The 230,686-nt window shown below is 62.8% G+C and carries 205 protein-coding genes, 2 tRNA genes, 2 pseudogenes and 2 riboswitches (2 of these 211 only partly in view); of the genes and pseudogenes, 78 read left to right on the forward strand and 131 right to left on the reverse strand.

Annotated elements, in window-relative coordinates; genetic code table 11:
* From GR328_RS05110 to thiM, 5 genes are all read right to left on the reverse strand, one after another.
* Positions 1–372, reverse strand: the beginning of a protein-coding gene (locus GR328_RS05110; RefSeq protein WP_160883451.1) for a monovalent cation/H+ antiporter subunit A. It extends 2,565 nt beyond the left edge of the window; the window shows 372 of its 2,937 coding nt (coding positions 1–372); the start codon lies at positions 370–372; its stop codon lies off the left edge, out of view.
* A gap of 488 nt (positions 373–860) precedes the next feature.
* A complete protein-coding gene (locus GR328_RS05115) occupies positions 861–1,952 on the reverse strand; it encodes a TRAP transporter substrate-binding protein (RefSeq protein ID WP_246215705.1) in 1,092 nt (363 codons plus the stop codon).
* The gene (gene thiD, locus GR328_RS05120) at positions 1,936–2,736 is read right to left on the reverse strand and encodes a bifunctional hydroxymethylpyrimidine kinase/phosphomethylpyrimidine kinase (RefSeq protein WP_160883453.1); all 801 of its coding nucleotides are present in this window, start codon (positions 2,734–2,736) and stop codon (positions 1,936–1,938) included. Before thiD ends, GR328_RS05115 begins: the two co-directional genes overlap by 17 nt.
* Complete coding sequence (gene thiE / locus GR328_RS05125; RefSeq protein WP_160883454.1) at positions 2,733–3,398, reverse strand: thiamine phosphate synthase; 666 nt, start codon at positions 3,396–3,398, stop codon at positions 2,733–2,735. Before thiE ends, thiD begins: the two co-directional genes overlap by 4 nt.
* Positions 3,395–4,183 carry a hydroxyethylthiazole kinase gene (gene thiM / locus GR328_RS05130; protein ID WP_160883455.1) on the reverse strand — a complete coding sequence of 263 codons (789 nt, stop codon included), beginning with the start codon at positions 4,181–4,183 and terminating at the stop codon, positions 3,395–3,397. Before thiM ends, thiE begins: the two co-directional genes overlap by 4 nt.
* Positions 4,172–4,275: riboswitch (TPP riboswitch) on the reverse strand. It overlaps the preceding gene by 12 nt.
* A 91-nt stretch (positions 4,276–4,366) precedes the next feature.
* Positions 4,367–4,474, forward strand: a riboswitch (TPP riboswitch).
* Between the two features lie 58 nt (positions 4,475–4,532).
* On the opposite strand from thiM, the gene thiC reads away from it, so the two are divergent.
* The 5 genes from thiC to GR328_RS05155 all read left to right on the forward strand — a co-directional run bounded on the left by thiC (position 4,533) and on the right by GR328_RS05155 (position 9,612).
* On the forward strand, positions 4,533–6,380 hold the full coding sequence (gene thiC / locus GR328_RS05135) for a phosphomethylpyrimidine synthase ThiC (RefSeq protein WP_160883456.1): 1,848 nt from the start codon (positions 4,533–4,535) through the stop codon (positions 6,378–6,380).
* 209 nt (positions 6,381–6,589) lie between these two features.
* Entirely contained in the window at positions 6,590–6,799 is a 210-nt protein-coding gene (locus tag GR328_RS05140; RefSeq protein ID WP_160883457.1) for a hypothetical protein, read from the forward strand.
* A gap of 126 nt (positions 6,800–6,925) precedes the next feature.
* Positions 6,926–8,173: a cytochrome P450 gene (locus GR328_RS05145; protein WP_160883458.1), complete on the forward strand. Its 1,248-nt coding sequence runs from the start codon at positions 6,926–6,928 to the stop codon at positions 8,171–8,173.
* 32 nt (positions 8,174–8,205) lie between these two features.
* The gene (locus tag GR328_RS05150; protein ID WP_160883459.1) at positions 8,206–9,015 is read left to right on the forward strand and encodes an SGNH/GDSL hydrolase family protein; all 810 of its coding nucleotides are present in this window, start codon (positions 8,206–8,208) and stop codon (positions 9,013–9,015) included.
* 315 nt (positions 9,016–9,330) lie between these two features.
* On the forward strand, positions 9,331–9,612 hold the full coding sequence (locus GR328_RS05155; RefSeq protein WP_160883460.1) for a hypothetical protein: 282 nt from the start codon (positions 9,331–9,333) through the stop codon (positions 9,610–9,612).
* 864 nt (positions 9,613–10,476) lie between these two features.
* On the opposite strand, the gene GR328_RS05160 is transcribed toward GR328_RS05155, so the two are convergent.
* Entirely contained in the window at positions 10,477–11,178 is a 702-nt protein-coding gene (locus tag GR328_RS05160; protein ID WP_425487015.1) for a fumarylacetoacetate hydrolase family protein, read from the reverse strand.
* Between the two features lie 354 nt (positions 11,179–11,532).
* Between GR328_RS05160 and GR328_RS05165 the strand changes: the two genes are divergently transcribed.
* From GR328_RS05165 to GR328_RS28510, 7 genes are all read left to right on the forward strand, one after another.
* Positions 11,533–12,555 carry an ABC transporter substrate-binding protein gene (locus GR328_RS05165; RefSeq protein WP_205789764.1) on the forward strand — a complete coding sequence of 341 codons (1,023 nt, stop codon included), beginning with the start codon at positions 11,533–11,535 and terminating at the stop codon, positions 12,553–12,555.
* Between the two features lie 77 nt (positions 12,556–12,632).
* The gene (locus GR328_RS05170; RefSeq protein WP_343039291.1) at positions 12,633–13,373 is read left to right on the forward strand and encodes an ABC transporter ATP-binding protein; all 741 of its coding nucleotides are present in this window, start codon (positions 12,633–12,635) and stop codon (positions 13,371–13,373) included.
* Complete coding sequence (locus GR328_RS05175) at positions 13,370–14,233, forward strand: ABC transporter permease (protein WP_160883464.1); 864 nt, start codon at positions 13,370–13,372, stop codon at positions 14,231–14,233. The genes GR328_RS05170 and GR328_RS05175 overlap by 4 nt, the downstream gene beginning before the upstream one ends.
* A gap of 83 nt (positions 14,234–14,316) precedes the next feature.
* Positions 14,317–15,018 carry a GntR family transcriptional regulator gene (locus GR328_RS05180; protein WP_160883465.1) on the forward strand — a complete coding sequence of 234 codons (702 nt, stop codon included), beginning with the start codon at positions 14,317–14,319 and terminating at the stop codon, positions 15,016–15,018.
* An 84-nt stretch (positions 15,019–15,102) separates the two neighbouring features.
* On the forward strand, positions 15,103–15,957 hold the full coding sequence (locus tag GR328_RS05185) for an ureidoglycolate lyase (RefSeq protein WP_160883466.1): 855 nt from the start codon (positions 15,103–15,105) through the stop codon (positions 15,955–15,957).
* A 100-nt stretch (positions 15,958–16,057) separates the two neighbouring features.
* A complete protein-coding gene (locus tag GR328_RS05190) occupies positions 16,058–16,975 on the forward strand; it encodes an NAD(P)-dependent oxidoreductase (RefSeq protein ID WP_160883467.1) in 918 nt (305 codons plus the stop codon).
* 226 nt (positions 16,976–17,201) lie between these two features.
* Positions 17,202–17,780 carry an MliC family protein gene (locus tag GR328_RS28510; protein ID WP_425487016.1) on the forward strand — a complete coding sequence of 193 codons (579 nt, stop codon included), beginning with the start codon at positions 17,202–17,204 and terminating at the stop codon, positions 17,778–17,780.
* Between the two features lie 107 nt (positions 17,781–17,887).
* On the opposite strand, the gene GR328_RS05205 is transcribed toward GR328_RS28510, so the two are convergent.
* The gene (locus GR328_RS05205) at positions 17,888–18,943 is read right to left on the reverse strand and encodes an MBL fold metallo-hydrolase (protein ID WP_246215724.1); all 1,056 of its coding nucleotides are present in this window, start codon (positions 18,941–18,943) and stop codon (positions 17,888–17,890) included.
* Between the two features lie 365 nt (positions 18,944–19,308).
* Positions 19,309–20,802, reverse strand: a complete 1,494-nt coding sequence (locus tag GR328_RS05210; protein WP_160883469.1) for a DUF2231 domain-containing protein — start codon at positions 20,800–20,802, stop codon at positions 19,309–19,311.
* 536 nt (positions 20,803–21,338) lie between these two features.
* Between GR328_RS05210 and GR328_RS05215 the strand changes: the two genes are divergently transcribed.
* A complete protein-coding gene (locus GR328_RS05215) occupies positions 21,339–21,947 on the forward strand; it encodes an outer membrane protein (RefSeq protein ID WP_160883470.1) in 609 nt (202 codons plus the stop codon).
* A gap of 27 nt (positions 21,948–21,974) precedes the next feature.
* Here GR328_RS05215 and GR328_RS05220 read toward each other — a convergent pair whose 3' ends face one another.
* Entirely contained in the window at positions 21,975–22,673 is a 699-nt protein-coding gene (locus GR328_RS05220; protein ID WP_160883471.1) for a GntR family transcriptional regulator, read from the reverse strand.
* Positions 22,674–22,862: 189 nt separating this feature from the next.
* Here GR328_RS05220 and GR328_RS05225 point away from each other — a divergent pair, with 189 nt between their 5' ends.
* The 7 genes from GR328_RS05225 to GR328_RS05255 all read left to right on the forward strand — a co-directional run bounded on the left by GR328_RS05225 (position 22,863) and on the right by GR328_RS05255 (position 30,489).
* Positions 22,863–23,834, forward strand: a complete 972-nt coding sequence (locus tag GR328_RS05225; protein ID WP_160883472.1) for a Bug family tripartite tricarboxylate transporter substrate binding protein — start codon at positions 22,863–22,865, stop codon at positions 23,832–23,834.
* Positions 23,835–23,985: 151 nt separating this feature from the next.
* A complete protein-coding gene (locus tag GR328_RS05230) occupies positions 23,986–24,447 on the forward strand; it encodes a tripartite tricarboxylate transporter TctB family protein (RefSeq protein ID WP_160883473.1) in 462 nt (153 codons plus the stop codon).
* Between the two features lie 9 nt (positions 24,448–24,456).
* Positions 24,457–25,962 carry a tripartite tricarboxylate transporter permease gene (locus GR328_RS05235; protein ID WP_160883474.1) on the forward strand — a complete coding sequence of 502 codons (1,506 nt, stop codon included), beginning with the start codon at positions 24,457–24,459 and terminating at the stop codon, positions 25,960–25,962.
* Positions 25,963–26,017: 55 nt separating this feature from the next.
* The gene (gene araD, locus GR328_RS05240; RefSeq protein ID WP_160883475.1) at positions 26,018–27,757 is read left to right on the forward strand and encodes an L-arabinonate dehydratase; all 1,740 of its coding nucleotides are present in this window, start codon (positions 26,018–26,020) and stop codon (positions 27,755–27,757) included.
* Positions 27,758–27,774: 17 nt separating this feature from the next.
* Positions 27,775–28,494, forward strand: a complete 720-nt coding sequence (locus tag GR328_RS05245; protein WP_160883476.1) for a ribonuclease activity regulator RraA — start codon at positions 27,775–27,777, stop codon at positions 28,492–28,494.
* Between the two features lie 21 nt (positions 28,495–28,515).
* Entirely contained in the window at positions 28,516–29,991 is a 1,476-nt protein-coding gene (locus GR328_RS05250) for an aldehyde dehydrogenase family protein (protein ID WP_160883438.1), read from the forward strand.
* Between the two features lie 135 nt (positions 29,992–30,126).
* Positions 30,127–30,489, forward strand: a complete 363-nt coding sequence (locus GR328_RS05255) for an HpcH/HpaI aldolase family protein (RefSeq protein WP_343039308.1) — start codon at positions 30,127–30,129, stop codon at positions 30,487–30,489.
* A 34-nt stretch (positions 30,490–30,523) separates the two neighbouring features.
* Here the strand turns inward: GR328_RS05255 and GR328_RS05260 are convergent, their stop codons facing one another.
* From GR328_RS05260 to aldA, 7 genes are all read right to left on the reverse strand, one after another.
* Positions 30,524–32,212: a GMC family oxidoreductase gene (locus tag GR328_RS05260; RefSeq protein WP_160883477.1), complete on the reverse strand. Its 1,689-nt coding sequence runs from the start codon at positions 32,210–32,212 to the stop codon at positions 30,524–30,526.
* 63 nt (positions 32,213–32,275) lie between these two features.
* Positions 32,276–33,364 (reverse strand): mandelate racemase/muconate lactonizing enzyme family protein, encoded by a 1,089-nt coding sequence (locus tag GR328_RS05265; protein WP_160883478.1) that lies wholly within the window; start codon positions 33,362–33,364, stop codon positions 32,276–32,278.
* Positions 33,365–33,406: 42 nt separating this feature from the next.
* Positions 33,407–34,381, reverse strand: a complete 975-nt coding sequence (locus GR328_RS05270) for an ABC transporter permease (RefSeq protein WP_160883479.1) — start codon at positions 34,379–34,381, stop codon at positions 33,407–33,409.
* An 8-nt stretch (positions 34,382–34,389) separates the two neighbouring features.
* Positions 34,390–35,391: an ABC transporter permease gene (locus tag GR328_RS05275; RefSeq protein ID WP_160883480.1), complete on the reverse strand. Its 1,002-nt coding sequence runs from the start codon at positions 35,389–35,391 to the stop codon at positions 34,390–34,392.
* Positions 35,384–36,913, reverse strand: a complete 1,530-nt coding sequence (locus GR328_RS05280) for a sugar ABC transporter ATP-binding protein (protein ID WP_160883481.1) — start codon at positions 36,911–36,913, stop codon at positions 35,384–35,386. Before GR328_RS05280 ends, GR328_RS05275 begins: the two co-directional genes overlap by 8 nt.
* Positions 36,914–36,982: 69 nt before the next feature.
* Positions 36,983–37,960, reverse strand: coding sequence for an ABC transporter substrate-binding protein (locus GR328_RS05285; protein WP_160883482.1), 978 nt, complete (start codon positions 37,958–37,960; stop codon positions 36,983–36,985).
* Between the two features lie 77 nt (positions 37,961–38,037).
* A complete protein-coding gene (gene aldA, locus GR328_RS05290; protein WP_160883483.1) occupies positions 38,038–39,510 on the reverse strand; it encodes an aldehyde dehydrogenase in 1,473 nt (490 codons plus the stop codon).
* Positions 39,511–39,855: 345 nt separating this feature from the next.
* On the opposite strand from aldA, the gene GR328_RS05295 reads away from it, so the two are divergent.
* Positions 39,856–40,617, forward strand: coding sequence for an FCD domain-containing protein (locus GR328_RS05295; RefSeq protein WP_160883484.1), 762 nt, complete (start codon positions 39,856–39,858; stop codon positions 40,615–40,617).
* A 230-nt stretch (positions 40,618–40,847) separates the two neighbouring features.
* Here GR328_RS05295 and GR328_RS05300 read toward each other — a convergent pair whose 3' ends face one another.
* From GR328_RS05300 to GR328_RS05325, 6 genes are all read right to left on the reverse strand, one after another.
* On the reverse strand, positions 40,848–41,810 hold the full coding sequence (locus GR328_RS05300) for a MurR/RpiR family transcriptional regulator (RefSeq protein WP_160883485.1): 963 nt from the start codon (positions 41,808–41,810) through the stop codon (positions 40,848–40,850).
* Positions 41,807–42,784, reverse strand: a complete 978-nt coding sequence (locus GR328_RS05305; protein WP_160883486.1) for an ABC transporter ATP-binding protein — start codon at positions 42,782–42,784, stop codon at positions 41,807–41,809. Before GR328_RS05305 ends, GR328_RS05300 begins: the two co-directional genes overlap by 4 nt.
* Complete coding sequence (locus GR328_RS05310; protein WP_160883487.1) at positions 42,781–43,779, reverse strand: ABC transporter ATP-binding protein; 999 nt, start codon at positions 43,777–43,779, stop codon at positions 42,781–42,783. The genes GR328_RS05305 and GR328_RS05310 overlap by 4 nt, the downstream gene beginning before the upstream one ends.
* A gap of 2 nt (positions 43,780–43,781) precedes the next feature.
* Positions 43,782–44,630 carry an ABC transporter permease gene (locus tag GR328_RS05315; RefSeq protein WP_160883488.1) on the reverse strand — a complete coding sequence of 283 codons (849 nt, stop codon included), beginning with the start codon at positions 44,628–44,630 and terminating at the stop codon, positions 43,782–43,784.
* A 2-nt stretch (positions 44,631–44,632) separates the two neighbouring features.
* Entirely contained in the window at positions 44,633–45,574 is a 942-nt protein-coding gene (locus GR328_RS05320; RefSeq protein WP_160883489.1) for an ABC transporter permease, read from the reverse strand.
* A gap of 76 nt (positions 45,575–45,650) precedes the next feature.
* Positions 45,651–47,216 carry an ABC transporter substrate-binding protein gene (locus GR328_RS05325; protein WP_246215707.1) on the reverse strand — a complete coding sequence of 522 codons (1,566 nt, stop codon included), beginning with the start codon at positions 47,214–47,216 and terminating at the stop codon, positions 45,651–45,653.
* 226 nt (positions 47,217–47,442) lie between these two features.
* Between GR328_RS05325 and GR328_RS05330 the strand changes: the two genes are divergently transcribed.
* The 6 genes from GR328_RS05330 (at position 47,443) to GR328_RS05350 (ending at position 52,075) form a co-directional block, all read left to right on the forward strand.
* Positions 47,443–48,588 (forward strand): amidohydrolase/deacetylase family metallohydrolase, encoded by a 1,146-nt coding sequence (locus tag GR328_RS05330; RefSeq protein ID WP_160883491.1) that lies wholly within the window; start codon positions 47,443–47,445, stop codon positions 48,586–48,588.
* Positions 48,589–48,723: 135 nt separating this feature from the next.
* Positions 48,724–48,849 carry a hypothetical protein gene (locus GR328_RS27950; protein WP_281351913.1) on the forward strand — a complete coding sequence of 42 codons (126 nt, stop codon included), beginning with the start codon at positions 48,724–48,726 and terminating at the stop codon, positions 48,847–48,849.
* A 207-nt stretch (positions 48,850–49,056) separates the two neighbouring features.
* Complete coding sequence (locus GR328_RS05335; protein WP_160883492.1) at positions 49,057–49,416, forward strand: ribbon-helix-helix domain-containing protein; 360 nt, start codon at positions 49,057–49,059, stop codon at positions 49,414–49,416.
* A 51-nt stretch (positions 49,417–49,467) separates the two neighbouring features.
* Positions 49,468–49,863: a VOC family protein gene (locus GR328_RS05340; RefSeq protein WP_160883493.1), complete on the forward strand. Its 396-nt coding sequence runs from the start codon at positions 49,468–49,470 to the stop codon at positions 49,861–49,863.
* 96 nt (positions 49,864–49,959) lie between these two features.
* Positions 49,960–50,487 carry a gluconate 2-dehydrogenase subunit 3 family protein gene (locus tag GR328_RS05345; RefSeq protein WP_160883494.1) on the forward strand — a complete coding sequence of 176 codons (528 nt, stop codon included), beginning with the start codon at positions 49,960–49,962 and terminating at the stop codon, positions 50,485–50,487.
* 19 nt (positions 50,488–50,506) lie between these two features.
* Positions 50,507–52,075 (forward strand): GMC family oxidoreductase, encoded by a 1,569-nt coding sequence (locus GR328_RS05350; RefSeq protein ID WP_160883495.1) that lies wholly within the window; start codon positions 50,507–50,509, stop codon positions 52,073–52,075.
* Positions 52,076–52,360: 285 nt separating this feature from the next.
* Here the strand turns inward: GR328_RS05350 and GR328_RS05355 are convergent, their stop codons facing one another.
* Entirely contained in the window at positions 52,361–52,792 is a 432-nt protein-coding gene (locus tag GR328_RS05355) for a sodium-dependent bicarbonate transport family permease (RefSeq protein ID WP_160883496.1), read from the reverse strand.
* On the opposite strand from GR328_RS05355, the pseudogene GR328_RS05360 reads away from it, so the two are divergent.
* A pseudogene (locus GR328_RS05360) lies at positions 52,692–53,132 on the forward strand (integrase core domain-containing protein); the annotation flags it as partial. The gene GR328_RS05355 and the pseudogene GR328_RS05360 overlap by 101 nt on opposite strands.
* Positions 53,133–53,290: 158 nt before the next feature.
* Here the strand turns inward: GR328_RS05360 and GR328_RS05365 are convergent.
* Positions 53,291–53,785, reverse strand: coding sequence for a c-type cytochrome (locus GR328_RS05365; RefSeq protein ID WP_160883497.1), 495 nt, complete (start codon positions 53,783–53,785; stop codon positions 53,291–53,293).
* Between the two features lie 643 nt (positions 53,786–54,428).
* On the opposite strand from GR328_RS05365, the gene GR328_RS05370 reads away from it, so the two are divergent.
* A complete protein-coding gene (locus tag GR328_RS05370) occupies positions 54,429–55,529 on the forward strand; it encodes an NADH:flavin oxidoreductase/NADH oxidase (protein ID WP_160883498.1) in 1,101 nt (366 codons plus the stop codon).
* A gap of 620 nt (positions 55,530–56,149) precedes the next feature.
* Here the strand turns inward: GR328_RS05370 and GR328_RS05375 are convergent.
* Positions 56,150–56,239: transfer RNA gene (locus GR328_RS05375), tRNA-Ser, on the reverse strand.
* A gap of 551 nt (positions 56,240–56,790) precedes the next feature.
* Between GR328_RS05375 and GR328_RS05380 the strand changes: the two genes are divergently transcribed.
* From GR328_RS05380 to GR328_RS05415, 8 genes are all read left to right on the forward strand, one after another.
* Positions 56,791–57,756, forward strand: coding sequence for a septal ring lytic transglycosylase RlpA family protein (locus GR328_RS05380; protein ID WP_281351914.1), 966 nt, complete (start codon positions 56,791–56,793; stop codon positions 57,754–57,756).
* Between the two features lie 142 nt (positions 57,757–57,898).
* Entirely contained in the window at positions 57,899–59,107 is a 1,209-nt protein-coding gene (locus GR328_RS05385) for a D-alanyl-D-alanine carboxypeptidase family protein (RefSeq protein WP_160883500.1), read from the forward strand.
* Complete coding sequence (tmk, locus tag GR328_RS05390; RefSeq protein ID WP_160883501.1) at positions 59,107–59,781, forward strand: dTMP kinase; 675 nt, start codon at positions 59,107–59,109, stop codon at positions 59,779–59,781. The genes GR328_RS05385 and tmk overlap by 1 nt, the downstream gene beginning before the upstream one ends.
* The gene (locus GR328_RS05395; RefSeq protein WP_160883502.1) at positions 59,771–60,835 is read left to right on the forward strand and encodes a DNA polymerase III subunit delta'; all 1,065 of its coding nucleotides are present in this window, start codon (positions 59,771–59,773) and stop codon (positions 60,833–60,835) included. Before tmk ends, GR328_RS05395 begins: the two co-directional genes overlap by 11 nt.
* Before the next feature lie 48 nt (positions 60,836–60,883).
* On the forward strand, positions 60,884–62,434 hold the full coding sequence (gene metG / locus GR328_RS05400; protein ID WP_160883503.1) for a methionine--tRNA ligase: 1,551 nt from the start codon (positions 60,884–60,886) through the stop codon (positions 62,432–62,434).
* Between the two features lie 47 nt (positions 62,435–62,481).
* Positions 62,482–63,813: a family 1 glycosylhydrolase gene (locus GR328_RS05405; RefSeq protein ID WP_160883504.1), complete on the forward strand. Its 1,332-nt coding sequence runs from the start codon at positions 62,482–62,484 to the stop codon at positions 63,811–63,813.
* A gap of 67 nt (positions 63,814–63,880) precedes the next feature.
* Complete coding sequence (locus GR328_RS05410; RefSeq protein ID WP_160883505.1) at positions 63,881–64,681, forward strand: TatD family hydrolase; 801 nt, start codon at positions 63,881–63,883, stop codon at positions 64,679–64,681.
* Between the two features lie 5 nt (positions 64,682–64,686).
* Positions 64,687–65,484 carry an MBL fold metallo-hydrolase gene (locus GR328_RS05415; RefSeq protein WP_160883506.1) on the forward strand — a complete coding sequence of 266 codons (798 nt, stop codon included), beginning with the start codon at positions 64,687–64,689 and terminating at the stop codon, positions 65,482–65,484.
* Positions 65,485–65,725: 241 nt separating this feature from the next.
* Here GR328_RS05415 and GR328_RS05420 read toward each other — a convergent pair whose 3' ends face one another.
* Positions 65,726–66,184: an OsmC family protein gene (locus GR328_RS05420; RefSeq protein WP_160883507.1), complete on the reverse strand. Its 459-nt coding sequence runs from the start codon at positions 66,182–66,184 to the stop codon at positions 65,726–65,728.
* A 100-nt stretch (positions 66,185–66,284) separates the two neighbouring features.
* On the opposite strand from GR328_RS05420, the gene mazG reads away from it, so the two are divergent.
* On the forward strand, positions 66,285–67,118 hold the full coding sequence (gene mazG / locus GR328_RS05425) for a nucleoside triphosphate pyrophosphohydrolase (protein ID WP_160883508.1): 834 nt from the start codon (positions 66,285–66,287) through the stop codon (positions 67,116–67,118).
* Here the strand turns inward: mazG and hflX are convergent.
* From hflX to dusB, 7 genes are all read right to left on the reverse strand, one after another.
* On the reverse strand, positions 67,115–68,512 hold the full coding sequence (gene hflX, locus GR328_RS05430; protein WP_160883509.1) for a GTPase HflX: 1,398 nt from the start codon (positions 68,510–68,512) through the stop codon (positions 67,115–67,117). The two genes, mazG and hflX, sit on opposite strands and share 4 nt — an antisense overlap.
* A 1-nt stretch (position 68,513) precedes the next feature.
* Entirely contained in the window at positions 68,514–68,768 is a 255-nt protein-coding gene (hfq, locus tag GR328_RS05435) for an RNA chaperone Hfq (RefSeq protein WP_009491222.1), read from the reverse strand.
* 289 nt (positions 68,769–69,057) lie between these two features.
* Positions 69,058–70,428 (reverse strand): nitrogen assimilation response regulator NtrX, encoded by a 1,371-nt coding sequence (gene ntrX / locus GR328_RS05440; protein WP_160883510.1) that lies wholly within the window; start codon positions 70,426–70,428, stop codon positions 69,058–69,060.
* Positions 70,425–72,674 (reverse strand): sensor histidine kinase NtrY-like, encoded by a 2,250-nt coding sequence (locus tag GR328_RS05445; protein ID WP_160883511.1) that lies wholly within the window; start codon positions 72,672–72,674, stop codon positions 70,425–70,427. The genes ntrX and GR328_RS05445 overlap by 4 nt, the downstream gene beginning before the upstream one ends.
* A gap of 98 nt (positions 72,675–72,772) precedes the next feature.
* Positions 72,773–74,236: a nitrogen regulation protein NR(I) gene (gene ntrC / locus GR328_RS05450; RefSeq protein WP_160883512.1), complete on the reverse strand. Its 1,464-nt coding sequence runs from the start codon at positions 74,234–74,236 to the stop codon at positions 72,773–72,775.
* Positions 74,237–74,245: 9 nt separating this feature from the next.
* Positions 74,246–75,346, reverse strand: coding sequence for a two-component system sensor histidine kinase NtrB (locus GR328_RS05455; RefSeq protein ID WP_160883513.1), 1,101 nt, complete (start codon positions 75,344–75,346; stop codon positions 74,246–74,248).
* The gene (gene dusB / locus GR328_RS05460) at positions 75,343–76,329 is read right to left on the reverse strand and encodes a tRNA dihydrouridine synthase DusB (protein ID WP_160883514.1); all 987 of its coding nucleotides are present in this window, start codon (positions 76,327–76,329) and stop codon (positions 75,343–75,345) included. The genes GR328_RS05455 and dusB overlap by 4 nt, the downstream gene beginning before the upstream one ends.
* A 137-nt stretch (positions 76,330–76,466) precedes the next feature.
* Between dusB and GR328_RS05465 the strand changes: the two genes are divergently transcribed.
* Together GR328_RS05465 and GR328_RS05470 are read left to right on the forward strand one after the other, a co-directional pair.
* Positions 76,467–77,681, forward strand: coding sequence for a bifunctional 2-C-methyl-D-erythritol 4-phosphate cytidylyltransferase/2-C-methyl-D-erythritol 2,4-cyclodiphosphate synthase (locus GR328_RS05465; protein ID WP_160883515.1), 1,215 nt, complete (start codon positions 76,467–76,469; stop codon positions 77,679–77,681).
* On the forward strand, positions 77,671–78,162 hold the full coding sequence (locus tag GR328_RS05470; protein ID WP_160883516.1) for a CinA family protein: 492 nt from the start codon (positions 77,671–77,673) through the stop codon (positions 78,160–78,162). The genes GR328_RS05465 and GR328_RS05470 overlap by 11 nt, the downstream gene beginning before the upstream one ends.
* A gap of 19 nt (positions 78,163–78,181) precedes the next feature.
* Here GR328_RS05470 and GR328_RS05475 read toward each other — a convergent pair whose 3' ends face one another.
* The 13 genes and pseudogenes from GR328_RS05475 to eno all read right to left on the reverse strand — a co-directional run bounded on the left by GR328_RS05475 (position 78,182) and on the right by eno (position 89,812).
* Complete coding sequence (locus GR328_RS05475; protein ID WP_160883517.1) at positions 78,182–78,631, reverse strand: type II toxin-antitoxin system RatA family toxin; 450 nt, start codon at positions 78,629–78,631, stop codon at positions 78,182–78,184.
* Between the two features lie 3 nt (positions 78,632–78,634).
* Positions 78,635–79,177, reverse strand: a pseudogene (locus GR328_RS05480) (P-loop NTPase family protein); the annotation flags it as partial.
* A gap of 48 nt (positions 79,178–79,225) precedes the next feature.
* Positions 79,226–80,185, reverse strand: coding sequence for a lipoyl synthase (lipA, locus tag GR328_RS05485; protein WP_160883519.1), 960 nt, complete (start codon positions 80,183–80,185; stop codon positions 79,226–79,228).
* A gap of 147 nt (positions 80,186–80,332) precedes the next feature.
* Positions 80,333–80,800 carry a GFA family protein gene (locus GR328_RS05490; protein ID WP_160883520.1) on the reverse strand — a complete coding sequence of 156 codons (468 nt, stop codon included), beginning with the start codon at positions 80,798–80,800 and terminating at the stop codon, positions 80,333–80,335.
* Positions 80,801–81,028: 228 nt separating this feature from the next.
* Positions 81,029–81,424, reverse strand: a complete 396-nt coding sequence (locus GR328_RS05495; protein WP_160883521.1) for a (R)-mandelonitrile lyase — start codon at positions 81,422–81,424, stop codon at positions 81,029–81,031.
* A gap of 88 nt (positions 81,425–81,512) precedes the next feature.
* The gene (locus GR328_RS05500; protein WP_160883522.1) at positions 81,513–81,716 is read right to left on the reverse strand and encodes a hypothetical protein; all 204 of its coding nucleotides are present in this window, start codon (positions 81,714–81,716) and stop codon (positions 81,513–81,515) included.
* Positions 81,717–81,815: 99 nt separating this feature from the next.
* The gene (gene lpdA, locus GR328_RS05505; RefSeq protein ID WP_160883523.1) at positions 81,816–83,255 is read right to left on the reverse strand and encodes a dihydrolipoyl dehydrogenase; all 1,440 of its coding nucleotides are present in this window, start codon (positions 83,253–83,255) and stop codon (positions 81,816–81,818) included.
* 111 nt (positions 83,256–83,366) lie between these two features.
* Entirely contained in the window at positions 83,367–84,770 is a 1,404-nt protein-coding gene (locus tag GR328_RS05510; RefSeq protein ID WP_160883524.1) for a pyruvate dehydrogenase complex dihydrolipoamide acetyltransferase, read from the reverse strand.
* Positions 84,771–84,794: 24 nt separating this feature from the next.
* Positions 84,795–85,091, reverse strand: coding sequence for a DUF5076 domain-containing protein (locus tag GR328_RS05515; protein ID WP_160883525.1), 297 nt, complete (start codon positions 85,089–85,091; stop codon positions 84,795–84,797).
* A gap of 4 nt (positions 85,092–85,095) precedes the next feature.
* Positions 85,096–86,562, reverse strand: coding sequence for a pyruvate dehydrogenase complex E1 component subunit beta (locus GR328_RS05520; protein WP_160883526.1), 1,467 nt, complete (start codon positions 86,560–86,562; stop codon positions 85,096–85,098).
* A 119-nt stretch (positions 86,563–86,681) separates the two neighbouring features.
* Positions 86,682–87,743: a pyruvate dehydrogenase (acetyl-transferring) E1 component subunit alpha gene (pdhA, locus tag GR328_RS05525; protein WP_160883527.1), complete on the reverse strand. Its 1,062-nt coding sequence runs from the start codon at positions 87,741–87,743 to the stop codon at positions 86,682–86,684.
* Positions 87,744–87,914: 171 nt separating this feature from the next.
* Positions 87,915–88,229, reverse strand: coding sequence for an FtsB family cell division protein (locus GR328_RS05530; protein WP_160883528.1), 315 nt, complete (start codon positions 88,227–88,229; stop codon positions 87,915–87,917).
* Positions 88,230–88,528: 299 nt separating this feature from the next.
* Positions 88,529–89,812 (reverse strand): phosphopyruvate hydratase, encoded by a 1,284-nt coding sequence (gene eno, locus GR328_RS05535; protein WP_160883529.1) that lies wholly within the window; start codon positions 89,810–89,812, stop codon positions 88,529–88,531.
* A 145-nt stretch (positions 89,813–89,957) separates the two neighbouring features.
* Between eno and queF the strand changes: the two genes are divergently transcribed.
* Positions 89,958–90,407 carry a preQ(1) synthase gene (gene queF, locus GR328_RS05540; RefSeq protein WP_160883530.1) on the forward strand — a complete coding sequence of 150 codons (450 nt, stop codon included), beginning with the start codon at positions 89,958–89,960 and terminating at the stop codon, positions 90,405–90,407.
* Here queF and GR328_RS05545 read toward each other — a convergent pair.
* The 7 genes from GR328_RS05545 to tpiA all read right to left on the reverse strand — a co-directional run bounded on the left by GR328_RS05545 (position 90,392) and on the right by tpiA (position 97,443).
* On the reverse strand, positions 90,392–91,561 hold the full coding sequence (locus tag GR328_RS05545; RefSeq protein WP_160883531.1) for an MFS transporter: 1,170 nt from the start codon (positions 91,559–91,561) through the stop codon (positions 90,392–90,394). The two genes, queF and GR328_RS05545, sit on opposite strands and share 16 nt — an antisense overlap.
* Before the next feature lie 283 nt (positions 91,562–91,844).
* Positions 91,845–92,693, reverse strand: a complete 849-nt coding sequence (gene kdsA, locus GR328_RS05550) for a 3-deoxy-8-phosphooctulonate synthase (protein ID WP_160883532.1) — start codon at positions 92,691–92,693, stop codon at positions 91,845–91,847.
* Between the two features lie 158 nt (positions 92,694–92,851).
* A complete protein-coding gene (locus tag GR328_RS05555; RefSeq protein WP_160883533.1) occupies positions 92,852–93,253 on the reverse strand; it encodes a DUF350 domain-containing protein in 402 nt (133 codons plus the stop codon).
* 54 nt (positions 93,254–93,307) lie between these two features.
* Complete coding sequence (locus GR328_RS05560) at positions 93,308–94,171, reverse strand: VOC family protein (RefSeq protein WP_160883534.1); 864 nt, start codon at positions 94,169–94,171, stop codon at positions 93,308–93,310.
* Between the two features lie 104 nt (positions 94,172–94,275).
* Positions 94,276–95,904 (reverse strand): CTP synthase, encoded by a 1,629-nt coding sequence (pyrG, locus tag GR328_RS05565; RefSeq protein WP_160883535.1) that lies wholly within the window; start codon positions 95,902–95,904, stop codon positions 94,276–94,278.
* Positions 95,905–96,010: 106 nt separating this feature from the next.
* The gene (gene secG, locus GR328_RS05570) at positions 96,011–96,424 is read right to left on the reverse strand and encodes a preprotein translocase subunit SecG (protein ID WP_160883536.1); all 414 of its coding nucleotides are present in this window, start codon (positions 96,422–96,424) and stop codon (positions 96,011–96,013) included.
* A gap of 251 nt (positions 96,425–96,675) precedes the next feature.
* A complete protein-coding gene (tpiA, locus tag GR328_RS05575) occupies positions 96,676–97,443 on the reverse strand; it encodes a triose-phosphate isomerase (protein WP_160883537.1) in 768 nt (255 codons plus the stop codon).
* A 135-nt stretch (positions 97,444–97,578) separates the two neighbouring features.
* Between tpiA and GR328_RS05580 the strand changes: the two genes are divergently transcribed.
* The 7 genes from GR328_RS05580 to GR328_RS05610 all read left to right on the forward strand — a co-directional run bounded on the left by GR328_RS05580 (position 97,579) and on the right by GR328_RS05610 (position 105,258).
* The gene (locus GR328_RS05580; RefSeq protein ID WP_160883538.1) at positions 97,579–99,477 is read left to right on the forward strand and encodes a SurA N-terminal domain-containing protein; all 1,899 of its coding nucleotides are present in this window, start codon (positions 97,579–97,581) and stop codon (positions 99,475–99,477) included.
* A 3-nt stretch (positions 99,478–99,480) separates the two neighbouring features.
* Entirely contained in the window at positions 99,481–101,001 is a 1,521-nt protein-coding gene (trpE, locus tag GR328_RS05585) for an anthranilate synthase component I (protein WP_160883539.1), read from the forward strand.
* Between the two features lie 61 nt (positions 101,002–101,062).
* The gene (locus GR328_RS05590) at positions 101,063–101,680 is read left to right on the forward strand and encodes an anthranilate synthase component II (protein ID WP_160883540.1); all 618 of its coding nucleotides are present in this window, start codon (positions 101,063–101,065) and stop codon (positions 101,678–101,680) included.
* A gap of 28 nt (positions 101,681–101,708) precedes the next feature.
* Entirely contained in the window at positions 101,709–102,722 is a 1,014-nt protein-coding gene (gene trpD, locus GR328_RS05595; protein WP_160883541.1) for an anthranilate phosphoribosyltransferase, read from the forward strand.
* A 9-nt stretch (positions 102,723–102,731) separates the two neighbouring features.
* Positions 102,732–103,532 carry an indole-3-glycerol phosphate synthase TrpC gene (gene trpC / locus GR328_RS05600; protein ID WP_160883542.1) on the forward strand — a complete coding sequence of 267 codons (801 nt, stop codon included), beginning with the start codon at positions 102,732–102,734 and terminating at the stop codon, positions 103,530–103,532.
* Positions 103,529–104,005: a cyclic pyranopterin monophosphate synthase MoaC gene (moaC, locus tag GR328_RS05605; protein ID WP_160883543.1), complete on the forward strand. Its 477-nt coding sequence runs from the start codon at positions 103,529–103,531 to the stop codon at positions 104,003–104,005. The genes trpC and moaC overlap by 4 nt, the downstream gene beginning before the upstream one ends.
* The gene (locus GR328_RS05610; RefSeq protein WP_160883544.1) at positions 104,002–105,258 is read left to right on the forward strand and encodes a molybdopterin molybdotransferase MoeA; all 1,257 of its coding nucleotides are present in this window, start codon (positions 104,002–104,004) and stop codon (positions 105,256–105,258) included. Before moaC ends, GR328_RS05610 begins: the two co-directional genes overlap by 4 nt.
* A gap of 354 nt (positions 105,259–105,612) precedes the next feature.
* Here the strand turns inward: GR328_RS05610 and GR328_RS05615 are convergent, their stop codons facing one another.
* On the reverse strand, positions 105,613–109,788 hold the full coding sequence (locus tag GR328_RS05615) for a cadherin domain-containing protein (RefSeq protein ID WP_205789766.1): 4,176 nt from the start codon (positions 109,786–109,788) through the stop codon (positions 105,613–105,615).
* 96 nt (positions 109,789–109,884) lie between these two features.
* The gene (locus GR328_RS05620; protein ID WP_160883546.1) at positions 109,885–116,568 is read right to left on the reverse strand and encodes a cadherin domain-containing protein; all 6,684 of its coding nucleotides are present in this window, start codon (positions 116,566–116,568) and stop codon (positions 109,885–109,887) included.
* A 685-nt stretch (positions 116,569–117,253) separates the two neighbouring features.
* Here GR328_RS05620 and lexA point away from each other — a divergent pair.
* Positions 117,254–117,958 carry a transcriptional repressor LexA gene (gene lexA / locus GR328_RS05625; protein ID WP_160883547.1) on the forward strand — a complete coding sequence of 235 codons (705 nt, stop codon included), beginning with the start codon at positions 117,254–117,256 and terminating at the stop codon, positions 117,956–117,958.
* Here the strand turns inward: lexA and GR328_RS05630 are convergent.
* The 3 genes from GR328_RS05630 to GR328_RS05640 form a co-directional block, all read right to left on the reverse strand.
* Entirely contained in the window at positions 117,936–119,321 is a 1,386-nt protein-coding gene (locus tag GR328_RS05630) for a ComEC/Rec2 family competence protein (RefSeq protein ID WP_425487019.1), read from the reverse strand. The genes lexA and GR328_RS05630 overlap by 23 nt on opposite strands.
* Before the next feature lie 1,052 nt (positions 119,322–120,373).
* The gene (locus GR328_RS05635) at positions 120,374–122,353 is read right to left on the reverse strand and encodes an ATP-binding protein (protein ID WP_160883549.1); all 1,980 of its coding nucleotides are present in this window, start codon (positions 122,351–122,353) and stop codon (positions 120,374–120,376) included.
* An 87-nt stretch (positions 122,354–122,440) separates the two neighbouring features.
* Positions 122,441–123,406: a site-specific integrase gene (locus GR328_RS05640; protein ID WP_160883550.1), complete on the reverse strand. Its 966-nt coding sequence runs from the start codon at positions 123,404–123,406 to the stop codon at positions 122,441–122,443.
* Between the two features lie 294 nt (positions 123,407–123,700).
* Between GR328_RS05640 and GR328_RS05645 the strand changes: the two genes are divergently transcribed.
* The 3 genes from GR328_RS05645 to GR328_RS05655 are packed head-to-tail and all read left to right on the forward strand — an operon-like array spanning position 123,701 to position 125,125.
* Positions 123,701–123,931: a hypothetical protein gene (locus tag GR328_RS05645; RefSeq protein ID WP_246215708.1), complete on the forward strand. Its 231-nt coding sequence runs from the start codon at positions 123,701–123,703 to the stop codon at positions 123,929–123,931.
* A 1-nt stretch (position 123,932) separates the two neighbouring features.
* Positions 123,933–124,703, forward strand: coding sequence for a Crp/Fnr family transcriptional regulator (locus GR328_RS05650; protein WP_160883551.1), 771 nt, complete (start codon positions 123,933–123,935; stop codon positions 124,701–124,703).
* A 53-nt stretch (positions 124,704–124,756) separates the two neighbouring features.
* The gene (locus tag GR328_RS05655) at positions 124,757–125,125 is read left to right on the forward strand and encodes a hypothetical protein (RefSeq protein WP_160883552.1); all 369 of its coding nucleotides are present in this window, start codon (positions 124,757–124,759) and stop codon (positions 125,123–125,125) included.
* Positions 125,126–125,146: 21 nt separating this feature from the next.
* Here GR328_RS05655 and GR328_RS05660 read toward each other — a convergent pair whose 3' ends face one another.
* The 3 genes from GR328_RS05660 to GR328_RS05670 all read right to left on the reverse strand — a co-directional run bounded on the left by GR328_RS05660 (position 125,147) and on the right by GR328_RS05670 (position 126,873).
* On the reverse strand, positions 125,147–125,536 hold the full coding sequence (locus GR328_RS05660; RefSeq protein WP_160883553.1) for a response regulator: 390 nt from the start codon (positions 125,534–125,536) through the stop codon (positions 125,147–125,149).
* 377 nt (positions 125,537–125,913) lie between these two features.
* Positions 125,914–126,495 (reverse strand): hypothetical protein, encoded by a 582-nt coding sequence (locus tag GR328_RS05665; RefSeq protein WP_160883554.1) that lies wholly within the window; start codon positions 126,493–126,495, stop codon positions 125,914–125,916.
* A 15-nt stretch (positions 126,496–126,510) separates the two neighbouring features.
* Positions 126,511–126,873: a hypothetical protein gene (locus GR328_RS05670; protein WP_160883555.1), complete on the reverse strand. Its 363-nt coding sequence runs from the start codon at positions 126,871–126,873 to the stop codon at positions 126,511–126,513.
* Positions 126,874–126,947: 74 nt separating this feature from the next.
* Between GR328_RS05670 and GR328_RS05675 the strand changes: the two genes are divergently transcribed.
* Positions 126,948–127,244: a DUF6626 family protein gene (locus tag GR328_RS05675; RefSeq protein WP_160883556.1), complete on the forward strand. Its 297-nt coding sequence runs from the start codon at positions 126,948–126,950 to the stop codon at positions 127,242–127,244.
* Positions 127,245–127,448: 204 nt separating this feature from the next.
* On the opposite strand, the gene GR328_RS05680 is transcribed toward GR328_RS05675, so the two are convergent.
* Entirely contained in the window at positions 127,449–129,101 is a 1,653-nt protein-coding gene (locus tag GR328_RS05680) for a recombinase family protein (protein WP_160883557.1), read from the reverse strand.
* Positions 129,102–129,146: 45 nt separating this feature from the next.
* Positions 129,147–130,043 (reverse strand): DUF4131 domain-containing protein, encoded by an 897-nt coding sequence (locus GR328_RS05685; protein ID WP_160883558.1) that lies wholly within the window; start codon positions 130,041–130,043, stop codon positions 129,147–129,149.
* A gap of 142 nt (positions 130,044–130,185) precedes the next feature.
* On the opposite strand from GR328_RS05685, the gene gltX reads away from it, so the two are divergent.
* Positions 130,186–131,613, forward strand: a complete 1,428-nt coding sequence (gene gltX, locus GR328_RS05690) for a glutamate--tRNA ligase (RefSeq protein ID WP_160883559.1) — start codon at positions 130,186–130,188, stop codon at positions 131,611–131,613.
* A 174-nt stretch (positions 131,614–131,787) separates the two neighbouring features.
* Complete coding sequence (gene gltA / locus GR328_RS05695; RefSeq protein ID WP_160883560.1) at positions 131,788–133,077, forward strand: citrate synthase; 1,290 nt, start codon at positions 131,788–131,790, stop codon at positions 133,075–133,077.
* Positions 133,078–133,277: 200 nt separating this feature from the next.
* Here gltA and lpxB read toward each other — a convergent pair whose 3' ends face one another.
* From lpxB to GR328_RS05765, 14 genes are all read right to left on the reverse strand, one after another.
* Positions 133,278–134,468 (reverse strand): lipid-A-disaccharide synthase, encoded by a 1,191-nt coding sequence (lpxB, locus tag GR328_RS05700; protein ID WP_160883561.1) that lies wholly within the window; start codon positions 134,466–134,468, stop codon positions 133,278–133,280.
* A complete protein-coding gene (locus GR328_RS05705) occupies positions 134,461–135,378 on the reverse strand; it encodes an LpxI family protein (protein ID WP_160883562.1) in 918 nt (305 codons plus the stop codon). Before GR328_RS05705 ends, lpxB begins: the two co-directional genes overlap by 8 nt.
* Positions 135,379–135,384: 6 nt before the next feature.
* Positions 135,385–136,194: an acyl-ACP--UDP-N-acetylglucosamine O-acyltransferase gene (lpxA, locus tag GR328_RS05710; RefSeq protein WP_160883563.1), complete on the reverse strand. Its 810-nt coding sequence runs from the start codon at positions 136,192–136,194 to the stop codon at positions 135,385–135,387.
* Positions 136,194–136,658, reverse strand: coding sequence for a 3-hydroxyacyl-ACP dehydratase FabZ (gene fabZ, locus GR328_RS05715; protein WP_160883564.1), 465 nt, complete (start codon positions 136,656–136,658; stop codon positions 136,194–136,196). Before fabZ ends, lpxA begins: the two co-directional genes overlap by 1 nt.
* A gap of 36 nt (positions 136,659–136,694) precedes the next feature.
* Complete coding sequence (gene lpxD / locus GR328_RS05720; RefSeq protein WP_160883565.1) at positions 136,695–137,759, reverse strand: UDP-3-O-(3-hydroxymyristoyl)glucosamine N-acyltransferase; 1,065 nt, start codon at positions 137,757–137,759, stop codon at positions 136,695–136,697.
* A 36-nt stretch (positions 137,760–137,795) separates the two neighbouring features.
* The gene (bamA, locus tag GR328_RS05725; protein WP_160883566.1) at positions 137,796–140,153 is read right to left on the reverse strand and encodes an outer membrane protein assembly factor BamA; all 2,358 of its coding nucleotides are present in this window, start codon (positions 140,151–140,153) and stop codon (positions 137,796–137,798) included.
* A 211-nt stretch (positions 140,154–140,364) separates the two neighbouring features.
* Positions 140,365–141,507, reverse strand: a complete 1,143-nt coding sequence (gene rseP / locus GR328_RS05730; RefSeq protein ID WP_160883737.1) for an RIP metalloprotease RseP — start codon at positions 141,505–141,507, stop codon at positions 140,365–140,367.
* A 36-nt stretch (positions 141,508–141,543) separates the two neighbouring features.
* Positions 141,544–142,704 carry a 1-deoxy-D-xylulose-5-phosphate reductoisomerase gene (dxr, locus tag GR328_RS05735; RefSeq protein ID WP_160883567.1) on the reverse strand — a complete coding sequence of 387 codons (1,161 nt, stop codon included), beginning with the start codon at positions 142,702–142,704 and terminating at the stop codon, positions 141,544–141,546.
* Between the two features lie 6 nt (positions 142,705–142,710).
* Positions 142,711–143,559 carry a phosphatidate cytidylyltransferase gene (locus tag GR328_RS05740; RefSeq protein WP_160883568.1) on the reverse strand — a complete coding sequence of 283 codons (849 nt, stop codon included), beginning with the start codon at positions 143,557–143,559 and terminating at the stop codon, positions 142,711–142,713.
* Between the two features lie 2 nt (positions 143,560–143,561).
* Positions 143,562–144,329 carry an isoprenyl transferase gene (locus GR328_RS05745; RefSeq protein ID WP_160883569.1) on the reverse strand — a complete coding sequence of 256 codons (768 nt, stop codon included), beginning with the start codon at positions 144,327–144,329 and terminating at the stop codon, positions 143,562–143,564.
* Between the two features lie 26 nt (positions 144,330–144,355).
* Entirely contained in the window at positions 144,356–144,916 is a 561-nt protein-coding gene (frr, locus tag GR328_RS05750; RefSeq protein ID WP_160883570.1) for a ribosome recycling factor, read from the reverse strand.
* Between the two features lie 170 nt (positions 144,917–145,086).
* Entirely contained in the window at positions 145,087–145,800 is a 714-nt protein-coding gene (pyrH, locus tag GR328_RS05755; protein WP_160883571.1) for a UMP kinase, read from the reverse strand.
* Positions 145,801–145,880: 80 nt separating this feature from the next.
* Positions 145,881–146,810 (reverse strand): translation elongation factor Ts, encoded by a 930-nt coding sequence (gene tsf / locus GR328_RS05760; protein ID WP_160883572.1) that lies wholly within the window; start codon positions 146,808–146,810, stop codon positions 145,881–145,883.
* Between the two features lie 107 nt (positions 146,811–146,917).
* Positions 146,918–147,934, reverse strand: coding sequence for a 30S ribosomal protein S2 (locus GR328_RS05765; RefSeq protein WP_160883573.1), 1,017 nt, complete (start codon positions 147,932–147,934; stop codon positions 146,918–146,920).
* A 412-nt stretch (positions 147,935–148,346) separates the two neighbouring features.
* Here GR328_RS05765 and GR328_RS05770 point away from each other — a divergent pair, with 412 nt between their 5' ends.
* The gene (locus tag GR328_RS05770) at positions 148,347–149,150 is read left to right on the forward strand and encodes an alpha/beta fold hydrolase (protein WP_246215709.1); all 804 of its coding nucleotides are present in this window, start codon (positions 148,347–148,349) and stop codon (positions 149,148–149,150) included.
* Positions 149,151–149,199: 49 nt separating this feature from the next.
* Here the strand turns inward: GR328_RS05770 and dnaE are convergent, their stop codons facing one another.
* The 30 genes from dnaE to GR328_RS05920 all read right to left on the reverse strand — a co-directional run bounded on the left by dnaE (position 149,200) and on the right by GR328_RS05920 (position 180,560).
* A complete protein-coding gene (dnaE, locus tag GR328_RS05775) occupies positions 149,200–152,673 on the reverse strand; it encodes a DNA polymerase III subunit alpha (RefSeq protein WP_160883575.1) in 3,474 nt (1,157 codons plus the stop codon).
* Positions 152,674–153,281: 608 nt separating this feature from the next.
* Complete coding sequence (locus GR328_RS05780) at positions 153,282–153,977, reverse strand: ABC transporter ATP-binding protein (RefSeq protein WP_160883576.1); 696 nt, start codon at positions 153,975–153,977, stop codon at positions 153,282–153,284.
* A gap of 2 nt (positions 153,978–153,979) precedes the next feature.
* Complete coding sequence (locus GR328_RS05785; protein WP_160883577.1) at positions 153,980–155,254, reverse strand: lipoprotein-releasing ABC transporter permease subunit; 1,275 nt, start codon at positions 155,252–155,254, stop codon at positions 153,980–153,982.
* A gap of 5 nt (positions 155,255–155,259) precedes the next feature.
* Positions 155,260–156,588, reverse strand: a complete 1,329-nt coding sequence (gene proS, locus GR328_RS05790; protein ID WP_160883578.1) for a proline--tRNA ligase — start codon at positions 156,586–156,588, stop codon at positions 155,260–155,262.
* 513 nt (positions 156,589–157,101) lie between these two features.
* Positions 157,102–157,437 (reverse strand): DUF1467 family protein, encoded by a 336-nt coding sequence (locus GR328_RS05795; protein WP_246215710.1) that lies wholly within the window; start codon positions 157,435–157,437, stop codon positions 157,102–157,104.
* 10 nt (positions 157,438–157,447) lie between these two features.
* Positions 157,448–157,852 (reverse strand): methylmalonyl-CoA epimerase, encoded by a 405-nt coding sequence (mce, locus tag GR328_RS05800; RefSeq protein WP_160883579.1) that lies wholly within the window; start codon positions 157,850–157,852, stop codon positions 157,448–157,450.
* A gap of 30 nt (positions 157,853–157,882) precedes the next feature.
* Positions 157,883–159,556, reverse strand: coding sequence for a ribonuclease J (locus tag GR328_RS05805; RefSeq protein WP_160883580.1), 1,674 nt, complete (start codon positions 159,554–159,556; stop codon positions 157,883–157,885).
* Between the two features lie 28 nt (positions 159,557–159,584).
* Complete coding sequence (locus tag GR328_RS05810; RefSeq protein ID WP_160883581.1) at positions 159,585–160,391, reverse strand: biotin--[acetyl-CoA-carboxylase] ligase; 807 nt, start codon at positions 160,389–160,391, stop codon at positions 159,585–159,587.
* Positions 160,391–161,830, reverse strand: coding sequence for an NADH-quinone oxidoreductase subunit NuoN (nuoN, locus tag GR328_RS05815; RefSeq protein WP_160883582.1), 1,440 nt, complete (start codon positions 161,828–161,830; stop codon positions 160,391–160,393). Before nuoN ends, GR328_RS05810 begins: the two co-directional genes overlap by 1 nt.
* 7 nt (positions 161,831–161,837) lie before the next feature.
* Positions 161,838–163,349 carry an NADH-quinone oxidoreductase subunit M gene (locus GR328_RS05820; protein WP_160883583.1) on the reverse strand — a complete coding sequence of 504 codons (1,512 nt, stop codon included), beginning with the start codon at positions 163,347–163,349 and terminating at the stop codon, positions 161,838–161,840.
* Positions 163,349–165,382, reverse strand: a complete 2,034-nt coding sequence (gene nuoL, locus GR328_RS05825) for an NADH-quinone oxidoreductase subunit L (protein ID WP_160883584.1) — start codon at positions 165,380–165,382, stop codon at positions 163,349–163,351. The genes GR328_RS05820 and nuoL overlap by 1 nt, the downstream gene beginning before the upstream one ends.
* Positions 165,383–165,405: 23 nt before the next feature.
* On the reverse strand, positions 165,406–165,714 hold the full coding sequence (gene nuoK / locus GR328_RS05830; protein ID WP_116529820.1) for an NADH-quinone oxidoreductase subunit NuoK: 309 nt from the start codon (positions 165,712–165,714) through the stop codon (positions 165,406–165,408).
* Positions 165,715–165,725: 11 nt separating this feature from the next.
* Positions 165,726–166,340 (reverse strand): NADH-quinone oxidoreductase subunit J, encoded by a 615-nt coding sequence (locus GR328_RS05835; protein WP_160883585.1) that lies wholly within the window; start codon positions 166,338–166,340, stop codon positions 165,726–165,728.
* A 153-nt stretch (positions 166,341–166,493) separates the two neighbouring features.
* Complete coding sequence (gene nuoI, locus GR328_RS05840) at positions 166,494–166,982, reverse strand: NADH-quinone oxidoreductase subunit NuoI (RefSeq protein WP_160883586.1); 489 nt, start codon at positions 166,980–166,982, stop codon at positions 166,494–166,496.
* Positions 166,983–166,992: 10 nt separating this feature from the next.
* Entirely contained in the window at positions 166,993–168,018 is a 1,026-nt protein-coding gene (gene nuoH, locus GR328_RS05845; protein WP_160883587.1) for an NADH-quinone oxidoreductase subunit NuoH, read from the reverse strand.
* A 14-nt stretch (positions 168,019–168,032) separates the two neighbouring features.
* Positions 168,033–170,111: an NADH-quinone oxidoreductase subunit NuoG gene (gene nuoG / locus GR328_RS05850; RefSeq protein ID WP_160883588.1), complete on the reverse strand. Its 2,079-nt coding sequence runs from the start codon at positions 170,109–170,111 to the stop codon at positions 168,033–168,035.
* Between the two features lie 8 nt (positions 170,112–170,119).
* A complete protein-coding gene (gene nuoF, locus GR328_RS05855) occupies positions 170,120–171,421 on the reverse strand; it encodes an NADH-quinone oxidoreductase subunit NuoF (RefSeq protein WP_160883589.1) in 1,302 nt (433 codons plus the stop codon).
* A 16-nt stretch (positions 171,422–171,437) separates the two neighbouring features.
* Positions 171,438–172,502: an NADH-quinone oxidoreductase subunit NuoE gene (gene nuoE / locus GR328_RS05860; protein WP_160883590.1), complete on the reverse strand. Its 1,065-nt coding sequence runs from the start codon at positions 172,500–172,502 to the stop codon at positions 171,438–171,440.
* Between the two features lie 115 nt (positions 172,503–172,617).
* A complete protein-coding gene (locus tag GR328_RS05865; RefSeq protein ID WP_160883591.1) occupies positions 172,618–173,808 on the reverse strand; it encodes an NADH-quinone oxidoreductase subunit D in 1,191 nt (396 codons plus the stop codon).
* Between the two features lie 18 nt (positions 173,809–173,826).
* Positions 173,827–174,429, reverse strand: a complete 603-nt coding sequence (locus tag GR328_RS05870; protein WP_160883592.1) for an NADH-quinone oxidoreductase subunit C — start codon at positions 174,427–174,429, stop codon at positions 173,827–173,829.
* 15 nt (positions 174,430–174,444) lie between these two features.
* Complete coding sequence (locus GR328_RS05875; protein WP_160883593.1) at positions 174,445–175,029, reverse strand: NuoB/complex I 20 kDa subunit family protein; 585 nt, start codon at positions 175,027–175,029, stop codon at positions 174,445–174,447.
* Positions 175,020–175,385, reverse strand: a complete 366-nt coding sequence (locus tag GR328_RS05880; protein ID WP_160883594.1) for an NADH-quinone oxidoreductase subunit A — start codon at positions 175,383–175,385, stop codon at positions 175,020–175,022. Before GR328_RS05880 ends, GR328_RS05875 begins: the two co-directional genes overlap by 10 nt.
* A 452-nt stretch (positions 175,386–175,837) precedes the next feature.
* Positions 175,838–175,981 (reverse strand): low affinity iron permease family protein, encoded by a 144-nt coding sequence (locus tag GR328_RS27955; protein ID WP_281351916.1) that lies wholly within the window; start codon positions 175,979–175,981, stop codon positions 175,838–175,840.
* A gap of 41 nt (positions 175,982–176,022) precedes the next feature.
* Positions 176,023–176,099: transfer RNA gene (locus tag GR328_RS05890), tRNA-Asp, on the reverse strand.
* 289 nt (positions 176,100–176,388) lie between these two features.
* The gene (locus GR328_RS05895) at positions 176,389–176,892 is read right to left on the reverse strand and encodes a MerR family transcriptional regulator (protein ID WP_160883595.1); all 504 of its coding nucleotides are present in this window, start codon (positions 176,890–176,892) and stop codon (positions 176,389–176,391) included.
* A 7-nt stretch (positions 176,893–176,899) separates the two neighbouring features.
* On the reverse strand, positions 176,900–177,211 hold the full coding sequence (locus GR328_RS05900) for an integration host factor subunit alpha (protein WP_160883596.1): 312 nt from the start codon (positions 177,209–177,211) through the stop codon (positions 176,900–176,902).
* A 128-nt stretch (positions 177,212–177,339) separates the two neighbouring features.
* Positions 177,340–178,317 carry a beta-ketoacyl-ACP synthase III gene (locus GR328_RS05905; protein ID WP_160883597.1) on the reverse strand — a complete coding sequence of 326 codons (978 nt, stop codon included), beginning with the start codon at positions 178,315–178,317 and terminating at the stop codon, positions 177,340–177,342.
* Between the two features lie 13 nt (positions 178,318–178,330).
* Complete coding sequence (gene plsX / locus GR328_RS05910; protein ID WP_160883598.1) at positions 178,331–179,365, reverse strand: phosphate acyltransferase PlsX; 1,035 nt, start codon at positions 179,363–179,365, stop codon at positions 178,331–178,333.
* Positions 179,366–179,502: 137 nt separating this feature from the next.
* Entirely contained in the window at positions 179,503–180,018 is a 516-nt protein-coding gene (locus GR328_RS05915; RefSeq protein ID WP_160883599.1) for a YceD family protein, read from the reverse strand.
* Entirely contained in the window at positions 180,015–180,560 is a 546-nt protein-coding gene (locus tag GR328_RS05920; protein WP_160883600.1) for a ubiquinol-cytochrome C chaperone family protein, read from the reverse strand. The genes GR328_RS05915 and GR328_RS05920 overlap by 4 nt, the downstream gene beginning before the upstream one ends.
* 103 nt (positions 180,561–180,663) lie before the next feature.
* Between GR328_RS05920 and GR328_RS05925 the strand changes: the two genes are divergently transcribed.
* Positions 180,664–181,119 (forward strand): outer membrane protein assembly factor BamE, encoded by a 456-nt coding sequence (locus tag GR328_RS05925; protein ID WP_160883601.1) that lies wholly within the window; start codon positions 180,664–180,666, stop codon positions 181,117–181,119.
* Positions 181,120–181,244: 125 nt separating this feature from the next.
* Here GR328_RS05925 and GR328_RS05930 read toward each other — a convergent pair whose 3' ends face one another.
* From GR328_RS05930 to GR328_RS05985, 12 genes are all read right to left on the reverse strand, one after another.
* A complete protein-coding gene (locus GR328_RS05930) occupies positions 181,245–183,371 on the reverse strand; it encodes a sodium-translocating pyrophosphatase (protein ID WP_160883602.1) in 2,127 nt (708 codons plus the stop codon).
* Positions 183,372–183,527: 156 nt separating this feature from the next.
* Positions 183,528–184,727 carry an MFS transporter gene (locus tag GR328_RS05935; RefSeq protein WP_160883603.1) on the reverse strand — a complete coding sequence of 400 codons (1,200 nt, stop codon included), beginning with the start codon at positions 184,725–184,727 and terminating at the stop codon, positions 183,528–183,530.
* The gene (gene thiL, locus GR328_RS05940; protein WP_160883604.1) at positions 184,702–185,691 is read right to left on the reverse strand and encodes a thiamine-phosphate kinase; all 990 of its coding nucleotides are present in this window, start codon (positions 185,689–185,691) and stop codon (positions 184,702–184,704) included. The genes GR328_RS05935 and thiL overlap by 26 nt, the downstream gene beginning before the upstream one ends.
* Before the next feature lie 28 nt (positions 185,692–185,719).
* A complete protein-coding gene (gene nusB / locus GR328_RS05945) occupies positions 185,720–186,202 on the reverse strand; it encodes a transcription antitermination factor NusB (protein WP_160883605.1) in 483 nt (160 codons plus the stop codon).
* 2 nt (positions 186,203–186,204) lie between these two features.
* Positions 186,205–186,693: a 6,7-dimethyl-8-ribityllumazine synthase gene (ribH, locus tag GR328_RS05950; RefSeq protein ID WP_160883606.1), complete on the reverse strand. Its 489-nt coding sequence runs from the start codon at positions 186,691–186,693 to the stop codon at positions 186,205–186,207.
* A gap of 151 nt (positions 186,694–186,844) precedes the next feature.
* Positions 186,845–187,480, reverse strand: a complete 636-nt coding sequence (locus GR328_RS05955) for a riboflavin synthase (protein WP_160883607.1) — start codon at positions 187,478–187,480, stop codon at positions 186,845–186,847.
* Positions 187,480–188,616 (reverse strand): bifunctional diaminohydroxyphosphoribosylaminopyrimidine deaminase/5-amino-6-(5-phosphoribosylamino)uracil reductase RibD, encoded by a 1,137-nt coding sequence (gene ribD / locus GR328_RS05960; protein WP_246215711.1) that lies wholly within the window; start codon positions 188,614–188,616, stop codon positions 187,480–187,482. Before ribD ends, GR328_RS05955 begins: the two co-directional genes overlap by 1 nt.
* Positions 188,616–189,113 carry a transcriptional regulator NrdR gene (gene nrdR, locus GR328_RS05965; RefSeq protein ID WP_160883608.1) on the reverse strand — a complete coding sequence of 166 codons (498 nt, stop codon included), beginning with the start codon at positions 189,111–189,113 and terminating at the stop codon, positions 188,616–188,618. The genes ribD and nrdR overlap by 1 nt, the downstream gene beginning before the upstream one ends.
* A 15-nt stretch (positions 189,114–189,128) precedes the next feature.
* Entirely contained in the window at positions 189,129–190,433 is a 1,305-nt protein-coding gene (glyA, locus tag GR328_RS05970; RefSeq protein ID WP_160883609.1) for a serine hydroxymethyltransferase, read from the reverse strand.
* A gap of 809 nt (positions 190,434–191,242) precedes the next feature.
* Positions 191,243–192,499 carry a L,D-transpeptidase family protein gene (locus GR328_RS05975; RefSeq protein WP_160883610.1) on the reverse strand — a complete coding sequence of 419 codons (1,257 nt, stop codon included), beginning with the start codon at positions 192,497–192,499 and terminating at the stop codon, positions 191,243–191,245.
* Between the two features lie 315 nt (positions 192,500–192,814).
* Positions 192,815–193,273 (reverse strand): DUF6163 family protein, encoded by a 459-nt coding sequence (locus tag GR328_RS05980; protein ID WP_160883611.1) that lies wholly within the window; start codon positions 193,271–193,273, stop codon positions 192,815–192,817.
* Positions 193,273–194,325 carry an enoyl-CoA hydratase/isomerase family protein gene (locus GR328_RS05985; protein WP_160883612.1) on the reverse strand — a complete coding sequence of 351 codons (1,053 nt, stop codon included), beginning with the start codon at positions 194,323–194,325 and terminating at the stop codon, positions 193,273–193,275. Before GR328_RS05985 ends, GR328_RS05980 begins: the two co-directional genes overlap by 1 nt.
* Positions 194,326–194,517: 192 nt before the next feature.
* Here GR328_RS05985 and hemB point away from each other — a divergent pair, with 192 nt between their 5' ends.
* From hemB to wrbA, 6 genes are all read left to right on the forward strand, one after another.
* Positions 194,518–195,558 (forward strand): porphobilinogen synthase, encoded by a 1,041-nt coding sequence (gene hemB / locus GR328_RS05990; RefSeq protein ID WP_160883613.1) that lies wholly within the window; start codon positions 194,518–194,520, stop codon positions 195,556–195,558.
* Positions 195,559–195,573: 15 nt separating this feature from the next.
* Entirely contained in the window at positions 195,574–196,929 is a 1,356-nt protein-coding gene (locus tag GR328_RS05995; protein ID WP_160883614.1) for a branched-chain amino acid ABC transporter permease, read from the forward strand.
* Between the two features lie 31 nt (positions 196,930–196,960).
* Positions 196,961–198,202 carry a threonine ammonia-lyase gene (locus tag GR328_RS06000; protein WP_160883615.1) on the forward strand — a complete coding sequence of 414 codons (1,242 nt, stop codon included), beginning with the start codon at positions 196,961–196,963 and terminating at the stop codon, positions 198,200–198,202.
* A gap of 10 nt (positions 198,203–198,212) precedes the next feature.
* Entirely contained in the window at positions 198,213–198,698 is a 486-nt protein-coding gene (locus GR328_RS06005; protein ID WP_160883616.1) for an RDD family protein, read from the forward strand.
* A 103-nt stretch (positions 198,699–198,801) separates the two neighbouring features.
* Positions 198,802–199,548, forward strand: coding sequence for an arginyltransferase (locus GR328_RS06010; RefSeq protein WP_160883617.1), 747 nt, complete (start codon positions 198,802–198,804; stop codon positions 199,546–199,548).
* Positions 199,549–199,637: 89 nt separating this feature from the next.
* A complete protein-coding gene (gene wrbA / locus GR328_RS06015) occupies positions 199,638–200,318 on the forward strand; it encodes an NAD(P)H:quinone oxidoreductase (protein WP_160883618.1) in 681 nt (226 codons plus the stop codon).
* A 163-nt stretch (positions 200,319–200,481) separates the two neighbouring features.
* Here wrbA and parC read toward each other — a convergent pair whose 3' ends face one another.
* Both parC and recO read right to left on the reverse strand, forming a co-directional pair.
* Positions 200,482–202,728, reverse strand: coding sequence for a DNA topoisomerase IV subunit A (parC, locus tag GR328_RS06020; RefSeq protein WP_160883619.1), 2,247 nt, complete (start codon positions 202,726–202,728; stop codon positions 200,482–200,484).
* Between the two features lie 67 nt (positions 202,729–202,795).
* Positions 202,796–203,527, reverse strand: coding sequence for a DNA repair protein RecO (gene recO, locus GR328_RS06025; RefSeq protein WP_160883620.1), 732 nt, complete (start codon positions 203,525–203,527; stop codon positions 202,796–202,798).
* 197 nt (positions 203,528–203,724) lie between these two features.
* Between recO and GR328_RS27165 the strand changes: the two genes are divergently transcribed.
* Positions 203,725–205,521 (forward strand): OmpA family protein, encoded by a 1,797-nt coding sequence (locus GR328_RS27165; protein WP_246215712.1) that lies wholly within the window; start codon positions 203,725–203,727, stop codon positions 205,519–205,521.
* A gap of 248 nt (positions 205,522–205,769) precedes the next feature.
* Positions 205,770–207,410: a methyl-accepting chemotaxis protein gene (locus tag GR328_RS06035; RefSeq protein WP_205789770.1), complete on the forward strand. Its 1,641-nt coding sequence runs from the start codon at positions 205,770–205,772 to the stop codon at positions 207,408–207,410.
* Positions 207,411–207,434: 24 nt separating this feature from the next.
* Here GR328_RS06035 and era read toward each other — a convergent pair whose 3' ends face one another.
* The 5 genes from era to GR328_RS06060 all read right to left on the reverse strand — a co-directional run bounded on the left by era (position 207,435) and on the right by GR328_RS06060 (position 211,183).
* Positions 207,435–208,349 carry a GTPase Era gene (gene era, locus GR328_RS06040; protein ID WP_160883622.1) on the reverse strand — a complete coding sequence of 305 codons (915 nt, stop codon included), beginning with the start codon at positions 208,347–208,349 and terminating at the stop codon, positions 207,435–207,437.
* Positions 208,336–209,046, reverse strand: a complete 711-nt coding sequence (gene rnc / locus GR328_RS06045) for a ribonuclease III (protein WP_160883623.1) — start codon at positions 209,044–209,046, stop codon at positions 208,336–208,338. Before rnc ends, era begins: the two co-directional genes overlap by 14 nt.
* A 3-nt stretch (positions 209,047–209,049) precedes the next feature.
* Positions 209,050–209,805 (reverse strand): signal peptidase I, encoded by a 756-nt coding sequence (lepB, locus tag GR328_RS06050; RefSeq protein ID WP_160883741.1) that lies wholly within the window; start codon positions 209,803–209,805, stop codon positions 209,050–209,052.
* Positions 209,806–209,996: 191 nt separating this feature from the next.
* The gene (gene acpS / locus GR328_RS06055) at positions 209,997–210,428 is read right to left on the reverse strand and encodes a holo-ACP synthase (RefSeq protein ID WP_160883624.1); all 432 of its coding nucleotides are present in this window, start codon (positions 210,426–210,428) and stop codon (positions 209,997–209,999) included.
* Positions 210,425–211,183: a pyridoxine 5'-phosphate synthase gene (locus GR328_RS06060; protein ID WP_160883625.1), complete on the reverse strand. Its 759-nt coding sequence runs from the start codon at positions 211,181–211,183 to the stop codon at positions 210,425–210,427. Before GR328_RS06060 ends, acpS begins: the two co-directional genes overlap by 4 nt.
* A gap of 433 nt (positions 211,184–211,616) precedes the next feature.
* Here GR328_RS06060 and rpsF point away from each other — a divergent pair, with 433 nt between their 5' ends.
* The 11 genes from rpsF to GR328_RS06115 all read left to right on the forward strand — a co-directional run bounded on the left by rpsF (position 211,617) and on the right by GR328_RS06115 (position 223,351).
* A complete protein-coding gene (gene rpsF, locus GR328_RS06065) occupies positions 211,617–212,015 on the forward strand; it encodes a 30S ribosomal protein S6 (protein WP_160883626.1) in 399 nt (132 codons plus the stop codon).
* 2 nt (positions 212,016–212,017) lie between these two features.
* A complete protein-coding gene (gene rpsR / locus GR328_RS06070; protein ID WP_160883627.1) occupies positions 212,018–212,269 on the forward strand; it encodes a 30S ribosomal protein S18 in 252 nt (83 codons plus the stop codon).
* A 129-nt stretch (positions 212,270–212,398) separates the two neighbouring features.
* Positions 212,399–213,361 carry a DUF2232 domain-containing protein gene (locus GR328_RS06075; protein ID WP_160883628.1) on the forward strand — a complete coding sequence of 321 codons (963 nt, stop codon included), beginning with the start codon at positions 212,399–212,401 and terminating at the stop codon, positions 213,359–213,361.
* Positions 213,362–213,386: 25 nt separating this feature from the next.
* On the forward strand, positions 213,387–213,950 hold the full coding sequence (rplI, locus tag GR328_RS06080) for a 50S ribosomal protein L9 (RefSeq protein WP_160883629.1): 564 nt from the start codon (positions 213,387–213,389) through the stop codon (positions 213,948–213,950).
* 318 nt (positions 213,951–214,268) lie between these two features.
* Entirely contained in the window at positions 214,269–215,762 is a 1,494-nt protein-coding gene (locus GR328_RS06085; RefSeq protein ID WP_160883630.1) for a replicative DNA helicase, read from the forward strand.
* 44 nt (positions 215,763–215,806) lie between these two features.
* Positions 215,807–216,922: an alanine racemase gene (gene alr, locus GR328_RS06090; protein WP_160883742.1), complete on the forward strand. Its 1,116-nt coding sequence runs from the start codon at positions 215,807–215,809 to the stop codon at positions 216,920–216,922.
* Positions 216,922–218,322 (forward strand): DNA repair protein RadA, encoded by a 1,401-nt coding sequence (radA, locus tag GR328_RS06095; protein ID WP_160883631.1) that lies wholly within the window; start codon positions 216,922–216,924, stop codon positions 218,320–218,322. Before alr ends, radA begins: the two co-directional genes overlap by 1 nt.
* A 384-nt stretch (positions 218,323–218,706) precedes the next feature.
* On the forward strand, positions 218,707–219,876 hold the full coding sequence (locus tag GR328_RS27960) for a hypothetical protein (RefSeq protein ID WP_160883632.1): 1,170 nt from the start codon (positions 218,707–218,709) through the stop codon (positions 219,874–219,876).
* A 508-nt stretch (positions 219,877–220,384) separates the two neighbouring features.
* On the forward strand, positions 220,385–220,999 hold the full coding sequence (locus GR328_RS06105) for a CvpA family protein (RefSeq protein WP_160883633.1): 615 nt from the start codon (positions 220,385–220,387) through the stop codon (positions 220,997–220,999).
* Positions 221,000–221,110: 111 nt separating this feature from the next.
* On the forward strand, positions 221,111–222,598 hold the full coding sequence (gene purF, locus GR328_RS06110; protein ID WP_160883634.1) for an amidophosphoribosyltransferase: 1,488 nt from the start codon (positions 221,111–221,113) through the stop codon (positions 222,596–222,598).
* Between the two features lie 9 nt (positions 222,599–222,607).
* Positions 222,608–223,351, forward strand: coding sequence for an SDR family NAD(P)-dependent oxidoreductase (locus GR328_RS06115; RefSeq protein ID WP_160883635.1), 744 nt, complete (start codon positions 222,608–222,610; stop codon positions 223,349–223,351).
* Positions 223,352–223,793: 442 nt separating this feature from the next.
* Here the strand turns inward: GR328_RS06115 and der are convergent, their stop codons facing one another.
* The 3 genes from der to GR328_RS06130 form a co-directional block, all read right to left on the reverse strand.
* Positions 223,794–225,137 carry a ribosome biogenesis GTPase Der gene (gene der / locus GR328_RS06120; protein ID WP_160883636.1) on the reverse strand — a complete coding sequence of 448 codons (1,344 nt, stop codon included), beginning with the start codon at positions 225,135–225,137 and terminating at the stop codon, positions 223,794–223,796.
* Between the two features lie 18 nt (positions 225,138–225,155).
* Positions 225,156–225,833 carry a tetratricopeptide repeat protein gene (locus GR328_RS06125; RefSeq protein ID WP_160883637.1) on the reverse strand — a complete coding sequence of 226 codons (678 nt, stop codon included), beginning with the start codon at positions 225,831–225,833 and terminating at the stop codon, positions 225,156–225,158.
* A gap of 107 nt (positions 225,834–225,940) precedes the next feature.
* Positions 225,941–226,531, reverse strand: a complete 591-nt coding sequence (locus GR328_RS06130) for an NnrU family protein (RefSeq protein ID WP_160883638.1) — start codon at positions 226,529–226,531, stop codon at positions 225,941–225,943.
* Between the two features lie 305 nt (positions 226,532–226,836).
* On the opposite strand from GR328_RS06130, the gene GR328_RS06135 reads away from it, so the two are divergent.
* Both GR328_RS06135 and GR328_RS06140 read left to right on the forward strand, forming a co-directional pair.
* Positions 226,837–227,451 carry a TRAP transporter small permease subunit gene (locus tag GR328_RS06135; protein WP_160883639.1) on the forward strand — a complete coding sequence of 205 codons (615 nt, stop codon included), beginning with the start codon at positions 226,837–226,839 and terminating at the stop codon, positions 227,449–227,451.
* A gap of 35 nt (positions 227,452–227,486) precedes the next feature.
* On the forward strand, positions 227,487–229,379 hold the full coding sequence (locus GR328_RS06140; protein ID WP_160883640.1) for a TRAP transporter large permease: 1,893 nt from the start codon (positions 227,487–227,489) through the stop codon (positions 229,377–229,379).
* A 577-nt stretch (positions 229,380–229,956) separates the two neighbouring features.
* Here the strand turns inward: GR328_RS06140 and GR328_RS06145 are convergent.
* Together GR328_RS06145 and guaA are read right to left on the reverse strand one after the other, a co-directional pair.
* Positions 229,957–230,316, reverse strand: coding sequence for an ArsC family reductase (locus GR328_RS06145; protein ID WP_160883641.1), 360 nt, complete (start codon positions 230,314–230,316; stop codon positions 229,957–229,959).
* Positions 230,317–230,323: 7 nt separating this feature from the next.
* Positions 230,324–230,686: the end of a glutamine-hydrolyzing GMP synthase gene (gene guaA, locus GR328_RS06150; protein ID WP_160883642.1), read on the reverse strand. 1,194 nt of this gene lie beyond the right edge of the window; the window shows 363 of its 1,557 coding nt (coding positions 1,195–1,557); its start codon lies off the right edge, out of view; its stop codon occupies positions 230,324–230,326.

Genomic DNA, 230,686 nt, shown 5'->3' on the forward strand with positions numbered 1-230,686 from the left:
CATTGCACCCATGAAAGCGAGCAGCAGAGCGAAGAAGCGCGGTACCGGATCGGCCGCAGACATGTAGTAACGCGCATAGAGCGCGACTAGAAAGCCGATGCTCACGACCAGCATGGCAAAGAGCCACGTGAAACCGTTCATCCTCATGGTGAAATCGAGACCCAGTGCCGGCACCCAATCCGTTCTGAGGCGCAGCACTCCGCCATCTTTCACTTCAGGATACTGGAAAGCCGTCAGGACGGTGGCGCACAGCGCGATGCTTCCCGCCAGGAAAGCCGCACCGTTCCGGGCATCCTGCCGTAAGAAGGCAGCGATGAAACTCCCTACGAAGGGAAGAAAAACGATGACCAGGAGGAGTGTTCCACTGGACATAGGTTGTGCGATCTCCTTCCTGACGGGGAGCCTGAGTGAAACTCTATAGGGGTGATATGTCGCCCAATATGGTTAACTGGAAGGTGCGAAAGCAAGGGCATTGCAGGATAAAATCTGACATCCCGGCGGAACAGGTCGCCAGCCCTCAGGGGACGAGCGCGTCTGTTCGCGCCCCTGGCCGTCCATGGGGATTGAGGAGGACGTGAGAGCACATCCGCTATGCCGTTCCAGGCTGTCGCTCTAGCTGCGCTGACGAAAGGGTCCTTAACTCCGCCCCGCCACCCAGCAGTCACAGCGTTGTCGGCACAGCATCGATGACGGGCTCGGAGGCGACATTGTCCGGAGCCTGTGGTTCTTCAAGGGAACTCAAGCCGTGACATTCAGAGATCAAGCCTGTCGTGGCGACGGGGAAATCTCCTCCGATGTTGCGCCATCTTCCAAGGCTATCAAACCGACTTCGAAGGGCGGGTTCCGTTCAGGGTCTCCGGTCAGCGCGCTGGCAGGTGTGCACGCGTATTGGCTCTCGCCATATCGGCCGCGAGAGCCGACCAGCCGCGAAGATCTTGCAATGCTCCTTTGTAGCTCTCGACGATGCGACCGGCGAGAGGCGAGGTCGCTCCGATATCGGCAAGCAATCCCGCCGATGCTGCCTGGGCTGCTTCCATGATCGGGCGGGGGAAGGCCTCCAGGGTGACCGGGTATTTCCCGAGGATCTCGGTCAAGGCCGCGGCATTGGTCTGGTAGGCTTCCGCAAGCCCAAGAGTATGCTCGGCCCTGCAGGCCTCGGTGACGATGCTGCGCAGGTCTGCTGGAAGCCGGTCCCATAGCCCCAACGAAATCAGGAGTTCGCTGGCGCCGTTCGGCTTGTTGAAACCAGGCGCATAATAGAAGGATGCATATTTGGGTAGGCCCGTTTCCAGGTCGGTTGCAGGGGCGAGGAACTCTGCGGCGTCAATTGAGCCCTTTTCGAGGGCAGGCAGGAGATCGCCGGCCGAGACGGTCATGGGTACGGCGCCCAGCCGAGCATAAACCTCTGCTCCTAGACCCTGGACGCGAAGGCGCATTCCTTTGAGGTCATCCACATCACTGAGCCTGCGCCGGAACCATCCACCCATGGATGGCCCCGTATTGCCGGCCAGGAATGCACGGACGCCATGGGGGCTGTAGAGCTCGTCCCAAAGCGCCTGTCCGTCCCGCAGTTCGATCCACGCCTGATGCTCAATGGGACCGAGGCCGAAAGGTACGCTTGTGAAGAATCCTGCCGCCGGCATTCTTCCCTGCCAGTAGAGCGACGCCGTGTGCCCGATCTCAACGGTTCCATTCGAGACGGCATCGAGCACCGCGAAGGGCGGCACGATTTCACCGGCGGCAAAGAGATCGATCCGAAGCCGTCCACCGCTTAATGCATTGATGCGCTCGGCGATCCGACGAGCCGAGATGCCGGGACCGGTACGGTCTTTGGGCCAAGAGGTGACCATCCGCCAGTGCAGGGTCTGCGCGCGGGCGACAGCAGGCGCGGCAAGAACGGCGGCTCCGGCGCCGAGTGCCGCGCGGCGGGTAAGTTCAGGACCAGTAGGCATGGAAATGATGCACGGGCCCATGCCCGTTCCCGATCTCGAGGGTAGAGGAGGCGCGGATGGCCGCGCCTATGAAATGTTTGCCGGCTGCGACAGCGTCCGCGAGCGGAAGGCCTTTGGCGAGCCCCGCGGCGATAGCTGAAGAGAGGGTGCATCCGGTTCCGTGCGTGTTGCGCGTGGCGACGCGGGGCGCCGCGAAGCGCCGCATTCCCTGCGCGTCAACGAGAATGTCGACGCTCTGCGCTCCTGTCCCGTGACCTCCCTTCATCAGAACCGCCGCGGGTCCCAGCGCCAGGATCCGCTCGGCTTGGCGGCACATCGTCCGCTCATCGTCGGCCATCGGCTCTTCGAGGAGCGCTGCCGCTTCAGGAAGATTGGGCGTGACGAGCAGCGCCTTCGGAAGTAGAGCCTGCTTCAAGGTCTCGACGGCCTGTGGAACCAGCAACCGGTCGCCGCTCGCCGCTATCATCACGGGATCGAGAACGACACGCTCGGTGGCGTGGCGCTCAAGCCCATGGGCTACGGACTCGATCACAGCGGGTCGGGACAACATTCCGATCTTCACGGCGCCGATGGCCAAATCGGAGAAGACGCTGTCGATTTGCTGCGCGACGAATTCGGGCGGGACGTCGTGAATTCCCTGGACGCCGAGAGTGTTTTGGGCCGTCAGGGCCGTTATCACGCTGGCACCATAGACCCCGAGGGCCGAGAAAGTCTTGATGTCCGCCTGGATGCCGGCTCCGCCACCGGAATCTGATCCCGCGATCGTGACTGCAATCGCCGTCATGAGCGGATACTCCGGGATGCGAGCGACCGGTCCACGACGTTTCGAAGTCGCTGAGCCTCGGCCCGTGGGTGGGGGGCCATGAAGAGGGCCGAAATGACGGCTATCCCGTCAGCGCCTGCGGCAATGACCGCCTCCGCATTCGAGGCATCGATACCGGCGATGGCACCGACTGGCGCACCGGCGGCGGCTTTCGCTCGAGCTGCCGCCTCGGCGAGACCGTCAAGTCCTATGGGCGCGGATGGATTGTGTTTGCTCACAGTGCTGAAGACACCTCCGATGCAGCCGTAATCCACTGGCATCCGTACCAATGCATCGGCTTGTTCCGGTGTCTTGATCGTAAGCCCGATGATCGCGTTCACGCCCAGCAGGGAGCGTGCATCGGTGGGGTGCATGTCATCCTGTCCGAGGTGAACGCCGTCGGCTCCGGCGGCCAGCGCGATATCCACCCGGTCGTTGATCACGAGCGGCACCCCTGTCTTCCGAAGCGCCTCCTTCAGAGCCCGAGCCAGTTCGACTTGTCGCCTGCCGTCGGCGCGCTTGTCTCTGTACTGGATGAGCGTCGCGCCGCCGGCGACGACCTGCCGGACGAGTTCGACGGGATCGCGGCCTGCGGTCCGGTCCGGGTCGATGATGCCGTACAGTCTGAGATCGACCGGTATCATGAGACTCTCCCTTGAGCGGCGAGTGATGCGGTGTCGAGATTGAATACTGCGTCGAGGAAGGCAGGCTGGAAGCTGCCCGGTCCCTTCGCATCCGCGCCTGCAATATCTCCGGCAACGCCGGTGACCAGGACGGCTGCGGCAGCTGCCTCGAGCGCATTGTCATGCAACGCGGAGAAAGCCGCGATGAGAGCTGTGCCCGCGCATCCAATCGCCGTGACATGCGCCATCAGGGAATGACCGTTATGGATGCGCACAATGCGTGCGCCGTCAGTGATCCAGTCAATCTCGCCTGTGAGCGCAATGACGGTTCCATGGGATCTTGCAAAGGCTTGCAGGGCAGGGGGACCGGCGTCGCACTCGGCAAGCGCTCTGAACTCGCCCGCATTGCAGCGCAGGATACGAGGTGCGCGAGAAAGGCACGATCGGGCGAACTCCAAACGGGACGGGGAGGCCTCAACGAAGACCGGATCGAGCACCCAGGGCTTCCCATGATCGCGAGCGGCTGCAATTCCCAGGGAAATCGCTTCACGACGCTCACCGTCGAGTGTCCCGAGATTGACGAGGAGCGCATCGGAGCGTTGCGTGAAAAAGGGCACCTCGTTCGGTGCGACGGTGAGGGACGGAATGCCGCCCGCAGCCAGCAGCAGGTTTGCCGTGAAGGCCTGCGCCACTGAGTTCGTTATCGCATGCACACGGATACGCTCGCTGCGAAGGCGATCGAGCAGGAGGCCGGCCAGCGCTGGAAGATCGTGGGCGTCCGGTCCGGACGCAGTTGTTCTCGTCATCTCGCAGTCCCTCCGCCGGCATGATCCGGATCAGGTTCGATGGGTTGGTCTTCGAGACCTCTCAGCCCGTTCGGGCACCCCAAGGAGATACGACCGCATTAAACCTTCCGCTTCGGTTTGACAAGCGTCATCCCGGTCAGCGTGCCGGCGGTTGACAGCGGCAAAGGTGTCGACGACTATCCGCCTTGTTCCGAGGGGGGCCCAGTGAGGGGCTGAGAGTCGGCTGATCCGCCGTGACCCTTGAACCTGATCCGGGTCATACCGGCGGAGGGACTGGAACTATCGAGCACGACACGTATCCCTCAGCTCGCTTTGCCCGGATCTCCCTTTGCCCAGGAGGAGAGATCCAGTGACTGTCCATACCGAGAAGCCCAGCGGCGTTCCCCAATCCGTGACCGTCGGCCCGATCCAGGGATCGCGCAAAGTCTATGCGCAGATCAAGGAACGTCCCGACATCAGAGTGCCTTTCCGCGAGATTGCGTTGTCCGATCATGCGGAGGCGCCGATTAGGGTCTACGATCCCTCGGGGCCCTACACGGAATCGCTACCCGCCATCGACCTCAATCATGGACTCCCGCTCGTGCGGGAGGCATGGATTGCGGCGCGTGGCATCGCGGCGACCGAACCTCGTCCGGTGAAGCCGGAAGACAACGGCTACGTCCCGGTTGACAGGCTGGTCTCGCCCTGTCCGGCCGAGCGCGCCGTACGCCGCGCGGCAGCGGGGCAGAGGGTGACCCAGTACGAGTTCGCGCGAGCCGGGATCATCACGGAGGAGATGATCTACGTCGCCCATCGTGAGAACCTGTGCCGTGAGGCGATGCTGGAGAATGCCGAAGCGACGATCGCCGACGGCGAGAGCTTCGGAGCGGCGATCCCGCCGTTCATCACGCCCGAATTCGTGCGACAGGAGGTGGCACTGGGTCGTGCCATCATACCGGCGAATATCAACCACACCGAACTCGAGCCGATGGTGATCGGCCGCAACTTCCTGGTGAAGATCAACGCCAATATCGGCAATTCCGCCGTGGTATCGACCGCGGCGGACGAGGTGGAAAAGCTCGTCTGGGCGATCCGCTGGGGAGCAGATACGGTGATGGATCTATCAACCGGCCGCAACATTCACAATATCCGCTCCTGGATACTGCGCAACTCGCCGGTGCCCATCGGCACGGTCCCAATATATCAGGCCCTGGAGAAGGTCGGCGGCGATCCGGCGAAGCTCGATTGGGAAGTCTTCAAGGACACGCTCATCGAGCAGGCCGAGCAGGGAGTCGACTATTTCACCATTCATGCTGGTGTACGTCTTCCCTATGTCCCACTCACCGCTAAGCGAGTGACCGGGATCGTCTCCCGCGGCGGCTCCATCATGGCGCGCTGGTGCCTGGCGCATCACAAAGAGAGCTTTCTCTACGAGCGGTTCGACGAGATCTGCGATATCATGCGGGCCTACGACGTCTCCTTTTCACTGGGCGACGGGCTGCGCCCGGGCTCGATCGCTGACGCGAACGATGCCGCCCAGTTCGCCGAGCTCGAGACCCTAGGTGAGCTCACGAAGTATGCTTGGAGCAAAGGCTGTCAGGTTATGATCGAAGGACCAGGTCATGTGCCGATGCACAAGATCAAGGTCAACATGGATAAGCAGCTTCGCGAGTGCGGGGAGGCCCCCTTCTACACCCTCGGCCCACTCACGACGGACATCGCGCCCGGATACGACCACATCACCTCTGGCATCGGGGCCGCCATGATAGGATGGTTCGGAACGGCCATGCTCTGCTACGTCACGCCCAAGGAACATCTCGGCCTGCCGAACCGGGACGATGTGAAGACGGGCGTCATCACCTACAAGATCGCGGCTCATGCGGCGGACCTCGCGAAGGGGCACCCGGCGGCACGGATGCGGGATGACGCTCTCTCCCGGGCGCGTTTCGATTTCCGCTGGGAGGACCAGTTCAATCTCTCGCTCGATCCGGACACGGCTCGCGCCTTTCACGACGAAACGCTCCCGAAGGAGGCGCACAAGGCGGCGCACTTCTGCTCCATGTGCGGACCGAAATTCTGCTCGATGAAAATCACCCAGGATCTGCGGGCGGAAATGGCTGCCATGGGTCCAGAGGCTCAGGAACAATGGGCTGGCATGCAGGCCAAGAGCCGGGAGTTTCTGGCCAGTGGAGGCAAGCTCTACGTCGAAGAGCCCTGATGGGGAGCGGGAGGACATAATGATGTTTCGCTCCTGCCGGTTCCAGTACTTCGGCAGGGGCGGGCCTCGGCTACCGCCATCCGGACCTCGCAGGAGCCAGGGAGCAGGGAGAGAATGGGAGCGGTCCCTGACGATCAGACTGAATGGCGGTCCCCTCTTGCCAGCGATGATGCGAGGCCCAGTTTTCTGGAAAAGCACGCGGAGTTGCCATGATCACCGATCGTAATTTCGACCTGCTGAAGGAGGCCGTGTCGGAGCTCGCGAGGCTCAAGGGTGCTGCAGATAGCCCGGCACGTTTCCTCTCCTACCTGTACTCATCGGCCCTGGAGGAATGGGCCGTCCGCCTCGACATGGATCCGCTCCAGCTCAACAAGCTGGTTTCCATGAGAGACGAGACCCTGGGCCAGAGCGCTTGGTAGAGGTGGGGCCGAGAAGCGGCCGCCTGCTCACCTCTCCAGTCGAGTCGACCGTTCTTGGCACGCGTTCGGGAACTTCCTGGCTCCTGGCGGCCTGTTGAGAGGTGACGGACCGCCTGGAGGATCTTGATGTCTGCCATCCCGCGGGAAATGAGCCTGGACAGCACTGGGGCCATGCTGAGGGAGGGTTATACCTTCATATCAACGCGTTGCGAGCGCCTCCAATCCGACATCTTCGAAACACGGATCATGCTCGCCAAAGCCATCTGCATGATGGGAGCCGAAGCCGCCAGGGAGTTCTACGAACCTGACCGCTTTACCCGCAAACAGGCATTGCCGAAATCAGCGCTCTGGCTGCTGCAGGACCAGGGCAGCGCTCAGGTTCTCGGTGGCGCCGCACACCGACATCGCAAACAGATGTTTATGTCGCTGATGACGCCTGCCTCGATCGGGCACCTGTCCGATCTGGTGGCGGAGGAGTGGCGATCCCGGATCGCACGGTGGCAGGGCCGGGACGAGATCGTGCTCCATCAGGAGGTCGAGGACATTCTTTGCCGTTCGGTCTGTCGATGGGCCGGAATCCCATTGACCGAGAGCGAGTCTCCGACGCGGACACGGGAATTCGCAGCCATGATCGACGGAGCCGGAGCCGTGGGGCCGCGGAATTGGCGCGGCCTTCTCCTGCGGCGGCGGACCGAGCGCTGGGCTCGCGACGTCGTCGACCGGCTGCGTTCGGGAGAGACCACGACATCCGACGGAGTGGCGGCCCAGGTCGTCTCCCGGCACCGTGACCTTGATGGAAAGCTCCTGGACATCCCGACGGCGGCGGTGGAACTGATCAACGTCTTGCGGCCGACAGTCGCGGTCGCCCGCTACATCACCTTCGGAGCCTTGGCCTTGCACGATCATCCGGAATGGCGGGAGAGGCTCCAGACGAACGACGACGAGCCCCTCGAGTTCTTCGTGCAGGAGCTCCGTCGCTATTACCCGTTCTTTCCGGTAGTCGCAGGACGAGTTCTACAGGAATTCGATTGGAGGGGGCATCGCTTCGGGCAAGGCCAGTGGGTCATCCTGGATTTGTACGGCACCAACCACGATCCTCGTTCCTGGCAGGAGCCGCACCGCTTCCGGCCCGAGCGTTTCCGGCACTGGGACGGGAGTCCCTACAATTTCATCCCGCAGGGCGGCGGGGACCATTTCGCCGATCACCGCTGCGCGGGCGAATGGATCGCTATCGAGCTGGTGAAGACGGCAATGCGCCTTCTGACGCGGGAAATGACCTACCGGGTGCCGGCACAGGACCTCCGCGTCGACCTGTCAAGAGTACCCGCAATTCCCAATAGCCGGTTCCTGATCGATCACGTGCAGGGCCTATGACTTCCGGTGGCGATTTCTAGCGGAGCGGTCCCATGCCCAACATTCTCCATCCCCTTCTCGCCGTTGCAGTCCTGGTCCTCATGAACGCCACCGCCAAAGCCTTTCCCGCTTTCGATCACGTCGTGGTCTTCGGTGACAGCCTGTCCGACAACGGCAATGCAGGCAGGGCCTCGAACGGCCCCGTCTGGGTCGAGTACCTGGCGCAGACCTTGCAACTGCCGCTGGAGCCGAGCCGCGCAGGCGGGAGCAATTACGCTGTCGGTGGGGCCCGCCTTGACCCCCGCTCAGGCGCGACGAGCCTTCGGGGGCAGGCAGACGATTATCTGCGGGCGTCCGGCCCGCGCGGTCGGATCCTCCACATCGTTTACGGAGGAGGCAACGACCTGCTGGCTGCCATCGGTCAGCCTCAGGCATTCTCTGCGGCGGAGGCCGCCGCAACCTCGCTCAAGAGCATCGTGGCCGATCTGGCGCGTCAGGGCGCGACCGACATTCTCGTGCCCAACCTTCCGGCGATCGGCATGACGCCCGCCGTGCGGGCGGAAGGCCGAGCGACTATCGAAGCAGCGAACAGACTGACAGAGCATTTCAACAGCGCTCTCGACCGGACCCTCATGGAGTTTGACAATCTTTCGAGCTTGCGGCTCTACCGGCTCGACGTCTGGCAGTTGGCGGAGCGTGTGAGTGCCGAGCCGGCCGCAGCGGGCTTCACCGATATCACCACCCCCTGTCATCAGCACCGTCGTTGCGAGGGGCACCTGTTCTGGGACGAGGTCCATCCGACCACACGGGCTCACAGGCGTCTGGCGGACGCCGCGGCCCAGGCGCTTCAAACGCATAAATGAGACCCTGGGTGAGCGAAGCGGTTTCCAAGATCCGACCGGATACCATGCTCCCGCTCCCGGGCATTGGCTCCCGGGAGCGCAGGGCAGAATCCGTCACTGTCCAGAAGAAACCTGCACGGATGCGAGATGCCCACCAGCGGTTTCGGTGCCGGTCGCCGGACCTCTGGCGAGCCGGTCCAGGGCGCTCGCCACGACATCCAAGCCGCACAGTCTGGGAGGGAATTAGTCATCGTGCCTGCGAGATCCGGGAACGCGGGTGCCTTCGCAGGATTTAATGGCTGAGGTCCAGCATCATATTCAATGGGAGCCATCTACGTGACCGACAGCAAGGATCAGAAAACCACGGTCATTCTCGAGCCCGGGCAAGTCGCCATCGTCCTCGGTCTGGAGGGTGGACAGATCAATCGGCAATTGGTTGTCGGCCCCGAGGTAGAGGCAACGCTCGATGACGATCATTCGGACATCCCTTTCCACTTCTTCCTGGCCTCGGCCTTCCTTGTGCGATTGGCGCAGGATGAGGATTTCGCCTCCGAGTTGACCGAGTGGTACGATGAGAGGCTCCAATCCGAAGGGGATCGAACCGATGCAGGAACGTGAGGATGCAGGCCCGGGCACAGGGACCCGGGGCGCCATCCTCGACCATTCCCACGCGAAGAGCAGACGTTCACAAGGCCTAGCTGGAAAGCCGTACGTGGAGTCTGGCGGGTGACCTGAGCTCCGTGTGTCGAGCCTGTCATGGCGGGCAGGGGCCGATGCGCTTCGTCCGCAAAGGACACGAGGGCGATCGGGACATTGAGCGCCTGTGCGGCTTTCCTGGACGTCTCATCAAACTGGCGGCTCTTCGCTGAGGCCAAGCCGAGATCGTGCAGCGCTGCAGGCTGCTCCTGTTCCGTATCGGGAAGGGCTGGCGGCGCTTTGCTGTGTGGCGTGGGCGGCGCGCCGTACATGCACTTTCTCCACGACGAGGCCCGCTGTCGCGAGCGGCGCAAGCGGCGGGCCGAGGACGGTCCGGATGATCTCAAGAGGTCTGGCCTGCGGCGCCTCGAGACGCACCGTGACCGGCTCCTGCACGGAGGCACTATCGAGACGAGATCCAGGTCCGATTTCAAGGCACCCTGGTTCGGCAATAATGGTCGGCGATAGTACCATTTTTCAGTGCTCCCGTAATGAAGTCCTCCGCAATCAAGCCTGACCGTGACATCGACAGGAAAAAAGATTTGGTGAATCCCATAGGATGTTCGACTGCTTACCGGGAAAATTCGAACGTCAGCATGCTTTCGCCGATTTCATACCTCGACTCGAAAGAGACGCTGGGAAGGAGGAGATTTTCGCTCCCCTCTTCCTCTGGGTGGCGTAGCCGGCCTAAACGCTGCCGATGAATTTCCGACCTCTGAGGGTCGGGGATGGTGCTGTCAGTCTCCCAACACTTCCTTGTCGGTGACGCCAGGGAGAGAGGAGGGGCTAACTGCTGATCCGCACCCGCAGCGTGCCCAGCTTGTCAATCGAACCCACAAGTTCATTTCCTGGTGTCACGGGCCCAACGCCGGCCGGTGTCCCGGTCAGAATGATATCGCCTGGTTCCAGTGTGAAGTACTTGGATAGATTCGCAACGATTTCAGGTACCTTCCAAATCATAAGCCCCAAGTCCGAGTCCTGCCTGGCCTCACCATCGACGGTAAGCCGGATAGAGCCTTCCAGGACGTGCCCAACCCTTTCAACGGGATGAATGGGACCACAGGGGCAGGAATTGTCAAAGGCTTTGCCTGCTTCCCAAGGCAGACCGCTCTTGCCAAGATCCATTTGGAGGTCGCGGCGCGTCATGTCGAGGCCAATGCCATATCCGTAGATATGATCGAGCGCATCCGCGACCGGGATATCTCGACCGCCCGTCTTGATCGCCACGACCAATTCGAGTTCGAAGTGATAATTCCTCGTCATGGGCGGGTAGGGAATCTCGGCCCCGTCGAGAACAATGCTGTCTGCGGGTTTCTGGAAGAAGATTGGCGGATCGCGCGTCTCGTCTCCGCCCATTTCGCGGACATGGGCGACATAGTTTCTGCCGATGCAATAAATCCTGCGCACCGGAAAGCTCATTGATGTGCCCGCTACCGGCAGCAGAGCACGAGCCGGCGGCGCGATCACGCAGTCATGAGTTTCCATCATTTCCTCCTCCCAAGTTGCACCTTCTCCCGAGGTGTCCAGTCACATTATGCATCATCAAAGCATCATTCTAGAAAAATGTATTATTGCCATAACACTCCAGATCGCACGTTTGTCTGCGAATGTGACTGAATATCTTAGCAGGTGCGGTGTGGTTCTTGCACCGCAAAATATACGCTTCTAATGACAAAGAGGTACGTGCATTCAACTTAAGAAGTAACGACTCGAAACTTGAGAAGTTACTTGCCATGAAAACATACATTTTTTGACAGAGGAGTGTATCTCGTACATCATAAGTCGCCGCATCAAACGCAGGCACTGCCACAAGAGCAGCAGAATGCAGGAGAGGAAATGTCGATGAAGATGAGCAAGGCTCTCGGTCTAGCTGTAACGCTCGCGCTCGCCCCCTGGACGATGAGTGTCGCCAATGCGCAGAACTCTTCCACGAAGATCACCGTGGTTCTTCCGAATCCGTCCGCGGTCAACAACTTCCCGCTGTATGTGGCGCTCGGTGAGAAGATGTTCGAGAAGGAAGGACTTGAGGTTGAAGTCGAGGCCGTGGACGGCTCTTCCCAAGTTCTTCAGGCTATGTCCGCCGGGCAGGCCCAAATCGGACAGCCCGGTCCGGCTCCGGTTCTGGCAGCGCGCGCCCGTGGTGTCGATGTGGTGTTCATCTACAACCACTTTGCGAAGTCGGTCTTCGGTATCGTCGTTCCTGAGAAATCCGCCATCAAGTCTCCATCCGATCTCAAAGGGGCGGTTATCGGCGTCGGCACGGCCGATGGCGCAGAAGTCGGCTTCACCCGCGCGATCCTGTCGGATCTGAACATGCAGGAAGGCAAGGACTACACTTTCCTGCCCGTCGGTGACGGAGGTCTCGCTGCGGCAGCCTTCCTGCGAGGTGACATAAAGGCCTACGCCGCGGCCGTGAGCGATGCAGCCATCATGGAGGCGCGCGGGATCGATTTGCGGGAGATCACGCCCGAGCAATATCTGAGCTACTTCGGGAATGGCTACGCGGCGATGAAATCCTTCATCGATCAGAACCCGGAGACCGTCGAAAAATTTGGCCGTGTCCTCGTCCAGGCGACGGAGTTCGGTCTGAAGCCTGAGAACAAGGAAAAGGTTCTGCAGCACACCAAGGCCGGGAATCCCCAGGAAGGCGAGGATGCCAAGCTGTCGGCTGCCTTGTTCGAGCAGGTCAAGGACCGGATCACACCGTTCGATCAGTCCAAAGGCTGGGGTTATCAGCCACCGGAGCATTGGGAGCAATGGCACAAGAGCGCCGTGGAATCGGGCATTCTGAAGGCACCGCTATCGAATCCGAAGGCTGCATACACCAATCAATTCGTCGACGCTTGGAACGAGGGTTCGAAGTAATGGCGGTGCTCTCAATAGCTGGGGAAGCTGTTGCTCCGGCCGGCCTCCTGGGCCGACCGGTGTATGAACTGCGCGGCGTGAGCAAGACTTTCGTCAGACGCAATGTGCAGGCGCTCGACAAGGTGGATCTGGTGCTGCGGGAGGGCACCTTCTCGTCAATCATCGGACCGAGCGGGTGCGGAAAATCGACCCTGCTCAAGATCATGGCAGGCCTGCAGCCGCCGTCATCCGGCAGTGTCGTTCTCGAGGGCAAGCCTGTGATGGGTCCCCGCAGGGATATCGGCATGATGTTCCAGCAGGCGACCCTGTTTCCGTGGCGCACCACCATCGAGAATATCGTTCTCCCCATCGAGATCCGCGATGGCAAGGCGGCAGCCCGCGCCAAGCATGATCAGGCGCGCCAGCTTCTCGATCTCGTTGGTCTAAAGGGCTTCGAGAACGTGTATCCGAGCGAGCTTTCCGGTGGAATGGCGCAGCGCGCGGCGATTTGCCGGATGCTGATCACGGAGCCCGCGGTCCTGCTGTTGGACGAGCCGTTCAGCGCGCTCGATGAGTTGAGCCGTGACTTCATGAACATGGAACTGCAGAGGATCTGTCTCGAACGGAATGCCACGTCATTCCTCGTGACCCACTCGATTCCTGAAGCGGTGATCCTTTCCGACGTGGTGTACGTGATGTCGCCCCGCCCGGGACGGTTCGTCGAGGCCATTACCGTAGACCTGCCCAGACCCAGAACCTTGGACATGATGTCCGATCCGCGTTTCGGCACGCTCGTCCACCGCATTCGCAATCATCTCGACAAGGGAGCGTTCCAATGACACAAGCACAAGTCGTTGCCTCCGCGATTCCCGAACAGACGATTTGGAAGGAACATGTTTCCTGGATCGACCGGGTTCCCCGCTGGGTGTCGATGTTGGCACTTCTGATCGCCTTTCTGATCGTGTGGCAGATCGTCTATTTCGTAGAGCTGGTTTCGCCGATCATTCTACCATCCCCCCTGGAGACCATCGAGGATCTGTTCGTGGTCGGCAAGAACCTGCTGACGGGCGACTACATGCTCGCGGCCCTTTGGATCACCACGCAGGAGGTCGCCCTCGGTTTCCTAATCGCCGTCGTTCTCGGCTTTGGCCTCGGCGTTCTCGTGGGCGAGACCGCATTCGGTGAGCGGGCCGTCATGCCCTACCTAGTCGCGATCAACACCATGCCAAAGGTGGCGTTCGCTCCGCTGTTCGTGTCGTGGCTGGGCTTCGGCATTGCATCCAAGGTGGCGCTTGCAGCCTTCATCGCCTTCTTCCCGGTAATCGTTGGAACGGCGGCGGGCCTGCATGCGGCCGATCAGAACGCCCGCATGCTGTTCAAGACCATGGGGGCGAGCCGTTGGCAGACCCTGGTGCAGCTGAAGCTGCCCATCGGGATGCCTCACTTCTTCTCGGGCCTGAAGAATGCCGCGGTGCTCGTTGTCGTCGGCGCGGTGGTGGGCGAGTTCCTCGGTGGCGGCAAGGGCTTCGGCGAGCTGATCCGCGTGGCGGCCGCCCAGCTCAACACCCCGCGCGTGTTCTCGCTGATCATCTACCTGAGCCTGCTTGGACTGGCGACCTTCTGGATCGTGGCTTGGGCCCAACGCCGGTTCGTCTTCTGGCATAAGGAGAGCGTCACGGAAGAAACCCTTGCGCAATAAGGACGGGAGTGGTGTTCCGGCGATTGACCGCCATCCACCGTCGGTGGCATTCCGCCTGAACCTATATCTGTGCAGGTTGCGTCATGAACAAGATCGAAAAAATTACTGCGGCAACCTCGGTATACGAGAGGCTTCGCCAGGACATCCTCAATGGCGGATTACGGCCAGGGCAGAAACTCCTGATCGATTTCGTTTCAGAGCGCTACGGGGCTGGCCTCAACCCTGTTCGCGAAGCTCTCAACCGCCTCTCCTCGGAAGGCCTTGTCGAGCGAAAAGATCAGCGTGGCTTCTTCGTGCCGCCAGTCAGCATCGAGGGTTGGCGCGAATTGGTGAAGACCCGGTGCTGGCTGGAGGGGAAGGCGCTTGAGGAGTCGATCAAGAACGGTGATCAGGTCTGGGAGGAACGCATCGTCGTGGCGTTCCATCACCTCTCACGCACGCCCTGGAAGTTGTCCGAGGAGGATACAAGCACCAACCCTGCCTGGGAGGAGCGGCATCGGACCTTCCATCTCGCCCTCATTGCAGCGTGCGGCTCCTCGATCATGGTCGACATCTGCAAGGACCTGATGGATCAGGCGCAGAGATATCGCTTCATCTCCGTGGCCTCTTCGAAGCGCTACCGGAATACCCTGGAGGAGCACCGTGGGCTCATGGAGGCCGCGCTTGACCGCAAGACGGATTTTGCCGTCGAGCAGCTCATCGAGCACTATCAGACGACACTCAGGCACATCGAAGATCAGATTCAGCCCTCTCCAAAGATCAGGCTCGACCCGCCGCTAGACTGACAGGGCGGAAAGCCATTCGGGCCGCTCATCCCATCCAACCCGAAACATCTCAGTTTCCTTCAATCACAGGAGCAAGGAAATCTCATGAAGCTGCTGCGCTACGGCCCTCACGGGCAAGAAAAACCCGGCCTCCTCGCACAGGATGGCAGCATCCGCGATCTCTCTGGCATCGTTCCGGATATTGCCGGTGACGTGCTTTCATCCGCAGGGCTCGAGCGGCTGCGCAGCATTGATCCCGCCACGCTGCCGCGAGTCGATGGCAATCCGCGCATCGGTCCCTGTGTAGGTCAGGTCGGCAAGTTCATCTGCATTGGCCTCAACTATTCCGATCACGCGGCCGAGTCTGGCATGGCCGTGCCGCCCGAGCCCATCATCTTCATGAAGGCGACCAGCGCAATCTGCGGTCCAAATGACGGCATCGAGCTTCCGCGTGGGTCGGAGAAGACCGACTGGGAGGTCGAACTTGGCATCGTGATCGGCAAGGCCGCCAAGTACGTGGACGAGGCGCAGGCGCTCGATCATGTTGCGGGCTACTGCGTCGTCAACGACGTTTCCGAGCGTTCCTTCCAGATCGAGCGTTCAGGACAGTGGACCAAGGGTAAGAGCGCCGACACCTTCGGCCCGGTCGGCCCCTGGCTCGTGACGCGGGATGAGATCCCCAATCCACAGAACCTGGGCATGTGGCTGGAGGTGGATGAAAAGCGCTATCAGAACGGCAGCACCGAGACCATGGTCTATGGCGTTGCGTTCCTGGTGAGCTATCTCAGCCAGTTCATGAGCCTTCAGCCGGGCGACGTGATCGCGACCGGCACTCCTCCTGGCGTCGGCATGGGCATGAAGCCGCCGGTCTATTTGCGTCCCGGCAACCGTGTCCGGCTGGGCATCGAGGGCCTTGGCCAGCAGGAGCAACTCGTCAGGAGCTGGAAAGAGCAACGCTAGCTTATTCGACACAGCACATGGAGGGGCGGCATTGCTCAGCCCTGCCGCCCCTTCGCCATGAGGTCAATATCAGGAGCATGGGAAGGACCGGGAGACGACAATGAGGATTGGCATCATCGGATTGGGCCGTATGGGCGCTGCCCTGGCAATGCGCCTTCAGGGTTGCGGACACGATCTCGTGGTTTGGAACCGCACTCCCGGCAAAGCGAAGACGCTTGTCGAGGCTGGTGCGGTTCTCGGTGAATCGCCGGCTGCGGTCGTCGAACAATCCGAGGCGATCATTTCCTGCGTTCTGGATTCGAACGCCTTGGAAGCGGTCTTCGGCGGAAAGCATGGTATTCTGACCACCGACGTGGAGGGCAAGCTGTTTATCGAGATGAGCACCGTACGGCCCAGGACCCAGCGTGCTCTGGCCGAACGGATCGCATCGAAGGGAGGAGTTTATGTGGAATGCCCGGTGAGCGGTTCCACCGGGCCCGCCCGTGAAGGGCGGCTGATCGGTCTTGTGGGTGGAGCACCGGACGATGTGGCTCGGGCGCGTCCAGTCCTCGATCAGTTGTGCCGTCGCGTGGAGCATGCCGGGCCCGTTGGGGCAGGCGCAAGCCTGAAGCTGGCCGTTAACCTGCCGTTGGTGGTCTATTACCAGGCGCTTGGCGAGTCCTATTCGCTTTGCCGCCATCTCGGAATCGAGCCGGAGCGGATCGTGGACCTGTTTTCGGATACGTCCGGTGGTGCCAATATCTTGAAGGCGCGGGGCCCCATGGTTGCCAAAGGGATGCGCGGCGAGGATCCTCAGCCTGTGACCTTCGATGTCGACTCGTTCCGAAAGGATCTTCGAAACATGATCGCGGAGGGACTGGAGCTTGGATTTTCGCTTCCCGTCGCCGAACGGGTTCTCTCGGTGTATGATGAGGCCAGCCGTCAGGGTTGGGGGGAGCGGGATGGAACGAGCCTTGCCGGCTACTGGCCGAGCCGTGCGGCAGACGGAGCTTCGGAGAATGGAACGACAGGCGGTTGACCAGCCTGGTACTGATCACTGGACATTCAGCGGGTCGACATTTGGGTAGACCGATTGAACGTCAGCAGTTGGCATACGTGAGACCCAACCCGGAGGGCCCCGAGCCCGGCCCAAGGCGACGTTCGGACAGGTGCAGTGACCGTCCTGGTCTGATCCGGGTCAGGCTTTATGGTACGACAGAACCTGGGCGAGATTGCTCCAACGGCAGCGTTCAACAGGGAGGCAGATGTCGCCATCACTGGGAGGATGCAGCCCGTCCGATCATTCGGGGGCTGCGGAGGTCACCGTCAACAATGCGCCGACAAAGACGGTCGAAGGCTCCGAATGCTTCATCCATCCCGGATCTGAGCCGGCCGCCACCTTGCGCATCGACCAAGATGTACCCGAATGCTTCCAGCAGAACGGCCCGGGATGGCAGAATCGTAGCGGTTCCGCGTTGCGGAATGCGGCTGGCAAGTGGCTAAGGGAGGCTCTCATGAACAGAGGAGCTCCTGTCTTGGCCAAGGCAATATGGGTTGCGGCGATAGCGGTGAACGGCCCAGGCGCAATTGCCCAAGACGCTAAACCTGTCCATTACACCTGTACGGACGGCACAAGGCTACAGGCCAGGTTCTCTCCCCCGAGTTCCTCCTTGGGAACGGTCAAGCTCGCCATTGACGGATCTTCGACCCAGACGATCCTCACGCAAACGATCTCGGCGGATGGGGGCCGCTATACGCAGGGGGACATAACGTTCTGGATTAAAGGGCATGAGGCAACGTTAACCCGCGCGGGGCAATCGACAATCTGCCGAACCGGGGACTGAGCGAGATGCTCCCATTCGCTGTCCTTTTTCGCGTGCGAGTGCGAGCAAACCTTAGTCGCGCCACGCCATTGAACTGCGCGTGACACCCTGGGAACTTTGCACCCGCATCAGCTTGCCCAGACCTGACCTGGTCGCATCGCAGCGAAGCGCCGGACGGAAATTCCTTGCGCCCTAAGTGCGGTGGCAAGATCTTGAGGTGGCTCGTCAACGCCCTCATCGGTAAGCCTGAAGGTTCCCCAGTGGTAACCTAAGGCGAACTTCGCCTTGAGAATGCGGAACGCGCGAACCGCTTCTTCAGGGTTCATGTGATTGGGCGCCATGAACCAGCGGGGCTCATAGGCCCCGATAGGGAGAAGGGCAACGTCGAGGCGGGGATGTCGGGCTGCAATGGCGCGAAAGTGTCGGCCGCCGCCATACCCCGTATCGCCGGCAAAGTAGACGGAATGCCCCCTGGCGCGCACCACGAAGGATGCCCACAGCGCGTGATTGCGGTCGTTGGTGGCCCGAGCGGACCAGTGATGGGCCGCCTCAACAAGAACCTGGAGCCCTGGAGCGAGCGCAAAGCGATCACCCCAATCCAGAGCTGTCACCGCAATTTCAGGATGCTGCGCTCGGATGATGGTGTCGTTACCAAGCGGGGCCACAATCCTCGGCTGATCCCGCTCCCAGAGACGTGCGAGGGTAGGGAGGTCCAGATGATCATAGTGATTATGTGAGATGAGCACCGTATCGATCTGCGGCAAGCTCTCGAACGGGATGCCGGGCGGATTGTGTCGCCGAGGTCCAGCAAACGGTACAGGACTGGCTCGTTCGGACCAGATCGGATCCGTGAGGATGTTATGGCCGGCAATCTGGATCAGGAAGGTTGAATGCCCGACGAAGCTGATGCGCAGATCACGCTTTCCGACCCGTAGTGGAGGCCGATCCTGGAAAGGGCTCGGGTAGACCTCAGGCCAAGGCACAGAATTCTTGGTGAGCTGCCAGTGCAGGAAGTCAACGAAACTGCGGGAGGGTTCTCCACCAGGGTTGAAGAAGCGGCGCCCGTCGAAGTGGTCGCTCGGAGGACCTCTGTAATAGAAGCTGCCCGGGGCGGAGTTGGCCCGCGACGCGGCACTCAGGAATGGAAGTGATCCGCTAAGCTGTATAAACCCTCTGCGCGACAGCACGGTTGCTCCTCGATCTGCACGTATTACTGAACAGCACTTAGGGCGACGTTGGAGCTGTCTCAAACTAGTGCCGCAAACAATACGGTTCATCGCCGAAGCTCCTGAGCCTCGAATGCCGTCATCAATCTCCGTTCTGATCAGCGTTCCCGCCTACTGGAACGTCTCCTCCTGCCCCTTCTCGGAATAAACACCTTGGCCGGCCCATGATGCGGCAAGTGCACTTCGTTTCAGTTGAAATCTGCTACTTTTCAGCTCGAACCGAACCTTACGCAGTTTCGAGACGTGGATGATGGCCCATTGAGGCAGCCATCCTCACTCGCCTGCAAGGTTGGCGATCTCGATGCTGTCCTCCACCGATGCGTTCAGGCTTCCCTGCCAGCCTGGGCCAGGAGACTGATCTTCAGCTCCCGGAAGGCGCACTGGAAACGCGAGGTTCGCTGTTCTTCGAGCATCGTCTCGAGCTCATGACCGAGCTCACGCAGCCGGCGATCACCCAGACGCTGTGCCTCGATGAACATCGAATGCTCCTCAGAAGAGGCATGATGGTCGACGGCCTTGTGCAGAGCCCGCAGATACTCGTCAAAATCGGGGCTGGAGGTCGGGAGCTTCAGTGTCGCGGCCAGCAGGTCGGCGAGTTGCTGGTGCTCCGCGTAAGCCACTGGAACATCCTCGCTTACCGGTCGGACCGCTGGATAAAAAATCGCATCCTCGACATGCTCATGGATCTCAAGTTCGGACGCAAGGGTCCGCATCAGGTCGCGGCGCTGCGGATCATCCGGCGCCATGTCCTCGATCCGCCGGAACATACTTCGCAGCAGTTCGTGATGCTCGAACAGCACCTCATCCGCCTTCCGGCCGAGAGGAGTATCTGCTGTCGTAGATTGCTCCACCTGGGATGCGTGCTCAATGTCTTCCGGTGTCACCGCCGCCGCGCCGGGTTCCTGCTGCCGCTTGATCTCGATGACGCCATTGCGAACACGCACATCGTACAGCGGCTGCGGACAGGTCGATGGGCCGTCCAGCGGCTGTCCTGTCTCAAGGTCGTAGCGCGAGCCATGCCACGGGCAGACGAGGCCACCTTTCAGAAGCCACCCTCCATCCAAGGGACCTCCCATATGTGAGCAGCGCGCCCCCATGGCGAAGGTGCGTCCGCGTTGCCGTACGAGGACAACGGGAATATGCGCTCGCTCCAGCGCATCCCAAACTTCGACCTTCCGCGGCTGCCCCTCCCTGAGCTCAGCGGCAGGCAGAACGGGCGCGAAGCTGCGCGGTTCGACGCTGTGGTCGGCCTGATCGACACCCTGGCGGCGTCGGTAGACGAGGTGCCCGCCCAGATAGGCGCCGATGAACATCACGCTCCAGGCAGCGGCACTTGCGATACGTCCTTCTCTGCGGCGTCCGCGCCGGCGGAGGGCAATGGAGGTGAGCTGAAGGCCGAGCGCCGTGCTGTTGACGAGAGCATGGGCGAGGCCTACCCGGCGGGAACGTCCGTGCGTCTGCTGCCAGTCCATCAGACCTGCGGCGGCGGCCGCAACCGCGCCGGCGGCTCCAGCCTGCACAGCGAGATCGGCAGCTCTATCATATTCCCGGCCGTGTTTCGCCCCGAGCGCCCCGAGCGTGTCTAGTCCGAGAGCCAACGTCCAGGTTCCAATCGGGACTGTGACAAGCATCGGGTGCACGGGATGCCCGTACCAGGTGCCGTGCAGCGCGTTGCGTATCCTCCTCCCTGGTGTCCCGGCGAGGCGCTGGGGCAGAGCGAGAGCATTGGCGATCTGGAAAGCAGGGTTGTCGAGCCACTCCGCAGCCTCAATCCGCCCGATTGCGGCACCGGTCATGCTGAAGTGGTTCAATCTCATCTAGCCCTCCTGGTGCACCTCCGACCGGCGGGAGGATCCGCCTCCAGCGGCAAGGCCTAGCTGGCATTAAGCAGACAATCGGTTTGAACAGGTTTTGTTCGTTGGGCTCGTCTGGCGCTTTAGGAGGATGCTCGTAAGGGCCATCCGCCTGTGGAGGACAACCATGTGGCACCTAACCAACTTTCTACCTCCTGCCGTAAAGATGCCGTTGGACAGGAAATCGCACGAGGCGGGAGAGGATCAAGTTGCTGCATTCGCGGGTGAGCGGACATCGAAACGACCCGTCCCAAAGAACCGGTTTGCCCCGTTGCGGACATTCTGCACCTGCTGGATGCCTCGGGTGAGTTGCATGGCGATGTCGGTAAGCTCTCCTCGACCCAATCGGCTCATAGATCCCAAGTTGAGACGCCAAGTAAATCTGGATTGGACACCCAAGCGAGGAAGTATGGGAAAGTAATGTCAGATGTTTTGAGGCCTAGGAGCGTCCGGAACGCTCTGCAAGCCATTCGAGAAGAGCCGGGGTAGAGAATGAGTGAGTGCCGCCGCTAGACGCTTTCGGGCGCTTTGAATATCGCGTTGCTGCTCGATTTGTGCCGTTTGTCGAGCGCTTACTGGACTATGTCACGAGCGGTCTGGCCATGGCGCGGATCAAGCACCAGGGGCAGATTGCGGTGGCTCCGCTGGGGCTTGGCCCTGAGGCGAGCCGCGACGAATGGCGGAGGGACCTGGTGATTGGTGCCGGCACGGTGCACATGCTGGCCCAGAACGTATCGCCCAAGTCTGAGACGCTGTACTACAGCCTTGGCGATGACAGCTTGACCCTAGCACGGGCGAGTATCCAGGCGAGCAACCGGTGTGAAAACGACGGTTGGGTCAAACGCGTTGGCCCAAACGTGCGCTTCCGAGCCAGGCGGACCGGTGGGGCGGGCCGGCGCATCCGTGTGCTCGATCCTGCCCGGGTCTCGGCGAACGATCTGACCGGGACAAGTTGTGTCTGTCTTGCTTGGCACTGCAAGCATCCTTTCGCGCCGCGGTATGAACTTGCGACGGGAAGGTCCGAGTTTGATCCTGAGCCGACATACTGCGATATCCAACCGGGAGCATTTCAGTTTACGGCAGTCGCATTGTTAGGGATGCCGGAATGACTTGCGATTGCGAGGAGCAGGAGCGGTTCATGCCCTAATGTATCCGGGAAACTTAGCCTTAATCTCGTCCACATGAGACAATGTCCCGGAGAGATGCTCCCGCAATTGCTGTTGCGCCTCGTCAGGTTTGCCGTCAGCGATGGCCTGCACGATCAGCCTGTGATGATGCACAATGTTTTGAGCCTTGCCCGGAGTAGGGAGATGCAGCCGGCGTAGGCGATCGATATGCCCGCTACGGCTGCGCACGAGCGTCCATAGATCGTGCATCCTGGCCGCTTCGTAGAGATGCTGGTGGAAGGCGTGATCGGCCATCGTAAAGGCCTCGAAATCTTCGGCTTCCATCAGAGCCTGCTGCTGGGCCAGGAAGCCATGGAGTCTCGCGACCAATCTTCGATCGGGCGTGAGCGCCAGAGTCCGCACGATCTCGAGCTCAAGAGAACGGCGAAGGAAATGCGCCTGATGGGCAAGGGGCAGATCAATCGGACTGACCACTGTGGCATGCTGTGGGAAGATCTCCACCAAGCCTTCCTCCTGGAGCTTCAGGAGGGCATCCCGGATCGGAGTTGAGCTGAGGCCGAATTCCTTCTGGAGGGCAAGGCGGTTCAGCACCGTTCCTGGAGCCAGCGCGAGAGAGAGGATGGATTCGCGCAAATGCTCGAAAACCTGCGGCGCTGCGTGGCGCGACCTATCCCGGGGGCGTAACGAGGTCACCGTTAGGTTATCCATCTCCCTGTCCTTTCTCGGATTTCAGCCCGATCGATCAAAGTGTCATTACATCAGAAAGTTGCATCAGAATACAAGTTGACAGACTAATGCATTAGCGTTTTAGTTTCCAACGGTCCTGCTGGGACTCCCAGCCGCAAGCCCGCCAGAGACGGGTGATCGCCAAACAACCCAAATCAAAGGAGGAAGCGCATGAGGGCGCTGAAACTGTTGTCCGCCGCGGCCATTGGCATCGCGATCTATGCACCCGCTTTCGCGGCCGGGTATCCAGAGAAGCCCGTGACGGTGATCGTGCCGTTCCCGGCCGGTGGGGCATCCGACACGACGGCTCGCATGACCACCCAGAAGATGCAGGAGAGCCTTGGTCAGCCTGTCGTGGTCGAGAACAAGCCCGGCGCGAACGGCTCCCTAGGAGCGGGGCAGGTCGCGAAGGCCAAACCTGACGGCTACACCCTGCTTGTCGGCTCGATCGGCGTCTATGCCATCAACCCGGTTCTCTACAAGAGCCTGCCCTACGACCCGATCAAGGATTTCGATCTGCTCACGGTCGCGGTGCGTACGCCGAACGTCCTAGTCGCCAATCCCAACTTCCCGGCCAATAACGTCAAGGAACTCGTCGAATACCTTAAGAAAAACCCCGAGAAGGTTACATTCGCATCGTCCGGCGCGGGTTCCTCCGACCACCTCACAGCGGCCCTGTTCTGGCAGAAGACCGGCACCACTGGGGTCCACGTGCCGTACAAGGGCGGCGCTCCCGCCATAACCGACCTGATCGGCGGACATGCTGACGTGTCGTTCCAGAATCTCGGCGCCGTGTCGAATCATATCAAAGCCGGCAAGCTGAAGCTTCTGGCCGTCACGGCTGACAAGCGGAACCCTGCCTTCCCGGACGCACCGACCATGGAGGAAGCTGGCATCGAGGGCGTCGAAGTGTATTCCTGGCAGGCTGTTGCTGCGCCGAAGGGCCTACCGGCCGATGTGAAGGGCAAGCTCGAGAAGTCGCTGACGGCCGCTCTGAACTCGCCCGATGTGAAGGGCAAGTTTAGCGATATCGGCTTCGAGGTCGTCGCCAGTACGAGTGGCCAGTTCTCGGAGTTTCTGAGCCAGGAAATCAGCCGCTGGAAGACCGTGGTTGAGGCAGGAAAGATCACGGCCGACCAGTAAGCAGGCCTGACGGGGCGGCCGAGAAGGCTGCCCCGCATTGAGAACTTTGAATTGCTGAGAGCGTCGCCGTTTGTCTGGTGCCTGTGCGGCCATTGCACCCGTCAGCGGCGCCAGGACCGTTCATCGTTATTTCACCGGGAGGATGCTCGTGATGTCACACGTGCTCCAGAAGAAAGATTTTTGGGCTGGTGTGCTCTACGTTGCCTTTGGCGCTGCAGCCTTCTGGATCGGCCGCGATTATCCCATGGGTACCGCAGGGCGCATGGGGGCAGGTTATTTCCCCACCGCTCTCAGCGTCATCCTCATGCTGATTGGCCTGATCTCCGCGGCGCGCGCACTCACGCAGGAGGGTGAGGCCGTCGGCGCTGTCTCCTGGAAGTCCTTGGCACTCGTTGTCGGGTCGACCGCTCTCTTCGGTTTACTGCTTCCCACTACGGGACTCGTGATCGCCCTGGTCGTGCTCATCCTGATTAGTGCAACTGCGAGTCAGAACTTCCGTCTCGACCTAAAAGCTGCAGCTGGGTTGATCATTCTGGTCACTTTCTGCTCGCTCGTGTTCGTGAAAGCCCTTGGCGTACCGATGCCGCTCGTCGGCTCGTGGTTCGGTGAGTAGGTGGAAGCGATGGAAACGATTTCGAACCTGTGGCTCGGCCTCGAGACCGCATTGACCTTCTGGAACCTGGCCTATTGCATGATCGGGGTGCTTCTCGGCACCGCGATCGGCGTGTTGCCGGGGCTTGGGCCGACCGCAACCATTGCGATGCTGCTGCCCGTGACATTTGGATTGCCGCCAGTGTCGGCGCTGATCATGCTCGCCGGAATCTACTATGGCGCGCAGTATGGCGGTTCAACCACCGCGATCCTGGTCAATCTGCCGGGTGAATCTTCGAGCGTCGTGACCGCGCTCGACGGCTATCAGATGGCTCGACAAGGCAAGGCGGGGAGGGCGCTGGCAACGGCGGCCATTGGCTCCTTCTTCGCGGGCACTGTCGCAACCGTCCTTCTTGCGGTCTTTGCTCCTCCGCTAGCCGATCTTGCCTTGCAGTTCGGTCCCGCCGAATACTTTTCTCTGATGGTCCTCGGTCTCATCGCCTCGGTCGTGTTGGCGCATGGTTCGCTATTGCATGCCTTCGGCATGATCATCCTTGGACTCATCCTTGGTCTGGTTGGAACCGATGTGAACTCCGGCACGGTGCGTTACACCTTCGGCTTCGCGGAGGTATCCGACGGCATCAATTTCGTCATTGTCGCCATGGGGGTGTTCGGCCTGGGAGAGATCATCGGAAACTTGGAGAACGAGTCGACGCGCACAATCATGTCGAAGACCGTAACGGGACTCATGCCGACGAGGGAGGACGTGAAGCGGCTCGCAGCGCCTGTCCTGCGCGGCACGGTCCTCGGATCCATGCTCGGCATTCTCCCGGGTGGTGGTGCGATGCTCGCATCCTTCGCGGCCTATACGCTGGAGAAGAAGGTCTCAAAGCATCCCGAGCAGTTCGGCAATGGTGCGATTGAAGGCGTTGCAGGGCCTGAGAGCGCCAACAATGCTGGTGCGCAAACCTCCTTCATTCCGATGCTGACGCTCGGTATTCCATCCAATCCGGTCATGGCCCTGATGATTGGCGCCATGATCATGCAAGGCATCCAGCCAGGGCCTTCGGTGATGACGGAGCAGCCGGTGTTGTTCTGGGGGCTCATCGTCTCCATGTGGATCGGCAACCTGTTTCTGCTCGTGCTCAACCTGCCGCTGATCGGGCTGTGGGTGCGCATGATCTCGGTGCCGTATCATTTCCTGTATCCGGCCATTCTGGTCTTCTGCGCCATCGGCGTGTTCAGCCTCAACAACGCGACCTTCGACGTCTATCTGATGGCGATCTTCGGGTGCCTCGGTTACATCTTCCGCAAGCTCGATTGCGAGCCGGCCCCGATGCTGCTCGGCTTCATTCTCGGGCCGATGATGGAAGAGCACCTACGGCGAGCCATGCTGATTGCGAAGGGAGACGCCACGGTGTTCCTGAATCGTCCGATCAGCGCGACGATGCTGATCATAGCTCTCGTTCTCCTTGCGACGATCTTGGCTCCGGCTGTTCGCCAGAAACGTGAAGAAGCCTTTCAGGAGGAAGGCTGATCGTCCTCCTTTCCGATCCCGACCACATCGACACCACAGGCGCGACGTTACTCATATGACATCCAAGACCAAAAAGCCGGAAGACCTCCGTAGTGCGCGATGGTTCTCTCCAGATGACCTGCGCGGGTTCGGCCACCGCTCTCGCATTATGCAGATGGGCTACGCCCCGGAGGATTGGTCAGGCCGACCAGTCATAGCGATCATCAACACCTGGTCCGACATCAATCCATGCCACGCCCATTTCAAGCAGCGCGTCGAGGATGTAAAGCGAGGCGTCTTCCAAGCCGGGGGCTTTCCCATAGAGCTGCCTGCGATCTCCCTGTCGGAAAACTTCGTCAAGCCGACCACCATGCTCTACCGCAACATGCTCGCCATGGACACGGAAGAGCTCATTCGCTCCCATCCAGTGGACGGTGTCGTCCTCATGGGCGGCTGCGACAAGACCACTCCGGGTCTGCTCCTGGGCGCGACGAGCGTCAATCTGCCGTCGATCTACATTCCCGCCGGTCCGATGCTGCGCGGAAACTGGAAGGGCAAGGTCCTGGGTTCGGGGTCGGACGCCTGGAAGTACTGGGATGAGCGCCGGGCCGGAAACATCACCAAGGAAGACTGGGTGGAGGTGGAGGGCGGAATCGCCCGCAGCCATGGGCACTGCATGACCATGGGTACCGCCAGTACCATGACGGCAATTGCCGAATCCATCGGCATGACGCTGCCGGGAGCCTCTTCCATTCCCGCTCCTGACGTCAATCACATTCGCATGTGCGCGGAATCTGGTCGCCGGGCTGTCGAGATGGTGTGGGAGGACCTCACGCCCGACAAAATCCAGACGCGCCCCGCCTACGAGAACGCCATCGCGGTCGCCATGGCGATGGGCTGCTCGACGAATGCCGTGATTCACCTTATCGCCATGGCACGCCGGGCCGGCCACGACATCGGTCTTGATGATTTCGAGATCGCCAGCCGCAAGGTTCCGGTGATCGCGAATGTTCGCCCGAGTGGTGCGGCCTACCTGATGGAGGATTTCTACTTCGCCGGCGGGCTTCCGGCCCTCATGACGCGCATCCGCGGTCATCTGCACCTCGACTGCCTCACGGTGACAGGCAAGACCCTGGGCGATAACATCGCCCGCGCGGAGGTTTACAACGACGATGTCATCCGCACGCTCGACAACGCCATCTACGAGGAAGGCGCACTGGCCGTGCTTAAGGGCAATCTCGCGCCGGACGGCTGCGTCATGAAGCCGAGCGCATGCGAGCCGCGTTTGCGCAGGCATTCGGGACCTGCCCTCGTGTTCGACGATTATCCCTCCATGAAAGCTGCCATCGATGACGACGATCTCGATGTTACGGCGGACCATATCCTGGTCCTGCGCAATGCGGGCCCGCAGGGCGGTCCCGGAATGCCCGAATGGGGTATGCTGCCGATTCCCAAGAAACTCGTGAAGCAGGGCGTGCGCGACATGCTGCGCGTGTCGGATGCCCGCATGAGCGGCACGAGTTACGGCGCCTGCATCCTTCATGTGTCGCCGGAGGCGCATGTAGGGGGACCGCTTGCCCTCGTGCGTACGGGCGATATCATCACCGTCGATATTCCCGCGCGCCGTATTACGCTCGAAGTGTCCGACGAGGAGCTTGCGATGAGGCGCGCCCTGTTGCCCGAGCCCAAGCCGCGATTCGAGCGTGGCTATGGCTGGATGTTCAGCAGGCACATTCGACAGGCCCACGAAGGTTGCGATTTCGATTTCCTTGAGACGAGCCACGGCGCTCCCGTGGCCGAGCCCGATATTTTCTGATCCCAGGAGATGCACCGATGACCGGACTGAAGCCAGAAACCCGCGAGAAGCTGAAAACCGTCGCCACCCCGACACTGATGACGGCTCTCTACAAGCGCGGCCTGCGCAACCAATGGATCCAGGATGTGCACCGGATCAATCGTGATGCCGGCCCAATGGTGGGTGAGGCCTTCACCTTGCGCTACATGCCGGCCCGCGAGGACCTGAACCAGCTGACCGTCTTCCGCGACCGGGAACACCCGCAGCGCAAAGCGGTGGAGATTTGCCCTCCGGGAGCCGTTCTCGTCATGGACAGCCGCAAGGACCCGCGAGCCGCATCCGCCGGGTCGATCCTGATCTCCCGCCTGATGGTGCGCGGTGTTGCCGGCGTGGTTACCGACGGTGGCTTCCGGGACACGCCCGAAATCGAGAGGCTCGGAATCCCGGCTTATCACAATCGCCCCTCGGCTCCGACGAACCTGACTCTGCATCAGGCCATTGATATCAACGTGCCGATCGGCTGCGGCGACGCTCCGGTCTTCCCCGGCGATGTGATCGTGGGCGATGCCGAAGGCGTCGTGGTGATCCCGGCCCACTTGGCCGACGAGATCGCGGATGAGACGGTCGAGATGACGGCATTCGAGGACTTCGTCACCGAGGAGGTGCTGAACGGCCGCTCGATCCTCGGGTTGTATCCGGCCACCGACGAGCAGACCAACATCGACTTCGCGGCTTGGCGCAAGGCCAACAGGCGTTAGGGCAACAGGGAAGGCGATAGGATGACGAAGAACTATATTGCGGGCGAATGGGTTGCTGCGTCCGAGGCGACCCCGAACCTGAACCCGTCGAACACCAATGACGTGATTGGCGAGTTCGCCCGTGCCTCGGCGGCGGAGGCGGAGCGCGCCATTGCGGCGGCCTATGATGCCTTCCCCGCCTGGGCCCATTCCTCCATTCAGACCCGTCACGACATTCTCAAGGCCGTGGGCGACGAGATCCTCGCCCGCAAGGAGGAGCTCGGGCGCCTGCTCTCCCGCGAGGAGGGCAAGACCCTGCCGGAAGGCATCGGCGAGGTCACTCGGGCCGGCCAGATCTTCCACTTTTTCGCGGGGGAATGCCTGCGCCTGGCCGGCGAGAAGCTGCCCTCGGTGCGCCCGGCCCTGGATGTCGAGATCACCCGCGAGCCGGTGGGTGTGGTCGGTCTCATCACGCCCTGGAACTTCCCGATCGCGATTCCGGCCTGGAAGATCGCGCCGGCGCTCGCCTATGGCAACACGGTGGTATTCAAGCCTGCCGAGCTGGTGCCGGGCTCGGCCCATGCGCTTTGCGAGATCATCATCCGGGCCGGCGTGCCGGCGGGGGTGTTCAACCTGGTCATGGGCCAGGGCTCGGTGGTGGGCGAGGCCATGCTGCAGAGCCCGAAGGTGGCGGCGATCTCGTTCACCGGCTCGGTGCCCACCGGCCGCCGCGTGGCCCAGACCTGCATCACGGCCGATCCGATGAAGAAGGTCCAGCTTGAGATGGGCGGCAAGAACCCGATGGTGGTGCTCGACGACGCCGACCTGAAGGTGGCGGTCGAGTGCGCCGTCAACTCGGCCTTCTTCTCCACCGGCCAGCGCTGCACCGCCTCCTCGCGCCTGATCGTGACGCAAGGCATCCACGACCGCTTCGTTGCGGCGATGCAGGAGCGGATGCGCGGGCTGGTGGTGGACGATGCCCTCAAAAGCGGCACCCATATCGGCCCGGTGGTGGACCAGAGCCAGCTCGATCAAGATCTGAAATACATCCGCATCGGCCAGGAAGAAGGCGCCAAACTCGCGGCGGGCGGCGAGCTGCTCAAGCGTGATGCGCCCGGCTTTTATCTCTCTCCGGCGCTGTTCACGGAGGTGGACAACCGGATGCGGGTAGCGCGCGAGGAGATCTTCGGGCCTGTGGCGACGGTGATCCAGGCGAAGGACTATGACGAGGCGCTGGAGATCGCCAACGACACGCCGTTCGGCCTGTCGTCGGGCATCTGCACCACGAGCCTGAAATACGCCAGCCACTTCAAGCGCAACGCGGAAGCCGGCATGGTGATGGTCAACCTGCCGACGGCGGGGGTGGATTACCATGTTCCGTTCGGCGGCCGGAAGGGCTCGAGCTACGGCCCGCGCGAGCAGGGCCGCTATGCGCAGGAGTTCTACACCACCGTCAAGACCGCCTACACCTTCGACGGCAACGGACCATACGTGCCGAAGACCACGTCCAGCGAGTGACCGCCGATTCGAGACAGGATAAAGGCGAGCCGGATCAAGTATCGGTGCGCTGACCAGAAGCCGGTACTGAATGGATGGCTTTCAATCCCGAACGCGTTCACCGCCGAAATCCTGGCGGAGCAAGGATATGACTCCATCACGATCGATCTCCAGCATGGACTCATCACCTGCCAAGTTGCGGTTGGCACGCTACAGGCGATGCGCGCCAGCGAGGTTGCGCCTCTGGTACGCGTTCCATGGCTTGGTCCCGCCGCCATGATGAAGGCCCCCGATGCCGGAGCCTTGGGAGTCATTTGCCCCATGTCAACACGGGCGCGCAAGCAGCGGAACTTGTGTCTTACATGCGCTATCCTCCGGCAGAAATTCGCAGCTTCGGCTCTGCCCAGGCCATTTTTTCGGCCGGCCAGAACCATGGCGCCGAGGCAGACGACAAGGTCCTCTGCTTCTCCGTTCCCGAATCAAGGTGTTGTAACTTGCGCCCCAGAGCATCTGGGCTAATGTCCCGCTGAGGGTGGCCCATTCAAGAAAACACTCAGCTCAAAGTGGCGACGCTCATATCTCCCTGTTCTGACAGGCGCGGGCCGAATTGGGAGGTGCTGACCGTCGCGCGGCCCGTTATGAGTTCGGCGCAGCGGCTTCCCAGCATCATGGCCGGCGCATTCGTGTTGCCCGCATTGATGTTAGGCATGGCCGAGAGGTCGCAGACGCGCAGGTCCTCGATGCCGCGGACGCGGAGCCTTGAGTCGAGAACCGCCATCGGGTCGCTGGCTGTCCCCATTCGGCAGGTGCCGCTCGGGTGATAGTTCGTTTTTACGAAGCGGCGACAATGGTTCATGATCGCCTCATCGCTGAGATCGTTCGGATCGGGGATCGAGATGCGCTCGATCCGTTCCGCCAGGGGACTGGTTCGGAAGGCACGGATGAAGAAGCGCTGGCCGTCGATCATCGTCCGGGCATCATCGGGATGTTGCAGCAGGTTGGGCGAGACGAGCGGCATGTCGTCCGGATTACCCGAGCGTAGGCGGACATAGCCACGGGATTTCGGCTTCACCACCACCGTGGTGATCGTCAGTCCATACGTGTCGTCGACGAGGCCGAGCGTGTCGCGGTCGAGATAGATGATCGGCACGCAGAAGGCCTGGATCGTGGGTTCCCCATTCGGATCAGCCGGATTCACGAAGGCTCCGGCCTCGACACCGGCCGAAAGGATCGGGCCTGAGCCGAAGAGCCGGAAATGAATGCCGTTGAGGAGCATCCGCCAGCCGACGCCCTGCTTGTAGTAGCCATAGGGGCCGTTCGCCTTGGCGATGAGCGGCACCTCCGGGTGATCAATGAGGTTCTCTCCGATGCCAGGCAGATCCACGATGCAGGTGATACCGTGCTCGCGCAGATGATCGGCAGGGCCGATGCCGGACAGCATGAGAAGTTGCGGCGTGACGAGAGAGCCGGACGCGACGATCACTTCGCCATCCGCATAGACCTTGTGGTCCACACCTCTGGCATCGCGATAGGTGACACCCACGGCGCGGCCGTTCTCGATCTCGATCTTGCGCACACGTGACTGGAGGCGGATGACGAGGTTCGGGTTATCCGCGAGGGGTGCCAGGAAGGCATAGGCCGCGCTGCTGCGCCTGCCGCGCCGGTTCATGAACTGATAGAAGCCGACGCCCCGCTGCGTCGGCCCGTTGAAGTCCGGGTTGAACGGCTCGCCCAGAGCCTGGATAGCCTGAACGAACCAGCGGGACATGTCATTGATGTGGCCGGGATCCGAGACGAGGAGCGGCCCGTCAGCGCCATGCAGTTCGTTGTAGAACCTGTTGTTGCCCTCCATGGTGCGAAAATGGGGAAGAACGTCGGCCCAGCCCCATCCGGGATAATTGTTCTCCCCGTGCAGCATGTCGTGCCACTCGTCATAGTCGGACGGCCGGCCCCGCATATAGACCTGCGCGTTGACTGACGAGCCGCCGCCGAGGACGTTGGCCTGCGGAATATCGTGAACCCGCCCGCCCAGATGCTCCTGCGGGACTGTGTGGTGATACCGCATGTACTTGCTGCCGTTGATCATCTTGAAAATGCCGGGCGGCATGTCGAGAAGCGGATGACGGTGAGAGTAGCCGCCTTCGAGCAGCAGCACGCGCGCGCCTTCGTTCACGAGCCGCGCAGCGGCCACTGAACCCGAAGAGCCGCCGCCGACGATGATGTAGTCAAAACGCTCTCTCATTGCTTCACTTGGCTCCCTGTGGCCGCTGCATACGACGCCTGACATCGTCGGCTGATCTGCGGCTCACGCCTTGATCTTCTCGAGGCCCTTCCAGTCGAAGGCGATACCATGGCCGGGTCGGTCCGGCGCCAGGGCAAATCCGTCCTGGATCGTGAGAGGCTCGGCGATGTAGCGCTCAAGCCCGAAGCCATGCGCTTCGAGGTAGGAGCGGTTGGGACAGGCTGCGAGGAGATGCACGGTCACGTCATGCGCGCCATGGCTGGTCACGGGCAGGTTGAAGGCTTCCGCCAGATGCGCGATTTTCATGAATGGGGTGACGCCGCCGCAATTGGTGACATCGGGCTCCGGATAGGTCACGCCGCCGCCAGCCACGTAGAGTTTGAACTCCCAGAGCGTGCGCAGGTTTTCGCCAGCTGCTATCGGCAGGCCGCCCTCGCGCACGATGCGGGCGTGACCCGCCGGGTCGTCGGGGATAGTCGGCTCCTCGAGCCAGGTAAGGTCGAAGGGCTGGAGCGCGCGCGCGGCGCGGATCGCGCCGTCGACGCTCCATTTCATGTTGGCATCGGCCATCAGCGGGAAGCCGGCGCCCAGATGCTCGCGCATCGCCTGCACGCGCTCCACATCCTCGAACAGATTGGCGCGACCCACCTTCATTTTGATGGCGCGGAAGCCCTTTCCGAGATTGTCGTCCGTCTGGCGCAGGAGTTCGTCGAGAGGCAGCTCCAGATCGATGCCGCCCGCATAGCAGGGCACTTTGGCGTCGTAACCTCCGAGGGCTTTCCAGAGCGGAAGATTGGCGCGCTTCGCCTTGAGGTCCCACAGGGCCATGTCGACGGCCGAAAGGGCCAGGACAGTCGGACCGCCGCGGCCGCCGTAGTGGAGCGCCCACCATGCCTTGTGCCAGAGGCGCTCGATCTCGTCGGCCTCTTCGCGATCCATGATCTCCGGCAGTTCGCGCGCGAGGATCGCGTCGATGGCGGCGCCGTTGCGACCGACCGTGAAGGTGTAGCCGACACCCTCCGCCCCGTCGGAATCGCGAATGCGCACGGTATTGAGTTCGAAAGCGCGCATCTCGCCATGCATGGAGTCGGTCAGAACGCTTGGCAGCGGGATTCGGAAGAAGCCAGGTTCGATGGAAGTGATCCGGGGCATGATCGTCCTTCGTTCGCTCGGTGGTCGAATGCGGTGCCGGTCTCAGGCGGCCTCTTCGGTGCGCATGCTCAGACGCGCCTGGATGGCGACGACGAGCAGCAGGAAGGCGCCGCGGATGACCGACTGCCAATAGGCGGACAGACTGATCCAGCCGAGGCCGTTTTCGAAGTTCAGGATGTTGAAGATGAGTCCCAGCAGGAGCACGCCGGCGAGAGTCGAGCCGACGGAGCCGACGCCGCCGGTCAGCAGCGTGCCGCCCACGACGACCGCTGCGATAGCGAAGAGCTCCCAGCCGACGCCCTCGATGGGCTGGCCAGCGCCGAACTGCGCCGCGAGGATCACGCCCGCAAGGCCCGAGAGGCCGCCGCTCGCCAGATAAACGAGCGCCTTCACCTTGTTCGCAGGCAATCCCATGAGGCGAGCCGCATCCTCGTTTCCGCCGATCGCTAGCACGGTGCGCCCGAAGGAGGTGAGATTGAGGACGAGCGAGCCGAGGAGATAGGCGGCCAGCGCAATCCAGGCTGGTATGGGAAATCCAAGAAAATCCCCCTGGCCGAGTTCGGTAAAACCCGACTCATAGGACACTGAGACAGACTGGTTCTCCGCCAGCAGCAGCGCGCATCCGCTTGCTGCCAGCATCGTCGCGAGCGTCGTGATGAAAGGCAGGATGTTAAGCCGGGTGATGATGAGGGCGTTGCAGGCGCCGACCGCCAGCCCCGCAGCCAATCCCCCGAGCAGACCGGGCAGGACGCCATAAGGAGAGAGCAGGGCGGCGGCGACGCTGCTGAGGGCCGCCGTAGAGCCGACCGAGAGGTCGATGCCGCCGGTGATGATGACGAAGCACATTCCAAGGGCGACAAGTGCGAACATGCTGTTGTAGCGCAGGACCGACAGCACGTTGAACGCGCCAAGGAAGTTGTCGTAGCGAAGCCAGCCGAACAAGATGAGAGCGAGGAGCGCGAGAAGTACCCCGTAGCGGCCGATGCCCTGAAACAGCTTGAGAGAGATGGTATCCATCGGCGACCTCAGCGATGGCTCTGCCGCTGCAGCCAGACGGCCAGAACGATGATGGCTGCCTTGGCCACAAGGGCGGCCGCATCGGGAACGCCGTTGGCGAGAAGGGTGTAGCGGACGAGCTGAATGATGAGCGCGCCGACCAGCGTTCCGACCACAGTGGCCCGTCCGCCGGTGAGCAGTGTTCCGCCCACGGCCACGGCCGCGATGGCATCGAGTTCCATGCCGAGGCCGACAAGATTGGCATCGGCGGCAGAATTGCGGGCAATCACGATGAGGCCCGCAACTCCGGACAGAAGGCCGCTGATGAGGTAGACGCGCTGTTTCACTGAAGCGACGGGAACGCCGGCAAGTCGGGCGGCACGTTCGTTGCCGCCGATGGCTAGGATCTGCCTGCCGAAGACGGTTCGCCGGAGCATCCAGGCCGCAATCCCCACGATGGTGATCATCAGGATAGCCTGGAAGGGGATGCCGAACACGCGGCCAAGGCCGATAAACTGGAAGCTCGGCAGGTTGAAGACCTGCAGGTTCCCGTTAGTGAAGACTTGGGCGATGCCGCGCCCGGCAATGAAAAGCACAAGGGTCGAGATGATCGGCTGGATCCGCAGGTGCGTCACCAGCCACCCGTTGAACCAGCCGAGCGCTCCAGTCGCCAGAACCGGTATGACGAAGGCAAGAGCGATGCCGATGGCCGGATGGGGCAAGGGAAAGAGCTTGCCGAGAAAGATCAGCGGCGCCAGCGCTCCGGCGATCGCCATGAGGGCCCCGACGGAAAGATCGATGCCCCCGGTGGCGATGACGAGCGTCATGCCGACGCCCACGATCACGATGGTGCAGACCTGTGTGAGATTGACGTTGAGCGTCTGCCAGGTCGCGAAGTTGGGCGTGATGGCGAGATTGACCAGGATCAGGAGCACCAGGGCGATCCAGGCCCCATGGCGGGTCAGCAGGATTCTGGTATCGACGCGGGAGGCCCTATGTTCCGTCGAGAGGGTCGTGGCGGTTTCAGACATGAGCGGCCTCACGAGCGCTGTCATGGCCATGGGCCATGGCATCCATGACGGTTTGCTCGGTCACTGCGTCACCCGTCAGTTCCGCCACCGTGTGGCCGTCACGGAGGACGAAGATGCGGCTTGCCGCCTCCACGACCTCTTCCAGTTCCGAAGAGATCATCAGAACGCCGAGACCTTGACCGGCCAGTTCCCGGATCAGGCTGAGGATCTCTGCCTTGGCGCCCACATCGATGCCGCGGGTCGGCTCGTCGAGGATGAGAAGCTTGGGGTTCATGCAGAGCCAGCGCGCCAGCAGCACCTTCTGCTGGTTGCCACCCGAGAGTTCGCGGATCCGCTGCTCCGGACCGGAGCAGCGGATCCCTAAGCGCTTGATGAAACGGTCGACGATCTCACGGCTGCGGACCTCGTCCACGATGCCGCGCCGCGCGAGTTGTGGCATGAGCGCCAGCGTGAGGTTCTCGCGCACCGACATGTCGGGAATGATGCCTTCGAGCTTGCGGTCTTCAGAGCAGAAGCCAATGCCGGCCCGGATGGCGTCCGAAGGGGCGGCTATTGCATTCTCCCTTCCGGCAAAAGTGATCGTGCCGGAATCCGGTCTTTCGGCTCCATAAACGGCGAGGGCGGACTCGGTACGCCCCGCGCCGAGCAGCCCGGCGAGACCGACGATTTCACCTGAGTGGACCTCAAAGCTGACATCGCGGACCTTGCGTCCGACGGCCAGATTCTGAACCTTCAGAACCGGCTTGCATCCATCGCCTTCGGACAGGGGCGCATCGCGTGGTTCCTGCAGAACTTGGGTGAGTTCGCGCCCCAGCATGGAGGTGACGAGATCGAGCCGTGACAGCTGATCCATCGGGGCAACTTGCACGGTACGGCCGTCGCGCATAACGGTGACACGGTCGCAGACCGCGTAGAGTTCGTCGAGCTTATGGCTCACGAAGATCACCGAGACGCCTGATGCCTTGAGCTGGCGGATGACGTCGAACAGCACTTCGACCTCGCGCTCGTCGAGCGAGGAAGTGGGCTCGTCCATGACGACGAGCTTGGCCTCGAAACCGATCGCACGGGCAATGGCGACCATCTGCTGCACGGCGGTGGGATAGACCATGAGCGAGCGATGCACGTCGACGTCGATGTTGAAGCGTGCGAGGAGCGCGCGCGCCTCCGCATGCATGGCGGACCAGTCGAGAAGACCGAAACGGCGCTTCTCACGGCCGAGGCAGATGTTCTCGGTCACGGAGCGGTAGGGCACCAGGTTGATTTCCTGGTAGATCGTGCTGATGCCGGCCCTCTGCGCTTCCTGCGGGGACGAAAATTCGACGGCGTCCCCGTCGAACAGGATCTCGCCGGCATCCTTCCGGTGATAGCCGGTCAGGATCTTGATCATGGACGATTTGCCGGCTCCGTTCTGGCCGATCAGCGCATGAACCTCGCCTCTCTCGACCAGAAGTTCGGCTCCGCGCAGGGCCGGTATGCCGGCGAAGCGCTTGTCAATGCCATGCATGGTGAGGAGCGGCGCCATGAAAGCTCCGGTGATGTGTCCGTCCAAACGAGAGGGCGCGGCCCGTATCGGCAGGCAGCGCCCCGGCGTTCAGTATGCGTCGGCGATGAGCTGGGCCGCGTTCGACTTGTCGAAGAAGCGGTCGGTGTTCACCACCCACGGTTCGATCTGCTCGCCCTTGGCATAGCGAGCCATGGTCTCGAAGGCTTTCGGCCCGAATTTCGGATTGCACTCGACGGTGGCCAGCATTTTGCCGTCGATGATGGCCTGCAGCGCATCGCGCGTGCCGTCGACGGAGACGACGATCACGTCCTTTCCGGGTTTCTTGCCGGCGGCCTCGAGAGCCGCGATGGCGCCAATCGCCATCTCGTCGTTGTGCGCATAGATGGCCGTCGCATCCGGATGGGCCTGCAGCAGAGTCTCGGCGACCTGGCGCCCCTTGTCGCGGGCGAAGTCGCCGGACTGAGACGCTATGATCTTCATTCCCGGATGAGCCTTGATGTAATCCTCGAAGCCCTTGCGGCGGTCATTGGCCGGGGAAGAGCCCGTGGTGCCCTCGAGTTGGATGATCTTGGCATTGCCGTCCACGGCCTTGGTCAGAGCCTCGGCCGCGCGCTTGCCTTCCTCCACGAAGTCCGAGCCAATGAACGTGACGTAGTCCCGGCCTGCCTTGGCGAGGCTCTGATCCACATTACGATCGAGCAGGATGACCGGAATGCCGGCCTTCTTAGCGGCCATAACGGCCGGAATCAGCGGCTTCTCCTCGCGCGGAGCCAGGAAGATCAGGTCGACGCCTTGAGCGATCATCGAGTTGACGTCGGCCACCTGCTTGGCCGCGGAGCCGGCGGCGTCGGTGTAGACGAGCTGGTGTCCGAGCTTCGCAGCTTCAGCCTTCATGCTCTCCGTCTGAGCAATGCGCCAAGGATTGTTCGACTCCGTCTGGGCGAAGCCGACCTTGTACTTGTCCTTCTGCTTCAGTTTCGGCAGCTCCTGCGCCGACACTCCACCGAGTCCGAGACCAAGTGCAGCCACACCCGTCGCGAGTGCAAGGAAAGTTCTTCTGAGCATTATCTTCCTCCTTGAAGGTTTTCGCCCCTTTTCAGGGTTCTTTGTGTTTTACTGCAGCCCCTCACGGCTGCAGGTCGTCACCAACGGACATAGGTGGTCTGCTTGCGCAGATAGCCGTCGAAACCGTACTTGCCGTCCTCGCCGCCGAGACCCGAATGCTTCCAGCCGGTGTGGAAGCCCTGGACGAGTTCCCCGCAGGGGCGGTTGACGTAGAGCTCGCCGAACGAGAGCTCACGGGAGAGGCGCATGACCCGGCGCAGATCGTTCGTGTAGACATAGGCCGAGAGGCCGTAGCTCGTATCGTTGGCAAATGTCAGCGCCTGTTCGAAGCTGTCGACCGTCATCACTGGCACCACGGGGCCGAAGATCTCCCGCTGCATGACCGGCGTCCGGTTGCTGTCGACCCGAAGCACGGTCGGCTCGAACCAGTGCCCTCGGGCGAATTCTCCCTTCGTCAGTCGCTGTCCGCCGGCGAGCAACTCTGCGCCTGTCGCCATCGCTTCGTTCACGATCTCCTCGATCTTGTCGACCTCAGGCCGGTTGACCTTCGGTCCCATGTCGGGATTCGTCATGGGATCGGCGAGCCTCAGGGCCTTCACGCGCGAGACGAACTTGTCGAGGAAGGAAACGGCGATGGCTTTGTGGAGATACATGCGCTCGTTGCAGGTGCAGATCTGCCCGCAATTCGTGAATCGCGAGACGATTGCGGCTTCGACCGCCGCATCGATGTCGGCATCCTCTAGGACGATGAAGGGCGCTTTGCCGCCCAGTTCCAAACGGACGACCTTCAGATCGTTCGCACCCGCGGCATAGATCTCCCGTCCCGCGCGCACGCTGCCCGTCATGGTAATGAGATCGCTCAGGGGCGAACGCACGAGGGCATCGCCCACAACGCGTCCATCCCCCGTAATCACGTTGAGCACGCCTTTCGGCAACCCGACCTCATGGGCGAGCCTGGCAATCTCGATGGCGGACAGGGGCGTGGATTCATGGCCCTTCACGACAATGGTGTTGCCTGCGACAAGAGCGGGGCCGATCTTGCGGGCCGCTAGAGCCGCCGGGTAGTTCCAGGCCGTCAGACCGACCACCACACCGAAGGGCACGCGGCGGATCCAGACATCCTCGTTCGGGTGATCCGACGGCAGAAGGTCGCCCTCGATCCGTCGCGCGTTCTCGGCCGCATAGGTGAGAAACGTCACGACGGCGTCGATCTCGCCTTCGGCTTGGTTCAGGGGCTTTCCCTGTTCGAGCACCACGATGCGCGCAAGGTGCGCCTTCTCTCGGCGGATGGCAGCGGCGAGATCGGAGACGTAGCCCGCACGCACGATGGGCGGAAGGGCAGCCCACGCAGGCTGAGCGCGCTTCGCGGCTTCAAGGGCCGCCGTTGCATCGCTCACCGAGCCGACGGGAACAGTTGCGAAAATCGACTCGTTGGCCGGATTCTCGACATCCAGGCGGCCAGGAGCCTGACCATCCGTCCAAGCCCCATCGATATACATCTGATAGTGGGTCACATTTTCTGCGTGACGGGTTACGGCGGGAGCGGTCATCGAGAACTCCCGACACAAGAGGCTCCCTGGAGAGGAGCGGCGGGGACTGATCCTGTCGTGCCTGCTGATGGCGTCACTCGTGTTTCCTCCGAGCTTGCTCAAGCTGAGCAATGTCAAACCAAATGTCGATTATTGGATCTATTTGGTATGACCGAAACCAGGATGACGCAGCTGAATGTTGACTGTCAAGGGACCTCTATGAAGCGATAAGTTCCTGATCCTCTCTCGGAGGTAGGATTTGAGACCCTGAAGGCTGGCTTTTGGTCCGACCATATGGTAGCCGATTTGAAGAGGAGGTCCTCTCGTTTGATGGGCCTGTCGCGAAGGATCTGCTGAGGGGGAAGCATGAGCCGTGGGGTGGAACTTCTTGATAAGGTTCCGGTTGGACGCCGATCGGATGCTGTCGCACAGGAACTCATGAGGATGATTCATTCGGGCGATCTTCAGGAGGGCGATCGCCTGCCGGCCGAGCGGGAGTTGATGCAGAGATATGGCGTAAGCCGGTCGGCGGTCAGGGAGGCCATCGTGTCGCTGGCCAATCGCGGGCTTGTGATGACCCGCCTGGGACATCGCCCCATTGTGCGCAAGCCCGATTATGAGATCGCAATCGATAAGGTTGGGAATCTCGTTGGTCATCTCGTGGTCGACCGGAAAGGTGTCTGGAACCTGTTCGATTCCCGCATCTTCCTGGAAGCGGCACTGGCGCGCTGGGCCGCGAGCCACGCGCGGCGCGATGACATCGAAGACCTGCGCGCCGCGCTGGAAGCCAATCGTCAGGCCATCGGCAATTCATCGAAGTTCGATGAATCCGATGCCGCCTTCCATTCCATCCTCTACCGGATACCCGGCAATCCCATCTATCCGGCCGTTCACAAGGCCTATGTGGAGTGGCTCATGCAGCACTGGCGTTCCATGAAGCGCGGTGCCGACATCGACTACATGAACTATGCAGGGCACGAGGCCATCTTCGATGCCATCACAGCACGCGACCCGGACGGCGCGGAAGAGGCCCTGCGTCGCCACCTTGTCGCTGCATGGGAGTTCGTGCGATCGACATTCGATACCGGAAAACTGGATTGCGCCCGGGGACCTGGCGATGATTCTTGATCGTCGTGGGCGTGCCAGCAGGGCGAGTCGCTAGTAGCGATCAAGGAGCGCTGTTCTAACTGAAGGTCGCATTCTGGCCCGTTCCATGAATTCAATGAATTTCTGCAAAGACCCGATAAGCGGATCTTCATTCGGTCTCTCAAACGCTGCACTTTGACCCGAGCGGAGATGTCGCGGCATGATCCTCAGAGAATGTGGATCTCTGTGGCGGGCCGGTAGGCGTTTCATGCTCATAAACTCCCCGGCTCTTTGCCCCCATCCTTCAAAACCTGTCTCCAGCCCCAGTGCAGCAGCGAAGGATCGTCGCTGTCGACACCGTGGGTCAGCAGGATATCGTGGATCTCGCCGAGGCGGTTGATTGTTGCCGGGCCGCGCTTCAGGCCGATGATCACCATAAGGATCTCGATCATCAGCAACTGAACGACATAGGCGTCACTCCCCACGCGCATGGTCGCATCGTTGGGGACATCGACGCCAAGCACAAGATCTGCCATCGCAGCGAGGGGAGTGTTCGTCTGAGTCAGCGCGATCACCGTCGCCCCCCGCTCTTTGGCGACCGCGACGGCCTCCAGAAGGGTAGGCATGCGGCCGACGAAGGAGATGGCGAACAGCACATCTTCCTCGGATTGCATGGCGCCTGCGACAAGCTGCAGATGAGCGTCGGAGAACGCGTTCGCCGTGATTCCGAGGCGGAACAGGCGCGCCTGCATGTCGACGGCGAGGAAGTTCGAGGTCGCCCCAGTTCCGAAACAATCGACCCTGCGTGCGCGATGCATGGCTTCGGCTGCCCTCTCCACCTCAGCCGGAGCAATCTGATGCTGCCAATCCGCAAGCACCGAAGTGACGCTGCCGACGACATTGCGGACGACATCTGCGGTCCTGTCGCCCGGAGTCACGCTGCGATGCAGGTAGGGCGCGCCGACTGCCAGAGCGCCCGCCAGCTTCAGCTTCAAATCGCGCAGCCCGTCGCAACCGACCGTGCGGGCGAACCGTACAATGGTCGGGGCGCTTACGCCTGCCTTTGCCGCGAGCTCCTCCACATTGGCCTGCATGGCCCAGTGTGGGTTCTCCAGGATCATTGCAGCGATGCGGCGCTGGCCGTCCGACATGGCACCGATATTGGCATGGATCGACCGAAGAATGTCGGAGCCTGCATCCGGCGACACGTTGGGGATGGGATCGGCGTGATTCATGCCGCGGCAGGCCTTTCGTCATTTGCCATATCATAGAGGCAGGCGAATTGATGATCGCCCTCTGCCGAGCGCAATTTCGGAACGTTCCGTGCACATTCCTCGGTCGCGATCGGGCACCGGGTACGAAACACGCAGCCTGACGGAGGGGCCATGGGAGAAGGAATATCGCCCGTGAGCATCCGACGGATCTTCGGCGCGTCGGGATCGGCTTTCGGAGAGGCTGCGAGAAGAGCTCGCGTATAGGGGTGGCGTGGCCGAGACGCAACGTCCTTCGCCGACCCAATCTCCATGATGCGGCCTAAATAAAGCACCGCGATGCGGTCGCACATTAACTCAACGACATCCAGATCATGCGAAATGAACAACATCGCCAAGCCGAAGCGTTGCCGAAGATCCTGCATCAGGTTGATTACCTGGGCCTGAACGGACACGTCGAGGGCGGAAACCGGCTCGTCCGCGATGATCAGCTTCGGCTCCACAGCCAGGGCGCGGGCTATCCCAATACGCTGACGCTGGCCGCCGGAAAACTCATGCGGGAAGCGCGACATGTGGGCGGCTGGAAGGCCGACAGTTTCTAGGAGTTCTGCGATCCGCTCGGTGCGCCGAGACCCGCTGGCGAGACGGTGGGCATCGAGTGCCTCGCCGATGATGTCACGCACACGCAACCGGGGATTCAGACTCGCATAGGGATCCTGAAAGACCATCTGCGCGTTGCGGCGAAGTGCTTTCAGCTGCCGTTCGGGGCGCCTCGAGATGTCCTCGCCCTCGAATCGGATCGTACCTGAGGTCGGATGGATGAGCCGCAGGACGAGGCGTCCGATCGTGCTCTTGCCGGAGCCGGACTCGCCGACCAGCCCTAGTACCTCGCCCGGAGCGACATGGAAGCTGACATCCTCAACCGCGCGAACGGGGTGCGGCGCCCGCCCGAAATGTTTCGTCAGGCCTTCGACGGCCAGAAGCGGCAAAGCGCTCATGCGGGGATCTCCCTCCATCTCAGGCAGCGCACGCTGCGATCCATCTCGGTTTCCAGCAGGACCGTGCCCACACCGCAGGGATCCGTCGCATGAACGCAGCGCGGTGCGAAGGCGCAGCCATCGCCGATTTTGCCGATTGAGCCGGGGATCGACTGCACCACGCGGCGCCCGTCCTCTCCACGCCGGGCGCGGGCCGGCAGGCAGTTCAGCAATGCGTTCGTGTAGGGATGCCGTGGCGTGCGGAAGATCTCTCCGACCGAGCCGGTCTCGACCACCTGCCCAGCATACATGACAGTGACCCGGTCCGCGATTTCGGCAACGACCCCGAGATTGTGCGTGATGAACAGCACGCCCATCCCGATCTCCCGCTGGAGCCGTTGGATCAGCGCGAGAATCTGGGCCTGGATGGTGACGTCGAGCGCCGTCGTCGGCTCGTCCGCGATGAGCAGGGACGGATTGCACGACATTGCCAGCGCGATCATCACTCTCTGGCGCATCCCTCCCGACATCTGGTGCGGGTACTCGTGCACGCGTCGCCGGGCGTGTGGGATCTCCACGAGGTCGAGCATCTCTTCGGCCCGCTTGAGAGCGGATGCATGTCCGAGACCCATGTGCAGGCGAACAGATTCGGCAATCTGCTCGCCCACGGTGAGAACCGGGTTGAGGCTTGTCATCGGCTCTTGAAAGACCATCGCGATCTCCGCGCCGCGCAGCCCGCGCAGATCCGACAGGGGCAGCGCCGCGAGGTCGACAGTCCTCCCGGACCGCTGGCGGAACAGAATTTTCCCTCCCGAGACACGTCCGGCCGGGCGCGGAAGCAGGCCCATGACGGAAAGGCTCGTCACGGACTTTCCGGAGCCGGATTCCCCAACGAGAGCAAGTGTCTCTCCCGGCGCGACGGAAAGCGTTACGCCACGCACCGGAGCAATCTCTCCGTCTTCGGTGCGAAAGCGGATTTCGAGATCCTGGATCGAGAGCAGAGAAGGCGTATTCATGCTCATAGCGCCTTCCGCAGTTTGGGGTCGAGCATATCGCGCAGCCCGTCGCCGACGACCTGCAGGGAAAGGGCAGCCAGCACGATGGCGAGCCCAGGGAAGAGCACCACCCAAAAAGCCTGATCCGCATATTGTTGGCCGGAGGCGATCATGGTCCCCCAGGTCGGCAGTTCCGGTGGCACGCCTGCGCCCAAGAAGGAAAGACCGGCTTCGGCCAAGACGGCATAGGCGAAAATGAATGTTGCCTGCACCAGAACCGGCGAGGCGACGTTGAGGAGGATGTGAACGGACAAGATCCGGCGTGTCGAAACACCCAAGGCGCGGGCAGCCTCGACGAACGGCAATTCGCGGATAACCAGGGTCGACGCACGCACCACGCGGATCACCCGTGGCGTGTAAACGATGGAGAGAGCGAGCACGACGTTGAAGGCGGAGGCTCCAAGAACCGCCACCAGAAAGATTGCCAGCAGAATGTCGGGCAGTGCCATCAATGCATCGACGACCCGCATGACGAGACCGTCGAGCGACCGGAAGTAGCCCGCCAGGAGCCCGAACAGCGTGCCGAACGTCATCGATACGAGTACCACGGCGAACCCGATGCCGAGTGACGCGCGGGCACCGTAGATAATACGGGAGAGAATGTCCCGACCGAACTCGTCGGTACCGAGCCAGTTCAGCTCGCCAGGCGGCTTGAGGCGGCGAATGACCTTGATTGCCGTCGGTTCGTATGGCGCGACCCATGGGGCCAGAAGCGCCATAAGCATGATGACGCACAAGACGAGGAAAGCAATGAGGACGAGCTTGCGCCGGAACATGCGGCGGAAGAACAGAAGAAGCGGAGACTGTTCCATGATCAGTACCGCACGCGAGGATCGACGAAGGTGTAGATGATGTCGATCAGTAAATTGATCAGCACATAGATCCCGGCGACGACGATGAGCGCCCCCTGGATCACCGGGTAGTCGCGCCGCAGCACAGCCGAGACGACGAGGTTTCCGATGCCCGGAAGTCCGAACACGGTTTCAGTGACGATGGCGCCGCCGACCAACAGGGCCGCCGTGAGACCCACCACAGTGATGATCGGCACGAGGGCGTTGCCGAAGGCGTGGCGCAGAACCACGCGTGCTTCAGACAGGCCCTTCGAGCGCGCGGTGCGGATATAATCGTCGCTCAGTACGTCGAGCATGCTGGCTCGTGTGAAACGGACAATCAGGGCTGAGTTGACGATTCCGAGAACAGTGGCTGGCAAGGCGAGATGAAGGATGCGCTCCATGAAGGGGGCGCCGGGCTCGCCATAGCCGGCGACTGGAAACCAGCCGAGCCGGACGGCGAAAAGCTGAATGAAGATGAGACCAAGCCAGAAGCTCGGGATATTCGCCGCCAGCATAGCGAGACCGCTGACGATCTGGTCTACCAGACGTCCGCGCCACACGGCAGAGGCAATACCGGCCGGAATGCCGACCAGAGCGGCGACGGAGACGGAGAAAAGAGCCAGGAAGAACGTGGGCTCCGCACGCTCCGCAATCGCCTGGATGACCGGGCGCTGCAGGAAGATCGACTGGCCGAGATTACCGGTCGCGATCTCCTTGAGCCACAGAAGGAACTGCACGAGGATAGGCTTGTCGAGCCCGTAGACCTGCCGCAGCCGCGCAATGTCTTCTGCGGTTGCCTGATCCCCCAGCATCAGCGCCGCCGGGTCGCCCGGAGCGAGCCGGGTGAGGAAGAAGACCATCGTCGCCACCAGGAACATGACGATGATAAGGCTGCCGAGACGACGGCCGAGCTTGAGCCACATTGCTTCCTGCTCCGGGAAAAGAGACAGAGACGATGGATCCGTCTCTGCCGCCGGTCTTTCGAAGGGAAAGAGTCGCTTACTTGGCGATCTCGACGTTCCAGAAGGCCGGCCACGGCATCGGTGTGTAGCCTTTCATCTTCGTCGAGACGCCGCTCAGCGATGCGAAGTTGCCGACGCGGACGTAGGGAACCTCGTCATAGACGACTTCCTGAACCTTGCCCCAGAGTGCACCGCGCTTGGCAGGGTCCGGCTCGCTGTTGAAGGCTGCGAGCGCGGCGTCCTTCGCGGGCGTCTTCCACCAGCCTGGAGCGCCGTCGCCGAGCTGCGGCGGCGAGAGCATGGGCTCCGGCAGGAACGCCGAATGGGTGATGTAGACGTCCCACAGGGCCGGATCGCCACGGCGCTGGATCAGGGTTGCCCAATCGACCACGTCGAGCGTGACGTTGAAGCCTGCCGCCTTCAGCTCCTCGGCCATCACAAGCGCCATGCGGTTGTGGAAGTCATATTGCTTGGAATTGAGGATGCGGATGGGGGTGCCGTCGTACTTGGCCTCCGCCAGAAGCTTCTTGGCTCCTTCGGCATCGCCTTTGTTGTATTTGTCCGTCCCCGCGGTGGAGTAGAAGGGGGACCCTTTCGGGAAGTGCTCGCCGGCAACTTGGTAGAATTTTGGATCTCCGAAACCCGCGAGCAGAAGCTCCTCGGCGTTCAATGCCATCTGGAACGCCTGGCGGATTTTCGCATCCGCCATCGGGCCCTGCTTCGTATTCACTGGAATGTAGGGGAAGCCATAGGGCATGGTCACCACGGCGGTCACGCCGGAGGCCGAGGAGACCTTCTTGTTGCTCTCGACGGGAAGTTGATCGGCGAATTGATACTGGCCTGCGACAACGCCCTCGACGCGCGTGTTGGCGTTCGGGACGGGAATGAAGCGCAACTCGTCGATCTTCGCTTCGCGCTTGCCCGCATAGCCGCTTGCGGGCTCGCTACGGGAGACGTAGGCGTCGTGCTTCACCAGAACGACGTATTGATCCGGCTTGCGCTCGCGAAATTTGTAGGGGCCGGTGCCGATGAACTCGACGAGTGGAGTGGCGATGGACTCCTTCGCCATGATGGCAGCGAAGCCGGAGGGGAGGGCGAGATGGGCCAGCAGCGCCGGCTGAACTTCCGACAGGGCGATTTCGACCGTTGAGGGCCCTTTCGCGGAGATCGAGGCAATGCTCTTGGCGAGTCCCTTGCCGCGGGGAGTCATCTCGATCCAACGCTTGAGAGAGGCGACGACGTCCTCGGCGTCGAGGTCGCGCCCGTTGTGGAGCTTCACCCCCCTGCGGATCTCAATCGTGTAGGTTTTGCCATCGGCGGAGATCTTCGGCATCTCGGCAGCCAGCATGGGCTTGATGGCCCATTGAGCATCGAAGGTGAACAGCGGCTCGTAGACATGCTGCATGATGAGGCCGACGAGATCGGCCGTAGATGCCATCGGATCCAGCGATTGCGGCTCGCCAACCATGGCGAGATTGGCACTCGTCGTGGCCTGAGCCCAGACGAGGTTAGGTGCGAACAATGCAGCGGCAGCCATTCCGGTTGCGGCAAGGCTCAGCCCCCGCCTCGTGAGCGCGCCCGTGCGATCCCGATGATCTTTCATGCAGTCCTCCATCGATATCCACCCAACGTGTTCCCTTATGTTTCAGGCGGGTGTTGATGAAAGTTTATTAAGCTGTTCCATCGACTGTCAATTCCCTTGACCCGAAATAACGCCAGTTTTACGCCTTATGGCAGCGAGCTCGCGTTGGCAGGTTGTGTCAAGGTGGGTAAATTGTGTAATTTACTTTCACGATATTGGTGATGGTGCCAGAGAAGGATCTTTCGCTATGAGTTTTGATCTCGTTCTGCGGGATGGGCACGTCATCGATCCATCTCAATCGATCAACCGGGTGGCCGATGTCGCCTTCTCTGGCGGGAAGATCGTCGCGGTGGGCGATCATCTGTCCGAGAACGCTCGCACGGTACATGACGCGAGGGGCAAGATCGTCACGCCGGGGCTGATCGATCTTCATACCCATGTTTACTGGGGCGGTACGTCGCTGGGTGTCGATCCCCTGGTGCTGGCTCGCGGTGGGTGCACGACACTGGTCGATACGGGAAGCGCCGGTCCCGGCAACTATCCCGGCTTTCTCGAGCACGTGATCAAGCCCTCGCCGGTGCGGATCATCGCCTATCTCAACGTTTCTTTCGCCGGAATTTATGGCTTCTCCAAACGCGTGATGGTGGGTGAAAGCGGAGACCTGCGGCTCATGGCGCCGATCGATGCCGCTGAAGTCGCCGACGCGAACCGCGATACCCTCGCCGGCATCAAGGTCCGTGTCGGCTTTCACGCTTCGGGCAATTCAGGAATTGTTCCGTTGGATATCGGCCGTCAGGTCGCCGATCGCGTGAACATGCCCATGATGGTGCATATCGACCATCCCCCGCCGACATTGCCGGAGGTCCTCGGGCGTCTGCGTGAAGGTGATGTCCTCACCCATTGCTTCCGGCCCTTCCCGAACACCCCCGTAACGTCGGACGGCAAAGTGCATCCGGCCGTGCTCGATGCCCGTCAGCGGGGCGTCATTTTCGACATTGGACATGGCATGGGGTCCTTCTCCTTCCAGACGGCACGAGTCATGCTGGACAACGGCTTTCTGCCGGACTGCATCTCCAGCGACGTGCACGCTCTGTGCATCGATGGGCCGGCCTTCGACCTGCTGACCACGCTATCGAAGTTCCTCTGTCTGGGCATGCCTCTGACCGAGGTGATCAAGGCGGCGACCGAAAACCCTGCCAGGGCCCTCGGACGTCCGGAACTCGGTACCTTTAGACATGGCAGCGCCGGTGACGCCTCGATTCTGGAGCTTCAGGATGGCACCTTCGATTATGTGGATTCGGTGGGCGAACATCTTTCCGGAACGATGCGCCTCGCGGCACGAGGTGTCGTGATCAACGGTCAGATGTGGCACGAAGCCCAAGAGGAGATTTGATCATGACGCCTGAAGAGAAACTCGCCTCGACGGGCATGAGGCTGGCGCATGCTTCGGTGCGGGGGGCCGCTTACGTGCCCTATTGCCGGGTCGGCAATCTGCTCTACCTTTCGGGTCAAGGGCCCACTTGCGCCGATGGTACCTATCAGCCGGTTCGGGCGCAATGCGACCATCGAAGAAGGCTATGAAGACGCCCACCTGAGCGAGCTCAATCTACTTGCCGTCGCCAAGTCGGCCATCGGCGAGCCGGGGATCGCATGACGTTCGAAATCAAAAGCAGTTCGGGACGCATGCAGGCGGCATCGGCAACCGAGGTATCAGGCTGCAACAATTTCCGATCCATCGATCAAATCGAAGATCCTCCATCCAGGGTGGCATTTTGACTCTTGCGCTCGCGCGGCGATACCGCTCAACTTCACGGAAAAGGCCAGAGAACGATGGATACAGGCCAACTCGGGAGGAAAGCCAGTGTGCGAGATCTATGCCAGCCAATTGCCTGATACCTACGCCTACATCACGCGGTCAGTCCGCCTGAACGGCTACAGCACGTCCATCAAGATCGAGGCGAAGTTCTGGCGGGTCCTCGAGGAAATCGCGCGGCAGGAAGGCGTGGCGCTTACCTCCTTCCTGGCGACCCTATATCATGAGGCCGAGGCGATCCACGGGGAGGTCCGCAACTTCGCCTCGCTCCTGCGCTGCACCTGCTTGGTCTATCTCAGCGAAACGCGTGAGCGGGAGCATGCCGAAACCGGGCACCGGACGACAACGGCCAAACAGGTCAGCTACCCTGTCCCATGTAGTACCACGGTAACACCCGCCGGGTCCTGATCGGCGCTACAGTTCCTCATCGTGCAACAACGACGGGAGAAACCGCAGCGCATGACAAAGGCAGCCCACTCGATGATCCGGGTCCTGGACGAGAGCCGTTCGGTCGACTTCTATTCCAAGGCGTTCGGCCTGGAGGTTGCCGACCGCTTTCCGTTCGACGGCTTCACTCTGGTCTATCTCCGCAACGGTAGCAGCGATTTCGAGGTCGAGCTCACAGTCAACCATGACCGGACGGAGCCCTACGATCTCGGCAACGGATACGGCCACATCGCGTTTGTCGTCGACGATCTCGAGGCCGAGCACCAGCGCTTCGAGAGCCTCGGCCTGAAGCCCAACCCGATCAAGGAATTCATGCGCGACGGGGCGCTCCTGGCGAAGTTCTTCTTCGTCCAGGACCCCGACGGCTACAAGATCGAGATGATCCAACGGCACGGCCGATACCAATGAGACCTGGCACGGGGCGCCGCACACCACGGCGCCCCGTGTCGCTTCTGGACCACAACAAGAAAACGTTCGACGAGGAAACAACCCAAGGAGGACCTGATGAAGGACAACGACGTCAGCCTGTCACGCCGCTCGCTGCTCAAGGGCGCGACAGCGGCCGCGTTCATGATCTCGGCAGGTGCAATCATCAACCCGATGGAGGCCTGGGGCCTTGAGGTGAAGGCCCTGAAGCCTGAGACCATGCAGACGCTGATCCAGATGGCCCGGGACATCTATCCGCATGATAGCGTCGCCGATCGCTTCTATGCCATCGCGTTGAAGGAGTACGATACGAAGTCCGCTTCCGACGCCGCACTGAAGAGCCAGGTCGAGGATGGCGTCGCGAAGCTCGATGAGCTTGCCACGGCGAAACACGGCACCCGCTATGTCGACGTGGGCTGGGAGTCACAGCGCGTCGCCATCCTGCGGGAGATCGAGAAGGATCCTTTCTTCCAGAAGGTCCGGGGAGGGCTCGTCGTGAGCCTTTATAACCAAAAGGAGGTCTGGCCCCTCTTCGGGTACGAGGGCGAGTCCGCCATCCACGGCGGCTACGTCAACCGCGGCTTCGACGACATCGACTGGCTCTGAGACGGGGGAGGACTTCGACATGTCAGCAAAATTCGAGCTCAACGACGACTCCGTGGTGGTGATTGTCGGCTCGGGAGCCGGCGGCGGCACCCTCGGAACCGAACTCGCGCTGAAGGGGATCAAGACGGTCATCCTCGAGGCCGGCGCGCGGCACGAGATCGAGGACTTCGTGAACGACGAGTGGGACAGCTTCGCTCAACTCGCCTGGACGGACATGCGCACGACGTCCGGCTCGTGGCGCGTCGCGCGGGACTTCGCCAACCTGCCGGCTTGGATCGTGAAGGCGGTGGGGGGGTCGACGACGCATTGGGCTGGAGCCTCGCTCCGCTTCCAGGAACACGAGTTCAGGACCCGTTCGGTCTACGGTGACATCAAAGGAGCGAGCCTGCTCGACTGGCCGATCACCCTGAAGGAACTGGAGCCCTACTACGAGAAGGCTGAATTCCGCATGGGCGTCACCCGTACTAACGGGATCGCGGGCCTTCCAGGTAACAACAACTACAAGGTCTTCGAGAAGGGCGCGAAGGCAATCGGCTATCAGGACGTGTCAACCGGCCGGATGGCAATCAACTCGGCCGAGCGGGACGGGCGATCCGCCTGCCAGCAGGCCGGCTTCTGCTTCCAAGGCTGCAAGTTCGGTGCCAAATGGTCGACCCTGTACGCCGAAATCCCGAAAGGCGAGGCGACCGGCAATCTCGAGGTGCGGCCGAACGCACACGTGCTGCGGATCGAACACGATGCCTCGGGCAAGGTGAGCGGGGTCGTCTACGCGGACAAGGATGGCAACCAGCACCGCCAGAAGGCCCGCATAGTAGCGGTCGCCGGAAATTCTATCGAGAGCCCGCGCCTGCTCCTCAATTCGGCCTCCTCGAAGTACACGGACGGGCTGGCGAACTCATCCGGGCAGGTAGGCCGGAACTATATGCGGCACATGACCGGATCAGTCTATGCCGTGTTCGACAGACCCGTCCGCATGTGGCGAGGCACGACCATGGCCGGGATCGTTCGCGACGAGGCGGACCACAGGCCGGATCGTGGCTTTGTCGGCGGCTACGAACTCGAGACCCTGTCTCTGGGCCTGCCTTTCATGGCGGCCTTTCTCGACCCAGGTTCCTGGGGAAGAGAGTTCACGACGGCGCTGGATTCTTACGAGAACATGGCGGGCCTGTGGATCGTCGGCGAGGACATGCCGCAGGAGTCGAACCGCATCACGCTCTCGTCCGAGAAGGATCGGTTCGGGATGCCCGTGGCCAATGTGCACTTCGACGATCATCCGAACGATATCGCGATGCGGAACCATGCCTATCGGCAGGGGAGCGCGATGTACGAGGCTGTAGGCGCGACCCGCACCTTCCCAACGACGCCGTACCCGTCGACACATAATCTTGGCACGAACCGGATGAGCGAGAACCCGCGGGATGGGGTGGTGAACAAGTGGGGCCAGTCGCACGACATCCCGAACCTGTTTATCTCAGATGGCAGCCAGTTCACTACAGGAGGCGCCGAGAATCCGACGCTCACCATCGTCGCCTTGGCGATCCGGCAGGCCGAGTACATCGCTGGCCAAATGAGTCAAAAAGCTATTTGAACCGTCAATGAACTCTGGAAGAGGGCGGCCTCATTGAAGGTCGCCCTCGTGCATGGGAAAAATCAAAATGCCTACCCGAATCCATGACTGCCTGACATTCCTGGGGTGCTAGCAATTTCCTCGGATGACCTGATGCCGACATTCTGAAGGGTGAGGCTGGAGTGATAGGCGCGCCCCTGTTTCGATGGTCGAGGGCGCCAATGCGTACCGATCTGTCTCAAGTTTCTCATATCCTGACGCCGCATTCACTCATCGGCGGGGTGATCGACCGAGCAGGAGCGGTCTTCAGTAAATGAGGCGGGCAGCAGCGGCATAGAGCGAAATGCCAATGATGATGTTGAATGGGAAAGTGAGGCCTAGGGCTGCGCCCAGGTAATTCCCTGGATTCGCGTTAGGCAGGGCAAGCCGTACCGCAGCGGGTGCTGCGATATAGGTGGCACTCGCTGCAAGCGTTGCAAGCACAATAGCTCCGCCGGCAGACAATCCGACCAGAAGTGCCGCTCCCAATCCCAGAAGGACGTGCAACATTGGCGCTCCGAGCGCAACGAGGATCAGCATCGGTCCTGCCGGCCGCAGATCACGAGTCCGTTGAGCGGCGGCGATCCCTAGCTCCAGTCTCAACATCATCGATGAGTTCACGCGCGAATGCCTGGCCATCAGAGTGAACCGGAAACTGAAGGCTGTCGACGTGACCGATATGCTCTCGGACCTGTTCATCCTGCGTGGTATTCCAGGTCACATTCGTTCCAATAACGGATCCGAATTCGTGGCGAAAGCAATCCGCGAAAGGATTGGATCTGTGGGAGCCAGGACGGCCTACATCGAGCCGGTCAGCCCATGGGAGAATGGCTATTGCGAGAGCGTCAACTCGAAGCTGCGGGCTGAACTGCTGAAAGGAGAGATCTTCTACACCCTGCGGGAGGCGCAGGTGACTGTCGAAAACTGGCGTCGGCACTCCAACACGGTGCGCCCGCACTCATCCTTGGGCTACCGACCACCTGCTCCAGCGGTCATGGTCCATGCGTCCAAGCTAACGCCAAGACCAGCCCTGAATTAACACCACACACGGATCACCCACATGGGGCAGGCCGCCTCCTTGGATCAACAAGCAGAAACCCCGCCCAGGGTAGAGCCGAATGGGGTTCTGCTAGGAGGCCTGATACGCAACTCAGCCTGGCTTGTATATAGCAGCAGATGGTAAATAGCTTGTTGCGGCTACTGGGGCATGACAACGGTCAGGTATGCTGCTGTTGGCTTCTCGTTCGGGCCAAAGGGCCCCGGAACCTGGTTCCGGACAGGCTTCATACTCTTCAGGTAGCGGGCAAGCGCCTTGGCATCAGCGTCCGTGAGGTTGCCGTAGGAATGGTAGGGCATGATGGGCACGAGTTGCCGACCGTCTGGGCGAACTCCGGTCCGAACAGCCTTGATGATGTCGTCCTCGCTCCACTTGCCGAGGCCCGTCTCAGCATCAGGCGTGAGGTTGGGAGGATAGAAAATCCCAAGTCCTGGGATCTGAAAGCCGACCTCTGATCCAGCCAGAGGGCGCTGCATGTCAGGCTTGCCGAGGAAGGTACCTGGAGTATGGCAGCCTGTGCAATCCATGATGGTGACCAGGTATTCGCCTCTTTGCGTTTGGGTCTGCGCAACGGCTGGTAGGCCGGACATGAGGATGCCGCCCATTATGAAAGCAGTCCACACAATCTGTCTCATGGAGTTCCCCTATCGAAGGTTGAACTCCGCCAAAATGACAGAAGCGTGGCCGCGGAAAAGTGCGCATAAGACGTAAATAGAAACTCCGCTCCGGCGGGAGCAGGGCTTAAGGATTGAGCCGACGAAGCCGTCTGTCTCCGACGCCGCTGTTGCTGGCTGGGAGCTGGATAGCCGTAGTTGGCCCTCGCTATTCACTCCTCCTTCGACGGCTTAAAGCTCAACTCGGATCTCAACATTGTGGCCATCACTCACGGCCCAATGAGCGAGGCGGATCTTCAGCATGCCGCCTCTGGCATTTCGATCTCGACCTGTTCTGGGATCAGAGCATCATCGGCGTCTATGCCGAGATATCGTACCATACTTCCGATCTTCGTATGGTCGTAGGACAAGATGCATTGGAAAGCTCCTGTTCTGGCAGAGACTGTCGCAGCTCGCCTGACGAGCTTACCGAGGGGCCGGATCCTCGCGTCCGACAGTCGCTGCATGCCGAACCAGAGTCTGTCGCCAGGCCATGCGTTCGACGCATAAGTCCAATCGGATTTCGGCACCTTACCAGGTGGTCAGCCCGCGCATATCTCGACCGGTGAAACGACAGTCGAGTGCACCGGCTGCCACCCACCATCTCCCCATAGAGTTGTCCAACATGCCGAGCTTGTTCGATCCCTTCGCCCTGAAGGGCGTCACCATCCGTAACCGCATCGCCGTTTCTCCGATGTGCCAGTACATGGCAAAGGACGGGTTCCTGAATGAGTGGCACCAGGTCCACTACGCCACGCTCGCTCGCGGCGGTGCCGGCCTTGTTGTCGTTGAGGCGACAGCGGTGTCGCCGGAGGGGCGGATCACCCCGAGCGACGTCGGCCTGTGGAGCGATGCGCATGTCGAGGGGTTTGCGTCCGTTGCCAAGGCGATCAAGGATGCGGGTGCGGTGCCCGGCATTCAGATCGGTCATGCCGGCCGCAAGGCGAGCGCCAACCGCCCATGGGAGGGCGACGACCATATCCCGAGCGACGACCCGCGCGGCTGGCGGACGATCGCGCCGTCGGCCATCCCCTTTGGTGGCGACTTGGCCAAAGTGCCGGAGGCCATGACCCAGGACGACATCGCGCGTGTCCGCGACAACTTCGTCGCCGCGGCCGAACGGGCCCGCGAGGCCGGCTTCGAGTGGCTCGTGCTGCACTTCGCCCATGGTTACCTCGGGCAGAGCTTTCTCTCGGCTTATTCCAACCAGCGGGAGGACGAGTATGGCGGCAGTGTCGAGAACCGCGGCCGCTTCCTGGTCGAGACGCTGGCCGCCGTCCGAAAGGTGTGGCCGGAGCACCTCCCGCTCACGGCGCGCCTGGGCGTGATCGAGTTCGACGGGCGGGATGAGGAGACGCTCTCCGAGTCGATCGAGCTGCTCCGACGGCTCAAGGGCGAGGGGCTTGACCTGGTTGATGTCAGCATCGGGTTCTCGACCCCGTCGGCACAGGTTCCATGGGGGCCGAACTTCATGCTCCCGGTTGCCGAGCGGGTCCGCAAGGAAACTGGGCTTCCTGGAGGAACGAGCTGGTTCATCAGCGATCCACGGCAGGCAGATGCTTTCATCCGTGAGGGTAAGCTGGACCTAGTGTTTCTTGGCCGTCCGATGCTCGAGAACCCGAACTGGCCTTACGCCGCCGCGCGCAAGCTGGGTGTGGATAGAGCGGCCTGGGCGACGCTGGCCGCCCCATATGCTCACTGGCTGGATCGCTATCGGGCTGCGTAGGCCTATCACTGACACGCTAGCCCTAATGGCCCGCGGTGGGAACGCTGCGGGCCTATTCTGTTGGTGCACAGGCGTCCCAAGAACGTAACGCGCTTGACGGCCGCAGCAGATGCAGTGGATTTACTTGAGTGTGGCCGAGATGAGCCTTGCCTGGCCCAACCAGCATGGAACCGAAGCAGGTTGGACTATGCTTTAGGATTTCCAACCCCGCCGTCGGACGGATCCGCGTAGGGCGCATATCCCCTCTGCTTGGCGGCGGATCGGGCCATGTGTGGGCACTCTGGGTGGTTAGTCTCCGGATACATGACCGCTATGGAAGTCTGCTTCCGGCACAAAGCGGAAGTAGAGCGAAGTGCCGCTTCCCGCCGATTATCGGACCCTATTTCCACCGACCGAGCAGCTCGGGACCGCCTCTCCTCGGTCTTTGCGCAAACGATGGTCCGGCGAAGAAGGTTCGAATCGGATTTCCCAAAACATTCAAGTCCAGCTCATTGTAGGATGACGCCGCCACCTCAATGAAACCGACGAGACCAAATGACCCTAAAACTCGGGCTAGGATGTGGTACGTACCTAAGTCAGGCAGAAAACCATCATAACCTTCAGAGGCCTATCCGGATCCGTGGCGGAGGGGGTGGGATTCGAACCCACGGTGGGCTTGCACCCACGGCGGTTTTCAAGACCGCTGCCTTAAACCACTCGGCCACCCCTCCAAGAGACTCCGCCCGTTCCGGCCGGGCCTCATGGTTCTGTAAGACTGCGGACCCGTTGCCGTCAACTTCAATGCACAGGGGAGGCGCTCGGCGAGCGGGGTTCTTCGTTCTTCCTGGCTTCGGTCGCGTCCGTGAACGTGTTCACTCTGTCCGTCATCGGCGCTCGGTGCGTCTATTCGTCATTCAGGTAATTGGCGTCTCTGATGAGCGGAAAGGATATGAGAGCGACGATTTCGACAAAGCAACGAGCAGGTCTCGATTCGAATAATCAAGATCCGCACCAAGGTGACGAGCCTTGATTTACCTATGGTTAAGCACTTGGTCTCGCCAATCCTCAACAACCCTCCGGATTTACTAAAAGTTACGCCATCGTTAACAAAGCGGCACTTTCGCAATTGACAAGCGCGGCCGTTTAACATCCTTTTAAGGCGATAAATGCACTTTGGTCGGCCGGGGCAGGTTCAGAGGCCGCCAAGCGCAGTGCGAAAAAGGGGATGCGAGGCAACATGCATTGTGATCGCGCTGAAGCGAATTGCGGCCAGGCGGCCTTTTTGCCTGACCTGGGTCGAACTTTCATTCGCATTGCGGGTGTTGCAGCCATTGCTCTGGCTGTCGCCAATTGCTCCTCGAAAGTCCGGGGTGGGATCGATCCCAAGTATGGCGTTGCTCCGAGCCCGAAGGTCGTCGCCGATGGCCGGCCCATTCCCAAGGGCGGTGGCCGCAATATGGTCGGCAAGCCCTATACGATTGCAGGCAAGACATACGTTCCCACCGAGACGCCCCGTCCGGTCGAGGGATTGGCATCGTGGTACGGCGCCAACTTTCACGGCCGCATGACGGCCAACGGCGAAATCTTCGATCGCGATTCGATCGCAGCGGCCCATACGACGATGCCGCTTCCCAGCTATGCACGCGTCACGAATCTCCAGAACGGGCATTCGATGGTGGTTCGTGTGAACGACCGGGGCCCCTTCCACGGCAACCGCGTCATCGACGTCTCCGAGCGCGCCGCTGCGGCCCTCGGCTTCCATCGGCAGGGGACGGCCCGCGTCCGGGTTGAATATCTCGGACGCGCCTCGACGAATGGCAGCGACGACCGTATCCTTCTCGCCAGCCTTCGGACCGACGGCCAGCCGGCAACCCTGACGAACACGGCTCCGACCATGATTGCCCAGGCGGCCCCGCGCCCCTCGAACGCGCCGCGCCAGGCCATCGGTATCGGCACCTCTGCCCCTCAGGGCGTGGCTCTGTCTCATGCTCCGCGCCAGATGGCTTCGTCCGCACCGCCTGGCGGAAACAATGTTCCGTTGCCGCCGGAGCGTCCTTTCGACCTGGGCACGATCCCGGGGGCGGCCGGGACCGGCATGAACTTGAGTTCCGCATCCGCAAAGGCCCTGCCTCCGTCTCGCCCTGTCGTCGCAGGACTGTATTATGCGGTGCCCGAGGCCGGACAGAGAGGCTTTCAGAAAAGCAGCAGCTTCAGCAATCTGGATCGGTCGAGCTTCGCCATCCGCTGAAAAGCGAGGGGCAGGGGTGGAGGCGTCTGCCCCATGTTTCCTGCCGTGTGCCGACGCACAGCTTATCTTAACGTAACGTTGATTTGCGATTGACGCGCTACAGATTCAGGCTCTCCTAACGGAAGAGTCTGGATACCTTATGATGCGTCACCTGAAGTCTGCCCGCATGCTTGCAACCGCCCTTCTGTCCCTTGGCAGTCTCGTTCTCGCCTGGGGTTTTCCGGAGGCACGGGCGCAGAGTTTCCAGACCAGCGCTCCCACCGCGATCCTCATGGATGCCGGAAGTCATGCCGTTCTTTATGAAAAGAACGCCGATGAGCTGACCGCTCCTGCCAGCATGGCCAAGACCATGACCGCGGAGGTCGTCTTCAACGAAGTGAAGAACGGGCGGCTTACCCTCGACAGCACATTCACGGTCTCGGAGAATGCGTGGCGAAAGGGGGGGGCGAGTTCAGGCGGCTCGTCCATGTTCGCCCAGGTGCACAGCACGATTCGCCTCGAGGATCTGCTCCGAGGACTGATCGTCCAGTCGGGGAACGATGCGGCCATTGTGCTGGCAGAGGGCATCGCCGGGACGGAGGAAAACTTCGCCCATCTCATGAACGAGCGCGCGCGGGCCATCGGCCTCACGAAATCGACGTTCCGGAATGCGACCGGTTACGGGCACCCGGAGCAGAAGGCCACGGTCCGTGACCTGGCGAAACTCGCCATTCACATCATCGAGACCTATCCCGATCTCTACAAGTACTTCGGCGAGCGTGAATTTACGTGGAACAAGATCCGCCAGCAGAACCGCAACCCCTTGCTGAGCATGGATATCGGCGCGGACGGCCTGAAGACCGGCAACATCGACGAGGCCGGCTACGGACTGATCGGGTCCGCCGTGCAGAACGGGCAGCGCCTGATCGTCGTCGTCAATGGGCTCAAGAACGCCCGGGAACGGGCCAATGAGTCACGCAAGCTTCTGGATTGGGGCTTCAGGGCCTTCGAGTCGCGAGAACTCTTTGCCCAGGGGCAAGTCGTTGGCGAGGCTCAGGTCTACGGCGGCAGCAAGCGCTCCCTCCCACTTGTCTCCCTGAAGCCAGTTCGTGTACTGGTGCCCCGTGGCGACGGCGAGCGGGTAACGGCTCGGATCATCTACACGGGCCCGCTGAAGGCTCCTGTTCGAAAGGGAACCGAAGTGGCTCGGCTTCAGGTCAACCGCGGTGAGATGCAGGCGCTCGAAATGCCGCTTTACGCCGGCGAGGACATTCAGGAAGGCACCCTGAGCCAGCGGGCTCTGGACGGCCTCCTGGAATTCGGAACTGGCTGGGTACGGCGAGCATTTTCGAGTCTTGTCGAAAGAATTTGATGGCGGGTCGGTTCATTACCTTTGAAGGAGGCGAGGGGGCGGGCAAATCGACCCAGATCGCGAGGCTCAAGGGCCGGTTGGAGCAGCTCGGGCATCCCGTGCTCGTGACCCGGGAACCCGGCGGGTCACCCTTGGCGGAGGAGATCCGTTCCTTCATCCTGGCCGGCCATGCCAAACCTCTTGGGCCATTCGCCGAAGCCCTGATGTTCGCGGCCGCCCGGATCGATCATCTCGACAAGACCATCGAGCCGGCCCTCAGGAACGGCACGAATGTTCTTTGCGATCGTTTCGCCGATTCCACGCGGGCCTACCAAGGTTCCTCAGGGGCAATAGCCCCTTCCCTGATCGACGACCTGGAACGAGTGACCCTCGCGGGCACCAAACCTGATCTGACCTTCATCCTGGACCTGCCGGCCGAGGTCGGCCTCGCCCGTGCCGGCGAGCGGCGGGCGCGAAAGGGTGAGGGGGTGGACCGGTTCGAGGATGAGGACCTTTCATTTCACCAGTCCTTGCGCCAGGCTTTCCTTGGTCTCGCCAAGGCTGCCCCGCAGCGCTGCGCCGTCATCAATGCCGACCAGTCGCCGGATGAGGTCGAGGCAGCAATCTGGGCCACCCTGCGGGAGCGGATTCCCGAACTGACCCAGCGCGTCGCGAGGTCTCTCGATGTCGCGTGACATGCAGGAATCGCCTGAGCCCGACCGTTTCGGCGGAGCCCCGCACCCGCGGGACCAGTTCGCCTTTTTCGGCCATCGGGACGGGGAGGGAGCGTTTGTCGAGGGCCTTCGCAGCGGCAGGCTCCACCACGCATGGCTCGTCGGCGGCCCTCAGGGGATCGGCAAGGCGACCCTGGCCTACCGTCTGGCCCGCACCGTTCTCGATCCGCGACGGGTGAACGATCCGTCGCTCGACAGCCTCGACATGGCGCCAGACGCGAGCGTATCGCGGCAGGTCTCCGCTCTCTCGCACCCGAACCTGTCCGTTCTGCGCCGGGCACCGGCCACCGACAAGAAAGCGGCTTCCACGACCATTCCCGTGGACTCGGTCCGCAAGGCCCTGAACATGTTCGGGTCCACGGCAGCCGATGGAGGCTATCGGGTCTGTATCGTGGACAGTGCCGAGGATCTGACGATATCAAGCGCAAATGCGCTCCTGAAGGTGATCGAGGAGCCGCCGCCGCGTTCCCTGTTCCTGATCGTGAGCCACGCCCCCCAGCGCGTGCTGCCGACGATCCGCTCCCGTTGCCGGCGCCTTCTCCTGCGCCCGCTCGCCAGCGACCAGGTCGAGGCCGCCATTCGCTCCCTGGGCGAGCCGTGGGCCGGGGTGCCCAGCGAGTTGCTGGAACAGGCGATGCCTTACGGCGAGGGCTCCGTCCGCCGCACTCTCGAGCTCCTGGACGCAGACAAGGTCTCCTTCATCGAACAGGTCACGAAAATTCTGAACGGCCTGCCGAAGGCCGACACCCGGCAGATCTGCGCCCTGGCCGAGGCCCTCTCCAAGCGGGATGCCGACGACAGCTACGAGCTTGCGCTCGAGACCGTGGAGCGGTGGGTTTCAGGCAAGCTGCACGAGCGGGCCGGGACCGGGGCTGCACGCCTTGCGCCTTTGGTGGAGGTATGTGAGAAGATTTCCCGGACGGCCCGCGAGATCGACGTGTTCAACCTCGACCGCCGGCCCTTCATCCTGACGCTGTTCGACGATCTGGCTGACGCTGTCCGGCGAACGGCATAAGGTTGTCTCCGCGCCATTCTCGAGATTTCAGAGTTGTAAGGATTCGCCATGGCCGAAAAGCAGAAATTCTATATCACCACGGCTATTTCGTATCCGAATGGTGCGCCTCATATCGGCCATGCCTACGAGGTCGTTGCGTCCGATGCGATCGCCCGATTCAAGCGCATCGACGGGTATGACGTATTCTTCATGACCGGGACGGACGAGCACGGCCTGAAGATCCAGCAGACGGCCGACCGGAGCGGCACGTCCCCGAAGGCCTTCGTGGACGAAATGGCCGCGAAGTTCCGCGCCATGGCAGATCGCCTGGACTGCTCCTATGACCGCTTCATTCGCACCACGGACGCGGATCACCTGCCCTCCACGCAGGAGCTCTGGCGGCGGATGCAGGAGAAGGGGGACATCTATCTCTCCAAGTACTCCGGCTGGTACTCCGTGCGGGACGAGGCCTATTACGACGAGAGCGAGCTGACGAAACAGCCGGACGGCAGCTGGCGTGCGCCCACTGGCACGCCGGTCGAATGGATCGAGGAGGAAAGCTATTTCTTCCGCCTCTCCGCTTACCAGGACCGCCTGCTCGAGCATTATGCAGCCAATCCGGACTTCATCGGCCCCGACACCCGCCGCAACGAGATCGTCAGCTTCGTCCGGTCCGGTCTCCAGGATCTCTCGATCAGCCGTACCACCTTCAACTGGGGCCTGCCGGTTCCCGGCGATTCGAAGCACGTGATGTATGTCTGGATCGACGCGCTCAACAACTACCTGACGGGCTGCGGCTTCCCGGACGAGAACAATCCGCGCTGGCATTATTGGCCTGCCGATGTCCACATCATCGGCAAGGACATCGTGCGCTTCCATACGGTCTATTGGCCGGCCTTCCTGATGTCTGCGGAACTGCCGCTGCCCAAGCGCGTGTTCGGCCACGGCTTCCTGCTCAACAAGGGCGAGAAGATGTCGAAGTCGGTGGGCAACGTGGTTGATCCCTTCAACCTCGCCGATACCTATGGCGTCGATCAGATCCGTTATTTCTTCATGCGCGAGGTGCCATTCGGGCAGGACGGCAACTATTCGCACGAGGCGATCGTGAACCGCATCAATGCGGATCTGGCGAACGATCTCGGTAATCTGGCGCAGCGTTCCCTGTCGATGATCGCCAAGAATTGCGATGCGGCCGTGCCGCGGCCCGGCGATTTCACGCAGGCCGACCGGGATATCCTGTGGCTCGCGGATGCCCTGCCGGGGAAGGCGAGGGCGGCCATGAAGGATTTCGCCGTCCATACCACCCTCGCGGAGATCTGGGCGGTCGTGGCGGAGGCGAACCGCTATTTCGCTTCGCAGGAGCCGTGGGTGCTTCGCAAGAGTGATCAGGAGCGCATGAGCACCGTGCTCTACGTCACGGCCGAGGTTCTGAGGGTGATCGGCATCCTCGCCCAGCCCTTCGTGCCGAATGCTGCGGCCAAGCTTCTCGACCTGCTGGCGGTCGCCCCCGAAAACCGCGTTCTCGAGGTGGTCGGCCCCGAGCACCGTCTGCAGGCCGGTACGCCGCTTCCGCAACCGGCGCCGATTTTCCCGCGTTATGTCGAGGCGGAAGCATCCTGACGCTTCCGCTTTGACAGGCCCCTCCGGGCCTTCAGCGGAAGCGGGAGATGTATACCACATTCATGTTCGCGACCGGGATCGAGAACAGCATCCCGACCATCAACAACGGCCGCACGCGCATCGATCAGATGGAGAAGTGCGGTCATTACGAGCACTGGCTGACCGATTTCGACCTTCTGGCCGATCTCGACATCCAGGTCCTGCGCTATGGACCGCCTCTGCACACGACCTTCCTGGGACCTGAACGCTACGATTGGACCTTCGCCGACATGACCTTCGGCGAAATCGAGCGCCGCAATATCATCCCGATCGTCGACCTGTGCCATTTCGGTGTTCCGGACTGGATCGGGAACTTTCAGAATCCCGATTTTCCATTCCTTTTCGCTAATTACGCCGAAGCGTTCGCACGGCGCTTTCCATGGGTGCAACTCTATACCCCCATCAACGAGATGTTCATCTGCGCGACGTTCTCGGCAGCCTATGGGTGGTGGAACGAGCAGTTGCGAAGCGACCGTGCCTTCGTGACTGCTCTCAAGCACATCGTGAAAGCCAATGTCATGGCCATGGAGCGGATCCTCAAGGTTCGCCCGGATGCCCTCTTCATCCAGAGCGAGTCCACGGAATATTTCCATGCGGAAAACCCCGCAGCGATCAAGCCGGCGGAGATCATGAACGCGCGGCGCTTCCTGTCGCTGGACCTCAACTATGGCCGTCGCGTCGACTCGGAGATGTACGAGTTCATCATGGATAACGGCATGTCGCGCGACGAGTATCACTTCTTCCTCAACCGCTCGTCGCTGCGCCATCACAGCATCATGGGAAACGATTATTACGTCACCAACGAGCATCGGGTTAAGGCGGACGGGTCCTCCCGAGCCGCCGGCGATGTGTTCGGATATGACGAGATCACGCGCCAGTATTTCGAGCGCTACCGGCTGCCGGTCATGCATACCGAGACGAACCTGATGGAGGGTCCGACCGGCGAAGAGGCCGTCGACTGGCTCTGGAAGCAATGGGCCAATGTTCTCAGGGTCCGGAACACCGGCGTGCCCATCGTCGGCTTCACCTGGTATTCCCTGACGGACCAGATGGACTGGGACGTGGCCCTGCGGGAGGAGAACAACCGGGTGACGCCGGTTGGCCTCTACGACCTGGATCGCAATATCCGGCCGGTGGGCCGATGCTACAAGGAGCTCATCCGAGCCTGGTGTGATGTTCTTCCGGCGCAGAGCGTGTGCCTCACGGTTCCCGTGGTCTGGCCGCACGAGGTGAATGAACTCGCCGTACGCCACCATCAGGAAAGGCTCCAGAGGATGCGCCACAAGGAGTCCCGTGAAGATGACGAGCCTCCGGCGACCACGCAGGAAGTCCGTCGCTAGACGAGCCGGGTAATCCGCTCTATGCAGCCAGAAGATTTGACGGACCCGGAGGAGGGCGCTTTCACCAATGCTGGTCGACAGCCATTGCCACCTGGATTTTCCAGATCTTCAGACGCGCCTGCCCTCGATTCTGGAGGCGGCGCAGGCCGCCGGTGTCGGCCGATTGGTGACGATCTCGACCCATGTGGCGCGCTTTGAGACCTACAGGGCTCTCGCCGAGGCGCACGACGTGGTCTTCTTCAGTATCGGCACCCATCCGCATAATGCTGCCGAGGAGCCGGACGTGCCGGCGAAACGCCTGGTGGAGCTCTCCGCCCATCCGCGCTGCATCGCGATCGGAGAAGCGGGGCTCGATTACCATTACGACAAGAGCCCTCGGGAGGTGCAGCGGAAGGTGTTCCGCACGCATATCGAAGCCGCCCGCGAATGTGGCTTGCCTCTGGTCATCCATGCACGGAATGCCGACGAGGACATGGTCGAGATTCTATCTGACGAGATGAGGCGAGGGCGCTTCAGGGCGGTCCTCCACTGCTTCTCGTCGGGTGAGAAGCTGGCTCAGGTAGGTGTAGAGCTCGGGCTCTATGTCTCCTTTTCCGGCATTCTGACCTTCCGGAACTCGGACGAGATCCGGCGGATCGCGGCCGTTGTTCCTCGCGATCGTCTTCTCGTCGAAACGGATGCGCCCTACCTCGCGCCGGTGCCGTACCGCGGCAAGACCAATGAGCCGGCCTATGTGGCGCATACGGCCCATGTCCTGGCCGAAGTCATCGGCGCCTCCGACGCCGAAATTGCTCGAACCACGACCGACAACTTCTATCGGCTGTTTTCCAAGGCGGCGCAGGCGGATACGGCCCGGGAGCTGGCATAAACGACATGACGTTGACGTTTACCATTCTGGGGTGCGGTTCTTCGGCGGGGGTGCCGCGTGTGGGCGTCGGCTGGGGTGCGTGCGACCCTGCGAACCCGAAGAACCGGCGCCGGCGCTGCTCGATTCTGGTCGAGAAAACCACGGCGGGCGCCACGACGAGCGTTCTGGTTGACACGACTCCGGACCTTCGCGATCAGCTGCTCGGGGCCGATGTGAGGCGTTTGGATGGGGTCCTGTACACGCACGAGCATGCCGACCACATCCACGGTATCGACGATCTGCGCCCCTTGGCGATCGTCATGCGCAGGCGCATCCCGGCCTATGCGGACCGGATGACCGCCGAACTGCTTCAGATGCGGTTCGGTTACTGCTTCGAGACGCCAGCCGGAAGCGGCTATCCGCCGATCCTTGAGATGCGCCAACTGAAGCCCGGCGCCATGACCACGATTCCAGGACCGGGCGGCCCGGTGACGGCCGTTCCTTTCAGGATGATCCACGGCGATATCGAAGCCTTGGGATTCCGCTTCGATAATTTGGCTTACGCACCGGACGTGAGTCTGATGCCGCAGGAGAGCCTGGGCTGCCTGGAAGGGCTTGAGGTGCTGATCATCGACGCGTTGCGCTATACGCCGCACCCGACGCATTTTTCCGTGGCGGAGGCCCTGGAGCTGATCGACAAGGTCAAGCCGCGGCGCGCCATCCTCACGAACCTGCATACGGATTTGGACTACGAGGCGCTGCGACGGCAATTACCGCCGCACATCGAGCCAGCCTATGACGGATTACAGATCCAAGTGTCATAGGGCGAGAGGCAAGCAACGGTTCGGCCGCTTCAGAGCACCGGAGCGTCTCAGGTCCTCCAAATGGACGGCACTCTAAGTTCCATAATATATCTTATGCGATCTATTGATGTGCGCAGAATTCAAATGGCCCAACGAGGCAAGTTAGGATGCCACACTCCTCCGGGCGGCAAGCTGGCTTGTCAAAAGCTGAGACATTTCAAAGCGGTTGCAATAACCTATCCAAGTGCGAGGGAGATTTGCATCATCCCTCTTTCTGCTCCTGCGCCCCTTGTTGAGTTCCGGCCAATTCGTCGACAACCGTCCAACTGTGCGTGATCTCGGCCGTAGCGCCCAGCATGATCGAAGCCGAGCAATATTTCTCCTTGGAGAGTTCGATGGCCCGCTCGACCTTTGCAGGCGCCAGATTGCGGCCTTTGACCCGGTAATCGACATGGATCGTCGTGAAGACCTTCGGGTCCGTCTCGGCGCGTTCGGCGCTCACTTCAACTTCGCAGTCGCTCACGTCCTCCCGCCCTTTGCGCAGGATGTTCACCACATCGAAGGCTGTGCACCCGCCGAGGCCGATCAGCAGCATTTCCATGGGCCGGATACCCATATTGCGGCCGCCATACTCAGGCGCGCCGTCCATCACGACCGCATGCCCGCTGCCGGATTCCCCGACAAACATCATACCGTCGACCAGCTTGACCCGCGCTCTCATGGTTTTCGTCTCCCGATCTGAACTGCTCTTTGATCATCTTTTGTCCTGATTCCCCATAGGAATCGGGCTATGAAGCCAAAGAAGCGAGGAAATCCCGAAAATGAAGCCTTCGTCCGATATCGCACGGCTTTTGGAGATCATGGCGGCCCTGCGTACGCCCGAGACAGGCTGCCCCTGGGATCTGGAGCAGGATTTTCCCTCCATTGCTCCTTACACGCTCGAGGAAGCCTATGAGGTCGTGGATGCCATCGAGCGAGGCGATCTGGCCGATCTGAGGGACGAATTGGGCGATTTGCTGCTCCAGGTCGTGTTCCATGCCCGGATGGCGGAAGAACAGGGCGCCTTCGCCTTTCCCGACGTGGTCGAAGCAATCACGCGCAAATTGATCCGCCGGCACCCGCATGTGTTCGGCGAGTCCGGGAATCTGGCTCCGGAACAGGTCAAAACCCTCTGGGACGCGATCAAACGGGAGGAGAAGGCGGAGCGGCGAGCGGCGCGAGAGGGGATGGGGCTGCCCTCCGAAACTCATGAGGCTGGCTTTCTCGGAGGCATTCCGACGGTCCTGCCCGCTTTGACCCGCGCACAGAAGCTCACGGCGAAAGCCGCCAAGGTGGGATTCGACTGGCCCGACGCCAATCAGGTCATTGACAAAATTCACGAGGAGTTGGAGGAGGTTAAAGATGCTTCTTCAACAGGAAACAGAGATCGCATCGAGGACGAGATCGGCGATCTGCTGTTTTCGGTGACGAATCTCGCCCGTCACTTCGGCATTGATCCGGAAACGGCACTCCGGCGGACCAATGCCAAGTTCGAACGCCGCTTCGGAGCCGTCGAACAGGCGTTGGAGGAGCAGGGGCGTCGTCTGAACGATGCCTCTCTCGAAGAGATGGAAGAACTCTGGGTCAGGGCCAAGACGGCGGAAAGAGAAGGCTAAATCGCTTTCGCGTTCTGAAAACGGTTCAGGAACCGGGGCTCCTTTCCGGATACCAGGCGAACCTGGAGGAGGGTGTGCCCGTTCTCTAGCGTGTTCCGCTCCAGGATCTCCGTGTTCTCGTGAAGCCATGCAAGTCCCTGCCCGTCCTCGGGAGCGACGTCGACTTCGTAGGTTCTCCGTCCCATCGCGAGATGCTGCTCAATCGTCTCGAGAAGCTCGGGCACGCCCTCCCCGGTCAGGGCCGATATGAGGATCGGACGCCGCTCGGCACCCTTGCGATGGGATGTCGTCGCAAGGCGATCCCGGTCCTCCGCCGAGAGCAGATCGGCCTTGTTCCAGACCTCGATGATCCTCCTGGTGTCGTCGGGATCGATGCCCAGTTCCCGCAGGACCACGGCCACGTCGCCGGCCTGCGCGTCCGTTTCCCCGTGGGAAACGTCCCTGACATGCAGGAGGACGTCGGCCTCGACCACGTCCTCGAGGGTCGCGCGGAAGGCCGCGACGAGCATGGTCGGCAGATCGGAAATGAAACCCACGGTATCGGACAGGATCGCCTTCTCCCCATGAGGGAGATCGATGGCGCGGGTCGTCGGGTCTAGGGTGGCGAACAGCATGTTCTCGGCCAGGACCTCGGCACGCGTCATGCGGTTGAAGAGAGTCGACTTGCCGGCGTTCGTGTAGCCCACAAGGGCTACAATGGGGTAAGGCACCCTCCTCCGACTCGTCCGGTGCAGGGAGCGCGTCTTGACGACGCTCTCGAGGTCCCGCTCGATCCGGTTCATCCGCTCCTGGATGAGCCGGCGGTCCGCTTCGATCTGGGTTTCGCCGGGACCCCCGAGAAAGCCGAAGCCGCCGCGCTGACGTTCCAGGTGCGTCCAGGAGCGGACCAATCGCCCCTTCTGGTAGGAGAGGTGCGCCAGCTCGACCTGAAGGGTGCCCTCTTTCGTGCGTGCGCGCCGACCGAAGATTTCGAGGATCAGACCGGTTCGATCGATGACCTTCGCGCCCCAGGCCTTTTCGAGATTGCGCTGCTGAACAGGGCTGAGAGCGCAATCCATCACCACGAGGCTGATGGCCTCCGCACGAATCAGGGCCGCCAGCTCGTCCACCTTGCCTTTGCCGATATAGGTGGCCGGCCGAGGCGAGGCGAGCGGTGCGATCAGAGACCGAACGACGGAAAGGTCGATGGCGAGCGCAAGGCCAGCCGCTTCGTCCAGTCGGGCCTCCGGCGGGCGAGGATTGAATCCCTCGGCTTCCGTGTCGGCGGGGCCCGACTGACGCCTTCGTGTCAAGTAGGGGCCGATCACGAGCGTCCGAGTGCCGGCCGCGACTTCCTTTTCAGGCTCGGCCAGCCCTGCGAGACGATGCTCTCCAGGAGTGCGGGGTTCTGTCACCTCAAGCCTTTTCACCAGCCTCGTCGATCTGGTCGAACAATTGGACGGGCTGTCCAGGCATGATGGTGGAAATGGCGTGTTTGTAAACTAGCTGAGAATGTCCGTCCCTGCGCAGAAGAACGCAGAAATTGTCGAACCATGTGACGACACCTTGCAGCTTCACGCCGTTCACAAGGAATATCGTCAAGGGAATCTTTTGCTTCCGGACATAGTTAAGAAACGTGTCCTGCAGATTTTGCGCGCGATCGCCCGCCATTGAGTTGCCTCGCCAGCCCATCGCCGCCGGTCTTGGCTATTGGGCCGCCTGTATTTGGTTGTCCGCAATCGTGCGGTCGTTGACCGGCACGTCTATTACAGGGCGAAGTTGACCATTCGGCAAGGGGGGCTCAGTCGATCTACCCCCTCAGGTACGAATTTTCCCGTGGATGAGCGCTGCAGAGGGAGCGGATCGCTCCCCCAGCGCAACAGGCACAAGGGGGAGGCTCTTCCCTGGAGCCGCCCGTCGTTCTTTGCGAAAAGCCAGATCCCCATTCTCACTCGCTATGCTAGCTGCCGATGCCCAGGGATTTCAGTTTCCGGTGAAGGGCGGAACGCTCCATTCCGATGAATTCGGCCGTGCGGGAAATATTGCCACTGAAGCGGGCGATCTGCGCCAGAAGGTATTCCCGCTCGAAAATCTCCCGGGCCTCCCTCAGTGGAAGACTCATGAGCTTCTCGCCCCCTGCCCCTCCGGGCGTGGTTGGAACGAGCGTCCCGATCTCGGACGGCAGCATCTCTGCCGTGACTTCGGCGTCCGGATCGCCCGAGCTCAGGATCATCAACCGTTCGACATTGTTGCGCAGCTGGCGGACATTGCCCGGCCAGTCATGAGATTGGAGGACCGCCATGGCATCCTCTGCGATCCGACGCTTGGGCAGCCCGGTCGTAGAGGAGATTTGATCCATGAAGTATTCGATCAGCTCCGGAACGTCCTCGCGCCGCTCGGCCAAGGACGGGACACGGATCGGAATGACGCCGAGGCGATGGAACAGGTCCTCCCGGAAACTCCCTGCGGCAATCGCGCTGGGCAGATCGCGGCTGGATGAGGAGATGATACGGACATCCACATGCACGCGCGTCGTGCCGCCGACACGCTGGAAGTTCTGGTCCACCAGAACGCGCAGGATTCGATTCTGCGTTTCCCGCGGCATATCGGCGATTTCGTCGATATAGAGCGTGCCTCCGTGTGCCTCTTCCAGGGCACCGACACGGCGTCCTCCGCCCTCCCCGCCCTCGGTGCCGAACAGTTCGGCTTCCATGTTTTCCGGGGTGATCGTCGCAGCCGTCAGTACCACGAAGGGACCATTGGCCCTCGCGGACATGCCGTGAATGGTGCGAGCCGTCAGTTCCTTGCCGGAACCAGGAGCCCCCGTGATCAGGATGCGCGCATTCGTGGGCGCCGCCCTCTCCACCGCTTGCCGCAGCTGGTTGATGACGATGGATTTCCCCGCAATTCGGTTCGCCTGAATGGAGCGCGAGCGCAGATCCCGCACCTCCCGTTTGAGGCGTGAGGCCTCCAAGGCCCGCTCGGCAACGAGGACGAGCCGGTCCGCCTTGAACGGCTTCTCAATGAAATCGTAAGCTCCGGCCTTGATGGCTGAAACCGCAGTTTCGATGTTGCCATGCCCCGAGATCATGACGATAGGCAGATCCGGGTGCTGACCCTTGACGATCTCCAGCACCTGGAGCCCGTCGAGGCGGCTGCCTTGCAGCCAGATGTCCAGAAATACGAGATGCGGCCGCCGCGCCTCGATGGCCGCCAGAGCCTCGTCCGACGTTCCTGCCGTGCGGGTGCGGTGCCCTTCGTCCTCCAGAATGCCAGCCACCAGCTCGCGAATGTCGATTTCGTCGTCAACGACGAGGATGTCAGCGCTCATAAACTTGCCCTGCGAGTTTCGTTGCGCTCCGAGGCGGCATGCGTCTCTTCCGCTGCAACGTGCTTGATCTTCGGGATCCACATGCGAACCTGCCCACCCCGTCCCGCGGGATTGTCGACGAGATCCATGCCACCCCCATGGTCTTCCAGGATTTTCGCGACGATCGGGAGCCCCAATCCGGTGCCACCCTCTCGGGTCGTCATATAAGGCTCCAGCAATCGCTGGCGCCCCTCTACCGGAAAGCCTTTGCCGTTGTCGGTCACTGCCAGAATTAGGAAATCCGGATGAGTATCGTCCAAAGTCACCGTGATCTGCGGCTGGCCGCGCTTGTCTTCCGGCACGGCGGCAATCGCTTCAGTGGCGTTCTTGACGATGTTGGTCACCGCCTGCGAAATCAGTCGCCTGTCGAAGGGTGCGATCACGCGACCTTCGGGGAGCTGATCGAGGAATTCGATCTCGGGGTGTGCGATCCGCATCATGAATACTACCTGGCGGATCGTTTCCGCCAGGTCTTCCTGTCCGATGGCGGGTTTAGGCATGCGAGCGAAGGACGAGAACTCGTCGACCATTCGTTTGATGTCGTCGACCTGCCGCACGATTGTATCGGTGCACTGATCGAACACCTCCCGATCGGTGGTGATGACCTTGCCGTATTTTCTCCTGATCCGCTCGGCGGAGAGCTGGATCGGCGTCAGCGGATTCTTGATCTCGTGCGCGATCCGCCGAGCCACGTCGGCCCAAGCGGAGGTGCGCTGCGCCAGAACGAGATCCGTAATGTCGTCAAGGGTGATGACAAGCTCCCGCCTGTCATCACGGGTCTGCTCGCTCGTGACGCGTACGTTGATGGTCCTCTCTCGCCCTTTCCGGGAAATCTGGATCTGATCCTGCATGAGCCGCTGGCGCCCCTGGATCATCTCCAGAACGAGCTGGGTGACCTCCGGCAGCACCTCCGTGACCTGGCGGCCGACCAGTTTCTCCCGCGGCGTCTGTAGCAGGGCCTCGGTCGAGGGGTTGACGATCGTGATCGTGCCGCGCGCGTTGATGCCGATCACACCCGCGGAAACACCTGCCAGAACCGCCTCGGTGAAGCGCCGCCTGCTGTCGATGAGTTCGCTTGCGGCCGTCAGGCCGTCGTGCTGCCGGCGCAGTTCGGAGGTCATCTTGTTGAAGGTCTCGCCCAGGTGGCCCAGGTCGCCCTCGCTGCGCTTCACCGGGACCTGCACATAAAAGTTTCCGGTCGCCACCTGGTCCGTCGCATGGATCAGGCGGCGGATGGGCGCGACGAGCCGGTTGGCGAAATTCAGTCCGAACCAGATCGCGGAGAGGAGCACTGTCAGAGCGATGAGGGTGAACATGGACGCGAAGGCAAACTGTATGCCCGCTTTCTTCTGGTCGAAGGCTTCGTAATAGGCAACGCCGGCCTCTGCAATCGGCGGGAATGAGAGAGCGCCTGGATCGACCTCGCGCGCAATGTAGAGAATGCGCCCGTTGTGTGCTTCGAGCTTGAGGACGGACACCACGACATTGCCCGTCCTCGGAAACAGACACCATGGCTCCTGGCCGTTGGCATCCTGCAAATCCGCGACTTTTGGCTCGGGAATGCCTTCAAGCCTCTTGAGCTCGATCCTTTCGACGACCGTGCCATCCGGCTCTAGAATCATAACCAAAGGGAAGCTCAGCGCCACCGAGCGGTAGTTCATGTATTCGCGGAACAGTCTCCGGTCAGCATCATACATGACCTTCGCCCGGTTCAGATCGAGAGCCATCAGGTTGGTTTCGCGCGCGAGCATCCGGCACTGCATTTCCCGGTAGGCTCGCGCGACCTCGACCGTGTTGTACATGAGTTCGCGGATCTTGCCCGTGAACCAGGGGTCGAGGCCGCGCTCGAGGGTCACTGTCGCCACACCGGCCACCAGAATCGCGGGGAGGACGGCCACGAGGCTGAACAGCCCGACGATCCTCACATGAAGGCCGGCGGCGGCTGCCCCTGCCCGATGCTCGCGCACGAGCTTACGCGCCTGCCACGCGACGATGCCGAGAAGCAGGGTGATCAGGAGTCCGTTGATGACGAACATCCCGATCACCACGTTGTTCGTCGGCAGGATCGGGGTTGCGCCGGATAGCACCAGGAAGGTGGTCAGGGCCGACCCCAGGGCCGCCAGCACTGCGCCGTAGCCCAGCCAGCCAAGGCTGCCCTGGGCAGGTTCCGCCGCTTGGCGCTGTTCGTGAATGCTCTGCTCGGTCAAGACGTGAGGCCCCGCAAACCCGGGTGCCTCCCGTGCAGCACCCTTTGGAGGGTGATGCACCAACACAACACTGTGGTCAAATTATTACAGCTGCCGAATCAGGAGCGATTGGTCCTGACCACCATCAGCTCCAGGTCTCGCACCTTCTTGCGCAAGGTATTGCGGTTGACCCCCAGGAGTTCGGCGGCGCGAATCTGGTTCCCTCTGGTTGCGGCAAGGGCGGCTCCGATCAACGGTCCTTCGATCTCCCGCAGGATGCGATGGTAGAGACCGGGAGGGGGCAGGCTGTCGCGGAACCCCGAGAAATACTCCGCCAAGTGGCGTTCGACCGCTTCCGAGAGCCCCTCGGGATTCTGGTGGGCCTGGGCGGCTGGCTTGCCTGCAGGCTGGGACAACAGAAGAGGCTGAGGATCGAGTTCCGCATCGATGATGGCGCCGGTGATCGTATCCTGAGGATACAGGGCGGCCAGGCGGCGAACGAGATTCTCCAGTTCCCGGACGTTCCCGGGCCAGCGGTACCGCTTCAGGCGGTCCATGGCCTCGGCGTCGAGCTGCTTGCGAGGAAGCCCCTCCTTTTCCACAAGTGAGAAGAAGTGCCGCACGAGATCGGGAATGTCTTCGACCCTCTCGCGCAAGGGGGGCAGGCGCAGAGGAACGACGTTGAGACGAAAGTAAAGGTCTTCCCTGAAGAGCCCCTGCTGAATGAGGACCCGCAGATCCTTGTTCGTCGCCGCGACGATGCGGACATTGGTCTTGATGGGCACCCTGCCGCCCACCGTCGTGTATTCGCCTTGCTGGAGCACCCGCAGGAGGCGTGTCTGCGCCTCCATGGGCATGTCGCCGATCTCGTCCAGGAAGAGCGTGCCGCCCTCAGCCTGCTCGAAGCGGCCGGTATTGCGCGCCGTTGCTCCGGTGAACGCCCCCTTCTCGTGTCCGAAGAGCTCGGATTCGATCAGTTCGCGCGGAATGGCGGCCATGTTCACGGCGACAAACGGCCCCTGGCGGCGCTTGCCGTAATCGTGCAGGGCCTTGGCTACGAGTTCCTTGCCGGTGCCCGATTCGCCTGTGATCATCACGGTCAGGTCCGTCGCCATCAGGCGGGCCAGGGCCCGATAGATCTCCTGCATGGCATGGGAGCGCCCGACCAGGGGAATGTCCTCGCTCTCGACAGGGGTGGCGGCAAGCGCGGCCGTTCGAGGACGCGAGAGCGCGCGCCCTACGACCGCGACCAGTTCCTTGAGATCGAAAGGCTTCGGCAGATATTCGTACGCACCTCGCTCGGACGCCTTGATCGCCGTCATGAACGTGTTCTGCGCGCTCATGACAATGATGGGAATCTCTGGCCGCAGTTTCTTGATCCGTGGAAGCAGGTCAAAGGCATTCTCGTCGGGCATCATCACGTCGGTGATGACGATGTCGCCCTCACCCTGCGCGATCCAACGCCAGAGCGTCGCCGCATTGCTGGTGGAGCGAACCTCATATCCGGCTCTGGACAGGGCCTGATTCAAGACAGTCCGAATGGCCGCATCGTCATCCGCGAGAAGGATTTGTCCGCTTGGCATGTCTTGGCCTCACATGTCGGCATCGATTCCCGGAAGGGCGCGATGCATGGGTAGGAGAACTCGAAAGGTCGTCCGTCTCGGCGCCGGGTCGCATTCGATGATGCCTCCGTGATCGCCGACAATCTTGGCCACCAGAGCAAGGCCCAGGCCGCTGCCCTGAACCTTCGTGGTGACGAAGGGATCGAAAAGATCGCTCATCAACTCAGCAGGAATTCCGGGGCCGTTGTCGCTGACGCTGAGCTCGATCGGCAGGCTCACCCGCTCCTGAGAGCCCGGCACCTGCAGCCTGACGCCGGTCCGGAACGCGGTCGACAAGGTGATTTCCCCGTCGGTCGCATCAATCCCGATGGCTTCGGCAGCATTCTTCACGAGGTTCAGGATGACCTGGATCAGCTGATCTCTGTTGCCGAGCACGGGCGGCAAGGAGGGGTCGTAGTTCTCGACGAAGCGGATATGTCGGGCAAAGCCGGATTGGGCGAGGCGCTTCACATGATCGAGCACGCCGTGGATGTTCACGGGACCGCGCTCGACCGGCCGCTCGTCGCCGAAGAGCTCCATGCGCTCGACGAGCTTCACGATCCTGTCCGTTTCGTCGCAGATCAGCCGGGTCAGGAGCCTGTCACCCTCGTCCGCCGATTGCTCGAGGAGTTGCGCGGCACCGCGAATGCCCGAAAGCGGATTCTTGATCTCGTGCGCCAGCAGCGCACCGAGCGCCGTGATCGATCTGGCCGCTCCGCGATGAGTGAGCTGCCGGTTCATTTTGTCGGCGATGGTGCGCTCCTGAAGCATCACCACCACGTTGTCGCTGGCGTCGCCCAGAGGGGTTGCGAACACATCCACGATCCGTTCGGTGCCGAGGCGGGGAGTGCCGATGTCGACACGATGCTCGCTGACGCTCGCCCCTCTTTTCCGGACCTCCTCCACAAGGGATGAGACCGGAGAGCCGAACGGCAGGAAATCGGTGAGCTTCTGGCGCTGCAACATGCGCAGGCTCGCATCGAAGAAGGCCTCAGCTGCCGTATTGGCATGAACGATGCTGTATCCCGGACCGATCGTCAGCACGGGCAAAGGCAGTGCGTTCACGATGAGATCGTTGATCGTCACTGTCATGCCGCCTTCCGAGCCCGGTCAATGTAAAGGGAGCGCAGCAGCGACACGACCCTGCCCGGATCGTCCGAGGTGACCAGCTCGGTTCGAATGTCCTGAGGCACGCGGAAACCGGCTTCAGCCGCTGCGTCGGCATAGGCCGCCAGATGCTTGCGGGCGTGCCGGATACCGACCTTGACACCGTAGAGCGAGAGCAGTCCCTCATAATGCTCCAGCGCCAATTCCGTCTTTTCGGCTGGACTCGGCTCGGGGATCGCTTCTCCCTGGAGGGCAGCGCCGATCTGGCCGACGATCCAGGGGCGGCCGACAGCCGAACGACCGATCATGACGGCTCCGGCCTTCGAGAGGGCAAGGCACTTACGAGCATCTTCGAGCGAGCCGATATCGCCATTGGCGATCACAGGAATGCCGACCGCCTCGGCAACGGGGGCAATGGCGGCCCAATCTGCCTGACCTTTATAGAATTGCTGCCGTGTTCGGCCATGGACCGTCACCGCTCGAACGCCGAGAGCTTCGGCGCGTCGGGCGAGTTCCGGGGCATTCAGGGAGGCATGATCCCATCCGAGCCGCATCTTCACGGTGACGGGAACCGAGGCGGCCTGGACGGTTGCTTCGATCAGGCGGCACGCATGGTCGAGATCCCTCATCAGAGCCGATCCCGAATAGCCTCCGATGACGCGCTTGGCCGGGCAGCCCATGTTGATATCGATGATACGGGCCCCTGCCGCCTCCGCGACCTTGGCTCCTTCCGCCATCCAGCGAGGCTCGCATCCTGCCAGCTGCACGACATGAGGCTCGATTCCAGACCCTTCGGCCCTGAGTGTCGCCTCTTCGGAGCCTTGAACGAGTTCGTCGGATGCGACCATTTCGGATATGACGAGCCCTGCCCCCAGGCGCTTCGCAATGCGCCGGAAGGCTGCGTCCGTAACCCCGGAAAGCGGCGCAAGGATCGCAGGTGCAGCGACCTTGACTGGCCCAACCCGCATGTTCTCGCCTATTTTTTGAACAAGTTCCATTGTGCCTATTTACTAGCCATTGTCGCGCAGAGCGCAAGACCCGTCAGGGAGATTTGCCTTATTTTCTGGTCGCGCTAAGGAGAACACATGCCGTGGAGAGCCACCTGATGGCAGCTGTCGCCCTCATTGTTGCTGCAGGACGTGGATCGCGAGCCGGCGACGGGTCTCCTAAGCAGTACCGGTCCCTGGCGGGCAAGCCCGTATTGACCCGGACTCTGGAAGCATTCCTTCGCCATCCGAAGGTCGGGAAAACACTTGTCGTAATCCACCCGGATGATCGCGATCTTTACCGGAGAAGCATCGCCGTGCTTCCTGAGGGCTTGAGCGAACGCCTGATGCCTGTGGCCTATGGCGGGGAAACGCGGCAAGATTCGGTTCGCAACGGGCTGGAAGCTTTGTCGGGCCTCGCTCCTTCTTCCGTCCTCGTTCACGATGCCGCCCGTCCTTTCGTCAGCGGGGCGCTGATCGATCGCGCCGTGGAGGCGGCCGAAGAATGGGGGGCAGCCGTACCGGGAGTTGCCGTCACGGACACGATCAAGGTGGTCGGCCCTCGAAGCGAAGTCGTTTCGACGCCGGACCGCGCCAGCCTTCGAGCGGTGCAGACGCCTCAGGCGTTTGATTTCGCGTCCCTTTTGGCTGCGCACCGGAAAGCCACCGCAGCAGATCAACGAAACTTCACGGATGATGGCGCTCTGGCGGAGTGGGCGGGGCTCACGGTGCATGTATTTGAGGGGGATTCCCTCAACACGAAGCTTACCCAAGCATTCGATTTTCCTGAGGCCGAAAGGCGATTGAGAGGCTTATCGATGAATTACGTGACCCGGTTCGGCACCGGATTCGATGTTCATGCCTTCGGCGAAGGCGATCACGTCTGGCTCGGCGGAATCCGGGTGCCCCATGACCGCGGTGCGGTGGCGCATTCCGATGGCGACGTCATCCTTCATGCCCTGACCGATGCCGTCCTCGGCGCATTGGCGGACGGGGATATCGGAACCCATTTCCCGCCGAGCGATCCGCAATGGCGGGGGGCGTCCTCCGATCGCTTCCTGGCACACGCCGTCGCCCTGGTGCAGGCGCGTGGAGGCCTGATCGATCATCTCGACGCAACGCTGCTGTGCGAGAAGCCGCGCCTCGGCCCCTATCGCGAGGCGATGCGCCAAAGGATCGCGGAGATCGCGGGCCTGCGGCTCGACCAGGTGTCTATGAAGGCCACGACGACGGAGAGGCTCGGCTTCACGGGCCGGAGCGAAGGCATCGCCGCCCAGGCGGCGGCGACGGTCCGCCTGCCGGAGCCGCCCCGGGAGGCACCCCATGAATCCTGAGTTGAGGCAACAGGCGGCCGCGCTTCTCAAGACCTATGAGCGGAAGGGCCTGAAGATCGCCACGGCCGAATCCTGCACGGGCGGGCTCGTGGCCGCGCTTTTGACGGAGATCGCCGGCTCCTCGGCCGTCGTGGAGCGCGGCTTCGTGACTTATTCGAACGAGGCCAAGACTGAGGCGATCGGCGTTCCGGCCGATCTCATCGCAGCCCATGGCGCGGTCAGCGAGCCCGTGGCCCGCGCCATGGGCGAAGGGGCACTGGCCCATTCCCGCGCCCATGTGGCGATCGGCATCACGGGAATCGCAGGCCCGGGCGGCGGAACGGCCACGAAGCCGGTGGGCCTTGTCCATTTCGGCCTCGCCCGCAAAGGGTTTGCCACGATTCATCTCGAGCGCCGGTACGGCGATCTCGGGCGGGAGGCCGTGCGCCGGTGCGCGGTCGCGGATGCGCTCGCGCTCCTCGAGCGGGCCCTCGCGCTCTGAGAGCGTCAGCGTGAGAGTGTCACGCTGCGAAAACCGCATCCGCCCGCTGCTCGAAAGCCTCGGTGAACTTGCGGAAAGCCTTGTCGAACACGCTACCCATGAGGATGCTGAGTGCGAAACTCTTGAATTCGTAATTGATGTAGAACTCCACCTCGCAGCCGCCCGGCGCGTCGCGGAAGGTCCAGCGGTTTTCGAGATACTTGAACGGCCCGTCCACGTATTCGACCTGAATGCGCAGACGCGGCTCGTCGAGGGTCACGCGAGTGGTGAAACTCTCTTGGATCGCCTTGTAGCCCACGCTCATGGTGGCGACGAGGGTCTCCACCCCCTCCCCGCTCTGCACTCGGCGGATGATGCGCAGATCCTCGCAGAGCGGCAGGAACTCGGGGTAACGCTCCACGTCCGCCACCAGCGCGAACATCTGGGCCGGGGTGTGCTTGACGATTCGCGTCATGCGGAAGGTCGGCATGGTTCAGGCGGCCTCCTTGGTGAGGGTGAAATGGGAGTCCAGACCCGGTATCTCTGACCGGGAGCGCAACACGAAGGCCCGCTGCCCAGGTCGCAGGCGTTCTTCCAGCATCCGGAGGGTTCTGGGTCGCATCTTGACCGGATAGGACCAGATCCAGCGCATGAAGGATAAATCGAACTTTTCCGCGCAATCCGGTCCGAGATCGGGCCTAGCGCGGCCGTAGTTCCGTGCCACGCGCCAGAGCACGGACAGGGCGCAGCGCCAGGGTGGCAGGTCAAGCCAGACGATATCGGTGGCGCGGGGCACGCGGACGTCGAACGTGGAGGCATAGTTCCCGTCCATGACCCAGGCGGGACGGGCGGCGAGCGCACGGACCCGCTCGCGCCATTCGTGTCGCGGCGGCATCGCCCAACCGGGGCCGAAATACTCCCGGTCAAGGTGGATCAGCGGCAGGTCGAGCCGCTCACTGAGGTGCCGGGCCAGGGTGCTCTTTCCCGCACCCGGGCTGCCGATGACGAGAATTCGATGCATGCCCCCATCCGAAACTTGAGTGCATCGTCCGCAAAAGGCGGATCCCGCTTGACAGCCGACGCCTTAACCGAGCTTGCCGAGACGGGCCGCCTTGAGCTTGGCGAAGTCCTCGCCGGCGTGATGCGACGAGCGCGTCAGCGGCGTCGAGGAGACGAGGAGGAAACCCTTGGCATAGGCGGTGGTTTCATAGGCCTTGAATTCGTCCGGCGTGACGAAACGGATCACCGGGTGGTGCTTCTTCGTCGGCTGGAGATACTGGCCGATTGTCATAAAGTCGACGTCCGCCGAGCGCAGGTCGTCCATGAGCTGCAAAACTTCGTTCCGCTCCTCGCCCAGGCCCACCATGATTCCTGACTTGGTGAAGATGGTCGGGTCGAGCTCCTTCACTTGCTGGAGCAGGCGGATCGAGTGGAAATAGCGCGCGCCGGGACGGACCTTCAGGTACTTCGAGGGCACTGTTTCCAGATTGTGGTTGAACACGTCGGGCTTGGCCTTGACTACGATCTCCAGCGCGCCGGGCTTCCTCAGGAAGTCGGGCGTCAGGATCTCGACCGTGGTATTCGGGCTGCGGGCGCGGATGGCATGAATCACGTCGGCAAAATGCTGCGCGCCGCCATCGGCGAGGTCGTCCCTGTCCACGGAGGTGATGACCACGTGCTCCAGGCCGAGCTTCTCGACGGCCTTGGCCACGTTCTCGGGCTCGTGCGGGTCGAGGGCTTCCGGCAGGCCGGTCTTCACGTTGCAGAAGGCGCAGGCCCGGGTGCAGGTGTCGCCCATGATCATGAAGGTGGCGTGCTTCTTCTCCCAGCACTCGCCGATATTGGGGCAGCCGGCCTCCTCGCAGACCGTCACGAGCTTGTTCTCGCGCACGATCTTGTTCGTCTCGGCCCATTTGGGGGAGCCCGGAGCCTTCACGCGAATCCAGTCGGGCTTGCGCTGTTGAACGGGCTGGTCCGGCCGGTGCGCCTTTTCCGGGTGACGGGGTCGGTTGTCCTTGTTCAGAAGGTCGAGAACGACGGCCATGGAGCGATGAACCTTGTGGGCGAAGGGATTTTACCCCTCCGAGGAGTGTCGGCCTGATGTAAGGCCTTTGGGGCGTGTTCGCAAATGCCAAAGCCGCAGGGCCGGGTTGTGGCTGAGCCCGGCTGCGGGAGAGGTTAACCTACCGCGTCACTCTTGCCCCATGCGAATCTCGCCTGCAAACTCCGCCATCAGCTCCGGATAACTCTCCATGGGCGGAAACCGCTTGAAGCTGTGCCTCGCTGGCGTCCTGGCCCACGGCAGCGCCTCGCTGGTGCAGGTCTCGATGAAGGGTGTAAAATCCCTTGCATTGTCGAAGAGCGTGGCGCGTACATTAACGAAGTCATCGAGGCCTTCGGGACGGGTGAAGAGCCAGCTCATGCAATGCGGGCAGAAGAAGTGGCGCGTGGGGCCGTGCAGCCCACCGATGACGGGATCGCCCTGCACCACTGCGAAACCGTCGCTTGGGTAGAGCGCACTCAAGGAAAACGCGCTCGCGGTCATGCGCTGGCAACCCGTGCAATGACAGGCCATGGTCATGACGGGCTTCGCGGTCACATGGAAGCGCACCTGCCCGCACCGGCACCCGCCTTCCCTTACGCTGCTCTCTTCCGCCATGAACGCCTCCCCGTATCGCCCGAAACGGGACTTTGTCGTGGGCGCGAAAGGGCGTCAATGTGGATACTGGCGCTGCGCAGGATGACGGCTCAGACCTTCGCCACCTCTCGTGATGGCGAGGGCGTCCCGCCCATCCCGGTCGAAAGAGCGCTGCGTCCCTACGGGAGGAACTCCCGGGACAGGTCCGGGATGACAGGTGAGCGCGGACGACGTCGGGAGCCGGGCCCCTCAGGCCCCGTATTCCTCGTCCGTGACATGTTCCATCCAGTCCACGGCTTTGCCGTCGAGCGATTCCTGAATGGCGATGTGGGTCATCGCCGTGGTCGGGGCCGCGCCGTGCCAGTGCTTCTCGCCGGGCTCGAACCAGACCACGTCGCCAGGGCGGATCTCCTCCACGGGTCCATCCTCGCGCTGAACCCGGCCGCAGCCGGCGGTGACGATCAACACCTGCCCGAGCGGGTGAGTGTGCCACGCGGTGCGTGCGCCGGGTTCGAAGGTGACCGTGTTGCCGGCTGCCCGCGCTGGGGTCTTGGCGGGGAACAGCGGGTCGATGCGCACCGTGCCGGTGAACCAGTCCGCAGGTCCCTTTCCGGATGGTTGCGAGCCGCTTCGCCTGATCTCCATGCCTTGTCTCCTTAGACGGTTGGACGCCCTGAGCATCCATAAGAGATGACCAAGCGGCAAAGACGCAAGGGCAAAGCTCTGACGCCATTCACATGCGCGCGCGCCCGCCTCGGCGGATGAACAGGAAGACCCCGACGGCCACTACGACGAAGGCGATGGCGATCACGGCGATCAGGATCGTGTCCCCCGTCGTTCCGGCGGCTTCCTGGGTGGGGACCACAGGCGCGGTGTCCTGGGCATGGGACAGGGTCGCGATTAGAAGAAAGGCCAGGCTCGAAAGAAGGCGCTGCATCTCGTGCTCCGTATCCAGTAGCGGATGGAAAAGAGATGCCGCAGCGCAATGTTCCCCGGGAATTCGGGGGCGCCGCAGCGGAAGCCCCCGTTCCTTCCGTTAGATGTGGATCACGCGCCCATAGGCGTCCATGACGCTCTCGTGCATCGTCTCCGAAAGGGTCGGATGCGGGAAGACCGCATGGATCAGCTCCTCCTCGGTGGTCTCCAGGTTCATGGCGATCACGAAGCCCTGGATGAGTTCTGTCACTTCCGCACCGATCATGTGAGCGCCGAGAAGCTGGCCGGTCTTCTTGTCGAAGATCGTCTTCACGAGGCCGTCCGGCTCACCCAGCGCGATCGCCTTGCCGTTGCCCACGAAGGGGAAGCGGCCGACGCGGATGTCGTAGCCCTGCTCCTTCGCCTTGGCCTCGGTGAGACCAACCGACGCGATCTGCGGGTTGCAATAGGTGCAGCCTGGGATCTTGGCCTTGTCCATCGGATGCGTATGCAGCCCCTTGATGGTCTCGACGCAGATCACTCCCTCGTGCTCGGCCTTGTGCGCCAGCATGGGCGCGCCTGCCACGTCGCCGATGGCATAGATGCCGGGGACGTTTGTGCGGCCGAGGCCGTCGGTGACGATGACGCCGCGCTCGATTTTCACACCGAGCTTCTCAAGGCCGAGATTCTCGATGTTGCCGACGACGCCGACCGCCGAAATCATCCGTTCGGCGGTGATCGTCTGCGTACCGCCCTTGCCGTCGTCGACGGTGGCGGTCACCGAGTTCGCGCTCTTCTCCACCTTCGTGACCTTCGCGCCGGTGAAGATCTTCATGCCCTGCTTCTCGAAGCGCTTGCGGGCAAGGGTCGCGATCTCCGCATCCTCGACGGGCAGGATCTGCGGCAGCACCTCGACCACCGTCACCTCCGCGCCGAGGGTGCGGTAGAACGAGGCGAATTCCATGCCGATGGCGCCGGAGCCCATGACGAGCAGCGATTTCGGCATGGCCTGCGGGACCATGGCCTCGAAATAGGTCCAGATCAGTTTGCCGTCGGGCTCGATGCCGGGCAGCACGCGCGGGCGGGCGCCTGTTGCGATAATGATGTGCTTCGCCTGATATGTGCCGGGTTCCAGAATGCCCTTCGGAGCCGGGGTCTGCGGCTGCATGGCGGGCTTTTTCGTGGCGGTCACCACGACCTCGCCGGGCTTGGTGATGGCGGCCTCGCCCCAGATCACATCGACCTTGTTTTTCTTCAGCAGCATGCCGACGCCGCCGTTGAGGCGGCCCGATACGCCGCGCGAACGCTGCACGATGGCCGCAGCATCGAAGCCGATGCCCTGAGCGGACAAGCCGTAATCCTTGGCGTGCTCCATGTAATGGTAGATTTCCGCAGAACGCAGCAGCGCCTTGGTCGGGATGCAGCCCCAGTTGAGGCAGATGCCGCCGAGATGCTCTCGCTCCACAACCGCGGCCCTGAACCCGAGCTGCGCCGCGCGGATCGCCGCCACATACCCCCCCGGCCCGCCGCCGATGACGATGATGTCGTAAAGATTTGCCATGGAATTTCCCCCGTCCTGCCCGGGCCTGGCCCGGGTATCAGCGCCATCGCGTGCCGGACCGTTTGAAAGGCGTGGATGGCCGGCGCAGGGCCGACCATCGCGTCGAGTGTCCTACACCAGCATTCCCATCGGGCTTTCGATGAGCTGCTTGAAGGCTGCGAGGAGTTCGGCACCGAGTGCGCCGTCGACCACGCGGTGATCGCAGGAGAGCGTCACGGTCATGGCCTGCACGACGGTGGGAGCGCCGTTCCGCACCACGACCCGTTGCTCGCCAGCGCCGACCGCGAGGATCGTGCCGTGCGGCGGGTTGATGACCGCCTGGAAATCCTTGATGCCGTACATGCCAAGGTTCGACACGGCCGTCGATCCGCCAGTATATTCCTCCGGCTTCAGGCGGCGGTTGCGGGCGCGGCCCGCCATGTCCTTCACCTCGGCCGAGATGGCGGTGAGCGTCTTCTGCTCGGCCTTGCGTACGACCGGGGTGAAAAGACCGCCTTCGATGGCGACGGCGACGCCCACATCCGAGTGCTTCATTTTCAGGATGCGGTCCTCGGCCCATACCGCGTTGGCGTTCGGCACGCGCTGGAGCGCGATGGCGAGAGCCTTGATGACGAAGTCGTTGACCGACAGCTTGTAGGCGGGCTTGCCGTCCTTGTCCTTGGCCGCTGCCGCGTTGATCTGCTCGCGTAGAGCCATGAGCGCGTCGAGCTCGCAATCGAGCGACAGATAGAAATGCGGAACGGTCTGCTTGGACTCCACGAGGCGCTTGGCGATGGTCTTGCGCATGCCGTCGAGGGGAACTTCCTCGTAAGTGCCCGCTTCGAACATCGCCTTCACCTGATCCGCGCCCATGCTCGGCGCGAGAGCCGGAGGCTGCGTGGGCTTCACGGCGGGAGCCGCGGCAGCTGCCGGAACCGCCGCGGGCTTTGCGCCGCCGCTCTGAAGGGCCGCGCGCACGTCCTTCTCGACGATGCGGCCGTGTGGGCCGGAGCCCTGGATCGACGCGATGTCGATGCCGGCTTCGCGGGCGATGCGCTTGGCGAGCGGCGAGGCGAACACGCGATTTCCGGAAGCCTGCTGCCCGGCCCCGTTCGGTTTCGCGGCCTGCGCGGGACCGGCGGGAGCCTGATCGACACGGGCGTAAGCCATGTGCGCGGACTGATCACCCGGGACTGCGTTGGCCTGCGGCGCGGGTGCTGCCGCTGGAGCGGCCTCGGCCTTCGGGGCCGGAGCGCCACCACCTGCCGGAGCCGTGATGCTCTTCGGGTCCTCGCCTTCGCCGGCGATCAGCGCGATCACCTGGTTTACGGGCACGTCCGTGGCACCCTCGGGCACGACGATCTTGGCGAGGACGCCTTCGTCCACCGCCTCCACTTCCATGGTGGCCTTGTCGGTTTCGATCTCGGCGATCACGTCGCCGGACTTCACCGTATCGCCTTCCTTCTTCAGCCACTTGGCAAGGTTGCCCTTTTCCATGGTGGGAGAGAGAGCGGGCATCAGGATGTTGATGGGCATGGCGTGTTGAATCCTGATCTTGAATCAGTTGACGGCTTGCGACGAACCGGGATCGCTCGGATTGTCCAGCTCGGCTTGAATGCCAGAAACGATCTCCGCCAGGGCTTCCTCTTCGGAGAAGTCGGTTTCCATGGCGTAGACGCGTGCGGCGTGGCGGGCGAGATCCACCAGGAGCACGCCCCAGGTGAACGGATCGTCGAAGGCGCGGCGCAGCGCGATGCTCACCGCCCCGTCGACCACCGAAGCCCTCAGGATTTCAATGCCACCCTTTTCGAGCGCATCAGGCGGCACGTTGAGAGCTTCGAATTTCCGCTCTTTCATGATTTCACCTGTAACAGACGGCCTTCGCGGCCTGAACGACCTCGGCGACCGATGGAAGCGCCAGCTTTTCGAGGTTCGAGGCGTACGGCATCGGCACGTCCTTGCCGGTCACGCGGGCGACCGGCGCGTCGAGATAATCGAATGCGTTCTCCATGATCCGCATGGCGATCTCGGCACCCACGCCTGATTGCGGCCAGCCCTCTTCCACCGAGACGCAGCGGCCCGTCTTCATGACGGAGGCAACAATGGTTTCGGTATCCAGGGGGCGGATGGTGCGCAGGTCGATCACCTCGGCATCAATGCCTTCTTTCTCCAGCTCCTGCGCGGCCTTGAGCGCATAGGTCATGCCGATGGAGAAGGAGACGATGGTGACATCCTTGCCCTCGCGATGGATGCGTGCCTTGCCGATCGGGATCGTGAAGTCGTCGAGCTTGGGCACCGGGAAGGACTGACCATAGAGAATTTCGTTCTCGAGGAAAATCACCGGGTTCGGGTCGCGAATGGCGCTCTTCAGCAGACCTTTCGCATCGGAGGCCGTATAGGGAGCGACCACCTTCAGGCCCGGGATCTGCGAGTACCAGGCCGAATAGTCCTGGCTGTGCTGCGCCGCCACACGGGCCGCAGCACCGTTGGGACCGCGGAACACGATGGGGCAGCCCAGCTGGCCGCCGGACATATAGAGTGTCTTGGCGGCCGAGTTGATGATCTGGTCGATCGCCTGCATGGCGAAGTTGAAGGTCATGAACTCGACGATGGGACGCAGGCCCGTGAAGGCCGCGCCGACACCGACGCCTGCGAAGCCGTGTTCCGTGATCGGCGTGTCGATCACGCGCCTGGCGCTGAACTCCTGCAGCAAGCCTTGCGTCACCTTGTAGGCGCCCTGGTATTCCGCCACCTCTTCGCCCATGACGAAGACGCTCTCGTCCTTGCGCATTTCTTCGGCCATCGCGTCCCGGAGCGCCTCGCGGACGGTCATGTTGACCATCTCGGTACCTTCCGGGATTTCTGCCATCGCATTGTAGCTCGTGCGGCTCGTGATCACCGAGGGAGCGGCAGGGGTCGAAAGATCTGTCTGCTGCGGACGCTCGGAGGGAGCTGGGCGATCTGCCATGCCTTCGGCCTGCATGTCGGGTACGGGAGCCTGCTGTGGCGCGCTCGGTCCAGGCGCCGGAGGCGGCTCGCCGCCACCCTGAGCCGGCGCGCGCGAGGCGGCCGCCGATACATCCTCGCCCTCGTCAGCCAGAATCGCGATGGGCGTGTTCACGGCCACGTTGTCGGTGCCATCGGAGACCAGGATCTTGGCGAGGACGCCCTCGTCGATCGCCTCGACCTCCATGGTCGCCTTGTCGGTTTCGATCTCGGCCAGCACGTCGCCAGGCTTGACCTTGTCGCCTTCCTTTTTCAGCCACTTGGCCAGTTTGCCCTGCTCCATGGTGGGCGAGAGGGCGGGCATGAGAATATCGGTCGCCATGAAAGACTCGTGTTGATTGTCGCTGCGGCGAAAGTTTCGGAGCGGCGCTGAATGCGCCGCCATCTGTCGTCAGGGCACAGGTTGATCGGAGAACCGGCGCCCTCTTTCCTGAGCCTTACTCAGAGAAGGATATCCGTGTAGAGCTCGGACGGATCGGGCTCCGGATCGTGCGTGGCGAACTCGGCCGCTTCGTTCACGATCTCGCGCACCTTGCTGTCGATGGCCCTCAGCTCCTCTTCCGAAAGCTTCCAGCCCTCCAGGAGACGGCGGCGCACCTGCTCGATTGGATCGTGCTCCTCGCGCATGCGGGCCACTTCGTCCTTCGTGCGGTACTTCGCCGGATCTGACATGGAATGGCCGCGATAGCGGTAGGTCTGCATCTCAAGAATGTACGGCCCCTTGCCGGAGCGGGCATGTTCGATGGCGCGCCGGCCGGCGGCGTAGACCGCGCGAACATCCATGCCGTCCACCTGCTCACCGGGAATGCCGAAGGACACGCCGCGTTTCGAGAAATCGGTCTGCGCCGAGGCGCGGTTCACGGCAGTGCCCATGGCGTAGCGATTGTTCTCGATCACGTAGACCACAGGCAGCTTCCAGAGCTGCGCCATGTTGAAGCTCTCGTAGACCTGACCCTGATTGGCCGCGCCGTCGCCGAAATAGGTCAGGCAGACATTACCGTTCTCGCGGTAATGGTTGGCGAAGGCAATGCCGGTGCCGAGCGACACCTGGGCGCCGACGATGCCATGACCACCGTAGAAGTGCTTCTCTTTTGAGAACATGTGCATGGAGCCGCCCTTGCCTTTCGACAGGCCGCCGCGGCGGCCTGTCAACTCGGCCATGACGCCCTTCGCGTCCATGCCGCAGGCCAGCATGTGACCGTGATCCCGGTAGCCGGTGATCACCTGGTCGCCCTCTTTCGTCGCCATCTGCATGCCGACGACCACGGCCTCCTGGCCGATATAGAGGTGGCAGAAACCGCCTATGAGGCCCATGCCGTACATCTGGCCGGACTTCTCCTCGAAGCGGCGGATCAGCAACATGTCGTTGTAGGCGGAAAGATCCTGATCTTTGTCGAATTGTGGGGTATTGGGGGCAGCTCCGCGACCAGAGCCTTTGCTGGAAGTGGACTTGTTAGCCGCGCCTGCACCGGCACGGCCCGCCTTGCGGGCAGCAACAGCCATCGGTTCCTCCGAAGGATTTCCTCGACGAAAGTTGTAGCGCAGTCGAATTCGGAAATCGAGAGCCCCAAACGACCTTTTGCGCTGCACAATAAATTGCGCAACTTATTGTTTTAACTTATTAAAATCAGATCAACACAAATTCAGTTAATTCATTCTTTCGGGTGATCCCGGTTATGGGCCTGTAATGATGACGAGATCGTTCTTATGGACACGCCCCAACATTACCCGAGCCCTTTCCTCGAGGAGATCCCGATCGATCTGATCGCTCCTGAGCAAGGAGATACGGCGCTCCCACTGTGTCCGTTCGTCTCGGAGGCCATCCAGTTCCCGGTTCAGCTCGGCCATCTGAGCCTCATACTGCTGCTGCGCCTCGATGCCACGAGCCCCGCTATGGGCGTGGTGCACGAAATACGCCGCCACCGCTGCCGAGACGCTGTAGAGCGCCAGCGGTATCAAGAATCGTCTCAGTCGCCTGCGGATCACCATAGGCTCGTTCTAAACCGCACATGGTTAAGGAGGCGTTAGAAGAGCTCATCTGCCACTCGCATCACAGGCTCTGTGATGGACTCGATTCCTGGAGCACCGCGCCTTAGGCGCCGCGCCCTTCTTCTATGGGGCGATCCGGAACCAGCCCGACCATGATAGGAGGAGAATCACTACGGGATGTGGGGAGAGATGCCGATAGCCGGACTCGATCCCGATCGAGAGGCGATAGCGAAGAAGGAGAGCTAAACAAGAAAGGCCGCGCGGGGCGGCCTTTCTCAAGCAACTGAAATGCAGTTATCTTACACCAACGCCTTCAATGCGGCGCGGCCTGCGTAGCGGGCCTGCGATCCCAGCTCCTCCTCGATGCGGATGAGCTGGTTGTACTTGGCCAACCGGTCCGAACGGGCGAGCGAGCCGGTTTTGATCTGCCCGCAATTGGTGGCGACTGCCAGGTCGGCGATGGTGGAATCCTCAGTCTCGCCCGACCGGTGCGACATGACGGCGGTGTAGCCGGCGCGCTGGGCCATGTCGACCGCGTTGAGCGTCTCGGTAAGCGAGCCGATCTGGTTGACCTTCACCAGCAACGAGTTGGCGACGCCCTCCTTGATGCCTCGCGAGAGACGGCTCACATTCGTTACGAACAGATCGTCGCCGACGAGCTGGCACTTGGAGCCGATGAGACCGGTGACGGCCTTCCAGCCCTCCCAATCGTCCTCGGACATGCCGTCCTCGATGGAGGCGATGGGATAGCTGGAGACCAGCTTCGCGAGATACTCGGCCTGCTGCTGCGGCGAGAGCGTCTGACCCGTACCCTCATAGTGATAAGCGCCGTCCTTGAAGAACTCCGTGGCGGCGCAGTCGAGGCCGATCACCATGTCCTGGCCCGGCTTGTATCCTGCCTGCTCGATCGACTTCATGATGAAGTCGAGTGCGGCCTCCGCGGAGGGCAGGTTCGGGGCGAAGCCGCCCTCGTCGCCGACATTGGTGTTGTGGCCGGCATCCTTGAGAGCCTTCTTAAGGGTGTGGAATACTTCCGCACCCATGCGCACGGCTTCCGCGATCGTCGGCGCGCCCACCGGCATAATCATGAATTCCTGGAAGTCGATGGGATTGTCCGCATGCGCGCCCCCATTGATGATGTTCATCATGGGAACCGGAAGAACGCGGGCCTGCGTACCGCCCACATAGCGGTAGAGGGGCAGGGTCGAGGCCTCGGCCGCGGCCTTGGCAACCGCGAGAGACACGCCGAGGATCGCGTTGGCGCCCAGGCGGCTCTTGTTCGGGGTGCCGTCGAGCTCGATCATGGTCTCGTCGATGGCGATCTGCTCCTCGGCATCCATGCCGCCGATAGCGTCGAGAATCTCGTTGTTCACCGCGTCGACGGCCTTCAGCACGCCCTTGCCGAGGTACTTGGACTTGTCGCCGTCGCGCAGCTCGACCGCCTCATGTGCACCTGTCGATGCGCCTGAGGGAACTGCCGCGCGGCCCATGGAGCCGTCTTCGAGGGTGACATCCACTTCGACAGTGGGATTGCCACGGCTGTCGAGGATCTGGCGGGCGAAAACGTCGATGATCGCGGTCATAAATCAGGCTCCTGGGGCTGAAGAGCGGCCGGTGCCCCCGCAACGACGGGTGCGGCCTCACGTCATGAAAAGGCTTATTGACCGAAATGCGTAAGCGGGCAAGGACGAGAGCAGCCCATCATGTCCTGATCCAAGGTGAAATACGATGACGGAGACCCATCTCCAGCTCGGCCAGACGACGGCCGCTCCCCAGTCACCCGAGGAGGCGACCCTCGACCGGGTGCCAAACCCGCATCCCGATACGGATTATCTGGCCCGCTTCACGGTGCCGGAATTCACATCCCTCTGCCCCGTGACGGGCCAGCCGGATTTCGCGATCCTCGTGATCGATTACGTCCCCGGCCCCTGGCTGGTGGAATCCAAGTCGCTGAAGCTCTACATGCACAGCTTCCGCAATCACGGCGCCTTTCACGAGGACTGCACTGTGGCGATCGGCAAGCGTCTCGCCGAGCTCCTGGAGCCCCGCTTCCTGCGGATCGGCGGTTACTGGTATCCACGCGGCGGAATTCCCATCGACGTGTTCTGGCAGACGGGCGAAGTGCCGAAGAATCTCTGGCTGCCCGACCAAGGCGTCGCGCCCTATCGCGCCCGCTGAGGAGCGGGCCGCCCCAGTACGATCGAGGCGGTCAGGCCCACACCCAGAATGATCAGGGCGGCCGTGGCGGTCGAGGCGGTGAGCCCGACATGCCGCAGGCCGAACCCCATCAGCACGACTCCGAGCGCCTGGCCGCAGAAGAACGAAAAGGCATGGAGCGCCACCGCCGAGGCCCGCGCCTGCGGCGCCACCTCGGTCACCTGCGCCTGGAAGGTGTTGTGGAGCATGTAGAAGCCCAGGCCCATGAGCAGGAGCGCAGCGAAATCGAATTTCCAGTCTCCGGCAAATCCCAGCGCGACGAGAGCCGCCCCGGCACAAAGTCCGCCGCCGATGAGAATGCGGCCGATGCCGAGATGCTTCAACAACCACGTCACGAGTGCGGAATAGACGAGGCCGCCGACGGCAAAGCCGCCGATGGCGAAACCGGCCTCGGCCGCCCCTCCCCCGCCGCGCTCCTCGAGAAGCGGCGCGACATAGGGGAAGATGCCGAAGATCGCGATAGCCTCGACGAAGACGGAGCCGAAAAGGAAGAGGGCGTGCGAATTGGTTAGGATCTCCCGATAGCGGAGAATCGCGGCACGTGAATCGAACTTTCCTCCGGGAGGCGCCTCGCGAAAACCGATCATGGTCGCGGTGAGCCCGCAGGCCATCATGAGGGTGGAGAGGCCGAACACCCCGCGCCAGCCGATCCCTTCCGCCAGAAGCCCGGCCAAGGACGATCCGGCAAGCTGCCCGACGATGATAGCGACGAGATAGCGGCTGAGGGCCACTTGGCGCTGGGCCACCGAAACCCGGTCAGCGATCAACGCGATGGAGAGCGGCACGGCGCCGCCCGCCGCAAGGCCGGCGACGATCCGCAGACCGAAGAGCGTTTCGGTATTGGGCGCGAAGAACGAGCCGGCCAGTGCCAGGAAGAGCACCGAGAGGGCCACCTTCATCACGCGCTCCTTGCCGAGCGCATCGCCGACGGGTCCGAGGACCGGCTGGATAAAGGCGTAAGGCAGCGCGAAGGCTGCGGAGAGAAGCGCGATGGTCTGCGCGGAGGAATTCAGGTCACGCGCGATGACCCCCACCATGGGTTCGACCGCGCGGGCGGAGAAGGTGCTGGCAAAGCCGCTGACGGCGAGTATCAGGATGAGGTTGCGCGAGGACATGACGCTCTAACGAAGAAGGCCGCGAGACGGGGCCTATCGCTCCATATCACGGCCCTGCAGCAGGAGGAGATGCGGGAATGCAATCCTGCCCTCCTCTGAGGTCATGAGCATTCTACGATGTCATGGCCGCCACGGCCATTCACGCCCCTATCGCCTTCCACCGCCGAGGCCGGACCTGTCCCCTGCCACCTCCATGCGGAGAGGCGCAGCGCCTCATATGGTCGCGATCACCCGCACAAGGCCGGTGACGACGCGAGGAGGCAGGGTCGAGCCATGTCGATAGTCAACCCGCCCTGCCCTTGGCGAGCGCGTCGAAGGCCTTCAGCTGGGCGAGCAAGCCCTCCAGTTCCTTGAGCGGTACCATGTTGGGCCCGTCGGAGGGAGCTCGGTCCGGATCCTGGTGCGTCTCGATGAAGATGCCTGCCACGCCCACGGCAGCCGCCGCGCGGGCAAGGACGGGTACGAATTCCCGTTGGCCGCCCGAGGTTGCGCCGTTGCCGCCGGGCTGCTGGACGGAATGGGTCGCGTCGAAAATCACCGGGGCGCCTGTCTCGGCCAAGATCGGCAGGCTGCGCATGTCGGAGACCAGGGTGTTGTAGCCAAAGGAGGCGCCGCGTTCCGTCAGCATCACGTTCGGGTTACCAGCCGCCCTCACCTTCTCGGCGACGTTGGCCATATCCCACGGGGCCAGAAACTGGCCCTTCTTCACGTTCACCACGCGCCCCGTCCGGGCAGCGGCGACCAGAAGATCCGTCTGGCGGCAGAGGAAGGCCGGGATCTGGAGAATGTCGGCGACCTCGGCCACCGGAGCGCATTGATCATTCTCGTGCACGTCGGTGATCACTGGCAGCCCGAACTTCTCCTTCACCTCAGCGAAGATGGTCAGCGCCTTGTCGAGCCCAATGCCGCGGGAGCTCGAAATCGAGGTGCGGTTCGCCTTGTCGAAGGACGACTTGTAGACCAGACCGAGGCCGAGCCTGCCCGTGATCTCCTTGAGGGCGGCTGCCATCTCAAGGGCGTGCTCGCGGCTCTCCATGGCGCAAGGCCCGGCGATAATGCCGAGCGGCAGATGGTTGCCGAAGCGGACGGAGCCTGCCTGGACGACGGAGGGGATCTGTTTGGTATCGGTCATGCGCCGTCACTAGCCGGTTTTCGGGCCAGCGAAAAGCGAGATGTTCCGCAGCCGGCCCGTTCCGGCGTCGGACCCGGCAGCGCAGGATGGCGATTCAGGATCGCGAACGGCATGGCGCGCATTCCCGCTCCCTTGTGGGAAGGAGGATTCGTGCAGCGTCAGAACGTCATGGAAGCCGCGTTGATGATGCCAGCCGAGAGAGAGGATGCACCGAGAAACAGGGCGGCGGCCATTTCGCCCCCGGCAATCCGCTGCGAGAGATTGGGCATCACGATGCGCACCAGCCAGTACACGACAATCTGAACGGCCAGGGCCACCAGCCCCCAGACGAGGAGATCGACGATCCCCTGCGCATGGACGATGGCGCTGCCAAGCGGCAGCGCGAAGCCGACGAGGCTGAAGCCCAGGGCCGTTGAGGCCGATACCACGTTCCGCCGGATCAGGGCGAACTCGTTGTGCATGGTCGCAAGCGTATAGATGCCGAGATACAGCGCCACCAGCACAACGGCGATGACGAAAAAGACCAGAAAGTCGAACAAACCGGCCAGAGTGGAAGTCACGGTCAGCCCCTACGAATCACTTTCCATGATCGTTAGAGGAACATAGTTAATTTATTACGTAGCCTCGAAGGCGATGGCGACGCCGAAGGCCGCGCTCGCCGGGACGACGAGCCGGCTGCCTACATGCTGATACGGAACCTCTGCCACATCCAGGCGCTTGGAAAGCACCAGGACGTCCTCCACCCGCACCGTGAAGGCCACGAAGCACGGCTGATCCAGCTCCGCTTCGACGGAAACATAGCTTTCAGCGGCATCGTCCGGCGTCATGACGTCAAGATGAGCGTCCGAGAGGCGGAACGAGAGGTCATGCAGAGCCGGGCTTGTCGGCACGACTTCGGTGAAGGCCGTTAGGAACCTCTTGCAGCGGTCGGGTTCGGGAGCCGCGAGCGCGACGGATGCCAGACCCGCGGCTCCGTTCTCGTGAACCTGGAAAGCCGGATTCCAGAAATTTTCCGGGAAGTGCTGCTGGCATACGAAAAAACCTGCCTTCGGCGCAGCCTCGTCCTGGGCAAAAGCCAGGGAGAAGGCCACCTTCGTCTCGCTACCGTCGGGCTTCTGGCCGATCCGCTCGAAATGGAACGGCTCGAACGCGCCGATGCCCCTCTCGGCGAAGAACGCGGCATCCGCCGCGGCGTCCCGGCTGTCGAGCACCAGCATGGCGAGGCCCTCGCGCTCCTTCAGATAATCCTGGACGAAGGCCGCGAAGCTGAAATGCCCCTGCCTGTGCGGCGGGATCCGAGCGCCCTCGCCCACCGTGATCAGCTCAAGGAAGGTGCCCGCAAATTGGACGAGCCTGTTCTCCGTCCCCCAGGAATGCCGGTTGCGCACGCCGACCTGAAAGCCAAGACGCCGGTAGAGATCCGCGGCTTTGTCGAGGTCCCGAACGGCTATGACGAGGTGATCGATCCGGCGGCTCATCAAGGTCTTTCCTGTCAGTGGATCCATATATCCTAGGGCAGCAAACACAAACTCAAAACGAAAACGCCGGCGGGATTTCCCGCCGGCGCCTCTTGAATTTTACCTCATACGAGGCGGCTCTGCACCACGGCTGCGTGGATGAAGCTCTTAAAGAGCGGGTGCGGATCGAAGGGTCGCGACTTCAGCTCAGGATGGTACTGTACGCCGATGAACCAGGGATGGTCCTCATATTCGACGATCTCGGGCAGGACACCGTCGGGGGAAACGCCGGAGAAACGCAGGCCCTTGGCCTCGAGCCGCTCGCGATAGGCCATGTTGACCTCGTAGCGGTGGCGGTGGCGCTCGGAGATCTCCGTGCCGCCATAGATCTCGGCTACCTTGCTGCCAGGGACGAGCTTAGCCTGATAGGCACCAAGGCGCATGGTGCCGCCGAGATCGCCGCCTGCGACGCGCTTCTCGAGTTCGTTCCCCCGCAGCCATTCGGTGAGAATGCCGACCACGGGCTCTGGCGTGGGGCCGAACTCGGTGGAGTTGGCGTCCTTGATCCCGGCGAGAGAGCGGGCTGCTTCGATCACGGCCATTTGCATACCGAAGCAGATGCCGAAATACGGCACTTTACGCTCGCGGGCGAACTGTGCCGCCCGAATCTTGCCCTCGGCGCCGCGCTGGCCGAAGCCGCCAGGTACCATGATGCCATGGATTCCTTCAAGGAAGGGAGCCGGATCCTCCTTCTCGAAGACCTCGCTCTCGATCCAGTGCAGGTTCACCTTCACCTGGTTGGCGATGCCTCCATGGTGGAGCGACTCGATCAGCGACTTGTAGGCATCCTTGAGTCCCGTGTACTTGCCGACGACGGCGATATTCACTTCGCCTTCGGGATTGTGCACGCGCTCTGAGATCCCGGTCCAGCGGCTCAGATCCGGGGTATTCGAGGTGTCCAGGCCGAAGGCCGCTAGGACCTCGCTGTCGAGACCTGCCTCGTGGTAGGCGAGCGGCACGTCGTAGATCGAGCGGGCATCCCTCGCCTCGATCACCGCCGTCTCGCGCACGTTGCAGAAGAGAGCGAGCTTCCGGCGCTCGTCCTTCGGGATCTCGCGATCCGTGCGGCAGAGCAGGATGTCGGGCTGGATGCCGATGGAGCGAAGCTCCGCGACGGAGTGCTGCGTCGGCTTTGTCTTCAGTTCGCCCGCCGAAGGAATGAACGGCAGCAGCGTCAAGTGAACGTAGATCGCCTGACCCCGCTCCAGATCGTTGCCGAGCTGGCGGATTGCCTCGAAGAACGGCAGGCCCTCAATGTCACCCACCGTGCCGCCGATCTCGACGAGCACGAAATCGAAGCCCTCGTTGCCGGTGACCACGAAATCCTTGATGGCGTTCGTCACGTGCGGGATCACCTGGATCGTCGCGCCGAGATAGTCGCCGCGCCGCTCCTTGGTGATGATGTCGAGATAGATCCGTCCCGTGGTGATGTTGTCGGCCTTGGAGGCCGGAACGCCGGTGAAGCGCTCGTAATGACCCAGGTCCAGGTCGGTCTCGGCACCGTCGTCGGTCACGAAGACCTCGCCGTGCTGATAGGGACTCATCGTCCCCGGATCAACGTTGAGATATGGGTCGAGCTTGCGAAGCCTGACCTTGTAGCCGCGTGCTTGAAGAAGCGCTCCGAGAGCCGCCGAAGCCAGACCCTTGCCGAGCGAAGACACCACGCCGCCGGTGATAAATACGTACCGCGTCATGGACCCCTATCCATCAATAAGGAGCGCCGATTCGCAATCACGAATCCTGCCGCTCCGAAACCATCCACAAAAGAAGAGGGCCGGAGTTCCGGCCCTGCTGCTTGGCTTACTGCTGAGGCGCGGCGGGCGCCGGAGCGTTGGGCGTTGGAGCCGGGTTCGCCGGCTGATCGCCCTGGAGACGCTGCAACTGCTCGAGCACGCTGCCACCTTGCGGTGCCGCAGGTGCCTGCCCTCCTGCGGGTGCTGCCGGGGTCGCCCCATCGAGAATCGACCGCGGGCCGCGCCCTGACGTCGCCATCACCGTCAGGGCGATGCTTGTCACGAAGAACAGGCCCGCCAGAATCGCAGTGGCGCGGGTAAGGGCATTGGCCTGGCCGCGCCCGGTCATGAAGCCGGATACGCCGCCGCCGCCGCCGCCGCCACCGAGCCCCATGCCGCCGCCCTCGGAGCGCTGCAGGAGAACGACGCCGATCAGGGCGAGCACGATGACCAGGTGGACAATAATAAGAACTGTTTGCATCGTTCCAAAAACCTCAAGCGGCTGCGCTTGAATGCGTCAGCCGCTCGCAATCCGTTCGTTGTGGCGGCCTGTAGCACAGGTGGTTGCAGGATCAAAGACCCGCAAGGGCGCTTTTGTTGTTGAAGGGCTCTCTCATGCCTGCACCACCGCCCTGGACTGGCCCCGGGGATTCCCTCATTCCATCGCGACCTTCCCAAAGCCTGGATGGCTGGCTCATGTCCGGCCATAAGGGACAAGTTCGGCGATGAGGGCTATCCCAGATAAGCCCCGGCGATCGCCAGGAAATCGGCCGCCACGAGACTCGCGCCGCCGACGAGGGCCCCGTTGACGTTCTCCACGGCCATCAATTCGGACGCGTTGGAGGGCTTTACGGAGCCACCGTAGAGGATTCGCACCCTGGCATGATCGGCTTTGCCTACGAGGCGCTTGAGTTCCTCGCGGATTGCGGCGTGCACCTCGGCTACGTCGGCGGCGGTCGGGGTCAGGCCCGTGCCGATGGCCCAGACCGGCTCATAGGCCACAACAAGATTGCGGCTGTTGGAATCGACCGGGACAGAACCGCGCAGCTGCTTGCGCACCACGGCAAGGGTCCTGCCGGCCTCCCGCTCCTCGCGGGTCTCGCCCACGCAGACGATGGCCGCCAGCCCAGCCCTGTGGGCCGCGACGGCCTTGGCGCAGACATCGGCGTCCTTTTCCTTATGGTACTGGCGGCGCTCCGAATGGCCGACGATCACGTAGGCAGCGCCCGCGTCGGCCAGCATCTCGGCCGAGAGGTCACCTGTGAAGGCGCCCGATTCTTTGGCATGGCAATCCTGGCCGCCAATTCCCACCCGGGAGCCGACGCAGGCGACGGCGAAACTGTGCACAAGGGTTGCGGGAGGACAGACGACGAGTTCGACCTTGGCTTTGAGGCCGGGAGTGTAACCGTTCTGAATTTCGCTCAGGACCTCGTGGGAGGACTTCAGACCGTTCATTTTCCAGTTTCCCGCCACCAACGGGCGCGGCCATTCGACGCTCATTCTCGAACTCCTGTGAGGCTTGATAACTTGGCAGTAGCAGAGCCTTGAGCCCTCTTTCAACCGGACTTGCCCTTTTCCCCGGGCCTTCGATGGGCTATCGGCCTGTTAAACGAGTTTTTTGGGAACGGGTTCACGATGCTTCGGAACATGCGCAAGGCTGGGCAGACCCTGGTCGGCAAAATCATCGCCACCGTCTTTTTCGGCGCCCTGATCGTCAGCTTCGCCATCTGGGGAATTGGCGACATCTTCCGCGCAACCCCCGCTTCGACAGTCGCGGAGGTCGGCGACACCGACATTTCCATCAGCCAGGTGCGTAACGCCTATAGCAATCAGATACAGCAGCTGAGCCGCCAGTTCAGAACGGTGATCACCCCTGAGCAGGCCCGCATGTTCGGCCTCGACCAGCAGGTGCTGAACTCCCTCGTTACGGAGGCCGTCCTTGCCGAAGAGGCGAAACGTCTCGGGCTTTCCGTCTCCGACGAACTCGTCGCCCGTTCCATCGTGGAAAACCCGGCCTTCAAGGGGGCCGACGGCCAGTTCAATCGTGCCCTGTTCGATCAGGCGCTACGCAACGCAGGGCTGTCGGAGCCAGGTTTCGTGGAAGAGCAACGCGCTTCCACGATCCGGTCCCATCTGGTGGAAGCCCTGGCCGGCGCCCCGAATGTTCCGACCGCCGCCAAGGAAGCGCTCCACCGCTTCACCTCCGAGCGCCGTTCTGCGACCTATATCCCGTTGAATGCGGCGATGGCGGGCGACATCCCTGCCCCGACCGCCGAGCAGCTCCAGAGCTTCTACGAGGAGCGCAAGGGCAGCTTCCGCGCCCCGGAATACCGAGCCGTCAACGTCATGGCGCTGGACGCCGCCGCGATCGCCAAGCCCGACGATGTGCCGGAAGCCGATGCGCGCCAGTATTACGAGCAGCACAAGGGGGAGTACGGCCAGCCCGAGCGCCGCACGATCCAGCAGATCCCCTTTACCGCCATGGAGGACGCACAGGCCGCCGCGGCAAAGATCAAGGAAGGCACGACCTTCGAGGCGGTTGCAGCCGAGCGTGGCGTCGCTGCATCCGGCCTGGAGCTCGGCACCTTTACGAAGGCTGAGATGCTCGATCCTGCCGTGGCTGACGTGGCGTTCGGCCTCCCGGAGGGGGGCGTGAGCGATCCGATCCAGGGCCGTTTCGGCCCGGTGCTCGTGCGCGTGACCAAGATCCAGCCCGAATCCGTGCGCCCCTTCGAGGAGGTTGCGGCCGATATTCGCATGGTGGTTGCCCGCGAGCGCGCCCAGAGCCAGATCGAGAAAATCCACGATGAGATCGAGGATCTACGCGCGGGTGCCAAGCCGCTCGCCGACATCGCCAAGGAGAAGGGCCTGACACTCGTTCAGGTCCCCGCCATGGACGCTCAGGGCCTCGACAAGGCTGGGAATCCGGTGAACGTGCCCGAGCGTGAAGCCCTGGTTAAGGCGGCTTTCGCCTCTGACATCGGTGTCGACAACGAGGCCCTGCGCACCGGATCCGGCTATGTCTGGTACGACGTGACAGGCATCGAGCCCTCCCGCGAGAAGACACTCGATGAGGTGCGAGACCAGGCGGCCGCGCAGTGGCGGGAGGAGCAGATCAGCCAGCGCCTTGCCGATAAGGCCCGTGAGATGACCGAGCGCCTCGACAAGGGCGAGGCCATCGAGGCAGTGGCGCAGGACGTGAACGCCCCGGTGAAGACCGTCGTCGACCTCGCCCGCAACACGGCAAAGGACGATCTCTCCGCGGAAGCCGTCAATCGCATCTTCGCAACGCCGGTCGGCAAGGCCGGGAGTGCGGCGAATGCCGCTGATTCCCGGGTTGTCTACAAGGTGACGGCTGCCACCGTGCCGGCCATGGTCACCACGACCCAGGAAGTGCAGAACATCGAGAACCAGCTGCGCAACGGCATCGGCGACGACCTTATCAATCAGTACATCGCCCAGGCTCGCCAGGATCTCGGCGTGACCGTCAACCAGCAGGCCTTGCAGCAGGCGATCGGCAGCGGCGAATTCTGAGCCATGAGCATTGCGCCCGATTTCGAGACTTTTGCGGAAGCCTACGAGGCTGGCGAGGCAGGGGTTCTGCGCGCCACTCTGGTCGGAGATCTTCTCACGCCCGTCGCCGCTTTCATCAAGCTGCGACACCACCGGAAGGGTTCGGCCTTCCTGCTGGAATCCGTCGAAGGCGGCGCTACGCGAGGCCGCTTCTCGATGATCGGTCTCGATCCGGATCTCGTCTGGCGATGCCAGGACGGCGTCGCCTCCATCGATCGCAACGCGCTGAGCCGTGAGAAGCTGTTCGTTGCCGACGACCGTCCTGCCCTGGACAGCTTGCGCGCCCTCATCAAGGAAAGCGCCCTGTCTCTCTCCGACGATCTTCCGCCCATGGCGGCGGGCCTCTTTGGCTATCTGGGCTATGACATGGTGCGCCAGATGGAGCGCCTGCCGGAGCCCAACACGGACGTGCTCCAGGTGCCGGACGCCGTTCTCATCCGGCCGACCACGATGGTTGTGTTCGACGCAGTGAAGGACGAGGTCTCCCTCATCACGCCCGTGCGCCCGCAATCCGGTGTATCGGCGAAAGCGGCTTACGAAACCGCCCTGACCCGCCTCGACTTGGTTACGCAGGCTCTCGAACTGCCGCTTCCCATCGAGGACCGCAGCGATCCTGCCGCCATTCACTTCGATCCTCCCGTCTCGAATACGACGCCGGAGGAGTTTGAGGGCATGGTTGCGAAAGCCAAGGAATACATCCGCGCGGGCGACATCTTCCAAGTGGTGCTGTCGCAGCGTTTCGAGGCAACCTTCCCCCTCCCCGCCTTTGCGCTCTATCGCTCATTGAGGCGGGTGAATCCGGCTCCGTTCCTCTGCTATCTCGACTTCGAGGATTTCCAGATCGTCTGCTCCTCCCCGGAGATCCTGGTGCGTGTTCGCCATGGAAAGGTGACGATCCGGCCTATCGCCGGAACGCGCCCGCGAGGCAGAACGGCCACCGAGGACCGGGCTCATGCGGAAAGCCTGCTCGCGGATCAGAAAGAACGCGCGGAGCACCTCATGCTGCTCGATCTCGGCCGGAACGACGTGGGCCGCGTGGCGGAGATGGGCACCGTTCAGGTCACGGATTCCTTCTTTCTCGAATATTACAGCCAAGTGATGCACATCGTCTCGAACGTGGAGGGCCGCCTGGATCCCTCGTTCGATGCTCTCGATGCTCTCGTGGCGGGCTTCCCGGCGGGAACGGTTTCCGGCGCACCAAAGGTGCGCGCCATGGAGATCATTAACGAACTGGAGAAGGACAAGCGCGGGCCTTACGCGGGCTGCATCGGCTATTTCGGCGCCAATGGCGAAATGGACACCTGCATCGTGCTGCGCACCGCCGTCGTGAAGGACGGGCGCATGGCGGTTCAGGCGGGCGCAGGCATCGTTTACGACTCCGATCCGGCCTCCGAGCAGCAGGAATGCGTCAACAAGGCCAAGGCCCTGTTCCGGGCGGCGGAGGAAGCCGTGCGGTTTGCAAGCCAGGCGAGGATCGGACAATGACGGCACAAGCGGCAATGCTTCCCTTGACCGGACCCGTCGCATACGCGAACGTCAGTGCGCTATGACCCGCGTTCTCGTGATCGACAACTACGACAGTTTCACCTGGAATCTGGTGCATCTGCTCGGCCCTCTCGCAACCTCGGTGGACGTCGTGCGTAACGACGCCCTGACCACGGAGGACGTGCTGGCCTCGCCGCCCGACGCCATCGTGCTCTCGCCGGGGCCGTGCACACCCAACGAGGCGGGGATCTGCCTCGATCTCGTGAAGCGCGCGTCGCCCGCAATCCCGACTTTCGGCGTGTGCCTCGGCCTTCAGGCCATCGGTCAGGTGTTCGGCGGCACTGTGTCCCGCGCGCCTTTGCCCATGCACGGCAAGGTCTCCGAGGTGGAGCATCGCGGGGAAGCGGTGTTCCGCGGCATCAACGGTCCCTTCAAGGCGACCCGCTATCATTCGCTGATCGTGGACCGGGAAACCTGCCCTGAGGAGCTGGCCGTCACTGCCGAGACGGCGGACGGCCTCGTCATGGGCCTGTCGCACCGCTCGCTCCCCATTCATGGCGTGCAGTTTCACCCTGAGAGCATCCTTTCGGAGCACGGAACGACGATCATGCGCAATTTCTTCGATCTGGCAGCCGCTTGGAACGAGAAGCGTCGCCCGAACGGGCCAAATCCTGCATAAACCCGCCGCTGAACAAGGCATTGAACCCATGGAATCCTTCAAATCCTATCTCGCGAAAGTCGCAACCGGCGCAGCTCTGACCCGGGACGAGGCGCGATGGGCTTTTGATGACCTTCTTTCCGGCGAGGTGACACCGGCACAAGCGGGTGCGTTCCTGATGGCGCTCCGGGTTCGCGGCGAGTTCCTCGACGAGATCATCGGTGCCGTCACCGCCATGCGCGGACGCATGCTGCCGGTCAAGGCACCCGAGAATGCCATCGACATCGTCGGCACCGGGGGGGATCATTCCGGCAGCTACAACATCTCGACGCTTGCCTCGATCATCGTCTCAGCCTGCGGCGTTCCCGTCGCCAAGCACGGCAACCGCGCGGCCTCCTCCAAATCCGGTACGGCCGACGTTCTGTCCTCGCTCGGCGTGAAGCTCGGACTCGATCCGGAGGGCCTGGAGCGCTGCGTGAACGAGGCGGGCCTGTGCTTCATGTTCGCCCAGACGCACCATGCCGCGATGCGCCATGTGGCCCCCGTCCGCGTGGAGCTCGGCACACGCACGATCTTCAATCTCCTCGGACCGCTCGCCAACCCGGCCGGCGTGAGCAACCAGCTTCTCGGCGTGTTCTCGGAAGCCTGGCTCGATCCCCTCACGCAGGTTCTGAAGGAGCTCGGCTCCAGACGTGTCTGGACGGTACACGGCTCCGACGGCCTCGACGAGATGACCACCACAGGTCCCACCTTCGTAGCGGCGCTGGAGAACGGCGCCATCCGTCGGTTCACCGTGACGCCCGACGAAGTCGGCCTCCCGACCTCTAAGCTGGAAGATCTGAAGGGTGGCGATCCCGAGCATAACGCAAAGGCCCTGCGCGCCGTGCTCGACGGTGCCCGCAATGCCTATCGCGACGTTGCCCTGCTCAATGCCGCCGCAGCCCTCGTGATCGCGGACGCGGCCGCAAACCTGTGCGACGGCCTGGAACGCGCGACACAGGCTCTCGACAGCGGCGCCGCCAAGGGCAAGCTGGAGCGCCTCGTTCAAGTCTCGAATGCGTGAGGCGCCACGATGACCGACGTTCTCAGCAGGATCGAGGCCTATAAACGCCAGGAGATCGCGGCAGCGAAAGCGGCCATTCCCTTTGATGAAATGAAGCGGCTCGCAGACGAGGCGCCGCCCGTGCGCGGCTTCGCACAAGCCATCGAGCGGCACCTGTCGGAAGGCCGCCCCGCCCTGATCGCCGAGGTGAAGAAGGCAAGCCCCTCCAAGGGCCTCATCCGCGCCGACTTCGACCCGCCGACCCTCGCAAAGGCCTACGCGGAAGGCGGCGCGTCATGCCTCTCTGTGCTGACGGACGAGCCTTCCTTCCAGGGCAGACCGGAATACCTGAGCCAGGCCCGCGATGCCTCGGGCCTGCCAGCTTTGCGCAAGGATTTCCTGTTCGAGCCCTATCAGGTCTATCAGGCACGCGCCTGGGGTGCCGATTGCATCCTCGTCATCATGGCGAGCGTCTCAGACGAAGAGGCGCGCGCGCTCATCGAGACCGCGCAAGAACTCGGCATGGACGTGCTCGTCGAAGTGCATGACCGCGCGGAGCTGGAACGCGCCATTCCTCTCGGCACGAAGCTCATCGGCATCAACAACAGGAACTTGCGCACTTTCGAGGTTTCCCTCGCCGTGAGCGAGGAACTTGCCCCGCTCATCCCCTCCGACCGTATCGTCGTAGGCGAGAGCGGCATCTTCACGGTCGCCGATATCGAACGCCTCGAGAAGGTGGATATCCGCACCTTTCTCGTGGGCGAAAGCCTGATGCGTCAGGCGGATGTGACGGCGGCCACCCGGCGTCTCCTGTTCGGCGAGGCGGCATGACGAAGCTCACGCATCTGGATGCGAGTGGCGAAGCCAATATGGTCGACGTCTCGGAGAAGGACGTCACCAGCCGCATCGCGATCGCGGAAGGGTGCGTGGTGATGCTGCCGGAGACGCTGGCGCTGATTCGCCAAGGCGACGCCAAGAAGGGCGACGTGCTCGGCACCGCGCGGCTGGCCGGCATCATGGCGTCGAAGCGCACCCACGAGCTCATCCCTCTCTGCCACCCGCTTCTCATCTCGAAGGTGAAGGTGGATTGCGCAGTGGATGACGCCCTTCCGGGCGTGCGCGTCACGGCAGAGGTGAAGGTCTCCGGCCGGACCGGTGTGGAGATGGAAGCGCTCACCGCCGTCTCCATCGCATGCCTCACGATCTACGACATGGTCAAGGCCGCGGACAAAGGCATGCGGATCGAGAATGTGCGACTGCGCATGAAGAGCGGCGGACGCTCCGGAGTGTATGAAGCGCCATGAGCCTGATCCCGGTCGAAGATGCCCTGTCCCGCGTCCTGGCAAGCGTCGAAGAGCCGGTCTCCATTGAGCATGTGCCGTTGTCCAGCTGCGCAGGGCGTGCGCTGGCGGAAGATGTGAGCGCCCTGCGCGATCAACCGCCCTTCCCCGCTTCCGCCATGGACGGCTATGCCGTGCGTAACGCCGATGTGGCGCAGGCTCCCTCAGTGCTCCGCGTGACCGGGGCGAGCGCTGCCGGGCAACGGTTCTCGGGCACGGTGGGACCACAGGAAGCCGTGCGCATCTTTACGGGCGCACCTCTGCCGGACGGTGCGGATACTGTCGTTGTCCAGGAGGACACCGAGGTCAGTGGCGATCGTGTCACCGTGAAGGAGCGCGCGCGCCAGGGTCAGCATATCCGCAAGAGCGGCCTCGATTTCACGGCAGGCGATGTGCTGCTGCAGGCAGGACTCTGCCTCGACTCGCGCCATATCGCACTCGCTGCCGCCATGGGCCACGGAACGCTCCCCGTGCGGCGCAAGCCCCGTGTCGCTATCCTGGCCACAGGCGACGAGCTGGTGCGGGCCGGCGAACCCGCAGGCCCCGATCAGATCACGGCGTCGAGCCTTCCCGCCACCGCCGTAATGGTGGAAAAAGCCGGGGCTGAGGCCATCGATCTCGGCATCGCGCGCGATACCCTCGAATCCCTCGAAGAACGGATCCAGGCCGCCCGCGACGCCAAGGTGGACGTATTGGTGACTCTCGGCGGAGCCTCGGTGGGCGAGCATGACCTCGTCCAGAAGGCGCTCCAGCATCAAGGCATGGAGCTCGGCTTCTGGCGCGTAGCCCTGCGCCCGGGCAAGCCGCTGATGCACGGCAAGCTGGGGCCCATGCTGCTGTTGGGCCTCCCTGGCAACCCGGTCTCATCGCTAGTCTGCGCCGTCCTCTTCCTCGTCCCTGCCATTCGCGCTCTGCTCGGCGACGCCCAACCCGATGCGGATCCTACGGAAGCCGCCATTCTCGGTGCGGACCTGCCCGCTAACGGCCCGAGGCAGGATTACATGCGTGCCTCGCTTGGGTTCGAGGAGTTCGAGGTCGCACTCACCCAGCGCATGGAACGCTTGCCGCTCCCGGTGGCAACGCCGCATATGGTTCAGGATTCGTCCATGCTGAGCATCCTTGAACGCTCGCAGGTCCTGCTCGTCAGGCCACCTCACGCCCCTCCGGCTCAGGCCGGGGAACCATGCCGGATCATACGGTTGGAGAAGTTTTGCTGAAGGCGCGAGCCGAAGCCGTTTGAGACGTGAAGGAATCCGGCGGAAGGGAGCTTACGAGGATGGGCGCCCTTCTCCTCCTGCGGTTTCATGATCCGACACTCTGCCAGCCTTTCGCCGGGCTGCTCCGGCCCTGCAGCTCAGTGCTTGCCCCCATGCTCCAAGCGCAGCAAGAAGTGGCAGTTCAGGGAGTGGCGTCCCTGACCTGTTCAGCCGGGTCGTTTGAGGGCTTTCCGGCGGGGTGGACCTGGTCCGCCGCCGAAGAGGCAATGGACGAAGAAGCATGGGCGGACACCAATAAGAAATCCTCCGCAGCATCGCTGCGGAGGCCTGGGACCTCAGCTTGATCGGGTCGTCTCAGAAGACGACGAAGTCGTTGTAGGCGATGGCCTTGTTCTTGCCGATATTGGCAAACACCACCTGCCCGCCGGCTCTGCTGCCGTTGGCATCGTACCAGAGATCGCCGCTGGCCTTGTTGTAGCCGATGAAGTCGTCGGCATCCGCCGCCTTGGCGCCGAGTTTGAAGAACTTCTTGTTCAGCGTGCCGGTCTTCTTGAGCGCCTTGAACACCGCGTTCTCCAGCCGGATCGTGTCGTAGGTCTTGTGCCAGTCCATGATCCGGTCCTTGTTGGCGCGGCTGTGCAGAGCCGTGTTGAACACGAACATGTCGCGACCTGAGCCGGTGCCGCCATAAAGCAGGTCGTTGCCGGTGCCGCCGTAGAGCCAGTCGTTGTGGTTGCCGCCCGACAGCCGATCAGTGCCGGTGCCGCCCAGGAGAGTGTCGTGACCGTTGCCGCCTATCAGGATGTCGTTGCCCGCATTGGCGTAGAGCCGCTCGCTGCCGGCCGTGCCCGTTCCCCGCTCGCTTGCCCAGTCCGCCACCTGGATGGTGACGTCCTGCAGGAACCACAGGTCGTTGTCGGGGTTCTGGTCGCCGTCCGCGATGGTGACCTTGAGCTTGAGCCCGTGGCTGCGAGCCTGCTCGAAGTCGAGCTTGGTTCCATTCGCCACCTCGATGGACTTGCCGTCGGCGCCGATCCTGAAGCGGCCGTCGGTGTTGGCCAGTGTGCCGTCCGTCAGCACGATCTGGTAGGAGAAGGCTTTGCCCTCGCCATCGGCCGCCGTGAGGTCGCCGACCTTGGTGCCGGTCGGTGCCCACTCGCGCGGGGCCACGAAGCTGGTGAAGCCGGCCTTGCCCACCACCGTCGTGACCTGAGCCTGCTCGAGCACCGGATCGCGGCCCAGCGCCCCGTCCGTCACCGAGAGCTCGAAGTGGGTGGTGCGGATGGTGCCTGCCGGTGCAGTGGTCATGTCCGACGCATCGAACTTGATCACGTCCATCATCACCTCGAGCGCCGCGGCCTGGCCGGTGAAGGTGTATTCCCAATATTCGGTGCCGTTCACGGTTCTAAGGGTTCTGACCACATCGAGACCTGGAGGAATGACGAGCTCGCCATGGCTCTTCAGGAACTTCACAGTCAATGTCAGCACATCATGCTCGTCGTCGAAGAGGTTGAGCCCGTGCAGTGGACGGCAATCAGGTCCTGTATCCACCACCTTCGTAACGTCGGCGCCGTTCGTCACCGTCACGTCCGGCGCATGGTTGCCGAGGATCTCCGTCTCAACATCGATCTGACGGTTCGTGACCGCATTATTGGTTTGAGCGTTGCCGTCATCCAAGATGATCTCGAAGTTCGTCGTCACCGGAGTGTCAGATTGCATGGCCCGGTTGACCGGATTGAACTTGAGATTGGTGAGCAGGGCTTCCAGGACCTCCTTGGTTCCGGTGAAGTCGTACCTGATCTGCCCGCCGCCGTAGCTCACGACCGCATTCCCGAAATTCTCGAGCACGCCATGGTCCTCGTTGAAGGCGATCCTGAGGGTGAGCGTGCCGTCTCCGGTGATCGTAAAGCCGCCGAACGCTGTGACGCTGGGGCCGGAATCCGTGGCCGTGAAGTCCTCCGGGCCGTTCAGAGTGAGACCGAGCGCCTGACCTGAAGGCGGCAGGTCCCGGACGGTGATGGTCAGGTTGCCGTCGGCCGTGTCGGTGCCGTCCGAGGCGCTGATGCCGTAGACGACCGTGCTGTCGGCCGCCACCGTGGTCACCTGGTTCACCAGAACCTGGTTGCCCACAATCTTGAAGCGCCCGTCCGCGCTGACCAGGCCGTTCGAGCCGGCCTGGGCGTCCTGGAACGTGTAGCTGACCGTCTCGCCGTCCGCGTCCGTAGCCGCCAGCGTCGTTACGACCGTATTCTCTGCCACACCTTCGTCGACGGTATGCGTCCCCGATGGAGCCTCGGGAGGCGTGTTGGCCGGCGGCGGGTTGGTCGAGGTCACCGTGATGGTGTTGGGGTTGGTGGCCGTCAGGCCGCCCGCATCCTGCACCTGCACCGTGAAGCTCGTGTCGACCGCGCCGTGGGTGGTGCGGTCGGTCGGGTTGAATTGCAGCGCCTGGATGGCCGCGTTCACCTGCGCCACCGTGCCGGTCACCGTGTAGACGCCAGTGGTGGCGTTGTAGCTGCCCGCCACCCCGGTCGGGATCACGATGGCGCCCTCGCTGGCCGTGTCGAGCGTGATCGTCACCGTCACGTCCGTGCCGCCGACCCCGTCGTCGCCGATGGTCACCCCGGCAAACGGCGTCGGCAGGCCCGTGGTCGCATCATGCGCCACCGTGTCCGCATAAACCTCGTTCGTCACTGTCGGCGCCTGGTTCTGCGGCGCCGGTGGGGTCGAGGTCACGGTGATGTCGGCGTTGGTCACCGGCGCGTGGCCGGCCTGGTTGTCGGTCACGCTCAGCGCGAAGTCCGTCGCCTGCGCCGCGCCGCCCGCCGCCCGGTCCTCCGGATCGAACTGCAGCACGTCGAGGATCGCGTTGAGCTGCGCCGCCGTGCCGGTGAAGGTATACACAGCGTTCGTGCCCGACGGGGTCGGGGCCGGAACCGCCTGCCCGTCCGAGCGGATCAGCACGCCGTGAGCCTGCGTGAACGTGATCGTCAGGGTCAGGTTGTCGCCGTCGACATCACCCAGCGTCACCCCGGCAAAGGCCGACACCGCGCCCTGGTCGACCGCCGTGAACTCCGTCGTCGCCCCCACGTCCAAGGTCGGCGCCGTGTTCGCTGCCGGCGCGATCGTGATGTCCCGGGCCTCCACATGGCGCAGCGCCGGGTTGCCCGCGTCATAGGCCACCACCTGCAGCGTCTTCGTGCCCACATCCGCCGCCGTGATCGCTGCGTTGGTGGTCACCTGGCCGGTGGCGGCGTCGATCGAGAACTTGCCGTCGCTCGTCACCAGATTGCCGTTCACCAGGAAGGCGTATTGGTTGTTGCGGAACCCGCTCGCCGCCCCGTCGGGATCGACCCAGTTCGCCTGGATCACGGCCGCGCCTGCTCCCGTCGCGCCCGCCTGAACCGTCTGCTGCGCCCCGAAGGTCAGATCGATCGGCGCCTCGTTGACGTCGGTGAGATTGATCGTGATGTTCTGGGTCGTGGACAGGCCGGTGCCGTTCGTGTCCGTCACCGTCACCGCCACCACATGGCTGGCGGTGCCCTCGAAGTCGAGCGCCGCCCCGGCCTTGACGAAGATTTCGCCGGTCGTGGTGTCGATGTCGAAGTTGGCGTTGTTGGCGATCGCATAGCGCAGGCCCGCAGTCCCGCCGTCGTCGTCCGCCGTCACCGTACCCACCACCGTGGCTTGCCCGGCATCCTCGCCCACCGCCGTGCTCGTGCCGCCCGACGTCAGACGCACATTCGTCGGCGCCGTGTTCGCCGCACCATCATCATCCTGAATCGTACCCTGAGCCGTCCCTGTGACGATATTGGCGTTCGTCGGGTTCGACAGAGTCACTATAAAGTTCTCGTTCGGCTCGACTGCCGTGTCACCAGCGACGATCACCCGAATCTGCTTGGTGGTTTCTCCTGCCGCGAAGTCGACGCGACCGCTTGGGAAAACGCCATTCAAGAAATCCGCCGCATCGGCAGCGTTGGCGCCCGTGCCCGCCACCGACCAGTTGACGCTGGCCGCATCAGTGCCGTCGTCCCGGGTTACCGTGAAGATGTACTCCTTCGTCCCGGAATCTCCCTCAGGTTGAACGGACTGCGCCGTTGTCGCAATAGAGATGTTCGAGATCGTTTCGGTGGTGTCGTCATTGAGTGCGACACCGAAAACGCCTTGGTGTTGCAGGGGGCCGCCAGCCGCGGGATAGAACTTGAACGTCAGGTCCGAATAGAACGCACCGAAGGTGCCCCAATCCTCATCCTCATAGTCGAGTTGCTGCGCACCGCCGCCACCCGCCTTGACCCTGAACCACCACGTGGTCTGGAAGTTCACGCCGTCCAAGCTTCCATTGCCGTACCAGATCTCGAAGCGGCCTTGGGCATCCTCTTCGACGACAATATTGAAATCGGCAGGGGTTGATCCGACAGGAAGCCCTTCAATCCTGGCAAGGATGGTCCCTTCGGATACGTTTTCGTCAATTGTAACTTCTGTGCTCGAGAGGCCGCTTCCGCCATTGGTCGTGACGGGAGTGAGTGTCAATTGAAATGCCATAATAGCCCCCAAAGGATATGTTATCTCGTATCACATGCTAAACAAGGAGCGCCCCTCGGTAAAGGGGTGCTCGGATGATTTTCCTCACACCACGAAGAAGTGTTCGGCAGAGATTGTGGGAGGTGTAGTGCCGGCGATCTCGGCGAACTTCACGCGCTGACCCGTTCCCGACCCATTCGCGTCGTAGAAGATGTCACCCGTGGTCTGGTCGTAGATGATCCGGGTCTGATCCGTGATCGTACCATCCAGCAGGGCAAAGGCACTGGAAGCCAGCGGCTGATTGATACTGCCCGTTCCGAGAGCCGTGAAGACCGACTGCTTCAGCCAAATCCGGTCATTGTGCGCCAAATTGAAGTCGATGAGGTCCCAGTTCGTCGTCGACAGGCGCGTGTCGAACAGGAACACGTCGCTTCCCGTCCCGCCAGACAACTGATCCCGACCCAGGCCTCCGCTCAGCGTGTCATCGCCGCCTCCGCCGTTGATCTGATCATTCCGGCTGCCTGTCTTGATATAGTCGGCGTTGGCGGTGCCGTTCACCCGCTCCAGGAGGCGGTTCTCCACGCCCAGCGTGATCGTCCGCTCCACGACATGGCCCTGCCCATCGTCCACCTGCACCGTGAACGAGAATTCCGGTGTCGACATCTGCTCGAAATCGATCTTGGTGTGGTCCTTCACAACGATTTCGTTGCCGTTGCGCAGGTCGATGCGGCCGCCGCCATCCGTCAACAGGGTGTAGGTGAGTTGATCTCCGTCCGCGTCCGTATCCTGAAGGAAACCGATCGTCAGGCCAGTCCCCAGATGTTCCAGAACGGAAACCACGCCACCTTGGAAGACAATATCGCCTGGTTCCTGGTTCCCACTCGGCACGTCATCGATGCGGATGGTGATGTTGGTCGGAGGCGACGCCCCATTCTGGTCGGAGACGATGATCTGGTAATAGTCACGCTCCTCGCCGCCAGGGCCGACCTGGATCGCCTGGCTGTTGTTCACAACGATCTTGTTGCCTTCGATGCGGAATGCACTGTCGTCGCTTATCAGCGTTCCATTCGCAAAGGTGAACGAGATGGCGTCGCCTTCGGGGTCCTCCGCAAGGAGTTCCGCGACCTCGCTGCCTTCGTCGAGGGTTTCGGCGATGACGCCCCCCGTCATCATCTGAAGCGTCGGAGCCTCGTTCACGTTGGTGACGTAGACCTTGATCTCCTGCTCGGGCGAGGCCTGGTTGGCGCCATCGGTGGCCACCACCCTCAGGCGGTAGAATTTGCCGTCCTGGTCCTCCTCGAGGCCGGTCCCCGGCAGGTCCACGATCGGGGCCTCGTAGTCGAGGGCCGTCAGCACCTTGATCTGCTTCGTGGTGTTGTCGATCTCGAAATGACCGGCCCCGTCGAATCCCGTGACGAAGGAATAGGTCAGCGCCGACGGATGCTCGTCGGTGGCGGTCAGGTCGCCCACCACGTCGCCCACCAGCAGATTCTCGGCCACCGTGTCGACAACGCCGCCGTCCAGACGAATGTCCGTCGGAGCCTGGTTGTTGCCGCCATCTCCCGCGATCGAATCCACAGTGACCTCCTGAATGGTCGATGCGTTGCCGGTGTCGGACAGGATGACGAAGAAGTGGGTGACTTCAGACGTACCGTCAGGATCGTCGGGGCGCGACCTCGCGTGGAAGGTCAGGCCCTGGACGATGGCCGTCACCTCTCCGGCCGTGCCCGTCACCGTCACCAGGTTGCTACCCGGCGTGTAGTCAAACGTCGCGCGCGGGAAATTCCCCATATCCGGCTGGTCGAACTCGCCCTGCCCAACCTCGAAGAAGATCTCGACCTTGACGAAGGTGTTCGGGTTGTCGTCCTCCTGGCCATCCTCTTCATCATAGAAGCTCAGATGCTGGAAAGGATCGACCGCCGCATCGTCGCCCACCGTCCAGTCCAGGCGGCCATTGGGGGCGACCGTGATGACGGGTGCCGTGTTCTCGGGATCCACGTCGCTGATATAGACCCTGATGGTCTGCGGTTCGGAGGTGAGATCGCCCGCGGTCGCGGTCACCTGAACCTCGTACCAGCGTTCTCCTGTCCCCTCGTCCCGGTGCGGAGCGGTCTCGTAGTCCAGCGGACCGCTGACCACGAGGAACCAATCCGAGCCGATCTGCTCGATACTGAACGGAACGTTCGTATCCACCAGGTCGAAGCCAGTGATGGGATCGCCGTCAGGGTCGGCCGCACTCAAAGGATCACCGATAGACCAGTTCTGGCCGGTATTCTCGGGGACGTTGAAGATATCCTGAGAGGTCATGACCGGCGGATCGTCGCCCTGCACCGTCACAAGGTGCTCCTGCGACGACACGCGCTGGTTCTCATCGCCGTCCACATGCGCCACGATGGTGAAGCGATGCTCGGTGCCGACCTGATCCGCCGTCACGTCGGCGGCCAGGCGGACCTTGCCATCCGCATCGATCGTGAAGAAGCCGTCATCGCTCGTGGTTCCCAGGGAGCCGTCCGACAGCAGGAACTTGAACACGTTGTTCTGGAACGCCGGGTTCGTATCCGGGTCGATCACATCTGCGTCCACGATCAGATCGCCCTGCTGTGCGCCCAGGCGAACTCTGGCAAGCTCGCCCACGACCACGGCCGTCGGCGCCTCGTTGACATCGTTGACGTAGACCCGGATTTCCACGGGCTCCGAATCCAAACCTTCGATGTCCCGCGAAACCACCTTGAGAAGGTAGTACCTGTTGCCGTTCCCGTCGTCAGTTGCGCCTTCGTAGTCGAGACCGCTCGGATCGGTCAGGGTGAGCTCGCCCGAACCATCCGGATTGGTGGACAGGGTGAACTTGTCGCGCAGCGCCTGGGGAACGTCCTCGTGGAACGCGTAGGTGATCCCCTGCTGCTCCGGATCCCAGGAATCGGAGAACAAGGCAATCTGCTGTCCGGTCGTGTTCTCGCCGATCGCGCCGCCGGCAATCTCGACATTCGGTGCGCTCGGCGCCTCGTTCACGTTGGTGACATTGATCGTCAATTCCTGCACGGCGCCGGGGCCGCTGCCGCTCACGGCCTGGACATAGATCTTATAGACACCGCCAACCGGAGCAGTCTCAAAGTCAAGAGGCCGCGTGGCGGTGATCAGCCCCGTGTTGGTATCGATCGCGAAAAGGCCGTTGGCGTTCGCAGTTCCGTCGGAACGGTCGGGATCGAAGCGATAGGTGACGGGGCCTGGACCATCGTCGTCAACGGAGGTGACCGCGGCGGAGAATGCCTCGTTCTCGTTGACGGTGATGACAGCGGTGCGGTTGCTCTGCCATGTCGGTGCCGTCGGCTGGTCGTCGACATCCGAGACGTTGATGGTCAGTTCCTGGACGGCGCTGTTGAGGCTGCCGTCCGTGGATCGAACGTAGATCCTGTAGACGCCACCCGACGATTCGAAATCGAGCGTCCTGCCCTGCGCGAGAGAAATGACGCCCGTATTCCGGTCGATCACGAACAGACCATTGGCGTCCGCCTCCGCGCCGCGGTCCGGATCGAACTCGTAGAGTGGCATCGTTCCATCCACATCCTCGGCCTGGACCGCGAAGGAGAATTCGCCATTCTCCTGAATTGGTTCCGGCAGGGTGGTCGATCCGTTGACCGCCCAGTACGGCATGGTCGGCGCCTCATTGACGTTGCCGATCTCCACCAGGATCTCGCTGACGTCCGAGGTGAGGCCGCCATCGGCGACATCCGTCTCCTGGGCATAGACCTGAAGCCTGAAGTATTTTGCGCCGGTCTGATCGTCGATCACCACGCCCGGCGTGGATGCGGTCAGGGCCTCGAAGTCGACAGGCCTATTCAAGCGGATCTCGCCGATCTTCTCACCGTTGCTGTCGACCGTCGCAATCGAGAACAGCCCATTCAAACTGTCGACGAGCCGGTACTCGATAGGTCCGCCGTTCCCGTCGTCCGTCGACTTGACCGTGGCTGCTACCTGATTGGGATCCGTCGTGTTCTCGTTGATGAACGCCGCGCCCTGCAGGTCAGGTCTTGTGACGACAACGTTGGGACTGCCTTCGCCTTCATAGATGATGTTCTCGATATTCGCGAGCTTGCGGATATCGTAGTTCCTCACGCGGATGATCGCGGTGTCGGAACCTTCGGCCGTGGTGTTCTGCTCGATGGCATAATCGTTGCGGTCGTCGATGATGTAAGTATCATGGCCGAGCCCGCCGGTCATCGTATCGACCCCCGCACCGCCGTCAAGCGTATCGTCGCCGATGTTGCCCGTCAGCCTGTTGCCGAGACCGTTGCCCGTGAGAGCGAGACCGATGCCGTCGTCGCGGGCGACATTGGCATGTTCGATGAAGTCGGCAAGAGTATACGACGTGGTGGCAAGGACCGTATCGACCCCGCTCGCATCCGTATCGGCAATGATCGTATCGCCGGGATTATCGATCCAGTAGGTATCGTCGCCGGAACCTTCATATATGGTGTCGTTGCCGCCACCGCCCCAGATCGTGTCGTTTCCTGTGCCGCCTTTGAGCGTGTCGTTCCCGCTGTTGCCCCATAGGATGTTATGGAGGCCGTTGCCCGTCAGGCTGATGCCAGCCCCGGTCTCCGCCTTGGCATGTTCGATGAATGGCAGGGTCGAAAGGTCGAGCGAGATGGTGGTATGGACCGTGTCCACGCCGCTGGCAGCCGGATCGACACCGTTGTCCAGGATAATGCGATCACCGGCATTGTCGATCCAGTAATGGTCGTCGCCGAGATCCTCATACATGTCGTCGGCACCGCCGCCGCCATTGACCGTGTCGTCGCCTACGCCGCCGACAAGCACATCGTGCTCGATCGCGCCCCCACCATAAATGGAATCGTTGCCAGCGCCGCCGGCGAGCCAATCGCCTCCGGCTCCGCCGTCGATCGTGTCGTCACCGTCGTTGCCGAGGAGTTGGTTGCCCTGGCTGTTACCAATGAGCCTATCACCGAAGTTTGTCCCGGTGACATGCCACAGGCCAGACACATTATCGAGCCCGATGGTACCCTTCCGAATGCGTCCGGTTATCAGATCCGCATCGATGTTGTAGGTGGCATCGGAGTAGTCAATCAGGCCTCCTTCCGATCCCCCATCCACAGTGTCATTGCCGCCAGAGCCATAGAAGATGTCATAGCCTGATCCGCCATGCAGTTTGTCACTGCCTCCACCGCCGTAGAGGGTGTCATTGCCAGCATCTCCTTCCAACCACGATCCGCTATTTCCGGAAATCAAGCGGTCATTGCCTTCACCGCTGCTGACATGGGTCACGTTTCTGAGCGTATCGACCTCGCCTCCGCCGGTGACAGTGCCCGCTCCGAGATCCACGATGCGATCGGCTACCACGTCGGCTGAGGCGACTGCAGGCTCGTCTCCTGCACTCCCACCCGCACTTATGCTAAAGCCCAGAGAATACTGCACATTCGTGTAGACGACATGACCACCTTCGAAGGTGTCGTTGCCCGTACCGCCGATCAGGATATCTTCGGAGCTGCCTTCGAGATAATCATTGCCGCTGCCACCGATCAGTGTGTCGATAGCACCGGAATCCCAGGAACTGCCTGCAATGTTGGCGTAGAGACGATCAGCCCCCCCAGCGCCGAAAATCTTGTCCGCATGGGCACCACCTATGAGCGTGTCGCCTTGGAAGCCGCCATAGAAGCGGTCCGCGCCCTCCAAGCCCCAGATTTCCCACGCCTGGTTGCTTTCTTTCAAAAGAAAGATGTCGCGGGTAACAACGCCATCACCTGCGTCGCGAGTGCCGATAACCTTCTCGATTGATCCAAAGTCTGCAGCGATGACGTCTATGTTGCCAGCGCCTGCCCGCACCTCATTGTCGTGGACGACAATAGTGCCTCCTGACCAGGATATGTTGTAGCCTATAGACATATTGAAGAGTAGTTGAAAGACCGTCGCCGGGTCTTCCTGGGAGTAATCGAGGGTGTCAAAACCATCGGCGCCATAGAATGTGTCACTTCCACCCATGCCGATGAGGGTGTCATTCCCGCTATCGCCGGAGACAATATCGCCGGCGTTGGAGCCGTAAATTGTGTCGTCTCCTTCATGCCCCTCCAATTGCCACTGGAAACCTGAGGGTGGAGGCTGGTTCCGGTAATCCATCAAGTCAGCTTCGGATGTTCCATGAATAACAAAGTTCACGGCCATCGTTCCGAAGCCGCCATCGTCCGTCGCCGTTGTCGTCCCCGCGACTGCGAGCGTCTCGCTAGAACCCGCATCCGTAGCAGCAGACCCAGGTGATGCGGCAGACTCCATCGCCGCCGCGAACCCGTTTGCGCTTGGAGCGTACGAAGCATGGCTCAGAGCGCCCTCTGCAACGAATACCGCCGCGAGCGCCTCCACCGCGCGCGCGATGGCGGGCTTGGACGAGGCGTCGGCCAACTCCACCGTGACGACCGGGCTGACGGTCTCGCCGTGGAGGTCCAGGGCGCAGGCCTTCAGAACCGGCGCGCTGCCCTTCTCGCTCGCGGTCCACGCGGCGGCGATGCGTCCGTCATCCATCCGGGCCGCGCCGGCGAAAACGGCGGAGCGGGCGTTTTCCTCCGCGATGAGGAAAGGCTTGTGACCCGGTTTGATGAAGCCGTCGGCATCGACGATCTGCCCGAGGATCTGCTTGACCGTCTTTCCGGCCTCACTCATGCGAGAGTGAACCAGCGCGGCGAGGAACGAACCGTCGTCCAGCGCCAGCAGTTCTGAACCGGGTGCAGATGTCATCTGAACGAGAGGCTTGATCTCGCTCGGAGCAGTCGGCTTCGTCATGGCTTCCCCCTGAATACGCGCTACGAAACGTTCCAACGTAACAATAGATAGCAGAATGACTTCGCTACGCAACGCCGTATCAGACTAGATCTGCGCCTACAGGTTGCTCCTGCCGCCAACTTGCCATCATTTCCCGCATGGGTTGCATTAATCGCGAGGCGGGGCGTTGTCCCGGAGAGCTGCGTTCTTCAGCGGTGAGGGCACTCCTCCTCCCAGGGTGCCGGCGGAACGATAAGGAATCCTCTGGTTCCACCCGCCCCGATGTGGGGATCCGCATGCTTCGGTCGAGAGCGCGAGCAGGCTGCCATCTGCATTCCGACGGCAGTTTCGCAAGCTAAATTTGCATAGCCGCCAAGATACCCTGCAAACGGCTTGATGGCGTTCGACGCGCCGCTTGAATCGGACGATCGAATTCGGTTCTGCTTTTCTTCAGCGGTTGAGACTCAGGACGACGAACCGCAAGAACGAGGCGGGCCTGAGGTCTCTGGAAGACGGCGCACCATGGTGAGGAAAGCGTCTGAAGCCAGGTGAACGGATAACAGGCATCTGGTCACCCCCTTGTAGAACAGGAATCCCACCCCAGAGCCGCATGCCTTGGGTGGACTTGCAGAACACAGCGGGAACAGCTAACCTGTTCTCGCTTTGTTTTCAGAATCGCTCCACTTCGGAGCAGTAAGGGTCTGTCATGCTCACGCGCAAGCAGCACGAATTGCTCCGCTTCATCCATGAGCGGCTGCGTGAAACCGGGGTTCCGCCGTCCTTCGATGAGATGAAGGATGCGCTCGACCTCAAGTCGAAATCGGGCATCCACCGTCTCATCACGGCGCTCGAGGAGCGCGGTTTCATCCGCCGCCTGCCGAACCGCGCCCGCGCCCTCGAGGTGATCCGCCTGCCCGAAACCGTCGGCGCAGCCGCCGGCCAGCGCCGGTTCACCCCAAGCGTGGTCGAGGGAGGCCTCGCCGAGAAGAAGCCCGTGCCGCAGCCCGTGGCCGAGGAGCGGTATCGCGACAGCGCCTCGATTCCCGTCATGGGCCGGATCGCCGCCGGTACGCCGATCTCCGCGATCCAGAATCGCAGCCATTCCATTACCCTTTCGGGCGACTTCCTCTCCCAGGGCGATCACTTCGCCTTGGAAGTGCGTGGCGACTCGATGGTGGAAGCCGGCATCCTGGATGGCGATCTCGTGGTGATCCGCAGGCAGGACACGGCCAATACGGGCGACATCATCGTCGCCCTGATCGACGACGAGGAGGCGACCCTCAAGCGCTTCCGCCGCCGGGGCTCCTCCATCGCACTCGAAGCCGCGAACCAGGCCTACGAAACCCGCGTGCTCGGCCCCGACCGGGTGAAGATCCAGGGCAAGCTCGTCAGTCTGGTTCGCCGTTACTGATCTCCTCTCCGGGCCAGTCCAGCTCGGAAACAGGCCGCGCCCCGCGCGGCCTGCTCTTTGCGGGAGAATCTGCGATCAGCGTCCCGCTCGCCCATGGCACGACCTCCCGTCCCTTCCTCACCGATCGGATCTCCGCCGCCTCGCCTCCCAGACCGATGGCCGTGGCACCGCGCTCGGCGAGAGCCCGCCGGTCGAGAACGACGGGAGCCTCGCAGGATGCAGGCGCTTCGAGCCGCGTGACGACGATAGCCGCGCGGCGGCAATCCTCCTCGAATCCGGCGAACTCCCGAACGAAAGCGACGGCGCGCTGCGCACCCGCTTCCACGACGCAGCCGAGCCTGTCGCATCGCGCCGCCTGCCTGAGGGAGGCATCCCCGGCGCCGCGCCCGTCCCCGTCCGCCCGCAGCCATTGTTCGATGACGAAGCCGGACGGCTTTCCCACCAGCGTGAGGTCTCCGCGTGCGGCGCGGATCGCGGCTCCCGCCCCGTCCCGGTCGACATAGATGTCGTAGCGCTGCGGTGCCGCGGCGAAAGCCAGCCCGGCGCCGGCCGGGACGAGCGCGAGCCATCGCAAGCGCGAGACCGGTATCGTCAGTGCGAGAAGTCCCGCGCTCAGCAAAGCTAATGCGCCGATCCCGGGGGCGGGCACGACAACCGTTGAGCCCTCGAACGAGCTGACCCAAGCGGAAACCCCGAGCACATGCGCGACCGCAAACCCCATCAGCTTCCACACCGGCCCGTCGAGACCGAAGGGATAGGAGAGCACACCGAGTACGGCTGCGGGCATCACCACGAGAGACACCAGCGGGAGAGCGAGCGCATTGCCGACGAGGCCGTAGGGATTGAGGCTCTGGAAGTGATAGGCCGCGAAAGGAGCGGTGGCGAGACTCGCAACGAGCGTTGTTGCAACGACACCGCAGACGGCGCGAGCCGCCCAGGCGAAGGCCTTCCCGATCAAGGAGGCCGATGCCGTTTCCGATGAGCGCCACTGCATGAGCGGCACGAGAGCAATCATGGCCGCCACGGCCCCGAACGACATCTGGAAACTCGGCCCCAGCAGAGCCTCCGGCTCCCTGGCGAGCACGACGAGAGCGGCAATGGAAAGGTTGCGGATGCTGAGCGCCGGGCGATCCGCCAGCACCGCGCCGAACATCACCAGCGTCATCACGAGGGAGCGCTCCGTCGCTACGTCCGAGCCGGAGAAGATGCAATAAGCCGTGGCACCGATCATCGCGGCGATGGCGGCGATCTTCTTCACGGGCCAGAGCAGCGCGAGACTGGGACTGAGTGCAAGCAGCGCGCGTACGAGCCAGAAGAATGTGCCCGCTGCCAAAACCATGTGCAGGCCCGAGATGGAGACAATGTCTTACCCGATAAATTTTCCTCGAAACCGGGTCGCCGAGGTGCAACTTTGGTTGAGGATGGCGTGACAAGGTAACGAAAACAAAGGCTCCGAAGACGGGAATCTTCGGAGCCTTGGGACCGCGAGGGTCGGTAGTACTAAGCGCACCCACCGTACCCAACAGATCGCGCCTGCTCAAGACGAATTTTCGTCAACGGCGGAGCTTTACCTCGTCACGACCGTCCGGGTCGGTGAGATGTGTTGGAGAACTACAATCCGTTTGGAACCCGCTGGTGCCCAGCGGGGGTGTACTGGTGCCCGGCTGGGCTCCAGGAAGCGCTCGTACGCGACTTCGAGGGAGACCGGGATGGCTTCGAGGCCGCCACCCTATTCAAGTTTCTGGCCCGCTTTCACGGGCACCAAGACCGGGAGTTTTTGATCGTAAAAGATGGGCTCAAAAAACACCCCGGCCTCGGGCTGCGGGAGAGCCAAATCAGGCGGGGACGGTTAGCCCTGGTTCGCAAGGGGTGGGTGACCTGCCATGTCCCAGAGAAGCTCTTTCGCAAATCCGACCGGGGTACGCTTCGACGCAACGTCTACACCTACACGTTCCCGGACTTCGTGAAGCGCTGGTTCCGCAAGGCTGGAGAATGGCTGGCTCGGAAGCTTAAACTCCTGAACGGAACCGCCGCCGCGCCTACAGTTACGCCTACGGCCTCGGAAGCCGTTATGAAACATAGTCCCGAAGCTGTGGCGCGAGATAAAAACAATAATTGGAATAGGTCCAGCGTATCTGTAGGCGGGCCGGTTAGGGTATCCCCGCCCTCTCCGGTCGTGACTAAACCGACCGACGATGATCCAGGGCTCCTGGCCGCACTGGCGCGGTTGGCCTCAGGAGTACTCGGGAGGGGAACTTGACAGTTCGAGGACAGGAAATGGCCTAAGGGTTTGTCAACGGACAATCTCTTGCACCATGGAGGCGAGGTCTCGCATGCAGCCCCGTTCGTAACGCCGAAGCTCGAACTGTGCCACGCGCCAATATGGCAGCCGCGATACCGTCCTGCCTATGCAGGTCACTTGCGTTCGTCACTGGATACAACGACCCCCTCCAACAGAGCCGCGTATTCTTTGCGAAGGAATTGCATAGCGCGCTCGTCGTTGGCGGAAAAATTCAGGCGCTCCTGGATGAACTGGTAGCGGGCCTTGTTGTCCTCGATGAGTTGGTCCCAGGTAACAACGTGAATCTTTACGGTCGCGGTGTTACGTACGAGCCCCTGCCCCGTCGTGTCCGCCTCAACTTCATATTTCCCATACTTATCGAGGCTGTCGGACACGACCCAGAAATGCCAAACAATGCCGTTGCGGATCGAGAAGCGCCCATCATTTTCTATAGATGCAGCATACTTCTTGATCTGCGCGATCTCTTTTTCCCCAACAGGAACTCCTGGCCGTTTAAGTTCGACGACAAGATGCTCTACCTCGTTCTTCCGGTAACGCCGCAGCAGGCGGGAGAGCATGAGGTCAACAACGCCGCGCGTCTGATCAATGTGCTTGACGGGTTCGTCAATCACGAGGTCATCGTCGAGATGTTGCCGATGGGCTTTGAGCACTGCCGTAAGGTCGCGGTCGTCTGTCGAAACGGCAAACTCCTCACCAAAAATCCAGGGATTATTCACGAGGATACGATGAAGCTGTGTCCGCTCCTTGATACGTCCGTCCTTCTTGTACTCGTAGACGGTCTGGTACAAGCCGCGCAGGAAGTTCAGCCGGTCCGTTACAACCTTCGCGGCTCCGATGATTGAGGACAGCGTCGTTTCCTCCAACAGCGCGGCTAGGTCGTCCTGCTCATGTTTCGGCAGGTCCACGACCTTCGCCAGAAGTTCGCGAAGCTGATTGGGGCCGGTTTCAATTGCATGCCGAAGTAGCTCAAGCTGGAGAGCTTTGGCTGCTTTCGGTGCGCCAGCTAACTCGGCGTTGGCAGACTGGATTTTGACAGCAACGATCTCAAAGACCTGTCGCTCCGCCTCTTCAACGCTGTTCTTCGGCTTGTCCCTGTAGGGATAGATGTCGCTGCTCTTCCAATCAGCGATCATTCGCGCAGCTTCCTTCTTGGCCTCGCCGTCGTAGTGCTCCTTGAGCAAGCTCTTCGCCGACTGGATAACTTCAGCAGCAAGAGGATCGAGGTCGGCAAGATCGAGGAGGTTCTGGTCGCCAAGGATATCAAGATACGGAGACGAAAGGTACGCCGAGAACGAGAACTGCTTGAACGAAAACTTCGCCGGAACCTGCTGCGCCGCGAAGCCCTGGGAATCGCAGATGTACAGGTTGCGCTTACTCAGATGCTTCCATTCAATGACACGAAGTTTACCGGCAGGTGCGGATTGTCCATCCGACGCAACCTCCGGGGGAATAGGAAGAACGAACTGGTTGGAGATAGCGTTGGTTGGGTCGAGACGATGGCTTCCATAGTTGATGACGATGTCCGGGTAGTCGGCAAGGTACATGGCGAACAATTCAGTCAGTTCGCTCGCCGCTTGCTCACCATCAAGGTTCCTGAACTGCTTGTGCGGCTCACCGATCTTGACAATGCAGCCCGTCATTGTGCGCGAGGATGGGACCGGTTCGGATGTGCGAACCTCAGACGGGTCATCGCTCAGAACATCAAGGGTAAATTCATAAATGCTGCCGTCACTCTCGTAGAAGAACTTCCATGAGACTGATCGACCAACGGACAGCGCCTTGTACCGGCCCTGGCCGAGATTGCCGTGCAGTACTCTACCATGCGTTTTCGTTCTAGCGCCCGGCTTCTTCCAAGAACCCCCAAGCTTGCCAAAGAAGTCTTTCGCCTCATCAGGCGTAGCGCCTACCCCGTTATCCTCAATGACAATGGCGTTCAACGCGATGTCAGTCTCATCGAAGTAGACGGTAACCTCGGTGGCATCCGCGTCGAGGCTGTTCCAGATCAGTTCGGCAATCGCGCTTAATGGGCGAGCCCGTGCGATGCGATGGAAAGTGTCGGGTTGTGCGACAACCTTGAGTCTCTGTGCAGCCATAGTCCCCCAGCCCCTTGTATTTCTCTTGATGATAGTAAGGCGTCGGCAGAATGTCGTGCCGCTTTTATGTTTATTCCTAACAGCCGCCTATAGACCAATTTCCATCGAGAGATTCCGCCGAAACAGTTCACCATCGCGAATGTAGCGCCGCACTGTCGCCGCCGATTTGTGGCGAGTCTGACGCATGATGACCCGTTCCTCGACCCCGTTCGTGGCCGCCGCCGTGGCGAACCCAGCCCGCATCGAGTGACCCGCGAACGCCTGTGCATCGAGACCGGCGAGGGCCGCGCGGCGCTGCACGATTTCCGCGATGGCATTGGTCGAAATCTTGTCGCGGAGATGACCGTGCCGGGTCACGGCCCGGAACACTCGGCCATCGAAAATTCGCGCAGTCATAATCCAATTTTCGTACGCAGCCACGGGACACGTGACGGTGCCGGTGCGCCCGACCGCCAGAACCTCGCCTGCACCGTCCTGATCCGCCTTGGAGCGCCGAATGGTGATCCGCAGACCCTCGGGCACCACGGCGACATCATCAAGGGTGAGGGCCACCAGTTCGGAGCGCCGCAGGGCCGCTGCGAAGCCGACGAGCAGCAACGCTTTGTCCCTGATGTCGATCAGCCGGGAACCACAGGTGTCGATGACGCGCCGGATCAGCGGCACGGTCAGGGCCTCGGCGTGGCGCTGCGCCGTCCCCTTTTCCCGGCGCAGGCCCCGCATCACATCGCGGATCGCGGCATGTTTCGTATCGAGAGAGTGACCGGTGAGGCGGTGCGCCACAGCGATGGACGACAGGCGGCGCGTGAGCGTCGCCACCGCGAGCCGGTCCGCGTACGCGGCCACGTACAGCCCGACCGTTGCCGGGGCCGCAGGCAAAGCCGTGAGGCCCTGCGCACGGCACCAGCCCTCGAAATGCTGCCAATCGGCCCTGTACGCCTTCCGCGTGGCTTCGGCGCGAGCACCCTCGGCCAGCCCCGCCGCACGATCCGCCGCCGCCGCGAGGTCCACCGGGGCGGTGACAGTCCCGGTGACGGGGGCGACGAGAGCGGTCATGCGGTACTCCTAAGCTTGGATACATTTTTATTATCACAGCTTAGAAACCCGGTCTACGGCCACGCTTGTGGGCCACGAAAAAAGCCCGAAAGGAGGTGATCCGGGCTTTTGAAGTCTGCCAAGTATGGAGGAACGGTCAGGGGCGATGGTTCCTCAAAAAACCAACACGCGGCTTACCAACACGGTTCCGCTCGTCGCCAGTGCCGATGGAACTTCGCAGGGGAGCGGCGCTTGAACCTCGTTGGCATTCTCAGAGCGGTCGCCGTTATGGAGCGGAAAATCGAGCTACAGCCCATGCCAGTTATGATCGGCAGGGGAGATCGGGAGGGGCGGCTCGTGCTGGTGGACGGCGAGCTTGTCGCCGTTCTGGTGCGCCTCGACGGCGATACCCATGCCGCTGACGTGCGGGGGCAGTGGTTCCTCGAAGCCGGGTTCGGCCCGCTCGACACCAAACGGCATCCGACCTTCACCGATCCGGAAGAAGCCAAACGCTGGGTTCTGAGCCAATTTGATGGGAATGGTTAGCATGGAACAGCACCACCGTCCCGATCAGACCAACAGCACGACGGCACCGGCAAACCCGCTGATCCGCAAGCTGGAACAACGCGATACCCTTGCCCCGGAGGAGAAACAGGCGCTCGACAAGGCCATGGCCCGAGGCCGAATCAAGGAGTTCAGGACCAAGGAAGAGATGGTCCGAGAACACGACGAGCCGTCCTTTTCGACGTTGCTCCTCGACGGATGGGCCGCGCGGTACAAATCTCTGAGCGATGGCCGCCGCCAAATGCTGGCGTTCCACATCTCCGGTGATTTCGTTGATCTGCATGCCTTCCCGCTCAAGGTTCAGGACCACAGCGTGGTGGCGCTCACGCCCTGCAAGGTGGTTCTCGTCCCGCACGAGGCCCTGAACGAGATCACCGAGAACTTCCCCCATCTCACCCGCTTGCTGTGGGTCAGTACCCTCATCGACGGCGCAATCGTGCGCGAATGGCTCCTCAGCACCGGACGGCGCTCCGCCATCGAGCACGTGGCAAATCTGATGTGCGAGACCTACACCCGCCTTCAGGCCATCGGCCTCGCTAAGGCCGATGAGTTCAACTTCCCGCTCACCCAAGCCGAGCTTGGCGATGCCCTCGGCATCAGCACGGTCCATGTGAACCGCGTCCTCCAAGACCTCAGAAAGGAAGGGCTGATCACATGGAAAGGGGATCGCATCGAGATCAACGACTGGGATCGCCTGTGCGCCTTGGCGGATTTCGATCCGACGTATCTCCATCTGGATCAGCGGCCCCGGTGATCATGATCACCGGTCTCCACCCGGTCTCCATCCGGAGCGGGCTAAATACCGGCATGAGCAAGACCACCCTGAAATCCAAGTCCCATCGCGTTCTGGCGCATATCGAGATCGACAGCCGGGGCGTCCACCGCATCACCGATCACGGCCATAAAACGTTGGGTTACTACGACCCCAGGACGAACCGGACGACCGACAGGAATCACCGGCTCGTGGGTTACGGATACCAGTTGCCCAGGCTCATTCCGGCTGATCTCGCGGAAGAGGGCGGGGCTGGGACGATCCAGCCGCAGCCACCCCTTTCTCCGAAGCAATCCCGCGCCAGAGCCGAGCGCCAGCAACGCATCCAGCAACAGGTTCAGCAAGAGAAAACTCGGTCGGCAGAGAAGCTGCGCGATCTGCGCACCAAACTTGCCAAGACCTGATCGAAACAGGTCAGCCAGTGGTCAGGAATGCCGGATGTCTGGCTTCTTGAGCGATAGCTGCACGAGGGCCTTCAACAGTTCCTCGCGCTTCATGGGCTTTTCAAGCCACGGCACATCGTCAAGCTCGGACGGCACGCCCATGTGCCGGGGGTATCCTGAGTAAACGACGAAGGGGATGCTGCGTTGATGAAGCTCCTCCGCAAGCTCCGTGGCAGGGCCATCCTTGAGCATGAAGTCCAAGATGACGAACTCGGGGGTATTGTCTGCCAGCCACTCCCGCGCCTGTGCGATGGAGGCTACCGCCTGCACGTCGAAGCCGACTTCTTCAAGGTAAGCCTCGACAGACATCGCAATGAGGGCCTGATCTTCGATGATGAGGCAGCGGGGCTGAGTGAGTCTTTCTGGAAACATGAGACGACCGATACAGGACGACAGGGAAACCCACATTCACCCATGTTGGACTGAGCCGTTACGGCCATTCCGGGGTATTCTCGGAGACTACATCGCCAGCACGGGTTGTCATCCGAGGTTTGTGAGGCGGTGCTCTGCATCGCTTCGCGCTGCACCACCCCACCTGTCGAAGCCGATCCGCTGGCTCGACAAGCTCGCCGCTTGATCGTCTCCGACCTGATTCCATCACTATGCTGTGTCGATGATCTGAGGGTTTCCTTCGGTTTCAGGCATAGGAAGGGCATTGTAGCCTCCCGGTGGGAGGCCACTTGAAACGGTTTGAACGCTGAGCAGGGAGGGTCCGCGCCGGATGCAGCCCCGGTCTCCCGTGGGCTGAGCTATGGGTGCGGGTTGCGTCCCGCCGAACGGTTCCAGACGAACAGGGCCTCGTCGCTGTCCAGCGCCGCGCCGACCTGATCCTTGCAGACGTACAGAGCCCATCCTTCATCGCGGATACGCTGCACGTCGGACGAACCGTACTGGATCAGTCCCCGCCACTTCATGCCAAGAAGCTCCTCGAACTCCTCGCCGCGTGTCTCAGGAACACGCCAGAGCAGGTGGCAGTGAAGGTTGGTGTCGGCGTGCTCGATGAAGCCGATGCACCCCATCCGCTTCTCGGCGGGCAGCCGGTTGAACCGCTTCCCGAACAGGGCGCGGCTCGTCCAGTAGTCCAGCGTATCGAGATCGGTCTGGACCTGTTCCGGGGCGATCTTGCGAATGGTCGGCAGGCGATTGACGCCGGGTTCCACCGGAACACCGGATGACGGGAGGCGAAGGCACTCCCCATCGTCCGTGATGCGGAAGGCCGGTGCCGTGGTGCCGCCGTACATGTTGTTGTAGCTCAAGGTGACGGCGAAGTTGGCGGGAAAGTCGAGGAAGACGCGCACCCACGCATCGGCTAGTGCTGAGTTCTGACGCATGACGAAGGCTCCGCGTCAGAGGTCCAAGGACCGCAGCCATTCATGGACGGCCAGACGGGTTCCATCCGATCCGCCGTAACGGTCCTCGTCGTCATAGTACGCCTCGATAACAGTGTGCGTTGCCCATGGCTGCATCAGGTCGCCGTTACGCCAGACCGCGCGGACCCGGAAAGACCATGCGAGGTCCGGGTGCTCGAACAGGTAGCTCCACGTCACCGCATCGCGCGGAATGCCGTAGCGGCTGCCGATCTGGCGGGGCGTGATGCACGCGCCCTCGATGGTCCAGACCTCCCGATCAGGCTCCGATAAATAGTGACGAACAAGGCGCTGGATGATAATCTGATTGGCAATGTCAGCTTCAGTATTATTGGTCAGCAAAACTCAGTCTCCAAGTAATACGCGCAGGATAACAAAGACGGACTGCGCCTGCGATATTTATCACGGAGGTTGGAATGCTTGCTCGTAACCTGATGAATGCCTACAAGATGATGCGCGCCCTCGGCCTTGTTCGGTCCAAACGGGACTACTCGCGCCGCTGGCTCGGGCGCGGCCAGACGTATTTGCGCGATTACGAACTTCGGGGCCGTGACTTCGTGCAGGTGCCAGCGGCCACCGTCACCCGGCTTCGTTCACGACTGCGGGCCGTGGCCGACCGGGTGCCCGCAGGCATTCGTACGGAGATCGAGGCCGTCATCGCCACCATCGACCAAGGAACGGCGGTGGCCGATCTGCTGGCTCGACGCGGATGAACTTCAACCCGGTTAGGACAATTTGAGACCGGCGATGGGAAGCTGGATTGGCGGCACGGCTCGATTAGCGCGGTTGGAGTTCGAGAACCATATCCTGATCCCCTTCCCTTTTCTATAAAACTCCATTCTTTCGACGACGGTGTTTATAGGGTTCGCTTCCTTGCGCAGCACGTCGATGAACAAGATCGACGCCCTTCTCGACGGCTACTCTTGGATTTCTTCAGGCTCCGGTCCCCATCGGCTAGGCCAAAAGCCCCACATCACGCCGTCCTTCAGGTACTGGCTGCGTCCGGTGGCGCGCATACGAATTTCGACGACGCCGCTCGGGTGGAACCTGATGCGCTCAATGAACTCGCGCAGGACCTGAGCGACCTTGGCGCGAAAAGCGAAGCGCTCGTCCTTCGGGACCTCGTCTAGTTGGTCGATGAGGTCTTTGAATTGTGCCGTCTGCTCAGGCCCCCAGGCTAACACCCGGATCGCCCTGAGGCGCTTCTCAAGCTCTGCGATCTCACCGGCCAGGAGTACCTTCTGGGCTTCGGCCTTGACGATGCGGTCCCTGGCGGTAGGGCTCAGATCGTACAGGTCCATCCACTGTTCGATCTTCAGGGTGAGGTCGCCGATTTCCAGTTGCTTGACCGCGATCTGGCGCTCCAGTTCCTTGATCTCGGGAGGAGGCGTGTCGTCAACTCTTACGCCGTGGTCAGCGAACCATCCCACGATTTCACGCTCCAGCTTCACGTACCGGAACTTGAAATTGTTGTCGCATTGGCTGCGGCGGAGCCTTGAGCACCGAAGCATGGCATCCTGGCGCTGACCTTCGGGCTTATAGACCATCGTCTTGCCGCACTTGCCGCACTGGCTGAAACCGGAAAAAAGGTTGGAATAATATTTCCCGCGCGGCCCTGCCGCGTTGGGCGTCCAGCCCTGGCCCCTGGCCTTGGTCAGTCGGGTCTCGGAAGCAGCTTGGGCCTTCAGCCACGTGTCCTCGTCGATGATGCGCGGGAAATAGTCTGTGATCGGATCGCCCATTGGGACCCGCTTCTTCTTCCGGACACCGTTTTCCTCGACCGTCTCCATACGCTTTGGCTGAAACCAGCCAGTAACAGCACGGCTCTGGATGACCTTCACGACCGTTCCACCGTGCCAACCGTCGCCCCAGTCACTGAAAGGAGGAATGCCATCTTCGTTCAGTCTAGACGCGATCTTGCCCTTGCCAATCCCGCCAATGAACTCGTCGAAGATGCGCTCGACGACCTTCACCCTATCCTCGATCAGGTCAAACCCAGTCCGCTTTTCGTTGAGTTTTAGCCAGAACGGCGCGCGAGCAGTGAGCTTCACTTCTGCGATCTGGCCGCGTTTCGTGTTCCACCTCTCGCGAAGGCGGTTCGCCTTTAGGGCACTCTCTTCATGCGCACGGGACATGATCGCGAGGCTGATGATCAGTTGGGTCCAGTCCTTTTTGATCGAGTCGCGGCTGTATTCGTACCCGTCAGCCAACGTCACGAGGACAATCCCAGCCCTGATGATGCGAGAGAAAATTTCCAAGGCATCTAGGACGTGATCGCGGCTTAATCGGTCCAGCGATTCCACAAGGAGATAAGAACCGCTGGCGATTTGGCCTTCCTCGACCATGGTGAGGAACTTGCCCAGCGCCCCATTCAGATTGGAGCCATCGAAAGCGGACACGCCCATTTCACGCAGCGTAGTATCCAGAGATAGGCCACGCTTCTCGGCATACTCCTCCGAGGCCGCAAGCTGACGCCGAAGAGAATCGCCCTTGATTTGGCGAGCGGAACTCATCCGGATGTACGAATAGGCTTTCGGTCGGGTCTGGACAGGAGGGTTTACGTGCTTCAATGTTGGCCCCGGTAGCTCTGGAATCGTTTAGTAATTTATCGGGTATCATTTGACGATGTGATAGATCCCCGCGGCACGCAGCACGTCGCTCGTGGCCTCGCCGATCAGCCCGCGCTTGCCGGTGACGAGCGCCGCGCCGACCCCACCCGCCGCGCCGCCGATGGAGGCCGCGATCCGGCGGGTCAGCGCGTTGCGCGCCTCGTCCACGCGGGCGGCAAGCCACAACCGCCAATCGGGCGGTGCGGCCGGCTCGATGCGGCGCACGGTGCCCGTGAAGGAGCCTACGGCACCGATCCCCTTGTAATAGGCGTCGCGGGCGAAATCGTATCCCCCCGGCCAGGCGGGCTCCGGCGGCGGGAGCAGACGCACGGTTCCTGCGACGAACTCACCCGCGGAAAGCGCTTCGCCCTTGCGGACGGATACCCGTACGAGCCGCGGCCGCGCCGCCTCGCCGATGCCCTGCAGAGACGCCACACGCAGCAGAATGCGCCTGCCCTGCTCCCGCTCCTCTACGGACTCGATGAAGCCCGTGACCGGCGCGATCACGATGCGCGTCAGCACGGGCGCAGCAACGGTGCGCGTCCGGATGATCCCCGCCGCAAACCCGGCAAAGACGGCCGCGAGGCCGACGCTCAGGACAAGAGCGAAGAGGTTATGGCGCAACCACATGGCTGAAGCGCCACACACCGCCAAGGCGCCGAGCGGCGCCCAGAGGGAAGGCTCCTCGGCCTGGAAGAACAGGGAAACCCCAATGCCGAAGCAGACGGCAAGCCAGGGAAAGAGCCGCCGCTGTCCGATCTCCTGAGCAAGGCATCGCCCCAGCCAATCCCGCCAGTCCGGAATGCCCCAATCCACGGCCCGACCGGAGAGGTGCGACAGCGCGACGGTCCGCGCAACGCTGCGCGGGATCCGGCTGGGCTCTCCATTCTTGTCTTGCGTCATGGCTTTGGCTTAACGCGGGGGCGGTTGCATGCTAGACGAACCGACGCTTCGGCCCAAACCGCCCTGTGGATGAGCCGGACGAAGCCGAGCCTGTTGCCAAGGCCGCACAATCATTTGAGAGTTTCAACCAAGGTTCCCTGCGATGACCGTTGTCACCCGCTTCGCTCCCTCGCCTACCGGCTTCCTGCATATCGGCGGGGGACGCACGGCCCTGTTCAATTGGCTCTATGCCAAACGGCATGGGGGCAAGATGCTGCTGCGCATCGAAGATACGGACCGGGAACGCTCGACCAACGCTGCCATCGCGGCGATCCTCGATGGCCTGAAATGGCTCGGCCTCGATTGGGACGGCGATGTCGTCCATCAGTTTTCCCGCGCCGCCCGGCACCGGGAAGTGGCAGAGACCCTGCTCGCCCAGGGCCGCGCCTATTACTGCTATGCGACCCAGCAGGAACTGGAGGAGATGCGCGAGACCGCCCGCAAGGAGGGACGCCCGTCCCGCTACGATGGCCGCTGGCGCGATCGTGATCCCTCCGAGGCTCCGAAGGACTTGAAGCCCGTTATCCGCCTGAAGGCGCCCACCGAAGGCGAGACCGTGGTGGAGGACGAGGTGCAGGGCCGCGTGGTGTGGCAGAACAAGGATCTGGACGATCTCGTACTGCTGCGCTCGGACGGCACACCGACCTACATGCTCGCCGTGGTGGTGGACGACCACGACATGGGCGTCACGCATGTAATCCGCGGCGATGACCATCTGACCAACGCCGCGCGCCAGACGCAGATCTATCAGGCCATGGGCTGGGAGGTGCCGAAGATGGCGCATATTCCGCTCATTCACGGACCCGACGGCGCCAAGCTGTCCAAGCGCCACGGTGCGCTCGGCGTCGAGGCCTATCGCAGCATGGGCTACCTGCCGGTTGCGCTGCGCAACTACCTTGTGCGCCTCGGCTGGAGCCACGGCGACCAGGAGATCTTCTCCACCGAGGAGATGATCCAGTCCTTCGATCTCAAGAATATAGGCCGGTCCCCCGCCCGCTTCGATTTCGCGAAGCTCGAGAACCTCAATGGCCATTACATGCGTCTGTCGCAGGACGAGGACCTCGTGCAGGCCGTCGAGGTCATCCTCCCGGAGATCGGGCCTGAGCGTGGCCTCGGCCCGACATTCCCGCCCGAACTCCGGGAGAAACTGCTGGCGGCCATGCCCGGCCTGAAGGAGCGCGCCAAGACGCTCGTGGAGCTTCTGGACAGCGCCTACTACCTTTATGCCCAGCGCCCGCTGAGGCTGGACGACAAGGCAGCCGGCCTCCTTGCCGACGGACGGGCGCGTCTTGCCGGAATCGTCGAGAAACTTGAGGCCGTCGACGAGTGGAACGCCCGGAGCGTGGAAGCCGTCGTACGCGAGCATGCGGAAGTGATCGGGGCGAAGCTCGGGCAGGTAGCCCAGCCGCTGCGGGCTGCCCTTACGGGCCGGGCCACCTCTCCCGGCCTCTTCGATGTGATGGCGGTGCTCGGCAAGGATGAAACCCTGTCCCGGCTTCAAGACCAGTTGAGCGGTGCGCCTGCTGCATAGCAGGCGCTTACCGTCTTTAGACGTGCTTGCCCCTATCCAGCGGATAAGCTACCGAGGGTCCATTCTCCCACCGACCGGCTGACCTCGGTCCGGCAGCCCAAGCCCGGGACCTCTCCTCCGATCGCTTGGTTGCTCTAGGTTATGCCCGGCCTCCTGCTGAAAGGTCGAAGACCCATGAGTTCCAACACAACACTCACTGTCGACAACAAGGCCGTGGAACTAGCGGTGAAAGAGGGCACCATCGGCCCGAGCGTCGTCGACATTTCGAAGCTGTACGCCCAGACCGGGATGTTCACCTACGATCCGGGCTTCACTTCGACCGCAAGCTGCGAGTCGAAGATCACCTACATCGATGGCGATCAGGGCGTTCTGCTGTATCGCGGATACCCCATCGATCAGCTCGCCGAGCACGGCGACTTCCTCGAGACCTGCTATCTGCTGCTCTACGGAGAACTGCCGACCGCCGCTCAGAAGGCCGATTTCGACTACCGTGTCACGCGCCACACCATGGTGCATGACCAGATGAACCGGTTCTTCACCGGCTTCCGCCGCGACGCTCACCCCATGGCCATCATGGTTGCCTGCGTGGGCGCGTTGTCCGCCTTCTATCACGACTCCACGGACATCTCGGATCCGCAGCAGCGCATGATCGCGTCCATGCGCATGATCGCCAAGATGCCGACGCTTGCCGCCATGGCCTATAAGTACTCCATCGGCCAGCCCTTCGTGTATCCGCAGAACGATCTGGACTACACCTCGAACTTCCTGCGCATGTGCTTTGCCGTGCCCTGCGAGGATTACAAGGTGAACCCGGTTCTCTCGCGCGCACTCGACCGCATCTTTATCCTGCACGCAGACCACGAGCAGAACGCGTCGACCTCCACGGTGCGCTTGGCCGGCTCGTCCGGCGCCAACCCCTTCGCCTGCATCGCAGCCGGCATCGCCTGCCTCTGGGGTCCTGCCCACGGCGGCGCGAACGAAGCCGCTCTGAAGATGCTGGAGGAGATCGGCACGCCGGATCGCATCCCCGAATTCATCGCCCGTGCGAAGGACAAGAACGATCCGTTCCGCCTCATGGGTTTCGGCCACCGGGTGTACAAGAACTACGACCCGCGCGCCAAGATCATGCAGAAGACCACCCACGAGGTGCTGAACGAGCTCGGCATCAAGGACGATCCGCTCCTCGACGTCGCCATGGAGCTGGAGCAGATCGCGCTGAAGGACGATTACTTCATCGAGAAGAAGCTCTACCCGAACATCGACTTCTATTCGGGCATCACCCTCAAGGCGATGGGCTTCCCCACCTCCATGTTCACGGTGCTTTTCGCGCTCGCCCGCACGGTCGGTTGGATCGCGCAGTGGAGCGAGATGATCGAAGATCCGTCCCAGCGCATCGGCCGTCCGCGCCAGCTCTACACCGGCCCGACGGAGCGCAATTACGTGACCGTCGCCCAGCGGGGGTAAGCGTCACCCTGATAGGAAAAGAAAGGGGCCGAAAGGCCCCTTTTCGCTTGAGGTACGCTGATCAGTGACGTGGTTGGCCGGAACAAGGCCCGGCATGATGCCGGGGGCGTGCGACCCAGGGCCTGGCGCATCGTACGAAAAAGCGGATCCGGTTCGCCGCCACGGAATGCGGCAAACCAAAGACGTAAGATACTTTTACGTCAACGGAAACAGCTCTGACGCCTCGCCTCCAACACCTCGTCCACGATCCGCGCCGCCCGTTCGCTCGGCATCTCGTCGCCAATCCGCATCTGTTCGTCGAGGTGCCGGAGGGCGGCCTCCTGGCGCTGACGCTCCGGCGTGTCGGACAGAAGCGGCAGCAGCGCGGTGACGAGGGCTTCCGGAGTGCAATCATCCTGGATGAATTCGGGAATCGCGTTCTCGCCCAGGACGAGGTTGGTGAGAACGATGGACTCCGCCTTGATGAGAGGGCGCAAAATGACCGCCTCGATCACCGACACCTTGTAGGCCACCACCATCGGAACGCCCGCGAGACCGAGTTCCAGGGTCACGGTGCCCGAAGCGGCAAGCGCCGCATCCGCGCTTCGGAAGGCCTGCCACTTGGCGGCTTCCCCCTCGATGATGCGCGGCTTGACGCTCCAGACGGATACCCCCTCCCGGATGGTTTGTGCGAGATGCGGCACGGCGGGGATCGTGACCTCGAAGTCGCGTGGCGAACGCTTCTGAAGCAGCGTCAGGGTCTCGCCGAAGGTCTCGAGCAGACGACTGACCTCGGACCGGCGGCTGCCGGGAAGCACGAGAAGATTGAGCGGCCCGCCCTTGCGGAAATCTCGCTCGCCCGCCGCGGGCCTGAACTCCCCCACCCGTTCAATGAGCGGGTGGCCCACATATGTCGTCGGCGGCCCGCCGAGCCGCTTGTGCGCGTCCGGCTCGAAGGGCAGCAGAGCCAGGAGGTGATCCACATAGGCCCTCATTCTCGCGGCGCGGCCCGGACGCCATGCCCAGACGGAAGGGCTGACGTAATCCACGATCGGGATATGCGGTGCGCGTTTGCGAACGGCCTTGGCCACGCGATGGGTGAAATCGGGACTGTCGATGATGACGAGCAGGTCAGGATTGGCCGCCACCACCGCATCCGCCGTCATGCGGATACGGCCGAGCACCGTCGGCAGCCGTCCGATGACGGCGACGATGCCCATGACGGCGATGTCCTCGAGTGGAAACAGACTTTTCAGGCCTTCCGCCTCCATGGCCCGCCCGCCGACGCCGCCGAATCGCAGTTTCGCGGATCCGAGACGTGCTTTCAGCGCCCGCATGAGCTTCGCGCCGAGTTGATCGCCGGACTCCTCACCCGAGACGATCCAGATGTTCAGCCGACCCGTCTCACACATGCGCTCGCTCCATCCAGGGAAGATCGACCGCGATGAGGAAAAGGCCGAGACGATCCGCGACGCGCAGCGTTTCATCCTGTTCCAGCACGAAGGTCGAGCCTGCACCGATCGCAATGCCCGAAAGCCCCGACTTCGCGGCCTCCGCAACGGTGCGAGGACCGATGGTCGGCATGTCCACCCGCAGATCCTGGCCGCGCTTGGCAGCCTTGATCAGCACCCCACCCTCTTTGCGGCGGCGAAGGCCGAGCCAGGATTGGCGCAGATGTCCGACCCGGCGCAGCATGCGATCCGTACCCTCCGGGCCTTCGATGGCGAGCACATGCTTGCGGGCAATCACGGCCCCCTGTCCGATGTCGAAGGCCGACAGCGAGGCAAGGAGATCGAGACCTACGGCAATCGCCTGCCGGTCGTCGTCGTGAGGCTGCAGGACACTGCTCAAGGACCGGGACGCAACGAGATCGGGCGCAAGCTCGTGAGCGCCCACGACGCGGTGTCCGCGCTCCTCGATGAGCATCACGGCTCCGCGCAGAACCTGGTCGTCGCCCCGGGCGATCACTTCCTTCACCTCCTGCATGTTTCGCAGGGCCGAGTAGGCTCCGAGCAAGGCCGAGAATCCGGGACGGCGCACGGCGCCGACGAGAGAGACGGCGCGCGGATTCCACTCGTCGAGGGTACTCAGGATCGTCTTGAGATCGAGTAGGTCCACATTGGCGTGGGCCTTCTTCCGCAGCTCGAGGGCTGCGAAGCCCCTGAAGGCGAGAACGCGATAGTCCTGGCCGGTTTTTTCGAGATGCTCGACGACCTGAATCGGTAGACGCCCGCTCCCGGCCACGATCGCGACCGGGCCGACAGAGTCGGGAGCGGGCCGGGAGGAGTCCACTCCCGCCGATATTTCGCTCTCTGGCTGCATGCGGCCTCAGCCGACGGAACCGACCGGGTCCCGGGGCGTGCAGATCGAACGGTCCTTGCCCTCACGGATGAAGTCCAGGATTTCGTGCACGAAGGGATGGTTGGCGAACTCGGCCGCCACGTCCTCGACGCGCTCCGAGAGCGTGCCCTCGTCCGCGAAGAGCAAGCGATAGGCGCGGCGGATGTCGTGGATCTGCTCGCGGGTGAAGTTGCGCCGGCGCATGCCGATGATGTTGAGACCGGCAAGATGCGCGCGGTTCCCCATGGCCATGCCATAAGGGATCAGGTCGTTCTCCAGGCCCGACATGCCGCCCACGAAGGCGTGGTTGCCGACCCGGGCGAACTGGATGACGGCGGAGCCGCCGCCGAAGATGACGAAATTGCCGACCGTCACGTGGCCTGCCAGCATCACGTTGTTGGACAGGATGCAATCGTTGCCGACCTTCGTGTCGTGCCCCACATGTGAGCCTGCGAGGAAGGCGCAACGGTCTCCGATCACCGTCCGAAGGCCGCCGCCTTCGGTGCCGGGGTTCATGGTGACACCTTCGCGGATGATGCAATCGGCGCCGATCTCGAGCGTCGAGACCTCCCCCCGATACTTGAGATCCTGCGGAATGTGCCCGATGGATGCGAAGGGAAAGATACGCGTGCGGGGACCGATCTTCGTCTTGCCCGCGAGCGCCACGTGGCTGACGAGCTGACAGCCCTCACCCAGTTCGACTTCAGGCCCCACGGTGCAGAACGGACCGATCCTGACGCCCGTGCCGATCTTGGCGCCGTCTTCGACGACGGCGGTGGGATGGATCACGGTTTCCATTATTCAGACACCAGCATGGCGCTGACTTCGCCCTCGCAGACAAGCACGCCGTCAACCTTGGCCTCGCCCTTGTACCACCACATGTTGCGGCGGTTGTTGAGCTTCTTCATGTGGAACTCGACCCTGTCGCCGGGCTCCACGGGCTTGCGGAACTTCACCTTGTCGATCGTCATGAAGAACACCTGCTTGGGCTTCTCCTGCTCGGCCATCTTGGCCTTGACGCAGATGGCCCCCGCGGTCTGGGCCATGGCCTCGATGAGGAACACGCCCGGGAAAATCGGACGAGACGGGAAATGGCCCGTGAATTGTGGCTCATTGAAGGTGACGTTCTTGATTCCGATGCACGAGTTGTCGCCGTCGATCTCGATGATCTTGTCGACCAACAGGAAAGGATAACGATGGGGCAACAACTCGAGAATCTCGAGAATGTCGGCGGTTTGAAGCGTGGTGGGCGCTTCGGACATGACTGAAATCTCCAGATAGGCCTGGCGTATCGGTTTTTAGGACGACGCGCCGTCGTCTTTGTCGGAATCGCCCTTGGATGCAAGTTTTTTCAAGGCGGTGATTTCGCGGAACCATTCGCGCACGGGCCGGGCGGGAACGCCGCCCCAGCGTGCGCCGGCCGGCACGTCGCCGTTGACGGCGCTCGTCGCCGCGATTTGCGCGCCCATGCCGATCCGCACATGGCCCCTCACGGCGACTTGGCCGCCGAGCGCCACATAATCCTCGAGCGTGCTCGAACCGGCGATGCCGACTTGAGCAACGATGACGCAATGGCGACCGATGACCACGTTGTGACCGATCTGGACGAGGTTGTCGATCTTGGTACCCTCGCCGATGACCGTATCGCGGCTCGCACCCCGGTCGACTGTCGTGTTGGCGCCGATCTCAACGTCATCCTGGATGATGACGCGCCCGATCTGCGGCACCTTGAGATGTCCCTGCGGGCCCATGGCGAAGCCGAAGCCGTCCTGGCCGATGCGGACGCCGGGATGCAGGATGACCCGGTTTCCGATGAAGGCATTGGACACGGTGACATGAGGCGCAAGCGAACAGTCCCGGCCGATCTTCACATGCGACCCGACCACCGAATGGGCTCCGACGACCGTGCCGGCCCCGATCTCCGCATGCGGGCCGATGACGGCTCCGGGATCCACCGTGACCCCGTGCTCCAGCCGGGCCAAAGGATGCACGAAAGAGCCGGGTGAGATGCCCGTGGCTGCGAAGGACGATTCCGGGCGCAGCGCCGTGGGGAACATCCTGCCCATCACCTGGGCGAATACCCGGTAGGCCAGCGGCGTCACGATGGCGACCGTATGCGCAGGCACCTTCGCCGCGAAACGAGGCGTGACGAGGCACGCGCCGGCACGGGTCCTGCTCAACGCTCCCACATAGGCCGGATTGTCCATATAGGCCAGATCGTTCGGGCCTGCGCTCTCGAGCGGAGCGACGCCTTTAAGCAAAAACTCCCCGTCGGCATCGTCGGGGAGCGTTGTCTGCGCCATCTCCGTCACCTGACGCAGGTTAAGCGTCTGGTTTTGCGGAAAGAAATTGGTTTCTGTCATGAAAAAGCGAGGGCGCCGCGAAGGCGCCCTCCCCGATTAGAAGCGCGTGCCGCCGGAGAACCGGAAGGACTGCGTCCGGTCCCCGCCGATCCGCGTACCATCCGCCTGGAGAATGCCCTCTTCCTTTGAGAGCGCGACTGCGTAGTCGAACCGGATCGGACCGAGCGGCGAAGACCACAGGATCGACGCGCCGACCGAGGAACGGATCTTGTGGCTGTCGAGAACCAGGATGCAGTCCTGAGGCTGCCCTGCATCGCGCTCGCAGGTCCCACCGCCATCGGGATCGAAGACGCTGCCGCCGCCGGGATTGAACTGGGTCGGGCCCTCGTAGCCGAAGAGCGTACCGGCATCCGCGAACACGGCACCCTTCAGGCCCAGCTCCCTCGGCAGGCCGAAGATCGGGAACTGCACTTCGAGCGAGCCGCCGAAATAGGTTGTGCCACCGATGGCGTTGGCATTCGCGTCGGGGCTCGAGATGTCGCGCGGGCCGAGGCCGTTCGTCGCGAAGCCGCGGACCAGAGACGGCCCCATGAAGAAGTGGTCCACGATGCGCAGGTCGGCGCCGTCACTGTCATTGCCGAGGCCCATGATGTGACCGCCCTGGACACGGGCGATACCGACGATATCCTCGAACAGCTCGTGATAATAACGGGCGTCACCGGTGGCGCGGAAATAGCGCGAGTCGCCGCCGAGACCGGCGAAATCCGTCTTCACCTCGGCATAGAAGCCGTTGCGCGGATCGCGGGTGCTGTCGAGGGTATTGTAGTTGAAGGTCAGGCCGGCGAGCGACGTGATGGTCGAGCCCTGCGATTCCTTGATCGCCAGGGACGCCTCGCCATTCGCCAGACAGTTGGTGCTCGTCGTGACCCCGGGGATCGGGAACGAGCAGTCGTTGTACGGCTTGTCCTCGTCGTTCGGGATCTCCAGATCCTGCTGATAGAGCGAGTAGCGGGCCGTGACCGTGAACTCTTCCGTGAAGGGCAGGCCGAGGCGGATTTGACCGCCCGTCATGCGGTTCTCGTAACGGGAATACCGTGTCTGATCGCTGAACTTCGAGAACAGGTCGATGCCTGCGGCCATCCGGTAGCCGAGGAAGTACGGCTCGGTGAAGGAGAAGTCGACGCCGTTCGTCCGCTGTCCGAGCTGGCCCGCGAGACGGACGAACTGGCCGCGCCCGAGGAAGTTCGTTTCCGTGACAGCAACCTCGCCGATGAAGCCGTCGGCGGTCGAGTAACCGCCCGAGACCGAGAAGGAGCCGGTGGACTGATCCTCCACGTCCACGTTCACGACCACGCGGTCGGCCGAGGAGCCGGGCTCGTTGGAGACGCGAACCTGCTTGAAGTAGCCCAGGTTGTTCAGGCGGCGTTCGGCACGGTCGATCATCACCTGGTTGTAGGCATCGCCCTCGCCCAGATCGAACTCGCGGCGGATCACATAGTCGCGGGTGCGGGTGTTGCCGCGGATGTTGATGCGCTCGATGTAGATGCGCGGCCCTTCCTCGATCACGTAGCCGAGGTTGACCGTACGGCTCCCGGGATCGCGGGTGCCAACGGGGCGAACCAGCACGAACGGATTGCCCTGTCGCGCCACGGTGCGGGTCATGGCCTCGACCGACTTCTCGACGGCATCGGCGCTGTAGACGGAGCCGGCGGAGACCGACAGATCGCTGCGCAGCGCTTCGGCATCCACGCCCGGGACGCGGGAGTCGATGCTGACATTGCCCACCCGGTACTGCTCACCCTCCTCGACCGCGATGGTGACAATGTATCCGCCAGCATTGGCGTCGAACGTCACATCGCTGGAAACGATGCGGAAATCGGCGTAGCCGTTCTTCAGGTAATAGCGACGGATCAGCTCCAGATCATTGGAGAGACGACCCGGATCGTAGATGTCCGAGCTCTTGAGGAAGCTCAGGATATTGGACTCCGTGGTCTGCATGACGCTGCGCAGACGGCCAGATGAAATCTGGCTGTTGCCGACGAATCGGATCTCTTTCACGCCCGTCTTGTCGCCCTCGACGATGGTGTAAACCACGTCGACGCGGCCATTGGGCAGATCCACGATGCGCGGGGTCACCTGGGCCAGGCCCCGCCCCTGACGGCGATAGACCTCGAGAATGCTCTGCACGTCGGCGTCGATGGCCGCCTGGTTCACAGGCGTCCGCGCCCGGCTTTGCAGCACACCCTCGAGCAAGGCCTTTTCCACCTTGCTGTTGCCCTCGACGGCGACCCGGTTGATCAGGGGCCCCTGGGCGGCAGAAGCGCGGCTCCTCGTCTGCGGCACCCGCTGAGCAAGAGCGCTGTCCGCAACGGTGAGGCCAGCCATCAGCGCGCTCATGGCGATCATTGCGGTGGCGGCCGGCTTCTTCCGGCGTGGCGTGGTCGTCGACATCATCAACTGGCCCGTTTCTTTTATACTTTGTCCGTCGCGAGGCGAGCTCGCGGGTCAGAAACACGCGTCCCAACCTATTTGGTGCTGCCCCGCTTGTACAAACTTTCGCCGTCATTGCAAACGGCACATACAAACAGAGTAGCAATTTTTAACCGGCGTGGCGTCCTTGTCACGTTCGGCCTGCCACAAAACTTGTGACAAGGTGAACGAGGCCTCACCCGAACGAGCGGGTCAGGTCGCTCCAGGTTGCCAGAAGCATCAGCATCGCCACGAAGGCAAACCCTATCCTGAAGCCGATCTCCTGGGCTCTTTCACTCAAGGGCCGGCCGCGGACAGCCTCGATCGCATAGAACAAGAGGTGCCCGCCATCCAGTAACGGAATGGGGAAAAGGTTAATGAGTCCGATCGAGACCGACATGAAGCCGATGAGGTTCACCAGGCTGTAGATCCCGCCGATCTCGTAGGCTGTTCCCGCGATTCGAGCGATCCCGACCGGTCCGGAGAGCTGATCGATCGACTCGCGCCCCAAAACGAGGCGGCGCACGAAGTTGATCGTCCGATCCACCTGATTCCAGGTGTCGACGGCACCGGCCTTCAAAGCGCCCCAGGGGGAGTACGAGATGCGCTTGATCGCCGAGCGGTCCTGGGAAGCCTGAACCCCCAGGAGGCCGATGCGCTGCTTGCCGAAGGGCGTATCCCTCTCCTCGATCTTAGGAATCGCCGTGAGATTCACGATTTCGCCGTTTCGCTCGACCTGGAAGTTCAGCGCCTCGCCCGAGCTCGAGCTGACGATCATCTGCATGTCGGCGAAGGTCTCGATCCGGGTGCCGTCGATGGAGCGGATCACGTCCTGGGGCTGAAACCCTCCCGCCTCAGCCGCGCTGCCGGGGATCACCTTCTCGATGACCGGCTCCAGGACCATCTTCCCGCTGAAGTAATTGAAGCCCGCGAAAATCGCGATCGCCAGGATGAAGTTGGCGATCGGCCCGGCCGCCACGGTGGCCGCGCGCTTGGCGACATTTTGATGGGGAAAACTGATGGCCCGCTGCTCGGGTGGCATCTGCTCGGCGCCCTGTGCGTCCGGAACGCTCGCGGCGTTCAGGTCGCCCACGAACTTCACGTAGCCGCCGAGGGGAATCGCCGAGATCTTCCAGCGCGTGCCGTTCCGGTCCGTCCAGCCGATGAGTTCGGGCCCGAAACCGATGGAGAACGCCATCACGCCAATGCCGCATCGGCGTCCGACCCAGTAATGGCCGAATTCGTGGATGAAGACGACCACCGTCAGCACCACGAGGAAGGCGAGCAGCGTCAGGGCCAGAGATCCCGTCGCTCCGCCGATAGTCATAAGCCAGTCCATCATCGTTCCTTCCGCACCCTGCCAGGATGCCTTACGTCAGCTTGCGGGAACGAGCCGCCGCGCCATGACCCGGGCCTCGCCGTCGATGGCAAGGGCGTCCGCGACCGTCGCAGGAGCCTTCCCGCTTCCAGAGAAACTTGAGCAAACTGCCTCAACGATCTCTGATATCGCATAAAATCCTATGTTTCCCGCCATATAGGCCTCGACGGCGACCTCGTTGGCCGCATTCAGAACCGTAGGGATGGCTCCCCCGGCCTGAAGCGCGGCCTTGGCCAGTGCAAGGCATGGGAAACGCGCCTCGTCCGCTCGCTCGAACGTTAAACGGCCAATCGCGGCAAGATCGAGACGGGGCAGGTCCATGACCAGACGCTCCTGCCCGCGCAGGGCATTGGCGATCGGCACTCTCATGTCCGGGAGCGCGAGCCCGGCGGAAACGGCTCCGTCGGCCCATTGCACGAGCCCGTGGACGATGGCTTCCGGATGGACGAGCACGTCGAGGCGCTCTGCCTCGAGATCGAACAGGTGGTGAGCCTCGATCAGCTCGAGCCCTTTGTTCATCAGGGTGGCCGAGTCGATGTTGATCTTGGAGCCCATGGACCAGACCGGATGGACCGAAGCCTCCTTGGCGCTTGCCCGAGCGATCTGCTCCTGCGACCAGGTGCGGAACGGACCGCCGCTCGCGGTGATCACAGCCTTTTCCACATCCCTGTTCAGCCCGGCTGCGAGAGCGTGCTCGAGGGCGTTGTGCTCGGAATCCACAGGCATGATCTCGACTCCGAGGCGGCGAGCATCCGCCATGAAGGCCGCACCCGCGCAAACGAGGCTTTCCTTGTTGGCGAGTGCGATCCGCCGCCCCGGCTTCAGAGACGCATGGGTCGGCTCCAAGCCGGCGGTGCCGCTGATGGCTGCGAGCACGACATCGGAGGGGCGGTCTACGGCTTCGAGCACGGCGGAACGACCCGCCCCGCTCGCGATACCCGTTCCGGAGAGAGCCTCCTTGAGCGCGGGACCGGCGCGCTCATCGGACAGGGCCGCAAATTTGACGTTCAGGCGCTTGGCGGCTTCTGCGAGGGCCGGGACGTTGCGTCCTCCGACGACGGCCTCGACCTGGAACTCGTCCCTATGCGCAAGAACCACTTCCGCCGTGGAGCGGCCGATGGAGCCGCTGGCCCCGAGGATCGTGAGAGAACGTGGCATGAAGGACTAAGAGGCTCCGTGCGTGACGAAAAGGATGATTCCGATGATGAGAGAGACGGCCCAGAATCCGTCGAGACGATCCATCACTCCGCCATGCCCAGGGATAAGATGGCTCGAATCCTTCACATCGCAATGGCGTTTGAGCGCCGATTCCGCGAGGTCGCCGATCTGGCTCGCGACGGAAGCGACCATGGACAGTGCTATCGTGCTGCCCAGGGAGAATGAATGCGTCACGCCGAAACTCCCGCCCAGCCACACCACCAGACATCCGGCAAGGGTTGCCGCAATCAGTCCTCCGAAGAACCCGGACCAGGTTTTCTTCGGGCTGATTGCAGGGCAGAGCTTGGGTCCGCCGAGTGTGCGCCCGGTGAAATAGGCGGCTATATCGGTGGTCCATACAACCGCGAACATCCAGATCAGTCCGAGGATTCCAATCTCGGGATAGTCCCGGACCATGGGCGGAACGAGCACGATGACCACGGCGTAGGCAAATCCCGAGGCCGCCCACAATTTCTCCCGTGAACCCTTGGTGATCAACGCTCCCAAAGCCAAGAAAACAAGCCCTGTCACTGCTCCGATCACGAAGCTCCCGCCCGAAAGGTAGAGCAGCGTCAAGGCAACGAGCCCCAGACCGAAGACAGTCTGCACGATCCGGCGCGGCTCGGCGCCGGTCATATCCGCCCATTCGACCATTATCGCGATTCCAGCAGCCAGCCAGAACAGGGCGAAAGGCCAGCCGCCCCAATAGGCAGCCGCAAGCGCGAGCGCGATCATGACGATCGCGGACAGGACCCTGGTCTTCAACTCGCTGGAAGGAGCTTTGGGAGCCAAGGCGGGACCCTCGGTGCTAGCCATCGTCAGCAGGCCTTGGCACTCAGGCCGCCGAACCGCCGGTCACGGCGGCGATACTCGTCGAGAGCCGCCTTGAAGGAGGCATCATCGAAGTCGGGCCAGAAGACAGGCAGGAAGACGAACTCGGAATAGGCCGTCTGCCAGGTCAGGAAGTTTGAAACGCGCTGTTCGCCGGATGTGCGGATGACGAGATCGGGGTCGGGGATATCATGGGTATCGAGGGACGCGCCGACCATCTCCATGTCGATCGCCTCAGGATCGAGCAGCCCCTCCTTCACCTTCCGGGCGAGCGCGCGCACGGCACTCGCGATCTCCTGGCGGCCGCCGTAGTTGAACGCAATCACCAAAGTGAGGCCCGTGTTGGTGCGGGTCAGCTGCTCCGCTTCCTCCAGCAATAGGCGGATGTCGGCGGCAAGCCCCTCTCGCGCGCCGATGACCCGAACCCGGACATTGTTGGAATGGAGTTCCGCGAGATCGTGGCGCAAGAAGCGCTTGAGCAGCCCCATCAGGAAGGAAACCTCCTCCTCGGGACGACGCCAGTTCTCGGCTGAGAAACTGTAGACGGTGAGATAGCGGATATCGTGTGCGGCGGCCGTTTGGACGGCCCGGCGGATCGCCTCGATTCCCTTGCGGTGCCCCTCGAAGCGAGGCAGCCCCCTCTGGGCGGCCCAGCGGCCGTTTCCATCCATGATGATGGCAACATGGGTCGGCAACTCCCCGCCCGGCGCTACACGGGCAAGAATGGGAGCCGACCGCTGGGCTTCGCCGCTCATGTCAAGGTTCCGATGCAAGTCTAGGCTTAGACTTGCATGATTTCCTTTTCCTTGGCCACCAGGAGCTGATCGATTTCCGCCACGAACTGGTCGGTGGCTTTCTGCACCTGCTCGCCATCCCGCTTGGCGTCGTCCTCGCTGATTGCCGAGTCCTTTTCCAGCTTCTTCAGGAGGTCGAGGCCGTCACGGCGCACGTGGCGGACGGCGATACGGGCCTCTTCCGCATATTTGTGGGCGACCTTGACCATCTCCTTGCGCCGCTGCTCGTTCATCTCGGGAATGCGCAGGCGGATGACCTGCCCCTCCGTCTGCGGGTTGAGGCCGAGATCCGACTCACGGATGGCCTTCTCTACGGCGGCGACCATGCCGCGATCCCAGACCTGCACGCTCAGCAGACGCGGCTCCGGCACGTTGACGGTGGCCACCTGCGTGATCGGCATCAGCGAGCCGTAGGCATCGACCTGAATCGGATCGAGAAGGTTGGGCGAGGCGCGGCCCGTGCGAAGGCTGCCCAAGTCATGTTTGAAAGCGTTGATGGCGCCCTGCATGCGGCGCTTTACATCGGCGAGGTCAAAGGTCGTAGCCATGAGATCTTTTCCTTACGCGAACTTTCTAGAAACGGGCTTACGCTGCCCAAGGTCCCGCATCAAGGCCCTAGAGTAACGAACCTAAAAGTGGAATGCACTTTCGGATGCCGCCGGACATTCCCTGTTATGAACGTGAAACTCGGGCTCACTCCCTCGTGTGGCGGCAGGCTTCACGGGACCACGGCTGTCGACGGCACTTTTCCGAGGAGCAGATCGGTCACCGAGCTTGGAGCATGAACGGAACCGACGATGATCGACAGCCGGCTCTCCCGCGCGAGCGCAAATGCCGCGGTATCCATCACCTTTAGATCCTTGGCGATGGCCTCGTCGTGGGTGAGGCGATCGAACCGGACCGCGGCCGGGTCTTTCTTGGGATCGGCGGAATAGACCCCGTCCACCTGGGTCGCTTTGAGCACCGCGTCGCATTTCAGCTCGGCTGCGCGCAGCACGGCGGCCGTGTCCGTCGTGAAAAACGGATTGCCCGTGCCGCCGGCAAGGACCACCACCTGCCCCTTGTCCAGATGGTGCAGGGCGGGCTGGCGGGCATAGGTTTCGCAGATCGTGGGCATGGAGACCGCCGACATGGTGCGGGCAGGCACCCCGGCCGCGTTCAGGGCCGTTTCGATGGCCAGCGAGTTCATTACGGTGCCGAGCATCCCCATGGAATCTGCGGTGGGTCGGTCGATCCACCCGGCGGCGCTCATGCGCGCGCCACGGATGATGTTGCCGCCGCCGATCACAACAGCGATCTCGAAGCCTGCCCTGGTGGCATTGGCGAGATCCTGGGCGAGGCTCGAGAGCACCTGTGTATCGAGCCAGTATCCGTCAGGAGCCATCAAGGCCTCTCCCGAAAGCTTCACCAGAATGCGCCGGAATTGTGCCACTGTCGGACTCCCCTGTTGGCTTCGATTGATCCTCTCATGAAAACGGCGGCTTCTCAGCCGCCGTTTTGTGCCTGGAGGTCTTAGGCCTTGAGACCGGCCTGGGCGGCGACTTCGGCCGCGAAGTCCGGAGCCTCCTCCTTCTCGATGCCCTCGCCGAGAGCATAGCGGACGAAGGCCTTCAGGTTGACGGGCTTGCCGGCTTTGGACTCGGCTTCCTTGAGCACCTGGGTAACCGTCTTGGAGGGATCGTGCACGAAGGGCTGGTCGAGAAGCGTGACTTCCTTGAAGTAGCTCTTCAGGCCGCTCTCGACGATCTTCTGCATCACGTGATCCGGTTTGCCGGCGTTCTTGTCGCGCAGGATCGCGGTCTCCCGATCGATGGTGGCCTGGTCGACGCCCGAGGCGTCGAGGGCAACCGGGTTGGTGGCAGCCACGTGCATCGCGATCTGGCGGCCGAGCGTGCTCAGAGCCTCGACATCGCCTTCGGATTCCAGCGCAACCAGCACACCGATCTTGCCGAGGCCTTCGGACACGGCATTGTGCACGTAGGACGCGATCACGCCCTTCGAGACTTCGAGCTTCGCGATGCGGCGCAGGGTCATGTTCTCGCCGATGGTGGCGATGAGCTCCTGCAGGCGGTCTTTCACGGTGACGCTGGAGCCCGGGAACGTGGCAGCTTCGAGCGCCTCGACAGTGCCATTGCCGTTCAGCCCAATCTTGGCCGCTTCGCGAACGAAGGCCTGGAACTGGTCGTTACGGGCGACGAAGTCCGTCTCCGAGTTGACCTCGAGGATGGTAGCGGTGTGACCGGACGATTCGACAGCGACGAGGCCCTCGGCAGCGACGCGGCCGGCCTTCTTGGCAGCCTTGGAGAGGCCCTTCTTGCGGAGCCAGTCGATGGCGGCTTCCATGTCGCCGTTGGTTTCGGCAAGAGCGGTCTTGCAGTCCATCATGCCGGCGCTGGTCGTCTCGCGCAGCTCCTTCACCATCGCAGCGGTGATATTCGCCATGGCTTATCCTTTCACGGGTTCTTGCATAGAGGGAGCCCGGCGCTCATGGAACGCCGGGCTCAATCGTTCGTTCAAGCGCCGCCGCATTCAAGGCAGCGCCGCGAGACTTACGCCGCAGCAGCTTCGATCATCGAGCGGGCCTGGTCGAGCCAGCCGTCACGCTCGAGACGGCCGTTCAGCTTCAGGTCCTTGTCGAGCTGAGCGATATCGGCTGGCTGCATGGCAGCCAACTGCCAATAGTGGAAGATACCGGCCTCGTTCAGCTTCTTCTCAAGCTGCGGGCCGACGCCGTTGAGCTTGGTCAGGTCGTCCGGAGCGCCACGGGGAGCGGCCAGACGCTCGAACTGCTCGCCCTCATAGGCAGCCGTGTCGCTCGCCGGGAGCTCCTCCGCCATCGGGTTCTCGGACTCGCCGATATCGATGCCCATGGCTCCGGCGCCACGGGAAATGCCGTCGAGAGCGGCGCGGGCAACGAGATCGCAGTAGAGCGAGATTGCACGGCCGGCGTCGTCGTTGGCCGGGACCGGGAAAGCGATACCGTCCGGGTCGCAATTCGTGTCGACGATGGCGGCGACCGGAATGCCGAGACGGTTTGCCTCCTTGATCGCCAGCTGCTCTTTGTTGGTGTCGATGACGAAGATCAGGTCGGGCGTGCCGCCCATGTCCTTGATGCCGCCGAGAGCACGCTCGAGCTTCTCCTTCTCACGAGCGAGCATGAGGCGCTCCTTCTTCGTGAGGCCCTGGCCGCCGCCGGCGAGGATCTCGTCGACCTTGCGCAGGCGCTGGATCGACCCGGAGATCGTCTTCCAGTTTGTGAGCATGCCGCCGAGCCAACGGGAGTTCACGTAGTACTGAGCCGAACGCTTGGCGGCGTCGGCGACGGCATCGGCTGCCTGGCGCTTCGTGCCGACGAAGAGCACGCGACCGCCCCGGGCGACCGTGTCGCTGACGGCCTGGAGAGCGCGATGCATCATCGGAACCGACTGAGCGAGGTCGATGATATGGATGTTGTTGCGGGTACCGAAGATGTATTGACCCATCTTCGGGTTCCAGCGGTGGGCCTGGTGGCCAAAGTGAGCGCCAGCTTCCAGCAGCTGACGCATCGAGAAATCAGGAAGCGCCATAGTTTTTCTCCGGTTAAGCCTCCGCGGAACAGTGGGCCGGACCTTCCGGCCACCGGGATACCTCATGGGCTCACGAGGCGGTTTCCGCGTGTGGAATGGGGGCGCATATAGGGGCAAACGCCTAGAAACGCAAGTTGAAATAGCCTCTTGCCCCTTGAGACGCCGGAGCCCCTCGATTCCGCAGTCCTGAGCCGTTTCAAGCAGGCGTTTCGGTTGTATTCCGCGTCCGGTACGGCCTTCGGCAAGGTCTCTCCGGCATTCTCTCCGACGTCAGGGACCGGCCCCTCGCGACTCGGCCCGCCGTTCCGATGCTGCCCTAATGTATAGCTTCAGATCCTGAATGATAGGCCCTAGAAGATCGCCCTCGTGTTCACCATGGCGGGCATTCCCCGCGATCATAGGGAGTGAGAGATTGGCCGTAAGATCGAGCGACCACTGGATCGGCACGGCCAGCGGCAAGCTCTTCGCCAAGGTGTGGGCGCCGGCCACGCAACGCGGCACAGCGGCTATCGTTCTCTTGCACGACTCCCTCGGCTGCGTCGAACTCTGGCGTGATTTCCCGGAGCGTCTCGCAAGCGCCACCCGGCGGATCGTGGTGGCATATGACCGCCTGGGCTTCGGCAGTTCGGACCCTTATCCCGGCTTCCTGCCTACGAGTTTCATTCGCGACGAGGCGACAGACTATATCCCCCTTCTGCGCGAGCAGTTGGATCTCGGCGCCCTCATCCCGTTCGGCCACAGCGTTGGTGGCGGAATGGCCGTGGCGACGGCGGCGCATCTTCCCGACATCTGCGCGGCGCTTGTGACGGAATCCGCACAAGCCTTTGTGGAGGACCGCACCCTCGCCGGCATTCCCATTGCCAAGGCAGCCTTCCAGGAACCCGGCCAGTTCGAGCGCCTTGAGCGATACCATGGGGACAAAGCCAGGTGGGTGCTCGACGCGTGGACAGAGACGTGGCTTGCGCCGTCCTTCGCGCACTGGAATCTGGACGAAGCCCTGAACCAGGTCCGTTGCCCGACCCTCGCCCTTCACGGTGATCAGGACGAGTATGGGTCGGAGCGTCATCCCGAGCGGATCGCCCGCCTCACTCCCGGCCCGGCCGACCCTGTCATCCTGTCAGGATGCGGACACGTGCCTCACCGGGAGCAGCCGGAGCGGGTGCTTCGCGAAGTGACCCTTTTCCTTAAGGGAAGCTTCACCGAGACAGGGCGCTGATGGGCCCCGGCGTTCTGTGGATGCCTGCCTCCGAATCGACCAGTCCCGATCAGTTCATCTGCACATCCACCACCCCCGGCACGGCCCGGATCGCGCCGGCAATCTGGGGAGTGGCCATGTACTTGCCGGGGAGCTTTACCTCGACCTCTCTTTCGCCATCGTCGAGAATCAACACCAGGGCGACCTCGCCTTCGCCCCTTGCCTTCAGGCGTTCATACACGCCGGAGATGGGGCGCTCGTCGCGGAGGAAGATCCGCATGCCTTTCTGGTGCTTGGCAATAGCCTCCTCCAGCGGTTCCGCCATGCCGATGCGCGCCCTCACCTCTTCGCCCTCGACGCCCGCCTGGAGCATCAGGACCACGGCCGTGCCCGGTTCGAGCACGTCTCGCAGGCGCGCGAGCCCCTCGGAGAAGATGATGGCCTCGAACTGCCCGGTCTGATCAGAAAGGGTCAGGATACCCATCTTGTTGCCGGTCTTCGTACGGCGCTCCTGCCGGTCAAGGATCGTGGCGGCGACCTTGCCGACCGAGTTTCCGGCCTTCACCGAGCGGCAGAAATCCGCCCAGGTCTGGACCCGGAGCTTCTGCAGGAGATCGCCGTACTCGTCGAGCGGATGGCCCGAGAGGAAAAAGCCGACGGCGTCGTATTCCCGCTGCAAGCGCTCGGCCGCGGGCCAGGGCTCGTAGGGAGGGATGCGAAGCTGCACATCCGCCGAGGCCATGCCCCCGAACATATCGATCATGCCGCCATTGGCCGCCTCGTAGGATTGCTGAGCGAGACTCATCATCGCGTCGATGGACGCGCAGGCCTTGGCCCGATCCGGCTCAAGCTCGTCGAATGCACCCGCGGCGACGAGGTTTTCGAGGGTACGCTTGTTGAGCGCCTTGGGATTGATGCGGCGTGCGAAGTCTGCGAGATCCTTGAACGGTTCGCCGCCCCTCGCCTCAACCACCGCCTCGATGGCTTGGCGGCCCACGCCTTTCACCGCGGCAAGCGCATAGAGGATGGAGCCCTTGCCTTCCCCGTCGTAGACCACGTCGAACACCACGCCCGAGCGGTTGATGGACGGCGGCACTACCTTGAAGCCGAGGCGTTGCGCCTCGCGACGGAATTCGGAGAGCTTGTCGGTGTTGTCGAGATCGAGCGTCATGGACGCCGCCAGGAACTCCACCGGGAAGTTCGCCTTGAGATAGGCTGTCTGGAAAGCGACGAGGGCGTAAGCCGCGGCGTGGCTCTTGTTGAAGCCGTAATCCGCGAACTTGGCGAGCAGGTCGAAGATCTCGTTGGCCTTCGCCTTGTCGAGACCGCCCTTGGCCGCGCCGGACACGAAGCGCTCGCGCTGCGCGTCCATTTCGGCCTTGATCTTCTTACCCATGGCGCGGCGCAGAAGGTCGGCGTCGCCGAGCGAATAGCCCGCGAGGACCTTCGCGACCTCCATCACCTGCTCCTGGTAGACGATGATGCCGAAGGTCTCGCGCAGGATCGGCTCCAGCTTGTCGTGCGGGTACCAGTCCTTCTTGTTGTGCTCGTCCTTGCCGAGCTTTCGTGCGCAATAGACCGGGATGTTCGCCATCGGGCCTGGACGGTAGAGCGCAACGAGGGCGATGATGTCCTCGAAGCGGTCGGTCTCCATCTCCACGAGCGCTTTTCGCATGCCCGCCGATTCCACCTGGAATACGCCGACCGTCTCGCCGCGCCGAAGCATCTCGTAGGTCTTGCGATCGTCGAGCGGCAAGGCCGACAGATCAATATGGATGTTCTTGCGCTTGATGAGATCGACCGCCGTACGCAGGACGGTGAGCGTTTTCAGGCCGAGAAAGTCGAACTTCACGAGGCCCGCCTGTTCGACCCACTTCATGTTGAACTGGGTCACGCGCATGCCGGTTTTCGGGTCTCGGTAGAGCGGCACCAGTTCCTGGAGCGGACGGTCGCCGATCACGACACCCGCAGCATGTGTCGATGCGTGGCGATGCAGGCCTTCGAGCTTCTGCGCGATGTCGAGCATGCGCTTGACGACAGGCTCCTCCTCGATAGCAGCCTGCAGCTTTGGCTCGCCCTCGATGGCCTGTGCCAGCGTCACCGGATTGGCCGGATTCTGCGGCACGAGCTTGGTGAGCTTGTCCACCTGGCCGTAAGGCATTTCGAGCACACGGCCCACGTCGCGCATCACGCCGCGCGCCAGCAGCGTACCGAAGGTGATGATCTGCGCGACCTGCTCCTCGCCATAGCGCTTCTGCACGTATTCGATCACGCGCTCGCGGCCTTCCACGCAGAAGTCGATATCGAAGTCGGGCATCGAGACGCGTTCGGGATTGAGAAAGCGTTCGAAGAGCAAGGTAAAACGCAGCGGATCCAGGTCGGTGATCGTGAGCGCGTAGGCGACGAGCGAGCCCGCGCCCGAGCCGCGCCCCGGGCCGACCGGGATGTCGTGCTGCTTGGCCCATTTGATGAAGTCCGACACAATCAGGAAGTAGCCGGGGAACTTCATCTTGCGGATAATGCCAATCTCGAACGCAAGGCGGTCGTGATAATCCTGCTCTGTCAGGCCCGGTGCGGGTCCGTGCGCGGCCAGTCGCCGGGCGAGCCCTTCCTCCGCCTGGCGCTGCAGCTCCTCGCCTTCGTCGAGCGCGGCGGCATCAGGACCGGTGCCGAAATTCGGCAGGATGGGCTTGCGGGTTCTCACGCGCGTCGAGCAGCGCATGGCGATCTCGACCGTGGAATTGAGCGCATCCGGCAGATCGGAGAACAGCTCCATCATCTGCCGGCGGGTCTTGAAGTAGTGCTCTGGAGAGAGGCGACGGCGGTTGTCGTTGGAGACGATTTGGCCTTCCGCGATGGCGAGAAGCGCGTCGTGCGCCTCGTAATCCTTAGGCGAGGAGAAGAACGGCTCGTTGGCGGCCACGATGGGAAGGCCGTTGCGGTCAGCGAGCGCGATCAGCTCGCCCTCCACCATACGCTCCTCATCGAGGCCGTGGCGCTGGATCTCCACATAGAGCTGGTGCCCGAATGCATCCTTGAGAATGTCGAGGCGCGCCTGCGCGAGTTCCTGACGCCCGCCGTTGCGCAAGGCGGAATCGAGCGGACCGCTAAAGCCGCCGGTCAGGGCAATAAGACCCTCGCTGTGCGTCGCGAGGATGGGCGCGACGACGCGCGGCGACTCGCCGAGCGGCACGCCGAAATAGGCATGGCTCACGAGTCGCATGAGGTTGCGATAGCCTTCCTCCGTCTGCGCGAGCAGCACAATATTGGCGGGCTGGGGCACCACGCGCGCGATCGGATCCGCCTCCTCGAAGCAGACGGAGAGCTGGACACCCGCGATGGGTTGAATGCCGGAACCGGCCATCTTCTCGGAGAATTCGAGAGCGCCGAAGAGATTGTTGGTGTCCGTGAGTGCCAGCGCGGGCTGCTTGTCGGCAATGGCCAGCTTCGCCAGCTGGGCGACCTTCAGTGCCCCCTCGAGCAGTGAATACGAGGAGTGCATGTGCAGATGGACGAAACCGATATCCTGGAGAATGCGTGCCATGAAACTCTACTCAACGAACGGCACGCATAGTGGCACGATTCTTGGCAGGAAACCCTTAAGCGGGCCAGGTGAGGACTAGCTTCCTGTGAATCCCGCTCTCTGTGAATTGTGGGGACAGGTGTGGATTGCGCGTATCAGGCCATAGGCGCGAGGACCAGAGCCCAGATTGCCACGGCCGATCCGAACACGAAGAGAGAAGTGATTTCAGCGGCGGTTTCGATGATGATGCGAAGCATGTCTGATCTCCTGTTCTCGATGTGTTCATTTATGTTCGTCGAACGTTCTATGTAAAGTATACGCAGAGGCACCTGTGGAGAGACGGTGAATCGATCCTTAAGCCCGAGCGGGAATCGCGCCGTCTTTTGTCACGGCGTCTCGTTCCGTGAAGCGCGGCGCTTCATGCAGTGTGGGTCACAGGCAACAGGGCCGGCAGTGACGTGAGAATGTGGGGTGATGACGCTCCGTCCACCCTCGTGGCAGGACCTGTCCGGGTCATCCACGGCTTTGAACCGCCGCACCGATCAAGATGTGGATCCCCGGCGCGATGCCGGGGCCTGATCCCGGTCATCCCGGCCAGAAGCGCTCATCGCAGGGGATCGGAGAACGGTTTACGGCAGTTGGACGATCAACCCGTCGCGAATGGTGACGCGCCGGTCCATCCGCGCGGCAAGATCCATATTGTGCGTAGCGATCAGCGCGGCGAGACGGGAGGCGCGCACGATGGCCACCAGTGTCTGGAAGACGCGGTCGGCGGTGTGCGGATCGAGATTGCCAGTGGGCTCGTCCGCTAGCAGCAGGCGCGGCGCATTGGCGACAGCGCGAGCGATGGCCACACGCTGCTGCTCGCCACCCGAGAGCTCCCCGGGCCGGTGCTTGAGGCGCTTGCCGAGTCCAAGGAAGGTTAGGAGCTGGCTGGCCCTGTTCTCCGCCTCGCCCTTCGGCAGGCCGCGAATGAGCTGAGGAATCACCACGTTCTCGAGCGCGGACAGTTCCGGCAGCAGGTGGTGGAACTGATAGACGAAACCCAGCTCCTCGCGACGGACGCGCGTGCGATCCTTGTCGCCCATGTGCGAGGTCGGCTTGCCGCCTACATAGACCTCGCCGCCGTCAGGCTTCTCCAGAAGGCCCGCGACGTGCAGCAGCGTGGATTTGCCGGTGCCGGACGGCGCGATGAGGGCCACGATCTCTCCCGGCCAGATCGCGAGTTCTGCCCCGCGCAGCACCTCCAGGAAGGTGTCACCCTGGGGGTAGCGACGCACGACCTGAGAAAGGTGAAGGGCGGGCTGGGTTTGTCCGGACGCCATGATCAACCGTAACGCAACGCTTCGACAGGATCGAGCTTCGCGGCCCGCCAGGAGGGATAGAGGGTCGCAAGCAGGGACAGAACCATCGCCATGATGAGGATGGTCGCGACCTCGGTCGGATTCACGTCAGCCGGCAGACGGCTGAGGAAGTACAGCTCCGCCGGGAAGAGATTCGTATTCGTGAGTCGGGAGATCAAATCTCGGATGTGCTCGACATTGAGCGCCAGCAGAAGCCCGAGTCCGAAGCCCGCGATGGTGCCGACGATGCCGATGGATGCGCCGGTGATGAGAAAGATGCGCATCACCGCGCCGCGCGTCGCGCCCATGGTGCGCAGGATCGCGATGTCGCTTGATTTGTCCTTCACGAGCATGATGAGGCCGGAGATGATGTTGAGCGCCGCCACCAGAACGATGAGCGTGAGGATGAGGAACATCACATTGCGCTCCACCTCGAGCGCTCCGAAGAACGTGCGGTTGCGCTGCCGCCAATCGGTCATGAGGATCGGCCTGCCTGCTGCCTCCTCGATGGCCGCGCGGGCCTGATCCACTCGGTCGGCATCGTTGAGATAGACCTCGATCAGCTGCACGTCGCCCTGGCGGTTGAAATAGTTCTGCGCTTCGGTGAGAGGCATGAAGACGAAGGTGGAATCGAACTCCGACATGCCGATTTCGAACACCGCCTTGACCGGATAGCCCTTCACGCGAGGGGCCGTGCCGAAGGGCGTCGCCGCCCCTCGCGGTGTGATGAGGGTCAGCGTATCCCCCGCCTGGATCGAGAGGGCCTCGGCCAAGCGTCGGCCGATGGCGACGCCCTCGCCCTCATCGAAGTTATCCAGGGATCCCTGGCGAAGATTACCTGCGATATGCTCGATCTGGCGCAGATCATTGGAGCGAATGCCGCGCACGAGAACGCCGCTGCCGTTGTATTGTGAGGAGCCGAAAGCTTGACCTTCCACCAATGGGATCGCCCGCCTGACGCCCGGGACGGCGGCGATGCGCGCGGCGACCTCTGGGTAATCGGTGAGCGGGCTCTCGATGGGCGCCACGAAGATGTGGCCGTTGATGCCCACGATCTTGTCGAGCAGTTCCTTTCGGAAGCCGTTCATGACCGAGAGCACCACGATGAGCGTGGCGACGCCCAGCATGATGCCCAGGAACGAGAATCCCGCGATGACCGATACGAATCCTTCCCGCCGCCGCGTGCGCAGATAACGCCCCGCGAGCATCCACTCGAAGAGCGAGAAAGGCTTGGTCCCGGTCGGTGATTCTTTGGCCATGAGGCTTATTTATGCGCCGTGAGCCGTGAGACCACACCGTCGACCGACAAAAGCTCACGTGCACCGGTGGCGCGGTTCTTCAACTCTACCTTGCCCTCAGCAAGGCTCTTCGGCCCGATCAGTACCTGCCACGGCACACCGATGAGATCCGCGGTGGCGAACTTCCCGCCTGGCCGCTCGTCCCGGTCGTCGTAGAGCACGTCGCAGCCAGCGGCGGAGAGCTCACGGTACAGCCGCTCGCTTGCCGCGTCGGTGCCGGCATCCCCCACCTTGAGGTTGAGGAGCGCGACGTCAAACGGAGCCACGGATTCCGGCCAGATGATGCCGTTCTCGTCGTGGCTCGCCTCGATGATGGCAGCGATCAGGCGGCTCGGGCCGATGCCGTAGGAGCCCATATGGACCGGCCTCTCCTGCCCGTCGGGCCCCATGACCTTCGCTCCCATGGGCTCGGAATACTTGGTACCGAAATAGAAGATGTGGCCCACCTCGATGCCGCGCGCGGACATCTTTTTGTCATCAGGGACGCCATCGAAGGCGGCCGTGTCGTGCATCTCGGAGGTGGCGGCATAGAGCGACGTCCACTTGTCGACGGTACCCTGCAGGCTGGAAACGTCGTCGAAATCCGTATCCGCCGGCGGGATCTCGTAGTCGAGATAGTCCGAGTGGCAGAACACCTCGCTCTCGCCGGTGGAGGCGAGAATGATGAACTCGTGGCTCAAGTTGCCGCCGATAGGGCCGGTATCGGCACGCATCGGGATCGCCTTCAGGCCCAGGCGGGCGAAGGTGCGAAGATAGGCCACGAACATCTTGTTGTAGGAATGAACCGCGCCGGCCTGATCCAGATCGAATGAATAGGCGTCCTTCATCAGGAACTCGCGGGAACGCATGACGCCGAAGCGTGGGCGCATCTCGTCCCGGAACTTCCACTGGATATGGTAGAGGTTCAGGGGCAGGTCCTTGTAGGAGCGCACGTAGCCCCGGAAGATCTCGGTGATCATCTCCTCATTGGTGGGACCGAAGAGCATCTCGCGCTCGTGCCGGTCCTGGATGCGCAGCATCTCCTTGCCATAGGCATCGTAGCGGCCCGATTCCCGCCAGAGATCGGCCGACTGGATCGTCGGCATCAGGAGCTCGATGGCCCCGGAGCGATTCTGCTCCTCGCGGACGATGGCGCTGACCTTGTTGAGCACCCTCAGGCCCAGCGGCAGCCAAGCATAGATGCCCGCCGCCTCCTGACGGATCATCCCGGCGCGCAGCATCAGGCGATGGGAGACGATCTCCGCCTCTTTCGGCGTCTCGCGGAGAATGGGGAGAAAATAGCGGCTCAAACGCATAGGACGCCTTCAGTCTCGTTCAGGAATGGATCAGTGAGTCACGACTCGTTTCCAGCACACAACACAGGCGACGGTGAAAAGACAAGCTGCCTTCCCGCTCCGAGGCGTGCGACGGAATGGATTAGACGAAAGATCAATACAATAAGTGCCGTAAAATGCATCAGGCCCTGCCCAAAAATAGTGACACCGTTCGGGAAGCCAACTATAAAACGATTGCTAACGTCTCAGACCTTCAAACAGGCAGAGGCTGCGGTCCGAGTTTCGGGAGGAACGCGATCCCCAAGCGCTGAGCGAGGCGCGGGTGCTAGAAAGCCAGGATCAAAACAACGCCACAACAAGGCATTTCAGCAAGGCGAAAGCCTTGCTTTTTCTTTTCTTCCCGGGGCTTTTCGCGTTCTCCCCCCACCTCTTGTCCCAGCTATCGCGCCTTCATGGCTGAACGGAAACACGGACGACCGGGGCCAAGCCCGGACATGGCGATGGAGTTTCGCAAGATCGTCCCCGATCGGGCCCTCAAAGTCCCGCCAGCGGAAATACGGCCGCCACGAGAACCAGAACGACGGCTGACACCAGGCTCGTCCAGATCGCCTTTTCCTGGAGTCCATGGGCCGCCGGAGCTCCCGGCTCGGTGCCGGCCACGACTTCTCCGCTATCTGCTTGGCTTCGGACTCCGAATGGAAGAATCGCAAAGAGAAGGATCCACCAGATCACGAAATAGAGGGCGAGGCCTCCGCTCACCCGCAGATCGAAACCATTGACGACGATCGCAATACCGACAGCGGAAATGACGGCCACGACGGCCAGGGTCGACCAGAGCGAAGACGCAAGGATTTTTACAAGCTTTGTCAACAGCTTATCCTCAAACCTGCTCAAGCTCTATGAGGGTACCATTGAAATCCTTCGGGTGCAGGAAAAGCACCGGCTTTCCATGGGCTCCGATCTTCGGCTCGCCCGAACCCAGCACCCTGGCCCCGGACTTCACAAGATGGTCCCTCGCGACCAGAATATCGTCCACCTCGTAGCAGACATGATGGATGCCGCCATCCGGGTTCCGCTCCAGGAACCTGGCGATGGGGGAATCCCCGCCGAGGGGCTCCAGAAGTTCGATCTTGGTGTTCGGCAGGGTGACGAAAACCACCGTCACGCCGTGCTCCTCCAGTGCGGCGGGCTCCGACACCTGAGCGCCGAGCGTTCCTCGGTAGAGATCGGAAGCCGCCCCGAGATCCCGGACGGCGATGGCGACATGGTTCAGACGGCCGAGCATGGGCTCCCCCAAAGAGCGAACGAGGCCGTCTTATACCTCGATTACGAGAACATGACAGGCGGGCTTCTTGCCCCATTCCTGATTCACTGCGGCGCGCACCGCCCGGTGAACGGCGTTCTCCACAGCCTCGGGGTCGCGCCGCTTGGCCTTGGGCAAGCTGTCAAGCAGATCGGCTACCGTGTCGGCGATGATATCCGTCAGGTCCCGGCCCTGCCGGTTCTTCTCAGGCAGTCCCATCGCATCCACTACCGGATCGCCGGCGATCTCGCCGCGGTCGTCGATGGCGATGGCGACGGTCACGATACCGGCGAAGGCGAGCTTGCGGCGCTCCGGAATGGCGCGTTCGCCAGCCGGAATAACGATATTGCCATCCTTGTAGACCCGCCCTGCCGGGACGGAGTCTATGATCTCGGCCTTGCCGGGCGCGAGGCGCACGAGAGTCCCGTTCTTGGCGCGCACGACCTCCGGCACCCCCTGCTGTCGCGCGAACTTGGCATGCTCCGCCAAGTGCAGCGGCTCGCCATGGGCGGGAATGGCGATACGCGGCCTGGTCCACTCGTACATCTTCGCAAGCTCGCCGCGGCGAGGATGACCGGATACGTGGACCAGCTCCGTGCGGTCGGTGATGACCTCGATGCCCTGCTCGATCAGGCTGTTGATGATGGAGCCGATGCCCTTCTCGTTTCCTGGGATGGCGCGGGAGGAGAAGATCACGCGGTCCCCGGCGGTCAAGGCGATGTCTGGATGTTCGTCGGAAGCAATCCGTGCCAGCGCCGCGCGCGGCTCGCCCTGCGAGCCGGTGAGAACGGCGACGACCTTGTCGCGCGGGATGTAGCCGAAATTCTCGGCGGAACGGAATTCCGGCAGGTCATCGAGATAGCCGCACTCCTTCGCGACATCCACGACGCGATCCATGGCACGGCCGACGACGACCACCTCACGTCCGCACTCCCGCGCGGCTTCCGCCACGGAGCGGATGCGCGCCACGTTGGAAGCGAAGGTGGTGATGGCGACACGATGCGGGGCATCCTCGATGAGGGCTGCCAGGTTCTTCGCCACATCCGCCTCGCTGGGACTTTCGCCCTCCCGCACCACGTTGGTGGAGTCGCAAACGAGCGCGAGAACTCCCTCTTCCCCTAGCTTCCGGAAGGCCTCTTCGGACGTGAGGCTGCCGAGATATGGCGTCGGATCGAGCTTCCAGTCGCCGGTATGAACCACGAGGCCCTGCGGCGTGCGGATCGCGAGCGCATTCGACTCCGGGATCGAGTGGGCCACCGGCACATACTCGATTTCGAAAGCGCCGAGTTTCAGGCGCTGCCCGGGCGCGATCTCGTTGAGCTCGATCTTCGGCGCGTTCGCCTCGGACAGACGGCGGGTTTCCAGCAGGCCGATTGCGAATTTGGTGGCGTAGACCGGTGCCCGCAGGCGCGGCCACATCTCGACCAATGCGCCGATATGATCCTCGTGCGCATGGGTGATGAAGATGCCGAGCAGGTTGTGCCGCTCCTCTTCGATGAAGCGCAGGTCCGGATAGACGAGATCGATCCCCGGCAGTTGCTCCTCGCCGCCGAAGCCCATGCCGCAATCGACCAGAATCCACTGCCGCTCAGCCTCGGGCCCGAAGCCGTAGAGGGCAGCGTTCATGCCGATTTCGCCGAGCCCTCCGAGGGGCAGAAACACCAATTCGTCCTGAGGGGATGCCATACTTGATCAAGACCTTGTCATGCCAGCGCTAAGGTTTGGCTATATCGTGCAGCAAATGGGAAAAATAAAGGTCGCCCGCGTCGATGAGCTCCGCTCCGGATACGGTTTTCAGCTGAAGACGGCCTGACCGGTCGAGGCCCTCGAAAATACCGCGCCTCTCACCGGATGGAAGGCGAACGGCCACCTCCTGTCCGATTCCGGCCGCCCGCTCCAGCCATAACCTGCGGATGGGACCGAAGGGATCGGCGGCATTCATGCGCGCCGCGTTCCGCCAGGCGGCAAAAGTTCGTGCGAAGGCTGCGGAAAGCGCCCGGAACATCGCTTCGCGGGTCAATCCCGGCCTGACCGCCTGAAGAGCCACCGCAGGATAAGGCGTACCTGACGGGGCGAAGGCCACATTCACGCCAAAGCCGATCACGATCGCCAGCCTTCCGCGGCCATCGAGCCTGTGACCTTCGAGGAGAAGGCCGGAAACCTTCGCTCCGTCGAGCAGAAGATCGTTCGGCCACTTGAGGGAAAGGCGCGGTGCACTGATACCCGTAAGAGACTCGACGGCCTCGTGCAAAGCGAGGCCCGCGACGAAGCCGAGTTGCGGGGCATACTGCGCTTCGCAGGGATCCGGCAGGAGGAGGCTGGCATAGAGATTGCCTTGCGGCGACGACCATTGCCGGCCATGCCGCCCCCTGCCCGCGCGCTGTTCCGCCGCCACGATCCAGAGCGGCCCCGGATCGCCGGAGCGCGCTGCCTGGAGTGCATCGTCGTTGGTCGAGTCCGTCGCCTCGACGGAGACGAGCCGGTAGCCGGCGGATTCGGCTTCAGGCGACAGAACCACCATCAGAACAGGGAGCGAGCCGCAGCGCCCGCCGCAGCAACCAGCGGAGCCGGAACGATGCCGAAGAGCACCACGAAGACGCTGGACAGGCCAAGCACCAGTTTCACGCCGGCAGGCATGGAATCGTAGGCGGCCCCAGGCTCGTCGAAGTACATCACCTTCACGATGCGAAGATAGTAATACGCTCCGATCACGCTGGTCACGACGCCGATGATGGCGAGAGCCACGAGGTTGGCGTTGATCGCCGCGTTGAACACCGCGAACTTGGCGAAGAAGCCGGCGAGCGGCGGGATGCCCGCGAGCGAGAACATCATCATCGCCAGGCAGAAGGCCATAACCGGATGCGTGCGGGCGAGGCCCGACAGGTCATCGACGTTCTCGAACATGACGTTGCCGCGGCGCAGGCCGAGAATGACCGCGAAGGCGCCGAGCGTCATGGCGAGGTAGATGGCCATGTAGACCCCTACACCCTGGATGCCCTCGACCGTCCCGGCCGCTAGCCCGATCAGCGCATAACCGACATTGCCGATGGAGGAATAGGCCATCAGGCGCTTGATGTTGCGCTGTCCGATGGCGGCAAACGAGCCGAGTGCCATCGAAGCGATGGAGATGAAGACGATGATCTGCTGCCACTGACCGACGATGTTGGGGAATGCGTCGATGAAGACGCGGGTAGCCATGGCCATGCCCGCCATCTTTGGAGCAGCGGCAAAGAACGCCGTCACGGGAGTCGGCGATCCCTCGTACACGTCCGGCGTCCACATGTGGAACGGCACGGCCGAAATCTTGAACGCGATACCGGCGGAAACGAACACGATGCCGATGATGGCGCCAATGCCCACCTGCCCCTGGAGGATACCTGCGATCGCGGGGAACGACACGCTTCCGGTGAACCCGTAAACCAGAGAGGCGCCGTAGAGCAGCATGCCGGAGGACAGGGAGCCCAGAACGAAATACTTCAGGCCGGCCTCCGTCGAGCGGACATTGTCGCGGTCGAAGGCGGCGATCACGTAGGACGACAGGCTCAGCAGCTCAAGGCCGAGATAGAGCGCGATCAGGTCGTTGGCCGAGATCACCATCATCATGCCGAGGGTCGAGAGCACGATCAGGATCGGATACTCGAAGCGGCTGATGCCCTCGCGGCGCATGTAATCCATCGAGAGGATCACGCCGCCTGCGGAGGCGACCAGGGTGAGCGCCTTCATGAACTTGGCAAAGCCGTCGACGATGAAGGAGCCGTACATCGTCTCGACGGGCTCGTCCGGCAGCATCAGCACCGCCACGAATGCGACGGCCAGAAGCGCGAGGGCGATGACGTTCATGCTCTCCCCGGGGCGCTCGCCGCGGAGTGCGCCGAACAGGACCAGGACCAGAGCCCCCGCTGCCAGGATGATCTCCGGCAGGACTGGGCCGAAAGCGGGAATGGTGAGGACGGGGTTCATCATGACCTCAGTGTGCGGCAACAGCGGCCGTTTTCACGGTGGAGAGCGCGGCCTGGACGCTCTGCATGAGAGCATCCGTCGGCACCGCGAAGGTATCGAGGATCGGACCGGGCTGCACGCCGTAGTAAATGATCAGCAGAATGAGCGGCGCGAAGGTGATGATCTCGCGCCGGTTCAGATCCGTGATGGTCTGGAGCGCAGGCTTGTCGATTTCTCCGTAGACCACGCGGCGGTAAAGCCACAGCGCATAGGCTGCAGAGAGAATCACGCCCGAAGTGGCGAAGAAGGCCACCCAGGTGTTCGAACGGAACGCGCCCATGAGGGTCAGGAACTCGCCGATGAAGCCAGAGGTGCCGGGAAGCGCCACGTTGGCCATGGTGAGAATCATGAACACTACCGCGTACATGGGCATCCGGTTCACCAGACCGCCATAGGCCTTGATCTCACGGGTATGCATCCGGTCGTAGATCACGCCGACGCACAGGAAGAGCGCGCCTGAGATCAGCCCGTGGGAGATCATGGTGAACATGGCACCCTGGATCCCCTGCTCGTTCATGCTGAACAGACCCATGGTCACGAAGCCCATATGCGCCACCGAGGAATAGGCGATGAGCTTCTTGATGTCCTCCTGCATCAAGGCGACCAGCGAGGTGTAGATGATCGCGATGACCGAGAGGGCGAAGACCAGCGGGGCGAAATAGACGGACGCGTCCGGGAACATCGGCAGAGAGACTCGAATGAAGCCGTAGCCGCCCATCTTCAGGAGCACGCCTGCCAGGATCACGGAGCCGGCCGTCGGCGCTTCCACGTGCGCGTCGGGAAGCCAGGTGTGGACCGGCCACATGGGCATCTTCACCGCGAAAGAGGCGAAGAAGGCGAGCCAGAGCCAGATCTGGAGGTTATACGGGAACTTGAACGCCAGCAGCGTCGGAATGTCAGTGGTGCCTGCCTGCCAGTACATGGCCATGATGGCGAGCAGCATCAGAACAGAGCCGAGCAGCGTGTAGAGGAAGAACTTGAAGCTGGCATAGATGCGCCGCTTGCCGCCCCAGATGCCGATGATGAGGAACATCGGAATGAGGCCCGCCTCGAAGAACAGGTAGAACAGCACGAGATCGAGCGCGCAGAACACGCCGATCATCGTCGTCTCGAGAACCAGGAAGGCGACATAGTATTCCTTCACCCGATGTCCAATGGATTCCCACGACGCCAGGATGCAGAACGGCATCAGGAACGTTGTGAGCAGGACGAGCGGGATCGAGAAGCCGTCCACGCCGAGCTTGAAACGGATCGTGTCCGTCAGCCAGGCGTGGCTCTCCACCAGCTGGAACGAGGCAGTTGCCGTGTCGAAACGGTTCCATGCCACGAGCGAGAGCACGAAGGTCGCGATCGTCGTGGCGAGCGCCACCCAGCGCGCATTGGACCGGGCCGCGTCGCTGTCCCCGCGCAGAGTCAGGATAAAGGCTGCGCCGATGAGCGGCAGGATGAGAAGGCCCGAGAGGATGCCGAAGCCGAACATTAGTGGGCTCCCCTGAAGAGATAGAAGGTCACGAGAGCCGCAACGCCGATCAGCATTGCGAAGGCGTAGTGGTAGACGTAGCCGGTCTGGACCCGAACCACGCCGCGCGTCACGTCGAGCACGCGGGCAGATATGCCGTCGGGTCCGAGGCCATCAATGATCCGCTGGTCGCCCGTACGCCAAAAGAAGCGGCCAATAGCCATGGCGGGACGCACGAAGATGAGGTCGTACAATTCGTCAAAGTACCACTTGTTGAGAAGGAAGCGGTACAGGATCGGGTGATCCGCAGCGAGCTGCGCGGGCCTCTTGGCGTCCACGATGTACATGTAATAGGCCAGCACGAAGCCGAGGGCCATCATGACCGTGGGCAGATACGGTACCCAGCCCGGGATGTGATGCATCTCCTCCAGGATGTTGTTATCGGGACGGGTGAACAGGGCACCTTTCCAGAATTCTTGGTAGCCGTGTCCGAGAAATGCGTCGTGGAAGACGATGCCGGCAACGACCGCGCCGATCGCCAGCACGATGAGCGGCAGCACCATCACCAGCGGGCTCTCATGGGGTGTGTGAGCCCCATGGTGGCCGTGCTCGTGATCGGCGTGGGCAGCCGGCTCCACGTCATGGCTGTGGTCGTCATGCTCAACGCCTTCGTGATCCCCATGGGCATGGTGATCGGCGTTCGACCAGCGCGCGTTGCCCTCGAAGGTGAGGAAGAACAGACGCCAGGAATAGAAGGAGGTCATGAGGGCGGCAACCACTGTCGCCAGGAAGGCGAAGGAGCCTGCCGAGCTATGGGAAGCGTAGGCCGCCTCAATGATCGCGTCCTTGGAGTAGTAGCCCGCCGTGAAGGGGAATCCGGTGAGCGCAAGGGTGCCGATGGCCATCATTGCCGTGGTGAGCGGAATGTATCGGCGCAGGGCGCCCATGTTCCGCATGTCCTGCTCGTGGTGCATGGCATGGATGACCGAGCCAGCGCCCAAGAACAGCAGAGCCTTGAAGAAGGCGTGGGTGAAGAGGTGGAACACGCCGGCTCCGTAGGCGCCGACGCCGAGGCCGACGAACATGTAGCCGAGCTGCGAGCAGGTCGAATACGCGATTACCCGCTTGATGTCGTTCTGCACCAGTCCGACGGTCGCTGCGAAGAACGCCGTGATGCCGCCGATGATCGTGACGACCGTGAGCGCCGCAGGAGCGTACTCGAAGACCGGCGAAAGACGCGCGACCATGAACACGCCAGCGGTTACCATGGTGGCGGCATGGATGAGCGCGGAAACCGGGGTCGGGCCCTCCATCGCGTCAGGGAGCCAGGTGTGCAGCAGGAACTGAGCCGACTTACCCATCGCGCCCATGAAGAGCAGGAGACAGGCGATCGTCAGGGCGTGCCACTCGATTCCGAGGAAGTGGAAGCGGGCATCGGCGAACTCCGCCACTCGCGGGAAGATCGTGTCGAAGGTGACGCCGTTAAACAGAACGAAGAGCGTGAAAATGCCGAGCAGGAAGCCGAAATCGCCGACGCGGTTGACGATGAAAGCCTTCATGGCCGCGGCGTTGGCGGAGTCCTTCTTGAACCAGAAGCCGATGAGCAGATAGCTCGCCAGGCCCACGCCCTCCCAGCCGAAGAACATCTGCACCAGGTTGTCCGCCGTCACCAGCATGAGCATGGCGAAGGTGAAGAGCGACAGATAGGCGAAAAAGCGCGGACGGTGCGGATCCTCGTGCATGTAGCCGATGGAATAGAGGTGCACGAGCGCGGATACGGTGTTGACCACCACCAGCATCATGGCGGTGAGCGTGTCGATGCGGAAAGCCCAGTCAACCTGGAGGTCGCCAACGGACATCCACTGGGCCACCTGGACCCGAACCACCGGTTCCTCGCCGAAGCCCACCTGGATGAAGGACACCCAGGACAGAACCGCCGACACGGCCAGCAGCGCCGTGGTGATGATCTCGCTCGGCCGGGCGCCGATGATGCGTCCGAAGAGGCCTGCGATGAGGAAGCCGACGAGCGGCAGGAAAACGATTGCGTGGTACATTGCGCTTACTTAGCCGTTAGGGCTTAGCCCCTCATCATGTTCACGTCTTCGACCGCGATGGAGCCGCGGTTGCGGAAGAAGACCACCAGAATGGCAAGCCCGATAGCCGCCTCCGCAGCCGCCACCGTGAGGATCAGCAGGGCGAAGACCTGGCCGACGATGTCGTTGAGATGCGTCGAGAAGGCCACCATGTTGATGTTCACCGAAAGCAGGATCAGCTCGATCGACATCAGGATGACGATAACGTTCTTCCGGTTGATGAAGATGCCGAACACGCCGAGCGTGAAGAGCACGGCGGCGACCGTGAGATAATGGCCCAGTCCGATAACCATCGCGTGTCTCCTTAGATGCCCTGGCGGAAGGGAACCTTCCGAACCTGGACGGCGGTTTCCTGAGTACGGGCGTTCTGCATCGAGATGTTCTGGCGGCGCACGCCCACACGCTCACGCAGCGTGAGCACGATGGCACCGATCATGGCGACCAGCAGGATCAGGCCAGCGGCCTGGAAGAAGTAGAAATAGCGGGTGTAGAGCACTTGCCCGAGGGCTTCGGTGTTGGTCATCACGTCCGGCGCCGGGATCGGCACCGCCGGTGCCCGGATGAGACCGGGATCGATCACGTAGGCACTCACGACGAAGATAAGCTCGATCAGAAGGACGATGCCGATCAGGGCGCCGAAGGGCAGGTATTGCAGGAATCCCTGGCGGAGCGCCGCGAAGTCCACGTCGAGCATCATGACGACGAACAGGAAGAGCACCGCGACCGCGCCCACATAGACGATGACCAGGATCATCGCGAGGAATTCGGCTCCCATCATCAGGAACAGGCCGGCCGCGTTGACGAAGGCCAGGATGAGGAAAAGCACCGACTGCACGGGATTGCGCGAGGCGATCACCATGAAACCGGAAGCGATCGTAATCGTCGCGAACAGATAAAAGAAGGCGGCGGTAACCGTCATGCTCAACACAAGCCGCCCGGGAGCGGCCCCTTCCGACGTGACCAGGGGGATCCTCAGGGGAATCCGTCGGCCTGTCTATAAATTCCGAATCCGGCGGGAACAACCCGCCGGAGGTGCATGCCCCCTGCCCCTTGCGAAGGCAGGAAGCGGTTCTTAGCGATACGGCGCCATCTTCGCGATATTCTTCGCGATCTCACGCTCCCAGCGCTCGCCGTTCTCAAGCAGCTTGGCTTTGTCGTAAAGAAGCTCCTCGCGGGTCTCTACGGAGAATTCGAAGTTCGGCCCTTCGACGATCGCGTCCACCGGGCAGGCCTCCTGGCACATGCCGCAATAGATGCATTTGACCATGTCGATGTCGTAGCGAGTCGTGCGGCGGGTGCCGTCGTTGCGCCGCGGGCCGGCCTCGATGGTGATCGCCTGAGCGGGGCAGATCGCCTCGCAGAGCTTGCATGCGATGCAACGCTCTTCTCCGTTGGGGTAGCGGCGCAGCGCGTGCTCCCCCCGGAAGCGCGGTCCCCGGTGGCTCATCTCGAACGGATAGTTGAGCGTGGCCTTCGGCTTGAAGAAGTACTTCGTCGTCAGGATGAAGCCCGCCACGAATTCCTTCAGCAGAAGGGCATTGAAGAATTGACCGATCTTCATGTCGATCTCCTTAGCGTATGCCCGGCGCATTGCCGGTCGCCATCAGCACGCCCGCCACGATGATGACCATAGCCAGCGAGAGTGGAAGGAACACCTTCCAGCCCAGTCGCATGAGCTGATCGTACCGGTAGCGCGGCACGAGGGCCTTCACCATGGCGATGAGAATGAAGAGGAAGCTCGCCTTTAGCACGAACCAGATCACGCCCGGAACCCAGGTGAAGGGCGCGAAGGGGATCGGGGAAAGCCAGCCGCCGAGGAATAGGATCGTGCCGAGCGCGCACATGGTCATGATGGCCACGTATTCGCCGAGCATGAACAGCAGGTACGGGGTCGAGGAATATTCCACCATATAGCCCGCAACGAGTTCCGACTCGGCCTCCGGCAGGTCGAAGGGCGGGCGATTCGTCTCGGCCATGGCCGAGATGAAGAACACTACGAACATCGGGAACAGCGGCAGCCAGTACCACCCAAGGATGCCGAGGCTCGTATTCTGCGATTCGACGATGCCCGACAGGTTCAGGGTCCCCGCGCACATGAGCACGGTCACGATGACGAAGCCGATGGAGACCTCGTAGGACACCATCTGTGCCGCCGAACGGAGCGCGCCGAGGAAGGGGTACTTCGAGTTCGAGGCCCAGCCGCCCATGATGACGCCATAGACGCCGAGCGACGAGATCGCGAAGATGTAGAGAATACCGACATTGATATCGGCGATGACCCAGCCCGCATTGAGCGGAATGACCGCCCAGGCCGCAAGCGAGAGCGTGCACATGACCAGCGGTGCCAGGAGGAACATGCCCTTGTTGGCCGGGGCCGGGATGACTGGCTCCTTCAGCACGAACTTGAGAAGGTCCGCGAAGGATTGGAGCAGGCCCCAGGGTCCGACAACGTTCGGGCCGCGCCGCAGCTGAACCGCCGCCCAGACCTTGCGGTCGGCATAGAGCGCATAGGCGATGAAGATGAGGAGCGCGACGAGCAGGAGCAGGCTCTTGCCCAGCATGATCGCGACAGCGAGGAGAATGTCTCCGAGTTCCATGATCCGCTCCTCTCTTACTCGGCCGCTTCGAGCTTCAGCTCACGGGCGAGGGCGGAGCACTCGGCCATGACGCCGGAGGCGCGGGCAATCGGGTTCGTCAAGTAGAAGTCCTTCACAGGGCTTTCGAAAGCCTCTCGGTCGGGGGTTCCGCCAATGCCCGCAAGCGCCTGGATAGCGGCCGAGCCGTCGGCTGGCTGGACCGTATCGACGGCGGCGAAATGCGGGTGAGCCGCATAGAGTTTCGCGCGCAGGGCGTTGAGCGAGTCGAACGGCAGGCGGCGGCCCAGCACATCGGAGAGCGCGCGCAGGATCGCCCAGTCCTCACGGGCCTCTCCCGGAGCGAAGGCCGCACGGTTGGCCATCTGCACCCTGCCCTCGGTGTTCACGTAGGTTCCGGATTTCTCCGTGTAGGTGGCAGCCGGAAGGATCACGTCCGCGCGGTGAGCGCCGCGATCCCCGTGGGTTCCCTGATAAACCACGAACGCGCCGGGGGCGATATCGATCTCATCGGCACCGAGGCTGAACAGGACGTCAACGCCACCCTGGGCCATCTGCTGAGCGGTCAGGCCGCCCTCTCCCGGCACGAGGCCGAGATCGAGCGCGCCGACCCGGGATGCCGCCGTGTGAAGGACCGAGAAACCGTTCCAGCCGTCCTTCACCGCACCCACGTCCTGAGCGAGCTTCGCGACGGCTGAGAGGACGGCGAGGCCGTCCGGCCGCGCAAGAGCCCCCTGCCCCACAATGATCAGCGGTCGCTCGGCCCCGCGCAGCTTCTCGATGAAGCTGTGGCGGCCGGAGGCCAGCTCGGAGAGCGTGTCGGGTCCCGCGCCGAGATACTCATAAGGATAGGTCAGATCCACGTTTTCGCCGATCAGAGCGATCGGCGGCGGAGCTGCGCGCCAGCGCTTGCGGATGCGCACGTTGACGAGCGACGCCTCATAACGCGGGTTGGAGCCCACGATCAGGATCGCGTCCGCATCCTCGATGCCGGGAATAGTGGTGTTGAAGAGATAGGAGCCCCGCCCATAGGCTGGCGACAGCACGGTGCCGTCCTGGCGGGCATCGACGTTCGTGACCCCGAGGCTCTCCATGAGCAGCTTCAGGGCGAACATCTCCTCCACGGCGGCAAGATCGCCGACGATGGCGCCGATCTTCTCAGGCACGCTCCCCTTCACCTTCGCGGCGATGGCCGCGAAGGCCTCCTGCCAGGAAGCCGGGCGCAGACGGCCGTTTTCCCGCACGAACGGACGGTCGAGTCGCTGCAGGCGCAGCCCGTCGACGATCTGGCGGGTCTTGTCGGAGATCCACTCCTCATTCACCGCCTCGTTGACGCGCGGCAGGATGCGCATGACCTCTCGGCCACGGGAGTCTACGCGTATGGAAGAGCCGACCGCGTCCATCACGTCGACGGAGTCTGTCTTGGTGAGCTCCCAAGGACGGTAGTGGTAGGACTCGGGCTTGTGGGTGAGCGCGCCGACCGGGCAGAGATCCGCGATGTTGGCCTGCAGCTCGGAGCCGAGCGCCTTTTCCAGATAGCTCGTGATCTCCATGTCCTCGCCGCGCCAGAGTGCCCCCATATCAGGCACGCCCGCGACCTCGGCGGTAAAGCGCACGCAGCGGGTGCAATGAATGCAGCGGTTCATGGAGGTGCGCACGAGCGGGCCGAGATACTTGTCGGTGACCGCACGCTTGTTCTCGTGGAAGCGGCTGGTATCGACGCCGTAGGCCATGGCCTGGTCCTGCAGGTCGCACTGGCCGCCCTGGTCGCAGATCGGGCAGTCGAGAGGGTGATTGATCAGGAGGAACTCCATCACGCCCTCGCGCGCCTTCTTCACGGTCGGCGACTTGGTCGAGATTTCCGGCGGCTCCCCGTTCGGTCCCGGACGGCAGTCGCGCACGCCCCAGGCGCAGGAAGCGACCGGCTTTGGTGCGCCCTTCACCTCTACGAGGCACATGCGGCAATTGCCGGCGATCGAGAGCCGCTCGTGGTAGCAGAAGCGCGGGACTTCGGCCCCTGCGGCCTCGGCGGCCTGGAGCAGCGTGTATTCGGCGGGAACGTCGACTTCGACGCCATCAACGATGATTTTAGCCATCTTCAATCTCACTCCGCCGCGATCATGACGGATTCTGAATGCGGGTTCGCCGCGTAGTCGTCGATCCGCTTCTCGATCTCGTGACGGAAGTGGCGGATCAGACCCTGGACCGGCCAAGCCGCTGCATCCCCGAGGGCGCAAATGGTGTGGCCCTCGATCTGGGTCGAGACTTCGAGCAGCATGTCGATCTCGCGCTTCTGGGCGCGCCCTTCCGCCATCCGGTTGAGCACGCGCCACATCCAGCCGGTGCCCTCACGGCACGGAGTGCACTGACCGCAGCTCTCGTGCTTGTAGAAATACGAGATGCGGGCGATGGCGCGGACGATGTCGGTGGACTTGTCCATGACGATCACGGCGGCGGTGCCGAGACCGGAGCGCAGGCCGCGCAGGGTATCGAAGTCCATCGGCGCATCGATGATCTGCTCGGCGGGCACGAGAGGAACGGACGAGCCGCCCGGGATCACGGCGAGCAGGTTGTCCCAGCCGCCCCGGATGCCGCCGCAATGGGTGTCGATCAACTCGCGGAAGGTCAGCCCCATGGCCTCCTCCACGTTGCAGGGCTTGTTCACGTGGCCCGACACGCAGAAGAGCTTGGTGCCCACGTTATTCGGACGGCCGATGCCGGAGAACCACGAGGCACCGCGGCGCAGGATCGTGCCGGCGACGGCGATCGACTCCACGTTGTTCACCGTGGTCGGGCAGCCGTAGAGGCCCATGTTGGCCGGGAACGGAGGCTTCAGGCGCGGCATGCCCTTCTTGCCCTCCATGCTCTCGATGAGCGCCGTCTCCTCGCCGCAGATGTAAGCGCCGGCGCCGTGGTGGACGTAGAGGTCGAAGGGATAGCCGTGGATGTTGTTCTTGCCGATGAGACCGGCCTCGTAGGCCTCGTCGACCGCGCGCTGGAGCGCGTAGCGCTCGGCGACGTACTCACCGCGGATATAGATATAAGCCGCATGTGCGCCCATCGCGAAGGAGGCGATGAGGCAGCCCTCGACGAGGAGATGCGGATCGTTCCGCATGATCTCGCGATCCTTGCAGGTGCCCGGCTCCGACTCATCGGCATTGACCACGAGGTAGTGCGGACGACCGTCCGACTGCTTGGGCATGAAGGACCATTTCAGGCCCGTGGGGAAACCCGCGCCGCCACGCCCGCGCAGACCCGAAGCCTTCATCTCGTCGATGATCCAGTCGCGCCCCCTCCCGAGGAGGAACTTGGTTCCGTCCCATGCGCCGCGCATCTTCGCAGCCTGGAGATCCGGCGAATGGAAGCCGTAGAGGTTGGTGAAAATGCGATCTCTGTCGTGAAGCATCTCGATTCACTCCCCCTCAGGACGTCTTGTTGTCTTTGTCGACGACCACGTCCGGCTTGCTCTCGCTGCCGTCGCGGCGGGTCTCGGCCTGCGAGGGCGGCGTACCGGCAACAGGTGTCGTCGGGCTCACCGGAACAGGGGATCCCTCCTCCGGCTTCGACGGTGTCGCCACATAGGACTTGCCGCTCTGCGGAGCGGGCCGAGCGCCTTCCTCCGTGTGCGAGTCGCCCGTCGTGGCCCTCGATGGATCAGCGGCTTCCTTCCGGTCCGCCGGGTTGATCGGGGTCTCGCCCTTCTTAACGCGCTCGGCCGGAGTATCGGCTGCCTCGGTCTCGATAGCGCGTCCGGCTCCCGGTTTAGCGGCCCGGGCCTCCTGCGGGACACTGGCGACTGCCGCCTCGGTCTCACCGGTCGCGGCAGGCTGAGCCTGCTCCTCGAAGCGCTTGCGCCATGCGCCGATCTGGGAACCGTCGTACAGGGAAGGATCCTGCAGGGTCTTGACGGCCTCGAACGGCTCGGAGCGGTTGCGTCCGATCTGAGAGCCCTTCCTTACCGGCCGGCCGGCCGCGAGATCGTCCAGCAGCTTTTCGAAGTTCTCTGGCGTCAAGTCCTCGTAGTAATCGTCGTTGATCTGCACCATCGGGGCATTCGAGCATGCGCCCAGGCACTCAACCTCCAGCCATGAGAAGGTACCGTCGGCCGTAATCTGGTTCTGGTCGCCGATACGCCTCTCGAGCACCTTCTTGATATCGCCGGCGCCACGCAGCACACAGGGTGTCGTGCCGCAGAACTGAACGAAATACTTCCCAACCGGCTCCAGGTTGAACATCGTGTAGAAGGTCGCCACCTCCATCACCCGGATGACCGGCATGTCGAGCCGGGCGGCAACGGCTTCAATGGCCTTGCGGGGCAGCCAGCCACCGGCCTGCTCCTGCGCCTTACCCAGCAACGCGATCACCGCCGAGGCCTGACGGCCGGGCGGGTACTTGGCGATCTGCTGCTGGGCAAAAGCCTCCGTCTCGGGCGAGAGCACGAAGCTCTCGGGCTGCAATTCTTCAGGCGCGAGCTTACGAACGGCCATATGACACTTCTCCTCATCGTCATGGCCGGGAAATACCCGGCCATTCACGACTTGAACTTTCTCTCACGCTTTTCTGAGCGTGGCGCCAGGCCCGCCATCGAGCCCGGTTTGATTCTTACCGGTCCACTTCACCGAACACGATGTCGAGCGAACCGAGAACGCCTGCGACGTCGGCCAGCATGTGGCCTCGGCACATGAAATCCATCCCCTGCAGGTGCGCGAAGCCCGGCGCCCGGACGTGGCACCGATACGGCTTGTTGGTACCGTCGGACACCAGATACACGCCGAACTCGCCCTTGGGAGCCTCCACAGCGGCATAGACTTCGCCCGCAGGGACATGGAAGCCTTCCGTGTAGAGCTTGAAGTGATGGATCAGCGCTTCCATCGAACGCTTCATATCCTTGCGTGAGGGCGGAGCGATCTTGCCGTCGAGGGTGGTTACCGGCCCCTGCCCGTCCGGAGCGCGAAGCTTGTCCAGGCACTGACGCATGATGCGCACGGATTGGCGCATCTCCTCCATTCGGATGACCTGACGGTCGTAGTTGTCGCCGTTGAGGCCCACGGGGATGTCGAACTCCATCTCCTCGTAGCACTCGTAGGGCTGCGCCTTGCGCAGATCCCAGGCGACGCCGCAGCTGCGCACGAGCGGACCGGAGAAGCCCCACTTCCAGCAGTCGTCCAGCGTGATCGTGCCGATGTCCACGTTGCGCTGCTTGAAGATGCGGCTGCCCATGACGAGGGTGTCGAGGTCGTCCAGAACCTTCAGGAAGGGATCGCAGAAAGCCTCGATGTCATCGATCAGCTCAGGCTGAATGTCCATGTTGACGCCGCCGGGCCGGAAGTAATTGGCGTGCAGGCGCGAACCGGAAACGCGCTCGTAGAAGATCATGAGCTTTTCGCGCTCCTCGAAGCCCCAGAGAGGGGGCGTGAGCGCGCCTACGTCCATAGCTTGCGTGGTCACGTTGAGGAGGTGCGAGAGCAGGCGCCCGATTTCCGAGAAGAGGACGCGGATCAACTGAGCGCGACGCGGCACGGCGATGCCGAGCAGCTTCTCGATCGCAAGGCAATAGGCGTGTTCCTGATTCATCGGCGCGACGTAGTCGAGCCGGTCGAAATAGGGATTGGCCTGAACGTAGGTCTTGTACTCGATCAGCTTCTCCGTGCCACGGTGGAGGAGGCCGATATGCGGATCGACGCGCTCCACGACCTCGCCGTCGAGCTCCAGTACGAGCCGGAGCACGCCGTGCGCCGCGGGGTGCTGGGGACCGAAATTGATCGTGAAATTGCGGATATTATGCTCGCCCATAGGTCGCCCTTCCCGCTTTTAAGCCTTGGCCTTCTCGTCGCCGGGCAGCACGTAATCGGTGCCTTCCCAGGGAGAGAGGAAGTCGAAGTTGCGGAACTCCTGGCTGAGCTTCACCGGCTCGTAGACCACGCGACCCTGGCCGTCGTCGTAGCGAACCTCGACATAGCCGGTGAGCGGGAAGTCCTTGCGGAGCGGATGCCCCTCGAACCCGTAGTCGGTCAGCAGGCGGCGCAGATCCGGATGGCCTGAGAAAAGGACGCCATAGAGATCGTAGGTCTCGCGCTCGTACCAGTTCGCTGCCGGGAAGAGGTCGATGATCGAGGGGACCGGGGTCTCCTCGTCCGTCTCCACCTTCACGCGGATGCGGCGGTTATGGTGCGGCGCCAGGAAATGGTACACTACATCGAAACGCTTCTCGCGGGCCGGATAATCCGCGCCACAGATGTCGATGAAGCAGACGAAGCGGCACTGCGGGTCGTCCCGCAGAAACGTCACCACCCGCTTGATTTCCTCAAGACGGGCGACGATCGTCAGCTCGCCGTAGGCGATAGCGCGATCCTCGATCGCCTCGCCGAGGGACGAGACGATGTGTTCGCTCAGGGCTTGGAGCTCAGCACTCATGAAAATGACCTTTGCTCAGCGCTCGATGGTGCCGGTGCGACGGATCTTCTTCTGGAGAAGCAGCACACCGTAAAGGAGCGCCTCCGCGGTCGGCGGGCAGCCGGGCACGTAGATATCGACCGGCACGATGCGATCGCAGCCGCGGACCACCGAATAGGAATAATGGTAGTAACCGCCGCCATTGGCGCAGGATCCCATCGAAATGACGTAACGCGGCTCCGGCATCTGGTCGTAGACCTTGCGGAAGGCGGGGGCCATCTTGTTCGTGAGCGTGCCCGCGACGATCATCACGTCCGACTGACGCGGTGAGGCGCGCGGCGCAAAGCCGAAGCGCTCGGCGTCGTAGCGCGGCATGGACATCTGCATCATCTCGACGGCACAGCACGCCAGGCCGAAGGTCATCCACATGAGCGAGCCGGTGCGCGCCCACTTGATGAGCTCCTCGGACGAGGCCACGAGGAAGCCTTTGTCGGCAAGCTCGTCGTTGATGGAGACGAAATACGGATCGGTCGTGCCTACCGGCTTACCGGTATTCGGGTCGATGATGCCGCGCGGAGCGGGAGCCACCAGGGTGGACTGGTTGTCGGAGATCAATCCCATTCCAGGGCTCCTTTCTTCCACTCATAGATGAAGCCGATTGTCAGGACGCCGAGGAAGAGCATCATCGAGAGGAACCCGAACCAGCCCAGGTTCCCGAACACGATGGCCCATGGGAACAGGAAGGCGACCTCCAGGTCGAAGATGATGAAAAGAATGGCCACCAGGTAGAACCGCACGTCGAATTTCATGCGTGCGTCATCGAAGGCATTGAACCCGCACTCGTAAGCGGACAGCTTTTCCGTATCAGGCTTGCTGTAGGCGACGATGAACGGCGCCACGAGGAGTGCCACCCCGATCAGGAGCGACACGCCGATAAAGATCACGAGAGGCAGGTAGTCGGCGAGGAGATTCGTCATACGACACCCAGAAGGAACGGAGCGCGGCCTTAGAGGCCGGCGACATGCCACGCATTTAAGCCACAGAAAGGCCCGAAGGAAGGTCCTGCGACAAACGGCGGTTTGTGGCCGGAGGCTTAACCGAGTTCCCCTGCCCTGACAAGTGTTTGAGGCGCTCTAAAAAGAACCATTCCAAACTATGGTGCCGCTCTCTCCGCCGCGTGGGCAACCCTGCGGTTCGGCTGCGCCTGGGCCCGATTTGCGGCGCTTTCTGCCTTAGCTTTAGCCTCACATTTGGCTCGAATCCGGCCCAGTTCCTCCCGAGTCGGATGTTCGATGCCGATGAACTCGTTCAGGGAAGCCCGGCCCGGATCAATTCGTTGAGCTTGGCCTGGACGGAAGCCCCATCCCGGTTCCGGGAGGGCTCTGAATCAGGAACTCCATCGGGAAGGTCAGGATGGCGGTGCCGGTGTTCACATCGGTTGCCACGTATCAGAAAATCCGAAGAACGGCCCGCCGAGAGCCCAGAGGACGATCAGGAACAGACTGAGGACGAAGACAATCGGGGAGGAGATGCAAAGGGATCGACAAAGCGCCACACACGAGATCGCGATCATGCGGGCATTTGCGTCCAACCACTCGATCCTGGGGGAAAAAGTGGCGCGGGCGACGGGGCTCGAACCCGCGACCTCCGGCGTGACAGGCCGGCACTCTAACCGACTGAGCTACGCCCGCGCATTGGACCGCCGAAGCGGTGTGGGTGCTTTAAGGGCCGCCCTGTTCCCTGTCAAGGCCTCTCGATGCGGACAGCTCTACAATCCGTCATGAAACTCGTCGCATGTCCGAAGAACGGGACACAGAAGGCGTTCGGCCTGATTCCTAGGCATTCCAATGTACACGCTGTCGAGCACGGATTCTCTTGAGATCGCCCAAGCGCAAGTTCTAACTGCGACGAGAAGAATCGGCGAGACATCCCGAGTTTTAGCCGTAGCAGCACGAAGTCTGGGGGGACGTGGCACTTGGTTCACTCGCTGATGGGTTGTTCCCCATCTTTCAGAGACCGCAGGACCCGGTCGCATTCGAGCAGTTCATCCAGTGCCGACTGGAGCTTTCGCAGGGATTCTTCAGGCAGAGCGCCCCGGCCGGGAGATTGGCCGGATTCGATAAGGGGCGGCTCGATGAACTCCCCGTCTTCCGCGATACTCTCGCCCGCCTCATGCTCAGGGGCCGCAACGCTCTCCTCACCACGGCCGACGGCCTGCACGAAACGGACCCCTTCCGCCTTGAGAATGCGTTGCACTCCCCTGATCGTGTAGCCTTCTCCATAGAGGAGATGCCGGATCCCCTTGAGGAGATCCACATCGTCGGGACGGTAATAGCGACGGCCGCCGCCGCGCTTCAGCGGCTTGATCTGCGTGAAGCGGGTTTCCCAGAAGCGCAGCACATGCTGCGGCAAATCAAGGTCCTCGGCCACCTCGCTGATGGTTCGGAACGCGTCAGGGCTCTTGTCGAGGCCGCCGCCAGCCATACGAGGGTCAGTCCTCGCGCTCGACGGTTTCGCCGTTGATATAGGCCTTCAGGACATTGGACGGCTTGAAGACCATGACCCGGCGGGGATCGATCGGGACCTCGACGCCGGTCTTGGGGTTGCGGCCGATGCGCTCGCCTTTGCTACGCACGATGAAAGAGCCGAAGGAGGAAAGCTTGACGGTTTCGCCGGCTGCCAAGCTGTCGCAGATCTCCGCCAGGACCCGCTCGACCAGTTCGGCCGATTCGGTCCGTGACAGCCCCACCTTCTGGTAGACGGCCTCGCTCAGATCCGCTCTCGTCACAGTTTTGCCAGCCATTGAGCTCCCCAACCCCGAATGAGTTCTTTGATCTTTCAATCAGTTAAGACGCTATGCAGATGGCTCCGTATGGTCAACCTTAGACTTGCCGTCAAGGGAATCCAAGATAGGTCATACGGCCTATATTCCTACCAGCGTATGAGCGCACTGCCCCAGGTGAAGCCGCCTCCGATGGCCTCGATCATCACGAGATCGCCGTCCTTGATGCGCCCGTCCTTGCGGGCGACGTCGAGGGCGAGCGGGATGGACGCGGCAGAGGTGTTGCCGTGCCTGTCCACGGTAATCACGACCTTCTCCGGCGCGATTCCGAGCTTGTCGGCGCTCGCCGTGATGATGCGTTTGTTGGCCTGATGCGGCACGAACCATTTCAGTTCCTCCGGGCTTGTACCCGTGGCCTTGAAGGCGTCCTGCACCACGTCGGCAACCATGCCCACGGCGAATTTGAAGACCTCCCGGCCTTCCATCTTCAGAACGCCGGTGGTCTTGGTCGAGCCCGGCCCTCCGTCGACGTAGAGCTTGTCCCGATAGCGTCCGTCCGACCGCAATTGCGAGTTCAGCACACCACGATCGGCGGAGGTCCCCTCGCCTTCTTGGGCATCGAGCACCAGGGCCCCCGCTCCGTCGCCGAAGAGCACGCAGGTCGTACGGTCGGTCCAATCCAGAATACGCGAGAAGGTTTCGGCGCCGATCACCAGAGCACGTTTGTGCGAGCCCGACTGGAGAAACTTATCGGCGGTGGCGACCGCGTAGACGAAGCCGGTGCAGACCGCCTGCAGGTCAAAGGCTGCCCCGTGGGTTATCCCCAGGCCGGTCTGAATCATCGTTGCCGTGGACGGGAAGGTATGATCCGGCGTCGAGGTGGCGCAGACGATGAGGTCGATGTCCTGCGCCGTCAGCCCCGCATCGGCTAGCGCGGCCTCGGCGGCCTTGATACCGAGCACGGACGTCGTCTCGCTGTCGTCGGCGATATGCCGCTGCTCGATGCCCGTGCGCTGCACGATCCACTCGTGCGAGGTGTCCACGATCTTCTCGAGGTCATGATTGGTAAGTTTGCGCTTAGGCAGGTAAGAGCCGACGCCGCGCACAACGGAACGGATGCGTTTCAAGGTGGTACTTTCCTCAGGCCTCATGCCCGACCGGATCATGCTCCAGCATGCCCCGGATTGTCTTCATCAATTCGAAATGCGCCATGTCGTAGGCTACGTCGATGGCACTGGCGAACCCCAGATCGTCCGTGCCGCCGTGGCTCTTCACGACCACTCCTTCGAGGCCTAGGAAGAGACCGCCGTTGACCTTGCGCGGGTCCATCTTGTCCCTGAGAGCATCAAAGGCCTGCTTCGCGAACAGATAGCCGATCTTGGCCATCAGCGTACGGCTCATAGCAGAACGCAGGTACTGGCCGATCTGCTTGGCCGTCCCCTCTGCGGTCTTGAGGGCGATGTTCCCCGTGAATCCTTCCGTCACGACGACGTCTACGGTTCCCTTGCCGATATCGTCTCCCTCCACGAAACCGCGATATTCCAGATAAGGAGCATCCCGCTCCCTGAGAATACGCCCGGCTTCCTTAACGGCCTCGATTCCCTTGATCTCCTCGGTGCCCACGTTGAGCAGGCCCACGGTCGGACGCTCCAGGTCGAACACGATGCGCGCCATCGCCGCGCCCATGATAGCCATGTCCACCAGATGCCCCGCATCCGCTCCGATGGTCGCCCCCACGTCGAGGACGATGCTCTCGCCCCGCATGGTCGGCCACATGGCCGCGATTGCCGGGCGTTCGATATGGGCCATGGTCTTCAGGCAGATCTTGGCAGTCGCCATGAGAGCGCCGGTATTCCCGGCGGAGACGCAGGCATCCGCTTCGCCGTCCCGGACCGCTTGAACCGCCTTCCACATGGACGACTTGCCGCGACCCATCCGGATCGCCTGGCTCGGCTTCTCGTCCATCGCGATGGAGATTTCGGTATGGCGCAGTTCGCTTGCCGCCTTCAGCTTGGGATGAGCATCGAGCAGAGGTGCGATCACCGCTTCGTTGCCGAATATGAGAAATCGGATATCGGGATGCCGTTCCAGGGCCAGGGCCGCACCAGGGATGACGATCGACGGGCCATGGTCCCCCCCCATCGCATCGAGCGAAATACGCACTGGCTTCGACATGACCGCTTATTCTTTCTTTGGGCTTGGACAGGAGGCGGAAAATACCGGTTTGCGATGGCATCGCAACCGAAATTCTGTAGCTTTCTCTCATTGCGCGGGAGCCGGGATCTCCCCCCTAGGCGCTTACTCGGAAGGCCTTATTTGTCCGTCTTGAGCTTGCCCAGGGCGGCAAACGGCGAGTCCTTGTCGTCTCCAGGATCGCGATAGCTGAAATCCACGCCGGGCTTACGCGGGTAAGGGTCCAGCCCCAAGGCCAGGAACTCGGCGGTGAGCGCTCCCAGATCGATCTGGCCGTTGACGATCTCATCCGGCGGCTCGTACTCGTTGATATCCGTCGGCGGTTCCGCCGGCATCCCGGAGGGTTCCGCAAAATCTACCTCGACCTCTTCCTCGATATCGGAATCGAACGAATCGAGGGTCACGACGCAGACCTGCGTGATGGAAGCCTTCACCAGACCCGCCACATGGATGCCCTTGGCGGTACTGGTAAGCTTGAAGTCGCCCGAAAGGGCCTGGATGCGGGGAAGGCCGAAATCCTTCGCCAGAGCATCCCGTTCTTCGGAACTCGCCACCACATGGACCTCCTGCCCGCGCGGCGGGATATTCATGACGTCCACGAGGCGCGACAGGGGACCTACGGTTTCAGGGGTCATCGGTTTCCCTCCTCTGTGAATGCCTCGGGCGCCGGGAAAGCAGGCCCGGATTCGAGTAACACGTCCAGCGTGACGCCTTTAAGGCCTTTGTCCGCTGCCAAGGCATAACGCGCGAGCATCATGGCGGGTGCATCGCTCCCCAGCGCGTTCCGGCCCAGGGCCTCCGCAAGCTCGGCCACGTCCGCGGACGTGAGGGCCGGGTCATAGGCCTGGGCCCGGCCATAGAAAGCCGCGGCCACCTTTTTCATCCGCTTGGGCACGACCGTGTCGCCCACCCCCATCTCCCGCAAGGAGGCATCCATGTCGCGGAAGAAGGCGTCGGTCAGATCCTTGGCGACCTCGTCGGCAGGAGGCGGAAGCTCCCGCAGGGTTCTTAAAGAAAGGACCATGTGCAGAGAGAGGGATTCGAAGCGTCCCTCTAGGCTGTCCGGGATGCCGAGTGCCGCGTAGAGCCCTGGCCGGCGTGAGGCATCGGCGATTCTCGCATAAAGAGTCGCGATGGCCATGCGCCGGGGATTCCTGCGGAAGAGACTGAATATCACAGCCTTTGCCCTTCCAAGCTTGTCAAAATCGAAACCTCGGGTTACGCCATCACGATCCACAGGCGCAAGCTCATCTGCGCCGCATTCCTGGAAGAACCGTACGATGCGTCGATATCATACCCTTTTGGTACGCTTGGCTACTGCGACTTTCCTGGCCACCTCCGTTGCCGCCTGCACCATGGGCGAGGAGTTCGCCCGCGGGTACCAGTTGGACGAGAACGCCGTGAACCAGGTGAAGAAGGGCATGAACGCCGAGCAGGTACTCCAGATCCTCGGCACTCCTTCGACCGTGTCTACGGTCGGCAACAGAAGCTGGTACTACATCAGCCAGCGGTCTCGCCGCACGTTCCAGTTTCTGGGCGAGCAGGTGGTGGATCAGCGGGTCACCGCCGTCTACTTCGACAAGAACCTGCGCGTCGAGCGCGTCGGGGTCTATGGCATCCAGGACGGAAAGGTGTTCGACTTCATCAGCCGCACCACCCCGAGCGGCGGCGAGGAGACGAGCTTCCTCGGACAGCTTCTCAAGGGCACGAACAACTTCAATCCGTTCGGCGCCTAAGATCTGTTTCTCAGTTTCCACGAAAAGGCCGGGCCCCGTCCCGGCCTTTTCTTTTTCTTTGTGGGAAGGCCGACAAAAAACCCGCGGCCTGCGCCGCGGGTCCGGAGGCTTGGTTTCGGTTTGCGTTACGAATGAGCCAGGATCGCCAACAGCATCAGCGCGATGATGTTGGTGATCTTGATCGCCGGGTTTACGGCAGGACCCGCAGTGTCCTTGTAGGGATCGCCGACGGTATCGCCCGTCACTGAAGCCTTGTGCGCCTCGGATCCCTTATGGTGCGTCGTGCCGGAGGCATCGGTGAACCCATCCTCGAAGGACTTCTTCGCGTTGTCCCAGGCGCCGCCGCCAGAGGTCATCGAGATCGCCACGAAGAGGCCCGTCACGATGACGCCGAGCAACATCGCGCCCACGGCCGAGAAGGCCTGAGACTTCCCGGCTACCCAGTAGATCACGAAGTAGGTCACGATCGGCGCCAGCACCGGCAGAAGGGACGGTACGATCATTTCCTTGATCGCCGCGCGGGTGAGCATGTCCACCGCGCGCCCGTAATCGGGCCGGTCCGTGCCGGCCATGATGCCGGGCTTCTCGCGGAACTGGCGGCGCACCTCCTCCACAACGGAGCCCGCCGCGCGACCCACGGCCGTCATGGCGATTCCCCCGAACAGGAACGGAATGAGACCGCCGAACAGCAGACCCACCACCACATAGGGATTCGTGAGCGAGAAATCGGGAGCCACACCCTGGAAGTAGGGATACTGCGCCGCGTTCTGGGTGAAGTAGTTGAGGTCCGACGTATAGGCCGCGAAGAGCACGAGAGCGCCCAGGCCCGCGGAACCGATGGCGTAACCCTTCGTCACCGCCTTGGTGGTGTTGCCCACGGCGTCGAGCGCATCCGTCGATTTGCGCACCTCCTTCGGCAGACCGGCCATTTCGGCGATGCCGCCCGCGTTGTCCGTCACCGGACCGAAGGCATCGAGAGCCACGATCATGCCGGCGAGCGCCAGCATGGCCGTCACAGCGATCGCGATGCCGAAGAGGCCGGCGAGGGTGAACGCCACGATGATACCCGCGATGATCACGATGGTCGGCAGCGCCGTCGATTCCAGCGAGACCGCAAGGCCCTGGATCACGTTGGTGCCATGCCCCGTCACGGAAGACTGGGCGATGGAGCGCACGGGGCGGAAGCCGACGCCGGTATAGTATTCGGTGATCACCACAATGAGGGCCGTCACTGCCAGTCCGATGATCGCGCACCAGAACAGGCTCAGTCCCGTATAATCGGTGCCCACGACGGGACCGAAGCCGATCATCTGCCAAGTCACCAGACCGATCGCGATGGCGGAGAGAATGCCTGTTGCGATGAGCCCCTTGTAGAGCGCGCCCATGATGGACTCGTTCTGACCGAGTTTCACGAAGAAGGTGCCGATGATCGACGTGACGATGCAGGCCGCGCCGATGGCGAGGGGGTACATGAGCATCGTATCGAGGATCCCCTGCCCCGCGAAGAAGATCGCCGCGAGCACCATGGTAGCGACCACGGTCACCGCATAGGTCTCGAACAGGTCGGCCGCCATGCCGGCGCAATCGCCGACGTTGTCGCCCACGTTGTCGGCGATGGTGGCGGGGTTGCGCGGATCGTCCTCGGGAATGCCCGCCTCCACCTTGCCCACAAGGTCGCCGCCGACGTCGGCTCCCTTGGTGAAGATGCCTCCGCCCAGGCGGGCGAAGATTGAGATCAGCGAAGCGCCGAAACCGAGCGCCACGAGGCTGTCGATGACCACGCGGTCCGCAGGGTTCAGCCCGCCGATCCGCGTGAGATAGCCGTAGTAGAGCGCCACGCCCAGGAGCGCGAGGCCAGCCACCAGCATTCCGGTGACGGCGCCCGCCTTGAAGGCGACATCGAGACCGCCGCCGAGGGATTGCGTGGCGGCCTGCGCGGTGCGGACATTGGCCCGGACGGAGACGTTCATGCCGATGAAGCCGGCCGCTCCCGACAGGATCGCGCCGATGGCGAAGCCGATCGCGACGCGGATGCCGAGGAGATAGGCGATGATGGCGAACAGCACCACGCCCACGATGGAGATCGTCGTATATTGCCTGCGGAGATAGGCTTTCGCGCCTTCGGCGACCGCGCCAGCGATTTCCTGCATGCGCTGAGAACCGGCGTCGCGCTTCATCACGTCGCTGATGGCCCATAGGCCATACGCAATCGAGAGAAGCCCGCCCAGAATAATAAGGGTGAGTGCCATCATGCCATCCTTGTTATGGGAAAGCAGAAAGCCGCTCTTCAAGGCCTGAACTTTGGCCTTGAACGGCCTCCACCCCCAGCGAACATTATATTTGGTGGCAAAAAACTAGGCCGTTCGCAACGATACTTCCCGCCCAACTCACAGGAAGCCCTTTAGACTTTATGCGGGTACCGTCGCTCGTGCCCTCTGCTGCCAAGCTAAGAGAAGTAGCGCGATGACAACCGGTGGGAAGACCAGCCAGTTCACGGTCTCCCAGCCGCCCGCGTTCAGGAGCTTACCCGAGGAGAAGGAAGCGATGGCGACGGAGCCGAAGACCAGGAAGTCGTTGGCGGCCTGAACCTTGGTCCGCTCCTCGGGACGATAGCAGTCGGTGACCATGGCGGTGGCGCCGATAAAGCCGAAGTTCCAGCCGATGCCCAGCAGGATGAGCGTTGCCCAGAAATGGGTGATGTCGATGCCGGACAGGCCGATGATCGAGGAGACCGCGATCAGGGCCAGGCCGGCGGCTGTTACCCGCTCCTTGCCGAACCGGGAAATCAGGCGTCCGGTGAAGAAACTGGGACCGAACATGGCCAGGATATGCCACTGAATGCCGAGGGCCGCTGCCTCGATGGGAAGGCCGCACCCAACCATGGCCATGGGTGCGGCGGTCATGAGAAAGCTCATGAGGGCATAGGAGACGAGACCCGCAACGGCCGCCACGATGAAACGGGGCTGCCGGACGATGTGTCTCAGTGGCCTGCCACCGGCCTTGGGGGCGACGCTGACCGGCACGGGCTTCAAGAAGGAGACGGCCGCCATGGACATCAGGGCCAGCGCCGCCTGCCCAAGGAAAGCACCGGAGAATGGCGCAGTCTGAACCGCGTCACGGAGCCAGATCACCGTCTGGGGCCCCAGCACTCCGGCCACGAGTCCTCCGGTCATCACCCAGGCAATCGCCCGGGGTTTGAAGGTCTCCGAGGCTGCATCGGTCGCGGCGAAGCGGTAGCTCTGGTTGAACGAGCCATACATACCGATGATCGTGGTGCCGAGGCAGAAGAGCATAAAGCTGAAGGAGGCGATACCGAACGCCGCAAGACATCCCCCGAACAGACCGATCCCGGCGCCCACGATATAGCCGATGCGCCGCCCCGCCCGCCGCATCAGGATGGCGGCGGGAATGGTGCCGAGGGCAAGGCCGAGATTGAGGAGGCTCACGGGGAGCGTTGCCAGTTCCTTGTTTTCCGCGAGATTCTGCCCCACGAGGCCGCCGAGCGACACCACGATGGCTGGGCTCGAGCCGCCAAGCGCCTGGGCGCAGGCCAGCACGAGCGCGTTGCGTTTGGCGAGACCGTCAGAAGTGTGAGAATGAACCTGCATCGTAGTGTCTTTCAGTACCGTTGATCCGAAAGACCGGGGTCTCATGCCCTGCAACGACTCGGCCTATGGCGGACACCATGATGCCCACGCTATCGGCCTCTTTCCTGAAGCTGTCGAGCTTCTTTTCGGGAACCGTGCAGAGAATCTCGTAATCGTCCCCGCCCGTCACGGCGAGATCGAACAGGCTGGAATCTGCCTCGATGGCTTTGCGCACGGCGGCCGAGAACGGCACCTTTGCCGCTTCGACCGAGGCCGAAACTCCACTCACCCGCATCATTTTGGCGAGATCTCCCGCGAGCCCGTCCGAGACGTCCATGGCGGCATGGGCATGTTCCCGGACGGCCCGTGCGAGCCGGTGGCGCGGCTGCGGGTGGAGATAGCGGTCGGCCAGATGCGCCCTCTCGCCGGACGAGAGGGCGGCCGCCCATGAGGGCGTCTTACGCAGTTTTAGACCTAAAGCGGCGTCTCCGATGGTGCCGGACACGCAGACGACATCTCCCACGCGGGCATGGGTGCGGCGAACCATTCTCCCGGCGGGAACCTCGCCGACGGCTGTCACGGAGAGGGTGAGAGCGCCACTGGCCTTCACCGTATCGCCCCCGAGGAGCGGGCAGGAGAAATCTCGGGAGGCTACTCCGAGACCGGAGACGAAATCCGCGAGCCATTCCTCGGTCCAGGTTTCGGGAAGGGCGAGGCTGAGGAGAAAGCCCGCCGGATCCGCCCCCTTGGCGGCGAGATCCGAGACGTTCACCCCCAGGGCCTTGCGGGCGATGGACGCTGGCGAGTCTTCAGGGAGAAAATGGACCGATTCGACGAGGGCGTCCGTCGTGAGCACGAGATCGTGCCCGGGCCGGGGAGACAGGCAGGCGGCATCGTCCTTGAGACCAAGAGCGCCCTCGCCCGCGAGAGGTGCGAAGAAGCGGGCGATGAGCCCGTCTTCGCTGGCGCGCTCCCGGGAGGTCATGGCGTGACGATCCCTGCCATCCGCGATCTTAACGCTTGCCCTGACCGGCCGCCTTCTTCTCGAGTTCGCCCGGACGAACCTCACGGGCGAGCCTGTCGAGAACGGCGTTCACGAGACCGGGCTCGTCCTCGCCGTAGAAGCCGTGGGCCACGTCCACATATTCGGTGATCACCACGCGGGCGGGAACGTCCTTGCGGAACATCAGCTCATAGCCGCCCGCGCGCAGAATGGCGCGCAGAACGGCCTCGACGCGGCGCAGAGGCCAGCCTTCGGACAAGGCCCTGTCGATCTTCACGTCGATGTCGCGCTGGTGCTGCACGACCCCGGAGATCACGTTGCGGAAGAACTCGACGTCGGACGGCTTGAACTCGATGCCTTCGACCTCCCGGCCGATCCAGAAGGCCTCGAACTCGGCGAGGGCGTCCACGACGGTCTTGCCGGAGAGATCCATCTGATAGAGAGCCTGGACGGCAGCGAGGCGAGCGGCCGAGCGCTCTGCAGGCTTCGTCATGATCAGGCCTCCAGCTTCTTCTTGATGCGCAAAACGGCGAGCGCCGCTTCCACCGCACCCCCGCCCTTATTCAATTCATTCACGCTCGCCCGGGTCCAGGCCTGTTCCTCATTCTCTACAGTCAGTATGCCGTTGGCGAGCGGGATCTTGCGGGCGACGGACAGGTCCATCAGCGCCCGGGAGCTCTCGCCTGCCACAATGTCGTAGTGGCCCGTCTCGCCGCGGATCACGCAGCCCAGGGCCACGACGGCATCGTAGGGTTTGCCGGCCTTCTCGGCGGCGTCAAGGGCGATGGCGATGGTCGCCGGGATCTCGAGCGCGCCGTCCAGCGTCAGCACGTCCATGGTGGCCTGGGCTGCCTCGACCGCCCCCTGGACCCCGCGCAGGAGTTCGTCGGCGATGTCATCATAGAAGCGCGCCTCGACGATCAGGATGCGGGCGCCGGGAACCGGCGGTCGGGTGATTTGCTGCTTTGCGGAATGCGAGACCATAGGTGACTCTTCAACGGACTTTCATGAGAATTCGCCTCTTCCTCAGAGACCTGCCGCCAAACGGTTGGCGCCGGGTTCCCTCCCCGCGCTCTATCGGCGAATTCTCAGGATGAGGATGAAGGCCTGACACAGAGGGAAATGCTGGCGTTCCCTAACCCGCCCGGCGGGCCTCCGCAAGCCGTGCGGCGTAGCGGGCCATCAGATCGACCTCGAGGTTGAGCCTGTCGCCCTCCCTGCGCTCGCCCCAGGTGGTCACCGCGAGCGTGTGCGGGATGATGAGTACGGAGAAGACATCCCCATCCACCGAATTGACGGTCAGCGACGTGCCGTCAAGGCATACCGAGCCCTTCTCAGCAATGAAGGGCGCAAGATCGGTCGGAGCCTTGATGACGAAGCGGGCGGTAGGCCCCCAGGGATTGTCCCCGGCGGTGATCGCCTCCCGCGCGACGATGGTGGCAAGACCGTCCACGTGGCCGGTGACGATATGGCCGCCGAGCTCGTCGCCGATCTTGAGCGAGCGTTCCAGGTTGATTCTCGTTCCGGCCTTCCATTCGCCGACCGTCGTGCGTTCGAGCGTTTCCGCCGCCGCATCCACGTCGAACCAGCAGCCGTCCTCGCGAGGACCGAACGCCACCACGGTCAGGCACGGCCCGCCGCAGGCGATGGAGGCCCCGAGCGCGATGGTCGCGGGATCGTAGGAGGCGTGGATGCGCAGGCGTTTCAGGGTGCCCTGCGTCCCTTCCGCGGACACGACCTCGCCGACATCGGTGACGATACCCGTAAACATCAGGGCTTCTCCCAGAACATGAAAAGATCGGAGCCGACCTGCTCGTCGGCGTAAAGATCGAGGACGTCCATGCGGTCCTGGAGCGCGAGCCCGAGGGCGGGCACGTCGCCCTGACCGCGTGCGGAGCGCCCGGTGATGAGGATCAGCTCGTCAATGAGATCGGCCTGGGCCAGCGCATCCGCCAGCCCCGGACCGCCCTCGCAGAACACGCGGGTGAGGCCGCGCGTGCCGAGGAGGGCCAGAGCCTCCTGGAGCGACACCTGCCCTCCCTCAACCGAGACCCGCAGCACCTCCACTCCCTGCGCGGCCAGCGCCCGCTCCGCCTCGACGGGCGCGGCGACCGTGGTGACGATCCAGGTCGGGATCTCGCTGGCTCCTGCGACGATGCGAGCCGTCACGGGAGTCCGCAGGTGCGAGTCGAGCACGATGCGAATGGGCGAGCGGCTCTCGAGACCGGGCAGGCGCACATTGAGCAGCGGATCGTCTGCCAGAACGGTTCCCACGCCGACCATGACGGCGTCCGCATGAGCCCGCATGAGGTGCACTTTCCCGTTGGCGATCTCGCCCGTGATCATCAGGCGCGGTCCCTGGCGCGATCCCGCCAGCCCTTCCGTCGTGCGGGCGAGCTTCACCGTGACGGCGGGCCGCCCCTTCGTGACGCGGGTGATGTGCCCGCGATGGGCCCGGCGGGCCAGAGGCTCCAGGCAACCTGCCACCACCTCGATTCCGGCGGCCCGCAGGCGGGCGTAACCGAGCCCGGCGACCCGGGAATCCGGGTCCCCGATCGCCGAAACCACGCGGCCGATGCCCGCCTCCACCACCGCATCCGCACAGGGCGGCGTTCTGCCGTGGTGGGAGCACGGCTCCAGGGAAACGTAGAGAGTCGCGCCCTTCGCCCGTTCACCCGCTGCGGCGAGCGCCACACGCTCGGCGTGCGGGCGGCCGCCCGGCTGAGTGACCCCTTGCGCGATGATGACGGGAGCGCCGCCGCTCTCGTCTACGACGACCGAGCCCACCGAGGGATTGGGCCAGGTTCGGCCGAGGTTGCGCTCGCCGAGCGCGATGGCAAGGCGCATCAGGCGCTCGTCCCGGCCGTTTCTCGCGGAGGCCCGATCCTGTACGCTGGTGGAACTCATCACTCGGACTGCGCGGGCTTCTTCTTCAGCCGCGGAGCATCCTCCGGCTCTTCCGCCAGTTTGCCAAGAATCTCCTCGAAGTCCTTGGCTTCACGGAAATTCTTGTAGACGGAAGCGAAGCGGACATAGGCCACGTCGTCGAGGGCTTTGAGCCCTTCCATCACGAGTTCGCCCACGGTCTCGCTGGGCACCTCGCCGTCGCCCATGCTCTCGAGCTGGCGCACGATGCCGTTGATCATGCGCTCGACGCGCTCGGGATCCACCGAGCGCTTGCGCAAGGCCACTTCCACCGACTGCTGGAGCTTGTCGCGATCGAAGGGAACGCGCCTCCCTGAACGCTTCACCACCGTGAGCTCGCGCAGCTGAACGCGCTCGAAAGTCGTGAAGCGGCCACCGCAATCCGGGCAGATGCGGCGGCGGCGGATGGAGGAGGAATCGTCCGTCGGCCGGGAATCCTTCACCTGGGTGTCGAGACTCCCGCAATAGGGACAGCGCATCTTTCGATCCGAATTTTAAGCGTAGATCGGGAAGCGGCGGGTCAGCTCATGGACACGGGCCTTGACCGACTCCTCGACCGCGGCATTGGCTTCCGCGCCATGCTTTGCAAGACCGTCGAGCGTCTCGACGATCAGCTCGCCGACCTTCCGGAACTCGGCCGCGCCGAACCCGCGCGAGGTGGCGGCGGGGGTGCCGAGACGAATGCCGGAAGTGACCATCGGCTTTTCGGGATCGAAGGGCACGCCGTTCTTGTTGCAGGTGATGTGCGCACGGCCCAGAGCGGCCTCGGCGGCCTTGCCGGTGAGCTTCTTCGGGCGCAGGTCCACGAGCATCAGGTGGTTGTCCGTGCCACCGGCGACGATGGCATAGCCGCCCGCAAGCATGGTGTCGGCGAGCACCTTGGCGTTCTCGACGACGGAATGGGCATAGAGCTTGAACTCGGGGCGCAGCGCCTCCCCGAAGGCGACGGCCTTGGCGGCGATCACATGCATGAGCGGGCCGCCCTGGAGGCCGGGGAAGATGGCGGAGTTGATCTTCTTCGCCAGATCCTCGTCGTTGGTGAGGATCATCCCGCCGCGCGGGCCGCGCAGGGTCTTGTGGGTGGTGGTGGTGACCACGTGGGCATGGGGGAACGGCGACGGATGCGCGCCGCCGGCCACGAGGCCCGCGAAATGCGCGATGTCGACCATGAAGAAGGCCCCGATCTCGTCCGCGATCTCGCGGAAGCGGGCGAAGTCCCAGAACCGCGAATAGGCCGAGCCGCCGGCCACGATCACCTTCGGCTTGTGCTCCCGGGCAAGGCGAGCGACCTCGTCCATGTCGATGATCTGGTCGTCCTCGCGGACCTTGTAGCTCACCACGTTGAACCACTTGCCGGACATGTTCACCGGCGAGCCGTGGGTCAGGTGGCCGCCGCAGGCGAGATCGAGCCCCATGAAGGTGTCGCCGGGCTTCATGAGCGCCATGAACACGGCCTGGTTGGCCTGGGAGCCGGAATTGGGCTGCACGTTGGCGAACCTGCAGTCGAAGAGGCGCTTGGCGCGCTCGATGGCGAGTTCCTCGGCCATGTCCACGAACTGGCAGCCGCCATAGTAGCGGCGGCCCGGATAGCCTTCCGCGTACTTGTTGGTCATCACCGACCCTTGCGCCTCCAGCACGGCGCGGGACACGATGTTCTCGGAAGCGATCAGCTCGATCTCGTCACGCTGGCGGCCGAGTTCGAGCCCGATGGCGCGGGCGATCTCGGGATCGCTCTCGGCGAGGCCGGCCGAGAAAAAGCTGTTGGACAGGTGACTTCTTGCTGCTTCGCTCGCGCTCATGATCGTTCTCGCCTTGCTGTGAGCCCCGCCTGAAAGGTGCTCAATTCCCCGATGACCCAGGCCTTTATCATGTGCAGCCCGAGCGCGCCAAGCCACTGTGGAGACATGTTGATCCGACCGCTGAAAGGCAACACCCGCAAGAGTGTGGTCTATCGGCTCCACCAGGCATCTTCATCGTTATATGAATTCGTGGGCGGGCGTCTGGCTTGAGGCACACGCTGGACCAGATGGTCGACGAAGGCCCGATCGACTTCCACCTCTGGGCTCCCGAAGCAATCTTGCTGAGGATCGGTCAGCACCAAGCAAAACTCAGTGTGCGGTGGCAAATCGATCCACCACTCGTCCATGAGCATCCCGCGTGTTCCGATGCTGAGCACGAGAACGCTGGCGTTTCAGAGGGCTTTGATCGCTCGGTTGTGAAGGGCGGAGCGCGACCACGATATGATGCTCGGAAACTCAGGCCTTTATGGAATGGAACGAACGCAAGTACGGGTTTGTTACGTTCTACAACCTGCACTATCGCCGGCGCGTCAGGATCAATATCTGTTATAGGGGCTTTATAGACAGTAAATCGACCTCGCATATCATCATCACATTCAAGCATGATGACGTGTTTTTCAGAGTCACAATTGTACGCAAATAAAATTATTATCAGCAATACCAGGAGAGTTAACGGAAAACGCCAAAGCGAGACACGAGAATAGCCTATACGCTAACTAAGATCCTCTTCCGAACACTCGCACTAATAAAAAAGGTGGAGTTCAGAAACTCCACCTTAAGGTTCATACTCGAAACAACATTGCAAGAATTTAGTTCTGGAGGAACATTTCCTCGTCCGGCTCGGTCGGGGTGCGGCTGGCCACCGGGATGGCGCTGCCCAGACCGTCCTTGTTGTAGATGTCGTCCCGGAACTGCACGAGCCCGTCCGGGGTCGCCCAGGCGGTCATGTAGATCCAGTGGATCGGAACCGGCTGGGCGAGGCGCGCGTCGATGCGCTCGCCGGACTTGAAGGTCGCGTCGATCTGCTCCCGGGTCCAGCCGGGGGTGTCCTTCAGGAGCCACTCGATGTAGTCGCGAACGTTCTGCACGCGGATGCAGCCCGAGGAGACGAAGCGGAAATCGTCCCCGAAAATGCCCTTCGAGGGCGTATCGTGCATGTACACCCCGTGCTGGTTCGGGATGTTGATGCGCACGAAGCCCATGGAGTTGAGCTCGCCGCCCGGGTCCTGGCGGAAGCGGTAACGGGTCGCCTCGTCCGAGAACCAGTTCACCTGGGACGGCGGGATCTCCTGGTCGCCTTTGAAGATGCGGATCTTGTTGTCCGTCAGGTAGTTCGGCTCCTTCTGCATCTTCGGGATCAGGTCCTTCTTGATGATAGAAGCGGGCACGGTCCAGTAGGGGTTGAAGTTCACTTCCACCACCTTGGAGCTCAGGAGCGGCGATTGACGATCGATCTTGCCGACGCCGGCGGCGTGGCGGGTGTGGACCACACCCGCCTCCACCGTCTCGACAAGCGCGGCAGGGATGTTGGCGACCACGTAACGGTTGGGCAGACCGCCCGCCACGAGGCTGCGCAGTCGGCCCAGGTTGATCTCGAGCTGACGGATGCGGACATCCACCGGCACGTTCATCGCGGTCACGGTCGCGGCCGTCATGGTCCCCGTGGAGCTGATGCCGTGGCGAGCCTGGAAGCGGCGTACTCCCGCCTCCACGTAAGAATCGTAGATCGGGGATTCGCCCGCTGCCGGATCGAGATCCCCAGTGATGATCAGGCGCTGGCGCAGTGCTACAACCGCAGGGCTCTTGGAGCCAACGCGCAGACCCTGCACGCCCTGGACCGGCAGCCACCCGCCGCGGGCGGCGATGTTGCGGTAGTACTCGATCATCTGCTCCGTGGCGGCCAGGGATTCCTGGGAGAGCATCGGGGTCGAGGTCCGCTGCACGCGAGTGCGGGACACGGCCTCGTAGTTCTGCGACCACTCGGCCTGCCTCTGGGCCATGGCGACGGAGGCAGGCGTGAGGACAAGGGCTAGCGATCCTGTCAGGAGGGCACGGCGAGACAACATGAGCGCAGGCTCTTCTCGGTTAAGGTGGCTCGGCAACGGGACGTGTCAGGACAATCGCCCGGACACCCCCGCTCCCGGCCGAAACTGCCGGGATTGGATTAAGGAACTGTATCGAAAACGAAAAACATCGGGGCCGTTTTATGGCAGATCGGTCCCCGCTGCCGCCTTCGACTCCGGATACCGTAACATCCTGCGATGTAACAGTGAACTGTGTTCTTGAGGATACACTTCCCTGTGAGAGGCCCGATCCTCAATGTCGCCTCTGGATCCTGCCGCGGCGAGGCCGCGAAACCTGCTAGCAATGGGCGCTTTCCCTCATTCTTCCTGCGCCGCGAGCCAGGAAACGGCGATATAGACCGCCACGAGGGTCAGGAAGAATACGATCGTCATCGGGCCGCTGGTGACGATGCCCGGAAAGAAGGCCGCGAGAATCAGGTGGCTCATGACCGCCAGCAGCCACATGATCCCGCCCCAGGTACTGGCCATCCAGAGTCCCACTGCGGCAATGAGATCAATCAGCGCGAAGTAGATGATCGTCGCCTGATAACCTGTCGACCGGGCCTCGAACTGCCCAATGGGCGTCCAGATGCCCAGGATGACGGACCAGGAGCTGAGGCCCTTCATGATCCAGACGATGGCAAGAACCCGCATGAACCAGGTGAGAACGAAGCCCCAGCGCATGGAGGTGGGGGCCGGCTGGCGCTCCTCGATCCGGTCCGAGAGATAATCCATACCTGCATCCTGCGGCGTACCGTGATTGCCGTTGCGGGACATCAGGCGGTCTCCAGTTCATGCGGGCCCAGGTCGGCAAAATAACGGTCGACGGCCTCGCGCGTCACGGCCTCGAGGGTAGCAGGCTCCCAGCGAGGCTGATTGTCCTTGTCGATCAGAACCGCGCGCACGCCCTCGAAAAAGTCCTTGCCGTCGCCGATCCGCGAAACGATGCGGAATTCCGTTCTCATGGCTTCCTCGAAGTCGAGGGACGCTCCCCGGCGCACCTGCTCGAAGGCGATGCTCATGCTCGTCGGCGATTTCTTCCGCATTCCGGCAGCGGTCCTCCCGGCGAATTCAGATCCCTTGCCCGCTGCCTCATCGAGATGCCTGAGGACGGCTGGCACGTTCTCGGCGGCAAAGCAGGAATCGATTACCGAGCGCTCGGCGCTCAGGGGGGCGGGACCCGGATCGACCGATGCCTGCGCCAGCGCCTCCTCGACCGGTGCGCCCTCGATCAGGGCTTGGCGCAGAGGCACCATGCCCGCGCTTGCAACCGCATGGGTGGCAAGGCCCAGCGCCAGCGCATCCGCCCACTTCACCCGCTCGCCCGTCAGCGCGAGATACATGCCCGCCTGCCCCGGGAGGCGCGGAAGGGCATAGGTTGCACCCACATCGGGGAAGAAGCCGATGCCGACCTCCGGCATCGCGAAGAGGTAGCGCTCGCCCGCAACCCTGTGGGAGCCATGCAGAGATACGCCCACGCCGCCGCCCATGACGATGCCGTCGATGAGGGAAACGTACGGTTTGGCATAGCGCTTGATGAGGATGTTGAGCTGGTACTCCTCCCGCCAGAAGGCGAGGGCCTCGTCGCGCTTGCCGGCCTGTAGAAGTTCAGTCAGACGCCGGATGTCGCCCCCGGCGCAGAATGCCTTTTCGCCCGCCCCCTCGACGATGATGCGGGTGACCTGCGGATCCCTGGCCCAGCCGTCGAGAGCGCGGCGCATCTCGCGGACCATGGCAAGGGTCAAGGCATTGAGCGCACGCGGGCGGTTGAGGGTGATGACACCGGCTGCCCCCTGCTTCTCGCAAATGACTTCCGCGCTCTCGTCCATGGATCGCTTCCCCTTAAAAGCCTGCCCGCGATTAAACAGGGCCCAGGATTACCGTCAATGCATGGCAGACCTGTCTGGCTTCACACGCAGGAATGTGGCGGATGCGACGCCGAATCCTTTTTTAGAGTGATTTAAATGTGCTACCCGTCATCCGACGCGCTGGCGCATCGAAGCCGGCGCCGGATGAGGATTATGTCGAAACTGTCGCCGCTCCCCCGCCCCGCAGCTCAGGAATCCGCTTCTTCCCTGAATCTGTCTCACCGCCCGCGACGCAATCGCAAGGCCGAGTGGTCCAGGCGGCTGGTGCGAGAAAACGTGCTCACGACAAGCGATCTGATCTGGCCGCTTTTCGTGGTCGAGGGCGCAAGCGGACGTCATCCGGTCGTCTCCATGCCGGGGGTGGAACGCCTGACCATCGGCGAGGTGGTGAAAGAAGCCGAGCGCGCCGCCGCCCTCGGCATCCCGGCCATCGCCCTCTTCCCCTATACCGATCCGGCCCTGCGGGACCCGAAGGGCTCAGAATCGCTCAACGGCGGAAACCTGGTTAACCGCGCCGTGCGCGAGATCAAGCGTGCCGTCCCCGGGATCGGCGTGATCACGGATGTGGCCCTTGATCCCTATACCAGCCACGGACATGACGGCGTGATGGACGGCGACCGGATCCTCAACGACGAGACGGTGGCCCTGCTCGCGAAGCAGGCCGTTCTCCAGGCGGAGGCGGGCTCCGACATCATCGCTCCCTCGGACATGATGGACGGTCGCGTGGGCGCGATCCGCGCCGCGCTCGACGAGGCCGGATTCCAGGACGTGCAGATCATGGCCTATGCGGCGAAATACGCCTCGGCCTTCTATGGCCCATTCCGCGACGCCATCGGCACCAGTGCCACGCTGGTCGGCGACAAGCGAACCTATCAGATGGATCCAGCCAATACGGACGAGGCCATGCGCGAGGTCGCCCTCGACCTCGACGAGGGCGCGGACATGATCATGGTCAAGCCCGGAATGCCCTATCTCGACATCGTGCACCGGGTGAAGGAGACCTTCGCCGTCCCGACCTTCGCCTATCAGGTATCGGGCGAATACGCGATGATCCAGGGCGCTGCCGACAACGGCTGGATCGACGGTGAGCGCGCCGTGATGGAAAGCCTGCTCGCCTTCAAGCGGGCTGGCGCCGACGGCATTCTGACCTATTTCGCGCCGCGCGTCGCGGAGAGGCTGAAGGCCCAAGCCTGACGTGCAAGGCCGCAGATGAGAGGGGCAGGTTTCCTCGAGGCGTGGCGTTCGATCGCCGGTCTTGCGGGCCTGTTCCTTCTCGCCGCCTGCGGATTGGCCATCGACGCGGATCAGGCGCGCGTGTGCCGCTCCACCCTTCCCGCGCTCAACGCCGGCGCGACGATCACCGTCCAACGGATCCAGGCCGGTCCTGCCGCCCGCAGCCTGACTGTTCTCTATTCGGCGCAGTACCCGGATCGCCCCCCTCTCGACCGATATGCCACCTGCACCTTCGCCGCCGAGGGCCTTTCCTTCAAGAAAGCGGAACTGGTCGGACTTGCCACTGAGGAAGGACCCGTCTCGGGCGCGAGCCTCTACCTACTCAAGCAATACTATATGGAAACGCCCGAGGGCATCGCCGCCGATCCGGGCAATCCGCCCCATGCGAGCGTGGTCGAGATACCGGCCGGCTTCGCCTATTGGCTGCAGCAGATACTCGTCAGTCTTCCACGCACTGCGATCTATGCCCTTCTTTCCGTCGCCTTCGCGCTCGTTTTCGGCCTGAGCGGACGGATCAATCCGGCTTTCGGGGAACTGGCGGCGGCCGGATCGGCCGCAACGGTAGCGGGGGCCGCCATTGTCCTGGTCTCCGGTTTGAACTCGCCGCTCGCCGGCATCTGTGCGGGCTTGGCTGCCGCAGTATTCGCGGGCGCGATGCACGGCGCCGTCGGGGGACACTTCACCATCAGCCGCATCCAGGCCGCCAGTCCCCAGCCGAGTCTCATCGCGACGGTCGGCCTGTCGCTCGTGCTGATGGAATACCTGCGCCTCGTGCAGAGCCCTGTGACGGTCTGGCTTCCGCCGATCTGGTCCGCAGCCTGGCCTTTGGCGCGCTCTAACGATTTTCTGGTCAGTCTCACACCGATCAGCCTCGTCACGGCGGGTCTCGGGCTGACGGCCTCCCTTGCTCTCCTGTGGCTGATGAAGGCAACGGGATTCGGACGGGCATGGCGGGCGGTTGCGGACGATTCGCGTGCCGCGGCCATGATGGGCGTCAACGGCCCTCGCCTCCTCACCCAGACGCTGGCACTCGCGGGAGGCATGGCAGGGCTCTCGGGCATGCTGATCGTCGTGCAGTATGGAGGTTTGGGCTTTTCCGGCGGCTTCCAGTACGGCCTCAAGGCCCTGATCGGCGCGATCATCGGCGGCATCGGCTCGATACCCGGAGCCTTGTTAGGAGGTTTCATTATTGGATTGTTCGAAACCGTCTGGTCGGCTTATCTACCCATCGAAGGGCGGGACATGGCGCTTTACGCCGCGCTCGTCGTCTTCCTGATCTTCCGCCCGGGCGGATTGCTGGGGCTTCAGGAGGCGACGCCAAGACCCGTCTAGGGAACTATTTCAGGATAAAACGGAGGAAGCCTTGGCCGAACATGCCATCACCCTTCAGGACGTGGAGCGCGCGGCCCGCACGATTCAGGGCCAGGTCCTTCGCACTCCGCTCGTGCCCGCGCCGCGCCTTTCCCAGATCACCGGGGCGAGCGTCTGCGTGAAGCACGAGAACATGCAGCCGACAGGCTCCTTCAAGGAACGGGGCGCCGCGAACAAGCTGGAAAGCCTGACCTCTGAGGAGCGTCAGCGTGGAGTGATCGCCATGTCTGCGGGCAACCACGCGCAAGCCGTCGCCTATCATGCCCGCCGCCTCGGCATCCCGGCCGTCATCGTCATGCCGGAGAGCGCGCCTCTGGTGAAGGCGGAGAACACCCGCTCCTATGGCGCGCGCGTGGTGCTTTTCGGAGAGACGCTCTATGAATCCGCCGCCAGGGCGCGCGAGATCGCCGCGGCTGAGGGCCTCGTCTTCGTCCATCCCTACGACGATCCCAGGGTCATGGCCGGCCAGGGCACGATCGCCTTGGAAATGCTCGCGGACGCTCCCGATCTCGACCAGATTGTGGTTCCCATCGGCGGCGGCGGCCTGATCTCGGGAATCGCAATAGCCGCGAAGGCCCTGAAGCCTTCCATCGAGATCATCGGCGTGGAAGCGGCGCTCTATCCCTCCTTTACCAACGCGATTCGGGGCGAGGACCGGCCGATCGGCGGCGCGACCCTGGCCGAGGGCATCGCCGTGAAGACGGTTGGGCAACTACCGCTGCCCGTCGTGCGCGATCTCGTTTCGGACATCATCCTCGTCGAGGAACCGCTGATCGAACGGGCGGTCAATGCCTATGCCACCCTCCAGCGCACCATGGCCGAGGGCGCGGGTGCTGCGGGCCTTGCCGCGATGCTGGCCGAGCCGGATCGATTCAAGAGCAAACAGGTCGGCCTGGTGCTCTGCGGCGGCAACATCGACGCGCGCATCCTCGCCTCGGTGATGGTGCGGGAACTGGAGCGGGACGACCGGATCGCCTCCTTCCGCATCACCTCCCATGACAGACCCGGCCTCCTGGGCCGGGTGGCCAGCCTTCTCGGGGATCTTGGCGCCAACATCCTCGAGGTATCCCACGGGCGGTTGTTCCTCGACGTACCCGCCAAGGGGGTTTCCATCGACATCACTATCGAAACGCGCGACAGACAACATACATTTGAGGTATTCGAGGCTCTGAAGGCGGAGGGCCTGGCGCCGCAGCGGATCGACTCCCGCTGTCTATCGGAGACCGCCTATTGAGGATGAAGACATGGTCAACCGGCCCTACCCGTCAACCGTCGACTACAGCGCGTTTCAGGTGGACAGCCGCTTGACCGACGGCGTCATAGCCCGCCGGTTCTGGGCCTATCTCATTGACCTGCTCGTCGTCGCGCTCTGGGTGGTGCTGATCTCCATCGGCATCTTCTTCCTGGGGCTCATCACCCTGGGGCTGGGCTGGGGCCTGTTTTTTGCGCTGCCCCTTACCGCCCTGATCTTCATCGTCTACAACGCGGTCACCATCGGCGGCCCCAACCAGGCTACCGTGGGAATGCGCACCATGGGCCTTCGCGTGGTCGATCCGTCGACCGGGCGGCGGGTCTCCATGCTCGCGGCCGCGGTACACGCGCTGTTCTTCTACGTCGCCATCTCAACCTTCCTGCTCTGGGCCTGCGACGTGCTCGTGGGCTTCATCCGCAACGACGGCCGCTTCATCCGCGATCTGCTCACGGGAATGCTGATCATCCGGAGCGAATAACAAGACTGCGACTCATCCGCTCTTTTCCTGGACGGCGCGGGCACCAATGTTATCCTTGAAGCGTTGATTCAGCGCTCAAGGTTTCTCCACAAGGCTTCCCGGCTTGACGAGTCACTCCCGCGACACACCGCAATTTTATCTCACCTCTCCCTCTGCCTGCCCCTATCTGCCAGGCAAGGAGGAGCGGAAAGTTTTCACCCACATCGTCGGACGACGCGGGCGCGAGCTGAATGAGATCCTCACGCAGGGCGGCTTCCGCCGCTCGCAAACGATCGCCTACAGGCCCGCCTGCGACACCTGCCGCGCCTGCGTGTCCGTGCGCGTCCTCGTCGACGAATTCGAGCCGTCCGGGAACTTGAAGCGGGTTATCAGGAGCAATGCTGACCTGATCGGCAACGAGATCCCAAACCGTCCAAGTTCGGAGCAATATTCCCTGTTCCGCCGCTACGTCGATGCTCGCCATGCCGATGGCGGCATGGCCGACATGACGGTCCTCGACTACTCCATGATGGTCGAGGACAGTCACGTAGACACGCTGCTGATCGAATACCGCCGGCGCGGGATCGACAGCGGCATCACCGGAAGGGGCGAAGGCGGTCTCATCGCTGTCGCTCTCACGGACGTGATGAGCGACGGCCTGTCGATGGTCTATTCCTTCTATGATCCGGAACATCAGGCCCGGAGTCCGGGAACCTTCATGATTCTCGACCACATTCGCCGTGCGAAAGCGATGGGACTGCCATATCTCTATCTCGGCTACTGGGTCGAAGGCTCGAAGAAGATGGGGTACAAGGCTCGCTTCACACCTCAGGAGCGACTGAGCGCCCATGGCTGGGTGCGAGCGGGATAACCGGAGTCCGGCGTTCCTTGACCCGAAGCAGGAACAACATCCTCGGCTCCTCGTTCGTTGCGTAACTCCCCGCAGCGAAGGACCGCGCGATGGCGAAAATTCTCGTTCTTTATTACTCGTCTTACGGGCATGTCGAAACGATGGCCCGGGCCATTGCGGATGGCGCGCGTTCCGTGCCCGGCACCGAAGTGACTATCAAACGCGTTCCCGAGCTCGTACCGGAGGAGATTGCGCGCAAGTCCGGTATGAAGGTCGACCAGGATGCGCCTATTGCGAATCCGAACGAACTCGCGGACTACGACGCCATCGTCTTCGGGACCCCTACGCGCTACGGCAACATGGCGGCGCAGATGCGCAACTTTCTGGATCAGACCGGCGGGCTCTGGGTGAAAGGCGCGCTGGTGGGCAAAGTGGGCAGCGTCTTCGCCTCGACGGCCACGCAGCACGGCGGCCAGGAGACGACGATCACCTCTTTCCACACGACATTGCTCCATCATGGCATGATCATCGTGGGCCTGCCCTATTCCTATCCCGGTCAGTCGAAGATGGACGAGATATCAGGAGGCACGCCCTATGGCGCGACGACGCTCGCGGGCAGTGACGGCTCACGCCAGCCTAGTGAGAACGAGCTGGAGGGCGCCCGCTTCCAGGGACGGCACGTGGCCGAGATCGCCGCCAGGCTGGAGCGCGGCGCGGGAGAGCGAGGCCCCGTACCGCCTGACATGCAGAACCCGACGGAGACGACGGGCGGAACGGCGGATCAATCGTGAAACCCTTCATCCCGCGCAGAAGACAAGGGGATCAAGAACCATTTCGAACGGCGCAGAGCTTTCAACACGCGGATGGCCGGGGCGAGCCCGGCCATGACGAGAAGGAAGTTCCTCATACCCTTCGGATTGGCCGATAGAGTCCGGAACGGCGGCTGCCCCTGTCTCACTCGCCGAACTTGTTGGACTTCGGGAAGCCCTTCGGCGGCAGGCGGCCTGCTTCGGTGCGGTCCCCCAGCCAGTCGCGCAGGTCTTCCTTCGCCACTGTCCAGGTGCGGCCCGACGTGTCCCTCCAGGTGAGCCCCTCCTTCAGCGTGAAGACCTTGGCATCGGAAACGCCGCCGTCCTTGTAGCGCTGGAGGCGAACCCCCTTGCCGCGAGTCATCTCGGGAATCTGCTTCACGGGGAAGATCAGGAGCTTCCGGTTCTCCCCGATGATTGCGACATGATCGCCCTGAGCGTCGGCACAGACCACCATTTTAGCCGGCGCATCGAGGTTGAGGATCTGTTTGCCCTTGCGTGTATTCGCCGTGACGTCGTCGGCCGGTACGATGAAGCCACGCCCATCCGATCCCACCACGAGGAGCTTCGAGCCAGATTTGTACGGGAAGGCCGAGATGAAATCCGCCCCTTCTTCGAGATCGACCATGAGGCGGATCGGATCGCCGAAGCCTCGGCCACCCGGAAGCTTCGATGCATCGAGCGTGAAGAAGCGCCCGTTATCCGCCACCACGATGATCTTGGACGTGGTTTCGGCGAAGAAGGCCGTCCTGAGCTTGTCGTCGCCCCTGAACTGCAGCGAGGAGAGATCCTCCTGGTGCCCCTTCATGGCACGGACCCACCCCTTCTCGGAGACGATGACCGTGATCGGCTCCCGCTCGATCATGGCTTCAGCAAAGTCGATGTCGGAGGTATCCGGCGCCTCGGCGAAGGTGGTACGGCGCTTGCCGAGTGCGGTATCGGGACCGAAGGTCTTGCGAACCTCCTTGATATCGGCGGAGACGGCCTTCCACTGAATCTTTTCGGAGCCGAGCAGTTCCTCGATCTTGGCCTTTTCGTCCTGCAGGTTCTTCTGCTCGCGCTTGAGCTCCATCTCTTCGAGCTTGCGGAGCGAGCGCAGGCGCGTGTCCAAGATGGCGTTCGCCTGAACCTCGGTAAGCTTGAAGACGCGCATCAACTCGGCCTTTGGCTCATCCTCCTCGCGGATGATCTTGATCACCCGGTCGAGGTCGAGATAGACGATGAGCAGGCCGCCGAGGATCTCCAAGCGGCGATCGATCGCGGCCAAGCGGAAGGTCGAGCGGCGGATCAGCACCTCGCGGCGATGGTCGAGCCACTCGCGCAGGCACTCCGCCAGGCTCAAGACCTTCGGCACCTTGCCGCCGGCGAGAACGTTCACGTTCATCGGGATGCGGCTTTCGAGCTCAGTCAGCTTGAACAACGATTCCATGAGGATGATCGGGTCGACGGTCTTCGCGCGTGGCTCCAGGACAACGCGGATGTCCTCCGCCGATTCATCACGGATATCGGCCAGCAGCGGCAGCTTCTTGTCCTGCAGGAGTTCCGCAATCTTCTCGATCAGGCGAGATTTCGGCACGGAGTAAGGGATCTCGGTGACGACGATCTGCCAGTTGCCGCGCCCGAGATCCTCCTTGTGCCAGCGGGCGCGCACGCGGAAGGAGCCGCGACCCGTACTGTAAGTCTCGGCCATGGAAGCCGGGGTGTCGACGATGATTCCGCCCGTCGGCAGATCCGGGCCCTGCACGAACTGCATCAGCTGTTCTGTCGAAGCGTTGGGCTTCGATATGAGATGCAGAGCCGCGTCGCACAGCTCCGCCGCGTTGTGCGGTGGGATGGAGGTGGCCATGCCGACCGCGATACCCTGAGAGCCGTTGGCGAGCAGATTTGGGAAGGCGGCAGGCAAAACCACCGGCTCTTCATTGGCCTGATCGTAGGTTTCGCGGAAATCGACAGAATCCTCGTCGATTCCCTCCAGCAGAAGCCGCGCGACCTCCGTCAGCTTGGCCTCGGTGTAACGCATGGCGGCGGCGCCGTCGCCATCGATATTGCCGAAATTGCCCTGTCCGTCTGCGAGCGGATAGCGCTGGGCGAAGTCCTGCGCCATGCGCACCAGCGCGTCGTAGATCGACTGGTCGCCGTGCGGGTGGTACTGACCCATCACGTCGCCAACGATGCGGGCGCATTTCTTCGGCGCTGATTTCGGATCGAGCTTCAGGAGCCGCATTGCATGCAGGATGCGGCGGTGGACGGGCTTCAGACCGTCCCGCGCATCTGGCAGCGCACGGTGCATGATCGTGGAGAGCGCATAGGCCAGATAGCGCTCTTCCAGGGCGTCCTTGAGATTGATGTTCTCGATCCCGCCGCCAGAGGGTGGATTGACCGGCTTACCCATTACTCGAATTCCTCAACTGCGAATCGCTTCTTTATCACCTGAAATGAGAACATAACAGAAACAAACCTCATTCATCCCCAGCTGTCGCAAGTGCGACGAAACGCGCACGCTCCTCCGGCGCCCGCTGGCCCTGGGGCGCGAAGACGTTCTGATGCAGGAAGAAGTCCGTCAGCGCAAATCCGGCTCTGATCTCGCTCCCGCTGGGCCGGTTGGCCTTCGTCTGGCCGATCAGGAAGCCCGGGAGTTTCAGCAGCCGGTCCTTGTAGGGCTCCCCCGCAGCCGCGCTCACGGCCCGTCCGCTCCTGGGCGAGACATAGATGAGGTCTCTCGCGGTTCCCGTGGCCGCGCAGGAATCCAGATCCAGGCCGAAGCCGAGTTCCGCCAGCATCGCGAGTTCGAACCGCACGAAGAGCGCGGGCGCGAGATCCGGGTCGTCTAGGTGGTCCACCAGAACCGTCAAGGTTTCATAGAGGGCGAAATGCGGGTCTCGTTCTGGAACATAGCGCAGCAGGTGCGCCAGGGCGGAAAGGCCATAAAGCGCCAGGGACGATCCCATGAGGCGAGAGGCCCGCAGCTTGATGCCTTCCACGTGGAAGGTTCCCAGATGCTCGTCAAGCCGCGCCCGCCAGGTCGCCTGGACGGTATTACCGGGCTGGAGCACAGGCTGCAGGGCCTTGGAGCGCCCGCCGTGGACGAGACCGGAGTGGCGGCCGTGCTCGCGCGTCAGCAGCTCGAGGATGACACTCGTCTCGCCAAGTTTGCGGACGCCGAGAACGACGCCTTCATCGGTCCATTGCATCGGGTGCGGGTGCTTTCCTTGAGCCTTGCCAGCTGAGGCCCTGATATAAGCGCCAAACGGGCTTTTTTCCATATTTTACAAGAGCATCGGACAAATACGTTAAGATAATTTCCAAGCACTTTAGGGACCTCTCTCGGAACAAAATTGGCAGCTTGGCATTCTCGAACATCGAATTCTCCAAATGTGAATTGAGGATCATGAAGTTCCCGAACCTGCTCCTTGCGAGCACTGCCATTCCGCTGATGATGCTGTCGGCGAACGCCTCTGCAATCCAGCCGGGAGCCCCTGCCGTCACCGTGGCGCAGGCTGATACCGGCGATCGGCCCCAGCAGCCCCCGCGCGTCCGACCGAGGCCGGGAGGACAAGACGAGGACGGCGCCTCCGGCCCGACGCGACGCCAAGGTCGTACGGGGGCGGACGACGAAGATGGACCGCCGCGCCCACAGCGCGGTGGCGGAGAGGACGGCGGCTCAGACCAGCCCCGCAGGCCGCGCGCTGCCACCCCCGAGAGCGATGCCCCGACAGCCCCGCGCCAGCGCCAGGAGCGGAGAACCCAGGAGCCCCGCACCCAGGAGCCCCGCACCCAAGAGCAGCGCCAACCGGCAGAGCGGACAGCACCTGCCCGGCAGAACCAGGCCCCTGCGGAACGGACACGCACTCAGGAAGAGACCCCTCCTCGCCCCACGCGCCGGGAGCGTGACCAGCCGCAGCAAGAACGCCCCCGGGAGCAAGCTCCCGACAGGCCGACCCGTCCGCCGGCAGATACCCCAACCCCTCCCTTCACGGCTCCTGCCGAGCCAAGGTCGGCACCTGCCGTACCAAGCCCGACCGACAGGCAGCGACGGGAGCCTGAGCAGCGACGCGAGCAGGAGCGCGCCCGCCCCCCCTCCGAGCCGTCTCAACGCACCGCACCCGCGCCCGCACAGACTGCGCCTGCGCCCAGCACGCGATCCGCTCCGGATGCCCCGGCTCCGACGCAGACCGACCCCGCGCCTCGCGCTCAACCCACGGCGCCGGAACCGGCAGCGCCACAGCAGGCCGCTCCCCGGGAGGCTCGTCCCCTTGATGCGTCGCGGGTACGCATCGAAGATCTGCGCGGTCAGCGCCGCGAGCGCAGGGAGGGCGATCGCGTCATCATCGAAGAGCCCGGCAACCGCACGATCATCCGCGAAGGCAACACCGTCATCATCCGGCATGATGAAGCGGAGCGCTTCCGCCGCATCTACGGCGCGGACGACGTACGCGTAGAGCGCCGCGGCCAAGGCGAGGAAGTGACGATCGTCCGCCGCCCTGACGGATCGGAAATCGTTTCCGTCCGCGACGAATACGGCAATCTGATCCGCCGCATCCGGCGCGAGCCCGCAGGCCGGGAGGTCATTCTCATCGAGAACCGCCGCAGCGGCATCGGTGTGCGTCCGGGCTACGGTTATGTGGAGGAAGAGGTCCTAAGGCTTCCGCCGCCGGTGGTCCGCATCCCGCGCGAGGAATACATCGTCGAGACGGAACGCGCCTCCGAGGCCGACATCGTCGAAGCCTTCACGGCCCCACCGGTCGAGCGCATCGAACGTGCCTACACCCTCGACGAGGTCCGCCGCAGCCAGCCGCTGCGTGAGCGCATGCGCCGCGTGGATCTGGATACCATCAACTTCGAGTTCGGCTCCTGGGAGCTGCCGCCGGATCAGGTCGACGCCCTTCGGGTGATCGCCGACGGATTGCGGCAGGCCATCTCCCGCAATCCGAACGAGATCTTCCTGGTGGAAGGTCATACCGATGCGGTCGGCTCGGACGAGGACAACCTGACTCTCTCGGACCGTCGTGCGGAAACGGTGGCCACGATCCTCACACAGCAGTTCCAGATCCCTCCAGAAAACCTCACCACACAGGGTTATGGCGAGCAGTATCTGAAGGTGAACTCCCAGGGCCCCGAGGAGGAAAACCGCCGCGTTACCCTGCGCCGCATCACCCCGCTGCTGCAGGGACAAAACCAACAGTAACGCTGTACCACCCTCAAACAGGAGCGATCGCCCGGCAATGAACATGAATTGCCGGGCGATTTTTTATTGCGCCAGCTTCGCGCATGCCCGGCATTTCAGAATCACTTGCGGGAATCATCAAACATAAGAGCTGAATAATGCTCGGCCTCCTGCGACGCCAAATGTCTCAAGACAAATCTTCAGAAGCCGCTCCCTCCGTACCGACAGAGTTCCAGGCTTCCCCGCCGGCACATGACAGAGTCCGGGATATGGAGGTCGTGAATGCCCTTGAGGCGGATGTCCTCAAGGCAATTCAGGGGGTCACTCAGGCCATTGCCGTTGCGGCCGCGGATGTGGCGGCGGTGGAGAAGGACTTGGCGCAAATCCGCATCCATGCGGAAGAGCTTGCCGCTTCCGGCCGCTCGGCTTCCGGTGAGACGCTCTCGCTGGCCTCTTCGACGCAAGAATTGACCGCGACGGCCTCCGAGATCGGCCGAGCGATGGACCATGCCAGCGAGCGGATCGACAGCGCCGTTCAGGCGGCGCAGAAGGCCGGCAGCCTGATCGAGCAGCTCTCCGCGGCAACCGCCGAAATCGTCGGCATCGTCGACACGATTTCCGCCGTGGCAAGGCAGACCAACCTTCTCGCATTGAACGCCACCATCGAGGCGGCTCGCGCCGGCGAGGCCGGGCGCGGCTTCGCCGTCGTCGCCAGCGAGGTCAAAACCCTCTCCACAGAGACGGCCAAGGCCGCCGACGGCATCCGGCAACGGATCGACCGTCTGCGCGAAACAGCGGAAGCGTCCACGGATGCGGTGGCCTCGGTCGTCGCCATGGTTCAGGACGTCCGCCCCGTGTTCGACACGGTGCGCAATGCAGTCGGGGAACAGAATGCCGCTATCGAGGAGGTCTCGCGCCTCGCAAGCGTCACATCGAACAGCGTGAGCAAGGTCAGCGACCGTGCAGGCGATGTGGACACCATCTCTCTCGATGCGAGCCATCGTGCCAACCAAGCCGATCAGGCGACGAGAACGGCGGATGGCTTGGCCAAGGCCCTGGGTCAGCGTTTCGTCACCGTCATTCGGCAGAGCGAGCTCGGCGACAGGCGCCAATCCGATCGCTTCCCCGTCGAGCGTCCCGTAACGATTCGCGCCGGCCTGAACAACTTTGTTTCACGTCTGATTGATCTCAGCACCGGCGGCGTGCTCTTGGCCTTGCCTGAAGCGATGCGCATGACACCCGGGCAGCATGCGGAGATCGAGACGCGAGAGACGGGACGCGTCAATGTTCGGATCGTCGCGTCGAGCTCCATGGGCCTCCATTGCACCTTCGACCGGCTCGACACCGAAGCACGCGGCCGCATCCAGAGCTTCGTCGCCGAGGTCGAGGCCAGCTACAAACCCCGCATCGTGCTGGCTCAGGAAACCGCCCGCAAGGTGGAGAAGCTGATCGAGCGGGCGGTAACGGATGGCAGCGTCTCGCGCGAGGCGGTCTTCGATACGGATTACCGGTTTCTTCCAGGCACGGATCCTGCGCAGTACGGCACCGCCTACCTTCCCGTTTTCGAGAGCGTCTTGCCGCCCATCCTCGAGAAAGTTCTGGCGTCCGATGCGGCAATGGCCTTTTGCCTGCCCATCGATCGCAACGGCTACATCCCGGTTCATAACCGGATCTATTCGCAGCCCCAGCGCGCCAACGACCCGATCTGGAACGCCGCCAATTGCCGGAACAAGCGGATCTTCGACGACCGCGCCGGAATCACCGCCGCCCGCTCCACGCGCCCGTTCATCGTGCAGGCCTATGCCCGTGACATGGGCGGCGGAAAGATCGTGATGATGCAGGAGGTGGACGTTCCGATCCGCGTTCTCGGACGTCATTGGGGAGGTTTGAGGATCGCTTACCGGGCTTAAGAAGAGCACGGCGAGCGTCCGGCCTCAGCCCTTCGGGAATTCCAGCCCCATCTCGCGATAGCGCTCGGGATCGTCGCTCCAGTTCTCGCGCACCTTCACGAAGATGAAGAGATGCACGGGCGCCTCGGCAATCTCGGCGATTTCCTTGCGTGCGGCCTGTCCGATGGCCTTGATGGTCTGGCCGCCCTTGCCGAGGACGATCTTGCGCTGGCTATCCCGTTCCACGAACACGGTCTGCTCGATGCGCACGGAGCCGTCCGGACGCTGCTGCCACTGGTCCGTCTCGACAGTAGACTGGTACGGCAGTTCCTCGTGCAGGCGCTCGTAGATTTTCTCGCGGGTGATCTCTGCGGCGAGCATGCGCAGTGGTGCGTCGGAGATCTGATCCTCCGGATAGAGCCACGGCCCTGCCGGCATCATGGCGGCGAGCTGGCTCTTCAGCGTGCCGATGCCGTCGCCGTTCAGCGCCGAGATCATGAAGGTATGGGCGAAAGGCACCTTCTCGTTGAGCTTCGCCGCCAATTCCAGGAGCTTCGAGCGCTCGATCAGATCGATCTTGTTGAGGATCAGCACCTTCGGCTGCTTCAGCTCGGGCAGTTTGCCGAGGATCGCCTCCGCCTCCTCATCGATGCCTCTGCGCACGTCGAGCAACAGGGCGACCACATCCGCGTCCCCTGCCCCGCCCCAGGCCGATGTGACCATGGCGCGGTCGAGGCGGCGCTTGGGCTTGAAGATGCCCGGCGTGTCCACGAATACAATCTGGGTGTCGCCTTCAAGGGCGATGCCGCGCACTAGAGCGCGCGTCGTCTGCACCTTGCGTGAAACGATGGAGACCTTGGACCCCACGAGCGCATTGAGCAGGGTCGACTTTCCTGCGTTGGGCGCGCCGATGAGCGCGACGAAACCCGCCTTGGTGTTGGTCGGCTCAGGCTGTTCCATGTTCTTCCTCCGTCCAGACGCCCTCCCGAAGGAGAAGGCGTCGCGCCGCGGCCTGTTCCGCAATGCGCTTCGATGTGCCCTGCCCGAACTCGGTTTCGGTACCCGTCACCTTCACCATCACCCGGAACTTGGGCGCATGATCCGGCCCCGTCTGTTCGGCGACGGTGTAGATGGGCGGCGGCAGGCCACGCCCTTGCGCCCATTCCTGAAGCGCGCTCTTGGGATCGCGCAGGGCGCGGCGAGGCGCTTCCAGCAATGGTTTGAAGCTGCGCTCCACCAGCTCCCTGGCCGCATCATAGCCGCCGTCAAGGAAAACGGCCCCGATGATTGCTTCGCACACGTCCGCCAGGATGGTCGGGTTGCGCCGCTCGCCCGAATGCGCCTCGCCCGCGCCGAGCTTGAGATAGGGGCCGACATCCCAGGCGATCGCGATTTCGGCACAGCTTTCGCGGCGTACCAGTTCGGCAAGGCGCCGTGACAGCTCGCCTTCGGGCGCTTTTGGGAACGCACTGTAAAGTGTCTCGGCAATGGCGAGGCCGAGCACCCGGTCCCCGAGGAACTCGAGCCGCTGATAGCTTTGTCCACTGGCCTTGGGGGCGCTCACATGCGTGAGAGCCTCATCGAGAAGTTCGGGCTTCTGAAACTGGTATTCCAGCCTCTTCAGCAATTCGTCATAATTGGGCTTGCGACGGGCCACGGCTCAATGAATCCGCTCGAACAGACGATTCCAGCGAATGTGCTGCGGCCACTCCCAGAAGCGCCACAGGGAGGCACCCTCGTCGATGGAGAAGAAGATGATCTCCGCCCGACCGACGAGGTTCTCAGCCGGAACCTGTCCCACATTCGCCTCGTCGCGGGAGTCGGTCGAGTTGTCCCGGTTGTCGCCCATCATGAAATAATGGCCGGGCTTGACCGTGTAGACCTCGGTGTTGTCCCAGTAAGCCCGGTCGCCCTTGAGCTCGATGACGAAATGACTGCTCCCGTCGGGGAAGGTTTCCTTGTAGCGGGGCACGGCGGTGGAGCGGCCGTATTCATCCACCGTCTGATAATCGTCCACGCGCTCGCGCTGAACCGGTTGTCCATTGATGTGCAGCACGCCGCCGATCACCTGGATCCGGTCGCCCGGCAGGCCGACGACCCGCTTGATGTAATCCGTGGAGTTGTCCTTGGGCAGCTTGAACACAGCAATGTCGCCACGCTTCGGCTCGGAGCCGAAGATGCGCCCGGAAAACAGGGGCGGGCTGAAGGGCATCGAGTGCTTGGAGTAGCCGTATGCATATTTCGAAACGAACAGATAGTCGCCGATCAGCAGAGTCGGAATGAGGGAGCCCGAGGGAATGTTGAAGGGCTGGAACAGGACAGTGCGGACCACCACCGCGATCAGGAGGGCCTGGATGATGACCTTGATCGTTTCCCAGAGACCTTCTTCTTCCTTTTTCTTCACGGTGACACCCATGCTTTGCTTGGCGTTGTCGCTCACTTGATCCGACCCATTCTTGAGGAACGCGACGGCTTGAAGCCGCCTTTGTGCGTCGCATGATCGAGAGCGGCTTGCACTGGGAGGCCGAAGTGCAAGCCGCTCTCGAGAAATCGAAGCTTAAGAGCTTCCGAACCCGCAGTCATGCCGGTTCGCCGCCATGCTCTAACCTATGGCGGGGACCGCCGCAACGCGCCCGTCTCGCCGAGGGGAATGGCCTCGATCACGACGAAGGCCTGAGCCAGAGGCGGATCGTCCGTCAGCGAGACGTGGATGACCGGCTCGTATCCCTGCGGGGTCATGCCCCTGAGCCGCTCCAGGGCTCCGCCGGAGAGTCGCAGCGTCGGGCGGCCGCCCGGCAGGTTCACAACCTCCATGTCGCGCCAGAACACCCCCTGGCTGAGCCCCGTTCCGAGCGCCTTGGCGCAGGCCTCCTTCGCGGCGAAGCGCCGGGCATAGGAGGGGGCACGGGCGGCGCGGCGGTCGCTGCGGGCCCGCTCGCCTTCCGTATAAATGCGGTGAGTGAAGCGGTCCCCGAAGCGTTCGATGGAGCGCTCGATCCGGCGGATGTCGCAGAGGTCCGATCCGATTCCGAGAATCATGCGGCTACCTGTGCCCTGCCCTCGTCCATGGCGGCGCGCATGGCGCGAACCGCCTCGTCAAGTCCCATAAAGATTGCCTCCCCGATAAGGAAATGGCCGATATTCAGCTCCACGACCTGCGGGATGGCAGCGACCGGACGAACCGAATTGAGCGCCAGACCGTGGCCGGCATGGATCTCCAGCCCAATGGAGGCCCCATGGGCGGCAGCCCCGCGCAGGCGCTCCAGCTCATGAGCGACCTTGGCCTCGTCACCATCGTCAACGGCTTCGCAATAGGTGCCGGTATGAAGCTCGACTACGGGCGCACCCAGTTCGCGGGCGGCGTCCATGACCTGGATCTCGGGCTCGACGAAGAGCGAGACGCGGATACCCTGGTCCTTCAATTCCTGAATCATCGGACGCAGATGGGTAGCGCCGCCGATGATGTCGAGTCCCCCTTCCGTCGTTCGCTCCTCGCGCTTTTCCGGCACGAGACAGCACGCATGGGGATGGATACGCGTGGCGATCTCGATCATCTCCGGTGTCGCCGCCATCTCGAAATTGAGGGGGACGAAAAGCTGGCGCTTCAGACGCTCCATATCCTGATCCCGGATATGGCGCCTGTCCTCGCGCAGATGGGCCGTAATGCCGTCAGCCCCGGCCAGCACGGCCATATGCGCGGCCCGGACGGGGTCTGGATGGATCCCCCCACGGGCATTCCGGACGGTCGCAACGTGGTCGATATTGACGCCAAGGCGGAGAGGAAGAGCTTTCATAGAGATGTTTTAGCCCAGACTGGTGCATTCGCCATAGCCCTGCTCAAGGTACAGGGAAGCTGTCAACGATAAAGAGGCGTTTCCCTTATCGCCACCTCGTCCATGCCCTCCCCGTCACGGACACCTGCAACAAAATCACAGACCTCGGCGCGAGTCCGGACATGACGAGCCGGGCACATGCAGGTACATTTGCATTATTCGATTTTTTCGACTATAGCCCCCGCTTCGCGTTCGCTCCGGCCGGGGGCTGAACGGACGGTGCGGCCTCCCGCACAGGGTTCTCGGACCCGTCGTCCCGTGTCTCCGCCTTCGACAACCGCTCGGGCCTTGCAGGCTCGAAGGGCTTGGCGCCGATCGGACGCGCGAAACCGGCCTGAACACTTACCCGAACGTGGTGCTTAGGCCAGATCCTCAAACCTGAGAAAGGCCCATTATGCCTCTCTACGAGCATATCTTCCTGGCCCGCCAGGACGTGACGCCCCAGCAGGTCGAAGCAATGGTCGACCAGTACAAGGGTGTTATCGAGCAGAACGGCGGCAACGTCGAGAAGACCGAGATGTGGGGCGTGAAGTCCCTCGCCTACCGCATCAAGAAGAACCGCAAGGCGCACTTCACGATGTTCAACCTCAACGCTCCTGCTAACGCGGTTGCCGAGATGGAACGTCAGATGCGCATCAACGAAGACATCCTTCGCTTCATGACCATCAAGGTCGACGAGCTCGAGACCGAGCCGTCCGTGATGATGCAGAAGCGTGACCGCGACGAGCGCAAGGACCGCGAGCGCCGCGAGCGCGACGGCGGCTTTGAAGGCGGCGAAGGCGAGGAGGCTTAATCATGGCATTTGGTGCTGGTGGCGGCGGTGGCCGTCGTCCGTTCTTCCGTCGTCGCAAGACCTGCCCGTTCTCGGGTCCCAACGCGCCGAAGATCGACTACAAGGACACGAAGCTCCTGTCCCGCTACATCTCTGAGCGCGGCAAGATTGTTCCTTCGCGCATCACGGCCGTATCGGCCAAGAAGCAGCGTGAACTCGCCCAGGCGATCAAGCGCGCCCGCTTCCTGGGCCTGCTGCCCTACGTGATCCGCTAATTTGACTTCCGGGTGGGGCGCGCTTTCCCGCGGCCCACCCGAAATCCTTTGCCCAGCGGTGAAAACCCGCCGGGTCAGTTGGGGCGACGGCCCCTAACCCTGCCGGCGAGCAGCGGGACAGCGAGAACCATGAATTTTATCGCAACAGGCATCGGCGCGGGCCTCGTCTCGGCCCTTCTGACAGTAGTGGTGGTCAAGGAGACCATGCTGGCTGTCCTGCTCGCCATGCTTGCTCCGCTTCCTATTCTCATCGTCGCGCTCGGCTGGAACCATCGCTCGGGGCTCGTCGCCACGCTGGTGGGCGGCCTGGCCATCGCGGTCTTCACGGGCTCGTCCGTCAGCGCCATCGGCTTCGTGGCCATCACCGGGCTGCCTGCATGGTGGCTCGCCTATTTGGCCCTCCTAGGGCGCCAGGGTGCCGACGGCACGATGGAGTGGTACCCCATCGGGCGGCTCCTCGCCTGGGTCGCCGCAACGGCAGCGGTAACCATCGTGGCCACGGGCGTGATTTCTTCGGGCGGCGATTACAGCGCCTTCCAGGCGCGGGCGCGCCAGATCGCTGAAGCCTTCGTCGCCCTCGTATTCGAGGCTCCCGAACAGGGGACCGAGGAAGCCCGTGAGGCTCTGACCGGTACGCTCGCGACCATGACGCCCGCCCTGTCGGCGTTCGGCTTCACCTTCTTCCTGGGCCTCTACCTCTGGCTCGCTGGGAAGATCGTCTCGGCTTCCGGGCGCCTGCCGCGCCCCTGGTCGCCGGTTCCGGAACTGGAGATGCCGCGCGCGATCCTCTGGGCGCCGGCGCTAGCATTCGTCCTGACGCAGTTCGAGGGCTTTGTCGGGGCACTCGGCTATGCTCTCTTTGGGGCGCTCCTGATGGCGTTCACCCTGCAGGGCCTTGCCGCCATCCATGAACGCACTCGGGGGAAGCCTGGACGCGGCTTCATCCTGGCGGGACTTTACGCGCTGCTGTTCATGACCCAGGGCATCATGGTGACCGCCCTGTCCCTCTTCGGCCTCGCCGATACGATCTTCGGCATTCGCCGCCGCTTCGGTGGAAAAGGGCCGAAACAGCCACCTACCCCTTCTATCTGATCACGAACATCAAAGGAGAATACCAATGGAAGTGATCCTTCTCGAACGCGTCGCGAAGCTCGGCCAGATGGGCGAAACCGTGAAGGTTCGCTCGGGCTACGCCCGCAATTACCTCCTGCCGCGCGGCAAGGCTCTGCGCGCCAGCGAGGCCAACAAGAAGCACTTCGAGCAGCAGCGCGCCCAGCTTGAGGCCCGCAACCTCGAGCGCCGCAAGGAAGCCGAGAGCGTCGCCGAGAAGCTGAACGGCCAGAGCTTCGTCATTCTCCGCCAATCCGGCGAGACGGGCGTGCTCTACGGCTCGGTCTCGACCCGCGACCTCGCCGAGGTGATGACCCAGAACGGCTTCACGGTCGATCGCAATCAGATCGTCCTTAACACGCCGATCAAGACCCTGGGTATGCACAATGTGCCGGTCACACTCCATCCGGAGGTCGAGGTCACGGTGACCATCAACGTTGCCCGCAGCCCCGAGGAAGCCGAGCGCCAGGCTCGCGGCGAGGCGGTCACTGCTCGCGAGGAGACCAGCTTGGACGACCTCGGCCTTGAGGTCGGCGCAGCCCTCGCCGACGCTGGCGACGTGGAGCTCTAAGCAATCAGACCCCATGGAAAGGCGGATCCGCCATTCCATGGGACACCCTGAGACGGACAGGAACCTGAGCCTTGCGTCGGTTCTTGCTTTGTTCCAGAATGAGCGCTTCTCATCGATTCGATGAGAAGCGCTTTTTCGTTGAGTTCTTCGGCCGCGGTAGAGTCAAGCCTGAAGAGTCGCGGGATCTCGCTGCGTGTGAGTATTGAGGACAATGAGGACAGGTGCCTCCAAGCCCCACTCCTGTGTCTGAACAGCAACCTTTCGGACACTAATTCGGGTCTAAGAGCATCAATCCTTCCCTCTTTTTCGGAGCGCCAGATGGCCACCGCCAATGCCCTGATCGCCCGTTTGGAAACCGCTGAGCCACAGTTTCGCACGCCTCCCAGCAACCTCGAGGCCGAACAGGCCCTGCTGGGCGCGATCCTGGTCAACAACGACGCCTATTACCGCGTCTCCGACTTCCTCCAGCCCGAGCATTTCATCGAGGATCTGCATCGCCGGATCTACGAGGTCGCGACCAGCCTCATCAAGCAGGGCAAGGTCGCGACCCCGATCACGATGAAGACCTTCCTCGGCGACCAGGACCTGGGCGGCGTCACCGTCTCGCAATATCTGGCCCGCCTCGCGGCCGAAGCGACCACGGTCATCAACGCCGAGGATTATGGCCGCACGATCCACGATCTCGCGATCCGCCGCAGCCTCATCAATATTGGCGAGGACATCGTCAACACCGCCTTCGACGCCCCCGTGGACAGTCCGCCGCGCGAGCAGATCGAGGAGGCGGAGCGTCGCCTCTATGCCATCGCCGAAACGGGCCGTTCCGACGGCGGCTTCCAGCGCTTCTCCGATGCGCTCACCACCGCCATCGACATGGCGGCGGCGGCCTACAAGCGCGAAGGCGCATTGTCGGGCATCTCGACTGGGCTCATCGACCTCGACAAGTCCCTCGGCGGTCTTCAGCCCTCGGACCTGATCATCCTCGCAGGCCGCCCTGCCATGGGTAAGACCTCGCTCGTAACGAACATCGCATTCAACATCGCCAAGGCCTACAAGGCGGAGAAGCAGCAGGACGGCTCTCTGAAGACCGTGAACGGCGGCATCGTGGGCTTCTTCTCCCTCGAAATGTCGGCGGAGCAGCTCGCCACCCGTATCATCGCGGAGCAGTCGGGCGTACCCTCCTATAAGATCCGCCGCGGCGACATGCGCGAGGACGATTTTTACAAGATCACCGAAGCCGCCCGCGAGATGCAGTCGATCCCCTTCTATATCGACCAGACAGGCGGCATCTCGATCGCGCAACTCACCGCCCGCGCACGACGTCTCAAGCGCCAGCGCGGCCTCGATCTTCTCATCGTGGACTACCTGCAGCTACTCTCGGGCTCGGCGAAGAAGGGCGAGAACCGGGTGCAGGAGTTGACCGAAATCACCACCGGCCTGAAGGCGCTCGCCAAGGAACTTTCCGTTCCGCTTATCGCACTCTCCCAGCTCTCCCGTCAGGTCGAGGCGCGCGACGACAAACGGCCGCAGCTCGCCGACCTTCGTGAATCGGGCTCGATCGAACAAGATGCCGACGTGGTCATGTTCGTTTACCGCGAGGAGTACTATCTGAAGAACAAGGAGCCGAAGCCCGGCACCGAAGAATACTTCAAGTGGCAGGCGGAGATGGATCAGGTTCACGGCAAGGCCGAGGTCATCATCGGCAAGCAGCGTCACGGTCCGACCGGCACCGTGCAGCTCGCCTTCCAGGCCGACATCACCCGCTTCACCAACCTCGCAGACGAAGACAAACTACCCGAACGGATCGGCGATTGACCAGGACCGAACAGACAAGCTCCGTCAGCCCCATCCCCCAGGAGATGGCCGGCGGCCTCCTCCACATCGACCTTTCTGCCCTGGCCTCTAACTGGCGCACGCTGCGCGATGCTGCGGGCGGCGCACAGGCCGCCGCGGTGGTCAAGGCCGACGCTTACGGTACCGGGATCGAGCAGGCGGTTCCCGCTCTCGCGCAGGCCGGATGCCACACGTTCTTCGTGGCGCATCTGAGCGAGGCGATCAGGGTACGGGTTGTGGCACCCGGCGCCACGATCTACGTGCTCAACGGCCTGTTCCCCGGAACGCCTCCCGCTTACCTGGAGCATGGCCTGCGGCCCGTGCTCGGCTCCTTTGAGGAGATCGAGGAATGGGCGGCGTTCTGCCGAGCGCAGGGGCAGAAGCATGCCGCCGCGATCCATGTCGATACCGGTATGAACCGCCTCGGCCTCACGGTTCCCCAGGGCCTGACGCTGAAAGACCGCACGGAGCTGAATGACTTCGAAACAGCGCTTCTCATGAGCCATTTCGTGAGCGCGGAAGAAAGCGGCAATCCGATCAATCTCCGACAGATCGAGGCCTTCAAGGCGGTTCGCGAGACATTGCCCGGTATATCGGCCTCGCTCGCCAACTCCTCCGGCATCTTCCTCAAGGAGAAGCCGCATTTCGACCTTGTGCGGCCGGGCTATGCCCTCTATGGCGGCAACCCGCTGCCGGATCAGGACAATCCCATGAGGCCCGTCGTCGGCCTCGAAGCGCGCATCGTTCAGCTGCGCTGGGTCGAGGAAGACGACACTGTCGGCTATAACGCACGCTGGCTCGCTCTCGGCCGCCGCCGCATCGCTACGCTCTCCATCGGCTATGCGGATGGCTATCCGCGCTCGGCGAGCGCGCGCGGCAGGAGCGGCGAGGAGCTTCTGGCCGGTCAGGTTCTGATCGCCGGACGTCCCTGCCCCTTCGCAGGCAACGTCTCCATGGACCTGATCACCGTCGACGTGACCGAAATTCCGGAAAGGAACGTCAAGCGCGGCGACACGGCAACCGTGATCGGCGGTGCTCTCACCGTCGATGAAGTCGGCCGCCGGGCTGGGACCATCGGCTACGAGATCCTCACCAGTCTGGGCCGCCGCTATGCCCGCACCTATCGCGGTAGGCAGGCTTGATGGCCAAGCGTCATCCCTCCTTCGTCTGCCAGGAATGCGGGGCGGTCTATAACCGCTGGAAGGGAAAGTGCGAGGCCTGCGGCGGCTGGAACACCATCGTCGAGGAGACGGGATCCGCAAGCCCCATGTCGGGCCCCGTCGCCACACGTCCCTCGCGTGCGAAGGGCCGCATCTTCCCACTCGAAGGTCTGTCCGGCGAGACCAAGGAAGCGCCGCGCACCCCGTCCGGCATCGCGGAACTCGACCGCGTGACGGGCGGCGGATTTGTGCACGGCTCCATCATCCTGCTCGGAGGCGATCCCGGCATCGGCAAATCGACCCTGCTGATGCAGGCCTCCGCCGCCCTCGCCAATCGCGGCGAGCGGGTCGCCTATATCTCGGGCGAAGAAGCGGTGGCGCAGGTACGCCTGCGCGCCGAGCGGCTGGGTCTGGGACAGGCGCCGGTGGAACTCGCCTCCGAGACCAATGTGGAAGACATCATCGCCACCTTGAGCCAAGGCCGCCCGCCTGCGCTCGCGATCATCGATTCCATTCAGACCATGTGGACCGAGACCGTGGAATCGGCGCCCGGAACGGTCACGCAGGTACGCGGCTCCGCCCAGGCGCTCATCCGCTTCGCGAAGACCACGGGCACCGCCGTCATTCTCGTGGGCCACGTCACCAAGGACGGACAGATCGCCGGGCCCCGTGTGGTCGAGCACATGGTGGATGCGGTGGTATCGTTCGAAGGCGATACGGGACACCATTTCCGTATCCTGCGCGCAGTGAAGAACCGCTTCGGCCCAACCGACGAGATCGGCGTTTTCGAGATGTCCGATCAGGGACTGCGCGAGGTTCCCAATCCGTCAGAGCTGTTCCTCGCCGGGCGCGATCTGGCCACTCCCGGAACCGCCGTCTTCGCCGGGATGGAGGGCACGCGTCCGCTCCTCGTGGAGATCCAGGCCCTCGTTGCCCCCTCTTCCCTGGGTACGCCGCGCCGCGCCGTCGTGGGCTGGGACCAAAGCCGCCTGTCCATGGTTCTCGCCGTGCTGGAAGCTCATGGCGGTTTGAAGCTCGGCATGCATGACGTCTATCTCAATGTCGCGGGCGGATTGCGGATCACCGAGCCTGCCGCGGATCTCGCAGCGGCGGCGGCTCTCGTCTCTTCCCTGTCCGGCAATCCGCTGCCGCCTGACACGGTCTACTTCGGCGAGCTGGGCCTGTCCGGAGCGATCCGTCCGGTAGCTCAGGAACAATCCCGCCTGAAGGAGGCCGCCAAGCTCGGTTTTTCGAGTGCCGTGTCCCCCGCTCCGCGTGTCGACAAGAACAAGCCGGAAAAGCTGCCTCTCGCTACATCCTCCATCGGCCATATCACCGATCTCGTCGCAGGAATCGCCGCACGGCGGCGTAAGGTTTCCTGAACCAACCTCCTTTAACCAGTCCCTCTAGCGCATCGACCCTAAAAGTCGTCCCGATCTCGGGGCCTGCGCTCCACTTCCGGAACAGGGCATCGCCCCTTCATCAGCGGAGCGGGAGTGCCATGGCGCTCCCGCTCCCGCCATCACCGGCATCGTGCCGGTAATCCCGAAGAATTGATCCGCCGCGCACGTCCCATCGAGATAGCCGGGACAGGCGAGGCCATGACACGATAGGCGGATCGGAAAAGAGAGTCCGCCTTTCCATCCGATGCCTTAGACCATCCGGTCTAATTGATCTTTATCGGCAATTTCATTTCTTTAGCCACCAAGCTCTTCAGGAGTACCTCATCGGTGGGAGAGCAAGTCTTCCTATCTATCGAGGAAATTATGGCTACGATTCTTCTCTCCGATGTGACGTTCCTTGAAACAGCGCCGGCAGGAACGGTCATTGGTACCTTGAGCATTGATGGCGGCTCCATTGACGAGACCTTCACCTATACGCTCGCCGACAGCCTGAGCGAGCGCTTCGAAATCAAGTTCAACGCGGTGACGGGCCTCTACGAATTGATCTTGAAGACCGCTGGCGGCTCGCTGTTCGACTACGAGACTGCCGAACTCAAGGAATTCTCCATCTCGGTTTCTGCCGAGGGCTCCGACGGCACGGTAGTTGCAGACACTGCTTTCACGGTCTCCGTAAACGACAACACCGCACCGACCGCTGTCGCTCTGCTGAACACCTCGGTGATCGAGCATGCGGAAAACGGAATGGAGATCGGCGCCCTCTCGGTGACGGATCCGGATTCTGGCGAGACCTTCACCTACACGCTGACCGACGATGCCGGCGGCCGCTTCGACGTTGTCGACGGCAAGATCGTCGTGAAAGACGGTTCGCTGCTGGATTATCTGGTTGCGCAGTCCCACCAGATCACGGTCGAGGTCAAGGACTCCGACAACAACACCTATATGGCCAGCCTGACCATTGAGGTGTCCGATGTCTTCGACTTCGTGAACGGCACGTGGAAGAACGACCGTCTCGTCGGCGGAGCGGGCGCGGACGTGATCAAGGGCTTCTCCGGCAACGACCGGCTCTATGGACTGGGCGGCAACGACGTTCTCAAGGGCGGCGCGGGCAAGGACATCCTCTTCGGAGGTTCAGGCAAGGACACTTTCGTGTTCGACACGGCCGTGAAGAAGGGGCATTTCGACTATGTCGTGGACTTCAACCCGGTCGATGACACCATCCAGATCAGCCTCGCAGCCCTGAAGGCATTCAAGGTTAAGGTTGCCAAACAAGAGGTCCACGAAACTCTGGCTGGCACGAAGGCGGGCAAGGCGAAGGGCTTCTACAGCCTCGACAAGGTCTTCGAGAAGGGCAAGCTGGAAAGCAAGTTCTTCGCCAAAGGCCATGCGAGGGACTCCTATGATTTCGTCACCTACGACAGCAAGACCGGCTTCGTTTACCTCGATCTTGACGGCTCGGGCCGCGGCAAGGGATTCGCGATCGCCAAGCTGAAGCCGGGCACCTCCGTCTCTGCCGGAGACTTCCTCTTCGTTTGATCCGAATTTCCGATGTCGGGCAGGCGGTAAACCCCGGCCCGGCACCGTGAAAATCGTGTCATCCGCCGTCGGGGAGTTTTCCCGCGACATCGCCGCTACCGCCACCAGCGTCGAGGTTGCGGCGATGCTTCTGGTTACGCCATCGTTATCTGTTTCGCCGCATTCGCACGAAGACGGCGCATGCCCTGTCATCCGGCGGTGCAATCTCATGGATCGAGCGGGCACATTCGCGCTCCGCCCTTAGGCCATCCGGTCTAATTGACCTCTCCTCTCGATCATTTACTCCGGTACATGAGCTTTTTCGGCGCGTTTGCCGCCCGCGAGAGTTCACAGGTCCTCCTCTCCCCCTGACCTCGGCGGCTTCTGCCGAGGTCTTTTTTCATGTCCTCTTTTCGAAGCTCCTGCCCCGCCCCACCATAGGGGTGACGAAAGCGTCTCTTGGGGCTATACAGCCTGGCCTCGATCCGCGATTGCGGCCCTTGTCCTTATTTCTGCGTAGGCTTGGCTCATGCCCTTTTCTGTTCTGGACCTCGTCGTCATCGGAATCGTCCTGATCTCGGCCCTTCTCGCGGCCGTGCGCGGCTTCACCCGCGAGGTTCTGGCCATCGTGGCCTGGGTGGTGGCCGCGGCCGCGGCCTGGTACCTGCACCCAGCGGCCCTGCCCATCGCGCAACAATACATCAGCAGCAACACGGTGGCGCTCGTGGCGGCGATCGGCGCGATCTTCGTGGTGACCTTGATCATCGTGTCGATCATCACCGTTCAGATTTCCGACCTCATTCTCGACTCCCGCATCGGCGCCCTCGACCGCACGCTGGGCCTGTTCTTCGGCGCGGCTCGCGGCTTTCTGATCTGCGTGATCGGCTGGGCATTCCTGAGCTGGCTGCTTCAGGGCAAGGAGCCCGAATGGGCGGTCGCTTCCAAGACCCGCCCGGCGATGGAGAATACCCGCGACAGCATCATCGCCATGCTGCCGGAGAACACGGAAGCCCTGCTCCAGAAGCTCAAGACACCCGAAGCCCCGGACGCCGAGCCTGTGGAGCCGGTCGAGCCGGACCCGCAGCGCGGAACCGCGCCGGCTCCGTCCGCTCCCGCGCCGCAGCCCTCCCAGCGCCGGGGCTGACCCGCTTCTGTTCACTGATTAACGAGCGACAGGAAAACCCATTGGCGTTTGGCCTCGGGGGGATTACATAGAGCCCGCGCCGGTGGGGGCGCGGATCCCAAGGAAATCATGATGTCTTCCAGGTCTGAGACGTGGCAGGTCACCCCCAAGAAGGTGGACCTCGACCTCGACGGCGATACCCTGCGTGAAGAATGCGGTGTCTTCGGCATCTACGGTCATCCGGATGCGGCGGCGATCACCGCCCTTGGCCTGCATGCCCTTCAGCACCGCGGCCAGGAGGCGGCCGGCATTGTCTCCTTCGATGGTGACGTATTCCATTCCGAACGAAAGCTCGGCCTTGTCGGCGACAGCTTCTCCGACCGGACGACCATCGAGCGGCTTGGAGGCGTGTCTGCCATCGGCCACGTGCGCTATTCGACCACCGGCGAGACCGTGCTGCGCAACGTGCAGCCCCTCTTCGCGGAACTCGATGGCGGCGGCTTCGCCGTGGCTCACAACGGCAATCTCACAAACGGCCTCACTCTGCGCCGCAACCTGATCCGTGACGGGGCGATCTGCCAGTCCACAACAGATACGGAAGTGATCGTCCACTTGGTCGCCCGCAGCCGCAAGGGCCGGGTGGTCGACCGCTTCGTGGAAGCGATTCAGAAGATCGAGGGCGCCTATGCGCTCGTGGCCCTCACCAACAAGAAGCTGATCGGCGCCCGTGATCCCATGGGCATCCGCCCGCTGGTGCTGGGCGAGCTCGACGGCCGTTATATCCTGACCTCCGAGACCTGCGCGCTCGACATCATCGGCGCCCGCTTCGTCCGGGACGTGGAGAATGGCGAATGCGTGGTGATCTCCGAGGAGGGCGTGGAATCCTTCCGCTTCGCGGACAAAGTGCCACCCCGTCCCTGCATCTTCGAATACATCTACTTCGCCCGCCCGGACTCCATCGTGAACGGCCGCAGCGTGTACGAGGTCCGAAAGGGCATGGGCCGCGAACTCGCCAAAGAATCCCCCGCCGATGCAGACGTGGTCATTCCGGTGCCGGATTCGGGAGTCCCGGCAGCGCTGGGCTTCGCCCAGTCCTGCGGCCTGCCCTATGAGCTCGGCATCATCCGCAACCATTACGTTGGCCGCACCTTCATCCAGCCCACCCAGTCGGTCCGCGAACTCGGCGTGCGCATGAAGCACTCGGCGAACCGCGCCGCCATCGAGGGCAAGCGCATCGTCCTGGTTGACGACAGCCTCGTGCGCGGCACGACCTCCGTGAAGATCGTGCGCATGATGCGCGAGGCCGGCGCAAAGGAAGTGCATTTCCGAATCGCGAGCCCGCCGATCACCCATCCCGATTTCTATGGCATCGACACGCCGGAGAAGGAGAAGCTCCTCGCCGCCACGCACGATCTCGAACAGATGCGGGAGTACATCGGCGCGGACTCCCTGGCCTTCCTGTCCATCGAGGGCATCTACCGGGCAATGGGCGAAAAGGGCCGCGATCCGGCACAGCCGCAATTCACCGACCATTGCTTCACGGGCGATTACCCGACGGCTCTGACGGACCTGTCCGTCGCCACCCCGCGCCGCCTCGCCCTTCTGGCCGAAGCCGACTGAGGACGCCTCATGGACAAGCCCCTTCTCAACCGCGTCGCAGTCGTCACCGGCGCCTCCCGCGGCATCGGGCGCGCGGCCGCGCTGGCGCTGGCCGAGGCCGGCGCGCACATCGTCGCGGTGGCCCGCACCCAGGGCGCGCTGGAGAGCCTCGACGACGAAATCCGCGCGAAAGGCTCCTCCGCGACCCTCGTGCCGGTGAACCTGAAGGATCTCGACGCTCTCGACCGGCTGGGCGCCGCGATCTACGAGCGCTGGGGCAAGCTCGACATCCTCCTCGGCAATGCGGGCCAGCTCGGCGAGCTCGCCCCGATCACCCATATCGACCAGCCGGTCTGGGAGGAGGTGATGACCGTGAACGTCACGGCCAATTACCGCCTCATCCGCTCCTTCGATCCGCTGCTGCGCGCATCCGATGCGGGTCGCGCCATCTTCCTGACCTCCGGCGCTGCCCACAAGTGCAACGCCTATTGGGGCACCTATTCGATCTCCAAGGCCGCCCTGGAGGCGCTCGTGCGGACCTACGCGGCCGAAACGGTGACGACGCCGGTCAAGGTGATGCTCCTGAGCCCGGGCCCCCTGCGCACCTCCATGCGCCGTGCCGCCATGCCGGGCGAGGACCCGTTGACCCTCAAGACGCCCGAGGACCTCGCGCCCCACATCGTGAAGCTCGCCCTGCCCACGTGGACCGAGACCGGCAAGATCTACGACTTCGCGCAAGGCGGCCAAATCCTTACGCCGCAGATGCCGGCCTGAAGCACTCCCGGGACCCTCGCGCTCCCGGCGAAGGGCCGGGAATGACGAGAGAGGACCCGCAAGGCAAGCCCGGTCATGATGAGGTGAGCATGCTCACCGAAAACCGGAGGGGTCGGGAGAGCATGGAGCCATTCCTTCCCGTCATTCCCGCCTCGCGCCGATGATCCCGATCCAGAACAGCGCTGCGCCTCCGGAACTCGTCGGACGCAGGACGGAGAGCCGGAGCGTATTCAGAAGGTCTGAGGAGTGAGGCCCTTCGGCACCTATGCGCCGTCATGACCGGCCTGTCCTGGCCATCCCGGCGAAGAAGAGCACCGCGCCTCAACGGACAGAGATCGCCGGCACAAGGCCGGTGATGACACGGAGGAAACCGGTTCCGCCGTTCACCTGGCCTTTGCCCTTTGCCCACGGCTCCGCCGCAAAGGGCAAAGGCGGCGCGCGCCTACTTCCGGTCCTTGTCGAACGGGTTCTGCCCCATGCGCAGGGACACGCGGATCGGGACGCCCGGCAGGTCGAAGGCCTCGCGGATGTTGTTGACCAGGTAGCGGGTGTAGCTCTTCGGCAGGGCGTCGAGCTGGTTGCCGAAGATGGCGAAATGCGGCGGGCGCGACTTCACCTGGGTCATGTAGCGGATCTTGATGCGGCGGCCCGAGACGGCGGGCGGCGGGTTGGCGTCGATGGCCTCCTGAAGCCACTGATTGAGCTTTGCCGTCGAGATGCGCCGGTTCCAGGTCTCGTAGACCTGGAACACCGCCTTCATGAGCGGGTCGATGCCGTTGCCCGCGAGCCCCGAGAGCGGCACCACGGGCGCGCCCTTCACCTGCGGCAGCAGGCGGGCGGCCTTTTCCTTCAGCTCCGTCAGCAGGCCCGGCTTGTCGGCCACGAGGTCCCACTTGTTGAGGCCGATCACGAGGGCGCGGCCCTCCTGCTCGACCAGATCGACGATGGAGAGATCCTGCTTCTCGAAGGGGATCGTCGCGTCGAGCAACACCACTACCACCTCGGCGAAGCGCACCGCGCGCAGGGCATCCGCGACGGAGAGCTTCTCGAGCTTGTCCTCGACGCGGGCGCGCTTGCGCAGGCCCGCCGTGTCGAACAGCTTCACGGGCTTCCCGCGCCATTCCCAGTCGAGAGAGATGGAATCGCGCGTGATTCCGGCCTCGGGACCGGTGAGCAGGCGGTCCTCGCCCACCATGCGGTTGATGAGTGTCGACTTGCCCGCATTGGGGCGGCCGACGATGGCCACCTGCAGGGGCTTGTTGGGGTCTTCCTCCTCCCCGTCCTCGTCGGGATCTGGGAAGAGAGGCATCAGGGCCTCGAAGAGATCGGCCATGCCCTCACCGTGCTCGGCGGAGAGCGGCACCGGCTCGCCGAGACCCAGCGAGAAGGCGTCGTAGGCTCCGGCCATACCCGCGCCGCCCTCGGCCTTGTTGGCGATGAGGATCACGGGCTTGCCGGAGCGGCGCACCATCTCGGCGAAGGGCCTGTCGGCGGGCAGCACGCCCACGCGCGCATCGACCACGAAGAGAATGACGTCCGCATCCTCGATGGCGGCTTCGGTCTGGGCGCGCATGCGGCCCAGGAGCGACTCCTCCGTCGCCTCCTCCAGCCCGGCGGTGTCGATGATCCGGAACTCCAGGTCGCCGAGACGCGCCTCACCCTCGCGCCGGTCCCGGGTCACGCCCGGACGGTCGTCGACGAGCGCGAGCTTCTTGCCCACGAGGCGGTTGAAGAGAGTCGACTTGCCGACATTCGGCCGCCCGACAATGGCGACGGTGGGCGTCATGTCCCTGATGCTCCGACTTTACTGAGTCACTTGAACGGGGCCACCCGCCACGAGAGCGGTGTAGACCGCAAGCCGCTGCCGCAGGGCGGGAGGCGTCTCACGGTCGGCCGCGATCTGGTCGAACCAGCGCCCGGCGTAATCCATGTCGCCTGCCTTAAGGCCCGACAACCCCAAGAGTTCCCTCGCAGTATGCCGCCACGCGTCGCCGGGGGCGGCCATGGGCTCGACAACCTGACGGATCTGGGCCGGATCGGCGGTGTCGAGGCGCAGCCAGGCGGCGCGCAGACGGGCCAGATCCTTCCAGAGCGGCGCCACGCCCGCATCATTGGCCAGGGCATCATAGGCGGCGGCGCCCTGTTCGGCGTTCTGCTGGCCCTGCTCGGCGGCCAGCCGGAAGCGGGCGAGCAGGCTGTAGCCGGTGTCGCCGTCCTTCGCGAGCGCCTCCAGAGCAGCCTCGGCTTCCTGGGGCTTGTTCTCGCTGGAAAGCTTCAGCGCCTCCTCGAAGCGAACCGCGGCCGCCTGGGCGCGGGTTTCCTGCACATGCTCCCAATAGCGCCAGCCGCCGACGCCGATCACGACAAGAACGACGATGGCGATGATGAGGCCATTGTAGCGAGCCCAAATCTTCGCCAGCTGGTCGCGGCGGTATTCCTCATCGACTTCGCGAATGAACTCGTCGTTCCGGTTCGTGGCCATCGTCCTCATGCGGCCAGCGGGCCGCCTCCTCGAATAGAAGTGGGTCGCCTAGCATACCCCCCCGCGCAAGGCGAGAGGTTTCCAGAGGTTTCCTCGGACAAGTCGCTTCACGCTCTCGCGGGCATGACGGGCACGCCGATCAGGAGCGGATGGAGCCAGAGCACGAAAGCCACATAGGCGGCACCTCCGATCGCGACGGCTAGGATGTCGTTGCGCCAACCCGCGGGCGCCGCCGTGCCGCCATGCTGGGCCGCCACGTCCCGGCGCTTCACGCTGATGCGCGCCACGACCGCCCACGCCAGGAATGAGCTGAAGAGCAGGATGGAACCGAGATCTCCATTGGCGATCAGATGAGCGAAGGCCCAGATCTTGACACCTGCCAGCATGGGATGCTTGAGCCGCTGCTTGATGCGGCCTGGAAGATAGGCCGCCGCGAAGCAGACGAAGGAGACAAGGACCAGCAGAAGCGCCAAGTGCCGGGTCCAGACGGGCGGATCCCAGACCGGGATATATCCGTTCGCCCGGTACTGCCCGTAGCCGACGGCAATGAGAACGATTCCGGCAAGGGACAGGAGCGAATAGAGCCCCTTGAACGGCCCGGGCCCGATGCGGCCGATGGCCGCCGCCCGGAGGCCGCGCGCCATGCTGAAGGAATGGGTGCCGAGAAACAGGATTAGGCCTAGAACAAGCAGCGTCACATTCGATCTCCTTAGGGAATAGGAAATGATAGCCACGCCTGTCCGCTCTGGCTATGTGACCGCCCCTCAGGAGCGGTGGAGTCCCACCGGGACGGCGGCGTTCTTATGCGGCAAGTTTCGAATCAACCACAAATGCCTGTGAAGCCTAAACTTTTAACATCAGGTATCTTGCGGCACGAAAATTTCCCGGGTACTGACCCGGGCAAACTTCACCATAGACTAAGGCGGCATGGTTCGGCGGTTGCAAACCGGTTAGCTACGCCGTCGACTTCAACCATAAACCGCTTCAAAGGGGGAGGCAGAAGGTGACGGCGCTCATCAAGCTTTCTCGTATCATCGACGCGATCAACGAACGCGTCGGCAAAATCGCGGCCTGGGCCATCGTCGTGGCCATCCTGGTATCCGCCATCAATGCCATCATCCGCCGGTTCTTCGGCGTCTCCTCCAACGCCTGGCTGGAGCTGCAATGGTACCTGTTCGGCGCCGTGTTCATGCTCTGCGCCGCCTGGACGCTGATCGCGAACGAGCATATCCGCATCGACATCGTCTCCAGCCGCCTGTCCAAGCGCGGCCGTGACTGGATCGACATCCTCGGCCACGTCTTCTTTCTGTTTCCCTTCGTGGCGCTGATGCTGTGGCTTTCGGCTCCCTATTTCGAGAAGTCCTATGCCTCCGGAGAGGTCTCCTCCAATGCCGGCGGTCTTCTGATCTGGCCAGCGAAGGGCCTGATTCTTCTCGGCTTCATTTCCCTGTTCTTCCAGTGGATGAGCGAACTCATCAAACGGATCGCCATCATGCAGGGCCGGATGGAAGACGCGCACGACCACAGCGGGCACGCGGCGACGGCTGAGGCCGAGGCCGCACGCCTGATGTCGGGCATCGCGGCCGAAACCGAGCCTCCGGGACACAGCAGCCGCTGATCCCTGCCCTGCCCTGATCCCCGGAGTTTTCTTCCATGGCTGCCTTCATTGCCCAGAACCTCGCGCCGATCATGTTCGCGGCGCTGGTGGTCTTCCTTCTCCTCGGCTATCCGGTCGCCTTCGCGCTCGCCGCGAACGGCCTTCTCTTCTTCTTCATCGCGGTGGAGCTCGCGCCTCTGGCGCCGGAAACCATCAATCTCTCCTGGCCGCTGCTCCAGGCCCTGCCCGACCGCGTCTTCGGCACCATGTCGAACGAGGTGCTGCTCGCAGTCCCGTTCTTCACCTTCATGGGGCTGATCCTTGAGCGCTCCGGCATGGCGGAGGATCTGCTCGACACCATCGGCCAGCTCTTCGGTCCGGTGCGCGGCGGCCTCGCCTATGCGGTGGTGTTCGTGGGCGCCCTGCTCGCCGCCACCACGGGCGTCGTGGCGGCCTCGGTGATCTCGATGGGTCTCATTTCGCTGCCCATCATGCTGCGCTACGGCTATGACAGGCGCCTCGCCACTGGCATCATCGCGGCGTCGGGTACGCTCGCCCAGATCATCCCGCCCTCACTCGTGCTTATCGTCATGGCCGACCAGCTCGGCCGTTCGGTCGGCGACATGTACGAGGGTGCGTTCCTGCCCGGCCTGATCCTGTCCGGCCTTTATGCCAGCTACATCTTCCTGGCTTCGATGATCAACCCGAAGGCGGCTCCCGGTCTCCCCCTGGAGGCCGTCGGCTACCGGGAGCCTAACGGCTCGCGCGGCGTCTGGCAGCTCGGTATCCTCGTCGTCTTCTCCGGCCTCGTGGGCTACTATGTGCTTTCGCAGACCGACACCAAGGCGGGCGCCGACTTCGTGATCCTCACGATCTGCGTGGGAACCGTGGTGGCGCTCATCTGCGCGCTCATGAACAAGATGCTCGGCGCGAAGCGCACCGCGATCTCGGCTGTCCTCGTGGCCGCTCTCGCGGGGCTCTACTACCTGCTCTACAGCCAAGGTCATGAGGGGCTTGCGCTCACCATGGAGATGGTGCTCGCGGGCGCGGTCTACGCGCTCGTCGTCGGTCTCGTCGAGCGATCCACGGGCCTGCGCCTCATGTCGAACATGGCGCAGCAGGTCACCTTCGTCATGGTGCCTCCGCTGCTGCTCATCTTCCTCGTGCTCGGCACGATCTTCATCGGCCTTGCCACGCCGACGGAAGGCGGCGCCATGGGCGCGCTCGGAGCGGTGATCCTCGCCGCGGTCAAGCGCAGGCTCGACAACAACCCGAACCGCTTCAATTTCTCGATTCTCCGTCAGGCGACGGAAGCGACGGCGAAGCTCTCGGCGTTCGTGCTCTTCATCCTGATCGGCGCGCGCGTGTTCTCGCTCACCTTCTACGGCGTGAACGGGCACCTCTGGGTGGAGCACCTGCTGACTTCGCTTCCCGGCGGACAGGTGGGCTTCCTGATCGTCGTCAACATCATGGTCTTCCTCCTGGCCTTCTTCCTCGACTTCTTCGAGTTGGCCTTCATCGTGATCCCGCTTCTGGGACCCGCCGCGGAGAAGCTGGGAATCGACCTGATCTGGTTCGGCGTCATGCTCGGCGTGAACATGCAGACCTCCTTCATGCACCCGCCCTTCGGCTTCGCCCTGTTCTTCCTTCGCTCGGTCGCTCCGAAGGTGCCCTACGTCGACAAAGTCACGGGCAAGCGCATGGAGCCGGTCACGACAGGGCAGATCTACTGGGGCTCCGTGCCGTTCGTGGTGATCCAGCTGATCATGGTCGCCATCGTGATCCTGTTCCCGCAGATCGTGACCCACTACAAATCCGCCGGCCCGGCCGTTGATCCGGCCGCGGTGCAGAAGAAGCTGGACGAGCTTCTGGTGCCGGGCCTCGGAATCCCGGGCGCCCCGGGCGGGCTCCCCGGCCTCAACTTCGACGAGCCGCCGAAGATCGAGTAAGGGGGTCTCGGCGACAAACCATCAAGGCGGGCCTTCGAGCCCGCCTTTTTATTAGGTGCGAAAGACGTGATTGCGCATATCCGGTCATGGCGATGCCGCATGTCCGGGCGACAGCCCAAAGGTCATCGCGGCCGTCTTGCGACGGCTTTTCGATCTCCTTCCATCAGGGCTCCTGGTTGTCTCTTCACATTGAAGGAGTGTGCCGCCATGTCCTTCCGCCGCAAGCCAAATCCCCCGCTCGCACGGGCGGAAGAGTGGGTCTGGGAGGCCGTTACCCTTTTTAACGGATACTGGGGCGAACAGGGCACCACCCAAGCGAAGCCGACCTGAGAATGTTCCGCAGGCTCGAAGAAATGCCTTTTCGCAGCTCCGTCACGGTGCGCCGCATCTCGATGCGACAAGAACGGCGCTTCCACAGGGAGGCCGAGCTCGTGACCGGAAGTGGTCGCGCTGATCCGACAGCCCTTCGCTGCCTTCGATCGTCGTGGCCGTGCTCGTCACGGCCATCCACGCATTGGAATCCGCCACGCCCTTCAACGTGGATCCCGGGCCAAGCCCTTGGGTGACGGAAGGCGCCCTACGCGACAGCCTCTTCGTACTGCTCGGGCTTGAACCCCACGAGGATACGCCCCCCGTGATCGAGCACGGGGCGCTTGATCATCGAGGGCTGGTCGAGCATGAGCGCGATGGCCTTCTCCGCATCGAGACCGGCCTTGTCCGCGTCGGGCAGCTTTCGGAAGGTCGTGCCAGCCCGGTTGAGAAGCGTCTCCCACCCCGTCTCGCGCACCCAGGCATCGAGCCGCGCGCGGTCGATGCCCTCCGCCTTGTAGTCATGGAAAGTATAGGCGACGCCCCTGGCATCGAGCCAGGCGCGGGCCTTCTTCATGGTGTCGCAGTTCCTGATGCCGTAGAGCGTCACGGCTACCTTCGACGTCATTTCCACCTCACTCCCACTCGATGGTGCCAGGGGGCTTTGACGTGATGTCGTAGGTCACCCGGTTGATGCCCTTCACCTCGTTGATGATGCGGGTGGCGACGCGGCCGAGGAACGCCATGTCGAAGGGATAGAAGTCGGCCGTCATGCCGTCGATGGAGGTGACGGCGCGAAGCGCACAGACATGATCGTAAGTGCGCGCATCGCCCATCACACCCACGGTCTTGACCGGGAGCAGCACGGCGAAGGCCTGCCAGATCTCGTCGTAGAGACCCGCGTTGCGGATCTCCTCCAGATAGATCGCATCGGCCTTGCGCAGGATGTCGAGCTTCTCGCGGGTGATCTCACCGGGAACGCGGATGGCGAGGCCAGG

Source organism: Microvirga makkahensis, from assembly GCF_009830105.1.
GTDB classification, from domain to species: Bacteria; Pseudomonadota; Alphaproteobacteria; order Rhizobiales; family Beijerinckiaceae; genus Microvirga; species Microvirga makkahensis.

Excerpts from the sequence above, each read along its gene's own strand:
- GR328_RS05115 (WP_246215705.1), bottom strand. The coding sequence starts at position 1,952 with ATGCCTACTGGTCCTGAACTTACCCGCCGCGCGGCACTCGGCGCCGGA.
- thiD (WP_160883453.1), bottom strand. The coding sequence starts at position 2,736 with ATGACGGCGATTGCAGTCACGATCGCGGGATCAGATTCCGGTGGCGGA.
- thiE (WP_160883454.1), bottom strand. The coding sequence starts at position 3,398 with ATGATACCGGTCGATCTCAGACTGTACGGCATCATCGACCCGGACCGG.
- thiM (WP_160883455.1), bottom strand. The coding sequence starts at position 4,183 with ATGACGAGAACAACTGCGTCCGGACCGGACGCCCACGATCTTCCAGCG.
- GR328_RS05140 (WP_160883457.1), top strand. The coding sequence starts at position 6,590 with ATGATCACCGATCGTAATTTCGACCTGCTGAAGGAGGCCGTGTCGGAG.
- GR328_RS05145 (WP_160883458.1), top strand. The coding sequence starts at position 6,926 with ATGTCTGCCATCCCGCGGGAAATGAGCCTGGACAGCACTGGGGCCATG.
- GR328_RS05150 (WP_160883459.1), top strand. The coding sequence starts at position 8,206 with ATGCCCAACATTCTCCATCCCCTTCTCGCCGTTGCAGTCCTGGTCCTC.
- GR328_RS05160 (WP_425487015.1), bottom strand. The coding sequence starts at position 11,178 with ATGATGGAAACTCATGACTGCGTGATCGCGCCGCCGGCTCGTGCTCTG.
- GR328_RS05165 (WP_205789764.1), top strand. The coding sequence starts at position 11,533 with ATGAAGATGAGCAAGGCTCTCGGTCTAGCTGTAACGCTCGCGCTCGCC.
- GR328_RS05175 (WP_160883464.1), top strand. The coding sequence starts at position 13,370 with ATGACACAAGCACAAGTCGTTGCCTCCGCGATTCCCGAACAGACGATT.
- GR328_RS05180 (WP_160883465.1), top strand. The coding sequence starts at position 14,317 with ATGAACAAGATCGAAAAAATTACTGCGGCAACCTCGGTATACGAGAGG.
- GR328_RS05185 (WP_160883466.1), top strand. The coding sequence starts at position 15,103 with ATGAAGCTGCTGCGCTACGGCCCTCACGGGCAAGAAAAACCCGGCCTC.
- GR328_RS05190 (WP_160883467.1), top strand. The coding sequence starts at position 16,058 with ATGAGGATTGGCATCATCGGATTGGGCCGTATGGGCGCTGCCCTGGCA.
- GR328_RS28510 (WP_425487016.1), top strand. The coding sequence starts at position 17,202 with ATGTCGCCATCACTGGGAGGATGCAGCCCGTCCGATCATTCGGGGGCT.
- GR328_RS05210 (WP_160883469.1), bottom strand. The coding sequence starts at position 20,802 with ATGAGATTGAACCACTTCAGCATGACCGGTGCCGCAATCGGGCGGATT.
- GR328_RS05220 (WP_160883471.1), bottom strand. The coding sequence starts at position 22,673 with ATGGATAACCTAACGGTGACCTCGTTACGCCCCCGGGATAGGTCGCGC.
- GR328_RS05225 (WP_160883472.1), top strand. The coding sequence starts at position 22,863 with ATGAGGGCGCTGAAACTGTTGTCCGCCGCGGCCATTGGCATCGCGATC.
- GR328_RS05230 (WP_160883473.1), top strand. The coding sequence starts at position 23,986 with ATGTCACACGTGCTCCAGAAGAAAGATTTTTGGGCTGGTGTGCTCTAC.
- GR328_RS05235 (WP_160883474.1), top strand. The coding sequence starts at position 24,457 with ATGGAAACGATTTCGAACCTGTGGCTCGGCCTCGAGACCGCATTGACC.
- araD (WP_160883475.1), top strand. The coding sequence starts at position 26,018 with ATGACATCCAAGACCAAAAAGCCGGAAGACCTCCGTAGTGCGCGATGG.
- GR328_RS05245 (WP_160883476.1), top strand. The coding sequence starts at position 27,775 with ATGACCGGACTGAAGCCAGAAACCCGCGAGAAGCTGAAAACCGTCGCC.
- GR328_RS05250 (WP_160883438.1), top strand. The coding sequence starts at position 28,516 with ATGACGAAGAACTATATTGCGGGCGAATGGGTTGCTGCGTCCGAGGCG.
- GR328_RS05260 (WP_160883477.1), bottom strand. The coding sequence starts at position 32,212 with ATGAGAGAGCGTTTTGACTACATCATCGTCGGCGGCGGCTCTTCGGGT.
- GR328_RS05265 (WP_160883478.1), bottom strand. The coding sequence starts at position 33,364 with ATGCCCCGGATCACTTCCATCGAACCTGGCTTCTTCCGAATCCCGCTG.
- GR328_RS05270 (WP_160883479.1), bottom strand. The coding sequence starts at position 34,381 with ATGGATACCATCTCTCTCAAGCTGTTTCAGGGCATCGGCCGCTACGGG.
- GR328_RS05275 (WP_160883480.1), bottom strand. The coding sequence starts at position 35,391 with ATGTCTGAAACCGCCACGACCCTCTCGACGGAACATAGGGCCTCCCGC.
- GR328_RS05280 (WP_160883481.1), bottom strand. The coding sequence starts at position 36,913 with ATGGCGCCGCTCCTCACCATGCATGGCATTGACAAGCGCTTCGCCGGC.
- GR328_RS05285 (WP_160883482.1), bottom strand. The coding sequence starts at position 37,960 with ATGCTCAGAAGAACTTTCCTTGCACTCGCGACGGGTGTGGCTGCACTT.
- aldA (WP_160883483.1), bottom strand. The coding sequence starts at position 39,510 with ATGACCGCTCCCGCCGTAACCCGTCACGCAGAAAATGTGACCCACTAT.
- GR328_RS05295 (WP_160883484.1), top strand. The coding sequence starts at position 39,856 with ATGAGCCGTGGGGTGGAACTTCTTGATAAGGTTCCGGTTGGACGCCGA.
- GR328_RS05300 (WP_160883485.1), bottom strand. The coding sequence starts at position 41,810 with ATGAATCACGCCGATCCCATCCCCAACGTGTCGCCGGATGCAGGCTCC.
- GR328_RS05305 (WP_160883486.1), bottom strand. The coding sequence starts at position 42,784 with ATGAGCGCTTTGCCGCTTCTGGCCGTCGAAGGCCTGACGAAACATTTC.
- GR328_RS05310 (WP_160883487.1), bottom strand. The coding sequence starts at position 43,779 with ATGAATACGCCTTCTCTGCTCTCGATCCAGGATCTCGAAATCCGCTTT.
- GR328_RS05315 (WP_160883488.1), bottom strand. The coding sequence starts at position 44,630 with ATGGAACAGTCTCCGCTTCTTCTGTTCTTCCGCCGCATGTTCCGGCGC.
- GR328_RS05320 (WP_160883489.1), bottom strand. The coding sequence starts at position 45,574 with ATGTGGCTCAAGCTCGGCCGTCGTCTCGGCAGCCTTATCATCGTCATG.
- GR328_RS05325 (WP_246215707.1), bottom strand. The coding sequence starts at position 47,216 with ATGAAAGATCATCGGGATCGCACGGGCGCGCTCACGAGGCGGGGGCTG.
- GR328_RS05330 (WP_160883491.1), top strand. The coding sequence starts at position 47,443 with ATGAGTTTTGATCTCGTTCTGCGGGATGGGCACGTCATCGATCCATCT.
- GR328_RS27950 (WP_281351913.1), top strand. The coding sequence starts at position 48,724 with ATGGTACCTATCAGCCGGTTCGGGCGCAATGCGACCATCGAAGAAGGC.
- GR328_RS05340 (WP_160883493.1), top strand. The coding sequence starts at position 49,468 with ATGACAAAGGCAGCCCACTCGATGATCCGGGTCCTGGACGAGAGCCGT.
- GR328_RS05345 (WP_160883494.1), top strand. The coding sequence starts at position 49,960 with ATGAAGGACAACGACGTCAGCCTGTCACGCCGCTCGCTGCTCAAGGGC.
- GR328_RS05350 (WP_160883495.1), top strand. The coding sequence starts at position 50,507 with ATGTCAGCAAAATTCGAGCTCAACGACGACTCCGTGGTGGTGATTGTC.
- GR328_RS05355 (WP_160883496.1), bottom strand. The coding sequence starts at position 52,792 with ATGAACAGGTCCGAGAGCATATCGGTCACGTCGACAGCCTTCAGTTTC.
- GR328_RS05365 (WP_160883497.1), bottom strand. The coding sequence starts at position 53,785 with ATGAGACAGATTGTGTGGACTGCTTTCATAATGGGCGGCATCCTCATG.
- GR328_RS05370 (WP_160883498.1), top strand. The coding sequence starts at position 54,429 with ATGCCGAGCTTGTTCGATCCCTTCGCCCTGAAGGGCGTCACCATCCGT.
- GR328_RS05385 (WP_160883500.1), top strand. The coding sequence starts at position 57,899 with ATGCGTCACCTGAAGTCTGCCCGCATGCTTGCAACCGCCCTTCTGTCC.
- tmk (WP_160883501.1), top strand. The coding sequence starts at position 59,107 with ATGGCGGGTCGGTTCATTACCTTTGAAGGAGGCGAGGGGGCGGGCAAA.
- GR328_RS05395 (WP_160883502.1), top strand. The coding sequence starts at position 59,771 with ATGTCGCGTGACATGCAGGAATCGCCTGAGCCCGACCGTTTCGGCGGA.
- metG (WP_160883503.1), top strand. The coding sequence starts at position 60,884 with ATGGCCGAAAAGCAGAAATTCTATATCACCACGGCTATTTCGTATCCG.
- GR328_RS05405 (WP_160883504.1), top strand. The coding sequence starts at position 62,482 with ATGTATACCACATTCATGTTCGCGACCGGGATCGAGAACAGCATCCCG.
- GR328_RS05410 (WP_160883505.1), top strand. The coding sequence starts at position 63,881 with ATGCTGGTCGACAGCCATTGCCACCTGGATTTTCCAGATCTTCAGACG.
- GR328_RS05415 (WP_160883506.1), top strand. The coding sequence starts at position 64,687 with ATGACGTTGACGTTTACCATTCTGGGGTGCGGTTCTTCGGCGGGGGTG.
- GR328_RS05420 (WP_160883507.1), bottom strand. The coding sequence starts at position 66,184 with ATGAGAGCGCGGGTCAAGCTGGTCGACGGTATGATGTTTGTCGGGGAA.
- mazG (WP_160883508.1), top strand. The coding sequence starts at position 66,285 with ATGAAGCCTTCGTCCGATATCGCACGGCTTTTGGAGATCATGGCGGCC.
- hfq (WP_009491222.1), bottom strand. The coding sequence starts at position 68,768 with ATGGCGGGCGATCGCGCGCAAAATCTGCAGGACACGTTTCTTAACTAT.
- ntrX (WP_160883510.1), bottom strand. The coding sequence starts at position 70,428 with ATGAGCGCTGACATCCTCGTCGTTGACGACGAAATCGACATTCGCGAG.
- ntrC (WP_160883512.1), bottom strand. The coding sequence starts at position 74,236 with ATGCCAAGCGGACAAATCCTTCTCGCGGATGACGATGCGGCCATTCGG.
- GR328_RS05455 (WP_160883513.1), bottom strand. The coding sequence starts at position 75,346 with ATGACAGTGACGATCAACGATCTCATCGTGAACGCACTGCCTTTGCCC.
- dusB (WP_160883514.1), bottom strand. The coding sequence starts at position 76,329 with ATGCGGGTTGGGCCAGTCAAGGTCGCTGCACCTGCGATCCTTGCGCCG.
- GR328_RS05465 (WP_160883515.1), top strand. The coding sequence starts at position 76,467 with ATGGCAGCTGTCGCCCTCATTGTTGCTGCAGGACGTGGATCGCGAGCC.
- GR328_RS05470 (WP_160883516.1), top strand. The coding sequence starts at position 77,671 with ATGAATCCTGAGTTGAGGCAACAGGCGGCCGCGCTTCTCAAGACCTAT.
- GR328_RS05475 (WP_160883517.1), bottom strand. The coding sequence starts at position 78,631 with ATGCCGACCTTCCGCATGACGCGAATCGTCAAGCACACCCCGGCCCAG.
- lipA (WP_160883519.1), bottom strand. The coding sequence starts at position 80,185 with ATGGCCGTCGTTCTCGACCTTCTGAACAAGGACAACCGACCCCGTCAC.
- GR328_RS05490 (WP_160883520.1), bottom strand. The coding sequence starts at position 80,800 with ATGGCGGAAGAGAGCAGCGTAAGGGAAGGCGGGTGCCGGTGCGGGCAG.
- GR328_RS05495 (WP_160883521.1), bottom strand. The coding sequence starts at position 81,424 with ATGGAGATCAGGCGAAGCGGCTCGCAACCATCCGGAAAGGGACCTGCG.
- GR328_RS05500 (WP_160883522.1), bottom strand. The coding sequence starts at position 81,716 with ATGCAGCGCCTTCTTTCGAGCCTGGCCTTTCTTCTAATCGCGACCCTG.
- lpdA (WP_160883523.1), bottom strand. The coding sequence starts at position 83,255 with ATGGCAAATCTTTACGACATCATCGTCATCGGCGGCGGGCCGGGGGGG.
- GR328_RS05510 (WP_160883524.1), bottom strand. The coding sequence starts at position 84,770 with ATGCCCATCAACATCCTGATGCCCGCTCTCTCTCCCACCATGGAAAAG.
- GR328_RS05515 (WP_160883525.1), bottom strand. The coding sequence starts at position 85,091 with ATGAAAGAGCGGAAATTCGAAGCTCTCAACGTGCCGCCTGATGCGCTC.
- GR328_RS05520 (WP_160883526.1), bottom strand. The coding sequence starts at position 86,562 with ATGGCGACCGATATTCTCATGCCCGCCCTCTCGCCCACCATGGAGCAG.
- pdhA (WP_160883527.1), bottom strand. The coding sequence starts at position 87,743 with ATGGCTGTTGCTGCCCGCAAGGCGGGCCGTGCCGGTGCAGGCGCGGCT.
- GR328_RS05530 (WP_160883528.1), bottom strand. The coding sequence starts at position 88,229 with ATGGTGATCCGCAGGCGACTGAGACGATTCTTGATACCGCTGGCGCTC.
- eno (WP_160883529.1), bottom strand. The coding sequence starts at position 89,812 with ATGACCGCGATCATCGACGTTTTCGCCCGCCAGATCCTCGACAGCCGT.
- queF (WP_160883530.1), top strand. The coding sequence starts at position 89,958 with ATGACGGAGACCCATCTCCAGCTCGGCCAGACGACGGCCGCTCCCCAG.
- GR328_RS05545 (WP_160883531.1), bottom strand. The coding sequence starts at position 91,561 with ATGTCCTCGCGCAACCTCATCCTGATACTCGCCGTCAGCGGCTTTGCC.
- kdsA (WP_160883532.1), bottom strand. The coding sequence starts at position 92,693 with ATGACCGATACCAAACAGATCCCCTCCGTCGTCCAGGCAGGCTCCGTC.
- GR328_RS05560 (WP_160883534.1), bottom strand. The coding sequence starts at position 94,171 with ATGAGCCGCCGGATCGATCACCTCGTCATAGCCGTTCGGGACCTCGAC.
- pyrG (WP_160883535.1), bottom strand. The coding sequence starts at position 95,904 with ATGACGCGGTACGTATTTATCACCGGCGGCGTGGTGTCTTCGCTCGGC.
- secG (WP_160883536.1), bottom strand. The coding sequence starts at position 96,424 with ATGCAAACAGTTCTTATTATTGTCCACCTGGTCATCGTGCTCGCCCTG.
- tpiA (WP_160883537.1), bottom strand. The coding sequence starts at position 97,443 with ATGAGCGTCGAATGGCCGCGCCCGTTGGTGGCGGGAAACTGGAAAATG.
- GR328_RS05580 (WP_160883538.1), top strand. The coding sequence starts at position 97,579 with ATGCTTCGGAACATGCGCAAGGCTGGGCAGACCCTGGTCGGCAAAATC.
- trpE (WP_160883539.1), top strand. The coding sequence starts at position 99,481 with ATGAGCATTGCGCCCGATTTCGAGACTTTTGCGGAAGCCTACGAGGCT.
- GR328_RS05590 (WP_160883540.1), top strand. The coding sequence starts at position 101,063 with ATGACCCGCGTTCTCGTGATCGACAACTACGACAGTTTCACCTGGAAT.
- trpD (WP_160883541.1), top strand. The coding sequence starts at position 101,709 with ATGGAATCCTTCAAATCCTATCTCGCGAAAGTCGCAACCGGCGCAGCT.
- trpC (WP_160883542.1), top strand. The coding sequence starts at position 102,732 with ATGACCGACGTTCTCAGCAGGATCGAGGCCTATAAACGCCAGGAGATC.
- moaC (WP_160883543.1), top strand. The coding sequence starts at position 103,529 with ATGACGAAGCTCACGCATCTGGATGCGAGTGGCGAAGCCAATATGGTC.
- GR328_RS05610 (WP_160883544.1), top strand. The coding sequence starts at position 104,002 with ATGAGCCTGATCCCGGTCGAAGATGCCCTGTCCCGCGTCCTGGCAAGC.
- GR328_RS05620 (WP_160883546.1), bottom strand. The coding sequence starts at position 116,568 with ATGACGAAGCCGACTGCTCCGAGCGAGATCAAGCCTCTCGTTCAGATG.
- lexA (WP_160883547.1), top strand. The coding sequence starts at position 117,254 with ATGCTCACGCGCAAGCAGCACGAATTGCTCCGCTTCATCCATGAGCGG.
- GR328_RS05635 (WP_160883549.1), bottom strand. The coding sequence starts at position 122,353 with ATGGCTGCACAGAGACTCAAGGTTGTCGCACAACCCGACACTTTCCAT.
- GR328_RS05640 (WP_160883550.1), bottom strand. The coding sequence starts at position 123,406 with ATGACCGCTCTCGTCGCCCCCGTCACCGGGACTGTCACCGCCCCGGTG.
- GR328_RS05645 (WP_246215708.1), top strand. The coding sequence starts at position 123,701 with ATGCCAGTTATGATCGGCAGGGGAGATCGGGAGGGGCGGCTCGTGCTG.
- GR328_RS05650 (WP_160883551.1), top strand. The coding sequence starts at position 123,933 with ATGGAACAGCACCACCGTCCCGATCAGACCAACAGCACGACGGCACCG.
- GR328_RS05655 (WP_160883552.1), top strand. The coding sequence starts at position 124,757 with ATGAGCAAGACCACCCTGAAATCCAAGTCCCATCGCGTTCTGGCGCAT.
- GR328_RS05660 (WP_160883553.1), bottom strand. The coding sequence starts at position 125,536 with ATGTTTCCAGAAAGACTCACTCAGCCCCGCTGCCTCATCATCGAAGAT.
- GR328_RS05665 (WP_160883554.1), bottom strand. The coding sequence starts at position 126,495 with ATGCGTCAGAACTCAGCACTAGCCGATGCGTGGGTGCGCGTCTTCCTC.
- GR328_RS05675 (WP_160883556.1), top strand. The coding sequence starts at position 126,948 with ATGCTTGCTCGTAACCTGATGAATGCCTACAAGATGATGCGCGCCCTC.
- GR328_RS05685 (WP_160883558.1), bottom strand. The coding sequence starts at position 130,043 with ATGACGCAAGACAAGAATGGAGAGCCCAGCCGGATCCCGCGCAGCGTT.
- gltX (WP_160883559.1), top strand. The coding sequence starts at position 130,186 with ATGACCGTTGTCACCCGCTTCGCTCCCTCGCCTACCGGCTTCCTGCAT.
- gltA (WP_160883560.1), top strand. The coding sequence starts at position 131,788 with ATGAGTTCCAACACAACACTCACTGTCGACAACAAGGCCGTGGAACTA.
- lpxB (WP_160883561.1), bottom strand. The coding sequence starts at position 134,468 with ATGTGTGAGACGGGTCGGCTGAACATCTGGATCGTCTCGGGTGAGGAG.
- GR328_RS05705 (WP_160883562.1), bottom strand. The coding sequence starts at position 135,378 with ATGCAGCCAGAGAGCGAAATATCGGCGGGAGTGGACTCCTCCCGGCCC.
- lpxA (WP_160883563.1), bottom strand. The coding sequence starts at position 136,194 with ATGGAAACCGTGATCCATCCCACCGCCGTCGTCGAAGACGGCGCCAAG.
- fabZ (WP_160883564.1), bottom strand. The coding sequence starts at position 136,658 with ATGTCCGAAGCGCCCACCACGCTTCAAACCGCCGACATTCTCGAGATT.
- lpxD (WP_160883565.1), bottom strand. The coding sequence starts at position 137,759 with ATGACAGAAACCAATTTCTTTCCGCAAAACCAGACGCTTAACCTGCGT.
- bamA (WP_160883566.1), bottom strand. The coding sequence starts at position 140,153 with ATGATGTCGACGACCACGCCACGCCGGAAGAAGCCGGCCGCCACCGCA.
- rseP (WP_160883737.1), bottom strand. The coding sequence starts at position 141,507 with ATGGACTGGCTTATGACTATCGGCGGAGCGACGGGATCTCTGGCCCTG.
- dxr (WP_160883567.1), bottom strand. The coding sequence starts at position 142,704 with ATGCCACGTTCTCTCACGATCCTCGGGGCCAGCGGCTCCATCGGCCGC.
- GR328_RS05740 (WP_160883568.1), bottom strand. The coding sequence starts at position 143,559 with ATGGCTAGCACCGAGGGTCCCGCCTTGGCTCCCAAAGCTCCTTCCAGC.
- GR328_RS05745 (WP_160883569.1), bottom strand. The coding sequence starts at position 144,329 with ATGAGCGGCGAAGCCCAGCGGTCGGCTCCCATTCTTGCCCGTGTAGCG.
- frr (WP_160883570.1), bottom strand. The coding sequence starts at position 144,916 with ATGGCTACGACCTTTGACCTCGCCGATGTAAAGCGCCGCATGCAGGGC.
- tsf (WP_160883572.1), bottom strand. The coding sequence starts at position 146,810 with ATGGCGAATATCACCGCTGCGATGGTGAAGGAGCTGCGCGAGACGACC.
- GR328_RS05765 (WP_160883573.1), bottom strand. The coding sequence starts at position 147,934 with ATGGCGCTTCCTGATTTCTCGATGCGTCAGCTGCTGGAAGCTGGCGCT.
- dnaE (WP_160883575.1), bottom strand. The coding sequence starts at position 152,673 with ATGGCACGCATTCTCCAGGATATCGGTTTCGTCCATCTGCACATGCAC.
- GR328_RS05780 (WP_160883576.1), bottom strand. The coding sequence starts at position 153,977 with ATGGCGTCCGGACAAACCCAGCCCGCCCTTCACCTTTCTCAGGTCGTG.
- GR328_RS05785 (WP_160883577.1), bottom strand. The coding sequence starts at position 155,254 with ATGGCCAAAGAATCACCGACCGGGACCAAGCCTTTCTCGCTCTTCGAG.
- proS (WP_160883578.1), bottom strand. The coding sequence starts at position 156,588 with ATGCGTTTGAGCCGCTATTTTCTCCCCATTCTCCGCGAGACGCCGAAA.
- mce (WP_160883579.1), bottom strand. The coding sequence starts at position 157,852 with ATGCTCGGCCGTCTGAACCATGTCGCCATCGCCGTCCGGGATCTCGGG.
- GR328_RS05805 (WP_160883580.1), bottom strand. The coding sequence starts at position 159,556 with ATGGCATCCCCTCAGGACGAATTGGTGTTTCTGCCCCTCGGAGGGCTC.
- GR328_RS05810 (WP_160883581.1), bottom strand. The coding sequence starts at position 160,391 with ATGGTGGTTCTGTCGCCTGAAGCCGAATCCGCCGGCTACCGGCTCGTC.
- nuoN (WP_160883582.1), bottom strand. The coding sequence starts at position 161,830 with ATGAACCCCGTCCTCACCATTCCCGCTTTCGGCCCAGTCCTGCCGGAG.
- GR328_RS05820 (WP_160883583.1), bottom strand. The coding sequence starts at position 163,349 with ATGTTCGGCTTCGGCATCCTCTCGGGCCTTCTCATCCTGCCGCTCATC.
- nuoL (WP_160883584.1), bottom strand. The coding sequence starts at position 165,382 with ATGTACCACGCAATCGTTTTCCTGCCGCTCGTCGGCTTCCTCATCGCA.
- nuoK (WP_116529820.1), bottom strand. The coding sequence starts at position 165,714 with ATGGTTATCGGACTGGGCCATTATCTCACGGTCGCCGCCGTGCTCTTC.
- GR328_RS05835 (WP_160883585.1), bottom strand. The coding sequence starts at position 166,340 with ATGACGGTTACCGCCGCCTTCTTTTATCTGTTCGCGACGATTACGATC.
- nuoI (WP_160883586.1), bottom strand. The coding sequence starts at position 166,982 with ATGAAGATCGGTCAATTCTTCAATGCCCTTCTGCTGAAGGAATTCGTG.
- nuoH (WP_160883587.1), bottom strand. The coding sequence starts at position 168,018 with ATGGAACTCGGAGACATTCTCCTCGCTGTCGCGATCATGCTGGGCAAG.
- nuoG (WP_160883588.1), bottom strand. The coding sequence starts at position 170,111 with ATGGCTAAAATCATCGTTGATGGCGTCGAAGTCGACGTTCCCGCCGAA.
- nuoF (WP_160883589.1), bottom strand. The coding sequence starts at position 171,421 with ATGCTTCACGACAGAGATCGCATTTTCACCAACCTCTACGGCTTCCAT.
- nuoE (WP_160883590.1), bottom strand. The coding sequence starts at position 172,502 with ATGGCCGTTCGTAAGCTCGCGCCTGAAGAATTGCAGCCCGAGAGCTTC.
- GR328_RS05865 (WP_160883591.1), bottom strand. The coding sequence starts at position 173,808 with ATGGGCGAGCATAATATCCGCAATTTCACGATCAATTTCGGTCCCCAG.
- GR328_RS05870 (WP_160883592.1), bottom strand. The coding sequence starts at position 174,429 with ATGAGTGCTGAGCTCCAAGCCCTGAGCGAACACATCGTCTCGTCCCTC.
- GR328_RS05875 (WP_160883593.1), bottom strand. The coding sequence starts at position 175,029 with ATGGGATTGATCTCCGACAACCAGTCCACCCTGGTGGCTCCCGCTCCG.
- GR328_RS05880 (WP_160883594.1), bottom strand. The coding sequence starts at position 175,385 with ATGACGAATCTCCTCGCCGACTACCTGCCTCTCGTGATCTTTATCGGC.
- GR328_RS27955 (WP_281351916.1), bottom strand. The coding sequence starts at position 175,981 with ATGATCGCGATCTCGTGTGTGGCGCTTTGTCGATCCCTTTGCATCTCC.
- GR328_RS05895 (WP_160883595.1), bottom strand. The coding sequence starts at position 176,892 with ATGGCTGGCGGCGGCCTCGACAAGAGCCCTGACGCGTTCCGAACCATC.
- GR328_RS05900 (WP_160883596.1), bottom strand. The coding sequence starts at position 177,211 with ATGGCTGGCAAAACTGTGACGAGAGCGGATCTGAGCGAGGCCGTCTAC.
- plsX (WP_160883598.1), bottom strand. The coding sequence starts at position 179,365 with ATGTCGAAGCCAGTGCGTATTTCGCTCGATGCGATGGGGGGGGACCAT.
- GR328_RS05915 (WP_160883599.1), bottom strand. The coding sequence starts at position 180,018 with ATGACCCCTGAAACCGTAGGTCCCCTGTCGCGCCTCGTGGACGTCATG.
- GR328_RS05925 (WP_160883601.1), top strand. The coding sequence starts at position 180,664 with ATGCGTCGATATCATACCCTTTTGGTACGCTTGGCTACTGCGACTTTC.
- GR328_RS05930 (WP_160883602.1), bottom strand. The coding sequence starts at position 183,371 with ATGATGGCACTCACCCTTATTATTCTGGGCGGGCTTCTCTCGATTGCG.
- GR328_RS05935 (WP_160883603.1), bottom strand. The coding sequence starts at position 184,727 with ATGCAGGTTCATTCTCACACTTCTGACGGTCTCGCCAAACGCAACGCG.
- thiL (WP_160883604.1), bottom strand. The coding sequence starts at position 185,691 with ATGACCTCCCGGGAGCGCGCCAGCGAAGACGGGCTCATCGCCCGCTTC.
- nusB (WP_160883605.1), bottom strand. The coding sequence starts at position 186,202 with ATGACGAAGCCTGCAGAGCGCTCGGCCGCTCGCCTCGCTGCCGTCCAG.
- ribH (WP_160883606.1), bottom strand. The coding sequence starts at position 186,693 with ATGGTCTCGCATTCCGCAAAGCAGCAAATCACCCGACCGCCGGTTCCC.
- GR328_RS05955 (WP_160883607.1), bottom strand. The coding sequence starts at position 187,480 with ATGTTTACGGGTATCGTCACCGATGTCGGCGAGGTCGTGTCCGCGGAA.
- ribD (WP_246215711.1), bottom strand. The coding sequence starts at position 188,616 with ATGAGTTCCACCAGCGTACAGGATCGGGCCTCCGCGAGAAACGGCCGG.
- nrdR (WP_160883608.1), bottom strand. The coding sequence starts at position 189,113 with ATGCGCTGTCCCTATTGCGGGAGTCTCGACACCCAGGTGAAGGATTCC.
- glyA (WP_160883609.1), bottom strand. The coding sequence starts at position 190,433 with ATGAGCGCGAGCGAAGCAGCAAGAAGTCACCTGTCCAACAGCTTTTTC.
- GR328_RS05975 (WP_160883610.1), bottom strand. The coding sequence starts at position 192,499 with ATGTTGTCTCGCCGTGCCCTCCTGACAGGATCGCTAGCCCTTGTCCTC.
- GR328_RS05980 (WP_160883611.1), bottom strand. The coding sequence starts at position 193,273 with ATGTCCCGCAACGGCAATCACGGTACGCCGCAGGATGCAGGTATGGAT.
- GR328_RS05985 (WP_160883612.1), bottom strand. The coding sequence starts at position 194,325 with ATGGACGAGAGCGCGGAAGTCATTTGCGAGAAGCAGGGGGCAGCCGGT.
- hemB (WP_160883613.1), top strand. The coding sequence starts at position 194,518 with ATGTCGAAACTGTCGCCGCTCCCCCGCCCCGCAGCTCAGGAATCCGCT.
- GR328_RS05995 (WP_160883614.1), top strand. The coding sequence starts at position 195,574 with ATGAGAGGGGCAGGTTTCCTCGAGGCGTGGCGTTCGATCGCCGGTCTT.
- GR328_RS06005 (WP_160883616.1), top strand. The coding sequence starts at position 198,213 with ATGGTCAACCGGCCCTACCCGTCAACCGTCGACTACAGCGCGTTTCAG.
- wrbA (WP_160883618.1), top strand. The coding sequence starts at position 199,638 with ATGGCGAAAATTCTCGTTCTTTATTACTCGTCTTACGGGCATGTCGAA.
- parC (WP_160883619.1), bottom strand. The coding sequence starts at position 202,728 with ATGGGTAAGCCGGTCAATCCACCCTCTGGCGGCGGGATCGAGAACATC.
- recO (WP_160883620.1), bottom strand. The coding sequence starts at position 203,527 with ATGCAATGGACCGATGAAGGCGTCGTTCTCGGCGTCCGCAAACTTGGC.
- GR328_RS27165 (WP_246215712.1), top strand. The coding sequence starts at position 203,725 with ATGAAGTTCCCGAACCTGCTCCTTGCGAGCACTGCCATTCCGCTGATG.
- GR328_RS06035 (WP_205789770.1), top strand. The coding sequence starts at position 205,770 with ATGGAGGTCGTGAATGCCCTTGAGGCGGATGTCCTCAAGGCAATTCAG.
- era (WP_160883622.1), bottom strand. The coding sequence starts at position 208,349 with ATGGAACAGCCTGAGCCGACCAACACCAAGGCGGGTTTCGTCGCGCTC.
- lepB (WP_160883741.1), bottom strand. The coding sequence starts at position 209,805 with ATGGGTGTCACCGTGAAGAAAAAGGAAGAAGAAGGTCTCTGGGAAACG.
- acpS (WP_160883624.1), bottom strand. The coding sequence starts at position 210,428 with ATGATTCTCGGAATCGGATCGGACCTCTGCGACATCCGCCGGATCGAG.
- GR328_RS06060 (WP_160883625.1), bottom strand. The coding sequence starts at position 211,183 with ATGAAAGCTCTTCCTCTCCGCCTTGGCGTCAATATCGACCACGTTGCG.
- rpsF (WP_160883626.1), top strand. The coding sequence starts at position 211,617 with ATGCCTCTCTACGAGCATATCTTCCTGGCCCGCCAGGACGTGACGCCC.
- rpsR (WP_160883627.1), top strand. The coding sequence starts at position 212,018 with ATGGCATTTGGTGCTGGTGGCGGCGGTGGCCGTCGTCCGTTCTTCCGT.
- GR328_RS06075 (WP_160883628.1), top strand. The coding sequence starts at position 212,399 with ATGAATTTTATCGCAACAGGCATCGGCGCGGGCCTCGTCTCGGCCCTT.
- rplI (WP_160883629.1), top strand. The coding sequence starts at position 213,387 with ATGGAAGTGATCCTTCTCGAACGCGTCGCGAAGCTCGGCCAGATGGGC.
- GR328_RS06085 (WP_160883630.1), top strand. The coding sequence starts at position 214,269 with ATGGCCACCGCCAATGCCCTGATCGCCCGTTTGGAAACCGCTGAGCCA.
- alr (WP_160883742.1), top strand. The coding sequence starts at position 215,807 with ATGGCCGGCGGCCTCCTCCACATCGACCTTTCTGCCCTGGCCTCTAAC.
- radA (WP_160883631.1), top strand. The coding sequence starts at position 216,922 with ATGGCCAAGCGTCATCCCTCCTTCGTCTGCCAGGAATGCGGGGCGGTC.
- GR328_RS27960 (WP_160883632.1), top strand. The coding sequence starts at position 218,707 with ATGGCTACGATTCTTCTCTCCGATGTGACGTTCCTTGAAACAGCGCCG.
- GR328_RS06105 (WP_160883633.1), top strand. The coding sequence starts at position 220,385 with ATGCCCTTTTCTGTTCTGGACCTCGTCGTCATCGGAATCGTCCTGATC.
- purF (WP_160883634.1), top strand. The coding sequence starts at position 221,111 with ATGTCTTCCAGGTCTGAGACGTGGCAGGTCACCCCCAAGAAGGTGGAC.
- GR328_RS06115 (WP_160883635.1), top strand. The coding sequence starts at position 222,608 with ATGGACAAGCCCCTTCTCAACCGCGTCGCAGTCGTCACCGGCGCCTCC.
- der (WP_160883636.1), bottom strand. The coding sequence starts at position 225,137 with ATGACGCCCACCGTCGCCATTGTCGGGCGGCCGAATGTCGGCAAGTCG.
- GR328_RS06125 (WP_160883637.1), bottom strand. The coding sequence starts at position 225,833 with ATGGCCACGAACCGGAACGACGAGTTCATTCGCGAAGTCGATGAGGAA.
- GR328_RS06140 (WP_160883640.1), top strand. The coding sequence starts at position 227,487 with ATGGCTGCCTTCATTGCCCAGAACCTCGCGCCGATCATGTTCGCGGCG.
- GR328_RS06145 (WP_160883641.1), bottom strand. The coding sequence starts at position 230,316 with ATGACGTCGAAGGTAGCCGTGACGCTCTACGGCATCAGGAACTGCGAC.